The 229,781-nt window shown below is 54.8% G+C and carries 206 protein-coding genes and 7 pseudogenes (1 of these 213 running past the window's edge); 122 read left to right on the top strand and 91 right to left on the bottom strand.

Going from position 1 to position 229,781, the window contains the following annotated elements:
- A protein-coding gene (locus EKN38_RS14200; RefSeq protein WP_014832141.1) for a lipase crosses the window boundary here: on the top strand, nucleotides 1-940 show its 3' portion. The gene continues 794 nt to the left of window position 1, outside the view; only the last 940 of its 1,734 coding nucleotides appear in the window; its start codon lies off the left edge, out of view; its stop codon occupies nucleotides 938-940.
- A 70-nt stretch (nucleotides 941-1,010) separates the two neighbouring features.
- On the opposite strand, the gene pspF is transcribed toward EKN38_RS14200, so the two are convergent.
- Nucleotides 1,011-1,988: a phage shock protein operon transcriptional activator gene (gene pspF / locus EKN38_RS14195; RefSeq protein ID WP_014832140.1), complete on the bottom strand. Its 978-nt coding sequence runs from the start codon at nucleotides 1,986-1,988 to the stop codon at nucleotides 1,011-1,013.
- Between the two features lie 166 nt (nucleotides 1,989-2,154).
- Here pspF and pspA point away from each other — a divergent pair, with 166 nt between their 5' ends.
- The 15 genes from pspA (at nucleotide 2,155) to EKN38_RS14120 (ending at nucleotide 16,589) form a co-directional block, all read left to right on the top strand.
- The gene (pspA, locus tag EKN38_RS14190; protein WP_013096403.1) at nucleotides 2,155-2,823 is read left to right on the top strand and encodes a phage shock protein PspA; all 669 of its coding nucleotides are present in this window, start codon (nucleotides 2,155-2,157) and stop codon (nucleotides 2,821-2,823) included.
- A 54-nt stretch (nucleotides 2,824-2,877) separates the two neighbouring features.
- Nucleotides 2,878-3,102 carry an envelope stress response membrane protein PspB gene (gene pspB / locus EKN38_RS14185; protein WP_014832139.1) on the top strand — a complete coding sequence of 75 codons (225 nt, stop codon included), beginning with the start codon at nucleotides 2,878-2,880 and terminating at the stop codon, nucleotides 3,100-3,102.
- Nucleotides 3,102-3,461, top strand: coding sequence for an envelope stress response membrane protein PspC (gene pspC / locus EKN38_RS14180; protein WP_014832138.1), 360 nt, complete (start codon nucleotides 3,102-3,104; stop codon nucleotides 3,459-3,461). Before pspB ends, pspC begins: the two co-directional genes overlap by 1 nt.
- 12 nt (nucleotides 3,462-3,473) lie before the next feature.
- Nucleotides 3,474-3,695 (top strand): phage shock protein PspD, encoded by a 222-nt coding sequence (pspD, locus tag EKN38_RS14175; RefSeq protein WP_014832137.1) that lies wholly within the window; start codon nucleotides 3,474-3,476, stop codon nucleotides 3,693-3,695.
- Between the two features lie 193 nt (nucleotides 3,696-3,888).
- Nucleotides 3,889-5,586 carry an alpha-amylase family glycosyl hydrolase gene (locus EKN38_RS14170; RefSeq protein WP_043951641.1) on the top strand — a complete coding sequence of 566 codons (1,698 nt, stop codon included), beginning with the start codon at nucleotides 3,889-3,891 and terminating at the stop codon, nucleotides 5,584-5,586.
- A 14-nt stretch (nucleotides 5,587-5,600) separates the two neighbouring features.
- Nucleotides 5,601-6,893 carry an ABC transporter substrate-binding protein gene (locus EKN38_RS14165; protein WP_014832135.1) on the top strand — a complete coding sequence of 431 codons (1,293 nt, stop codon included), beginning with the start codon at nucleotides 5,601-5,603 and terminating at the stop codon, nucleotides 6,891-6,893.
- 23 nt (nucleotides 6,894-6,916) lie between these two features.
- Nucleotides 6,917-7,798 (top strand): carbohydrate ABC transporter permease, encoded by an 882-nt coding sequence (locus EKN38_RS14160; protein WP_014832134.1) that lies wholly within the window; start codon nucleotides 6,917-6,919, stop codon nucleotides 7,796-7,798.
- A complete protein-coding gene (locus EKN38_RS14155) occupies nucleotides 7,785-8,627 on the top strand; it encodes a carbohydrate ABC transporter permease (RefSeq protein WP_014832133.1) in 843 nt (280 codons plus the stop codon). The genes EKN38_RS14160 and EKN38_RS14155 overlap by 14 nt, the downstream gene beginning before the upstream one ends.
- Nucleotides 8,628-8,655: 28 nt before the next feature.
- Entirely contained in the window at nucleotides 8,656-9,708 is a 1,053-nt protein-coding gene (locus tag EKN38_RS14150) for a zinc-dependent alcohol dehydrogenase (protein WP_014832132.1), read from the top strand.
- Between the two features lie 18 nt (nucleotides 9,709-9,726).
- Complete coding sequence (locus EKN38_RS14145) at nucleotides 9,727-10,515, top strand: sugar phosphate isomerase/epimerase family protein (protein ID WP_014832131.1); 789 nt, start codon at nucleotides 9,727-9,729, stop codon at nucleotides 10,513-10,515.
- A gap of 11 nt (nucleotides 10,516-10,526) precedes the next feature.
- Nucleotides 10,527-11,585, top strand: coding sequence for a Gfo/Idh/MocA family protein (locus EKN38_RS14140; protein WP_126522257.1), 1,059 nt, complete (start codon nucleotides 10,527-10,529; stop codon nucleotides 11,583-11,585).
- A complete protein-coding gene (locus EKN38_RS14135) occupies nucleotides 11,579-13,858 on the top strand; it encodes a glycoside hydrolase family 65 protein (protein WP_014832129.1) in 2,280 nt (759 codons plus the stop codon). Before EKN38_RS14140 ends, EKN38_RS14135 begins: the two co-directional genes overlap by 7 nt.
- Nucleotides 13,848-14,525, top strand: a complete 678-nt coding sequence (gene pgmB / locus EKN38_RS14130; RefSeq protein WP_014832128.1) for a beta-phosphoglucomutase — start codon at nucleotides 13,848-13,850, stop codon at nucleotides 14,523-14,525. Before EKN38_RS14135 ends, pgmB begins: the two co-directional genes overlap by 11 nt.
- A 2-nt stretch (nucleotides 14,526-14,527) precedes the next feature.
- Complete coding sequence (locus EKN38_RS14125) at nucleotides 14,528-15,610, top strand: ABC transporter ATP-binding protein (RefSeq protein WP_126522255.1); 1,083 nt, start codon at nucleotides 14,528-14,530, stop codon at nucleotides 15,608-15,610.
- Between the two features lie 64 nt (nucleotides 15,611-15,674).
- The gene (locus EKN38_RS14120) at nucleotides 15,675-16,589 is read left to right on the top strand and encodes an OmpG family monomeric porin (RefSeq protein WP_043951640.1); all 915 of its coding nucleotides are present in this window, start codon (nucleotides 15,675-15,677) and stop codon (nucleotides 16,587-16,589) included.
- 34 nt (nucleotides 16,590-16,623) lie between these two features.
- Here EKN38_RS14120 and EKN38_RS14115 read toward each other — a convergent pair whose 3' ends face one another.
- A complete protein-coding gene (locus EKN38_RS14115) occupies nucleotides 16,624-17,634 on the bottom strand; it encodes a LacI family DNA-binding transcriptional regulator (RefSeq protein WP_014832125.1) in 1,011 nt (336 codons plus the stop codon).
- Between the two features lie 151 nt (nucleotides 17,635-17,785).
- Between EKN38_RS14115 and EKN38_RS14110 the strand changes: the two genes are divergently transcribed.
- From EKN38_RS14110 to tyrR, 3 genes are all read left to right on the top strand, one after another.
- The gene (locus tag EKN38_RS14110) at nucleotides 17,786-19,183 is read left to right on the top strand and encodes a YcjX family protein (RefSeq protein WP_013096419.1); all 1,398 of its coding nucleotides are present in this window, start codon (nucleotides 17,786-17,788) and stop codon (nucleotides 19,181-19,183) included.
- Nucleotides 19,180-20,232: a YcjF family protein gene (locus EKN38_RS14105; RefSeq protein WP_126522253.1), complete on the top strand. Its 1,053-nt coding sequence runs from the start codon at nucleotides 19,180-19,182 to the stop codon at nucleotides 20,230-20,232. The genes EKN38_RS14110 and EKN38_RS14105 overlap by 4 nt, the downstream gene beginning before the upstream one ends.
- A 113-nt stretch (nucleotides 20,233-20,345) precedes the next feature.
- On the top strand, nucleotides 20,346-21,887 hold the full coding sequence (tyrR, locus tag EKN38_RS14100; RefSeq protein ID WP_014832123.1) for a transcriptional regulator TyrR: 1,542 nt from the start codon (nucleotides 20,346-20,348) through the stop codon (nucleotides 21,885-21,887).
- Nucleotides 21,888-21,923: 36 nt separating this feature from the next.
- Here the strand turns inward: tyrR and EKN38_RS14095 are convergent, their stop codons facing one another.
- Together EKN38_RS14095 and tpx are read right to left on the bottom strand one after the other, a co-directional pair.
- The gene (locus EKN38_RS14095) at nucleotides 21,924-23,132 is read right to left on the bottom strand and encodes an aldose 1-epimerase family protein (RefSeq protein WP_014832122.1); all 1,209 of its coding nucleotides are present in this window, start codon (nucleotides 23,130-23,132) and stop codon (nucleotides 21,924-21,926) included.
- 319 nt (nucleotides 23,133-23,451) lie between these two features.
- A complete protein-coding gene (tpx, locus tag EKN38_RS14090) occupies nucleotides 23,452-23,958 on the bottom strand; it encodes a thiol peroxidase (protein WP_014832121.1) in 507 nt (168 codons plus the stop codon).
- Between the two features lie 106 nt (nucleotides 23,959-24,064).
- Between tpx and ycjG the strand changes: the two genes are divergently transcribed.
- Entirely contained in the window at nucleotides 24,065-25,030 is a 966-nt protein-coding gene (ycjG, locus tag EKN38_RS14085) for an L-Ala-D/L-Glu epimerase (protein ID WP_126522251.1), read from the top strand.
- On the opposite strand, the gene mpaA is transcribed toward ycjG, so the two are convergent.
- On the bottom strand, nucleotides 25,021-25,734 hold the full coding sequence (gene mpaA, locus EKN38_RS14080) for a murein tripeptide amidase MpaA (protein WP_014832119.1): 714 nt from the start codon (nucleotides 25,732-25,734) through the stop codon (nucleotides 25,021-25,023). The genes ycjG and mpaA overlap by 10 nt on opposite strands.
- Nucleotides 25,735-25,916: 182 nt before the next feature.
- Between mpaA and EKN38_RS14075 the strand changes: the two genes are divergently transcribed.
- Together EKN38_RS14075 and EKN38_RS14070 are read left to right on the top strand one after the other, a co-directional pair.
- Entirely contained in the window at nucleotides 25,917-27,533 is a 1,617-nt protein-coding gene (locus EKN38_RS14075) for an ABC transporter substrate-binding protein (RefSeq protein WP_126522249.1), read from the top strand.
- A gap of 60 nt (nucleotides 27,534-27,593) precedes the next feature.
- A pseudogene (locus EKN38_RS14070) lies at nucleotides 27,594-27,767 on the top strand (TetR/AcrR family transcriptional regulator); the annotation flags it as partial.
- Between the two features lie 22 nt (nucleotides 27,768-27,789).
- Here the strand turns inward: EKN38_RS14070 and EKN38_RS14065 are convergent.
- Nucleotides 27,790-28,545 carry an SDR family NAD(P)-dependent oxidoreductase gene (locus EKN38_RS14065; RefSeq protein WP_014832117.1) on the bottom strand — a complete coding sequence of 252 codons (756 nt, stop codon included), beginning with the start codon at nucleotides 28,543-28,545 and terminating at the stop codon, nucleotides 27,790-27,792.
- Nucleotides 28,546-28,702: 157 nt separating this feature from the next.
- Between EKN38_RS14065 and EKN38_RS14060 the strand changes: the two genes are divergently transcribed.
- Nucleotides 28,703-29,581, top strand: coding sequence for an AraC family transcriptional regulator (locus EKN38_RS14060; RefSeq protein WP_043951639.1), 879 nt, complete (start codon nucleotides 28,703-28,705; stop codon nucleotides 29,579-29,581).
- A 58-nt stretch (nucleotides 29,582-29,639) separates the two neighbouring features.
- Here the strand turns inward: EKN38_RS14060 and EKN38_RS14055 are convergent.
- A pseudogene (locus EKN38_RS14055) lies at nucleotides 29,640-29,849 on the bottom strand (DUF1471 domain-containing protein).
- A gap of 29 nt (nucleotides 29,850-29,878) precedes the next feature.
- Nucleotides 29,879-30,809: pseudogene (locus EKN38_RS14050) on the bottom strand (aromatic alcohol reductase).
- Nucleotides 30,810-30,951: 142 nt separating this feature from the next.
- On the opposite strand from EKN38_RS14050, the gene EKN38_RS14045 reads away from it, so the two are divergent.
- Nucleotides 30,952-31,851 (top strand): LysR family transcriptional regulator, encoded by a 900-nt coding sequence (locus EKN38_RS14045; RefSeq protein ID WP_014832113.1) that lies wholly within the window; start codon nucleotides 30,952-30,954, stop codon nucleotides 31,849-31,851.
- A 3-nt stretch (nucleotides 31,852-31,854) separates the two neighbouring features.
- Here the strand turns inward: EKN38_RS14045 and EKN38_RS14040 are convergent, their stop codons facing one another.
- On the bottom strand, nucleotides 31,855-32,778 hold the full coding sequence (locus EKN38_RS14040) for a LysR family transcriptional regulator (protein WP_047362539.1): 924 nt from the start codon (nucleotides 32,776-32,778) through the stop codon (nucleotides 31,855-31,857).
- A 91-nt stretch (nucleotides 32,779-32,869) separates the two neighbouring features.
- Between EKN38_RS14040 and EKN38_RS14035 the strand changes: the two genes are divergently transcribed.
- The 3 genes from EKN38_RS14035 (at nucleotide 32,870) to EKN38_RS14025 (ending at nucleotide 34,907) form a co-directional block, all read left to right on the top strand.
- Nucleotides 32,870-33,712: an MBL fold metallo-hydrolase gene (locus EKN38_RS14035; protein WP_014832111.1), complete on the top strand. Its 843-nt coding sequence runs from the start codon at nucleotides 32,870-32,872 to the stop codon at nucleotides 33,710-33,712.
- Nucleotides 33,712-34,623: an NmrA/HSCARG family protein gene (locus EKN38_RS14030; RefSeq protein ID WP_047362541.1), complete on the top strand. Its 912-nt coding sequence runs from the start codon at nucleotides 33,712-33,714 to the stop codon at nucleotides 34,621-34,623. Before EKN38_RS14035 ends, EKN38_RS14030 begins: the two co-directional genes overlap by 1 nt.
- Before the next feature lie 80 nt (nucleotides 34,624-34,703).
- On the top strand, nucleotides 34,704-34,907 hold the full coding sequence (locus tag EKN38_RS14025; RefSeq protein WP_014832109.1) for a hypothetical protein: 204 nt from the start codon (nucleotides 34,704-34,706) through the stop codon (nucleotides 34,905-34,907).
- A 3-nt stretch (nucleotides 34,908-34,910) separates the two neighbouring features.
- On the opposite strand, the gene EKN38_RS14020 is transcribed toward EKN38_RS14025, so the two are convergent.
- Entirely contained in the window at nucleotides 34,911-35,297 is a 387-nt protein-coding gene (locus tag EKN38_RS14020) for a VOC family protein (protein ID WP_043951638.1), read from the bottom strand.
- Between the two features lie 99 nt (nucleotides 35,298-35,396).
- Here EKN38_RS14020 and EKN38_RS14015 point away from each other — a divergent pair.
- The 3 genes and pseudogenes from EKN38_RS14015 to EKN38_RS26025 all read left to right on the top strand — a co-directional run.
- Nucleotides 35,397-35,492 (top strand): annotated as a pseudogene (locus EKN38_RS14015) (3-oxoacyl-ACP reductase); the annotation flags it as partial.
- Nucleotides 35,493-36,093: 601 nt separating this feature from the next.
- Complete coding sequence (gene tssB, locus EKN38_RS14010; RefSeq protein ID WP_014832106.1) at nucleotides 36,094-36,585, top strand: type VI secretion system contractile sheath small subunit; 492 nt, start codon at nucleotides 36,094-36,096, stop codon at nucleotides 36,583-36,585.
- A 35-nt stretch (nucleotides 36,586-36,620) separates the two neighbouring features.
- Nucleotides 36,621-37,094: pseudogene (locus EKN38_RS26025) on the top strand (type VI secretion system contractile sheath domain-containing protein); the annotation flags it as partial.
- Between the two features lie 223 nt (nucleotides 37,095-37,317).
- On the opposite strand, the gene EKN38_RS14000 reads toward EKN38_RS26025, so the two are convergent.
- The 4 genes from EKN38_RS14000 to EKN38_RS13990 all read right to left on the bottom strand — a co-directional run bounded on the left by EKN38_RS14000 (nucleotide 37,318) and on the right by EKN38_RS13990 (nucleotide 41,769).
- Nucleotides 37,318-37,881, bottom strand: a complete 564-nt coding sequence (locus EKN38_RS14000) for a DJ-1/PfpI family protein (protein ID WP_014832104.1) — start codon at nucleotides 37,879-37,881, stop codon at nucleotides 37,318-37,320.
- Nucleotides 37,882-38,098: 217 nt separating this feature from the next.
- Complete coding sequence (locus EKN38_RS25670) at nucleotides 38,099-38,239, bottom strand: Ecr family regulatory small membrane protein (RefSeq protein ID WP_043951771.1); 141 nt, start codon at nucleotides 38,237-38,239, stop codon at nucleotides 38,099-38,101.
- Between the two features lie 75 nt (nucleotides 38,240-38,314).
- On the bottom strand, nucleotides 38,315-39,547 hold the full coding sequence (locus EKN38_RS13995; RefSeq protein ID WP_014832102.1) for a sensor domain-containing diguanylate cyclase: 1,233 nt from the start codon (nucleotides 39,545-39,547) through the stop codon (nucleotides 38,315-38,317).
- Nucleotides 39,548-39,630: 83 nt separating this feature from the next.
- Nucleotides 39,631-41,769 carry a putative bifunctional diguanylate cyclase/phosphodiesterase gene (locus EKN38_RS13990; RefSeq protein ID WP_043951637.1) on the bottom strand — a complete coding sequence of 713 codons (2,139 nt, stop codon included), beginning with the start codon at nucleotides 41,767-41,769 and terminating at the stop codon, nucleotides 39,631-39,633.
- 456 nt (nucleotides 41,770-42,225) lie between these two features.
- On the opposite strand from EKN38_RS13990, the gene EKN38_RS13985 reads away from it, so the two are divergent.
- The 4 genes from EKN38_RS13985 (at nucleotide 42,226) to dbpA (ending at nucleotide 46,342) form a co-directional block, all read left to right on the top strand.
- The gene (locus EKN38_RS13985; protein WP_014832100.1) at nucleotides 42,226-43,380 is read left to right on the top strand and encodes a methyl-accepting chemotaxis protein; all 1,155 of its coding nucleotides are present in this window, start codon (nucleotides 42,226-42,228) and stop codon (nucleotides 43,378-43,380) included.
- Between the two features lie 120 nt (nucleotides 43,381-43,500).
- Entirely contained in the window at nucleotides 43,501-44,484 is a 984-nt protein-coding gene (gene zntB / locus EKN38_RS13980) for a zinc transporter ZntB (RefSeq protein ID WP_014832099.1), read from the top strand.
- Between the two features lie 292 nt (nucleotides 44,485-44,776).
- Nucleotides 44,777-44,941 (top strand): hypothetical protein, encoded by a 165-nt coding sequence (locus tag EKN38_RS26235; RefSeq protein ID WP_312024034.1) that lies wholly within the window; start codon nucleotides 44,777-44,779, stop codon nucleotides 44,939-44,941.
- 27 nt (nucleotides 44,942-44,968) lie between these two features.
- Complete coding sequence (gene dbpA, locus EKN38_RS13965; RefSeq protein ID WP_014832098.1) at nucleotides 44,969-46,342, top strand: ATP-dependent RNA helicase DbpA; 1,374 nt, start codon at nucleotides 44,969-44,971, stop codon at nucleotides 46,340-46,342.
- A 46-nt stretch (nucleotides 46,343-46,388) separates the two neighbouring features.
- On the opposite strand, the gene ttcA is transcribed toward dbpA, so the two are convergent.
- The 3 genes and pseudogenes from ttcA to EKN38_RS13955 form a co-directional block, all read right to left on the bottom strand.
- Complete coding sequence (gene ttcA / locus EKN38_RS13960; RefSeq protein ID WP_013096454.1) at nucleotides 46,389-47,324, bottom strand: tRNA 2-thiocytidine(32) synthetase TtcA; 936 nt, start codon at nucleotides 47,322-47,324, stop codon at nucleotides 46,389-46,391.
- 49 nt (nucleotides 47,325-47,373) lie between these two features.
- Nucleotides 47,374-47,608: pseudogene (locus EKN38_RS26015) on the bottom strand (site-specific integrase); the annotation flags it as partial.
- A gap of 93 nt (nucleotides 47,609-47,701) precedes the next feature.
- Nucleotides 47,702-47,920, bottom strand: a complete 219-nt coding sequence (locus EKN38_RS13955; RefSeq protein WP_032618552.1) for a YgdI/YgdR family lipoprotein — start codon at nucleotides 47,918-47,920, stop codon at nucleotides 47,702-47,704.
- Nucleotides 47,921-48,949: 1,029 nt separating this feature from the next.
- On the opposite strand from EKN38_RS13955, the gene EKN38_RS13950 reads away from it, so the two are divergent.
- The 5 genes from EKN38_RS13950 to EKN38_RS26010 all read left to right on the top strand — a co-directional run bounded on the left by EKN38_RS13950 (nucleotide 48,950) and on the right by EKN38_RS26010 (nucleotide 50,651).
- The gene (locus tag EKN38_RS13950; protein WP_014832096.1) at nucleotides 48,950-49,291 is read left to right on the top strand and encodes a DUF1294 domain-containing protein; all 342 of its coding nucleotides are present in this window, start codon (nucleotides 48,950-48,952) and stop codon (nucleotides 49,289-49,291) included.
- Between the two features lie 101 nt (nucleotides 49,292-49,392).
- The gene (locus EKN38_RS13945) at nucleotides 49,393-49,842 is read left to right on the top strand and encodes a hypothetical protein (RefSeq protein ID WP_014832095.1); all 450 of its coding nucleotides are present in this window, start codon (nucleotides 49,393-49,395) and stop codon (nucleotides 49,840-49,842) included.
- A 39-nt stretch (nucleotides 49,843-49,881) separates the two neighbouring features.
- Nucleotides 49,882-50,079: a hypothetical protein gene (locus EKN38_RS13940; protein WP_014832094.1), complete on the top strand. Its 198-nt coding sequence runs from the start codon at nucleotides 49,882-49,884 to the stop codon at nucleotides 50,077-50,079.
- A gap of 3 nt (nucleotides 50,080-50,082) precedes the next feature.
- Complete coding sequence (locus tag EKN38_RS13935) at nucleotides 50,083-50,508, top strand: GFA family protein (RefSeq protein ID WP_043951636.1); 426 nt, start codon at nucleotides 50,083-50,085, stop codon at nucleotides 50,506-50,508.
- 65 nt (nucleotides 50,509-50,573) lie between these two features.
- On the top strand, nucleotides 50,574-50,651 hold the full coding sequence (locus EKN38_RS26010) for a hypothetical protein (RefSeq protein ID WP_223232805.1): 78 nt from the start codon (nucleotides 50,574-50,576) through the stop codon (nucleotides 50,649-50,651).
- A gap of 334 nt (nucleotides 50,652-50,985) precedes the next feature.
- On the opposite strand, the gene ompC (EKN38_RS13930) is transcribed toward EKN38_RS26010, so the two are convergent.
- The 3 genes from ompC (EKN38_RS13930) to EKN38_RS13920 all read right to left on the bottom strand — a co-directional run bounded on the left by ompC (EKN38_RS13930) (nucleotide 50,986) and on the right by EKN38_RS13920 (nucleotide 57,066).
- Complete coding sequence (gene ompC, locus EKN38_RS13930) at nucleotides 50,986-52,095, bottom strand: porin OmpC (RefSeq protein ID WP_014832092.1); 1,110 nt, start codon at nucleotides 52,093-52,095, stop codon at nucleotides 50,986-50,988.
- A gap of 378 nt (nucleotides 52,096-52,473) precedes the next feature.
- Nucleotides 52,474-55,998, bottom strand: coding sequence for a pyruvate:ferredoxin (flavodoxin) oxidoreductase (gene nifJ, locus EKN38_RS13925; protein WP_014832091.1), 3,525 nt, complete (start codon nucleotides 55,996-55,998; stop codon nucleotides 52,474-52,476).
- A gap of 183 nt (nucleotides 55,999-56,181) precedes the next feature.
- Nucleotides 56,182-57,066, bottom strand: coding sequence for a hypothetical protein (locus EKN38_RS13920; protein WP_014832090.1), 885 nt, complete (start codon nucleotides 57,064-57,066; stop codon nucleotides 56,182-56,184).
- A gap of 206 nt (nucleotides 57,067-57,272) precedes the next feature.
- Here EKN38_RS13920 and EKN38_RS13915 point away from each other — a divergent pair, with 206 nt between their 5' ends.
- The gene (locus tag EKN38_RS13915; protein WP_014832089.1) at nucleotides 57,273-57,539 is read left to right on the top strand and encodes a DUF333 domain-containing protein; all 267 of its coding nucleotides are present in this window, start codon (nucleotides 57,273-57,275) and stop codon (nucleotides 57,537-57,539) included.
- Here EKN38_RS13915 and hslJ read toward each other — a convergent pair whose 3' ends face one another.
- From hslJ to EKN38_RS13895, 4 genes are all read right to left on the bottom strand, one after another.
- Nucleotides 57,540-57,977 (bottom strand): heat shock protein HslJ, encoded by a 438-nt coding sequence (hslJ, locus tag EKN38_RS13910; protein ID WP_014832088.1) that lies wholly within the window; start codon nucleotides 57,975-57,977, stop codon nucleotides 57,540-57,542.
- 127 nt (nucleotides 57,978-58,104) lie between these two features.
- Nucleotides 58,105-58,233, bottom strand: a complete 129-nt coding sequence (locus EKN38_RS13905) for a DUF2474 domain-containing protein (RefSeq protein WP_013096467.1) — start codon at nucleotides 58,231-58,233, stop codon at nucleotides 58,105-58,107.
- Nucleotides 58,233-59,243 carry a cytochrome d ubiquinol oxidase subunit II gene (gene cydB, locus EKN38_RS13900; protein ID WP_014832087.1) on the bottom strand — a complete coding sequence of 337 codons (1,011 nt, stop codon included), beginning with the start codon at nucleotides 59,241-59,243 and terminating at the stop codon, nucleotides 58,233-58,235. Before cydB ends, EKN38_RS13905 begins: the two co-directional genes overlap by 1 nt.
- Complete coding sequence (locus EKN38_RS13895) at nucleotides 59,243-60,643, bottom strand: cytochrome ubiquinol oxidase subunit I (RefSeq protein ID WP_014832086.1); 1,401 nt, start codon at nucleotides 60,641-60,643, stop codon at nucleotides 59,243-59,245. The genes cydB and EKN38_RS13895 overlap by 1 nt, the downstream gene beginning before the upstream one ends.
- Nucleotides 60,644-61,036: 393 nt before the next feature.
- Here EKN38_RS13895 and EKN38_RS13890 point away from each other — a divergent pair, with 393 nt between their 5' ends.
- The 9 genes from EKN38_RS13890 (at nucleotide 61,037) to EKN38_RS13845 (ending at nucleotide 70,129) form a co-directional block, all read left to right on the top strand.
- Nucleotides 61,037-61,225 (top strand): hypothetical protein, encoded by a 189-nt coding sequence (locus EKN38_RS13890; protein WP_043951635.1) that lies wholly within the window; start codon nucleotides 61,037-61,039, stop codon nucleotides 61,223-61,225.
- A gap of 82 nt (nucleotides 61,226-61,307) precedes the next feature.
- Complete coding sequence (locus EKN38_RS13885) at nucleotides 61,308-62,717, top strand: PLP-dependent aminotransferase family protein (RefSeq protein WP_014832085.1); 1,410 nt, start codon at nucleotides 61,308-61,310, stop codon at nucleotides 62,715-62,717.
- A gap of 273 nt (nucleotides 62,718-62,990) precedes the next feature.
- A complete protein-coding gene (gene ydcS / locus EKN38_RS13880; RefSeq protein ID WP_014832084.1) occupies nucleotides 62,991-64,136 on the top strand; it encodes a putative ABC transporter substrate-binding protein YdcS in 1,146 nt (381 codons plus the stop codon).
- Between the two features lie 17 nt (nucleotides 64,137-64,153).
- Entirely contained in the window at nucleotides 64,154-65,167 is a 1,014-nt protein-coding gene (locus tag EKN38_RS13875) for an ABC transporter ATP-binding protein (protein ID WP_014832083.1), read from the top strand.
- Between the two features lies 1 nt (nucleotide 65,168).
- Complete coding sequence (locus EKN38_RS13870) at nucleotides 65,169-66,113, top strand: ABC transporter permease (protein ID WP_014832082.1); 945 nt, start codon at nucleotides 65,169-65,171, stop codon at nucleotides 66,111-66,113.
- Nucleotides 66,103-66,909, top strand: coding sequence for an ABC transporter permease (locus EKN38_RS13865; protein WP_014832081.1), 807 nt, complete (start codon nucleotides 66,103-66,105; stop codon nucleotides 66,907-66,909). Before EKN38_RS13870 ends, EKN38_RS13865 begins: the two co-directional genes overlap by 11 nt.
- Before the next feature lie 24 nt (nucleotides 66,910-66,933).
- Complete coding sequence (patD, locus tag EKN38_RS13860) at nucleotides 66,934-68,358, top strand: aminobutyraldehyde dehydrogenase (RefSeq protein WP_014832080.1); 1,425 nt, start codon at nucleotides 66,934-66,936, stop codon at nucleotides 68,356-68,358.
- A 755-nt stretch (nucleotides 68,359-69,113) separates the two neighbouring features.
- Nucleotides 69,114-69,287, top strand: a complete 174-nt coding sequence (locus EKN38_RS13850; protein ID WP_013096478.1) for a GhoT/OrtT family toxin — start codon at nucleotides 69,114-69,116, stop codon at nucleotides 69,285-69,287.
- 86 nt (nucleotides 69,288-69,373) lie between these two features.
- Entirely contained in the window at nucleotides 69,374-70,129 is a 756-nt protein-coding gene (locus EKN38_RS13845; RefSeq protein WP_014832078.1) for an alpha/beta fold hydrolase, read from the top strand.
- A gap of 56 nt (nucleotides 70,130-70,185) precedes the next feature.
- Here EKN38_RS13845 and EKN38_RS13840 read toward each other — a convergent pair whose 3' ends face one another.
- Genes EKN38_RS13840 through EKN38_RS13830 form a run of 3 tightly spaced genes read right to left on the bottom strand, consistent with a single transcriptional unit; the run spans nucleotide 70,186 to nucleotide 76,689 of the window.
- Nucleotides 70,186-72,360: a virulence factor SrfC family protein gene (locus EKN38_RS13840; protein WP_050860540.1), complete on the bottom strand. Its 2,175-nt coding sequence runs from the start codon at nucleotides 72,358-72,360 to the stop codon at nucleotides 70,186-70,188.
- Nucleotides 72,357-75,338, bottom strand: coding sequence for a virulence factor SrfB (locus tag EKN38_RS13835; protein ID WP_014832077.1), 2,982 nt, complete (start codon nucleotides 75,336-75,338; stop codon nucleotides 72,357-72,359). Before EKN38_RS13835 ends, EKN38_RS13840 begins: the two co-directional genes overlap by 4 nt.
- 4 nt (nucleotides 75,339-75,342) lie before the next feature.
- Nucleotides 75,343-76,689: an SrfA family protein gene (locus EKN38_RS13830; protein ID WP_014832076.1), complete on the bottom strand. Its 1,347-nt coding sequence runs from the start codon at nucleotides 76,687-76,689 to the stop codon at nucleotides 75,343-75,345.
- Between the two features lie 283 nt (nucleotides 76,690-76,972).
- On the opposite strand from EKN38_RS13830, the gene EKN38_RS13825 reads away from it, so the two are divergent.
- Both EKN38_RS13825 and EKN38_RS13820 read left to right on the top strand, forming a co-directional pair.
- A complete protein-coding gene (locus EKN38_RS13825) occupies nucleotides 76,973-78,571 on the top strand; it encodes an ABC transporter substrate-binding protein (protein WP_014832075.1) in 1,599 nt (532 codons plus the stop codon).
- Between the two features lie 96 nt (nucleotides 78,572-78,667).
- Nucleotides 78,668-78,901: a YdcY family protein gene (locus EKN38_RS13820; RefSeq protein ID WP_014832074.1), complete on the top strand. Its 234-nt coding sequence runs from the start codon at nucleotides 78,668-78,670 to the stop codon at nucleotides 78,899-78,901.
- A gap of 3 nt (nucleotides 78,902-78,904) precedes the next feature.
- On the opposite strand, the gene EKN38_RS13815 is transcribed toward EKN38_RS13820, so the two are convergent.
- Both EKN38_RS13815 and EKN38_RS13810 read right to left on the bottom strand, forming a co-directional pair.
- Nucleotides 78,905-79,354 carry a DMT family transporter gene (locus tag EKN38_RS13815; protein ID WP_014832073.1) on the bottom strand — a complete coding sequence of 150 codons (450 nt, stop codon included), beginning with the start codon at nucleotides 79,352-79,354 and terminating at the stop codon, nucleotides 78,905-78,907.
- Nucleotides 79,351-79,869, bottom strand: coding sequence for a GNAT family N-acetyltransferase (locus tag EKN38_RS13810; RefSeq protein WP_014832072.1), 519 nt, complete (start codon nucleotides 79,867-79,869; stop codon nucleotides 79,351-79,353). The genes EKN38_RS13815 and EKN38_RS13810 overlap by 4 nt, the downstream gene beginning before the upstream one ends.
- 150 nt (nucleotides 79,870-80,019) lie before the next feature.
- Here EKN38_RS13810 and EKN38_RS13805 point away from each other — a divergent pair, with 150 nt between their 5' ends.
- The 3 genes from EKN38_RS13805 to EKN38_RS13795 all read left to right on the top strand — a co-directional run bounded on the left by EKN38_RS13805 (nucleotide 80,020) and on the right by EKN38_RS13795 (nucleotide 82,625).
- Entirely contained in the window at nucleotides 80,020-80,595 is a 576-nt protein-coding gene (locus EKN38_RS13805; protein ID WP_014832071.1) for a helix-turn-helix domain-containing protein, read from the top strand.
- 65 nt (nucleotides 80,596-80,660) lie between these two features.
- Nucleotides 80,661-81,701 carry an NADP-dependent oxidoreductase gene (locus EKN38_RS13800; protein WP_014832070.1) on the top strand — a complete coding sequence of 347 codons (1,041 nt, stop codon included), beginning with the start codon at nucleotides 80,661-80,663 and terminating at the stop codon, nucleotides 81,699-81,701.
- 255 nt (nucleotides 81,702-81,956) lie between these two features.
- Nucleotides 81,957-82,625 (top strand): GntR family transcriptional regulator, encoded by a 669-nt coding sequence (locus EKN38_RS13795; RefSeq protein WP_014832069.1) that lies wholly within the window; start codon nucleotides 81,957-81,959, stop codon nucleotides 82,623-82,625.
- 138 nt (nucleotides 82,626-82,763) lie between these two features.
- Here the strand turns inward: EKN38_RS13795 and pqqU are convergent, their stop codons facing one another.
- A complete protein-coding gene (gene pqqU / locus EKN38_RS13790; protein ID WP_014832068.1) occupies nucleotides 82,764-84,878 on the bottom strand; it encodes a TonB-dependent receptor PqqU in 2,115 nt (704 codons plus the stop codon).
- Nucleotides 84,879-85,122: 244 nt separating this feature from the next.
- Here pqqU and EKN38_RS13785 point away from each other — a divergent pair, with 244 nt between their 5' ends.
- A complete protein-coding gene (locus EKN38_RS13785) occupies nucleotides 85,123-86,184 on the top strand; it encodes a YncE family protein (protein ID WP_014832067.1) in 1,062 nt (353 codons plus the stop codon).
- A gap of 113 nt (nucleotides 86,185-86,297) precedes the next feature.
- On the opposite strand, the gene ansP is transcribed toward EKN38_RS13785, so the two are convergent.
- Nucleotides 86,298-87,794, bottom strand: a complete 1,497-nt coding sequence (gene ansP / locus EKN38_RS13780; RefSeq protein WP_014832066.1) for an L-asparagine permease — start codon at nucleotides 87,792-87,794, stop codon at nucleotides 86,298-86,300.
- Nucleotides 87,795-88,178: 384 nt separating this feature from the next.
- Here ansP and EKN38_RS13775 point away from each other — a divergent pair, with 384 nt between their 5' ends.
- The 11 genes and pseudogenes from EKN38_RS13775 (at nucleotide 88,179) to EKN38_RS13720 (ending at nucleotide 98,447) form a co-directional block, all read left to right on the top strand.
- Entirely contained in the window at nucleotides 88,179-88,718 is a 540-nt protein-coding gene (locus EKN38_RS13775) for an AAA family ATPase (protein WP_014832065.1), read from the top strand.
- Between the two features lie 110 nt (nucleotides 88,719-88,828).
- On the top strand, nucleotides 88,829-89,848 hold the full coding sequence (locus EKN38_RS13770) for an MsnO8 family LLM class oxidoreductase (protein ID WP_014832064.1): 1,020 nt from the start codon (nucleotides 88,829-88,831) through the stop codon (nucleotides 89,846-89,848).
- The gene (locus EKN38_RS13765; protein ID WP_014832063.1) at nucleotides 89,827-90,948 is read left to right on the top strand and encodes an amidohydrolase; all 1,122 of its coding nucleotides are present in this window, start codon (nucleotides 89,827-89,829) and stop codon (nucleotides 90,946-90,948) included. Before EKN38_RS13770 ends, EKN38_RS13765 begins: the two co-directional genes overlap by 22 nt.
- Nucleotides 90,949-90,964: 16 nt before the next feature.
- Nucleotides 90,965-93,227, top strand: a pseudogene (locus tag EKN38_RS26005) (NtaA/DmoA family FMN-dependent monooxygenase).
- A 9-nt stretch (nucleotides 93,228-93,236) separates the two neighbouring features.
- Nucleotides 93,237-93,746, top strand: coding sequence for a GNAT family N-acetyltransferase (locus tag EKN38_RS13750; RefSeq protein WP_014832060.1), 510 nt, complete (start codon nucleotides 93,237-93,239; stop codon nucleotides 93,744-93,746).
- A gap of 9 nt (nucleotides 93,747-93,755) precedes the next feature.
- The gene (locus EKN38_RS13745; protein ID WP_014832059.1) at nucleotides 93,756-94,688 is read left to right on the top strand and encodes an amino acid ABC transporter permease; all 933 of its coding nucleotides are present in this window, start codon (nucleotides 93,756-93,758) and stop codon (nucleotides 94,686-94,688) included.
- Nucleotides 94,672-95,445 carry an amino acid ABC transporter ATP-binding protein gene (locus EKN38_RS13740; protein ID WP_014832058.1) on the top strand — a complete coding sequence of 258 codons (774 nt, stop codon included), beginning with the start codon at nucleotides 94,672-94,674 and terminating at the stop codon, nucleotides 95,443-95,445. Before EKN38_RS13745 ends, EKN38_RS13740 begins: the two co-directional genes overlap by 17 nt.
- Before the next feature lie 9 nt (nucleotides 95,446-95,454).
- Nucleotides 95,455-96,342, top strand: coding sequence for an ABC transporter substrate-binding protein (locus EKN38_RS13735; RefSeq protein ID WP_126522242.1), 888 nt, complete (start codon nucleotides 95,455-95,457; stop codon nucleotides 96,340-96,342).
- A 41-nt stretch (nucleotides 96,343-96,383) separates the two neighbouring features.
- On the top strand, nucleotides 96,384-97,001 hold the full coding sequence (locus EKN38_RS13730) for a glutathione S-transferase family protein (RefSeq protein WP_014832056.1): 618 nt from the start codon (nucleotides 96,384-96,386) through the stop codon (nucleotides 96,999-97,001).
- 37 nt (nucleotides 97,002-97,038) lie between these two features.
- Nucleotides 97,039-97,269: a tautomerase PptA gene (gene pptA / locus EKN38_RS13725; RefSeq protein WP_014832055.1), complete on the top strand. Its 231-nt coding sequence runs from the start codon at nucleotides 97,039-97,041 to the stop codon at nucleotides 97,267-97,269.
- Nucleotides 97,270-97,445: 176 nt separating this feature from the next.
- On the top strand, nucleotides 97,446-98,447 hold the full coding sequence (locus EKN38_RS13720) for a Kdo(2)-lipid IV(A) acyltransferase (RefSeq protein WP_014832054.1): 1,002 nt from the start codon (nucleotides 97,446-97,448) through the stop codon (nucleotides 98,445-98,447).
- Between the two features lie 37 nt (nucleotides 98,448-98,484).
- Here the strand turns inward: EKN38_RS13720 and EKN38_RS13715 are convergent, their stop codons facing one another.
- Nucleotides 98,485-100,170, bottom strand: a complete 1,686-nt coding sequence (locus EKN38_RS13715) for an NAD-dependent malic enzyme (protein WP_014832053.1) — start codon at nucleotides 100,168-100,170, stop codon at nucleotides 98,485-98,487.
- Nucleotides 100,171-100,547: 377 nt separating this feature from the next.
- Between EKN38_RS13715 and EKN38_RS13710 the strand changes: the two genes are divergently transcribed.
- Together EKN38_RS13710 and EKN38_RS13705 are read left to right on the top strand one after the other, a co-directional pair.
- Nucleotides 100,548-101,876: a 2-hydroxycarboxylate transporter family protein gene (locus EKN38_RS13710; RefSeq protein WP_043951634.1), complete on the top strand. Its 1,329-nt coding sequence runs from the start codon at nucleotides 100,548-100,550 to the stop codon at nucleotides 101,874-101,876.
- Nucleotides 101,877-101,997: 121 nt separating this feature from the next.
- Nucleotides 101,998-102,630, top strand: a complete 633-nt coding sequence (locus EKN38_RS13705) for a helix-turn-helix domain-containing protein (protein ID WP_014832051.1) — start codon at nucleotides 101,998-102,000, stop codon at nucleotides 102,628-102,630.
- A gap of 31 nt (nucleotides 102,631-102,661) precedes the next feature.
- Here the strand turns inward: EKN38_RS13705 and EKN38_RS13700 are convergent, their stop codons facing one another.
- A complete protein-coding gene (locus EKN38_RS13700; RefSeq protein WP_014832050.1) occupies nucleotides 102,662-102,961 on the bottom strand; it encodes an ArsR/SmtB family transcription factor in 300 nt (99 codons plus the stop codon).
- A 161-nt stretch (nucleotides 102,962-103,122) separates the two neighbouring features.
- Here EKN38_RS13700 and fusA point away from each other — a divergent pair, with 161 nt between their 5' ends.
- The gene (gene fusA, locus EKN38_RS13695; RefSeq protein ID WP_014832049.1) at nucleotides 103,123-105,222 is read left to right on the top strand and encodes an elongation factor G; all 2,100 of its coding nucleotides are present in this window, start codon (nucleotides 103,123-103,125) and stop codon (nucleotides 105,220-105,222) included.
- Between the two features lie 35 nt (nucleotides 105,223-105,257).
- Here fusA and EKN38_RS13690 read toward each other — a convergent pair whose 3' ends face one another.
- On the bottom strand, nucleotides 105,258-105,830 hold the full coding sequence (locus EKN38_RS13690; RefSeq protein ID WP_014832048.1) for a flavin reductase family protein: 573 nt from the start codon (nucleotides 105,828-105,830) through the stop codon (nucleotides 105,258-105,260).
- 108 nt (nucleotides 105,831-105,938) lie between these two features.
- On the opposite strand from EKN38_RS13690, the gene nhoA reads away from it, so the two are divergent.
- On the top strand, nucleotides 105,939-106,775 hold the full coding sequence (nhoA, locus tag EKN38_RS13685; protein ID WP_014832047.1) for an N-hydroxyarylamine O-acetyltransferase: 837 nt from the start codon (nucleotides 105,939-105,941) through the stop codon (nucleotides 106,773-106,775).
- 8 nt (nucleotides 106,776-106,783) lie between these two features.
- Here the strand turns inward: nhoA and EKN38_RS13680 are convergent, their stop codons facing one another.
- The 3 genes from EKN38_RS13680 to EKN38_RS13670 all read right to left on the bottom strand — a co-directional run bounded on the left by EKN38_RS13680 (nucleotide 106,784) and on the right by EKN38_RS13670 (nucleotide 109,552).
- Nucleotides 106,784-107,737: a GlxA family transcriptional regulator gene (locus EKN38_RS13680; RefSeq protein WP_014832046.1), complete on the bottom strand. Its 954-nt coding sequence runs from the start codon at nucleotides 107,735-107,737 to the stop codon at nucleotides 106,784-106,786.
- Between the two features lie 49 nt (nucleotides 107,738-107,786).
- The gene (locus EKN38_RS13675) at nucleotides 107,787-108,512 is read right to left on the bottom strand and encodes a cysteine hydrolase family protein (protein ID WP_047361768.1); all 726 of its coding nucleotides are present in this window, start codon (nucleotides 108,510-108,512) and stop codon (nucleotides 107,787-107,789) included.
- A gap of 110 nt (nucleotides 108,513-108,622) precedes the next feature.
- Nucleotides 108,623-109,552, bottom strand: a complete 930-nt coding sequence (locus EKN38_RS13670; RefSeq protein WP_014832044.1) for a LysR family transcriptional regulator — start codon at nucleotides 109,550-109,552, stop codon at nucleotides 108,623-108,625.
- A gap of 154 nt (nucleotides 109,553-109,706) precedes the next feature.
- On the opposite strand from EKN38_RS13670, the gene EKN38_RS13665 reads away from it, so the two are divergent.
- The 13 genes from EKN38_RS13665 (at nucleotide 109,707) to EKN38_RS13605 (ending at nucleotide 123,501) form a co-directional block, all read left to right on the top strand.
- Nucleotides 109,707-110,795, top strand: coding sequence for a 4-oxalomesaconate tautomerase (locus EKN38_RS13665; RefSeq protein WP_043951632.1), 1,089 nt, complete (start codon nucleotides 109,707-109,709; stop codon nucleotides 110,793-110,795).
- 68 nt (nucleotides 110,796-110,863) lie between these two features.
- Nucleotides 110,864-112,108 carry an MFS transporter gene (locus tag EKN38_RS13660; RefSeq protein ID WP_014832042.1) on the top strand — a complete coding sequence of 415 codons (1,245 nt, stop codon included), beginning with the start codon at nucleotides 110,864-110,866 and terminating at the stop codon, nucleotides 112,106-112,108.
- Nucleotides 112,109-112,179: 71 nt separating this feature from the next.
- Nucleotides 112,180-113,043: a fumarylacetoacetate hydrolase family protein gene (locus EKN38_RS13655; RefSeq protein ID WP_014832041.1), complete on the top strand. Its 864-nt coding sequence runs from the start codon at nucleotides 112,180-112,182 to the stop codon at nucleotides 113,041-113,043.
- Between the two features lie 18 nt (nucleotides 113,044-113,061).
- Nucleotides 113,062-114,129, top strand: coding sequence for a [citrate (pro-3S)-lyase] ligase (gene citC / locus EKN38_RS13650; RefSeq protein WP_014832040.1), 1,068 nt, complete (start codon nucleotides 113,062-113,064; stop codon nucleotides 114,127-114,129).
- 24 nt (nucleotides 114,130-114,153) lie between these two features.
- The gene (gene citD / locus EKN38_RS13645) at nucleotides 114,154-114,444 is read left to right on the top strand and encodes a citrate lyase acyl carrier protein (protein WP_014832039.1); all 291 of its coding nucleotides are present in this window, start codon (nucleotides 114,154-114,156) and stop codon (nucleotides 114,442-114,444) included.
- The gene (gene citE / locus EKN38_RS13640) at nucleotides 114,444-115,319 is read left to right on the top strand and encodes a citrate (pro-3S)-lyase subunit beta (protein ID WP_014832038.1); all 876 of its coding nucleotides are present in this window, start codon (nucleotides 114,444-114,446) and stop codon (nucleotides 115,317-115,319) included. Before citD ends, citE begins: the two co-directional genes overlap by 1 nt.
- A 32-nt stretch (nucleotides 115,320-115,351) precedes the next feature.
- Complete coding sequence (citF, locus tag EKN38_RS13635) at nucleotides 115,352-116,872, top strand: citrate lyase subunit alpha (RefSeq protein WP_014832037.1); 1,521 nt, start codon at nucleotides 115,352-115,354, stop codon at nucleotides 116,870-116,872.
- Between the two features lie 5 nt (nucleotides 116,873-116,877).
- A complete protein-coding gene (citX, locus tag EKN38_RS13630) occupies nucleotides 116,878-117,417 on the top strand; it encodes a citrate lyase holo-[acyl-carrier protein] synthase (RefSeq protein WP_014832036.1) in 540 nt (179 codons plus the stop codon).
- The gene (gene citG / locus EKN38_RS13625) at nucleotides 117,392-118,267 is read left to right on the top strand and encodes a triphosphoribosyl-dephospho-CoA synthase CitG (RefSeq protein WP_014832035.1); all 876 of its coding nucleotides are present in this window, start codon (nucleotides 117,392-117,394) and stop codon (nucleotides 118,265-118,267) included. Before citX ends, citG begins: the two co-directional genes overlap by 26 nt.
- Before the next feature lie 17 nt (nucleotides 118,268-118,284).
- Entirely contained in the window at nucleotides 118,285-118,833 is a 549-nt protein-coding gene (locus tag EKN38_RS13620; RefSeq protein ID WP_014832034.1) for an RBBP9/YdeN family alpha/beta hydrolase, read from the top strand.
- Between the two features lie 17 nt (nucleotides 118,834-118,850).
- Complete coding sequence (acnB, locus tag EKN38_RS13615) at nucleotides 118,851-121,445, top strand: bifunctional aconitate hydratase 2/2-methylisocitrate dehydratase (protein WP_126522240.1); 2,595 nt, start codon at nucleotides 118,851-118,853, stop codon at nucleotides 121,443-121,445.
- A 96-nt stretch (nucleotides 121,446-121,541) separates the two neighbouring features.
- Nucleotides 121,542-122,981: an anion permease gene (locus EKN38_RS13610; protein ID WP_014832033.1), complete on the top strand. Its 1,440-nt coding sequence runs from the start codon at nucleotides 121,542-121,544 to the stop codon at nucleotides 122,979-122,981.
- A 70-nt stretch (nucleotides 122,982-123,051) separates the two neighbouring features.
- Nucleotides 123,052-123,501: a membrane protein gene (locus EKN38_RS13605; protein ID WP_014832032.1), complete on the top strand. Its 450-nt coding sequence runs from the start codon at nucleotides 123,052-123,054 to the stop codon at nucleotides 123,499-123,501.
- A gap of 76 nt (nucleotides 123,502-123,577) precedes the next feature.
- Here the strand turns inward: EKN38_RS13605 and narI are convergent, their stop codons facing one another.
- The 6 genes from narI to EKN38_RS13575 form a co-directional block, all read right to left on the bottom strand.
- Nucleotides 123,578-124,258 (bottom strand): respiratory nitrate reductase subunit gamma, encoded by a 681-nt coding sequence (gene narI / locus EKN38_RS13600; protein WP_014832031.1) that lies wholly within the window; start codon nucleotides 124,256-124,258, stop codon nucleotides 123,578-123,580.
- Nucleotides 124,255-124,950 carry a nitrate reductase molybdenum cofactor assembly chaperone gene (gene narW / locus EKN38_RS13595; RefSeq protein ID WP_014832030.1) on the bottom strand — a complete coding sequence of 232 codons (696 nt, stop codon included), beginning with the start codon at nucleotides 124,948-124,950 and terminating at the stop codon, nucleotides 124,255-124,257. Before narW ends, narI begins: the two co-directional genes overlap by 4 nt.
- The gene (gene narH, locus EKN38_RS13590) at nucleotides 124,950-126,494 is read right to left on the bottom strand and encodes a nitrate reductase subunit beta (RefSeq protein ID WP_014832029.1); all 1,545 of its coding nucleotides are present in this window, start codon (nucleotides 126,492-126,494) and stop codon (nucleotides 124,950-124,952) included. Before narH ends, narW begins: the two co-directional genes overlap by 1 nt.
- Nucleotides 126,491-130,231 carry a nitrate reductase subunit alpha gene (locus tag EKN38_RS13585; protein WP_126522238.1) on the bottom strand — a complete coding sequence of 1,247 codons (3,741 nt, stop codon included), beginning with the start codon at nucleotides 130,229-130,231 and terminating at the stop codon, nucleotides 126,491-126,493. The genes narH and EKN38_RS13585 overlap by 4 nt, the downstream gene beginning before the upstream one ends.
- Before the next feature lie 67 nt (nucleotides 130,232-130,298).
- Entirely contained in the window at nucleotides 130,299-131,684 is a 1,386-nt protein-coding gene (locus tag EKN38_RS13580; protein ID WP_014832027.1) for a NarK family nitrate/nitrite MFS transporter, read from the bottom strand.
- 208 nt (nucleotides 131,685-131,892) lie between these two features.
- A complete protein-coding gene (locus EKN38_RS13575; RefSeq protein ID WP_126522236.1) occupies nucleotides 131,893-132,468 on the bottom strand; it encodes a TetR family transcriptional regulator in 576 nt (191 codons plus the stop codon).
- Between the two features lie 116 nt (nucleotides 132,469-132,584).
- On the opposite strand from EKN38_RS13575, the gene EKN38_RS13570 reads away from it, so the two are divergent.
- The gene (locus tag EKN38_RS13570) at nucleotides 132,585-134,072 is read left to right on the top strand and encodes an MFS transporter (protein WP_014832025.1); all 1,488 of its coding nucleotides are present in this window, start codon (nucleotides 132,585-132,587) and stop codon (nucleotides 134,070-134,072) included.
- A gap of 62 nt (nucleotides 134,073-134,134) precedes the next feature.
- Here EKN38_RS13570 and EKN38_RS13565 read toward each other — a convergent pair whose 3' ends face one another.
- The 3 genes from EKN38_RS13565 to yddG form a co-directional block, all read right to left on the bottom strand.
- Nucleotides 134,135-134,671 (bottom strand): dihydrofolate reductase family protein, encoded by a 537-nt coding sequence (locus EKN38_RS13565; protein WP_014832024.1) that lies wholly within the window; start codon nucleotides 134,669-134,671, stop codon nucleotides 134,135-134,137.
- 141 nt (nucleotides 134,672-134,812) lie between these two features.
- Nucleotides 134,813-135,886: a porin OmpC gene (gene ompC, locus EKN38_RS13560; RefSeq protein WP_014832023.1), complete on the bottom strand. Its 1,074-nt coding sequence runs from the start codon at nucleotides 135,884-135,886 to the stop codon at nucleotides 134,813-134,815.
- A 627-nt stretch (nucleotides 135,887-136,513) separates the two neighbouring features.
- The gene (gene yddG / locus EKN38_RS13555) at nucleotides 136,514-137,392 is read right to left on the bottom strand and encodes an aromatic amino acid DMT transporter YddG (protein WP_014832022.1); all 879 of its coding nucleotides are present in this window, start codon (nucleotides 137,390-137,392) and stop codon (nucleotides 136,514-136,516) included.
- Between the two features lie 221 nt (nucleotides 137,393-137,613).
- Between yddG and fdnG the strand changes: the two genes are divergently transcribed.
- The 3 genes from fdnG to fdnI are packed head-to-tail and all read left to right on the top strand — an operon-like array spanning nucleotide 137,614 to nucleotide 142,209.
- The gene (gene fdnG / locus EKN38_RS13550; protein ID WP_126522234.1) at nucleotides 137,614-140,661 is read left to right on the top strand and encodes a formate dehydrogenase-N subunit alpha; all 3,048 of its coding nucleotides are present in this window, start codon (nucleotides 137,614-137,616) and stop codon (nucleotides 140,659-140,661) included.
- Between the two features lie 11 nt (nucleotides 140,662-140,672).
- Entirely contained in the window at nucleotides 140,673-141,560 is an 888-nt protein-coding gene (fdxH, locus tag EKN38_RS13545; RefSeq protein WP_014832019.1) for a formate dehydrogenase subunit beta, read from the top strand.
- The gene (gene fdnI, locus EKN38_RS13540; RefSeq protein ID WP_014832018.1) at nucleotides 141,553-142,209 is read left to right on the top strand and encodes a formate dehydrogenase-N subunit gamma; all 657 of its coding nucleotides are present in this window, start codon (nucleotides 141,553-141,555) and stop codon (nucleotides 142,207-142,209) included. Before fdxH ends, fdnI begins: the two co-directional genes overlap by 8 nt.
- A gap of 161 nt (nucleotides 142,210-142,370) precedes the next feature.
- On the opposite strand, the gene EKN38_RS26000 is transcribed toward fdnI, so the two are convergent.
- Both EKN38_RS26000 and ppk2 read right to left on the bottom strand, forming a co-directional pair.
- Nucleotides 142,371-142,520, bottom strand: a complete 150-nt coding sequence (locus EKN38_RS26000) for a CcdB family protein (RefSeq protein WP_229764300.1) — start codon at nucleotides 142,518-142,520, stop codon at nucleotides 142,371-142,373.
- A gap of 357 nt (nucleotides 142,521-142,877) precedes the next feature.
- The gene (gene ppk2, locus EKN38_RS13525; RefSeq protein ID WP_014832017.1) at nucleotides 142,878-143,696 is read right to left on the bottom strand and encodes a polyphosphate kinase 2; all 819 of its coding nucleotides are present in this window, start codon (nucleotides 143,694-143,696) and stop codon (nucleotides 142,878-142,880) included.
- A gap of 168 nt (nucleotides 143,697-143,864) precedes the next feature.
- On the opposite strand from ppk2, the gene araJ reads away from it, so the two are divergent.
- Entirely contained in the window at nucleotides 143,865-145,040 is a 1,176-nt protein-coding gene (araJ, locus tag EKN38_RS13520; protein ID WP_014832016.1) for an MFS transporter AraJ, read from the top strand.
- Nucleotides 145,041-145,046: 6 nt separating this feature from the next.
- Here the strand turns inward: araJ and EKN38_RS13515 are convergent, their stop codons facing one another.
- The 12 genes from EKN38_RS13515 to EKN38_RS13460 all read right to left on the bottom strand — a co-directional run bounded on the left by EKN38_RS13515 (nucleotide 145,047) and on the right by EKN38_RS13460 (nucleotide 158,964).
- Nucleotides 145,047-146,138, bottom strand: coding sequence for an alkylhydroperoxidase domain protein (locus EKN38_RS13515; RefSeq protein ID WP_014832015.1), 1,092 nt, complete (start codon nucleotides 146,136-146,138; stop codon nucleotides 145,047-145,049).
- A gap of 10 nt (nucleotides 146,139-146,148) precedes the next feature.
- Nucleotides 146,149-147,138: a putative FMN-dependent luciferase-like monooxygenase gene (locus EKN38_RS13510; RefSeq protein WP_014832014.1), complete on the bottom strand. Its 990-nt coding sequence runs from the start codon at nucleotides 147,136-147,138 to the stop codon at nucleotides 146,149-146,151.
- The gene (locus tag EKN38_RS13505; protein ID WP_050860645.1) at nucleotides 147,135-148,742 is read right to left on the bottom strand and encodes a dipeptide ABC transporter ATP-binding protein; all 1,608 of its coding nucleotides are present in this window, start codon (nucleotides 148,740-148,742) and stop codon (nucleotides 147,135-147,137) included. Before EKN38_RS13505 ends, EKN38_RS13510 begins: the two co-directional genes overlap by 4 nt.
- Nucleotides 148,739-149,590 carry an ABC transporter permease gene (locus EKN38_RS13500; RefSeq protein ID WP_014832012.1) on the bottom strand — a complete coding sequence of 284 codons (852 nt, stop codon included), beginning with the start codon at nucleotides 149,588-149,590 and terminating at the stop codon, nucleotides 148,739-148,741. The genes EKN38_RS13505 and EKN38_RS13500 overlap by 4 nt, the downstream gene beginning before the upstream one ends.
- Nucleotides 149,587-150,531, bottom strand: coding sequence for an ABC transporter permease (locus EKN38_RS13495; RefSeq protein ID WP_014832011.1), 945 nt, complete (start codon nucleotides 150,529-150,531; stop codon nucleotides 149,587-149,589). The genes EKN38_RS13500 and EKN38_RS13495 overlap by 4 nt, the downstream gene beginning before the upstream one ends.
- A 10-nt stretch (nucleotides 150,532-150,541) precedes the next feature.
- The gene (locus EKN38_RS13490) at nucleotides 150,542-152,161 is read right to left on the bottom strand and encodes a TIGR04028 family ABC transporter substrate-binding protein (RefSeq protein WP_014832010.1); all 1,620 of its coding nucleotides are present in this window, start codon (nucleotides 152,159-152,161) and stop codon (nucleotides 150,542-150,544) included.
- 150 nt (nucleotides 152,162-152,311) lie between these two features.
- Complete coding sequence (gene adhP / locus EKN38_RS13485) at nucleotides 152,312-153,322, bottom strand: alcohol dehydrogenase AdhP (protein ID WP_013096530.1); 1,011 nt, start codon at nucleotides 153,320-153,322, stop codon at nucleotides 152,312-152,314.
- 197 nt (nucleotides 153,323-153,519) lie between these two features.
- Nucleotides 153,520-155,229, bottom strand: a complete 1,710-nt coding sequence (locus EKN38_RS13480; protein WP_014832009.1) for an ABC-F family ATP-binding cassette domain-containing protein — start codon at nucleotides 155,227-155,229, stop codon at nucleotides 153,520-153,522.
- Between the two features lie 327 nt (nucleotides 155,230-155,556).
- The gene (locus EKN38_RS13475) at nucleotides 155,557-157,254 is read right to left on the bottom strand and encodes an NAD-dependent malic enzyme (RefSeq protein ID WP_013096532.1); all 1,698 of its coding nucleotides are present in this window, start codon (nucleotides 157,252-157,254) and stop codon (nucleotides 155,557-155,559) included.
- Between the two features lie 177 nt (nucleotides 157,255-157,431).
- On the bottom strand, nucleotides 157,432-157,569 hold the full coding sequence (gene sra / locus EKN38_RS13470; protein ID WP_013096533.1) for a stationary-phase-induced ribosome-associated protein: 138 nt from the start codon (nucleotides 157,567-157,569) through the stop codon (nucleotides 157,432-157,434).
- A gap of 95 nt (nucleotides 157,570-157,664) precedes the next feature.
- The gene (gene bdm, locus EKN38_RS13465) at nucleotides 157,665-157,880 is read right to left on the bottom strand and encodes a biofilm-dependent modulation protein (protein ID WP_008501713.1); all 216 of its coding nucleotides are present in this window, start codon (nucleotides 157,878-157,880) and stop codon (nucleotides 157,665-157,667) included.
- Between the two features lie 232 nt (nucleotides 157,881-158,112).
- Nucleotides 158,113-158,964, bottom strand: a complete 852-nt coding sequence (locus EKN38_RS13460) for a Vmh family MBL fold metallo-hydrolase (protein WP_014832008.1) — start codon at nucleotides 158,962-158,964, stop codon at nucleotides 158,113-158,115.
- A gap of 111 nt (nucleotides 158,965-159,075) precedes the next feature.
- On the opposite strand from EKN38_RS13460, the gene EKN38_RS13455 reads away from it, so the two are divergent.
- Nucleotides 159,076-159,972 (top strand): LysR family transcriptional regulator, encoded by an 897-nt coding sequence (locus EKN38_RS13455; RefSeq protein WP_014832007.1) that lies wholly within the window; start codon nucleotides 159,076-159,078, stop codon nucleotides 159,970-159,972.
- Here EKN38_RS13455 and EKN38_RS13450 read toward each other — a convergent pair whose 3' ends face one another.
- Complete coding sequence (locus EKN38_RS13450) at nucleotides 159,973-160,929, bottom strand: hypothetical protein (RefSeq protein ID WP_014832006.1); 957 nt, start codon at nucleotides 160,927-160,929, stop codon at nucleotides 159,973-159,975.
- A 115-nt stretch (nucleotides 160,930-161,044) separates the two neighbouring features.
- Between EKN38_RS13450 and EKN38_RS13445 the strand changes: the two genes are divergently transcribed.
- Complete coding sequence (locus EKN38_RS13445; RefSeq protein ID WP_126522230.1) at nucleotides 161,045-161,473, top strand: OsmC family protein; 429 nt, start codon at nucleotides 161,045-161,047, stop codon at nucleotides 161,471-161,473.
- A 23-nt stretch (nucleotides 161,474-161,496) separates the two neighbouring features.
- Here EKN38_RS13445 and EKN38_RS13440 read toward each other — a convergent pair whose 3' ends face one another.
- Complete coding sequence (locus tag EKN38_RS13440) at nucleotides 161,497-162,402, bottom strand: LysR family transcriptional regulator (RefSeq protein WP_014832004.1); 906 nt, start codon at nucleotides 162,400-162,402, stop codon at nucleotides 161,497-161,499.
- 134 nt (nucleotides 162,403-162,536) lie between these two features.
- On the opposite strand from EKN38_RS13440, the gene EKN38_RS13435 reads away from it, so the two are divergent.
- The gene (locus EKN38_RS13435; RefSeq protein ID WP_014832003.1) at nucleotides 162,537-163,286 is read left to right on the top strand and encodes an SDR family NAD(P)-dependent oxidoreductase; all 750 of its coding nucleotides are present in this window, start codon (nucleotides 162,537-162,539) and stop codon (nucleotides 163,284-163,286) included.
- On the opposite strand, the gene EKN38_RS13430 is transcribed toward EKN38_RS13435, so the two are convergent.
- The 10 genes from EKN38_RS13430 to EKN38_RS13385 form a co-directional block, all read right to left on the bottom strand.
- A complete protein-coding gene (locus EKN38_RS13430; RefSeq protein WP_014832002.1) occupies nucleotides 163,283-164,212 on the bottom strand; it encodes an ABC transporter ATP-binding protein in 930 nt (309 codons plus the stop codon). The genes EKN38_RS13435 and EKN38_RS13430 overlap by 4 nt on opposite strands.
- Nucleotides 164,205-165,191, bottom strand: a complete 987-nt coding sequence (locus EKN38_RS13425; protein WP_014832001.1) for an ABC transporter ATP-binding protein — start codon at nucleotides 165,189-165,191, stop codon at nucleotides 164,205-164,207. Before EKN38_RS13425 ends, EKN38_RS13430 begins: the two co-directional genes overlap by 8 nt.
- Nucleotides 165,188-166,084 (bottom strand): D,D-dipeptide ABC transporter permease, encoded by an 897-nt coding sequence (gene ddpC / locus EKN38_RS13420; protein ID WP_014832000.1) that lies wholly within the window; start codon nucleotides 166,082-166,084, stop codon nucleotides 165,188-165,190. The genes EKN38_RS13425 and ddpC overlap by 4 nt, the downstream gene beginning before the upstream one ends.
- Nucleotides 166,081-167,103 (bottom strand): ABC transporter permease, encoded by a 1,023-nt coding sequence (locus EKN38_RS13415; RefSeq protein ID WP_013096543.1) that lies wholly within the window; start codon nucleotides 167,101-167,103, stop codon nucleotides 166,081-166,083. The genes ddpC and EKN38_RS13415 overlap by 4 nt, the downstream gene beginning before the upstream one ends.
- A 22-nt stretch (nucleotides 167,104-167,125) precedes the next feature.
- On the bottom strand, nucleotides 167,126-168,658 hold the full coding sequence (locus EKN38_RS13410; protein ID WP_014831999.1) for an ABC transporter substrate-binding protein: 1,533 nt from the start codon (nucleotides 168,656-168,658) through the stop codon (nucleotides 167,126-167,128).
- Between the two features lie 15 nt (nucleotides 168,659-168,673).
- Nucleotides 168,674-169,249 carry a D-alanyl-D-alanine dipeptidase gene (gene ddpX, locus EKN38_RS13405; protein ID WP_014831998.1) on the bottom strand — a complete coding sequence of 192 codons (576 nt, stop codon included), beginning with the start codon at nucleotides 169,247-169,249 and terminating at the stop codon, nucleotides 168,674-168,676.
- 12 nt (nucleotides 169,250-169,261) lie between these two features.
- Entirely contained in the window at nucleotides 169,262-170,116 is an 855-nt protein-coding gene (locus tag EKN38_RS13400; RefSeq protein ID WP_014831997.1) for a MurR/RpiR family transcriptional regulator, read from the bottom strand.
- Between the two features lie 291 nt (nucleotides 170,117-170,407).
- Complete coding sequence (locus EKN38_RS13395) at nucleotides 170,408-170,830, bottom strand: hypothetical protein (protein WP_014831996.1); 423 nt, start codon at nucleotides 170,828-170,830, stop codon at nucleotides 170,408-170,410.
- Nucleotides 170,808-171,230: a polymorphic toxin type 44 domain-containing protein gene (locus tag EKN38_RS13390; protein WP_071841848.1), complete on the bottom strand. Its 423-nt coding sequence runs from the start codon at nucleotides 171,228-171,230 to the stop codon at nucleotides 170,808-170,810. Before EKN38_RS13390 ends, EKN38_RS13395 begins: the two co-directional genes overlap by 23 nt.
- Before the next feature lie 2 nt (nucleotides 171,231-171,232).
- Nucleotides 171,233-171,715, bottom strand: coding sequence for an Hcp family type VI secretion system effector (locus tag EKN38_RS13385; protein ID WP_014831995.1), 483 nt, complete (start codon nucleotides 171,713-171,715; stop codon nucleotides 171,233-171,235).
- 295 nt (nucleotides 171,716-172,010) lie between these two features.
- On the opposite strand from EKN38_RS13385, the gene EKN38_RS13380 reads away from it, so the two are divergent.
- The 14 genes from EKN38_RS13380 to dsbG all read left to right on the top strand — a co-directional run bounded on the left by EKN38_RS13380 (nucleotide 172,011) and on the right by dsbG (nucleotide 188,721).
- On the top strand, nucleotides 172,011-173,495 hold the full coding sequence (locus tag EKN38_RS13380) for an alpha/beta hydrolase (protein WP_014831994.1): 1,485 nt from the start codon (nucleotides 172,011-172,013) through the stop codon (nucleotides 173,493-173,495).
- A gap of 91 nt (nucleotides 173,496-173,586) precedes the next feature.
- Nucleotides 173,587-174,798, top strand: coding sequence for a diguanylate phosphodiesterase (locus EKN38_RS13375; RefSeq protein WP_043951770.1), 1,212 nt, complete (start codon nucleotides 173,587-173,589; stop codon nucleotides 174,796-174,798).
- Between the two features lie 88 nt (nucleotides 174,799-174,886).
- Nucleotides 174,887-175,780 carry an aminoimidazole riboside kinase gene (locus EKN38_RS13370; RefSeq protein ID WP_014831992.1) on the top strand — a complete coding sequence of 298 codons (894 nt, stop codon included), beginning with the start codon at nucleotides 174,887-174,889 and terminating at the stop codon, nucleotides 175,778-175,780.
- Between the two features lie 172 nt (nucleotides 175,781-175,952).
- A complete protein-coding gene (locus tag EKN38_RS13365) occupies nucleotides 175,953-177,470 on the top strand; it encodes a carbohydrate porin (RefSeq protein ID WP_014831991.1) in 1,518 nt (505 codons plus the stop codon).
- 67 nt (nucleotides 177,471-177,537) lie between these two features.
- Nucleotides 177,538-178,908: a sucrose-specific PTS transporter subunit IIBC gene (locus EKN38_RS13360; RefSeq protein WP_014831990.1), complete on the top strand. Its 1,371-nt coding sequence runs from the start codon at nucleotides 177,538-177,540 to the stop codon at nucleotides 178,906-178,908.
- Complete coding sequence (locus EKN38_RS13355) at nucleotides 178,908-180,314, top strand: sucrose-6-phosphate hydrolase (RefSeq protein ID WP_014831989.1); 1,407 nt, start codon at nucleotides 178,908-178,910, stop codon at nucleotides 180,312-180,314. The genes EKN38_RS13360 and EKN38_RS13355 overlap by 1 nt, the downstream gene beginning before the upstream one ends.
- Before the next feature lie 28 nt (nucleotides 180,315-180,342).
- Nucleotides 180,343-181,359, top strand: coding sequence for a LacI family DNA-binding transcriptional regulator (locus EKN38_RS13350; RefSeq protein ID WP_014831988.1), 1,017 nt, complete (start codon nucleotides 180,343-180,345; stop codon nucleotides 181,357-181,359).
- A gap of 97 nt (nucleotides 181,360-181,456) precedes the next feature.
- Nucleotides 181,457-183,007 carry a methyl-accepting chemotaxis protein gene (locus EKN38_RS13345; RefSeq protein WP_014831987.1) on the top strand — a complete coding sequence of 517 codons (1,551 nt, stop codon included), beginning with the start codon at nucleotides 181,457-181,459 and terminating at the stop codon, nucleotides 183,005-183,007.
- A gap of 762 nt (nucleotides 183,008-183,769) precedes the next feature.
- Nucleotides 183,770-184,189 (top strand): hypothetical protein, encoded by a 420-nt coding sequence (locus tag EKN38_RS13340; RefSeq protein ID WP_014831986.1) that lies wholly within the window; start codon nucleotides 183,770-183,772, stop codon nucleotides 184,187-184,189.
- Between the two features lie 5 nt (nucleotides 184,190-184,194).
- Complete coding sequence (locus EKN38_RS13335; protein WP_014831985.1) at nucleotides 184,195-184,761, top strand: RNA polymerase sigma factor; 567 nt, start codon at nucleotides 184,195-184,197, stop codon at nucleotides 184,759-184,761.
- A 90-nt stretch (nucleotides 184,762-184,851) separates the two neighbouring features.
- Entirely contained in the window at nucleotides 184,852-185,223 is a 372-nt protein-coding gene (locus tag EKN38_RS13330; protein WP_014831984.1) for a hypothetical protein, read from the top strand.
- Between the two features lie 47 nt (nucleotides 185,224-185,270).
- Complete coding sequence (locus tag EKN38_RS13325; protein ID WP_014831983.1) at nucleotides 185,271-187,301, top strand: protein-disulfide reductase DsbD family protein; 2,031 nt, start codon at nucleotides 185,271-185,273, stop codon at nucleotides 187,299-187,301.
- Nucleotides 187,302-187,308: 7 nt separating this feature from the next.
- Nucleotides 187,309-187,920 carry a DsbA family protein gene (locus EKN38_RS13320; protein WP_014831982.1) on the top strand — a complete coding sequence of 204 codons (612 nt, stop codon included), beginning with the start codon at nucleotides 187,309-187,311 and terminating at the stop codon, nucleotides 187,918-187,920.
- 42 nt (nucleotides 187,921-187,962) lie between these two features.
- The gene (dsbG, locus tag EKN38_RS13315) at nucleotides 187,963-188,721 is read left to right on the top strand and encodes a thiol:disulfide interchange protein DsbG (protein ID WP_014831981.1); all 759 of its coding nucleotides are present in this window, start codon (nucleotides 187,963-187,965) and stop codon (nucleotides 188,719-188,721) included.
- 40 nt (nucleotides 188,722-188,761) lie between these two features.
- Here dsbG and EKN38_RS13310 read toward each other — a convergent pair whose 3' ends face one another.
- From EKN38_RS13310 to EKN38_RS13300, 3 genes are all read right to left on the bottom strand, one after another.
- Nucleotides 188,762-190,054, bottom strand: coding sequence for a glycoside hydrolase family 10 protein (locus EKN38_RS13310; RefSeq protein WP_046889651.1), 1,293 nt, complete (start codon nucleotides 190,052-190,054; stop codon nucleotides 188,762-188,764).
- 7 nt (nucleotides 190,055-190,061) lie between these two features.
- On the bottom strand, nucleotides 190,062-190,349 hold the full coding sequence (locus EKN38_RS13305) for a VF530 family DNA-binding protein (RefSeq protein ID WP_014831980.1): 288 nt from the start codon (nucleotides 190,347-190,349) through the stop codon (nucleotides 190,062-190,064).
- A 127-nt stretch (nucleotides 190,350-190,476) separates the two neighbouring features.
- Nucleotides 190,477-191,964 (bottom strand): UbiD family decarboxylase, encoded by a 1,488-nt coding sequence (locus tag EKN38_RS13300; protein WP_014831979.1) that lies wholly within the window; start codon nucleotides 191,962-191,964, stop codon nucleotides 190,477-190,479.
- A 115-nt stretch (nucleotides 191,965-192,079) separates the two neighbouring features.
- Here EKN38_RS13300 and EKN38_RS13295 point away from each other — a divergent pair, with 115 nt between their 5' ends.
- Entirely contained in the window at nucleotides 192,080-192,964 is an 885-nt protein-coding gene (locus EKN38_RS13295; protein WP_014831978.1) for a LysR substrate-binding domain-containing protein, read from the top strand.
- On the opposite strand, the gene EKN38_RS13290 is transcribed toward EKN38_RS13295, so the two are convergent.
- The 3 genes from EKN38_RS13290 to EKN38_RS13280 form a co-directional block, all read right to left on the bottom strand.
- A complete protein-coding gene (locus EKN38_RS13290) occupies nucleotides 192,955-193,866 on the bottom strand; it encodes a LysR family transcriptional regulator (protein WP_014831977.1) in 912 nt (303 codons plus the stop codon). The two genes, EKN38_RS13295 and EKN38_RS13290, sit on opposite strands and share 10 nt — an antisense overlap.
- A 15-nt stretch (nucleotides 193,867-193,881) precedes the next feature.
- A complete protein-coding gene (locus tag EKN38_RS13285) occupies nucleotides 193,882-194,868 on the bottom strand; it encodes an MBL fold metallo-hydrolase (protein ID WP_014831976.1) in 987 nt (328 codons plus the stop codon).
- Between the two features lie 142 nt (nucleotides 194,869-195,010).
- Nucleotides 195,011-195,751: a 5'-nucleotidase, lipoprotein e(P4) family gene (locus tag EKN38_RS13280; protein ID WP_014831975.1), complete on the bottom strand. Its 741-nt coding sequence runs from the start codon at nucleotides 195,749-195,751 to the stop codon at nucleotides 195,011-195,013.
- Between the two features lie 162 nt (nucleotides 195,752-195,913).
- On the opposite strand from EKN38_RS13280, the gene treZ reads away from it, so the two are divergent.
- Genes treZ through glgX form a run of 3 tightly spaced genes read left to right on the top strand, consistent with a single transcriptional unit; the run spans nucleotide 195,914 to nucleotide 202,254 of the window.
- Nucleotides 195,914-197,698: a malto-oligosyltrehalose trehalohydrolase gene (treZ, locus tag EKN38_RS13275; RefSeq protein WP_014831974.1), complete on the top strand. Its 1,785-nt coding sequence runs from the start codon at nucleotides 195,914-195,916 to the stop codon at nucleotides 197,696-197,698.
- Nucleotides 197,695-200,163 (top strand): malto-oligosyltrehalose synthase, encoded by a 2,469-nt coding sequence (treY, locus tag EKN38_RS13270; RefSeq protein WP_014831973.1) that lies wholly within the window; start codon nucleotides 197,695-197,697, stop codon nucleotides 200,161-200,163. Before treZ ends, treY begins: the two co-directional genes overlap by 4 nt.
- A gap of 15 nt (nucleotides 200,164-200,178) precedes the next feature.
- Nucleotides 200,179-202,254, top strand: coding sequence for a glycogen debranching protein GlgX (glgX, locus tag EKN38_RS13265; protein ID WP_014831972.1), 2,076 nt, complete (start codon nucleotides 200,179-200,181; stop codon nucleotides 202,252-202,254).
- Nucleotides 202,255-202,256: 2 nt separating this feature from the next.
- Here the strand turns inward: glgX and EKN38_RS13260 are convergent, their stop codons facing one another.
- Entirely contained in the window at nucleotides 202,257-202,805 is a 549-nt protein-coding gene (locus EKN38_RS13260; protein ID WP_014831971.1) for a winged helix DNA-binding protein, read from the bottom strand.
- 215 nt (nucleotides 202,806-203,020) lie between these two features.
- Here EKN38_RS13260 and EKN38_RS13255 point away from each other — a divergent pair, with 215 nt between their 5' ends.
- From EKN38_RS13255 to EKN38_RS13245, 3 genes are read left to right on the top strand one after another with little or no spacing between them, the layout of a single operon-like run.
- Nucleotides 203,021-203,743 carry a DUF969 domain-containing protein gene (locus EKN38_RS13255; RefSeq protein WP_014831970.1) on the top strand — a complete coding sequence of 241 codons (723 nt, stop codon included), beginning with the start codon at nucleotides 203,021-203,023 and terminating at the stop codon, nucleotides 203,741-203,743.
- Nucleotides 203,740-204,726 (top strand): DUF979 domain-containing protein, encoded by a 987-nt coding sequence (locus EKN38_RS13250; protein WP_014831969.1) that lies wholly within the window; start codon nucleotides 203,740-203,742, stop codon nucleotides 204,724-204,726. Before EKN38_RS13255 ends, EKN38_RS13250 begins: the two co-directional genes overlap by 4 nt.
- 9 nt (nucleotides 204,727-204,735) lie before the next feature.
- Complete coding sequence (locus tag EKN38_RS13245) at nucleotides 204,736-205,731, top strand: DUF2891 domain-containing protein (RefSeq protein ID WP_014831968.1); 996 nt, start codon at nucleotides 204,736-204,738, stop codon at nucleotides 205,729-205,731.
- A 36-nt stretch (nucleotides 205,732-205,767) separates the two neighbouring features.
- Here EKN38_RS13245 and EKN38_RS13240 read toward each other — a convergent pair whose 3' ends face one another.
- The gene (locus EKN38_RS13240; protein ID WP_014831967.1) at nucleotides 205,768-207,177 is read right to left on the bottom strand and encodes an MFS transporter; all 1,410 of its coding nucleotides are present in this window, start codon (nucleotides 207,175-207,177) and stop codon (nucleotides 205,768-205,770) included.
- A gap of 116 nt (nucleotides 207,178-207,293) precedes the next feature.
- Here EKN38_RS13240 and EKN38_RS13235 point away from each other — a divergent pair, with 116 nt between their 5' ends.
- Nucleotides 207,294-208,205, top strand: coding sequence for a LysR family transcriptional regulator (locus tag EKN38_RS13235; RefSeq protein WP_014831966.1), 912 nt, complete (start codon nucleotides 207,294-207,296; stop codon nucleotides 208,203-208,205).
- On the opposite strand, the gene EKN38_RS13230 is transcribed toward EKN38_RS13235, so the two are convergent.
- Both EKN38_RS13230 and EKN38_RS13225 read right to left on the bottom strand, forming a co-directional pair.
- Nucleotides 208,173-209,630 carry a Cu(+)/Ag(+) sensor histidine kinase gene (locus tag EKN38_RS13230; protein ID WP_014831965.1) on the bottom strand — a complete coding sequence of 486 codons (1,458 nt, stop codon included), beginning with the start codon at nucleotides 209,628-209,630 and terminating at the stop codon, nucleotides 208,173-208,175. The genes EKN38_RS13235 and EKN38_RS13230 overlap by 33 nt on opposite strands.
- Nucleotides 209,620-210,303, bottom strand: coding sequence for a copper/silver response regulator transcription factor (locus tag EKN38_RS13225; RefSeq protein ID WP_014831964.1), 684 nt, complete (start codon nucleotides 210,301-210,303; stop codon nucleotides 209,620-209,622). The genes EKN38_RS13230 and EKN38_RS13225 overlap by 11 nt, the downstream gene beginning before the upstream one ends.
- Before the next feature lie 162 nt (nucleotides 210,304-210,465).
- Here EKN38_RS13225 and EKN38_RS13220 point away from each other — a divergent pair, with 162 nt between their 5' ends.
- The 4 genes from EKN38_RS13220 to silA are packed head-to-tail and all read left to right on the top strand — an operon-like array spanning nucleotide 210,466 to nucleotide 216,624.
- Nucleotides 210,466-211,851 (top strand): efflux transporter outer membrane subunit, encoded by a 1,386-nt coding sequence (locus EKN38_RS13220; RefSeq protein ID WP_014831963.1) that lies wholly within the window; start codon nucleotides 210,466-210,468, stop codon nucleotides 211,849-211,851.
- 27 nt (nucleotides 211,852-211,878) lie between these two features.
- Complete coding sequence (gene cusF, locus EKN38_RS13215; protein ID WP_014831962.1) at nucleotides 211,879-212,220, top strand: cation efflux system protein CusF; 342 nt, start codon at nucleotides 211,879-211,881, stop codon at nucleotides 212,218-212,220.
- 11 nt (nucleotides 212,221-212,231) lie between these two features.
- Nucleotides 212,232-213,473: an efflux RND transporter periplasmic adaptor subunit gene (locus tag EKN38_RS13210; protein ID WP_043951630.1), complete on the top strand. Its 1,242-nt coding sequence runs from the start codon at nucleotides 212,232-212,234 to the stop codon at nucleotides 213,471-213,473.
- A 10-nt stretch (nucleotides 213,474-213,483) separates the two neighbouring features.
- Entirely contained in the window at nucleotides 213,484-216,624 is a 3,141-nt protein-coding gene (gene silA / locus EKN38_RS13205; RefSeq protein ID WP_014831960.1) for a Cu(+)/Ag(+) efflux RND transporter permease subunit SilA, read from the top strand.
- Nucleotides 216,625-216,667: 43 nt separating this feature from the next.
- Here silA and EKN38_RS13200 read toward each other — a convergent pair whose 3' ends face one another.
- Nucleotides 216,668-217,237, bottom strand: a complete 570-nt coding sequence (locus EKN38_RS13200; protein WP_043951769.1) for a hypothetical protein — start codon at nucleotides 217,235-217,237, stop codon at nucleotides 216,668-216,670.
- A gap of 46 nt (nucleotides 217,238-217,283) precedes the next feature.
- Nucleotides 217,284-218,198, bottom strand: coding sequence for an AraC family transcriptional regulator (locus tag EKN38_RS13195; protein ID WP_014831958.1), 915 nt, complete (start codon nucleotides 218,196-218,198; stop codon nucleotides 217,284-217,286).
- 211 nt (nucleotides 218,199-218,409) lie between these two features.
- On the opposite strand from EKN38_RS13195, the gene EKN38_RS13190 reads away from it, so the two are divergent.
- A complete protein-coding gene (locus EKN38_RS13190; RefSeq protein ID WP_185812849.1) occupies nucleotides 218,410-219,489 on the top strand; it encodes an alpha/beta hydrolase in 1,080 nt (359 codons plus the stop codon).
- Nucleotides 219,490-219,603: 114 nt separating this feature from the next.
- Nucleotides 219,604-219,978 carry a DUF2255 family protein gene (locus EKN38_RS13185; RefSeq protein ID WP_043951768.1) on the top strand — a complete coding sequence of 125 codons (375 nt, stop codon included), beginning with the start codon at nucleotides 219,604-219,606 and terminating at the stop codon, nucleotides 219,976-219,978.
- A gap of 339 nt (nucleotides 219,979-220,317) precedes the next feature.
- Here the strand turns inward: EKN38_RS13185 and EKN38_RS13180 are convergent, their stop codons facing one another.
- The 6 genes from EKN38_RS13180 to EKN38_RS13155 form a co-directional block, all read right to left on the bottom strand.
- Nucleotides 220,318-221,121 (bottom strand): carboxymuconolactone decarboxylase family protein, encoded by an 804-nt coding sequence (locus EKN38_RS13180; protein ID WP_014831955.1) that lies wholly within the window; start codon nucleotides 221,119-221,121, stop codon nucleotides 220,318-220,320.
- 15 nt (nucleotides 221,122-221,136) lie between these two features.
- Nucleotides 221,137-221,832 carry a putative quinol monooxygenase gene (locus EKN38_RS13175; RefSeq protein ID WP_043951629.1) on the bottom strand — a complete coding sequence of 232 codons (696 nt, stop codon included), beginning with the start codon at nucleotides 221,830-221,832 and terminating at the stop codon, nucleotides 221,137-221,139.
- Between the two features lie 183 nt (nucleotides 221,833-222,015).
- A complete protein-coding gene (locus EKN38_RS13170) occupies nucleotides 222,016-223,050 on the bottom strand; it encodes an amidohydrolase family protein (protein WP_126522228.1) in 1,035 nt (344 codons plus the stop codon).
- A gap of 102 nt (nucleotides 223,051-223,152) precedes the next feature.
- Complete coding sequence (locus EKN38_RS13165) at nucleotides 223,153-224,100, bottom strand: aldo/keto reductase (RefSeq protein WP_014831952.1); 948 nt, start codon at nucleotides 224,098-224,100, stop codon at nucleotides 223,153-223,155.
- Between the two features lie 84 nt (nucleotides 224,101-224,184).
- Complete coding sequence (locus tag EKN38_RS13160) at nucleotides 224,185-224,874, bottom strand: type 1 glutamine amidotransferase domain-containing protein (protein ID WP_014831951.1); 690 nt, start codon at nucleotides 224,872-224,874, stop codon at nucleotides 224,185-224,187.
- 8 nt (nucleotides 224,875-224,882) lie between these two features.
- Nucleotides 224,883-225,191, bottom strand: coding sequence for a hypothetical protein (locus tag EKN38_RS13155; protein WP_014831950.1), 309 nt, complete (start codon nucleotides 225,189-225,191; stop codon nucleotides 224,883-224,885).
- A gap of 139 nt (nucleotides 225,192-225,330) precedes the next feature.
- Here EKN38_RS13155 and EKN38_RS13150 point away from each other — a divergent pair, with 139 nt between their 5' ends.
- The gene (locus tag EKN38_RS13150; RefSeq protein WP_014831949.1) at nucleotides 225,331-226,230 is read left to right on the top strand and encodes a LysR substrate-binding domain-containing protein; all 900 of its coding nucleotides are present in this window, start codon (nucleotides 225,331-225,333) and stop codon (nucleotides 226,228-226,230) included.
- 36 nt (nucleotides 226,231-226,266) lie between these two features.
- Here EKN38_RS13150 and EKN38_RS13145 read toward each other — a convergent pair whose 3' ends face one another.
- On the bottom strand, nucleotides 226,267-227,175 hold the full coding sequence (locus tag EKN38_RS13145; protein ID WP_014831948.1) for a LysR family transcriptional regulator: 909 nt from the start codon (nucleotides 227,173-227,175) through the stop codon (nucleotides 226,267-226,269).
- A 212-nt stretch (nucleotides 227,176-227,387) separates the two neighbouring features.
- Between EKN38_RS13145 and EKN38_RS13140 the strand changes: the two genes are divergently transcribed.
- Entirely contained in the window at nucleotides 227,388-228,374 is a 987-nt protein-coding gene (locus tag EKN38_RS13140; RefSeq protein WP_014831947.1) for an aldo/keto reductase, read from the top strand.
- Nucleotides 228,375-228,420: 46 nt separating this feature from the next.
- Nucleotides 228,421-229,602 carry an aldo/keto reductase gene (locus EKN38_RS13135; RefSeq protein WP_043951767.1) on the top strand — a complete coding sequence of 394 codons (1,182 nt, stop codon included), beginning with the start codon at nucleotides 228,421-228,423 and terminating at the stop codon, nucleotides 229,600-229,602.
- Nucleotides 229,603-229,781: the final 179 nt, after the last annotated feature.

The raw sequence follows: 229,781 nt of genomic DNA, 5'->3' as shown, positions 1-229,781 counted from the left end.
GGCGTCATGGGCCGGGCACTCCGGTCAGGGCTATACGGACGGTGCATTACGAATTATGGATTCTGAAATCTATGATTTCACCCATCAAAACTCCAACATTATTGTTTCTAATCTTTCTGAAGCCTACCGTTCGACGACCTGGGTTTCGGATCTCAATAAATCCGTAACGCATGTGGGGTCGACATTTATTATTGGTACCGAAACGAACGATTTATTGCAAGGCGGGAAGGGTAACGATTATCTCTGCGGTGGCGGGGGAGATGACAGTTTTAAAGATCACAGTGGCTACAATGTTATTTATGGTGGCGCAGGTACTAACACCTACGTAACGGAATGTAATATCGCCGATTTCAATTTTAGTCACGATGCAGAAGGAACGCTGTACTTTAAGTATTCCACCGGGGATATTACCCGGGCGGAAGATATCCATTACGTTAATGCTGACCACACATTATTCAGTCTGTTTGGTATTAACATTAACCAGAACGCGACATGGCAGGTAACAGATTATGGGTTAGAAGGTGATAGTGGCTCCATCGCGTATGCGAAAAGCTATTACGCCGATACGGAGAACAGCTTTACTATCTCGACCGCCAGTAATGACAGCTGGTTCTATTCAGGAGCCAACGACAGTGAGATCAGCGTAAACGGTAACAATAACAATGTGGTTTCCGGGTATGCCGATGACGCCATTCACCTCAACGGCAGCGAAAATACGCTTCTCTTCTATGGTGATTTTGGTCATGACACGATCTATAACCTCTCCGCCAGCGACAGCCTGATCTTTATGGCTAACCAGAACATTGCCGATAATGACAGCTATCTCAACCATCTGTCGTTTGACGGTGATAATGCGTTACTCACCTGGGGTGACAGCAGCGTCACGCTGGTCGGTGTTAATAACGATATGCTTTCGCAGATGCATATTGCGGTAGCATAAGTCTTATCCCCGCGGGACCCTCGCGGGGATACGTTACTTCTGAATGTCTCTGCCAACACAGCCCTGACAGTCAGCGCATCTGATGCTTTTTGAGCAATGCCCTTAACTGGTGGTAGGTCAGCCCCAGCAGTTCAGCCGCCCCTTTCTGATTATATTTCGCTAACTTCAGGCTCTGCTCCAGCAGCTGTTGTTCCTGCTTATGCTGGAACTGACGCAAATCAACAGGGAGTGAAGGCCCATCGTCCGGGCTCGCCGGCGCGGTAACAGAGGGCGCGTTACGCTGAAAAGGATCGAGAATAATGTTATCCAGTTCCGTGTCACTGCTGCCGTGACGGTAGACAGAGCGTTCGACGACGTTCTTCAGTTCACGAATATTTCCCGGCCAGGGATAATTGAGCAGCGTCTCCTGGGCATTATCGCTAAACCCCGGGAAAAGCGGCAGACCGAGCTCACGGCACATCTGAATGGCAAACTGTTCTGCCAGCAGCATGATGTCACTGCGCCGCTCACGCAGCGGCGGAAGCTGGACGACATCAAAAGCAAGGCGGTCAAGCAGGTCGGCGCGAAATTTATCCTCCGCCACCATTTCTGGCAGGTTGGCATTCGTCGCACAGACCAGACGAACGTTGACCTGCAGCGGCTGACTGCCGCCGACGCGTTCCAGTTCGCCGTACTCAATGACGCGCAGTAATTTTTCCTGGACCAGCATTGGCGCGGTGGCCAGTTCGTCGAGGAACAACGTGCCACCATCGGCGCGCTCAAAACGACCCGGATGGCGTTTTTGCGCGCCGGTAAACGCGCCCGCTTCATGCCCAAACAGCTCAGTATCGAGAAGGTTTTCATTCAGCGCGGCACAGTTGAGTGAAATGAACGGGCCATCCCAGCGCCCGGACAGATAGTGGAGTCGGTTGGCAATCAGCTCCTTACCCGTACCGCGTTCACCGATAATCAGCACCGGCTTATTGAGCGGGGCGAGGCGCGAAACCTGCTCCAGGACTTCGAGAAAGCTGTTGGCTTCACCGAGTAAATTGTCTTTATATCCAGCCATGATGAAATTAACCACTCCTTAGCGAGATTCACTAGGTGAGCTTAGTTCTATGATGGGTAGAAATCAATCACATTTAATAAAATCAATAAGATAAAAAGTTGGCATGGGAATTGTATTATCTGTACAGCAGGGCACCGCCCGATAACAGAAATGTGAGGATTGAATTATGGGTATTTTTTCTCGTTTTGCCGACATCGTGAACGCCAACATCAACTCGCTGCTTGAAAAAGCGGAGGATCCGCAGAAGCTGGTGCGTCTGATGATTCAGGAAATGGAAGATACGCTGGTTGAAGTTCGCTCTACCTCCGCCCGTGCGCTGGCGGAGAAAAAACAGTTAACCCGCCGTATTGAGCAGGCTACCGCCCAGCTTAACGAATGGCAGGAAAAAGCCGAACTGGCGCTGCGTAAAGATAAAGAAGATCTGGCCCGTGCCGCACTGATTGAGAAACAGAAACTGGCGGACATGGTCACCGCGCTGGAACATGAAGTGACGCTGGTGGACGACACGCTCACCCGTATGAAAAAAGAGATTGGCGAGCTTGAGAACAAGCTGAGCGAAACCCGTGCGCGTCAGCAGGCATTGACACTGCGTCACCAGGCGGCAAACTCTTCCCGCGATGTACGCCGTCAGCTGGACAGCGGCAAGCTTGATGAAGCAATGGCGCGTTTTGAGTCCTTTGAACGTCGTATCGATCAGATGGAAGCGGAAGCGGAAAGCCACAGCATCGGTAAGCAAAAATCGCTCGATCAGCAGTTCGCCGACCTGAAAGCCGACGATGAAATCAGCGAGCAGCTTGCGGCCCTGAAAGCCAAAATGAAGCAGGACAATCAATAATAATTTATGCGGCACCTGAGCGTGCCGCCACGCATCGTACGACAAGGAGTACACATGAGCGCGCTTTTTCTGGCTATTCCCCTGACCATTTTCGTGCTGTTTGTTCTGCCGATCTGGTTATGGCTGCACTACAGCAACCGTTCTTCACGGGACTCGCTTTCCCAGAGTGAGCAACAACGTCTGGTTCAGCTGTCCGATCAGGCGAATAAGATGCGTGAACGCATTCAGGCGCTGGAAGATATCCTGGATGCGGAACATCCGAAGTGGAGGGAGCGTTAATGTCTGGACTGAATTTGAATAAAAAATTGTGGCGGATCCCACAGCAGGGCATGGTTCGCGGCGTCTGTGCGGGGCTTGCCCACTATCTGGATGTACCCGTTAAGCTGGTGCGCGTGGTAACGGTGTTATCGATTTTCTTCGGTCTGGCGTTTATCACGCTGGTGGCATACATCGTTCTGTCGTTTGTGCTTGATCCTATGCCGGAAGGCGAACTGGCTGCAGAAGGGGCACCACGTAGTGGCGATATTCTCAACCAGGTGGATGCTGAACTGGCCGCAGGTGAAAGGCGCCTTCGCGAAATGGAACGCTACGTGACATCTGACACCTTTACGCTGAGAAGTCGTTTTCGTCAGCTTTAAGAGAGAGCTTTAATGAATAAAAACTGGCAACAGGCCGGTCAGAAGGTAAAACCCGGCCTGAAAATCGCAGGTAAACTGGTCCTGCTGACGGCATTACGCTATGGCCCGGCAGGGATGGCTGGCTGGGCAATAAAATCTGTTGCCCGTAAGCCGGTGAGAATGCTGCTGGCCGTGGCGCTGGAGCCGCTGCTGCAAAAACTGGCAAAACGCGTTTCACGCCGATACCTCTCCTGATCCTCATGTGTGCGTCAGCCTTTTTTTGAGAGAAAGGCTGACGTCATTTCTGTGCATTTTCTCCGTTTCCCTCCTTTCTTTGCGGCAGCTCACATTACTGCGTAGCGCCGCGTTGAGATCGCGTTTTTATGCGCTCAGGTCCGTTGACAGATATTTTTCATGGGAGTAGATTGCCTTTCGTGGGACCGCTACCATGGAAAATAAAGTGAACGCGAAAATTAAAAGTTTAATTAGTCTTGTTTACGGTGATTCGTTTTCTGAGATGCAACTGGAAAGTTTGTCAGAGAAAATCTCCAGTGCTGCTAACGTTATTAGTGAAAAGCGTAAATCCGGCTGGGATGAAAAAGATGTCGTCCTGATTACCTATGCCGATCAGTTTTACAATGAAGGGGAGAACGCGCTGCCTGTTTTTACCCGTTTTTATAACAGATGGCTTTCTCGTTCATTTTCTCATGTGCATCTTTTACCTTTTTACCCGTGGTCTTCTGATGACGGCTTTTCCGTTATTGATTATCATGACGTCGCGCCAGAAACCGGTACATGGCGAGACGTTGCCGAATTAAAGCAATTCACCAGTTTAATGTTTGACTTTGTTTGCAACCATATGTCAGCGAAAAGCCAATGGTTTGCTCATTATCTTGCGCAAAAGCCGGGTTATGAAGATTTTTTTATTTCCGTCGATCCGCAAACTGATTTATCTGCTGTGACTCGCCCCCGCGCATTACCCCTCCTGACACCTTTCACCCTTGATGATGGCAGCGTCCGGTATCTGTGGACAACCTTCAGCGATGACCAGGTTGACCTCAATTTTGCCTCTCCTCAGGTGTTGATCGCGATGGTAGATGTACTTCTCCATTACCTGGTAGAAGGGGCGCGCTATATCCGCCTTGATGCAGTTGGTTTTATGTGGAAGATCCCCGGAACACGCTGCATCCATCTTGAACAAACGCACCGATTGATTCAGCTCTTCCGCGCCATTACTGACGCTGTGGCACCGGGTACTGTGATCATCACTGAGACCAATGTCCCGCATAACGACAACGTTTCTTACTTTGGTGACGGTGAAAATGAAGCGCAGATGGTGTATCAGTTCTCGTTACCACCGCTGGTTCTGCATGCCGTTCATCGTCAGGATGTCCGGGCACTTTGTCAGTGGGCTTCATCGCTGGAACTGCCGTCAAAGCAAACCACCTGGTTTAACTTTTTGGCTTCGCACGACGGGATCGGACTTAATCCGTTACGCGGAATTTTACCTGAATCGGAAATTCTGTCGCTGGTAGAAACACTCCAGCAGGAAGGCGCGCTGGTTAACTGGAAAAATAACCCTGACGGAACGCGCAGCCCGTATGAAATCAATGTGACTTACCTCGATGCATTAAGTTATCAGGACTGTGAGGATAGTCTGCGCATAGCCCGTTTTATATTGGCTCATGCAGTACTGTTGAGTTTTCCGGGTGTGCCTGCAATCTATATTCAGAGCATCATTGGCTCCCGCAATGATTATGATGGGGTGGAACGGTTAGGGTATAACAGGGCAATAAACCGTAAGAAATACTGTGCCGGAGAAATTGACGGCGAGCTTCAAGATAAAAATGGCCTGCGTAATAAGGTTTATTGCCAGTTAAGCGCATTAATAGCATTACGACGACAAGAGAAAGCATTCCATCCAGACAGTGAGGCATTCTTCGAAACCTCAGGTGAACATGTTTTTAAAATAGTTCGCATTGCGGATGATGGCGAGAGAATTACCGCACTGTTTAATTTCAGCAATGATATTCAATGCGTCTTTTTTAATCGTCAGTCAGGAAAGGATTTAATAACAGGAATCAATATTAGTGATATGACTCTGACCCTTAATCCATGGCAGGTGATGTGGATTAAAGAAAACTAAAAAAGGACCTAAAAATGAAAATGCCGGGAATTGTGCTGATACCAGCACTGGTTTCGTGCGCCCTGTTATCAGGCTGCAAGGACGACACACAATCTTCTGTGACCATCGAGTTTATGCATTCATCGGTTGAACAGGAGCGCCAGGCCGTCATTACGAAACTGATTGAGAAATTCGAGAAAGAGAATCCGTCCATCACGGTGAAACAGGTACCGGTCGAAGAGGACGCATACAACACCAAGGTGATAACCCTGGCCCGAACCGGCGCTCTGCCGGAAGTGATTGAGGTCAGCCATGACTATGCAAAAGTGATGGATAAGGAGCAGTTACTGGATCGCAAGGCCATTGGAGAAGCCATTAAAGCGGTTGGTGAAAACACCTTCTACGAGGGCATTCTCCGTGTTGTTCGCACGGAAGACGGCGCAGCGTGGACGGGTGTGCCAATTAGCGCCTGGCTGTCAGGTGTCTGGTACCACAAAGATGTTCTCGCTGCGGCGGGTATTAAAGAGCCGCATAACTGGGCACAGCTGCTGAAAGCCAGTCAGATGCTCAACGACCCGGCTAAAAAACACTACGGTATTGCGCTTCCTACTGCTGAAAGTGTCATGACCGAGCAAGCGTTCTCCCAGTTTGCGCTCTCAGGTGGAGCCAATGTCTTCGACGCGCAGGGCAACATCCAGATTGATACGCCGGCCATGTCAAACGCACTGGCGTTTTATAAAGAGCTGGCGAAGAACACGATGCCAGGCTCGAACGATGTCATGGAGATCAAAGACGCGTTCATGAACGGCTCCGCGCCAATGGCGGTTTACTCCACCTATATTCTGCCTGCCGTGTTTAAAGAAGGGGATCCTGCCAACCTGGGCTTCGTGGTTCCAACGGAAAAATCGTCTGCCGTTTACGGCATGGTGACATCGCTGACGATCACAACCGGCCAGACTGAAGAAGAAACCAAAGCCGCTGAGAAATTTGTGACCTGGATGGAGCAGGCTCAAAACGCGTCGGACTGGGTCATGATGTCTCCGGGGGCGGCGTTACCGGTGAACAAACTGGTGGTGGATACCGAGAGCTGGAAAAACAACGAGGTCATCAAAGCCTTTGGTCAACTTCCTTATGAGCTGATCGCACAGTTCCCGAATGTGCAGGTATTTGGCGCCGTGGGCGACAAAAACTTTACCCGCATGGGCGACGTGACGGGTTCCGGCATCATCAGTTCGATGGTGCATAACGTGACGGTAGGTCAGCAAGACCTCAACACCACGTTAAGCAGCAGCCAGAAACGCCTGACTGACCTGGTTTCACAACGATAGGAGCGCTTCTGCGGAAGGGAATTATGAAGACGTTGTTTTCTGGTCGTTCAGATATGCCTTTCGCCATGCTGCTGTTGGCCCCCAGCCTGATTATGCTGGGGGGCCTTGTGGCCTGGCCAATGATTTCCAACATTGAAATCAGTTTCTTACGCTTGCCGCTCAACCCGCGCATTAGCGCGGTGTTTGTTGGGCTGGATAACTACATCCGTATTTTGAGTGATGCAGCGTTCTGGCACTCCCTGTGGATGACCTTCTGGTATACGGCCCTGGTGGTGATAGGTAGCACGGGTCTAGGGCTGGCTGTCGCCATCTTCTTTAACCGGGAGTTTCGGCTGCGCAAAACGGCGCGTTCGCTGGTGATTTTGTCTTACGTCACGCCGTCTATTTCACTGGTGTTTGCCTGGAAGTACATGTTCAACAACGGCTACGGCATCGTGAACTACCTGGGGGTAGACCTGCTGCATCTGTATGACCAGGCACCGCTGTGGTTCGACAACCCCGGCAGCAGCTTTGCGCTGGTGGTGCTGTTCGCCATCTGGCGCTACTTCCCGTATGCGTTTATCTCGTTTCTCGCGATCTTACAAACGATTGATAAATCGTTATACGAAGCCGCAGAAATGGATGGCGCGAATGGCTGGCAACGTTTTCGCATCGTCACGCTGCCCGCGATTATGCCGGTGCTGGCCACGGTCATCACGCTGCGAACCATCTGGATGTTCTACATGTTTGCGGACGTGTATCTGCTGACCACTAAGGTCGATATTTTGGGCGTCTATCTCTACAAAACGGCCTTCGCCTTTAACGATCTGGGTAAAGCTGCGGCTATCTCAGTGGTGCTGTTTGTGATCATTTTCGCCGTCATTCTGCTGACCAGAAAAAGGGTAAACCTCAATGGCAACAAATAAACGCATACTGGGTCGTATTGGCTTTTATCTGGGGTTGGCGGCGTTCCTGATTATCACGTTGTTCCCGTTTTTCGTGATGCTGATGACCTCCTTTAAAAGCGCCAGAGAGGCGATATCGCTGCATCCGACCATTTTGCCGCAGGAGTGGACGTTACAGCATTACATCGACATCTTTAACCCGCTGATTTTCCCGTTTGTGGATTACTTCCGTAACAGCATGGTGGTGTCACTGACTTCGTCGATCGTTGCGGTGTTTCTCGGCACACTGGGGGCTTACGCCTTATCCAAACTGCGTTTTAAAGGGCGCACGACGATCAATGCCAGCTTTTACACCGTCTACATGTTCTCAGGGATATTGCTGGTGGTGCCGCTGTTCAAAATCATTACCGCGCTCGGCATCTATGACACCGAACTGGCGCTGATTATCACCATGGTGACTCAGACGTTACCCACGGCGGTCTTTATGCTGCGCAGCTATTTCGACACCATCCCGGACGAAATAGAAGAAGCCGCGATGATGGACGGCCTTAACCGCCTGCAAATCATCTTTCGCATCACCGTACCATTGGCCATCTCCGGTCTGGTGTCGGTCTTTGTCTATTGCTTCATGGTGGCGTGGAACGACTATCTGTTTGCCTCCATTTTCCTGTCCAGTGCCGGCAACTTCACCTTGCCGGTAGGGCTGAACACGCTTTTCAGTACGCCAGATTACATCTGGGGCCGCATGATGGCGGCATCGCTGGTGACGGCACTGCCGGTGGTCATCATGTATGCGCTGTCTGAACGTTTTATTAAAAGTGGTTTGACCGCCGGTGGCGTTAAGGGCTGAGGCGGCCAATTTTAACAAGGAGTGAGTCATGAAGAAGTTAGTTGCGACAGCGCCGCGTGTAGCAGCACTGGTTGAATATGAAGATCGTCCTGTAGCCGCGCATGAAGTGAAAATTCGCGCCCGCTTTGGCGCACCGAAACACGGCACCGAAGTGGTGGATTTCAGGGCGGCGAGTCCGTTTATCGACGAAGAGTTTAACCCGGACTGGCAGCTGTTTACGCCGCGTGAAGAGGGTACGGCCCGCGGGATCGAGTTCGGCACATTCCAGCTCGGGAACATGATCGTCGGAGACATCATTGAATGTGGCGCTGAGGTGACGGAATACCGTGTCGGAGACCGCGTTTGCTGTTATGGACCGCTACAGGAAACGGTCATTGTGAATGCCGTCAATAACTACAAATTGCGCAAAATGCCTCAGGGTGCCTCCTGGAAAAATGCCGTCTGCTACGACCCGGCACAATTCGCAATGAGCGGCGTACGTGACGCCAATGTGCGGGTAGGGGATTTCGTCGTCGTCGTTGGGCTTGGCGCGATTGGTCAGATAGCCATCCAGCTGGCAAAGAAAGCCGGTGCGTCAATCGTTATCGGTGTCGACCCTATCGCGCACCGATGCGACATCGCCCGTCGCCATGGGGCAGACCACTGTCTGGATCCGATTGGCACGGATGTGGGTCTGGAAATCAAAAAACTGACCGGCAAGCAGGGCGCGGATGTGATTATCGAAACCAGTGGCTTTGCTGATGCGCTGCAGTCTGCGCTGCGCGGACTCGCTTACGGCGGCACCATCTCATACGTGGCCTTTGCGAAACCGTTCGCGGAAGGCTTTAACCTCGGCCGCGAAGCGCATTTCAATAACGCGAAAATTGTCTTCTCCCGCGCCTGCAGTGAGCCCAATCCTGATTATCCACGCTGGAACCGTAAGCGTATCGAAGAGACCTGCTGGGAATTGCTGATGAACGGCTATCTCAATTGCGAAGATTTAATCGACCCGGTCGTAACGTTTACCACCAGCGCTGAGAGCTACATGACCTATGTCGATCAGCATCCTGAACTGAGTATCAAAATGGGCGTCACGTTCTGAGCTAAGGAGAGCATGAAAATGAAAATCGCAACGCAAAACCAGGCCTTTTTCCCGGCTGATATCCTGGCAAAATTCCAGTACATCAAAGCCATGGGCTTTGATGGGTATGAGATAGACGGCAAGCTGCTGGTGGAGAACCTTGAAGAGGTTAAAGCGGCCATTAAGGCTACGGGGCTGCCAGTTACCACGGCCTGCGGCGGGTACGATGGCTGGATTGGTGACTTCATCGAAGAGCGTCGCCTGAACGGATTAACGCAGATCGAACGCATCCTTGAAGCGTTAGCAGAGGTGGGCGGTAAAGGAATCGTGGTTCCTGCCGCCTGGGGGATGTTTACCTTCCGCCTGCCGCCGATGACCTCACCGCGTAGCCTTGAAGGAGACCGCAAGGCGGTGAGCGCCTCGCTGCGCTGGCTGGATGAGGTGGCGGCGCGTACTGGCACCACCGTTTACCTGGAGCCGCTGAACCGCTATCAGGATCACATGATCAACACCCTCGCGGATGCACGTCGTTACATCGAAGAGAGTGGGCTGAAACATGTGCAGATTATCGGCGATTTCTATCATATGAATATTGAAGAAGACTCGCTGGCAGATGCGCTGCACCAAAACCGCGACCTGCTGGGCCATGTGCATATTGCCGATAACCATCGCTATCAACCGGGAAGCGGCTCTCTTGATTTTGCCGCTCTGTTCGACCAGTTGCGTGCCGATCGTTATCAGGGCTACGTAGTCTACGAGTGCCGCGTCCGCGCTGACGATCCTGCGCAGGCCTATCAGGACTCACTCACTTATTTGCGTGAATGCTAAGGATGACCAGCGTGATGAGTGCTTTAACACCTTCGCCTCTGCGTGTCGCCATTATTGGTGCCGGGCAGGTCGCGGACAACGTACATGCCTCGTATTATTCCACGCGCAGCGATGTTCAGATGGTGGCTGTCATGGACAGCCACCTTGAACAGGCTCAGGCGTTTGCTGAACGCCACGCTATTCCTTCGGCATGGCAGGACGTGCATGAAATGCTGCAGGCAGTTAAACCTGATGTGGTGAGCGTCTGTTCGCCCAATCGCTTTCATTTTGAACATGTGATGGCAGCCCTGGAAGCCGGTTGCCATGTTATGTGCGAAAAACCCCCGGCCATGACACCACAAGAGGCTGAGCTAATGCGGATTGCGGCCCGAACGGCGGGAAAGGTGCTGGCCTATGATTTTCACCACCGCTTTGCACGTGATACGCAACTGCTGCGCGAGGCGGTAATAAACGGGACGTTGGGGGAGATCTACTTTACCACGGCACAGGCGTTACGCCGCTGCGGTGTACCCGGCTGGGGTGTATTCACCAACAAAGCACTGCAGGGCGGGGGACCGCTGATTGATATTGGCATTCATATGCTTGATGCCGCGATGTATGTGCTGGGTTTCCCGGCGGTAAAACGCGTGACGGCGCACAGCTTTCAAAAACTGGGTACCCGGAAAAACAGCGGCCAGTTTGGGGAGTGGGATCCTGCGCAGTTTACCGTTGAGGATGCTCTGTTTGGCACGATTGAATTCTGCAATGGCGGCATTCTGCGTCTGGATACCTCCTTTGCGCTCAATATCCGTGAGCAGTCCATCATGAATGTCGCCTTTTGCGGTGAAAAAGCCGGAGCAACGCTGTTCCCGGCCCATATCTACAACGATGAGGGCGGTATGTTGCAGACGCTCACCCTGCGCGAAGAGGCAGACGATCGGCGGCATTTACGCAGCATGGATGCGTTTGTTCGTCACGTGATGGGAGAGCCGGTGATGATTGCCGATGCCGAACAAGGGCTGGTGATCCAGCAACTGGTCGCCGCACTGTACGAGGCAGCAGAAAAAGGGGAAAGCGTAACGTTATGCTGAACCTGTCTGTATTAAACGATCCGGGTTTTAGCCCTCACAGCCTCAATAAATACGCGTCAATCATGGCCTGCGGCAACGGCTATGTGGGCATACGTGCGGCGCATGAGGAAAACTACACGCAGCAGACCCGGGGAATGTATCTTGCCGGGCTTTATCATCGTGCTGGTCGTAATGAGACCAACGAGCTGATCAATGTGCCTGACATCATCGGCATGGATATCGAACTGGACGGCATCAATTTCACCTTGCTGTCAGGGGAGATTATTGACTGGCAGCGGGAACTGGATTTTGCCAATGGCGAACTGCGTCGTCGCGTAGTGTGGCGCTCGCGAGACGGAAAGCGCTACCGTGTGGAAAGCCGCCGTTTTGTCTCACTGGATCAACTGCCGTTGGTGGCAATGCAGCTCTCCGTCACTCCGCTGGATGCCTCATCAGACGTTATGCTGAGCACGGGGATTGATGCGACGCAAACCAACAGCGGCCGTCAGCATCTGGATGAAATCTCGGTAAGAGTCTTTGACCAGCACTACATGCAGGGCGTGTATGAAACGCAGGATCGCGCTGCGGATGTGGTGATATCGGCATGCTGTCGTCTCTCAACCACCAGCGACAGCTGCTTTACCGCGAAAAACCGGCGTATCACGGTTCATCACGCCGTGAAGGTTGCTCAGGGTGACACTGTCACGCTTGAGAAACTGGTCTGGGTGACGCATCGCAGCAATAAAGCGCTTTCCCAGGACACCTTTGCCCGCAATGCGCTGTCTGAGTTCAAGGTCTGTGCCACTAGAGGATATGCTGCGTTACTCGAACGCTCTGCGTGTGCCTGGAAAAAGGTCTGGCATGACTGCCGGGTGGACGTCACGTCGACGGAGCATCAGGATCAGCTGGCGCTGGATTACGCGGTCTGGCATCTCACGGCCATGACGCCTGCCCATGATGAACGGAGCAGTATTGCGGCTAAAGGCCTGACCGGGGAGGGCTATAAAGGCCACGTCTTCTGGGATACCGAAATTTTCCTGCTGCCTTTCCATCTCTTTACCCGACCCGAGGTTGCCCGTCGTCTGCTGCGCTACCGCTGGCTTAACCTGCCGGGGGCACGGGAAAAAGCGCGTCGTAACGGCTGGCCTGGCGCCCTGTTCCCCTGGGAGAGTGCCGCGAGCGGTCAGGAAGAGACGCCGGAATTCGCGGCGATCAACATCCGCACGGGCGTTCGTCAGAAAGTGGCCTCCGCGCTGGCTGAACATCATATCGTGGCGGATATTGCGTGGGCGGTTGTCGCCTACTGGCAGGCAACACACGATGACGCCTTTATGCGCAATGAAGGCCTGACGCTGCTGATGGAAACCGCGTCGTTCTGGATGGGACGCGCGACGGAAGTTGGCGACCGTCTGGAGATCCATGACGTAATTGGGCCGGATGAGTACACGGAGCACGTGAACAACAACGCGTATACCAACTATCTGGCCTGGCACAATGTCGCCAGTGCCTGCCGGTTTATGTCGATGTTTGCGCGTGAAGACGGGCGATTTACGCAAAACGCGGAACGGTTCCTGGCGCGCTTATGGGTGCCTGAGGCAAACACCGACGGGGTCATACCGCAGGATGACACCTTTATGTCCAAACCCGCGATCGATCTGAGCCGCTATAAAGCGAAAGCGGGTAAGCAGACCATCCTGCTGGATTACTCGCGCGCCGAAGTGAACGAGATGCAAATCCTTAAACAGGCCGACGTGGTAATGCTTAACTACCTGTTGCCGGAACGCTTTACGCCGCAGCAGTGCGCGGCCAACCTGGCATTCTATGAGCCGCGCACTATTCATGACTCATCCCTGAGCAAAGCCATCCATGGGATTGTGAAAGCGCGTTGTGGTGATACAGAAGGGGCTTACGCCTTCTGGCGTGATGGCATTGCCATCGATCTGGGCGACGATCCACACAGCAGTGATGACGGTATTCATGCTGCCGCAACGGGCGCGATCTGGTCAGGCGTTATTCAGGGATTTGCCGGTCTGCAGATCGTCGACGGGAAGTTACATCTGGCACCCAGGATGCCTGCGCACTGGCAAAGGCTGACGTTTCCGCTGCGCTGGCGGAATGTACAACTGCATTTCACCGTCACGCATGACGCGCTAACAATCACTACCTCCGCACCCGTCACGCTGACGCTGTGGGGGAAAACCATTCAGACTGCGGGGCGACAGGTATGTTCCAGAGCGAATTTTCTTACGTCTGTTACTGGGACCGCTACCACGGAGGGAAGGGATGGATCTTAAAGCTGTTGTATTCGATCTGGATGGGGTGATTACCGACACCGCACACCTGCATTTTCTGGCCTGGCGCGCCGTCGCGAAGGAGGTCGGGATCACCATTGATGAGGCCTTCAATGAAACGCTGAAAGGGATTAGCCGCATGGATTCCCTGCAGCGGATCCTGCGTCACGGTGGCAAAGAAGACGCGTTCGACGAAAAGCAGCGCCTGGCGCTTGCGTGTAAAAAAAACGCGCTTTATGTCCAGTCGCTGGCTTCGCTTACGCAAGCGTCACTGCTTCCGGGCATTCGTGAGGTGCTGGCCGACATACGCGCGGCAGACGTCAAAATTGGGCTGGCATCTGTTTCACTCAACGCTCCCGGTATTTTGCACGCGTTGGGGATCCACTGGGCGTTTGATTTCTGTGCCGATGCGTCCCGCATTGCCCGCTCCAAACCGGACCCGGAAATCTTCCTTGCCGCCTGCACGGGTCTTAACGTCCGCCCGGAGGAGGCTATCGGGATTGAGGATGCCGCCTCCGGCGTTGAGGCGATCAACGCCGCAGGGATGTTGTCGGTGGGAATAGGGGCAGGCCTCAACCATGCGGGACTTCAACTTCATTCAACGCGGGAGCTGACCTGGAAATGCCTGACCGATTTCTGGGCTTCCCGGACGGTACTGATAAGGAATTAAGAATGGCGCAACTTTCGCTTAAACACGTCCAGAAGATCTATGACAACCAGGTTCATGTGGTCAAAGATTTTAACCTCGACATTGAGGATAAAGAATTTATCGTTTGCGTCGGGCCATCGGGCTGCGGTAAATCGACGACGCTGCGCATGATCGCCGGGCTGGAGGAGATCAGCGCCGGTGAGCTGGTGATTGACGGCGTTCGTATGAATGATATCCCGGCCAAGTCCCGGGATATCGCGATGGTCTTTCAGAACTATGCGCTCTATCCCCATATGACGGTGTACGACAACATGGCTTTCGGGCTCAAGATGCAGAAAATCGCGCCCGCCGTCATTGAAGAGCGGGTTAACTGGGCCGCTCAGATCCTGGGCCTGCGTGAGTACCTCACGCGTAAGCCCGGCGCGTTGTCTGGTGGCCAACGCCAGCGCGTGGCGTTAGGCAGGGCGATTGTGCGTGAAGCGGGGGTATTCCTGATGGATGAACCGCTTTCAAACCTTGACGCCAAACTGCGTGTTCAAATGCGTGCCGAAATCAGCAAGCTGCATCAAAAGCTGAATACCACCATGATTTATGTGACGCACGATCAGACCGAAGCCATGACGATGGCGACCCGCATTGTGATCCTCAAAGATGGATACATTCAGCAGGTGGGCGCACCGAAGCAGGTCTATAACGAACCGGCAAATATGTTTGTGGCAGGTTTCATTGGTTCGCCAGCAATGAACTTTATTCGGGGGGCGATCAATGAACGCTACTTCGTGACGGAAACGCTGCGCCTGGAGATCCCCGAAGACAGGCTCTCGGTACTTAACGCTCAGGGATATCAACGTAAAGCCGTGGTCTTTGGCATCAGACCGGAGGATATTTTCACCTCGCAAGCCAGCGGTGAGGCGATTGCCGCCAAAATCAGCGTTGCCGAACTGACCGGCGCTGAATTTATGCTGTATGCCACCGTCGGGGGCCACGAACTGGTCGTCCGGGCAGGGGCTGCCACTGATTATGCTGCAGGGGATAATATCAGTATTCAGTTCGATATGAATAAGTGTCATTTTTTTGACGCGGAAACAGAAGCGGCAATCAGATAATAAAAATGTTCGCCGGGAATATTAATTTCCGGTTTTTGTTTGTCCATTATAAAGGAATATTTTAATGAGTACTCTACTAAGAAGTGCTGCGCTTATTCTATGCGCAGGGGTTAGCTACGCACACGCCTCAGAACCGGAACCACACTGGAATTTTAATATAGGTGCCATGTATGAAATTGAAAACGTCGAAGGTCAGGGGGATGATAAAGACGGATTATATGAACCCTCCGTGTGGTTTAACGCCACATGGGAGGCGTGGACGATTTCCCTTGCCATGTATCAGGAAGGTCCCGTTGATTACAGCAGTATGACCCGCGGGACCTATTTTGATCGTCCCGAATTCGAGCTGCGCTATCGTTTTATTGGAACCGATGATTTTACCCTCGGCCTGACCGGCGGTTTCCGTAATTACGGTTATCATTTCAAAGATGAACACGGCGCGAAAGACGGTAGCGCCAATATGCAGCGCTACAAAATACAACCAGACTGGGATATTAAGTTAAGCGATGACTGGCGTTTCGGCGGCTGGTTTGCCATGTATCAGTTTGCGAACGACCTGGAAAAAACGGGTTATGCCGACAGTCGTGTTGAAACAGAAACGGGCTTTACCTGGACCATTAATGAAACCTTCGCGGCAAAAGTGAATTACTATTTAGAGCGTGGTTTTAATATGGATAGTTCACGTAATAACGGTGAGTTTTCAACGCAGGAGATCCGCGCCTATTTACCCATTTCATTAGGTAACACCACGCTGACGCCGTATACCCGCCTGGGGCTCGACCGCTGGTCAAACTGGGACTGGCGAGACGATCCTGAGCGTGAAGGGCATGATTTTAACCGACTGGGACTGCTCTATGCCTACGATTTCAGTAACGGCCTTTCAATGACGCTGGAGTATGCCTATGAATGGGAAAACCACGATGAAGGCGAAAACGATCGTTTCCATTATGCAGGCGTGGGCGTGAATTACGCCTTCTGATCGGCTATTCACCAGGGGCTGTCTGCCCCTGGTTTTAGCGAAGAGAATCAGCGAACGAAAAGTGGGTCTCAATCAGCACCTTATGCGGGGCGTGTTTACCGGAGATACGCCTGAAAAGCAGGTCGCAGCTCTCTTCGCCCAGCTTGCGGGTGGGAATATCAAATCCAACTGGCGCAGGCGTCAGAATCAGGGAGAGCATCGGGTCGCTGTAACCCGCCACGGCAACCTGTTCTGGTAGCATCAAATTTAACTCATCCGCAGCGCGATAAAGACTCAGCAATTTCATGCTGTCGGTGGCGAATACAGCATCCGGGGGGTTATCAGAAGACAACAGTTGCAGGGCCGCTGAAAGTGCGCTCTCATGGGTATATCCGCCGTCAATGATCCAGTCCGGGTTAACAGTAATATTATGCTTTTCCAGACTGGCTTTATAACCTGCAAGACGATCAATAGAAACGTGATAATCGAGTGGAGCATGCAGGCAGGCAATTTTTTTCCGCCCGTTTTTAATAAACGTGTCGGTCAGCATCTCGCTGTCACGAAAATTGTCGGTATCGACGGAGTAAATATTCTGAAAATCACCTTCCACTTTACCGATTACAACCACCGGCACACCGTAGGTATCAAGCCGAGAGAAAAAGGATTCATTGGCAGGCGAACTCAGCATAATGACCCCTTTAATCATTTTCTGTTTTATTTTGCTTTCACATTTGAGCAGGTCATCTTCACTGCTCTTTGACGTTTGCAAAATAACATCAAACCCTTCCTCTTCTGCTTTTGCGGTTATGGCGTGCAGAACATCAGAGAAAAAAGGATTACCGGCGGTGGTTTTCGTTGAGCGGGTAGATATCACCATAATGGCGTCAAAGCCAGAAGAGGTCAGGGCGCGGGCAAGTTTATTGGGTTGATAATTTAATTCTTCAATCGCTTTTAGCACTTTCTCCCGTGCTTCAGGAGAAATATTGGTTTGTTTATTCAACACTCTGGACACGGTTGATTTTGAAACGCCAGCAACGCGCGCAATATCATAGATGGTGGGTGACATACACCTTACTCACTCCGGGACGGCAATGTCGTTCATCTTACTGGAGAAAAAACGACAATGGCAATAATTATGAATTGATAATCAACGATCTGCCCCCATTTATTGTATTCTGAAGCAAGTCATTCCAGGCTTCCAGCAACGAAGGACGGCGATGAAGCGACTTAAAAACGAACTCAATTCTCTGGTGAACCGCGGCGTCGATCGCCATTTGCGCCTGGCGGTCACCGGGCTTAGCCGCAGTGGCAAAACGGCGTTTATCACGGCGATGGTTAACCAGCTGCTGAACCTGCACGCCGGGGCACGCCTGCCGCTGCTCAGTGCGGTGCGGGAAGAGCGTCTGCTGGGCGTTAAGCGCGTTCCCCAGCGCGATTTCGGTATCCCGCGTTTTACCTATGATGAAGGGCTGGCACAGCTATACGGTGACCCACCCGCCTGGCCGACACCCACGAGAGGGGTGAGCGAAATCCGTCTCGCGCTGCGTTTTCGTTCCAATGAATCATTGATGCGCCACTTCAAGGATACCTCCACGCTCTATCTGGAGATTGTGGATTACCCGGGCGAATGGCTGCTCGATTTACCCATGCTGGCGCAGGATTATCTCAGCTGGTCGCGACAAATGACCGGTTTGTTACAGGGTCACCGCGCGGAGTGGTCGGCAAAATGGCGGCAGTTATGCGCAGGACTAGATCCGCTGGCGCCCGCAGATGAGAATCGCCTGGCGGCGATTGCCGAAGCCTGGACGGATTATCTGCATCAGTGCAAACAGGAAGGGCTGCACTTCATCCAGCCGGGACGGTTTGTTTTGCCGGGCGACCTGGCGGGTGCGCCTGCGCTGCAGTTCTTCCCGTGGCCCGACGTGGATGGCGTCGGAGAGGCAAAGCTGGCGCAGGCAGACAAGCACACCAACGCCGGGATGCTGCGCGAGCGCTACAACTACTACTGTGAAAAAGTGGTGAAAGGTTTTTATAAAAACCACTTTTTACGTTTCGATCGTCAGATTGTGCTGGTGGACTGCCTGCAACCGCTCAACAGCGGGCCGCAGGCTTTCAACGATATGCGCCTGGCGCTGACGCAACTGATGCAAAGTTTTCACTACGGGCAGCGTACGCTGTTTCGCCGCCTCTTTTCCCCGGTGATCGACAAACTGCTGTTTGCGGCCACCAAGGCCGATCACGTAACGGTTGATCAGCATGCCAACATGGTGTCGCTGTTGCAGCAACTGGTGCAGGACGCCTGGCAAAATGCGGCGTTCGAAGGGATCAGCATGGATTGTCTTGGGCTGGCTTCCGTACAGGCGACGCAAAGTGGGCTGATTGATCTTAACGGCGAGAAAATCCCGGCCCTGCGGGGGAATCGCCTCAGCGACGGTGAACCGCTGACCGTGTATCCCGGCGAAGTGCCTGCACGCCTTCCAGGGCAGGCATTCTGGCAGAGTCAGGGATTCCAGTTTGAAGCCTTCCGCCCACAGGTCATGACCGTCGATCAGCCGTTACCGCACATTCGTCTGGATGCGGCGCTGGAGTTTTTGATTGGAGATAAATTGCGATGACGGAACCGTTAAAACCCCGGATTGATTTTACCGGGACGCTTGAGCAGGTGCAGCAGGAGGCCTTCAAAGCGGCGCAGACGTTCAGCGGCACGCAGGCGGAACATTTCGCCCCGGCGCTAACAGACGAGCCGTCCGTCGAGGAAGGCCAGGCGGAAGCAGTCGTTGAGGCTGCTTTACGTCCGAAACGTAGCCTGTGGCGTAAGATGGTCGCGGTCGGGCTGGCGCTGTTTGGCGTGAGCGTGGTTGGGCAGGGGGTGCAGTGGGGTATCAACGCCTGGCAAACTCAGGACTGGGTGGCGCTGGGCGGTTGTGCCGCAGGGGCCCTGATCGTGGGAGCGGGCGTCGGGTCCGTTGTGACTGAATGGCGTCGGCTGTGGCGTCTGCGACAGCGAGCGCATGAGCGGGATGAAGCTCGCGATCTGCTGCACAGCCACGGTACCGGAAAAGGCCGCGCATTCTGCGAAAAGCTGGCGGCGCAGGCCGGGATAGACCAGTCACACCCGGCGCTGCAGCGCTGGTATGCCGCTATTCATGAAACCCAAAATGACCGGGAAGTCGTGACGCTTTACTCCCACATGGTGCAGCCTGTACTGGATGCTCAGGCGCGACGCGAGATTAGCCGCTCTGCCGCGGAATCAACGCTGATGATCGCGGTCAGCCCGCTGGCTTTGGTGGATATGGCGTTCATCGCCTGGCGTAACCTGCGGCTGATAAACCGTATCGCCAGTCTTTATGGTATTGAGCTTGGCTACTACAGCCGACTGCGGCTGTTTAAGCTGGTGTTGCTGAATATCGCCTTTGCCGGTGCCAGTGAGCTGGTGCGTGAAGTCGGCATGGACTGGATGTCTCAGGATCTGGCGGCTCGTCTCTCAGCGCGTGCCGCGCAGGGAATTGGGGCAGGGTTGTTAACCGCACGTCTGGGCATTAAGGCGATGGAAGTCTGTCGTCCACTGCCGTGGATCGACGATGACAAACCGCGCCTGGGGGATTTCCGCCGTGAATTGATTGGGCAGCTCAAAGAGACGCTCAATAAAAAACCGGTTCAGTAACCGGTTTGTTTACTAATCGTGCTGGCTGTCAATCTTTCTTGACAGCCATCTTCCGCATCACCGTGTTCTGACATATCATTTTAAGGTTATTGGCTTAAAACGGTGAATTTCCCATGCGTCTTGAAGTCTTCTGTGAAGACCGTCTCGGTCTGACCCGCGAGTTACTCGATCTCCTTGTTTTACGTAGCATTGATTTACGTGGCATTGAGATCGATCCTGTCGGGCGAATTTACCTCAATTTTGCCGAAATTGAATTTAATACGTTCAGCAGCCTGATGGCTGAAATACGCCGTATCGCTGGCGTTACGGATGTACGCACTATCCCCTGGATGCCGTCTGAACGTGAACATCTCGCGTTGAGTGCCTTGCTGGAAGCCATGCCAGAGCCTTTCCTGTCACTGGATCTGAAAAGCAAAGTCGAGCGGGTAAACCATGCGAGCTGCCAGCTGTTCGCCCAGAGCCAGGACAAGCTCAGTCACCACCACGCCGCGCAGCTGATCCCGGGGTTTAACTTCCAGCGCTGGCTGGACAGCAACCCGCAAAATACGCACAGCGAGCATGTGGTGATCAACGGGCAGAATTTCCTGATGGAGATTACGCCGGTGTATCTGAAAGGGGAGAATGACGCCCGCGTACTGACCGGTGCCGTGATCATGCTGCGCTCTACCGTGCGGATGGGCCGTCAGCTGCAAAATCTCTCCAGTCAGGATGTGGGGGCGTTCAGCCAGATCATTGCCGTCAGCCCGAAAATGCGTCATGTGGTTGATCAGGCCCGTAAGCTTGCCAGTTTGACCGCGCCGCTGCTGATTACCGGCGATACCGGGACCGGAAAGGACCTGCTGGCCCACGCCGTACATCTGGCCAGCCCGCGCGCCGCAAAACCGTATCTGGCGCTGAACTGTGCCTCTATTCCAGAGGATGCTGTCGAGAGCGAGTTGTTTGGCCACGCCCCGGAAGGCAAGAAAGGCTTCTTCGAGCAGGCTAACGGCGGCTCTGTACTGCTGGACGAGATAGGCGAAATGTCGCCACGCATGCAGGCCAAACTGCTGCGCTTCCTGAACGATGGTACGTTCCGTCGGGTCGGTGAGGATCATGAAGTTCATGTGGATGTGCGCGTGATTTGTGCCACCCAGAAAAACCTCGTTGAGCTGGTACAGAAAGGGATGTTCCGGGAAGATCTCTACTATCGACTGAACGTGTTGACGCTAAACATTCCGCCGCTGCGCGATTGTCCGCAAGATATCATTCCGCTGACGGAGCTGTTTGTGGCACGCTTTGCCGACGAGCAGGGTGTACCGCGTCCGAAACTGTCAGCCGATCTGGGGACGGTGCTGACGCGCTACGGCTGGCCGGGTAATATTCGTCAGTTGAAAAATGCCGTCTATCGGGCGCTGACGCAACTGGAAGGGTACGAGCTGCGACCGCAGGATATCCTGTTACCGGATTACGATGCCGGAACGGTATCGGTGGGCGAAGAGGCGATGGAAGGCTCGCTGGATGATATTACCAGCCGTTTCGAGCGCTCTGTGCTGACTCAGCTGTATCGCAGCTACCCAAGCACCCGTAAGCTGGCAAAACGCCTGGGGGTATCCCATACCGCGATTGCGAATAAGCTTCGTGAATATGGGCTCAACCACAAGAAGGGTGACGAATAACGATAAAAGCCTCTGTAAAGAGGCTTTTTTTCGCACTTACTCTTTCGCCAGAGGCGTGGTATCTACCTCGACTTTTGTTTCTCCCTGAATCACTGCAATTTTCTGTTCAACCTCTTTCACCTGTTCCTTGCTGTGAAGCAGGGTATAGGTCAGGTCGAATTGCGTGCTGGCGCCAGGTTGTAACTGCTTAACGCGTTTCTGCTCGCGTTCAATGGTGACGGGATAGGCGTAGCTGGTTCCCGGCTCAATACCCGTGACATAACCCTGTTTAAGCGTGTCGGTATTTTTCCATAAGGTCAGGACAGGCAACTGCCGCGTGTCGAACTGAATTGACGCGCCTTTGTCTCCCGCCTTATTGATCACGGCTGCCAGCGTCTCATGGTTATTATCCGCGAGCGGTTTGATATTGAAGACCATTTCATCAAAGCCCTGAGTGGGGCCGGCGTAGGTTTGCCAGTTATCCAGACCCGCTTTAGCATAATCATTGAAAGGACCAATACTGGCTGCAGGTGCAAGGAAACGGGCACCTTCTTCGAGGATTGGCGTACCAAAGTTGCTGTGGTAGATAATCTGATAATCATGAGGATAATCAGCATGGTTGGTCAGAACATCATGCAGGCTGAACTGGTTGCTGCCCGGCACGTAGCGCAGTTCGGTCATGGTCTGCAAATCCGCTTTTTTAAACGTGCTCTCTTTAATTAAACCGCGAATGCGGATTTCATGTGGTGCGGTATCTGCAACCTCCACTTCCACCTGCGACGCTGGCGTATTTCCCGCCTTGCCGTGCAGGGTATAAATCTGGCCGTCTGCCGTGACCGGGTGGCCTGTCCATTCATAGCCACAGCGAACCATCATCTCGTTGAAACCTTCCAGCCAGCCGAGACCGTTTCGACTTTCCAGATTGATAAAGGCCGGATTCACGACCTCTTTCACCGGAGAGGACCATCCCATTTGGGTGCCAAAACCCTCGACATGCAGCAGATTCATCCCGCGCGTCGGGCTAAGGGTGATTGTCAGGCCATTTTTACTGCTGATGACAATGATCTTGCTGCCTTCCTGCTTACCGCCATGCAGGACTTTTTGTTCGATGCTGAAAGGCTGACCCTGAAATTTCAGCTCATCGCTGGAAATTTTCCAGTTTCCTTTCTCCATGCTGCTTTCAGCGCTTGTCAGCACCCAGGTTTTAGCTGCAGCATGTCCAGAGATCAGTACCGCAAGGACCGTAAACGCCAGTTTTATCTTCATGTTCTATCCCTTTTGCTGAAACGATTTTTTATTTCGTAAGCAAATCTAATGTTTAGTCGGGGAGGGAAATGTGATGGGCTTCACTGGTGGAGAAGTTGCGTTTTTTTAACCTTTATTGTGTGTGAATGATCTCGTTTATGGCGAGTATTTGCACATTTCTTTCATTAAAAGCGTGAGGTTATCCCAATACAGCTTTAACGATTCAGCTGCGCGGGTAATAAAAAACCCCGCATCGGCGAGGTTTGGAAAGTAAGGTGTACTCTTAAATAAACCTTTTATTTCATTACATTGCTAAGCTTTATAGAATGCCTGCTAATGATCAGGCTTTCAGCGCGTCCAGCGCAGCAGTGTAATCAGGTTCAGTGGTGATTTCGTTGACCAGTTCGCTGAACACGACGTTATCGTTTTCATCGATCACCAGAACGGCACGCGCCGCCAGGCCTTTCAATGGGCCTTCAGCAATGCCTACACCGTATTTCTCAAGGAAATCCGGGCTACGCAGAGTGGAGAGGGTGATGACGTTGCTCAGACCTTCTGCACCGCAGAAGCGGGACTGTGCAAATGGCAGGTCAGCTGAAACGCACAGCACCACGGTGTTGTCCATTTCAGTCGCCAGCTGGTTGAATTTACGCACGGATGCGGCGCACACGCCGGTATCAATGCTTGGGAAAATGTTCAGTACTTTGCGTTTGCCAGCAAACTGGCCCAGTGTGACGTCAGACAGATCTTTAGCCACCAGAGTAAAAGCCTGCGCTTTGCTGCCAGCCTGCGGAATGGAACCTGCTACAGCAACCGGGTTGCCCTGGAAATGAACGAGTTGTGACATAGATATCTTCCTGTTTACATATAGTTAACGTCGAGGCTAGTGTATGCCATCAGCGGATAACACGGCAAACCAATTTTTCGCCTTACCGGGCCGCAAGGAGTCAGTGATGAGAAGCGTTAAGGTCTATGAAGAAGCCTGGCCATTGCACACCCCGTTTGTCATCTCCCGTGGCAGCAGAAGTGAAGCAAGCGTGGTAGTGGTTGAAATAGAAGAAGAGGGGGTTAAAGGTGTTGGCGAATGCACGCCTTATCCTCGCTATGGAGAAAGCCTGGCCTCGGTGATGGCGCAAATTATGACCCTGGTGCCTGAGTTGCAAACCGGGTTAACGCGTGAGACGTTACAGCAGCGTTTGCCTGCCGGCGCGGCGCGTAACGCGATTGACTGCGCGCTGTGGAGCCTGGAGGCGGCGAAGCAGCAGACATCCTTACCTGCGTTTGTCGGCGTGACGCTCCCTCAGGAAGTCATTACCGCGCAAACCGTGGTGATTGGCGAGCCGGAGCAGATGGCTGCCAGTGCAAAAGCGCTCTTTGAGGCTGGCGCCACGCTGTTGAAGTTGAAACTCGACGATCGCTTGATCAGTGAGCGCATGGTCGCCATTCGGGCGGCGGTACCGGAGGCTACTCTGATTGTGGATGCCAACGAGTCATGGCATCCGGAAGGGCTGGCCGCGCGCTGCCAGTTGCTGGCCGATCTGGGGGTCGCCATGCTGGAGCAACCCCTTCCGGCGCAGGATGATGCGGCGCTGAAGAACTTTATCCACCCGCTGCCCATCTGCGCTGATGAAAGCTGTCATACCCGCGATAGCCTCGACGGCTTAGCGGGCTGCTATGAGATGGTCAATATCAAGCTCGATAAAACGGGGGGGCTGACCGAGGCGCTGGCGCTGGCTTCCGAGGCGCAGGCGCAGGGATTTTCGTTAATGCTGGGGTGCATGCTCTGTACTTCCCGGGCGATTAATGCGGCGCTACCGTTGGTCAATCAGGTCAGTTTTGCCGATCTCGATGGCCCGACGTGGCTGGCGGTTGACGTTTCGCCAGCACTCACTTTCACCAGCGGAGTGCTTCATCTCTGAGGCTGCCAGCGCAGAAGTTCCACCATGGCTTTCAGGTATTTTTCGCTGGCTTCGTCGGATGATATCGGGGGAAATTCCGCGGTGATGCAGTGTAAGTCCAGATCGGCGCACCAGCTACCAAATGACCCCGGTGTTTCATAGCCAACACTGCTGACCAGAGGCAGGGCGAAGGCATCGGCAAGCCACTGCCCCAGCGCGGAGTGACGGGGATCCTCAATACAGGCGAGCGGATCGTGAAATGAGACAACCCACGCAGGGTGGATCTTGTGAATTAACTGGCAGAGCGCCTGTGTCTCTGGCTCTGAGCCGGGTTTTTCTCCCGTCAGTAAGACGACGTCACGTTCTTCAGCCGAGCTGTTCCAGCGGTAGACCGTTTCACCCGCACGCCAGTTGGCTGCAGGGAAGTTGCGGTTTAAGTCAATCCCTCTCGCATTCGCCCTCAGCCCAAGCTGACAGCCATCCGGATTGACGGTCAGGATCACATGGTGCCGGCGCAGCGTCGGGGCGAGGGTGCGTAACGCGCAGGAGAGGGTGACGATAGAAGAGTTCTCGTCACCGTGCGTGCCTGCAATAATCAGGCCGCTGTGGCGATCGGCATCCGGTGCGGGAAACCAGATCAGCGGGGCACCTAAGAAAGAGTGGCCATAATGTTCGGTGCCTGGCGGAAAAGCGCCACGTTCCGTTCTTGGTCGTGTAACTGCCATAGGAAATCCTGATAAAGAAGAGCTTACTGGCAGTGTTGTGCAAAACTCGCGTTTAATCAAATAGTTTCATCGAAGGGCGAACATTGCCTGATATCACCTTTCCGGCATAAGGTATTTGCATTACGCTGTTTCGAAACAAATAATTACGCATCCGCGTATTACCGATTTTAAAAGGGGATCTCATGAAGCATCCTGTTTCGCTGCTTTTCACTGCGCTGTGCCTTTGCGGGCTATCGTCATATTCTTACGCTGCTGATGTGCCAAAGGGCACGGTACTGGCACAAAAACAGGAGCTGGTCAGACACATCAAAGACGAACCCGCGTCGCTTGATCCGGCCAAAGCCGTGGGGTTACCCGAGATTCAGGTGATTCGCGATCTGTTTGAAGGCCTGGTCAATCAAAATGAGAAAGGGGAGCTGACACCGGGCGTGGCGACGCGCTGGCAGAGTAACGATAACCGCATCTGGACATTTACCTTACGTGATGATGCGAAATGGTCTGACGGTACGCCGGTCACGGCGCAGGATTTTGTCTACAGCTGGCAGCGTCTGGTTGACCCGAAAACCACCTCGCCGTTTGCCTGGTTTGCCGCTCTGGCGGGAATCAACAACGCTCAGGCGATTATAGATGGCAAAGCCGCGCCCGATACGCTGGGGGTCACGGCGGTGGATGCCAGAACGTTACGCGTTCAGCTGGATAAACCGTTGCCGTGGTTCAGCAACCTGACGGCGAACTTCGCGTTCTATCCGGTTCAGAAAGCGAACGTTGAAAGCGGTAAAGAGTGGACGCGTCCGGGATCCCTGGTGGGCAATGGGGCCTACGTACTGAAAGACCGTGTGGTGAATGAGAAATTGGTCGTTGTGCCGAATACCCACTACTGGGATAACGCGAAAACTGTTCTTCAAAAAGTGACGTTTATTCCGATCAACCAGGAGTCTTCCGCCACCAAACGCTATCTGGCAGGGGATATTGATATCACCGAGTCGTTCCCGAAAAACCTGTATCAGAAGTTACTCAAGGATATTCCCGGACAGGTTTACACACCGCCGCAGCTGGGAACGTATTACTATGCATTTAACACGCAAAAGGGTCCGACCGCCGATTCCCGCGTGCGTCTGGCGCTGAGTATGACCATCGATCGCCGGATTATGGCGGAGAAAGTGTTAGGTACGGGAGAAAAACCCGCCTGGCATTTCACGCCTGATGTGACGGCAGGTTTCACGCCAGAGACATCACTGTTTGAGCAGATGTCGCAGCAGGAGCTAAACGCACAGGCCAAAACCTTGCTGCAGGCGGCGGGGTATGGTCCTCAGCGTCCACTGAAGCTGACCCTGTTGTATAACACGTCAGAGAACCATCAGAAAATCGCGATTGCGGTGTCGTCGATGTGGAAGAAGAACCTGGGTGTAGACGTCAAACTGCAAAACCAGGAGTGGAAAACCTATATCGATAGCCGAAACACAGGGAATTTTGATGTGATCCGTGCGTCCTGGGTCGGGGACTACAACGAGCCATCGACCTTCCTGTCGCTGCTGACATCCACCCACAGCGGCAATATCTCCCGCTTCAACGACCCGGCCTACGATAAGATCATCAATCAGGCGACGCTTGAAACCACCGCGGAAGCCCGTAATGCAGATTACAACCGGGCGGAGAAGATCCTCACGGAAAAAGCGCCAATTGCGCCGATCTACCAGTATACCAACGGACGTCTGATTAAACCCTGGGTGAAGGGATATCCGATCAATAACCCTGAAGACGTGGCGTACAGCCGTACGATGTATATTGTGAAGCACTGAATGTTTGATAGACGTTCTGAACGAGGCGGCGTGTGCGCTGCATATTGCCGCTGAAATATCATTCGGGATTATATTGCCAGGCAATATCCGCAGGACGCTGTTCGGTGAACTGACTTTATGAGCACGCTGATGTCTGGCCTTTCCGCGAAAGCGCGGGCAGGGTACAGCCTGGAGCGTTTACGGGAAACCGTACGCCTGGCGGGTCTGGCGCTTCGACAGATACTTCCACGCTGATGCCAGACCCTGTCTATCCTTGTCAGATGGTTTGCCCGCCCGACACTTCAATACGTTGTGCGGTTACCCATCGGTTATCATCACGCAGCAAATTGGCGACCACCGGCCCGATATCGTCGGGAACGCCGACTCGCCCGAGTGCGGTCATGGCGGCAAACTGCGCGTTGACATCGGCGTTGTCGCGAACCAGGCCGCCGCCAAAATCGGTTTCAATGGCGCCTGGTGCGATGGTATTGACCGTGATGCCGCGCGGGCCCAACTCGCGTGCCAGATAAACGCTGAGCATTTCCACAGCCGCTTTTGCCGCAGCGTAAGCGGAGAATCCTGGGTACGATATCCGGGTCAGGCCGGACGAGAAGTTGATGATGCGCCCGCTGTTCGCTAGCAGTGGTAAAAGGGTCTGGACCAGGAAAAATACCCCTTTGACATGGACATTGAAGAGCCCGTCGAACTGCGCTTCGGTGGTCTCGGCCACCCCGGCAAACTCACCGTGACCAGCGTTATTTATCAGGTGGTCGAAGGTATTTCGTCCCCAGACCTCGGCAAGTTGTTGACGTAGCGTTTTGGCAAATGCTGGAAAACTCGTAGTCTGCGCCATATCCAGTTGAAGCGCGATTGCCTTACGACCAAGAGTGCGGATTTCCGTGACAACCGCTTCAGCCTGGGTGGTATTTCCTCTGTAAGCGACGATAATATCGCCACCCTGACGCGCGATGGAGAGGGCAGTGTTACGGCCAAGACCACGATTGGCGCCAGTGATAAGTGCAATTTTGCTCATGATATATCCTCTGTTTGGTGGAGCTTTTACAATAGGAGAAGTGCACCAGTCCGCATTGCCTGATTCTGGTTATCTTTTGCCTGTTTCTCTTTTCATGATTCGTTCTGATGAGAATGACCGCATACTATGGTTCATAAACTTGTCTGAAAGAGTGTCTATGCGTGATATCCTGCTCGATCTCTGCCGCCGGTATGCCGATGCTCACGTCGACCATAGTGGGGTTGCCATAACGCCGGTTCCAGGGTTGACGATTATCCGGGCTTTGCATCCTGGCGAATTGCAGGCGGCGATCAACAGACCGCTGATGGCGATGCTGCTGCAGGGTCGCAAACACGTCGCTACGGGGGCGGAAAGTTTTGAATATGGCCCCGGAGAGGCGATGGTGATTGCCGCCGATGTGCCGACCCTCAGCCAGATTACCCAGGCCAGCCTTCGCCATCCTTACTATTCCCTGGTGTTGGAACTGGATACCGCCATCCTGCGTGAGCTGCAGGAAGCTGTGCCAGTGGCGCGGGGGGATGCGCCTTGCGTTGGGGTTGAGCCAATGAATGCTGAAGTGACGGATGCGGCTTACCGGCTGGCAAGGTTGTTTGAACAACCGGAGGCGATGGCTGTTCTTGGGGATGGGCTACGGCGAGAGCTGCATTACTGGTTGCTTCGCAGTGTCCATGGTCCTGCTATTCGCGCCCTGGGCGCGGCGGATAGCCATTCTGGGCGAATTAGCCGTGTGGTCGCAATGTTGCGTAAGGAGTTTACACGTACGATAAGCGTGGAGGAGCTTGCTGACGTGGCGGGCATGAGCGTGTCCGTATTCCATCAGCATTTTCGCGCTATCACCACGATTTCGCCTTTGCAATTTCAGAAACAACTACGCCTTATCCATGCCCGTCGCCTGATGCTGGTCGATGGCGTAGGGATCGCGCAGGCGGCGTATACGGTCGGTTATGCCAGTGTTTCGCAGTTTACGCGCGAATATGCCCGCATGTTTGGCGCGCCACCGGGGCGGGATAAACGCATGGCGACAGTGCGAGCCTGATTTGACGTGTAATAGCGATATTTTCAATCACAGAGGGTGCGTACTAGCCCCCATTTGCTTATTTCGCCATGATCTCTGCCGTAATATGAACTTTATTTCCCATCCGCGCTTCAATTATTTTATAAGATTGACCGCCTTCTTTTTGTACTAACTAGCGAATTTTGCTTTCCGCGTTATCAAGCGTATCGCCGGTTGTGGTGACGGTTTACGCATATACGGAAAATGGCTGGAGAAAATAAACCAATAAAAGTGGTATGAGGGTTTTCATAGTACTAGCCTCCTGCAGCGGCAGGTGAATTAAATAACGGTTTTAAGCCAGGATTCAATATCTTGAGTCGGCATATTATTCTGTACATTCCAGGTGTTACTCATCGGCCACCACATGCCGTCTCCTCGGGCGAAGGGCGCGCGATAGCGAAGCATCTGGTCATCCGGATTTAAATGCAGTGCATCCAGTAGCGCGGGTAGGGTCAATACATCTTTGGTAAAGGTTTGATTTTTCACGCTTTCTACGGTTTCTGCCAGTTCTTCGTATGATGTCGTTTCACCCGCGATAAATATCACTTCATTTACGATTCGCGGTTGATGCAAATAAATTTCGGTGGTGAGGCGACCAATATCCGCAGGTGATGTCACGGTGACCTGTGTTTCCCATCCCCCGAGCGCATGGATGGTTTTTTCGGATAAATTCACCACATCAAATGCCGGTTCGAAGAGAAAACTGGTAAACATACCGGTTGAAACAATGACCCATTCCGTCGCGTTCTGTTCCCGCAGGAGCGTCCTGACATCATACTGCTCGTCCCAAACGGGCTGACCGCTACCTTTGCCTACCACATCGTAATTCACGCCAAACTGCCAGGGAAAATAGCGTCTAACGCCAGCCTCCAGCACCGCGCGAGTAATCTTTATCTGTGTTCCCGCGCCAGCGATAAACCCCATGCAGTTGATAACGGTATCAAAATTCGCGAAGTGGTTTTTTTAACGCGTCAATCGTGCTGGCAGCGACATCGACAGAGATAAATTTGGCCCCTGTATCAGCCAGTTTTTGATGAATATCAGACTGCAGGTTGCCTTGCTTATCCCGGGAGTCGGGCGACACGATAACCGAAACGGCGCCATTGTGTTGGATGACCGCTGGAATCAGACACTTCAACACGGCAGCCCCCAGTTGTCCTGCGCCAAGCACTAATACTTTTTCACCCGTGTTAACATCACGTTCTTTCATGTTGATCTCCACTTTGTTAAATCGCCTGTTTACTTTGAGTAGAGAAAGCTTATGTCAGCGAAAGGCATTCGATAAGACGACGGATGCAAGTTAGACTGTTCGCATAAATGGGATAATCAAAGCATTAAGACGGGGTGGAAATATGGATAAGCTGGCGTCAATGCAGGTCTATGTTTGTGTGGTCGATACCCATAGCTTCGCCAGGGCGGCAGAAGTCCTTGGACTGCCGCGTTCAACGGTATCGCGGGTCATTAAGGAGCTGGAGTCCTGGCTTGGGATTCAGCTTTTACAGCGCACCACCCGCAAACTCAGCGTAACCGCAGATGGACGACGTTATTACGACGAGAGCAAAAGGCTTCTGGCGGATATCGCAACGATGGAATCTTCATTCCCCGGCCGATCCGCACAGCCCAAAGGCCGCTTTAAAGTGGGAATGCCGCAGTCACTTGCCCGGCATTGTATTATCCCCAGGCTTCCGGCGTTTCTGCATCAGTATCCTGAACTGGAGTTGCGACTTTGCTCAAGCGATAACGTCGAAGACATCATTCAGGAAGGGTATGACTGCGTTATTCGTACCGGCAGGATCGAAGATTCAACGACGCTGGTCGCGCGCCCTCTTGCGAATTTTCGGTGGGTGATTCTGGCCTCGCCAGACTATATTGCCACCCATGGTAAGCCGGATAACGTCGACAGCCTGGAAAGACATCACGCCGTTGGCTACCTGAATCACCGCACCGGACGTACCACCGACTGGCTTTTTACGCTTGATGATGGCGACTGCGCGATCCGTATGAAAGAGACGCTGATCGTTGATGATACTGACGCTTATATCCAGGCCGGAATTCAAGGGGTCGGGTTGATTCGTGTCGCCAGCTATCTGGTTGCGCCCTATCTGCAAAACGGAGCGCTCGTTCTCTGTATGGAGAACCTCTCTTTTGATTTACCGCTTTCGCTGGTCTATCCGCAAAACCGCTATCTTCCTCCTTCGGTACGCGCCTTTTATGACTGGAGCAGAGCGGTGCTACACCAACACGGCGACTGATGATTAAAACCGCAGCATGGCTGTTTTTAACTGCGCCATTAGCCAGTTAAGTGCGGCATCCTGCGCCCGCCGCTTGTGACGCAAAATACACAGCGTAAACGTGGGGTAATTCACGGGCGTTGCGCTGGACCGTAAAGTAAAATGTTGCTGCCACCGTCGGGCCAGCCCGTCGGGAACCGTGGCGAAAACGGGCATGCTGGTTAGCAGCAGAGGAAAGGTAGAAAAATTCGCCGTAACGTAACGCACACGGCGTTGTAATCCCTGGCTGGCGAGTTGTCGGTCAATTTCGCTGTGGTTTGATTCGCGATACGACACCATGACGTGCTCATAAGCGACAAAGTCGTTTATCAACAATGGCCCATCGCAGGGGATCTTCTGTGGCGACCAGAGCGTGGAAACCCCCATCGTCATAACGGGTTCACTGATGACTTCACCAATGTTCGTTTTATTCAGCGAAACCGCGATATCAATGACATCTTCTTCCAGTAACCGACGGACCTGGAAGGGATCGGCGGTGACAATATGCAGCTCCACGCCCGGTGCTTCATGAGCAATGGCGGGCAATAAATCCGGCATCAGCCAGTGCTCGCTCCAGTCGCTCATGCCCAGTCGAAAGGTGTGTTTTGCCTTAGCGGGAGAAAAGTCCTGTACGCCAAACATTACCGTATGCAGGTTTTCCATCAGCGGCTGCATATGGGATATCAGCGCTTCGGCGCGTGGCGTCGGCAGCATCCCTTTAGCGCTGCGCACAAATAGCGGGTCGTTGAACATCTCGCGCAGCCGTTTCAGCGCCCCGCTGATGGCGGGCTGCCCAAGATGCAAAACCTCGGCGGTACGGGTGACGCTGGCCTCTCGGTATAACACCAGAAACACGGTCAGCAGATTCAAATCTATACGGCTGAAATCATTTTCAATGATTTTCTTCATCATAATAATCAATTTGAATGTTATTCCTGCCAGAAGGATAGTGAACATCACCCTGATAAATCAACCATGCGCAGAATGCGCGGAGGGCGTGATGAAACAGTATCGAACAGGTGACAGCGTGATTTTTAAAGTACTGGAACGTGAAATTCACATTCCGGCAGCGGATTTATATCCAGACTCTCTCCTGTCAGCAGATTCAGATGAGGCTAACCAACCGGTTGCGCTATCAATACATAGTTGGGTCGTCCGCACCCCCGACGATATTATTGTGATTGATACCGGGACCGGTAACGACCGCGATCGCGGGAATAATCCGCTTTATCATCAGTTATACACCCCCTATCTGGAGAACTTTCTGGCAACAGGTATCAAGCCGGAAGAGGTGACGTTGGTATTACTGACGCACCTGCATACCGACCATGTCGGCTGGAATACCATCTTGCGTGAAAATCGATGGGTGCCGCTGTTCCCTAACGCGCGATATATCTGCTCTGAGAAAGAGCTGATGCGGGTAAAAGACAGCGAGCGCTACCGGAATTTATGGCTCGACAGCCTGCTGCCGATTATTGAGGCGGGCTTGCTGGAAACGGTTGACGTTGCCGCGCAGCCGCTGTTCGGCGGCAGAATACACTATACGCCGACGCCAGGGCACAGCCCCGATCATGCGGCATTGATATTGTCCTGTGGCGGTGAATATGCCTTTTTTGCCGGGGATATCGTGCATTCGCCGTTACAGTTTGCCCATCCGGAATGGAATTCGGTGTTTTGCGTCGATCGCGAACAGGCGGAAACGTCGCGACGCCGGGCGATGGCGTGGTGCGCAGAACATCATGCCCTGTGGTTTAGCGCGCATTTCGCCGGACAGTCGTGCGGCTGGCTGAACGTCGATAAGCATGGGAACTATGGCTGGACGGAGGCGAGTGACAGTAAATGATGAATAACCGTTCTTTCATATTAGTTTTTGGCGCGACGGGTCAGCAGGGAGGTTCGGTGGCAAGAGCACTGATAAACAAAGGCTGGCCGGTGCGTGTTATGGTGCGCAATCCATCCTCTCCGGCATCACTCGCCCTTCGGGATGCCGGGGCTGAAATAGTCGCCGGGAACTTTGACGATATCGAGGCGATGAGGGGCGCAATGACAGGGGCATACGGCGTCTTCAGCGTCCAGCCCAGCTCGCCGGGAGGGACAGTGACCGACGACGATGAAGTTCGCTATGGCAAGACGATCGCCAGCCTTGCCTCCGAATGCGGCGTGCAGCATCTGGTTTATTCTTCAGGTGGTGCGGTGAGCGATCGGCCAACGGGCGTTGCGCATTTCGACACAAAAGCGGAAATTGAACGGCATATCCATACGCTGCCAATTGTGTCGACCATCGTACGACCTGCGACTTTTATGGATCTGTTGGTCATGCCAGGTTTCGGGCTTGATGAGGGGCAATTCCACTTCTTTATGCAGCCTGATGGTGCGATGCAGGTTCTCGCGGTAGAAGACATCGGCAAAATTGTCGCCGCGATTTACGCTCAACCGGAGCGATTCAAGGGCAAAACATTTGAAATTGCCAGCGATGTTGTCACTGGCCTGCAGCTTCAGGAGCTGTTCTCAGCAGCGGCAGGACGGCTGATTCCTTATTCTCGTTTTTCCGATGATGTGCTAACCGCGAATCCCTTCCTGCAAAAGTTGACTGCGCTGGCGGATGATGGACGGCTGGTAGGGCATGCCTCCCTGGAGGAGATGCGGCAACTGAATCCGCAACTGCAATCCTTTGAGTCCTGGCTGGCGGGAAATGGGCGTGGTGCTTTCGAACGGGCGCTGGCAATCTCTGCCAACTGGGAGTTTAACCGGTAAAACCTTCACCCGGCTCCAGCCATGCGGAGCCGGGAAGGGGTGATTGAGGCGATAAGGGGATTCATATTGTCAGGTTTAAATTGATCTTCCCGCGCCAGGGCTGTGTCGCCGTCGTCGCCGATACCGGTGCCGGACGTGATGATAAAGGGCCGATCGCTGCCTTTCAGCGGCAGGCTGATGGCGTGAATAACCCGTTGGTCTTTTTCACAACTATCGACAAAATGGTGAAAATCATGGTCAAACTTGCGGCGACGCGCTATGTGAATGTGCCGCCTGGAGAGTAAACATCAGAACATCTCATCCACTGGATTTTTGCTTTGATGCTCAACGTATTCGGCAATCATGCCGTCCGGATGGCGAACCAGCATGTTCCAGCCAGTGGGAACGCGCTTCACCGGATTGATAATTGTCGCGCCGGTAGAGGGCAGGTGTTTCTCCCAGGCGGCAATGTCGTTGACCAGAAAAGTAGCCTGGGTGGCGCGAAAAGGTGCCAGGCTCTTATCGGTGCCGCCGATTAAAAGCACCGAACCCACCTGGGCCAGTTTGAGGTCGTATTCGGGATAGTCGAAGCGCAGTCTTGCCTCCTGTGCAATCAAGGTTTCATAAAAGGCAACCGTTTCGTCAAAACGACTAATCATGATGTATTGACGGGTCAGTATATTCAGAATTTTCATCATGCCACCTTCGTTATTACCACAGAAATAGCGTAGCAGCTCAGGGGGAGGGGATTCCTGTATCACCGTTGTTTTAACTCAAAAACACTGGAGATAATGATGAGCAATAACGCAACAATCGCACTTGCTACCGGTGGGAGTCGTGGTTTGGGCCATTCTACGGTAGAAGCGCTGGCTCGCCGGGGCGTCAACATTTGCAACTCAGTACGGAGGAAACGGTCATTTTTGACGCTTATTTCCCCTCCTGATACTGCGCTGGTCCGATATCACGTGCCAGCGCTTTTCTGTTCATTGTCGATCGTGAAGACGGCGCTGCATTGATACTGTGTTTTACAGCGCTGGGTATTGCTCTGTTTTTTTAAATTAAGAGAAATATTCATATTTTAAATATATTCCATCTCGTAAAAAAACTGTCCATTATTGGACTTTTTAATGGGTGTCGCCTCTTGCGGAAGTGTGTAAATATTGATGCGGGTCATATTATTAGGTGGCGCTGTAGATATTTTCTCTCGTATTGATTTAAATCAATGACGTTGCTTTGTTTGGATATGGATCTTCATTTTTTTCACTGAAATAGCCACTTATACTGACTATTTTCGGCGTTGTGGTTGATATTTCTTTATGAAAAGGCACGCTGCAAACCATATTTTAACTAAATAGAGTAAAATTCTTAAGGAATGTCTTAATTTGGGTTTTGGTTCCTGGTGGTTGATCTATTGCAGAGTTTTGTTCTAATATCGATTTATTCAGAAACGTCGTTAACTTCAACAAACATTCCTTAAGGAAAGGGACTGCTATGGCTGATACGTTCCAGAACGAGGTGCCTAAGGCACGCATTAATTTAAAACTTGCATTGCATACCGGAGGGGCGCAGAAGAAAGTTGAATTACCCCTTAAATTACTCGCTGTCGGTGATTTCAGTAACGGTAAAGAGAGCCGGCCATTATCTGAAAGAAAGAAAATTAACGTCAACAAAAATAACCTAAACAGTGTACTTTCGGAATTTAACCCGGAGGTCAACATGACGGTTCCGAATACGCTGGCGGGTGAGCGTACGGAAGAGAATGTAACGCTGCGCTTTTCAGATATGAAAGATTTTGAACCCGAACAGGTGGCCCGACAAATTCCCCAACTTCGTGCCATGCTGGCGATGCGTAATTTATTACGTGACCTCAAGTCCAATCTGCTGGATAACGCCACTTTCAGAAAAGAGCTCGAGAAAATTCTTAAGGACCCGGCGCTGTCTCAGGAATTACGTAACGAAATGAGTGCCCTGGCCCCGAAATAAAAACGGGCGCGTCTTTTAATGGATTAAACGAGAGAATGCTGATGTCTGTTAATACTGAAAATGGCTCCGCGCAGGGGCAGACCACTGTGCTGGAAAAAGAGAGCGTCTACGCTTCCCTGTTCGACAAAATCAACCTGACCCCGGCCACAAGCCTGGGTGATATCAATGCGTTTCTGGACGATGCCGCACTGTCTGATGCTCCGGCAGGTGAGCGCCTGACGGCCGCGATGCAGGTGTTTATGGACTGCATCCGCAAATCCGGCCAGCCAGTGGAAAAACTCGATAAAACCCTGATTGACCACCATATCGCGGAGCTGGATTTCCAAATCAGCCGCCAGCTGGATGCGGTGATGCATCATGCAGAATTCCAGAAAGTAGAATCCCTGTGGCGCGGCCTGAAGCAGCTGGTGGACAACACCGACTATAGCCTCAGCAGCGGGATTTGCCGCTATGAGATAGCGACTATCCTTCTGCAGAATGGCGAGCGTAGTGTCAGTATCGTGCCAGAGCAGCTCTTCCGTACAGGAGAAACCGGTTGTGTAAGAATGCGTCTTAAAGCTCCGGCCTTTCGTGAGGTGTTTTACCTGAGCATGGCGCCGGAAGCGGGCTGGTTTATCCGGCGCGAGTTTCAGAACATTAAAGAACGTACTCTTTTGACGGAAGAACGCTTTTTTGTTGCAGTCGATCGTCTGGCTTGAAGAGCGTATGTAAAGAGCTGGTTGCCTTGCAAGCCTATTCCAATAACTTCGCAAATTTCGCCAGCCACTGCGGATGCGCAGGCCAGGCCGGCGCGGTGACCAGGTTACCGTCAACGTGAGCCTGATCGATGCCGATATCGGCGTACTCGCCGCCGCTGAGTCGCACTTCAGGCGCGCAGGCCGGGTAGGCGCTACAGGTTCGCCCTTTCAGGATCCCGGCGGCTGCCAGCAATTGTGGGCCATGACATACGGCCGCAATGGGTTTGCGCGCGGCGTCAAATGCCTGTACCAGCTTCAGCACGTCAGCATTTAACCGCAGGTATTCAGGCGCTCTGCCGCCGGGGATGAGCAGGGCATCATAGTCCTGCTCGTTGACGGCAGAAAAATCGGCATTGAGGGTAAAACGGTGGCCGGGTTTTTCGCTATACGTCTGGGCTCCGTCGAAGTCATGGATCGCCGTCATGACATAGTCACCTTTCGCTTTGTCGGGGCAGACCGCGTCAACCTGGTGGCCAATCATCTGTAAGGCCTGAAAAGGAACCATCGTTTCATAATCTTCGGCGTAGTCGCCCACCAGCATCAGGATCTTCTTGCTCATCATTTTCTCTCTTTAATGGATAACGATGTTTTCGATATAACCTGGTGTAGCGCAAATGTCGGAAATAAAAAAGCCCGTCAGAGCACGGGCAAAATAAGCAAGTGATTTAGCAATTCGTTACCAACGTAATGGAGGATAACGGCGCGTATCTTACGCGTCTGTTAACAAGACCGATACCTGATAATTTCGGTAGGTGAAACAACGGATTAAACGTGCGTTACAGCGCGTCGAAAGTGGGATAAATGCTGTTTTCAATATATTCCGCCACTAACCAGATCTCGCCGCTAAAGATAAACCACAATCCGAAAATAATAAGCATTAAAATAATTATGGTGAGGATTATTTCTGTTCTTCCCATTGCAGACATTACCCACCCATTGTTGTTTTCAATCAAGACCGGCATTGTAGCGGGGCTTTATCCGATACACCAGTTTCACGCCGCCAGGACTTTATTGCGGCCGTCATTCTTGGCGCGATAAAGCGCGTCATCCACCCGTTTAAAGAGATCGTCGATACTCTCATCCTGGTTGTGCCGCGCCACGCCAATGCTCACCGTAAAACGCGGCAGGCCTGGGATCGTGATGCGGGCAACCGCGGCGCGGATCGTTTCCGCGATTTGCATGGCGGTGTCGAGCGACGTGCGCGGCAGCAGAATGACGAACTCTTCACCCCCCCAGCGAAACACAAAATCCTCTTTCCGGCTACAGGCTTCCAGCGTACGCGAAAGCGAGATGAGCACTTCATCCCCCTTCAGATGACCAAAAACGTCGTTGATATTCTTAAAATGATCGGTATCGACCAGCAGCAAACTGAATTGCTGCTGAACGGGAAGGTGAGTGAGATTCGTTTGCTCAGCGATAATATAGAACTGACGCCGGTTGAGCAGGCCCGTCATGGCGTCCCGTAGTGCGGCATGTTCCAACTCAAGCTCCAGCCGTTTTTGCTCGGTGATGTCATGAATAATGCACAACATCAGCTTATCACCGTATATCTCTATCGGCCCGGCATAGGTCTGAACATGGCGGGTTGAGCCATCGGCAAGACGGTGCACAAAGTTGAGCGGCTTATGTCCACCCGGCAGGGCGGCGATTTCACTCATTACCGGAATAACATCCCGCCCCAGCGTGTTGATTTCCCAGGTATGCTTGTTGCACATCTCATCATGCGAGTAGCCATAAAAGTTAAGCGCTGCCAGATTGGCATCGACTATTTGTCCATCACGGGCGGGGTCGATCAATAACATCGGTGCGCTGTTCGTGAGAAAAAAACGGGCGTAAAACCCCTGTTTTTTGCGCTGATAAGTGGCGGAGCGACTGGCTTTAAGCCCTGTCGGCACCGGATGCGAAATCCCTTCAAAAACGATCATGTCGCCGTACGGCGCGTGGTAGGTCAGCGAAAGACGACAGCTCAACGCGGTTTCATGTCCGTCGCGCCAGATTGTCCAGATTTCGACAATTTCCTGATCCGTTTTGAGTTCAGGAATATACATTGACAGCACGGCTTGCGCATTTGCTGAGAAGGGGCCTTTGCGCAGGTCATCCAGTGTTTTATCCCCCATCACGTGAGCCGCGGCCGTGTTCGCGAAAATAATATGGCCGGAAACGGGGGAGATCAGCCACACAGGCGTTTTAATGAAATTCAGTGCATTAAAAGTATTTTGCGACATAAGGAATTCCTGTATATCGGCACAATATGCCTGACGATCACGACAGAATCGACTCGCGTTGACCCCTTTGAACCATACTCCTGTTAACCCTGTGAGGCATGATTTTTTTGTGAAATAAAAGCGGATTCCGTATGAATTTTACCAATGGGTATAATCTGTTTCTCTGAATTAATCTGCAGCAGCAACCACGGAACCTGTTCGGCAGGTAAAGGTCTGGAGAACAGGAACCCTTGCAAATAGTCACACCCCAGCTCCGTTAACACCGCCCGTTGCTCTTCCGTTTCGATCCCTTCAGCAACAACATACATCTCCATTGTCCGGGCAATATTGATAATGGTCTCCACCAGCTTGCGGCTTTTTTCATTTTCCAGCATTGACGTTACAAAGCTTTTGTCGATTTTGAGCTCTTTTGCCGGAAGCACGCTGAGCATGAGCAGATTAGAATAACCGGTGCCAAAATCATCAATAGAGACGGTGATCCCGGCCTGGTTGAATGCACTCAGTAATTCGATACTGCGGTCAAGATTTTTAAGGGCAGTGCTCTCCGTGACCTCGAGAATGAGTCGGGAAGGCGACAGATTATATTTTTGCAACATGGACGATACGATCTGAAAGATATCCGGCTGTTCAAACTGCACAGGAGACAGGTTAAAGGAGAGCGTCCAATGGGCAAAACCTTGTTCAGTCCAGAAATGCAGCTGTCGGCATGCCGCTTCAATCGCCCAGTTACCCACAGGGATAATTAATCCTGTCTGTTCCAGCGAAGGTAAAAACAGATTCGGCAGCAGCACGCCTTGTTCGGGATGTCGCCAGCGCAGAAGCGCCTCAAAGCCATGGATTGTCTTCTCTTCAGCATGCCAGGTAGGTTGATACCACAGTTCAAACTGATCGCGCTCAAGCGCCTGGGTGAGCTCCTGCAGAAAACCGGGGTTGGCCGGGATCGCCGTCGACATCTCTGTCCGGTAGACCGCCCAGTCGTTTCGGCCCGCCTTCTTCACGTAATGCATTGCGGCATCCGCTTTTAGTTTTAATTCGTGCAGCGTTTCACCATCCTGAGGATAACGGCTGACGCCTGCACTGAGTGTGGTGCTCAGTGTATGCCCGCACAGGGAAAGAGGGCGGCGCAAGTCTTCGAGCAGCGTGGGGAGCAGGGTCTGGAGTTTATCGTCATCACATTCAGGAACCAGCAGGATAAAGGCATCGCCTCCCAGTCTTGCCAGGGTCATCTCTCGGGTCAGCCTCGCCGTGATGCGCTGTGCAATGGTGATTAACAACTCATCGCCGACATTATGTCCCCAGGTGTCATTAACCTGTCTGAAGTGATCAACATCGAGGAAAACTACGGCAAATTGCTTATTACTGAGCAGCGCACTGCGCAGGCAATCCTGCATCCGGAGATCCATCTGGTGGCGGTTAGCCAGGCCGGTGAGGGCGTCAAATCGCGCCTGGAGCTCGAGCTGGCGATTAAGCTGTTGCAGATTTTCCGTTAACCGACTGGTGCGCCAGTGTGAATCAATAAGCGAGATAATCAACATGATGCCGAGCAGGCTCAGCGTTGTTACCGAAACCCAGATAGATAATCCCAGTTCGCTGATCCCGTCGGGAAGGGTATGTGTCATGTCACCAAACTGAGCGGCACGCATTCCGGTGTAGTGCATGGCGCAGATGGCAGCCCCAAGGACTAAAGCGGCGAGAATGCGATTGATGAAGATCCCTTTTCGCTGATGCCGCAGGTGGAAGGCCAACCAGATTGCGGCTCCGGAGGCCATTATGGCAATCAATATGGATAAGCCGACGGTACGTTGATCCCAGATGATGGGGCTATCCAGCATCAGCGCGGCCATGCCGGTATAGTGCATCGACACGACTCCCGCACTCAGAATTAAGGTGGAGAGGATCAGCCTAAAGGGAGAAAGACGAGCGCCCGTCACGGCAATATTCATTGCCAGCGTAGACGCCACCACCGCGACGCCCAGTGAGGCAAGGGTTAACCAGAGGTGATAGCTCATGATCATGGGCATTTTCATCGCTAACATGCCGATAAAATGCATCGACCAGATCCCGATGCCCAGCGTAACCCCTCCGGCAATACGCCAGAACATTGCCGCCTTGCGACCGGAGAGGGGGATTTTTCCTGCACTGTCCAGAGCCAAAAACGAGGCGATAAAGGCCACGAGATAAGAGATGGCTATTAACACTGGGTCCCACGATACATTGAGCATTATGCAATCCCGCATCAAAGAGGGTTACTGACTTCGCCTGCCGGGCACATCTTTATTGGCAACGAGCATGCGCGTTTAAACACTATTAGTTAGGGGACTCGTAAAATGATCAGCCCTATTTAAATCTCAAACTGCATGCAATATAAAATATATCCTCAGTATTAACCTGTTAAGCGCAGCTAAACAAGGGCTAATAATTGCAGCAAAGCTCCTTAAATATGCGGGAGGCTATCACGTTTCGCTGACGTAGATGGTATCGCTTAAGTTCGTCTTAGACCAGTATCACAGCATTCATGACACAATATTTCCAGCAATACACTGTTTTTATCTCACTTAAGTTAAATTGCAGGTTGCTAACCACGAAACAACAAACCATCGGTATTCGTGAGGACAAACGTCATTGTGGATGCTATAACCCTTAATGCCGACCAAAAATATAAAGTTGTGGGAATGATTATGCTAAGAAATATTAGTGTCAGAACCTTCATTGTCTATTTCCTTTTGTCTCTTTTTTTGATAAACGCAGCTGTCGTGGTTCTTTTTTCGGGCGCGTCGCCGCTCTTTATTACGCTCAATGTAATAAATATGATTGCTCTTTTTTTACTCTGGGCCTACATGACCAAATATCTTGTGACACCGATCAATACTGTGAAAAAAAGTATTGAAGAAGTAACGGCAGGAAATCTTGGCGTGACGATCCCGGAGTTTGGTAACAACTGCGCAGGGCGTTTAATCCCTGGGATTAATAGCCTCTCGAGCAATATTGCGACACTGGTCCGGGAAATCAGGGCATCGTCACACACCGCCATGACCTTATCGGATCAACTCTCCTCACGCAGCGCGCAACTTTCTGTGAAAACGGAGCAGCAGTCTGCCTCGCTGGTGCAAACCGCGGCCAGCATGGAGCAGATGGCGGCAAGCACCAGAAATAATGCCGATAACACCCGGCTGGCCAGTGAACAGGCCAATGAGGCCACCCTTCAGGCACGCAAGGGCGGAGAACTGATGGGGCAGGTTGCTCACAATATGCAATCGATCACCGAATGCGCGCAGCAAATGACGGAGATTATCTCGATGATCGACGGCATTGCCTTCCAGACCAATATCCTGGCGCTTAACGCAGCCGTTGAGGCAGCAAGGGCGGGAGACCACGGAAAAGGATTCTCTGTGGTTGCAGAGGAGGTACGAAATCTGGCTCACCGCAGCGCGGACGCGGCGAAGAACATCAAAACGCTGATTGAAGTGACGAGTAATAACGTGACGCAGGGCGTAACGGTGGTGTCAGAAGCGGAAAAAAATATGCGTGAGATAGTGGCCGGATCCGGCAATGTCAGCCGTCTGATGGATGAAATTTCCAGCTCGACATCCGAGCAGGAGAAAGGGATTTCGCAGATCACGCTGGCATTATCAGAGCTGGAAAGGGTCACGCAAAGCAATGTAGCTATGGCGGAGGAACTTAACGGATCTTCCGACGTGCTGCGTAACCAGGTTATCGAATTGCAGTCCCGGACACGCAACTTCCGGCTCGACGGGAGAGCCCCCTCTGACGGTTCGTTGTCGGCACCGGGTGTTCCGCTGTCGTTCGCGCAGCGACAAGGACATTCTGTGTGAGATGGCACCGCCGTTAGCCGTACAATTCCCGAGCGATTTCAGCGCCATGCGGAACATTGTGGTTGCGTAACCTCTGCCGAAAGCTAGACTGACAACGAAAAGCTAAAAGGTGGAGGCGTTGTGGAGAGCATAAAAGGGTCTGAACTGAACGTTCCTGACGCAGTGTTTGCGTGGGTGTTCGACGGTAATGGCGGTGCCCGGCCGCTGGAAGACAACGATGAGATTGATCACGCGCATCCCTGCTGGCTACACCTGAATTATACCCATCCGGACAGCGCTGACTGGCTGGCATCAACCCCACTGTTGCCGAACAACGTACGCGATGCGCTGGCGGGTGAAAGCCTGCGGCCACGCGTGAGCCGGATGGGGGACGGTACGTTGATCACCCTTCGCTGTATTAACGGCAGCACGGATGAGCGTCCGGATCAGCTGGTGGCGATGCGGGTCTATATGGATGACGGTCTTATTGTCTCCACTCGTCAGCGTAAAGTGCTGGCGCTGGATGACGTGGTGAACGATCTGAAAGAGGGCACCGGGCCGACTGATTGCGGTAGCTGGCTGGTGGATGTCTGCGATGCGCTCACCGATCATGCGAGTGAGTTTATTGAAGAGCTGCACGACAAAATTATCGACCTGGAAGATAACCTGCTCGATCAGCAAATACCGCCGCGCGGCTTCCTGGCGTTACTGCGCAAACAGCTGATCGTGATGCGCCGCTATATGACGCCACAACGCGATGTGTATGCCCGCCTCGCCAGCGAACGCTTCAGCTGGATGAACGACGATCAGCGTCGCAGGATGCAGGATATTGCGGACAGGCTTGGGCGCGGGCTGGATGAAATTGATTCCTGTATCGCCAGAACGGCGGTGATGGCGGATGAGATCGCCCAGGTGATGCAGGAGTCGCTGGCCAGAAGAACCTACACGATGTCGCTGATGGCAATGGTCTTTTTACCCAGCACCTTCCTGACCGGACTGTTTGGCGTAAACCTGGGCGGTATCCCCGGAGGGGCTTATCGTTACGGTTTTACTGCGTTTTGCGTCATGTTAGCTGTTTTGATTGGCGGTGTTGCATGGTGGTTGCATCGTAGTAAATGGTTGTAAATTTACGCTTTTTACACCTTATACGCGGTTCAAAACGCTCTTTTAATTGAGCGAAGTCAATAAACCCAGGCCGCGTAAGGTGCAATATTACTCCCGCAGGTGAATGCAACGTCAAGCGATGGGCGTTGCGCTCCATATTGTCTTACTTCCTTTTTTGAATTACTGCATAGCACAATTGATTCGTACGACGCCGACTTTAATAGTCGGCTTTTTTTTGCCTCCCGTTTCTCAGGGTCTACCCTAAAAGGGTCAATCCAAAAAACTGGAGGGAAAGATGAACCATCTACTCGCGCTGCAACTGCTGCATTCACGGCAGTCCGATCCGGTCCCGACCGACCCAACGCCGATGCCCGATCCCATTCCTCGTCCGCAGCCTATGCCCGACCCGCCGCCCGATGAAGAACCGATTAAATTGTCGCATCGAACCCCGAGATCTGCGAGGATACGCGCCATCTGACTGCAAAGATGACCACGAGAGACTATTGTGACCGCTTTTTCTACCCTGAATGTTCTGCCTGCCGCCCAACTCGATAACCTCAACGAGTTGGGATACCTCACGATGACGCCTGTTCAGGCGGCCGCATTACCCGCCATTCTTGAGGGGCGCGATGTTCGCGTACAGGCAAAAACCGGCAGTGGGAAAACGGCAGCGTTCGGTCTTGGGCTGTTACAGCATATTGATGCCACCCTGTTTCAGACCCAGTCTCTGGTTCTGTGCCCGACCCGCGAACTGGCCGACCAGGTCGCGGGTGAGTTGCGTCGTCTGGCGCGCTTCCTGCCCAATACCAAGATCTTAACCCTCTGCGGCGGACAGCCGTTCGGGGCGCAGCGTGATTCGCTCCAGCATGCGCCGCATATTATTGTCGCGACACCAGGCCGTCTGCTGGATCATCTGCAAAAAGGCACCGTTTCACTGGATGCCCTGCAAACGCTGGTGATGGATGAAGCGGACCGTATGCTGGATATGGGCTTCAGCGACGCGATCGACGAGGTGATCCGCTTCGCACCGGAAGATCGTCAGACATTGTTATTTTCTGCGACCTGGCCTGAGGCCATCGCTGCGATCAGCGGTCGTGTACAAAAAAATCCGCTCACGATTGAAATCGACAGCGTGGATGCGCTGCCTGCCATCGAGCAGCAGTTCTTTGAAACCTCGCAGCAGGGCAAAATCCCGCTTCTGCAGAAATTGCTGAGCCAGCACCAGCCCGCCTCCTGCGTGGTGTTTTGTAACACCAAAAAAGATTGCCAGGCAGTGTGTGATGCCCTGAATGCCGCCGGGCAAAGCGCGCTGTCATTGCATGGCGATCTGGAACAGCGCGATCGTGACCAGACGCTGGTTCGCTTCGCCAACGGCAGCGCCCGTGTACTGGTCGCGACCGATGTCGCCGCACGTGGGCTGGACATTAAATCGCTGGAGCTGGTTGTTAACTACGAGCTGGCCTGGGATCCAGAAGTACACGTTCACCGCATTGGGCGTACTGCACGCGCGGGAAACAGCGGGCTTGCCATTAGCTTCTGCGCGCCGGAAGAGGCGCAGCGCGCCAATATCTTGTCTGAAATGCTGCAGATAAAGCTTAACTGGGTGAACACCCCGGGGAACGTTCGCGTTGTGCCACTCGAAGCCGAAATGGCGACGCTGTGTATTGATGGCGGCAAAAAAGCCAAGATGCGCCCGGGTGACGTGCTAGGCGCGCTGACAGGGGACATGGGGCTGGATGGCGCCGATATCGGCAAGATTACCGTTCATCCGGCACATGTCTATGTGGCAATCCGCCAGGCGGTTGCGCATAAGGCCTGGAAGCAGCTGCAAAACGGTAAAATTAAAGGCAAAACCTGCCGGGTCAGATTGCTGAAATAAGCGGCAGAAAAAACGCGTCTCAGACGGACTCTGAGACGCGACAGGATTATTTCACTTCAAGTACGTTCAGGCGCAGCTCGTCAAACTGATTATCATCCTCTTCCGGCTGCCAGCCCGCAGGCTGCATGGGGATCTCTTCCCGATCAAACGCCAGATCGCCGCCATTCACCACCTCTGAATCATGGTTGATGCCTTTGAAGTCGAACAGCTCAACATCCGCAAGGTGTGAAGGCACCACGTTCTGCATGGCGCTGAACATGGTTTCGATGCGTCCTGGATAACGTTTATCCCAGTCACGCAGCATGTCACCAATGACCTGGCGCTGCAGGTTTGGCTGAGAGCCACACAGGTTGCATGGGATAATCGGGAAAGCTTTCGCCTGGGAGAAGCGTTCAATGTCCTTCTCGCGGCAATAGGCGAGAGGGCGGATGACAATATGTTTGCCGTCATCGCTCATCAGCTTAGGCGGCATGCCTTTCATCTTCCCGCCGTAGAACATGTTCAGGAACAGCGTTTGCAGGATATCGTCGCGGTGATGACCGAGCGCAATTTTTGTCGCACCCAGCTCTGTCGCAGTACGGTACAGAATGCCACGGCGCAGACGAGAGCAGAGAGAGCAGGTGGTTTTGCCCTCCGGGATCTTCTCTTTTACGATACCGTAGGTATTTTCTTCGACGATTTTGTACTCAACGCCCAGTTTATCGAGATATTCCGGCAGAATATGCTCAGGGAAACCCGGCTGTTTCTGGTCAAGGTTTACGGCTACCAGGGAGAATTTCACCGGCGCGCTCTGCTGAAGATTACGCAGGATCTCCAGCATGGTATAGCTGTCTTTCCCCCCTGACAGGCAAACCATGATCCGGTCGCCTTCTTCAATCATATTGAAGTCTGCAATGGCTTCGCCCACATTACGGCGCAGCCGCTTCTGCAGCTTGTTCAGGTTGTATTGTTCTTTCTTTGTATTTGATTGATTGTCTTGCATTTATTGCTACCTTCGGAGCCAGCAGGGGCAAAAGTTTTCAGCGTGCCGGCTAATCATTAAGCATCAGCACCTGTTCGCCATTCATTTTCCACGCATTCTATGCCGCAACTGTCTGGCTATGAAAGATGGGTTAACGCCGGCAGTCAATGCCAGCGGGCAAAAGTATGTCGCGTATGGTACGGATTCCGGCGGCGAATACCAGCACGTTTTACAGCGATGAAGGATCTTGTGCCAACTTGCGGTAAAGCGTAATCGGCTTTCTGTTCGCCATCAGCGAGACGTGGTCGTTAAAACAGATAACATAAGGCGGGTAAAGGCAGGCAAGCTCCGCTCAGTACAATGGCGGAGCCAGTAAAACGGAAGGACAGATCAGGCGGTTACTTCTCTACAATCTCTTTCACATCCGATTGATGAATCTGATGAATGCTGCCATCTGCATCTTTGTATGAAATTAAACCGGTGTCTTTATCTCGCTCTGGTTTTCCATGTGTGGTCATCATATGTCCATCTTTGGTCGATATGACATAATCACTTGAGCACCCTGTTATTGCTAACGCGACACCTAATGCCAAAAATGCAAAAATACCACCCTTAATATTAACCTCTAATTAACTTTATAGTTACAATTGTTTTAATACAACATTATTTAACAACAGTGAATTGCAACGCTTCGTCAACGAAAGGGGATTTCCATTCTATGCAAAAAAGAGGCAATAAACGGCCACAGCGTAACCGTATATGTGGCGTTTAATCTTGTGCTTCTATTTGAAACCCGTCTGTTTTATAGATGTAATACTTTATGGCTATTTCACGTTGCTCTTCATTCGCATCAGTATTGATTTAACGTGTATCGCTGCTTATTATCTTGCGTTTCAGCGTATGGGAATTTGAAGCTCGCATGCGACTTTACTGACGTGCTGGCGGCCCGGATTAGACAATCACTGGCGAACGGTTCCCTTAAGATGATATCCCACAGGAAGGGTTGAAAGTGTTTAAGTTAAGTTCTTTTGGTTTTATGATTTTATTGTGCTCAGGGTGTAGTTCTGATGTGGTTATCACTCAGCCGGAAAAACCGGTATATAAGCCAATGCCTGATATAACGCAATCTGTAACACCGTCTCAGCAACGGGCGATCATGGCTGGTGAACGTCCCGACTGGACAGACAGAGCACCGGTCACCACGACCAGGCGTTATTAATTCCTGCCCATGTGATGCTGACATGGAATTTTAGCGTGGCCTGCACGAATGGCCACTTTAATTGCGCTGTGTTGAGCGTTTATTCATCTTCATACTATTAAGCTGTTTCCCCGAACAAAGCAGGAGGGAAACGGTGATCGCTATTTTAAAAGCATGTCTTTTAGTTGGGTGCTTCCTGGCAGGTTGTGTCTTGTATCTTCATCTTTTTACGTCAATGAAAGAAGTATGTATTAAAGATACAGCAGGAGAAGTGTTTCACGTGCGCAAGGTTGAAAATGCTGCAGATTGTCAGACTTTTAACTGGAGCACGTATATACAGTGTGGCTATTTCTAATTGTACATAGTAAAAACAATCTACACCTGATTCATGCGAAAGATAACGTATAATGCCTTCTCGAAATACGTTTATGATCCTGAGGCAGGCGCTATGACATTGAATCAATTTTGTTTTTTTATACTGATCTGTGCTGCGTTCTGCAGTCTGTTGTCCGCCTGGCCCGTAGCCATATGGTTCCTGCTCATCAACGTGCTGACAATGGTTATTTACGGCGCCGATAAAATGGCAGCACGAAAAGGAATGCGCAGGATACCGGAAGTGACCTTACTGGTCTTCGGCATTGTGGGCGGATGGCCTGGCGCCATTATGGGCCAACAGATCTTTCGCCATAAAACGCAAAAGCAGCCGTTCAAAACCTGGTTTTTACTGACTGTCGTCGTGAGCATCGTAGCCACGGTAGCGCTGTATCATTTTGGTTTTATTGTTCGCTAGTGAGCATCATCACTGCCAATAGTAGTAGGCCAAATCCTGGTGGGTTGCTGTTTTTTGTCCGTTCTGAATAATACGTGCAACAACAAGGACGACAGCATCTCATGAAAATCAAATTCATTACGCTGGCAGCGCTGATGTTTTATTCAGCGCCTGGCTGGTCGACGTTTCAGGAACGGGAATATAATACCTGGTATATAAAAAATGCCGTTCTTTATGACATGACGCAGACGTCGGAAGGTTTTCCGGTAATGGTGAGCGTATCTCAGCCCGGGAAAAAATCCGCTAATCTGGTGGTTTCCTATATCACAGAAGGGCAATGCGGAGAAAATACGCTGCCGCTTAATGTGAATGGTAAAGTGTTGCCCGCCAGATATTACTGTGTTCAGGTTGGGTCGAACAGAATTGAACATTTTTCAGTGGTCGATGCAAACAGCGTTAATGCCCTGGTGACGCATCTGAATTCAGATTTCACCCTTCTGCTGCAAAACGATATCAAGATTTGGGCCGCAAATATCAAATCGCCGAAATACGGTCTGACACCGCGTTTTTAAAATCCTGCTACGCTTGTTTGTGGTATCAGGAGCATGAACATGAAGAACAAAGATGAACAAACCGGGTTAGTTGGGCTGGCGATTGGTGCCGCCGTTATTGGGCTGGTTTCAGCGCAGAAACCGATCGATCGCAACAGTATTGTCGATGAACTGCTGAGGCTCGGCAGGCAAAAGGGTGACGGCGTGGAGGATGAGGTGTTCGTCAAGGCCGCTGAGCTGGTGAAAAAAGGGGTTTAAAAGATGGCTGATATTCGTCATGCACGGTGCCATTGTGGCGCAGTGGCATTCACCGTTACGTTGACCGATGGGTTAAATACCGCCCGGCGCTGCAGCTGTTCTTTTTGTCGGATGAGAGGGGCGGTTGTGGTCTCTGCGCCGTTAACCGGTATTACCGTCACCAAAGGCGAGGATAAGCTTACGGAGTACCGCTTTAACACCGGTACGGCCCGGCATTTCTTCTGTTCGGTCTGCGGGATTTATACCTTCCATCAGCGGCGTTCCAATCCCAATGAATATGGCGTGAATGTTGCCTGTTTTGAAAATGTCTCCCCGTTCGATTTTCCCGAGGTGACTGTGATGGATGGGGTCAATCATCCTGCAGATGGTGACAGCGGCGTCTTTGGCTATCTCTCTTTTCGCAAACGCACGTCAACGGAAGCGTCCTAGCCGCCTGGCCACTTTGTGATAACGCTGGCTATAGTGGGAAGTGGGTATCGTAAAGAGGAGACATTATGCTTAGTGTTGAAAAAGACGACCCGCGTGAGGCGCCTGAATCTGGGGATAAAAAGCCTCAGCCCGTGAAAAAATAATGTTCACGAAGGGTACTATGGCCACCGGCACTGCTGGTGGCTTTTTGTTTCAGAAGCTCACTCTTAATGCCTGTCGAGGTGATTTAACAACGTGCCGAGATGCCCAACAATATCGCGGAAATCGAAAATTAACGCCATCCACAAACATGCTAAAAGCGCCAGTAGGGCAAGGGATACACGACCAAACAACACAGTTATCCTTAATGAGGAGAGGGATATCTGCGCAGTCTAACCCGCATTCTTTCAACTTATGCTCAACAATCTCGCGATAGCGTGCTGTTGTGCGACTAACATCAAAAAAAGTGAGCCCGCATGATGCTACGGGCTCAGACCATCAGAACTGGTAAACCAGGCCTAATGCGACGACATCATCGGTACCAATACCGTTGTTTTTGTAGAAGCTGTCATCTTCATCCAGCAGGTTGATTTTATAATCCACATAGGTGGACATATTTTTGTTGAAGTAATAGGTGGCGCCAACGTCAGCATATTTAACCAGATCCTGATCGCCCTGACCGTTACCCAGGTCTTTACCTTTCGACTGCAGGTAGGAAATTGCCGGACGCAGACCAAAATCGAACTGGTATTGTGCGGTAACTTCAAAGTTCTGGGTTTTATTCGCCACGGCGCTTTCATTGTCGCCGTAAGGGGTCATATTGCGGGTTTCAGAATACATGGCCGCCAGATAGATATTGTTGGCGTCATATTTCAGACCCGCGGTCCAGGCATCCGCTTTATCCCCGCCCGCTGTGGTATTTCTCACCTGATCGTTGGTACGGTCAGAAGAGGTATAGGCCGCCCCCGCTGAAATTCCCATACCGAAATCATAGGTGGTAGAAATACCGAAGCCGTCACCGTTCTCATGACGCGTGTCACGACCATTATTGGTCCCTTCCTGGTTATTGCTGGCATCTTCGTTATTACCCTGATACTGCAGAGCAAAGTTCAGACCCGGCACCAGACCATAGAAATCGGTGTTGCGGTAGGTTGCTACGCCATTGGCACGGCCGGTCATAAAGTTATCGGCATAGGTGTAAGAGTCGCCACCGAACTCCGGCAGCATATCAGTCCATCCTTCCACGTCGTACAGGACACCATAGTTACGGCCGTAGTCAAAGGAACCGTAGTCACCCACTTTTACACCGGCAAAGGCCAGACGTGTCCAGGACTGGTTATCAGAACCTTCGGTGTTATTTGCCTGAATGTTGTATTCCCACTGTGCGTAGCCGGTCATCATATCGTTGATCTGGGTTTGGCCCTTGAAACCGAGACGCATATAGGTTTGATCGCCGTCTTTAGACGTGTCATCAGAGAAGTAGTGCAAACCATCTACTTTTCCGTACAGATCTAATTTATTGCCATCCTTATTATAAATCTCTGCTGCATGCGCAGCGCCAGCCATTAACAGAGCCGGAATCATCAGGGCCAGTACTTTTCTTTGCATTATGATATTCCTTTGCGGTTGTTTTTATTTAATTACCTGTTGAACTTTCCGTTGCGGAAAGTTGTCACATGCTAGATCACTCCACGGAAAGAGTAATAAATCATAATTGTTACTAAGTGAGTAAAATCTAAAAGAGATCGTTCCGTGGAAATGTTAATTTGTCTGGTGAATGCTTTAACGAAAAATATAATAAATTAAAATTATTAATCACGCTGTAAATCAGGTAATGTCTGCGTCGTTATATGCCTTTAAGATTATTATCCATAATTCTCGTGAATGTCATTTATTCATTTAAAGGGATTATCTGGACTGGCCCGGTGTTAAAATGCCGGGCTTTTTTTATGGCAAAAAAATGCCCGGACAAGCCGGGCAAGGGAATTATTCGCTGGCGGTTTTTTCCGCTTTCCCGGCCATTTGCGCCAGGAAGTCATACCGTTTTTGCAGATCGGCGGCCGCATCCTTCCACAGTTGCTCAGCCACCTCTGGCTGTTGCGCATTGAGGCGACGGAAGCGCTGCTCCTGCAGCAGTGTCTCAGCCAGGGCATCTGACGGTGGCCGTGAATCGAGCGCCAGCGGCAGTTTACCTTCCTCTGCCCGGCGCGGGTCAAAGCGATACAGCGGCCAGAAGCCCGTCGCGGTCAACTGTCGCATCTGGTCGTGGCTGAGCGCCAGATCGTAACCATGCTCTTCGCAAGGGCTGTAGGCGATGATAAGCGATGGCCCCGGATAAGCTTCCGCCTCCTGAATCGCTTTCACCGTCTGGTTAAGTTGCGCGCCGAGTGAGATTTGCGCAACGTACACGTGGCCATACATCATCATGCTGACACCGAGGTCTTTACGCGCCTTGCGTTTGCCGTGTTCACCAAATTTCGTTACGGCCCCGAGCGGCGTGGCTTTTGACGCCTGTCCGCCGGTATTGGAATAACACTGGGTATCCAGCACCAGGATGTTCACGTTCTCGGTCAGGCTCAACACATGATCCAGCCCGCCAAAGCCAATGTCGTATGCCCAGCCATCGCCGCCAATCAGCCAGATTGATTTCTCAACCAGCGCATCAGCGTCAGTCACCAGTTGCTCTGCACCGTCAACGCCCTGAAGGGCGTTGCGAAGCGCCGTAACCTGCTCGCGACGCACCTCTGGCGTGGCTTCAGCGTGCAGCGCAGTGTTCAGTTCGGCAGGGATATTATCGGCAAACTGGTCCAGCAGGCGCATCACGCGCGCGCGGTGCTGATCCACCGTTAAGCGGAAGCCAAGACCAAATTCGGCGTTATCCTCAAACAGCGAGTTTGCCCATGCCGGACCGCGGCCGTTGGCATCGGTGGTATAAGGTGTGGACGGCAGGTTACCGCCATAGATAGACGAACAGCCGGTCGCGTTGGCGATCAGCATCCGGTCACCGTACAGCTGCGTCAGCAGTTTAATGTACGGTGTTTCACCGCAGCCGGAGCAGGCGCCGGAGTATTCGAACAGCGGGGTGATGAGCTGTGAAGTACGGATATCAATACGTTCCAGCTTGCTACGGTCGATTTCCGGCAGGTTCAGGAAGAAGTCATAATTCACTTTCTCTTCTTCCACGTGTTCCAGGCGCGACATCATATTGATGGCTTTGATATCCGGATTCTGCCGGTCTTTAGCCGGGCAGACCTCGACGCAGAGATTACAGCCGGTGCAATCTTCCGGTGCGACCTGCAGAACGTATTTCTGTCCGCGCATATCGCGGGATTTCACATCCAGCGAGTGCAGGCTGGCCGGGGCCGATTCCATGGCGTCAGGGGATACAACTTTGGCACGGATGGCTGAGTGTGGGCAGGCTGCAACACAGTGATTGCACTGGGTACACAGCTCTTCCTTCCAGATGGGGATCTCTTCGGCGATATTGCGTTTTTCCCAGCGGGTGGTGCCCATCGGCCAGGTGCCATCCGGCGGCAGGGCGGAGACGGGAAGGGCATCGCCCAGCCCTGCCAGCATGGCCGCCGTTACGGTTTTAACAAAATCTGGAGCCGCATCCGAAACCACCGGAGGACGGTTCGGGCTGCTGGCATTCACCGGCTGGAGTGGCACTTCAAACAGAGACTCGCGCGCCAGCGCCAGTGCCTGCCAGTTGCGTTCAACCAACTCCTGACCTTTGCTGCTGTAGCTTTTGGCGATCGCACCCTGCAGTTCCATGAAGGCGCTGTCGCCCGGCAGAATATTAGTCAGGTGGAAGAACGCCATCTGCATGACGGTGTTAATGCGCGCGGCAAGTCCGCATTCGCGGGCGATTTTCGCTGCGTTGATGACAAATAGCCGCGCTTTTTTCTGATTAAGCACCGCCTGCACTTCCTGCGGCAGGCGCGCCCAGACCTCATCCGCACTGTACGGTGTGTTGAGCAGGAAAATACCGCCGGGTTTGAGACGTTCGGCCATCTGGTATTTATCGATAAACTGCAGCTGGTGACAGCCGACAAAATCAGCCTGTGAAATAAGATACGCGGAGCGGATAGGGTGTTCGCTGACGCGCAGATGGGACACGGTCAGTCCGCCGGCTTTCTTGGAGTCATAGACGAAGTAGCCCTGCGCATACAACGGTGTGGAGTTCCCGATGATTTTGATGTTGTTCTTGGTTGCCGAAACGCTGCCGTCACTGCCCAGACCGTAGAACAGCGCTTCGAGTTTCGCGCCGGAGGGCAGGGTGTTTTCCGGCAAGGCCAGTGAGAGATTGGTGACATCATCATAAATACCGACCGTAAAGCGAGGCTTCGGTTTGGTTTCACTCAGCTCATTGAACACTGCCAGCACGCAATCCGGACCGAACTCTTTGGACGACAAACCATAACGTCCGCCAATAACACGCGGCAGCGTTTCGCGTTCGCCGTTATTGAAGGCTTCCGCCAGCGCGGTCATGACGTCCAGATACAGCGGTTCTGCGTGTGCGCCTGGCTCTTTGGTACGATCGAGTACGGCTACGCTACGTGCGCTCTCCGGCAGCGCAGAGAGCAGATGTTGCGCAGAGAACGGGCGGTAGAGGCGAACTTTCAACACCCCAACTTTCTCGCCGCGCGTCAGCAGTTCATCCACGACTTCTTCACAGGTGCCAATGGCTGAACCCATCAGCACAATCACGCGTTCCGCCTGTGGATGGCCGTAGTATTCAAATGGTTTATATTCACGCCCGGTAGCGGCGGCGAAATCGTTCATCGCCTGTTCGACATGGTCGTACACTGCGTTGTACCACGGGTTCGTCGCTTCGCGGGACTGGAAGTAAGTATCCGGGTTTGCCGATGTCCCGCGGATCACCGGATGTTCCGGGTTGAGTGCGCGGGCACGATGGGCATCGATGTCCGCCTGCGGCAGAAGCGAGAGAAGGGTGTCGTCTGCCAGCGGCACGATTTTGTTGATTTCGTGAGAGGTGCGGAAACCGTCGAAGAAGTGAATAAACGGCACGCGGCTTTTCAGCGTCGCGATATGGGAAATTAACGCGAAATCCTGGGCCTCCTGAACGCTGCTGGCGCACAGCATGGCGCAGCCGGTCTGACGCACGGCCATCACGTCGGAGTGATCGCCAAAAATGGAGAGCGCGTGGGTAGCAACGGTACGTGCCGCAACGTGCAGGACAAACGGCGTAAGTTGACCGGCCAGTTTGTACAGCGTCGGGATCATCAGCAGCAATCCCTGCGAGGAGGTGAACGACGTGGAGAGCGCTCCCGTCTGCAGCGCACCATGCACCGCGGCAATCGCACCCGCTTCGGACTGCATTTCGACGACTCTCGGGACATCGCCCCAGACATTTTTTAACCCGTTTCCTGCCCAGGCATCTGCCTGTTCGGCCATCGTAGAGCTCGGCGTAATCGGGTAGATGGCGATAACTTCGCTGGTGCGAAACGCGACTGACGCGACTGCACCATTACCGTCAATAGTTTGCATAGGACAACACCCTTACATTGCGCAAAAAAAGAGGGGTCCGTAAACCTGGTCAGACCCTGAATATTATTCCCTTATTTTAGCAAAGGTCGGATTTTGCGATTTTCGCATTTGTGTCCTCGGTATTCTCACCATCAATGAGTAGATCAAACTTTTGGCGAAAAACCCTTCTAAATCTTAAATAATTCAGTTCCAGTATTCATAAGTCGCTGTCATGGCTGCTTTATGTTTGTACTCGAAAGCCTTGCCTTTGTCGTTATCTGGTGAGGAGATAGTGATGTCGATATCCGCCTGGATACATTCCCCGTTAGTGTCCCATTCCTTACAGGTATTCACCGTTTTTTCGATAGTGTAATAGGTCTCGGTGTTCGTCCAGGTCAGCTGGCGACCTGCATCATCGTAAACATACTCATCCACGACGTTAGGTGTGTACCTTTTTGTCAGGCGATGATGCGTGTCGTACTCGTACTCCGTGCGGTAATTCTCAATCGCCAGGTTACTTTTGTTTTCTGAACGGGTAAGAGCCCCTGTTGTATTGAGGGTATACAGAATGGTGCCCATGCTGGTTCGATCTTTCTCCCCCGGCGTTGTGGCAGTAATGATGCCGCGGTTAACTGCTTTACTGATAATCCCTTTTTTGTTTAGCAAATACATACCTTCAACATTATGACGGAATAACAGTGTCGATTTTTGGTTGCGCTTGTCCGTTCCGATGCCTTTGCCATCGACAAGGATGCGCCAGCCGTAATCCGCTTTACTGAGTTTTATCGCACTGGTAATCACAAGAACAGATTGAGGATAGGTTGCTGTTTTTACCTCCAGCATGCTGCCGCCAAGAAGTTCGCCACAGCGGTTGTAACTCGCATTTATTGTTGTACGGATGTAACCGTCCGGACTCTCAATCCTGGTCTCAATCGTTTTAGGTATTGCTCCATTAATTTGCTGTTGCAGTAGGATGAAATTATTGGTTTTATTTTTGTTTACGCTTTCGGGTGAGCATTGCTCAGCCCGGGCATGAAAAGAACACAGCGCGAGTACGGCTACGCAAAACGACTTATTGTAAATCGGCATTGATTATTATCCTTATGAACCAGCCTGTTAACGCAATCCCAAAGAGCAAAGCAGTAATATACTGCCAACAGCTTCAGGTTCAACAATATCCAAAAAAATTGCGAGAAATTGTTTCAGCAGCGCATAAATACGCACTTCCGCTCTCGACGACACGGGATGTGATGCCTATTATGCATAGGTTTCGCATTATTAATGGGGGAGAGAGCATGCGTTCAGCGTTTTGGGTAGGGTGTGCCGCGTTATTGTTATCGGCCTGTAGCAACGAACCTGTCCAGCAGGCAACGGCAGCACACGTGACGCCGGGAATGAAAGCCGCGATGTCCAGTTCAGGACAAGCTAACTGTGCGATGATTGGTGGCTCACTGTCGGTTGCCCGCCAGCTCGATGGCTCTGCGATTGGGATGTGCGCCTTGCCAAATGGCAAACGCTGCAGTGAACAGTCGCTTGCCGTGGGATCCTGCGGTAACTACTGATTATTCAGCACGTTTAAACATCAGCGTTTTGTCGGCTGTCGCCAGCGTTAACTGGTCTTCAGTCAGGTCGACCTGCGCCCCTTTGCGCAGCATGTCGCCGATGGCCTGATCCAGTTCGTTCAACTGCGGCTCGGTACAGAGTTTGCGCGTCATGGCCAGCCCTTTAACCTTAAGTTCCCCTTCGGACAATTTTCCCTGTCCGTTGAAACGGTTACACATCACGCCGGAAATGCTGATGTTATTAACCAGGCTGATATCAGGCAGCGCGCTAAACGCGATCTCAGGTTGCGTTGCTGTGGCCTTCACGGCTTTCCCGTCCACATTTTCCAGCACGAAGCGGTGGTTCTTAAGCTGCTCCGGCTGAACGGACGCTTTACCCGGATTAACGCAGCCGGTGAGGGCAAGACTGATAACACTTAACGCAATGAGCTTTTTCATTTTTCTTCTCGAACTATAAATACCGTGAATCATTTACCAGTGTAACGATACGCTGGCATGCGTTAATGGGGTTTATCTGAAAGTGCGGGAAGGAGACCGGGCAACACAGTGGTTGCCCGGGAAAAGATCAGTGAGATTTAAAACCGGCGGCCGTCATCAGCATGCGGAAGAACATACTGACAGCCGCCAGCGCCAGTACGCTGCCGCCCCAGATAATGGCCAGCCACAGCAATCGTTTCCAGACAGGCTGTTGCATCAGTGATAACCCTCCCCATGCTGTACTTTCCCGCGAAATACGTAGTAACTCCAGAAGGTGTAGACCAGAATAACGGGAATGATCAACAACGCACCTACCAGCATAAAGCCCTGACTTTGTGTCGGCGCGGCCGCCTGCCACAGGGTGATCGACGGTGGGATAATATGCGGCCAGATGCTGATCCCAAGCCCGCTAAAGCCGAGAAAAATAAGCCCCAGCGTCAGGATAAACGGCCGATTATGGCTTTGCAGATTATTCAGGCAGCGCCACTGATACAGGCTTAGCAGAACGACCAGAGCCGGGACAGGCAACAGGTAAAACAGATTTGGCAGCGTAAACCAGCGCGCGGCGATAGCCGGTTGAGCCAGTGGCGTCCAGAGACTGATTGCCGCGATAAACGCCAGCAGCACGATTAACAACGTTTTTGAAACCTCGCGCATCCGCTGTTGCAGGGCATTTTCACTTTTCATCACCAGCCAGGTGGCGCCCAGCAGCGCATAGGCCACGACCAGACCCGCGCCGCAGAACAGGTTAAACGCGGTAAACCAGTCAAAGGGACCGCCGGTATAGGCTCGCCCGGTAACGGTAAAACCGTTTATGACGGCACCTACCGTCACGCCCTGGGTAAACGTCGCCAGAAGTGAACCGCCAATAAAGGCCTTATCCCAGAACGGACGGTGTGCTGGCGTTGCTTTAAAACGAAACTCAAACGCCACGCCTCGAAAAATAAGACCGATCAGCATTAATGTCAGCGGAATGGTGAGGGCATCGATAATCACCGCGTAGGCCAGCGGAAAGGCACCGAAGAGGGCCGCGCCACCCAGCACCAGCCAGGTTTCGTTCCCGTCCCAGACCGGCGCGACGCTGTTGACCATCACATCGCGATCGTCCGGGTTTTGTGTTGCCGGGAATAAAATACCGATCCCCAGATCAAAACCGTCCATCACGATATACATCAGCGTCGCGAAGACGATGATGACAAACCAGATAATGGAAAGATCGATACCCATTATGGTTGCTCCTTATTGACTGTGGTAACTGCCGACAGCGGGCGTGCCGGACGTCCATCGGCCTCGGTGGCGAACGATTCGTGAGGCTGAGGCCCTTTTTTAATCAGGCGCACCATATAGCTGTAACCGACGCCGAAGACGGAGGTGTAAACGACGAAGAAAGCCAGCAAACTGACGCTCATATGCAGATCGCCATGAGCGGAAACCGCATCCCGGGTGCGTTGAAGCCCATAGACCACCCACGGCTGGCGGCCCACTTCGGTGGTCACCCACCCGGCCAGAATGGCGATCAGCCCTGAAGGCCCCATCAGCAGGGCGAACCACAGGAAGGGGCGCGAGGCGTAAACACGCTTTTTATAGCGCAACCAGAGCGCCACCACGCCAAGCAGCAGCATCAGCATGCCTAAGCCCGCCATGATGCGGAATGACCAGAAGACAATGGTGGAATTTGGACGATCTTCCTTCGGGAACTCCTTGAGCGCAGGAACCTGTTTTTCCAGACTGTGCGTCAGGATAAGGCTGCCGAGAGCGGGGATCTCGAGCCCAAAGCGGGTACGCTCCTGTTCCATATCCGGCCAGCCAAACAGCAGCAGTGGGGTAGGTTCCCCCGGTGGGTTCTCCCAGTGTCCCTCAATGGCGGCGATTTTGGCAGGCTGATGCTTTAACGTATTCAGCCCGTGCATATCACCGACCATTGCCTGGATGGGCGCCACAATCAGGGTCATCCACAGCGCCATGGAGAACATGGCGCGAATCGCGGGCGTATTGTTCCCGCGCAGCAGATGCCATGCCGCTGACGCGCCAACAAACAGGGCGCTACTGAGGAAGGCGGCTATCGACATATGCAGCAGCCGGTAAGGGAAGGAGGGGTTAAAGACCACGGCAAACCAGTCTACCGGGACGACCTGCCCGTTGACGATCTCGTAGCCCTGTGGGGTCTGCATCCAGCTGTTGGAAGAGAGGATCCAGAAGGTGGATATAATCGTCCCCAGCGCCACCATACAGGTGGCGAAGAAGTGCAGACCAGGCCCAACTTTATTCCAGCCGAACAGCATCACGCCGAGGAATCCGGCTTCGAGGAAGAAGGCGGTCAGCACTTCATAGGTCAGAAGCGGGCCGGTAATGCTGCCCGCAAACTGCGAAAACCCGCTCCAGTTGGTACCAAACTGATACGCCATCACCAGCCCGGAGACCACGCCCATGCCAAAGTTAACGGCAAAAATCTTGGACCAGAAGTGGTACAGCGAGCGCCAGACCGGATTTTTTGTTTTCAGCCACAGCCCTTCAAGCACAGCAAGATAGCTTGCCAGGCCGATAGTGATTGCCGGGAAAATAATGTGGAAGGATACGGTAAAAGCAAACTGTATCCGTGCAAGATGAAAAGCATCTAAACCAAACATGCACAGCCTCAATGTCAAACGGTGTGCTGTTATGGTACAGAGGCGCAATTCAGTCTATCAGACGCAGAAAAGCGAAATTTAACCATAACAGTTGGCTAAAAACGCACGCTTTAGCCATCTGATATACCTCGTCTTTGAGGCATAAGAAAATTCTTTTTATGAATTTTACGCATTAAACCGCTTGCTTTGTCGTCAGCACCGTGCGTTAATGGTCTTCTGGTTTTGAGTCCAAATAAATATCTGACGTAGTTTTATAAAGCAGTTCTCATCACGTTGTGCCTCTCCGCAGCCTCTCTTGGGTCTTTATCTACTTTCCGATTAGTTTTGTTTCAAACCATTATCGCCTGATCGGCTCATGAGTAATTTACGTTTTTACGTTTACAGGAGAATCCTATGACTTCTTATATCCATTTTCGCTGCCCATGCTGTCATGGCTCGCAGTACCGTACTTCAGCCTTTGATGTGTCTGAGAAAAATCCTTTCGGCGCAAAATGCATCTTTTGCAAATCGCCAATGATTACGCTCGACCATCTGGCCGCGGCTCGTTTCGCACACAATCATGTGACCGAGTACCGTAAGTAATTAATTCCGCAAACCATAACAGTTAGCAAAATCTTCTCTTTTTCTCCTGCTGATATACACTGTCGGCAATAAGGAGAATCTGATGAAAAAATACCAGCGTCTGGCGCAACAAATTATCTCGCAGATTGAGCTTGGCGTATGGTTGCCGGGCGATAAGCTGCCTTCTCTGCGAGAGCAGGTGGCGAGCAGCGGCATGAGTTTTATGACCGTGGGCCACGCGTATCAGATGCTGGAAAGCCAGGGGCGCATTGTCGCCAGACCGCAGTCGGGCTATTACGTTGCCTCGCGCCCGACCGCACAGCAGCCAGCGCCGCCTGCACAGGTCATGCGCGACGAAGCGGTGGACATCAACACCTATATCTTCGACGTTCTGCAGGCCAGCCGCGATCCGTCGGTTGTTCCTTTCGCTTCCGCCTTTCCCGACCCGCGTCTTTTCCCGCTTCAGCAACTCAACCGCTCGCTGGCGAACGTCAGCAAAACCGCGACGGCGATGAGCGTGATTGAGAACCTGCCGCCGGGTAACGTCGATTTGCGCCACGCCATTGCCCGCCGCTATGCACAGCAGGGGATGAACATCTCACCGGATGAGATCGTGATCACCGCAGGCGCGCTCGAAGCGTTGAATCTGAGTCTGCAGGCAGTAACCGAGCCGGGGGACTGGGTGATCGTTGAAAATCCCTGTTTCTACGGCGCGCTGCAGGCGCTGGAACGCCTGAAACTGAAGGCCCTGTCGATTGCGACGGACGTGCGCGAGGGAATCGATCTTAATGCGCTTGAACAGGCGCTAAGTGACTACCCGGTAAAAGCCTGCTGGATAATGACCAACAGTCAAAATCCGCTTGGCTTTACGCTCAGTGCGGAAAAAAAAGCGCAGCTCGTCGCGCTGTTGACGAAGCACAACGTCACGCTGATTGAAGATGATGTCTACAGCGAGCTCTATTTTGGGCGTGAAAAGCCGCTCCCGGCGAAAGCATGGGATCGTCAGGACATGACGCTGCACTGCTCCTCGTTTTCGAAATGTCTGGTGGCCGGTTTTCGTATCGGCTGGGTAGCGGCGGGTAAACATGCGCGACGCATTCAACAGTTACAGCTGATGAGCACACTCTCAACCAGCTCCCCCATGCAGCTGGCGCTGGTAGATTACCTGGCGACCAAACGCTACGACGCCCATCTTCGCCGCCTGCGGCGCACGCTGGCCGAGCGTAAACAGCAGGCGTGGCAGTCACTTTTGCGCCATATGCCGCCGGGCGTCAAAATCCATCATAACGACAGCGGCTACTTTTTGTGGCTGGAACTTCCGGCACAGCTGGATGCAGGACTGTTAAGCGAACAAGCGTTACGCCATCACATCAGTATTGCCCCAGGCAAGATGTTTTCCACCTCGGATGTCTGGACACCTTTTTTCCGTTTTAATACCTCCTGGGCATGGGGAGAGCGGGAAGAGCAGGCCGTTATTCAGTTAGGGAAATTAATCAGCAGCATGTTGAAATAACGATTCCGGCCTCTCGCTAAATAATCATTGCTTATCTTTTTGCCGCCGCGGCGACCATTTTGCCGCGTCGCATCATACGAAATCTGCATACCACCTCTCACGCCTAACCCCTTGTCTATAATCCAGTTAACGGGGAATGCGCCCTCGGTCACACCTTGATGAAATTTCCTTAAGCCGCACGGTGCGGGGCATTTGCGCGGTCTACGTTTAATGAGGGAGATATTTTTACGGCACGGCTGCCGCTAAATTTTCATTGCGACTGGAGTAATGTTTATGAGCAAAAAATTTGCCCGCAGCAGCCTGTGTGCGCTTGGTATGGCCATAATGACCGCGCAAGCCGCCGAGCCACCGAAAGCGATTGGCGACGGAGAAGGTCGGCTGGATATTATTGCCTGGCCGGGTTACATCGAGCGGGGACAAACGGATAAAAACTATGACTGGGTGACCCAGTTTGAAAAAGAGACTGGCTGTGCGGTAAACGTCAAAACCGCCGCCACGTCGGACGAGATGGTGAGCCTGATGGCGAAAGGCGGGTATGACCTGGTCACCGCATCCGGAGATGCGTCGCTCCGTCTGATTATGGGCAAACGCGTTCAGCCGATTAACCCGGAACTCATCCCCAACTGGAAAACCCTCGACCCGCGCCTCGTTAAAGGTGAGTGGTTTAACGTGGGCGGCAACGTCTACGGCACGCCGTATCAGTGGGGGCCAAACCTGCTGATGTACAACACCAAAACCTTCCCGACACCGCCGGACAGCTGGAGCGTGGTCTTTGTAAAACAAGACTTACCGGACGGTAAAACCAACCAGGGCCGCGTGCAGGCCTATGACGGTCCGATTTACATTGCCGATGCGGCGCTGTTTGTGAAGGCCACTCAACCCCAGTTGGGTATTAACGACCCCTACCAGCTGACGGAAGAACAGTACGCTGCGGTTCTGAAAGTGCTACGCGATCAGCACGCCCTGATCCACCGCTACTGGCATGATACCACCGTACAGATGAGCGACTTTAAGAATGAAGGCGTGGTGGCGTCCAGCGCCTGGCCATATCAGGCGAATGCCCTGAAAGCCGAGAACCAGCCGATCGCGACCGTCTTCCCGAAAGAGGGCGTCACGGGCTGGGCAGACACCACTATGCTTCACGCTCAGGCAAAACACCCGATGTGTGCTTACAAATGGATGAACTGGTCGCTGACGCCAAAAGTGCAGGGCGATCTGGCGGCGTGGTTTGGCTCTCTGCCGGTGGTGGCGCAAGGGTGTAAGGCCAGTACGCTGCTGGGTGAGAAAGGCTGTGAAACCAACGGTTACGACGCCTTTGACAAAATCAAGTTCTGGAAAACCCCGATCGCCGAAGGCGGCAAATATGTGCCTTACAGCCGCTGGACGCAGGATTACATCGCCATCATGGGTGGCCGTTAATCATCCGGGAGCAGAACATGACGTACGCGGTAGAGTTTAATGACGTTTCCCGTCTGTACGGCGACGTACGGGCGGTGGATGGGGTGAGCATTGCCATTCGTGACGGGGAGTTTTTCTCCATGCTGGGGCCGTCGGGCTCCGGCAAAACCACCTGCCTGCGGCTGATCGCCGGTTTTGAACAACTCTCCGGCGGGGTGATCACAATCTTCGGTAAAGAAGCGAGTGAGCTTCCTCCGTGGGAGCGAGACGTCAATACGGTGTTCCAGGACTACGCGCTGTTTCCGCATATGTCGATTCTCGATAACGTCGCTTACGGGCTGATGGTCAAAGGCATCGACAAGAAAAAACGCCATGCACTGGCGCAGGAGGCGCTGGAAAAGGTCGGGCTGAGCTTTGCCATTGCGCGCAAGCCGTCGCAGCTTTCCGGCGGCCAGCGTCAGCGCGTTGCCATTGCGCGTGCGCTGGTCAATGAACCCCGCGTGCTATTGCTGGATGAACCGCTGGGTGCACTCGATCTAAAGCTGCGCGAACAGATGCAGGTCGAGCTGAAAAAACTTCAACAGGCACTCGGGATCACCTTTATTTTTGTGACCCACGATCAGGGGGAAGCCCTGTCAATGTCCGACCGGGTCGCCGTTTTCAACAACGGACGCATTGAGCAGGTGGATACCCCGCGTGAGCTATACATGCGCCCGCGTACGCCGTTCGTGGCCAGTTTTGTCGGCACCTCGAACGTTTTCGATCCGGCACTGGCGCAAAAAGTGTGCGGCATGGAGGGCGCTTATTCGCTACGACCGGAACATATCCGGCTCAATGAGAGCGGTGAGGTTCAGGTTGAAGGCGTGGTGCAGGCTGTCCAGTATCAGGGGGCGGCAACGCGCCTGGAGCTGAAACTTGCCGGGGGGGCAAAACTGCTGGTGAGCCAGGCCAATCTCAGCGCGGCCACACTGCAAACCGGCGTTGAGCCGGGGCAGGCGGTGCTGGCGTCATGGTCGCGCGACGCCATGATCCGCCTGCATGAGGAAGGGTGAAATGGCGATGAGCGTCTTACATCCTCCCGCACCACGCGGTACCCTAAGCCGCATTACTGCAAACTTCTGGCGCAAACCGTCGCTCGGGATATTCCTGCTTCTGCTGGCACCGCTGATGTGGTTTGGCATCGTCTATCTGGGATCGCTCCTCACGCTGCTGTGGCAGGGCTTTTATACCTTTGATGACTTCACTATGTCGGTTACGCCGGACCTGACGCTGGCGAACATTCAGGCACTTTTTAACCCGGCAAACTACGACATTATTATCCGTACGCTGGTGATGGCTATTGCGGTCACCCTCGCCAGTGCCATTCTGGCCTTCCCGATGGCCTGGTACATGGCGCGTTACACCAGCGGCAAATGGAAAGCGTTCTTCTATATTGCCGTTATGCTGCCGATGTGGGCGAGCTATATCGTCAAAGCGTACGCGTGGACTCTGCTGCTGGCGAAAGATGGCGTGGCGCAGTGGTTTCTCAGCCATCTGGGGCTGGAGCCTATTCTGGTCTCTGTTCTGACGCTCCCGGCGATTGGCGGGAACACGTTATCGACCTCCGGGCTGGGGCGGTTTCTGGTCTTTGTCTACATCTGGCTGCCGTTTATGATCCTGCCCGTGCAGGCGTCGCTGGAACGGCTGCCTGCCTCGTTGTTGCAAGCCTCTGCCGATCTCGGCGCGCGTCCGCGTCAGACCTTTCGTTATGTTGTTCTGCCTCTGGCGATCCCAGGTATCGCGGCGGGCTCGATATTTACCTTCTCTCTGACGCTGGGAGATTTTATCGTGCCACAGCTGGTAGGGCCGCCGGGCTATTTCATTGGCAATATGGTCTATGCCCAACAAGGCGCCATCGGCAATATGCCCATGGCCGCCGCCTTCACCCTGGTGCCGATTGTGCTTATCTCGCTTTATCTGGCGTTCGTGAAACGTCTGGGAGCATTCGATGCACTCTGAACGCGCACCGTTGTTCCTGAAAGTGGCAGCCTGGGGCGGGGTGATCTTCCTCCATTTTCCCCTGCTGATTATTGCCGTCTACGCCTTTAATACAGAGGACGCGGCCTTCAGCTTCCCGCCGCAAGGGCTGACGTTGAAGTGGTTTAGCGTGGCGGCGGGGCGTGGCGACATTATTGATTCCGTGACGTTGTCACTTCAAATTGCGGCGTTAGCGACGGCTATTGCCCTGGTACTTGGCACGCTTGCTGCAGCGGCGCTGTGGCGTAGCGCGTTTTTTGGCAAAAACGCCATTTCGCTGTTGCTGCTGTTACCGATAGCGCTGCCGGGCATCATCACCGGTCTGGCATTGCTGACTGCTTTCAAAACCATCAACCTGGAGCCTGGTTTTTTTACCATCGTTGTCGGGCACGCCACGTTCTGCGTGGTGGTGGTGTTTAACAATGTGATTGCCCGGTTCCGACGCACCTCCTGGAGCCTGGTTGAAGCGTCGATGGATTTAGGGGCCGATGGCTGGCAAACCTTCCGTTACGTGGTCCTGCCCAATCTTGGGTCGGCACTGCTGGCCGGGGGCATGCTGGCGTTTGCTCTGTCGTTTGACGAAATTATCGTCACAACCTTTACCGCGGGACACGAGCGCACGTTACCGCTGTGGTTGCTTAATCAGCTCGGACGTCCGCGCGACGTGCCGGTCACCAACGTGGTCGCACTGCTGGTGATGCTGGTGACAACCTTCCCCATTCTGGGAGCCTGGTGGCTAACCCGCGACGGCGAGAACAGCGCCGGGAGCGGGAAATAACATTGATTTCAACGGGACAATGCTATGCAAAAACGACTGCTGATTAATGGTGTACTGGTGAGCGGCGAGGGGGAAAAACAGCCGGTCTATAACCCTGCCACCGGAGAGGTTCTGCTGGAGATTGCTGAAGCGTCAGCCGCGCAGGTCGACGCGGCCGTGCAGGCAGCCGATCGGGCGTTTGCACAGTGGGGGCAAACCACGCCAAAAACGCGTGCCGAATGCCTGCTGAAATTGGCTGACGTTATTGAAGCGCATGCCGACGAGTTTGCCAGACTCGAATCCCTGAACTGCGGTAAGCCACTGCACTGCGCGCTGGGGGATGAGATCCCCGCGGTAGTCGATGTGTTTCGGTTCTTTGCTGGCGCGGCCCGCTGCCTGAACGGACTGGCGGCGGGTGAGTATCTGGACGGGCATACTTCGATGATCCGCCGCGATCCGGTCGGGGTTGTCGCCTCCATCGCCCCCTGGAACTACCCGCTGATGATGGCGGCGTGGAAGCTGGCACCTGCGCTGGCCGCCGGGAACTGCGTGGTGATCAAGCCCTCTGAAATTACGCCGCTGACCGCCTTAAAACTGGCCGAACTGGCGAAGGATATTTTCCCGGCTGGCGTGCTGAACGTGCTGTTCGGGCGCGGAAAAACGGTAGGCGATCCGCTGACCGGGCATGAGAAAGTGCGCATGGTGTCACTCACCGGCTCAATTGCAACCGGGGAGCACATCATCGGCCATACGGCATCCTCGATAAAACGTACCCACATGGAGCTGGGCGGCAAGGCACCGGTTATCGTCTTTGATGACGCCGATCTGGATGCGGTCGTCGAGGGCGTGCGGACGTTTGGTTTCTACAATGCCGGGCAGGACTGTACGGCGGCCTGCCGGATTTATGCCCAGAAGGGGGTCTATGCTGCGCTGGTGGAAAAGCTGGGCGCAGCGGTGGCCAGCCTGAAGATGGGGGCGCCGGAAGAGGCCTCTACCGAGCTGGGGCCACTGAGTTCTGAAGCGCATCTGTCGCGCGTCTGTCAGGCTGTGGAGGAGGCCAAAGCGCTCAGCCATATCCGCGTGGTGACGGGCGGCAGTAAAAAAGAGGGGGCGGGTTACTACTTCCAGCCAACCCTTCTGGCCGGGGCAAAACAGGAAGATGCCATTGTGCAACGTGAAGTCTTTGGCCCGGTGGTGAGCGTCACTGAATTTGACGACGAAGAACAGGTGCTGGCCTGGGCTAACGATTCACAATATGGCCTGGCCTCGTCCGTCTGGACCCGGGATGTGGGGCGCGCTCACCGGCTCAGCGCGCGTCTGCAATATGGCTGCACCTGGGTGAATACCCATTTTATGCTGGTAAGCGAAATGCCACACGGCGGCATGAAGTTATCCGGTTACGGGAAAGATATGTCGGTATATGGGCTTGAGGATTATACCGTTGTCCGGCATGTGATGATAAAACACTAATATGTTGCTAAGTGGCTGTAATGTAATGAAAATATATTTCAGCCGCTTGCTTGTGGGGCATTGAAGTTAAAATGAGTGCTCAGCAGAGCTGCCTGGTCGATGATTATGCCATCCTGACTGGAGTTGGATAAACATGTGTAATAATGGCCCAAAACGGCAACTGGAATGACAGGTAATGGGATTTCAATATTGGTTCACGATATGTGCAATTTTTCTGACCTGCCCCTTTATGCTTGTTCAGTCGATTATCTTTTTGCGACGAGGTGTCTACACTAAAACCTTCAAGGGAACGATGCGAAAGGAATATATACACAAAGACACTAAACCTAGTGAATACTGGTTTAACGTTATTGCTCAAATGATGATGAGTGTTGCAGTACCTGGTTTAGGCTTCTGGTTATTAGATGACCTACCTGCCTTTCATAATTGGCACACTGAAATCCGCGCAATGCTCCCTTTTTAATTCACCATTGAAAAGATGCCAAACCTCGCTCAGGCGGGGTTTTTTGTTGCCCGGAGATAACCACGGGCATCGAAGCCAGAGGGATTAAAGAGTCAAAGTGCAACCTTGATCCTGGATCTTGTCATGCATGGTTTACGAAGACGGATCCTTGTCAGGACATAGTTGTAACGCAATATACTCATTTGTTATTAGCCTTAATATTTAAGTGGTTATTCTGTAACGAAAAAACTTGATCTGTATCAACATATGACGCATATTGCGTGCGGTTATTTTTTCGGCTCTGGAATACAGAATGACGTTGTATCAAAAGATGTTGGTTTTTTACGCAATCATGGCTTCTATCTGCGCATTAATCACCTGGTTCCTGTCTAAAGATCGTAAACGCATCCGCCTGCTCAGCGCGTTTCTGGTAGGGTCGACCTGGCCGATGAGCTTCCCCGTTGCGCTGCTGGTCTCGCTTTTCTGAAGCACGCTTCCATTTTTAAACGATGAACATGGCATTCCTGCTACGGTAACTGTATAAATAAACAGTGCATCGTAAAAGGAGTGCTTATGAACAGTTTTTACTCGCAACATGCGGGTTGCACCGTCCGCTGGCATGATTTGCCCGGCTCTGGCGATCCCGTCGTCTTCATCCATGGATTGGGCTGCGCCTCTTCCTATGAATATCCCCGCGTCGTTCGTGACCCTCAGTTTGGCGGGTGCAGAACGATTCTCATCGATTTACCCGGCAGCGGTTACAGCGATAAGCCTGAGCACTACAGCTACAAAACTACCGATCAGGCCCGTGTTGTGGCTGAACTGGTGGATCATCTGAAGCTCGATGCCTTCTGGCTGTACGGTCACAGCATGGGCGGAAGCATCGCCATTGAAGCGGCGGGGTTGCTGGTACCGCGTGTTAAAGGGCTGATGGTGTCGGAACCCAATTTTCATGCCGGGGGTGGGATGTTCAGCCGCTCGATTGCCGCACAAACGGAACAGCAGTTTCTGGAGCAGGGATATCAGGCCATGCTCCGAACAGAAAAAACGGCGTGGGCCGGGTGCCTCCAAAGTAATGCCCCTTATGCTGTCTGGCGCGGCGCATCGAGCCTGGTGGCGGGCGTTGAGCCAGACTGGGAAACGCAATTTCTGTCGCTGCCTTGCCCGGTGACGTTGATTTTTGGCGAGCTCTCTTTGCCGGATGACGATGTGGAGCGTCTGAAGCAGAAGGGCGTTGAGGTCAAAATCATCCCTGCTGCGGGGCACTCCATGTCGTGGGAAAACCCGTCGGCACTGGCGCAGACGTTAGCGGAGTGTATGGCGGCGTGATTATCGTTGCGGAATGTTGGCCGGGTAAGCGCAGCGCCACCCGGCAACAAAGGCTGCTACAGGATTAAAGCCCGAAGTGCCCGACGTGCGTCAGGCTGAACATCATGCGGATGCTGGTAATCGATGTTCTCAATCGCACGGCTATACAGTGCGACCAGCCAGTCGTACACATAGGCGGTGGCAGCGTGAACCGGTTGCTCTCCCAGGCGGGTGAGGCGCGGCATTGCGCTGCTGACCACCGGCGTGACAAATATTGCCTGGCCTTTGCGGATGCGGCTTGCCGGACGTTCAGCAACGGGCGTCTGGTCGTAACCGAGCCAGCCAACGAAATTACCCATCACCGCATGCAGCTGTGCGGCGCTGCTCTTGTCGGTTTCGACAATGCGCTGAAGCTGCTGAGGCAGGTTCAGTCGGTAGCTGGCGACTACCAGAACCTCGGCAATTTGCTGTAACACGGCTGGATCCAGCCCCAGGCGGGTGGCCGCTGCGTCATTGCGACTCCACTGGCGCAGATGGTTCAGCCACACTTTATGCGCCAGGCGAGCTTTGTCCTTTGTCTGGTATGTACTGGTATTTTCCTGTGCATTGTCAGCAAACAGATCAATGCTATTCGTAAACAGACCGTTGACCTGTTCCTCGCGCGGCTGCTGGACGGCCAGAAGCGTTTCGAAGGCTTTAAGCGGAGGCAAAAGACCTTCGAGCAACTCGCCGTGACGGGCGGCGCTGCTTTGCAGTGTGCGCACCATATTTTCGGCCTGAGCACGTCTTGCGCCTGGCTCTTCCACCAGCGGTGCCAGATAGCTGTGCATTAAAGCCGACAGCTCCTGGCGCAGCGCCGTTTTCAGCGTGTTGAGACGTTTCTGTCGCTGGGCAGGTAACGTGGCCTGAGACAGCCACTCGATGACGCGCTGCATGCTGTGGCTGTCCAGCGCCTGCAGTGTCCCCCAGCGCAGTCCCGGCTGGCCGAGCAGATGCTGGACCGCTTCATCGAGATTCTGCCGGGTGGTAAAACGCGCGTCGTGAGGGGTAATCGCCCACACCAGACCCGGCAGGGCAGATTCCTCTGCAGGCTGCGTCTCTTTGACCCAGTTCATCAGCACCTTTGCTTTTTTTGCCGTCTGGTCATGCTGCGCGGTTGCATTGCAGATCACCAGCACATCTGGCTGCAGCTGCTGGCGATAGTGTTCCAGCAGCCACTGACATTTGGCCTGGCTTAGCGGATCGGCGCTGTTTTCTGCGAAGACCGGGATATCAATAATATCGACGTTATCCAGCGCGCTGCTCTCGACCGGCAGCACCAGCTCACGCGTGAGAAACGCCAGTACATCGACGGGAATGCTAATGGCATTCAACATCTCGCCGTTGTTCAGGGGATGCAGAAGCGTCTCCTGGGCGTCCGGAAGGGTAAAGGTGCCATGGGTCAGGAAGCCCTCTCCAGGCAGACCAAAGTTATCCACCAGCAGGCTGAGCGGGGCGGCAAGTTCGCTGGCGTGGCTGGTCTGGTGCAGAACATGGGCGAGTTTTAACCACTGCTGGGTCAGTTCCTGTTGCTCACCCCACAAGAGCGACCAGACGCTGGCCCGGGTGGTGAGATCAAGCGATGGCACCAGTTGCGCAAACTGATGCCACAGCACATCATCAATTTGCTGTCTGGCGGCAGGTACCGTGCTTTGCCAGAAGCGGGCAATTGCACCCACTTCCTGTGCAGTTATGCCGGGCACACCCTGCGGCTGGCGCAGACCGCGCCACTTCTCAAGGCGTGTCTCAATAACGGCCTTGTCCACGGCGCGGATCTGCGGATGTAACGAAGTACGGGCGATAAACAGCTGCACCAGCTCGGCCTCGGTCACCAGGCTCAGACGTAGCGGGAACGCCTCGTCAACCACCGCCGCGCTTTCACTGGTGAAGCGCAGCGCCATGTTGGTCAGGGCGTGTCCCGGGTTGATATGCGAGAAGTAATCGAACGTGCGTTGCCCGGGGGTGACGTTCAGCCGCCCGTTACCGTTGCCGCACAGGGACAACAGCAGGTGCGCTTTGGCGCTCTGGGAATGGCCATACAGGCCAATGCTGCTCCGACGGGTCAGGGCCTGGTCAATGGCTTGCTCACGCGCCTGCGCCGCATTGATACGGGCCAGCAGGGCGTCGGCATCGTTATCCAGCACCGGGGCGTGCAGGCGCGTCTCGTTAATCCACCCGATTAAGGCCTGCGTGGTGGTCATCGTTGCACTCATTTCAGGTATACACTCCCGCTGTCGATCCAGTAGTGGCTGCCGCTATGACGGCGATCGGCCAGGGTATTCAGTTTGAAGGTTAAGGCGTCTGGTGGAACAGGGGTTCCATCCTGCAGCCAGGCGTCGCTCAGCGCGAAAGATTCCGGGCCTTCGTGCTTGCTGCCTCCGCAGAGCTTAAGCCGCACGTTCAGCACGCCGTCACCCGCAATCGCTTTGGCCAGTTCCGCCGAGTTGATACTCAGGGTGTACAGCGGCGTCGCCGGCCAGCGTGCGTTCGCCAGCTGGCGGAAGCCGAGCGTGACGTTCCCACGCAGCGGGAAATGCAGGCGGGCGTCGAGTTTTGCGCCAGGCTTATCCAGGTCGATATCCTGATACCAGACGTTTTCCTCACGCAGCGTGTTAACGGTGTTATCCAGCACGCCCAGATAGCGCACGGTGGAGTAGGCGCCAATATCGGCTGCCTTAAAGTTAAAGCGCGGCAGACGCAAATCGAGCGCCAGACTGCAGAGCATGGCTCCTACGGCGGCGGTCGATTTCGGGTTGCCGATACGCCCCTGCTGGCTGAACGGATACCACTCATGCACCTGGTATTTATCCAGCCATACGATGCGATTGACCGGCACGGGTTGCAGATGGCGGATCAGCGCCTGAACGCCCGGCAGACAGCCCGGGCGACCGGTGATCAGCAAAATATCGCAGCTGTAATGGGAGATCGCTTCGCACACCGCATGAAGCGGAGAGGCCAGCGTGAACTGACCCGCCAGCATTGCATCCTGCATTTCGCGGAAATTAACATGCAGTGGAACGGCCAACAGGTCGAAAGCTTCAGAACCGGCAGGCAGGGCATGGTCGACTGCCTGCTGCAGGTAGTTCATCACGTTGCGGGTTGGTTTCTGCGGCAGCAGTTCGCCAAAGGTGGCATGCAAACCGGCCAGCGGATCGTCAATGTCACTGGATTCCCACGCGGCGAGAATAGCATGACCGATCGGCATAAAGAGCTGAAGTGCAGTCTGCTGGCGCAATACCGCCTGGGTGTCGATACGACCGGAGTCACCGAACAGCGACGCCATCAGCATAGACGCGTCCGCAATACCGGATTTCTGCAGTTGTGTTTGCAGGGCTGGCAACACATAGCGCTGGATCACGTCCAGCAGGGTGTCGTCACCGGCCACTTTGAACCCTTCGCGGAACAGAAGTTGTGGCGTGATTTTGACGTTATTCCCGGAGCCGTCATCCAGCTGATAGTGGGTGATCGCCATATCTGTGGTGCCGCCGCCAATGTCGATAGAGGCCACGCGCAGTGAACGGCCCGGCGGCACATCAGGCTCAGGTTCACGATCCGGGCGGGCGAGGGAGGCGAAGAAGGCTTCCGTCTGACCACCAAAACGGGAGATCGCTTCGTTGTAGAGCCAAACCAGTTGCCCACAGCTCGCTTCATCCCACTCCATCTGGATCTCAGGCACCGGCACCACGCTTTTATCCTGCTGCTTGCGGGTGGCAAAGTCTTCATCCTGCGGATGCCATCCCATCGCTTTCCAGACGATGGCAATCGCTTCAAACATGCGGCGGCGGAAGATCTCGCGCTCCTGCTTCGGCATCGCCGAGGGCAGAGTAAGGATAAGCGTGCGCAACTGGCGCGGAGACGCCGGGAAGCCCAGACGCAGGCGCGTAGCGACGCTGTTAATCTGGCCCAGCGCCTGTGCCAGCAGCTCGCACAGCATATGGGTCATCAGGGTGCTGCGGCTGTACTGCGGGGAGAAGACCGGCAGACGCTCGTCCTGGGGCAGCGTAAACAGCGGTTCGCCGTCATCATTCATCAGGTTCATCAGCGGGAACGCGGTCGCCAGCGGCTCGCGCTGGGTTTTGCTGTTCATCTGGCTGAAACGCCAGTCCTGCACCACTGGCGTTTCATCCCACAGGTAGCGACGCGGGCTGGAGATCCCGCTGTTACCTTCGGTTCCCAGACGCTGCATAGCCAGCTTACGCGCTTCATCGCCAACCCGGACGATAGAAGGCCAGACGAAAGCATCCTCACGTCCACTTTCAACGGAAAAGTGTTGCTTGCCAAAACGCGCTTCCGAGAACTCCAGGCGACTGGTAAACAGGGGCTCATTGAGGAACTGCGGCTCGCTCAACGAGCGCACCTGCAACTCGGCCGTCTGGCGCAGACCGTCGTTGGCGTCGCCGTGATCTTCAATAATCACGCCGCAGGTATGGGTGTTGCCCACGTCGAGGATCAAATCGACCGGAATGGCAGGCGTGCTGAGCGTATGGGTGACAAATTTGACTTCCGGTACGGTGAGCTGTTCACCGAGCATGGTCAGCACATTCAGCCAGTGAGCCTGATACTCAAAGCTGCGCATGGCCTGCTGCAGATCGCGTTCTGAACGGTGTTCAACGTCCGAGGCATACTGCGTGAACGCTTCGCGCAGCCAGCCGTCTATCCACGTCTGGTCGAGGAAGTTTTCCACTTCGGCATCGCGCCAGGCCAGCGCGAAGCGGGTCCCGTTAAGAATGTCGTTTTCCACCGGCGACAGCGCGTAGGTGGCATGCTCCGCAATCTGGCTGTCGAGGGCGAGGGTGACGCGGTGGGTGTTGCCTGCGGTGTCAGGCGTCTCAAGCTTGCGGACCTGAACACGCGCCCAGTTGTCCGGGCCGTCAACAAAGGTACGCGGCGGGTTGAATCGCAGGAACGGAACCGGGAGCCAGACGCCATCCAGCACAGCCAGCGACTGATGCAGCGCTATGGTTGTCTCAGGCTTGACCACTTCAGGCTGGCCGCCGTCCGTACCGGGCAGGGTGTAACGCCCGTTAACTAGGTCGAAATCGAGACGCAAAAGCGGGCCGTTCGCGGTTTTACGCACGAAGCGCCCGTTGCTGGCGGTGTCCTGTGGCGTCAGGCCGAAATCGAGGAACTGCACACCGCTGTTGGCAATAAGCGTGACGCTCTGTTTATAGTCGCAAAGATTTACCAGCATAGGATCAGGCACCTGCTTTCTTAAACGTCAGTGGAACGACGGTGTTTGCATCATAACGAGCACGACATTCGGCGACATCGCTGGTGCCTGCTTTACAGGAGACTTCCGGCATCGGGTAGCGGGAACCGTCTGTGCAGCGTGCATTACCGCGGCTCTTAATCATCAGCTCACCGGTGCTGTGCAGGCCGGAGAAGATCTCTACGCGGCAGACAACATTATCGCCATGCACGACACGGGCGAAGCCTTTATTGTTCTGGATCTGATAGCGCAGTGACGGCGGTTTGCCGGTCACCGGATCTTTTACGTCAAGAATGGCGCGCCAGGTGCCGTTCAGGAAACGCGTCGAGCCCGCTTTTACCTGGTTTGCCTCCATGACCATGGCATCTTTCGGGATCGCGGCAATCACCACCGGGGCAGGCACCGGAGCGGGATCGGGTTCCTTCGCTTTACTCTCCACCACCTCAGCCTGATGCAGCGGCAGGTTCATCGCCAGCGGCTCAACCGCTTTAATCGGTTTTGGCGCAATTACCACGGGTTGCGGTGCCGGAGTCGCGGCTGGCGCTGGCGCGGTTGATGGCGCCTGTTTTGACCACAGCAGCGGGGCGGCAATGGCGGCAACAATGACCGCGGCAACCGGCAATGACCACAACGGTAGGCGACGCTTTTTCACAACTGGCGCAGGAGCCGGCTCTTCAACAGGCGGCGCAACGACTGGTGCAGGCTCGGGCTCATACAGATCTTCCGGCGTAATGCGCACAACGGTGGCCGGCGCGATCAGCGGTTCGTCTGCGTGTTCAAAGGTGACGGCCGGGGTCGGTTCTGGCTCTGGTTCAGGCTCCTCTATCACCACCGGCGCAGGCTCAGGGATCAACGATTCGCGCAGGCAGTCGAGTACATCATCGCGTGCATTTTCATTCAGGTTTACAAACCCCCAGAACGCAATGACCGGTTTACCGTCAACCAGATAGAGGAAGTTTTCGCCCGGGAACTGGAAGGCTTTCGACAGCAAGGAGCCGAAGAGCTGTTGTGCGGTTTTAGGCGACTGGAGGCATTTCTTACTCAGCGATTCGACGCTGGCAAGGGTGTTTTCCAGATAGCGCAGGGCGCGAAAACGGTCATCTTCATTGGCCGTTTTCCAGCTGGTGACGCTACCTTCCACCGGGGAGTACCAGTCCACGCGGTCACCGCCGTCGTTGACCTGCGGAATGGCCAGACAGTCGACAATGGCCTGCTGTTTGCGCAACCGGAGTGCTTCACGTATTTGCAACGCTGATTCAAAAACGGCTTGTCCGCCGCCGCCAACGGCCTGAAAATCATCCAGATTACCGCTGCGTAAAAGAGTTTTTGCCACGATTTGATCCCATATACTTCTTCACACCGTTACTTTAACGAAACCGGAAAGCAAACAAACGGAGGAAGAGACGCTAAAAGCGCCGATTTCTTGCGGCATAGATCGTGACGGTTGTGCTTGACGGATAATGGAACTTAAGACAAATCACCTTTTTCGGCACTGGCTGTAAAACCAGCAAAAAACGCGGCTTTAGAATAACCTGATAGTGTTTCGTTATTTGCCAGCGTATAGCGGCTGTGCTGTTATTACGGTTCTATATAATAAAACTGTCAGGGTTATAACCATGTCTACAGGGAAAACACTGCTCGCCCTTGCGCTGAGCGCTATTTTACCAGCCGGTGCCGCATGGGCGGCAAACAACGACACCCTTATTTACTGTTCTGAAGCGTCCCCCGAGTCGTTCAACCCGCAAATTGCCAGTTCAGGCCCGTCTTTTGTGGCCAGCTCTCAGGTGCTGTATAACCGCCTGATCAATTTCGACCCAGTGAAAAACACCCCGGTTCCGTCTCTGGCGGAATCCTGGACGATTTCACCGGACGGCAAGACCTATACCTTTACGCTGCGTAAAGGGGTGAAGTTCAACAGCAACAAATACTTCAAACCGACGCGCGACTTTAATGCCGATGACGTTATTTTCTCGGTCATGCGTCAGAAAGACCCTAAACACCCGTATCACACTGTGTCGCAGGGCAATTACGAATACTTTAACGACGTCGGCCTCGATAAGCTGATCCAGGACGTTAAAAAAGTCGATGATTATCATGTTCAGTTCACCCTCAGTGAACCGAACGCCGCTTTCCTGGCCGACTGGGGGATGGATTTTGCCTCCATTTTGTCTGCCGAATACGCGGATGCGATGCTGAAAAAAGGAACCCCTGAGAACGTCGACACCTGGCCGATCGGTACCGGCCCCTATGTACTCCAGCAGTACAAAGTGGATTCTCTCATCCGCTATGTGGCTAACCCGAACTACTGGGAAGGCCCGGTCCCGACCAAACACCTGATCTTCTCCATCACGCCAAATGTGGAGACCCGTCTGGCGAAACTGCAAACCAATGAGTGCCAGATCATTCCTGCGCCATCACCGGTGCAGTTTGACGTTATTAAGAACAACAAAGACCTGACGCTGCACTCCGTGGATGCGCTGAACGTGGGGTATCTGGCGTTCAATACCGAGAAAAAGCCGTTTGATAACGTGCTGGTGCGCCAGGCGCTGAACTACGCCACCGACAAAAAGGCCATCGTTAACGCCGTCTTTATGGGCTCCGGTACGGTCGCGAAATCTCCAATTCCGCCAAATATGATGGGCTTTAATAAAGATCTGAAGGATTACAGCTACGACCCGGAAAAAGCGAAAGCCCTGCTGAAACAGGCCGGACTGGAGAAGGGCGCGGAGGTCACGCTGTGGTCAATGCCGGTACAGCGTCCGTACAACCCGAACTCCCGCCGTATTGCTGAGATGATCCAGAGCGACTGGGCGAAAGTGGGTGTGAGGGCCAAAATCGTCTCGTACGAGTGGGGGGAGTATCTTTCCGGAATGCGTAAAGGCGAGCATGACTCCGCGCTGTTCGGCTGGATGTCGGATAACGGCGATCCGGATAACTTTGCCGATGTGCTGCTGGGCTGCAATAGCATCAAAACCGGCTCCAACGCTGCACGCTGGTGTAATAAGGATTATGATGCCCTGGTGCAGAAAGCCAAACTGATCAGCAACCCGGCCGATCGCACGAAGCTGTATAGCCAGGCGCAGGAGATTTTCTACCAGCAGGCACCGTGGATTGCGCTGGCAAACGGCAAAACGTTCTATGCCACCCGCAGCAACGTCACGGGTTACAGCGTGAGCCTGATGGGCAGTGATTTCTCAAAAGCGAAGCTGAACTGATCGTGTGCCCGGTGGCGCTGTGCTTACCGGGCCTACGGTACCTCATGTAGGCCGGGTAAGGCGTAGCCGCCACCCGGCAACTGACAAGGAGTGACAATGTCACATTTAGACGAAGCGATCGCCCGCGTGGATGTCGCGATTAAAGAGGGTGTGATAACCCACATGAACGAACTGCTTATTGAACTGAGCGATGACGCTGAGCTGAGCCGGGAAGCACGCTATACCCAGCAGCAGCGCCTGCGTACCGCGATTTCACACCACGGTAAGGAGCATAAAGACGAGATGGACGCGCGTCACGAACAGCTGACTAAAGGTGGCACGATCCTGTAGCGGTTAAAACTGACGTCGGGCCACCAGCCACGCACCCACCACCAGCATCACTGCACCGCACACCGGGCCGATCAGCGCCCGCAGCGGGATGCCATGGCTTTTCAGCACGTCCATTATCAGTCCGCCGATCAGCTGGCTTGCCACCAGCACCGCAATAGTCGTCGCCGCACCAACGTTCTGGTAACCACTGATACTGGCAAAGACAAAAAAGGAGCCCAACAGTCCCGGGATCAACGTCCACCAGCGCACCGTTGACGCCAGCTCGCTAAACCCCGCAAGTCCCTGTTTGAACAGCAGAATACTGACAAACAGCACTATACCAACCAGTGAGTTCAGCAGCATGGCGATAAGTATGGTGGAGGAGGACTGGGTGATGCGCACCATCAGGGTATTTTGCACCACCAGACCAATGCCCGCCGCCACCAGAAAAGCCAGCGTCAGTGATTGATTCATTTAATCGCGTCCGGATCGCTGCGCTCATCAAGCTGCAGCTGCATAAAGGTTAAGTCCAGCCAGCGGCCAAATTTGGTGCCCACCTGCGGCATTTGACCTGTCGTCACAAAGCCAAGCGTCTGATGAAGATGAATAGAGGCGTGGTTCTGCGCTTCAATCCCCGCCACCATCACATGCTTGCCGATGTCACGGGCTTCGACAATCAACGCCTTCATCAGCGTGCGGCCAATGCCTTTGCCCTGGTGATCCGGATGGACATACACCGAGTGCTCGACCGTATGACGAAATCCGTCAAAGGCGCGCCAGTCACCGAAGGAGGCGTATCCGGTGATAATGCCATTCTCTTCGCTTACCAGCACCGGATAACCTGCGAGGGTGCGGGCCTCAAACCATGCGATACGGTTATCGGTATCGACCGTGGTATCGTTCCAGATCGCGGCGGTGTGCAGCACCGCGTGGTTGTAAATTTCACCAATAGCGGCGCAGTCTTCTTTGCAGGCATGACGAACGATCATGATGGAACCCCTGAATGTGTTGTTTACTATGTTATTACGTTATTACTACGATATTACACAACAGCTGTGGCAGATGGCTACGACATAACCCTTATTTTTTTGTTATCAAAACCCCATTGAAATGCCTTTCATACACTATAGTATGACGTCATGAACACCATAACAGACACGATGAATCAACGGATTAGCGCAAGAATTCGCCTTGAGCGCGAATCGCGCGGTTGGTCGCTGAGCGAACTGGCCGAACGGGCAGGCGTCTCGCGGGCCATGATCCACAAAATTGAGCGTGGGGACAGTAGCCCGACGGCAACCCTGCTTGCACGGTTGTCCGGCGCGTTCGGCATCAGCATGTCAACGTTGATAGCCAGAGCGGAGATGCAGGAGGGAAAACTGCTGCGTCTTGCGAACCAGCCCGTCTGGCGCGATCCGCAGACCCACTATCTCCGCCGCCATGTCTCACCGCGTACGGATCTGCCTATCGACCTTGTGCAGGTTGAGCTGCCTGCGGGGAGCGATGTGCCTATGCCCGCATCGTCCTATGCGCTGGCCCGCCAGCTGATCTGGCTGCAGTCCGGGGAGCTGATCTTTCAGGAAGGCGACACCCGCCACGAAATGCAGGCCGGGGATTGTCTGGAGCTCGGGCCGCCCAATGACTGTCGGTTCATTAACGAAACCAATGAACCCTGCATCTATCTGGTGGTTCGGCTTAACCAGTCTGGCTCGTAATGTTAAGGCGCTCAGGCGGATCATGAGCCAGGATCAATGGACATCTGTACCATAAGGAGTCTCTGATGAATCAATCTGTTTCGCAAAATCGTCGCTGGGTACTGGCTTCGCGTCCACACGGCGCGCCGGTCGCGGATAATTTTCGTCTCGAAGAGCAGCCGGTTCCGGTACCGGCGGCAGGACACGTTCTGCTGCGTACTATCTGGCTTTCGCTTGACCCGTACATGCGCGGCCGCATGAGCGATGCGCCATCCTATTCACCACCGGTTGAGCTTGGTGCGGTGATGGTCGGCGGAACGGTCAGCCGCGTTGAGCAGTCCAGTCATCCGGATTTTAAAGCAGGGGAATGGGTGCTGGGATACAGCGGCTGGCAGGAGTACGACCTTTCTGACGGCAGTGGTCTGGTCAAACTGGGCGAAAATCCCACCCATCCTTCCTGGGCGCTGGGTATTCTCGGGATGCCGGGCTTCACCGCCTATATGGGGCTGCTGGATATTGGTCAACCGAAAGCGGGTGAAACGCTGGTGGTGGCAGCGGCAACGGGCCCCGTTGGTGCAACGGTCGGGCAAATCGGTAAAATCAAAGGCTGTCGGGTCATCGGTGTGGCCGGTGGCGCAGAAAAATGCCGTCATGCTGTTGAGGTGCTGGGCTTTGACCAGTGTCTGGATCATCATGCTGATGATTTTGCCACGCAGCTTCAGGACGCCTGCCCGAACGGTATCGATGTCTATTATGAAAACGTTGGCGGTAAGGTCTTTGACGCCGTGCTCCCGCTGCTTAATACCTCCGCGCGGGTGCCGGTATGTGGTCTGGTGAGCGGCTACAATGCGACCGGTCTGCCTGAGGGGCCGGATCGTTTGCCGCTGTTAATGGGGACCATCCTGAAAAAACGCATTCGTATGCAGGGTTTTATCATCGGCCAGGATTACGGGCACCGCATCAAGGAGTTCCAGCAAGAGATGGGGCGCTGGGTGCAGGAGGGTAAAATCCACTATCGCGAGCAGGTGATCGACGGGCTGGAGAACGCCCCGGAGGCGCTGATCGGTCTTCTTGAAGGCAAAAACTTCGGCAAAGTCGTGATTCGCGTCGCGGCAGACAATAAATAAACAACATTATGGCGGGGGTTCCCGCCATATTTATTTGTGAAGATACGATATATTGTCTTTAATTAAACCTACACAGCGTTCGCGCCTTCCACACGGATGAGCCAAAGAGCGATAAAAACATACGGTTTGTACTTTTTGACGTTTATATGCACTTCCCACCACCAGGCATGACGATACAGGATATATCGGACCAGCGTCGTTTATTAAAAACTGACGTTAATAAATAGCATTAAGTTTTAGCTACAGGAATTGAACATGCTTGATTTGGATCATTTAGAAAAAGCGCAGAGAATCAGCCTTACCATGCAAGTTGAGATCAGTTTGAAAGGGGCGCTAATTACAGGCTCGCTGAAACCAGGCGCACGACTGATCACCAAAGAAATTGCCGATAAATTAGGGACCAGTATCACGCCGGTTCGCGAGGCGCTTTTGCGTCTGGTATCGTCAGGGGCGCTGCAGGCCACACCGGCGCAGGCATTTCTGGTGCCAGAGGTGACGCTGGAGCGCTATAACGAAATTACGGCCATCAGAAAACAGCTTGAGCCGATGGCGGTAGCCGCCGCCTGCCAGCATTTGACGCAGAGCAAGCTGGAGATATTGCGCACGTTGTCGGACGATTTTCATGAGGCGATGCGCAACGGGAATGTCCAGAAGGCACTGCATGCTAACCGCGTGTTTCGCTTTACCCTTTATCAGTACGCGGAAATGCCGACGCTGAGCGCCTTAATCGAGCAGCTCTGGATCCGCATTGGGCCTTGTATTAACTATCTGCACCAGGAGCTTAACGACATTAAAGCGTCGTCTTATCATTACGAGGAGTTACTGTCCGCGCTGGAGAGAGGCGATGTTGAGGGCAGCCAGAAAGCGATTGAAAAACTGATCGATGAAGCTAATTCTCTATTACAACGGCAATATTTTAGCTGAGGAATTATTCAACGGCGGGTCAATATTCTTCATTTGAAATATTCGTTCTATGAATAAATCCTGATGGCATTGCGCCATCAGGATGGTTATTTCGTTTTAAAAAATATAAAACTGGGAAATTAAATACCCCTTTTATTTCTACTCGAAACGATAAGAGACCGACAAGCCAACACCGTAGTTGCGACCCGGAGCAGGTTCGTAATAACGTCCATTGGATTCGTTAACAATCACCGAGCCGGCATACTCTTTGTCGAACAGATTATCAACGCGACCAAAGAGATCCATGCCCCAGTTGCCGTAGTTGAATTTATACCCGGTATTCAGCCCGACGACCGTGTAGGATGGGGCTTTCGCCGTGTTTTCGTCATCGGCCATGATGTCACTCATGTAGCGCACGTCAGTCCCGGCATACCAGCCTTCCTCGGGTTGCCAGCCAAACGAGGCAAAGCCCATATTGCGGGCAATACCCGGCATGCGGTTGCCGTTACAGTTATCGTCGCCGCAGACGTTGGTGCGATAGGTGGCGTCCAGATATGTCCACGCCATTTTCAGCTTCCAGTTTTCAGCAAACTGCTGATCGAGGGAAACTTCCACCCCCTGACGACGGGTTTTACCGGCATTTTTGTAGCTGGTACGTCCGCCGGAGCTGGCATCCACCACAATTTCATCATCGGTGTCGGTGCGGAACAGGGCCGCGGTCAGCAGGCCGTTGCCGATGCGGGTTTTGCTCCCCACTTCATAGGTGTTATTGGTGGACGGTTTCAGGCCAATGTTCAGACCGCCCTGGTTGTCCGCGCGATAGGAGAGTTCATTGATGGTTGGGGTCTCAAATCCACGACCCGCCGCAGCGTAAAGGTTCCACGCGTCGGTCACCGCATATTTCACCGAACCGGCCGGAAGCCACTTGTGATAGCTAGCATCACCGCTGTCATCACCGTTGCCCGGTGTAACGTAGTGATCGTTGGAATCAAACCAGACGGAGCTGTAACGCACCCCGGCATCCACAGAGAGTTTCTGCGTTAACTGCCAGCTGGTTTGCAGGTAAGGATCGACGTTCCACATCAGGTTACGTTCGTTGCGGCGCTTGTCGCCTTTTACGCCGTAATCCGGCACGCCGTTGTTCATCACGAAGTTCTCATACCCGCGACGATCTTCGCTCATGTTTTCGTAGTTCAGGCCGGTGGTAAAGGTCACCGGCACCAGCAGTTCGCCGCGGTGCGTCCAGCGGGTATCGATGCCCTGATAGTGGCGCTGCATATCAATCACGCCGCCAGAGTGGGAGGGGCGCAGCTGCGGTTGATAAGGGATCGACTGATACTGGGTCATTTCGCGCTCGCCGGCGTACATCATGACGCTGAGATCGTCCTGCGCACTGAGCTGGCGGTCATAGCGCAGCCCGGCCTGGGTCTGCTTGATGGTTTTGCGTGTATTGTACTGATCGCCACGCGGCGACTGGCGCGGGTTATCCTGCCACTCCTGATAATTCAGCCCGCCCGGATCGTTGGCTTTCATGTCCACGCTGTTAAAGATCAGCGTCAGCTTGCTGGCATCGTCAATGCGCACGCCCAGTTTGGCGTTGGCGAGATTCTTCCGCGCACCGCTGTGATCGCGGTAGCCTTTGGTGGTGAAGCGGGTGGTAGATACGGTGTAATCCACATCGCCCGCGTGTGTGCCGTCGCCCATCGCGCCGGTGGCTTTCATCCCGTAGCGCCAGGTACCGTAACTGCCGTAGTAGCTGCTGGCCTCAATGGTTGGCGGCTGTTGACCGGTCTGGGTGTTGATGTTGATCACGCCGCCGGAGGCATTGCCATACAGGGCAGAGAAGGGGCCACGCAGCACTTCCACGCTCTCCACGCTGGAGAGATCGATGTTAGACGTCTGGCCCTGGCCGTCTGGCATGGTCGCCGGGATCCCGTCCACGTACATTCGAATACCGCGCACACCGAAGGTAGAGCGGGCACCGAACCCACGCATCGACAGCTGCAGATCCTGGGCATAGTTCTGACGGTTCTGAATTTGCAGGCCCGGGACGCTACCGAGAGATTCAGAGAGGTTAATGCGTGGTGCGGCGTGACGCATATCATCGCCATTCACGACGCTGACCGCCGCCGGGGTATCCAGCTCCGATACCGTTTGTGGCGTGGCGCTGACGATCATGGTCTGTTCATCCGCACCCATCGCGGTGAGGGGAGAGAAGATGACAGGAGCCAGCAACAGTGGAAGGGTTGCCTTACGGGCAGAAATGATTTTCATGAAATAAACCGGTTAAGGATAAGAAACGTACCAAATGGAACATGTACAGGTATGTTAAATCTTTTGTAAATGTTTTGAAAACTATAACCGCACATTGCGTTAAGGAAAGGCGAAGCGGAAAAGAAAAACTCCACTTTTACACGATTAATGATTACTATTCTCATTAAAAAAACGGCAATGCCATGACGTTGCCAGCCGGAAGTGATGTCAGCAGTACACCCCCTCTCGTGAAAAAGGAATTGTTATGTCTTTACGTCATCTGTGCTCCCCACGTCTGCGTCGTTCACTGCTGTGTAGCGCTTTACTGCTTGCCGGCACCTTCCAGGTGCAGGCTGGCGAAGAGATGTTGCGCAAAGCGGTTGGGAAAGGCGCGTATGAAATGGCGGTGAGCCAGCAGGAGAATGCGCTGTGGGTTGCGACGTCACAAAGCCGTAAAACAGATAAAGGCGGTATTGTGTATCGCCTCGACCCGGTCACTCTGGACGTAACGCAGGTCATTCATAACGATCTGAAACCCTTTGGCGCCACCCTGGACACTGCCACCCAGACGCTGTGGTTGGGTAACACCATCAACGGTGCCGTGACCGCCATTGACGCCAAAACCGGCGAGGTGAAAGGGCGCCTGGTTCTGGATGACCGCAAACGCAGCGACACCGTCAAACCACTGCAGCCACGCCAGCTGGTGGCAGATGATGCCAACCATACCGTGTACATTACCGGGGTCGGTAAAGAGAGCGTGATCTGGGTAGTAGACAGCGCAACGCTGAAGCTGAAGGATACCATCGCGAACACTGGTACCTACGGCACCGGCCTGGCGCTGGATGCGCAGGCGAAACGACTCTATACCACCAACGCCGACGGTGAACTGGTAACGATTGACACCGCCAGCAACAAAATCATCAGCCGCAAAAAGGTGCAGGATGACGGGAAAGAGCACTTCTACCTGAACCTGAGTCTGGATACCGCCGGACAGCGTGCCTTCCTGACCGATTCAAAACAGCCGGAAGTGCTGGTGGTGAACCTGAAAGATGGCAGTGTCATTGAGAAGATCGCGACGCCAGAGTCGCTGGCGGTGCTCTTTAACCCGGCGCGCAACGAAGCGTACGTGACGCATCGTGAAGCCGGAAAGGTGAGCGTGATTGACACCAAAACCTATAAAGTGACGAAAACCTTCGACACGCCGGTCTATCCAAACAGCCTGGCGCTCTCTGCTGATGGCAAAACGCTGTACGTAACGGTGAAACAAAAATCCACCCGTCAGCAGGAAGCGACCCAGCCTGACGATGTGGTACGTATCACGCTCTGATGTGGGAATTGCCCGCTGGCGCTGCGCAAAACGTAGGGCGGGTAAGACGAAGCCGCCACCCGACATAAAAAAAGGAAGGCATTTGCCTTCCCTTTTTAGTGTTTACTGCACGCTTAACGCGAGGTTTCTTCCACCAGCGGGCCGTCGTGTTTTTCATCTTCATGATGAACCGGCGCGGTGCTGTGAATTTCGTATACGCGCTTACGCACGCCAAACCAGCCAGCAATCAGCAGAACGGCCAGCAGCGGAATGGTGGCGATGGTATAGGTGCCGTTCGGGTAATCGAACGCCATCAGGACCAGCACGCTGAACAGGAACAGCAGGGTGAGCCACGAGGTCACCGGTGCGCCTGGCATTTTGAAGCTCACGTCAGCTGCTTTGCCCTCTTTAATGGCTTTGCGCAGACGCATCTGGCAGACCACGATAAAGGCCCAGGAAGCGATAATCCCCAGCGCGGCCACGTTCAGTACGATCTCGAACACGCGGGACGGTACCAGATAGTTCAGGAACACGCCAAACACGTAGACCACCAGCGTCGCCAGGATGCCGGCATAAGGCACCTGCTGCTTGCTCATCTTCGACATGAACTTCGGCGCAGAGCCACCCATCGACATGGAGCGCAGGATACGGCCTGTGGAATATAAGCCGGAGTTCAGGCTGGAGAGTGCCGCGGTCAGCACCACGATGTTCATGATACTACCCACGTATGGCACGCCGAGCTTCGAGAAGAAAGTCACAAACGGGCTCTGACCCGCCTGATAGGCGTTCCATGGCAGCAGCAGAACCAGCAGCACCACAGAGCCGACATAGAACAGACCGATACGCCAGATCACGCTGTTAATGGCTTTAGGCACCATGGTCTGCGGGTCTTTACATTCGCCCGCCGCCGTACCCACCAGCTCGATAGAGGCAAAAGCGAACACCACGCCCTGCACCAGAACCAGCGCCGGCAGCAGACCGTGCGGGAAGAAGCCGCCGTTATCGGTTATCAGGTGGAAGCCGGTTGCATTGCCGTCCAGCGGCTTGCCGCTGCCGAGGAACACGGTACCGACCACCAGGAAAATCACAATCGCCAGCACTTTTACCAGTGCAAACCAGAACTCCATCTCGGCGAACCACTTCACGCCGATCATATTCATGGTACCGACAATCGCCAGGGCACCCAGCGCAAAGACCCACTGCGGGACATCGCCAAACGCGCCCCAGTAGTGCATATACAGCGCAACGGCGGTGATATCAACGATACCGGTCATCGCCCAGTTGACGAAGTACATCCAGCCGGCAACGTAGGCGGCTTTTTCACCAAGAAATTCGCGAGCGTAAGAGACAAAGCTGCCGCTGGAAGGGCGATGCAGCACCAGCTCGCCCAGCGCACGAAGAATGAAGAAGGAGAAGATCCCGCACACCAGATAGACCAGGGCGAGAGCCGGGCCTGCCATTTGCAGACGTGCGCCAGCACCTAAAAACAGACCTGTACCGATAGCGCCGCCGATGGCGATCATTTGGACCTGACGGTTGCCCATCGCTTTGTGGTAGCCCTCTTCATGGGAGTTTAACCAGCGACGTTTAGCAGCATGATGATCGGCTGCGCTTTTATTGCTTGTTTTCATTGAGTTACCTGTTTGCCTGTCTGAACCATTATCGTGATAGTCCTGCCTGGCAGAGAGCAATACAAACGATTGCTTCTGCGCAAACACATGTCGCCTTCCCAGTCATTCTGCGTATGGATAAGGCGAAACATGGCGAGGCATCCTACCTGCAATTGATAAGCGACGCAAAATATAACCGTGCCGAAAGTGATGCACGTCGAAGGAAATCGTGTGGTCAGAGCAGACGAGGATCACAACGCGCTGAATCGTGATGACTTTTTAGACAAAACCGTCAGTGACATGCTGTTTTAATCATCAGATGTGCTTAATAGTTGCTCAGTGGAACAAGCGGAGGGTAAACGCTATGATCGGTTTGGTTTTTATGCAGCTAAAACGAGGCTAAGGGTGAGAATTAATGTAATCGGCACCAGCGGAAGTGGAAAAACCACGCTGGCAAGACGGATCGCTGATGAACTGGCTATTCCTTATATTGAAATGGACAGGCTTTACTGGCGCCCGAACTGGCAGGGCACAGCAGATGATGCGTTTCTGGAAAAACTGGAGCATGCATTAAGCGCTTCTCAGAACTGGGTGCTGGATGGTAACTATAACCGCACGCGACCTGTTAAATGGCGCAATGTTGACATTGTGGTGTGGGTAGATTGCGGGTTTGCCCGCACCCTCTGGCAGGCCGTCACCAGAGCAATCAAACGGGCCTGGCATCAACACGAACTCTGGCCTGGAACGGGAAATAAAGAGAGTTTCCGGCGCGCGTTCTTCAGCAGAGAGTCCATTATCATCTGGACGATTAAAACCTGGCGCAACAACCGCAGGCGTTACGAAGCCGATCTGCAAAATCCGGACTACGCGCATATACGCTTTATCCGTATTATCCGCCGCAGTCAGGCGGAAACGCTGATTTCTACGCTAAAGTCTTATTCTTAGTATGGTTTTATATATCTGATTTCCGGCAAACCAAATGTAAATTAATTGTTTCTCAGTGGTGAAATACGCCTTTAATAATGACGACATGTTAAGTCAAACGAGAACGCAACATGTCCTGGCGAATCAGCATTCTGGATAAAAGCCCTGTCGCTGAAAACGAAACAGCCGCCGATGCGCTGGCGCGAACCCTGGCGCTGGCGCAACAGGCGGAAACTCTCGGTTATCACCGCTTCTGGATTGCCGAACACCACAACACCCCGCAGCTGGCCAGCCCCTCGCCGGAGTTGTTGATTGCCTGGATCCTCGGGCAGACAACGCGTATCCGCGTAGGATCGGGCGGCGTTATGCTGCAACACTACAGCCCCTATAAAGTCGCGGAAAACTTCAATCTACTGGCTGCTCTGGCTCCGGGTCGCGTGGATCTGGGCGTCGGAAAAGCACCCGGCGGTCTGCCGCTCTCCACCCGCGCATTGCAACTCGGTCTGAATCAGCAGGAAAAGGGCAGTTTTGCCGAACAGCTGGCGCAACTTGATAGCTGGATCCGCCCTGAAAATCAGTCGGTCGATGAGGCGGTTCGCGCCACGCCGCTGCCGCCGGTCCCGGCGCAGGGATTCCTGCTGGGAGCCAGCGTCGAAAGTGCTCTGCTGGCCGCAAAACTCAACTGGCATTTTGTCTTTGCCGCTCACCTGAATGGCGATCCGGACCTGCTGCGTGAGGTCATCACCACCTGGCGTGAACACAGCGTCCGGGAGGTGATTGTGGCGGTGCAGGTGATTGTGGCGGACTCTCAGACCCAGGCGCAATCGCTGGCGCAAAAGGTTGAAGTCTGGGGCGTGGAGCTGGCAAACGGCCAGCGCGTTACGGTGGCCAGCGAAGAGCAAGCCTATGCGTTTGCGCGTCAGGCAGGCAGCGAGCCGCTGCGTATTGCGCGTCGCGCGCAGTCGCTGGTGGCCGGGACCGCAGAGTCGGTACTGGCACAACTGGACGCTCTGCATCACCAGTGGGGTATTGACGAATTCATTATCGACACACCGGTTGCGGAGGGTGCCACGCGCGTGCAGTCCCTGCGTCTGCTGGCGCAGGCGCGACTTAACAAGGAGGTCACCGTATGCGTTTTGGCGAACAACTGATTGCCTGGCGACGTGAGCTGCACCAGAACCCGGAGCTGTCGGGCCAGGAAGTGGAAACAACCGCCCGTCTGCACCAGTGGCTGACGAATGCCGGCATCAGACCACTGCCTTATGATCTGCCGACCGGACTGGTCGCGGAAATTGGCACCGGCACCAAACTGATTGCCCTGCGGGCGGACATCGATGCCTTGCCGATCGAAGAGCGCAGCGGGGTGGCGTTTAGCTCACAGCGTGCGGGGGTGATGCACGCCTGCGGTCATGACATCCACACCAGCGTGATCCTCGGGGCGGCATTAAAACTGAAAGAGCGTGAAGCGTTGCTTAACGGTCGCGTGCGGATCCTGTTTCAGCCTGCCGAAGAGAACTTTGGCGGTGCGAAGAGCATGGTGCGGGCCGGGGCGTTACGTGACGTCAGCGCCATCTTCGGCATGCACAACGAGCCGGGGTTGCCGGTGGGTGAGTTTGCCACCCGCGGCGGGCCGTTCTATGCCAACGTCGATCGGTTTGTGATCCGCATTACCGGCAAAGGGGCCCATGCCGCACGGCCTCATGAAGGCAACGACGCGATTGTGCTGGCAAGCCAGCTCATTACCGCGCTGCAGAGCGTCGCCAGTCGCAACGTGAATACGCTGGACTCCGTCGTGCTGAGCGTAACGCGCATTGCGGGCGGTAACACCTGGAACGTCCTGCCGGAAAGCGTTGAGCTGGAAGGGACGCTGCGCACACATCGCGCGGAAGTTCAGCAGAACGTCAAAGCGCGCGTCGGTGAAATCGCCGCCGGATTCGCCAGCGCCTTCAGTGCCCAGATTGATATCACCTGGTATGCCGGGCCGACTGCGCTGGTCAATGATGAGCGCTGGGCGGAATTTGCCACCTCGGTCGCCCGGGAAGCGGGGTATGAAACCCAGCATGCTGAATTGCATATGGGCGGAGAGGATTTTGCGGTCTATCTGCAGCAGATCCCCGGCGCGTTTGTCAGCATTGGCAGCAATAGCCCGTATGGTTTACATCACCCGGCCTTTAATCCGGACGAAGCATTAATTGAGCCGGCTGCCCGTTATTTTGCACAGCTTGCGGAAAAAGCCCTGCAACACGTTTAATTCAGAAGAGGTGAATATGTCTGCAACCCGACAATTGCGGCTGGGGACCATTTTGCATGGTGCATCCGGGAATATGTCCGCCTGGCGCCATCCTGCGGCGGTCGCCGATGCCAGTATTAATTTTGATTTCGTCAAAGCGACGGCGTTAAAAGCCGAGGAGGGCAAGCTCGACTTTTTATTCGTCGCCGACGGCCTCTACATTAATGAGAAATCGATCCCGCATTTTTTAAACCGCTTTGAGCCGTTAACGGTGCTCTCTGCACTGGCGAGCATTACCTCGCGGCTGGGTCTGGTGGGCACGTTATCCACCTCCTACAGCGAACCCTTTACCGTGGCGCGCCAGTTTGCCAGCCTGGATCACCTGAGCAACGGCCGTGCGGGCTGGAACGTCGTGACCTCGCCGCTGGAAGGGTCGGCCAGGAACTTCTCGCGTGAAAAACACCCGGAGCACGCGCTGCGCTACCGCATTGCGGATGAGTATCTCGGCGTAGTGAAAGGGCTGTGGGACTCGTGGGAAGGCGATGCCTTTGTGCGCAACAAAGAGAGTGGTCAGTTCTTTGACCCCGCCAAACTGCATACCCTGGATCATCACGGTGATTTCTTCCAGGTCGCCGGGCCGCTCAATATTGGTCGCACGCCGCAGGGGCGTCCGATTGTGTTCCAGGCGGGCGCATCGGACGACGGCAAAAAGCTGGCAGCGAAGCATGCCGATGCGATCTTCACCCATCATGAAACCTTTGAAGAAGCACAAGCGTTCTACCGCGACGTGAAGCAGCAGCTGGAAAATAACGGTCGTCGTGCTTCTGATCTGCACATCTTCCAGGGCGTGAGCGTGATTGTCGGAAAAGATGCCGAAGATGTGGAAAACCAGTACCAGACCACCGCGGCGCTGGTGTCGGTTAAGGATGCGCTCAATTATCTCGGACGTTATTTCGAACATCACGATTTCAGCCAGTATCCGCTCGACGAGCCGTTCCCGGACCTCGGCGATCTGGGGAAAAACAGCTTCCGCAGTACCACGGATGAGATAAAGCGCAATGCCCGTGAACGTCAGCTGACGCTGCGTCAGGTCGCGCTGGAAGCGGCCTCGCCACGCCCCCGTTTTTCCGGCACGCCGGAGCAGGTGGCGGACGGCCTGCAGGCATGGTTCGACGGCGATGCAGCCGACGGCTTCATCATTCAGGGCGGGACGCCAGATACCTTCCCGCGCTTTGTTGACCAGGTGGTGCCGGTGCTACAGGCCCGCGGCCTGTTTCGCACTGACTACCCCGGAACCACACTGCGCGACAGCCTGGGCCTGGACGAACCCAAAAATCAGTTCACACAACAATAAAGAGAACACCGCTATGCAGAAAACATCGCTTATTCTGGCGCTCGCGCTGGCCTTTACCCCTGCCGCCTGGGCAGAGAATGTGAACATTAACGGCACCGGTGTGAGCATTGAGGCCAACAAAACGCCGATCAACACCGCCAAAAACGGCGAGGCCATCGCGCAGTTGCCGAAAGATTATCGCTTTGCCGTGCCGGGGAAATTTACCGTTGCGGTGGCAGGTCTCAATCAACCGCCACTGACGGTTTTCTCGGATGACAACAAAACGCTTCTGGGAAGCGAAGTTGACGTCGCCCGTCTGGTAGCCGACAGCCTCGGGCTGGAGCTGAACGTGGTGCCAACCTCCTGGGAGGACTGGCCGCTGGGGGTGGCCTCCGGGAAATACGATGCGGCGATCAGCAACATCACCGTGACCAAAGCGCGCAAAGAGAAGTTTGATTTCGCCACCTACCGTAAGGATTCGCTCGGTTTCTATGTGAAATCAACCAGCCCAATCACATCCCTGCAGAAGGCGGAGGACATTGCCGGGCTGCGGATTATCGTGGGCTCTGGCACTAACCAGGAGGCCATCCTGCTGGCATGGAACGCCGAAAACCTGAAGAAGGGATTAAAACCGTTTACCCCGATCTACACCAAAGATGACGCGGCACAAACGCTGGCGCTCCAGTCCGGGCGTGCGGATGCGTATTTTGGTCCGAACGTGATTGGCGCGTGGAAAGCCGCGCTGACGGGTAAAACCAGACTGGTCGGTAGCGTAGACGGCGGCTGGCCGAAGGCGGCGCATATCGCGGTAACGCTGAAAAAAGGCAGCGGGCTGGTGGAACCGGTGCAGATCGCACTGAACGGCGTGATCAAAAACGGCGATTACGACAAAGTGCTGAACCGCTGGGGGGAAGGGGTGGAACGCATCCCGCTGTCGGAAGTGAACCCTGCCGGTCTGGGTGACTAAGGAGGCGCTATGAGCGAACAATTTCGTGACGTTTCGCCGGAAGATGCCGATCTTCAGCCCATCATCAATGGGCTGTTCGGTGAATACGCTGCCCGCTACGGTGACTATTTTTCGAAAGATGCTGAGGTGGAGCTCACCGAGTGGTATCTGGCGCCACAGGGGCTGTTTATCGTCCTTGAGCGCGACGGGAAAATTATCGCCACCGGTGCGTACAAACCCTTCGACGAACGCACCGCGGAAATCAAACGCATCTGGACGGACAAAACCCTGCGTCAGCAGGGGCTTGCCGGGCGCGTGGTGCAGGAGCTGGAGCGCAGGGCGGTGCTGGCCGGCTACAGCCAGATCTACCTCACTACCGGTTTCCGTCAGCCGGAAGCGGTACGACTTTATCTCAGCCAGGGGTACCAGCCGCAGTTCGATCTGCATCGCGATCCGGAAGAGTACAGCCAGCCCCCGTTTGATGGCCGGCTGCGTTTCACCAAAACGCTGGTTCGCGAAGCGTTAAGTAAAACCGCATGAGGAACGATGATGAGCAACGTTGAAACCATTAAAGTGGTCCCTGCGCGTTATCCGCTGCGGGCCGTCGGTGCCGTGGTGGCGCTGTTTGTCCTGGCGGTCGTTATCCAGTCCGTCGCCTTTAACCCGCGCTGGGAGTGGTCTGTGTTTGCCCGCTGGTTCTTCGACCCGGTGATCCTTGAAGGCGTTGGCCAGACATTACTGCTGACGCTGATCGGCACCGCGCTGAGCGTGGTTTTCGGCGGTATGCTGGCGCTGGCGAGACTCTCGTCATCCTGGTTGCTGAGCAGCCTGGCCTGGGGCTACATCTGGCTGTTTCGCTCGTTGCCCCTGATTGTGGTGCTGATCATCCTCTATAACTTTTCCTATCTCTACGACACGCTCTCCCTTGGGGTGCCGTTCACCGGCATAACCTGGGGCAGCTTTGAAACCATCAACGTGCTGGGGCAATTTTCCACTGCCGTTGTCGGGCTGACGCTGGTACAGAGCGCCTATACCGCGGAGATTATCCGCGGGGGCTTCCTCGGCGTGGATCATGGTCAGTATGAAGCGGCCGCTGCGCTGGGGCTACCGGCCTGGCGTCGTACGGTGCGGATCATTCTGCCGCAGGCGCTGCGCACCATTCTGCCGTCCGGGTTTAACGAAATCATCAGTCTCGCGAAGGGCACGGCGATGGTCTACGTGCTGGCAATGCCGGAACTGTTCTACACCATCCAGATGATTTACAACCGCACGCAGGAAGTGATCCCGCTGCTGATGGTGGGGGCCGCCTGGTACCTGGTGATTACCACTGTGTTGTCCGCTATCCAGTATGGTGTAGAGCGGGGCCTGGCCCGCAGCGAACGTCGCTCGGCGGTGAATCAGAACCGTACCCTCAGCCGTACCCGTTCCCGTTCCGTCACCACCACGCCCGCACAGGAGCCCGTCCATGCAAGCCTCTCATGAAGGACATATTTCCATTACCGGCGTCAGTAAATTCTTTGGTCGCCATAAAGCGCTCGATAACGTGTCGCTTGAGATCCCACCGGGTTCCGTCACGGTGATCCTCGGACCGTCCGGCTCTGGTAAATCGACCCTGTTGCGCACCATCAACCACCTGGAGCGCGTTGACGAAGGGTTTATTCAGATTGACGGGGATTACATCGGCTACCGCCGTCGGGGTGACAAACTCTACGAGTTAAAAGAGAAAGAGATCCTTAAACAGCGCGTCAATGTCGGTTATGTGTTCCAGAACTTTAACCTCTTCCCGCATCTCACGGTGCTGGAAAACCTGATTGAAGCGCCCATCGCCCATAAAAAACTGAGCAAAAAAGAGGCCGTTGAGCGGGCATACAGCCTGCTGGATGTGGTGGGGCTGCGTGATAAAGCAGATGCCTGGTCGCGCCATCTCTCCGGCGGGCAGCAGCAGCGCATCGCCATTGCCCGCGCGCTGGCGCTGCGTCCGCGGGTCATGCTGTTTGATGAACCCACCTCGGCGCTTGACCCGGAGCTGGTGGGCGAGGTGCTGGATGTCATCAAGAAACTCGCCCGTTCCGGCACCACGCTGGTGGTGGTCACCCATGAGATCGGCTTCGCCAGAGAAGTGGCGGATCAGGTGGTGTTTATGGTCGACGGTAAAATTGTGGAGCAGGGCAGCAGCGACGAGGTGCTGAACCGGCCATCGCACCCGCGAACGCGTCAGTTCCTTTCCCGAGTCCTGTAAGGAGTTCCGATGAAATATGGACTTTTAGCGGGGCTGGCTTTTACCGCCGCCAGTCATGCCAGCATTGATTTAAAGGCCAACGAGCAGCCGCTGCCGGTGACGGTGGATCCGCAGGCGGTGGGGAAGATCCCCGCTCATTACAAATTTGTTGAGCCGGGAACGCTCACGGTGGCCATTTCCGCGCTTAATTCACCGCCGCTGGCGCTGCTGGCCAGCGATAATCGGACGCGTATCGGCAGCGACCCGGATATCGCCCGGCTGCTGGCGGGCAGCCTGGGGCTAAAACTGAAGCTCGTTCCTACGGCCTGGGAAGACTGGCCGCTGGGGATCACCTCCGGGCGCTATGACGTAGCGCTGGTAAACATTGCGGTGACCGAACAGCGCAAAGAGAAGTTTGATTTTGCAACCTATCGCGTCGATTCGCTGGCGTTTACGGTGAAATCCACCAGTCAGGTGCAGTCGATTAAGGGCCCTGAAGATCTTGCGGGTAAAAAGGTCATTGTTGGCTCTGGCACCAATCAGGAGCGCATCCTGTTGGGCTGGAACGAGGAGAACAAAAAGGCCGGACGTGAACCCGCGCTGCCGGTGTACCTGACGGACGATGCCTCGGGCAATCTCTATATTCAGTCCGGCCGGGCGGATGTGTTCTTCGGGCCGCAGTCGGTCGCGGCGTATAAAGCCGCGCTGACCGGCAAAACGCGCGTTGTCGGGCTGGGCCCGAAAAAAGCGTATGTCGCCACCACCACCAAAAAAGGCAATCAACTGGTCTACGCCCTGCAGGCCGCACTGGATGGTGCGATCGCGCGCGGGGAGTATCAGAAGGTGCTGGCACGCTGGGGGGAGCAGGGCGAAGCGGTGGCACAATCGGAGGTTAACCCGCCTGGGATCACGTATTAATTGTGCTCTACACTTAGGATTTTCACTCCTGAGAGGGCAACATGATCAAACTCTATGGCGTACCCGGCTGGGGCTCGGCAATCAGTGAAGTGATGCTGACCCTGGCAGACATTCCTTACCAGTTTATTAACGTGGACGGGTTTGACCAGCCCGGTCCTCAGCGTGAACTGTTGCAAAAGCTTAACCCGCTGTGTCAGGTGCCTACACTGGCACTGGAAAATGGCGCGATCATGACCGAAACGGCCGCCATCGGCCTGATGGTGCTCGACAGGTGTCCCGATCTGGCGCCACCCGTGGGCCAGGCGGAACGTCAGCAGTTTCAGCGTCTGCTGATCTGGTTCGTGGCGAACGTCTATCCGACGTTTACTTACGCAGACTATCCCGAACGCTGGGTACCGGATGCGCCGGAACAGCTGCAGAAAAACTGCATCGAATACCGCAAATCCCTCTATTTATGGTTCGAAAGACAACTCAAAGCTGCCCCGTTTGCGCTGGGTGAGCGACTTACGCTGCTTGACGTCTATATTGCGGTGGCGCGTAGCTGGGGTCCACGGCACGAATGGTTCGCAACCAATACGCCAAAATTGACGGCCATTGCAGATACCGTGTGCGGGCTGCCTGAACTGCACAAGGTGTTAAAGGCAAATACGATTATCTGATAACGTGGAACCCTTATTCATAACAGGAAGCCTGCACATGCCACATGTAGATATCAAAAGTTTTCCCCGGGATATGAACGACGAACAAAAAAACGCACTGGCGGCGGATATTGCTGAGGTGATAATTCGTCATTTCAACAGCAAAGACAGTTCAGTGTCGATCGCGTTGAGCCAGGTTAATCCTGAGGACTGGAAAGCGCAGGTCTGGGATACCGAAATTGGCCCGCAGATGGATACGCTGATTAAAAAGCCGGGTTATTCAATGTAAGATTTTAGCCGGGAAGCCGCTTTGCTTACCCGGCATTTACGCCTCTCGCGACCTTTCGCAAAAATCGACAATACGATCCTGTGACACTTCCGTTACACTTTGCTTCCCTAAAACTTTCACGAAATCATCTGGTAAGCACAGCAGTTGCGTTAAATTAAGTACAGGATAATTTTCTGATGACAAAATTACCTCAGTTTTCACTCGCCTTTTTTCATCCTCGTTACTGGCTCAGCTGGACAGGCATTGCAGCGCTCTGGTGCATTGTGCAGCTCCCGTATCCCCTTTTATTGAGAATCGGACACGGCCTTGGGCGTCTGGCCATGCGTTTGCTACCGCGTCGTGTAGACATCGCTCGCCGCAACCTTGAGCTCTGTTTTCCCGATATGAAAAAGGCTGAACGCGAACATTTACTGCAGCGTAATTTTGAATCGGTTGGTATGGGCGTTATCGAAACCGGGATGGCCTGGTTCTGGCCAGACTGGCGGGTACGCAAATGCTTTAGCGTCAGTGGGTATGAGCATATGGAAGAGGCGCGGGCGCGTGGAAATGGCGTAGTGCTTATCGGTATGCATTTTCTTACCCTGGAACTGGGTGCCAGAATATTTGGCATGCTCAACCCGGGTGTCGGGGTTTATCGCCCTAACAATAATGCGCTGCTGGACTGGCTGCAGACGCGCGGCCGTCTGCGCTCAAATAAAACCATGCTGGATCGCTATGACCTGAAGGGGATGATCCGCGCCCTCAAGCAGAATGAAATTCTGTGGTACGCCCCGGATCACGACTACGGCAAAACTAACAGCGTGTTTGTGCCGTTCTTTGCGGTTCCTGACGCCGCGACAACTGCCGGAAGTTACATGCTGGTGAAGAGCGCCAGGCCGGCGGTGATCCCGTTCGTTCCACGCAGAAAGGCAGACGGCAGCGGTTATGAACTGATTATTCTTGACGATATCGGCGAAACGCTGCAGGGCGGTGATAAAGCGTTGGTAGCCACGCAAATGAACAGGGCGATTGAGCGCGCGGTGCTGATGGCGCCGGAGCAGTATATGTGGTTGCACCGACGCTTCAAAACCCGACCTGAAGGCCAGCCGGACAGATATGCGCGCAAAAAAAGCGTGGTCATTTCCAACAGAACTGTATCTACAGGCGACATGCCTGAACAGTCAGGCATTCAGCACTAAAGTCTGCCCTCACCGTAACGTGAGGGCAGGCTGACGGCTACAGCGCGGCCCGGCGGTACGGCGCATAATCCGCTTGCCACCAGGTCTCTTCAATCCGCGCCAGCAACATCTCATCCTCCATGGCTGGCGCAACACCTTGCTCAATGGCCGCTCTGGCGACGGCAAACGCGATATGGCGTGACACCGTTTCTATGTGATCCACCGGCGGCAATAACCCACCTTTTTCAGTCGTCACCAGCGGCGACTGTGCGGCCAGGCTGCGGCTTGCCGCCATCAGCATCTCCTCGGTGACCCGGCGTGCATGGCAGGCCAGAATACCCAGCCCCAGCCCGGGGAATACATAGGCATTATTACACTGGGCAATATCGTACTGTTCGTCCTGCCAGAACACCGGAGCAAACGGGCTGCCGGTGGCGACGAGTGCGGCGCCCTGTGTCCAGGCAATGAGATCCTGCGGTTGCGCCTCCGCACGTGATGTGGGGTTAGAAAGCGGCATAATCACCGGACGCGGGCAGTGGCGATGCATCTCTTTTACAATCTCTTCGCTGAAGAGGCCCGGCTGGCCTGAGACCCCAATCATGACCGTCGGATGCGCGTTTTTAACCACGTCCAGCAGCGAAATATTGGTCGACTCAACCTGCCAGTCGCGGATCGCCTCGCGCGCCGTGAGCAGATTTTTCTGGAAGTCGAGGAGGTTGGTCATATCGTCAGTCAGCAGGCCAAAGCGATCGACCATAAAGACCCGACGGCGGGCTTCGGCTTCGGTTAGCCCGTCATCCACCATCAGCGCAACGATTTTTTCGGCGATGCCGCAACCGGCGGATCCGCTCCCCAGGAAGACCACGCGCTGATCGCGAACACGGGTCCCGGCAGCATGGGCGGAAGCAATCAGCGTGCCCGCGGTCACGGCGGCGGTACCCTGGATATCGTCGTTGAAACAGCACAGCTGGTTGCGGTAGCGCTGCAGCAGTCTGGTCGCGTTTTTCTGCGCGAAATCCTCAAACTGCAGCAATACATTGGGCCAGCGCTGCTTCACGGTACTGATAAACATGTCCATAAACTCGGCGTACTGATCGTCGCTGATGCGTGGATGACGCCAGCCCATATACATCGGATCGTCCAGATGCTGCTGATTATTGGTACCGACATCCAGCATAATCGGCAGGGTAGACGCCGGGTGGATCCCACCGCAGGCGGTATATAACGAGAGTTTTCCAATGGGTATTCCCATCCCGCCGATCCCCTGATCGCCGAGTCCCAGAATGCGCTCCCCGTCGGTCACAACGATGACGCGAATATCATTGCGTGAGAAACTCTGCAGCATCTCATCAATACGATGACGATTGGGCCATGAAATAAAGAGCCCCCGCGCGCGGCGATAAATTGTCGAGAAGTGTTCGCAGGCTTCACCTACCGTTGGAGTATAGATAATGGGTAACGTCTCTTTCAGGTGCGAACGCAGCAGGTTGTAAAACAGAGTCTCATTAGTATCCTGTATATTTCGCAGATAAACGTGGCGGGAAATATCGCTTTTAAAATGACAGAATTGTACCCAGGCGCGTTCGGTTTGCTCCTCGATACTTTCAACGTTGTGTGGCAACAAACCGTGCAGATTAAAGTTATCGCGTTCTTCTTTAATAAATGCGAGTCCTTTATTTAATAACGGGTTTTCCAGTAACACAGCGCCGCTATAAGGGGTATACAGTACTTCTTTGCGAGGCATGAATGACTCCTGAATTTCAATAATCGGATAAGGTTCAGTTGCAGGCGCAGGTTTATTTATGTCTGTCGTTTCGCGCTAATCTAGCGGTTAAGAATCATAGGCGTAGTGATAACGCTCACAGTCTTTCTGGTTTAATTAATTTCAAAACACCGATGTGGCGATTAAAAACTTTAGTTACGAAAAGATGAATTAAGTTATTTAAAAAGAAATTCTCGTGCCGTTCACATTTCCGGCGAAATCGCCATGCTAATTTCTCGATGAACCATTTTTATAAATGGCTGTTTGAATATTATTAAATATTAGAGCTTTATTAAATACAGGCTAATTACGATTTTTTCATGTTTATTTATATCCGAACCTACTAATCCGGTGATTATATGAAAGATAATTCTGTAACCACATCTCCAGTCGCTTCACGTGTTGCTTTTGGGTTGAGCAATGCGGAAGTCGGCGCGGTCCCGTTGATGCTGTTTGTCGGGATCGCGGTCATTGTGGCCACCTCCGCGTGGGCGGGGCTCCTGCCGAAAAACATGATCGGTGGACTCGCGGTGATCATGACGCTCGGTTTTGCCTTTGCCAAAATTGGCCGACAGATCCCGGTGCTGAAAGATATTGGTGGCCCGGCAATATTGTGCCTGATGCTGCCTTCGGTGCTGGTCTACTTTGGCGTATTCGAGAAACACACCCTGGATACGGTTCACCTGTTGATGAAAGAGGCCAACTTGCTCTATTTCGTCATCGCCTGTCTGGTAGTGGGGAGCATTTTGGGGATGAACCGCGTGCTGCTGATCCAGGGGATGATCCGCATGTTCGTTCCACTGGTGGTAGGCACCCTGATGGCTGTGCTGAGCGGGTTAATTGTCGGCTCGCTGTTTGGCTATACGCCGTACCACACCTTCTTTTTCATCATCGTGCCGATTATCGGCGGCGGGATTGGCGAAGGTATTTTACCGCTGTCGCTGGCCTATTCGGCCATACTGGGCCAGACACCTGACGTCTATGTGGCGCAGCTGGCACCCGCCGCCGTAGTGGGGAATATCTTCGCGATTATCTGTGCGGGTACGCTGGCACGCCTCGGAACAAAACGTCCTGCGCTGTCGGGAAATGGCATGTTAACCCGCAGCAAAGATGACAATAGCCTGTTTGCCAGCGCCCAGAGCGTACAGCAAACCGATTTCCAGCTGATGGGTGGCGGGCTGCTGATGGTGTGTGCGTTTTTCATCGTTGGCGGACTGTTTGAGAAGCTGGTGCATATTCCCGGCCCGGTGCTGATGATCCTCATCGCCGTGCTGTGTAAATACTTCAGGGTGATCCCGGCCTCCATGGAGCAGGGGGCGCACAGTTGCTATAAATTTGTCTCCGCTGCGTTGGTCTGGCCATTGATGATTGGCCTTGGTATGCTGTACGTGCCGCTGGAGAGCGTCGTGGCGGTCTTCTCCGTGGGATACGTGGTGGTGTGTGGTTCGATCGTGATGGCAATGGCGCTGAGCGGCTATTTTATTGCGTCGCGCCTGAATATGTATCCGGTGGAAGCGGCCATTGTCACCTGCTGTCATAGCGGGCTGGGCGGGACAGGGGACGTGGCGATTCTGTCTGCGTCGAACCGCATGTCGCTGATGCCGTTTGCCCAGATTGCGACCCGTATTGGCGGCGCATCGACAGTGATTTTCGCCACGATTCTGATGGGCTGGTTGATGGCGCACTGATCGGAAATGTCAGGAGACTGAATCGCAACGACATTTTCATCACGCCGTTGCGGTTCAGTCCTTTATAAATATCACCGTGCTGGATAGAATTACCGCATCCACAGCGACGGGATACCACACGATGACCGGAAGAGTTGATTATCAGATTGAAAAATATCTCTTTACCGAGGCTGCCGAGCCGGAGCGTTTGACGCGCCAGTGGGCAGAGGTGATGGAAGAGTGTCGTGAGCAACAGTCTGGTGCAGAGGAGCGGCTGCGTCTGGCGTTGCTTAATGTGGATTACGTCACCAGCTTCGAGCTGCCCTTCAGGCTACTCCTCACCCGTGCCCCGCAGTTGATTGACGGCATCAGGAATGAACTTCAACTCAGTCAGAAAAATGTGCTGTTCAATGGCAAGCGGTTCGGCTGCGTGTATAGCCTTAAAATGAATCTGGACGGGATCCCTGACGAATTTAGTTATCACCTGAAGACGCGTATCCAGCGAACTGATAGCGAGGGTGGGAGCGAAGTGCCTTACCGGCAAATCGCCCAGCAGGTCAAAGCCCCCCGCGAACGCCTTAAGTTAGCCCTGGAGAACGGGCTGGCGGTAACGGCACTTGACGGGCTGTTCTGGTTTGGCATTCAGCGCATTGCGGCCGATGTGCAAAGGTTACGCAAAACAGGGATGAGAATTGTCACCTCCGAGACTGAGGTCTTTGATACCCTGACGAAGACCAGTCGGCAGATCCCGGTCTATCGCCTGGAAAAAGCGTAGCGTTGCCACGGATATTAATGTAACCGCAGGGCTACTCAGCCCGCAGCAAAATTGCCATCAGCCCTGGAAAACGGGTATCCAGATCGTCTCTTCGCAATGAAATCATATTCTCCCGCCCCTGCGGGCGTTGCCAGATAACGCCGCTGTCGCGCAGCACGCGCCAGTGGTGGGTCATTGTCGATTTCACCACATCGTCCGGGCGCAGCGCGTTACAGCTGAGTTCGCTGCCATCGGCCAGTCTGCGGATAATCGACAGCCGGAGCGGGTTGCCGAGGGCAAACAGCACATTTTCCAGCAGTATTTGTTCAGGTTCAGGGTGGTTTGGGATCATCGTTTTCCTGCGTCAACGTTCAGATTGAGCTATATCAACAATAGGTCAACCGTGAAAAAATAGTTCGATAATACTCGTACAATAGGACTATTATAGCAAACGAACACACTGGCGACCATCCTGGTCGTCACAACTCAGTCTTACAGACTTAAGGAAATATTATGCCCCGACCCATCCCTCTCGAACGTTATCGCAACATCGGTATTTCCGCGCATATCGATGCCGGTAAAACGACAACCACCGAACGCATCCTGTTTTACACCGGGATGAGCCACAAGCTGGGTGAAGTACACGATGGCGCGGCAACAACCGACTGGATGGCGCAGGAGCAAGAGCGCGGGATCACCATTACTTCCGCGGCCGTCAGCTGCTTCTGGCCGGGTATGGACAGAGGGTTTGAACCGCACCGGATCAACATCATCGACACCCCGGGGCACGTGGATTTCACCATTGAGGTGGAACGCTCCATGCGCGTGCTGGACGGTGCCGTCATGGTGTACGACTCCGTGGGTGGCGTGCAGCCGCAGTCAGAGACCGTCTGGCGTCAGGCGAATAAGTATCATGTGCCGCGCCTGGCGTTCGTCAACAAAATGGACCGTCCGGGTGCCGATTTCTTCCGCGTCGTGCGGATGATGCAGGAACGCCTGAAGGCGAATCCGGTGCCCATTGTGATCCCTGTGGGAGCGGAAGAGCATTTCACCGGCGTGGTGGATCTCATCAAGATGCGTACCATTGTGTGGGATGATGCCACGCAGGGCATGGTGTTTAACTATGCGCCGGTGCCGGACGATTTGCTGAGTACCGCGCAGGAGTGGCGGGAAAAAATGGTCTCTGCGGCAGCAGAAGCCAGCGACGCGCTGATGGATAAATACCTGGAGACGGGCGACCTTGATGAGGCTGAGATCATTAAGGGGCTGCGTATTCGGACCATCTCCGGTGAAATCCAGCCGATGCTGTGCGGCAGTGCCTTTAAAAACAAAGGGGTACAGCGCATGCTCGATGCGGTGATTGAGCTGATGCCATCCCCGCTGGATGTACCGGCCATCGACGGTGTGGACGAAAAAGGGCAGCATGCGGAGCGCCATCCAGGTGATGAAGAACCGTTTTCTGCGCTGGCGTTCAAACTGATGAGCGACCCGTACGTCGGGCAACTAACCTTCATCCGCGTTTACTCTGGCGTGCTGAGAAAAGGCGACGCGGTGTATAACCCGGTGAAGGGCAAGAAAGAGCGTATCGGACGCATCGTGCTGATGCATGCCAACGATCGTCACGAGGTGGATGAGCTGCGCGCCGGTGATATTGCGGCCTGTGTCGGTCTGAAGGATGTGACCACCGGTGACACGCTCACCGATCCGAATGCGGTCATCACGCTCGAGCGAATGGAGTTCCCGGACCCGGTGATCTCCCTTGCCATCGAGCCGAAGACCAAAGGCGATCAGGAGAAGATGGGCATTGCCCTGCAACGCCTGGCGGCGGAAGATCCGTCGTTCCGTCTGCATACCGATGAAGAGTCCGGCCAGACGATTATCTCCGGTATGGGTGAGCTACATCTTGAGATTATCGTCGATCGCATGAAGCGTGAGTTTGGCGTTGAGGCGAACATCGGCCGTCCGCAGGTGACCTACCGCGAGACGCTGCGCAAAGCGGTGAAAGATATCGAAGGCAAATTTGTCCGGCAGTCCGGCGGTAAAGGGCAGTACGGGCATGTGGTCCTGAGCCTTGAGCCGTTAGAGCCAGGCAGTGGCTTCAAATTTGAAGATGCCACAAAGGGTGGCGTGGTGCCGCGTGAGTATATTCCCTCTGTGGAAAAAGGGCTGCGCGAAGCCATGAACAGCGGCGTGCTGGCGGGGTATCCGGTTGTCGATGTAAAAGCGACCCTGACGTTTGGGTCCTATCACGACGTCGACTCCTCGGAAATGGCGTTCCGCATGGCGGCGATCCTCGGGTTTAAAGAGGGCGCTCGCAGAGCGGATCCGGTGATCCTTGAGCCGGTGATGCATGTCGAAGTAGAAACGCCGGAAGAGTACGCCGGTAATATCATGGGCGATCTCTCATCCCGTCGTGGCATGGTGCAGGGCATGGAAGAGCAATACGGCAGCCAGATTATCCGTGCTGACGTGCCGCTGGCAGAGATGTTTGGATACGCCACCACGCTGCGCTCGATGTCGCAAGGGCGCGCGACCTACACGATGGAGTTCCACCATTTTGCGGAAGCACCGCGCAATGTGGCGGATGAGATTATTGCCCGGCGTGCGAAGTAATACGTTCACCCTCTCCCCGATGGGGGGAGGGTTTATCAATCCAGCGCCTTCACCATTTTCCCACTCGTCACAAACGTCCCGGCTCCCAGATGGTGCAGGGTATTCAGCTTATCCCCGTCAAACTGCCAGCGCCCAGCGACAAACGCGCGTTCATCGGCAGCGGCTGAAACCACTTCCCCGAACAGCGTATCGTACTTTTCTGCCGCGGATGTAACGGGTAATAACCGGCACTCCATCCACGCCAGACATTTCTCTTCAATGACGGGCAGGCCGAGTGCCGGACCGTTCACCACCGGGATGCCGTAGCAGTTGAATTTGTCTTCGTCGCGACCGCTAACGCTTCCCACCGCGTAAGTCCAGTTGGCGGCGGACACGCCGGGAATGACGATGCCAAATTGCCCGCTGCGTTCAATCAGTTCACGCGACCAGGTGCTTTTATCCACCACAATGGCGATACGCGGTGGTTCAAACTCAACGGGCATCGACCACGCGGCAGCCATAACGTTACGCCTGTCCAGGGTTTCATCCCGACTGGTGATAAGCACGGTGGGGCCATGGTTTAATAGACGGCTGGCATGACGTAATTCAACAGGACGAAAGTGGCTCATAAGGTCTCCTCATCAATAACGATGAGTATGGCGAAAAAGCACGGAAATCAAAGTGGACGCGTAAAATTAGTTTATAAACAGAACATCACTGTTAAAGGAAACTGATGCATGTCCCCATTTCTGACTGCCTATTTCGCCCGCATCGGCTGGAAACAACCGGCTATTGTTGATATCGACACCTTGCGCGCGCTGCATTTACATCACAACTGTGCGATCCCGTTTGAAAATATTGATGTCGTTCTGCCGCGCGAAATACAGCTCGACGATCAAAGCCTTGTCGACAAACTGGTGAAGGCGCGTCGCGGGGGGTATTGCTTTGAACAAAATGGCTTGTTTGAGCGCGTGTTGCGCGAAGTCGGGTTTACGGTGCGCAGCGTGCTGGGACGTGTGGTATTAGCGAATCCACCGCAAATGCCGCCGCGCACGCATCGCCTGTTGCTCGTCGAACTTAACGGCGAACGCTGGATTGCCGACGTTGGGTTTGGCGGCCAGACGCTGACGGCACCGATTCGTCTGCTTGCCAACGAAGAGCAGGAGACGCCGCACGGTCTGTATCGTCTGCTGAGCGAGGGGAACGACTGGGTACTGCAATTCCGTCACCACGAACACTGGCAGTCGATGTATCACTTTGACCTGACGACACAATATTTCAGTGATTACGTCATGGGGAATTTCTGGTCAGCGCACTGGCCACAGTCCCATTTCCGCCATCATCTGCTGATGTGTCGCCATCTGCCTGACGGCGGCAAACTGACGCTGACCAACTTCAACTTTACCCACTGGCAAAAGGGCCATGTGGAGGAGCAGATCCATCTTCCCGATGCTTCGACGCTGTATCAGCTGATGCAGGAACGCTTCGGGCTGGGTGTTGACGATCCGAAGCACGGTTTTTCCCTGGCGGAGTTGACGGCGGTGATGGCGGGTTTTGAAACTCACGGAAAATAGCCGCCTCGCTATCGGCCGCGAAACTCGCACCGATAGCGAGAAGGCGAGGTGTTAAGCAGTTTGTGAAAGTGACGGCGCAAGGAGGTTGTTGAGGGAAACCCGACACGCTCGGCAATGTCATCCACAGGCTGGTCGGTTTTTTCGAGATAGCGCTGTGCAACGATAATGCGCTGGTTTAGCAACCAGCGCGAAAAGCTCTCACCGGTGGTTTGCTGAAAACGTCGGGTAAAGCTGCGACGGCTCATGCAGGCTTTTTCCGCCACGCAGTCCAGCGTGAGCGCAAGCTGGAGGTTTTCCGTTGCCCAGGCCAGCGCGTCGGTAAAGTTGTCTCCACGACGCGTGTTCTGAACCGGCAGTTCTACGTATTGACGTTGTCCACCCTGGCGATGGGGCGGTACCACCAGCAACCGCGCCACGCTGTTTGCCACTTCCGCGCCCCAGGCCTGACGCACCAGATGCAGACAGCAGTCGATACTGGCCGCTGTCCCCGCAGAAGTGACAACGTCACCATTGTCGATATAAAGCACGTCTTTATCCATCTGCACAGAGGGATAGAGACGCTGAAAGTCAGATGCCCAGCGCCAGTGTGTCGTCGCAGGGCGGTTTTCAAGTAGCCCGGCAGCGGCAACAACAAACGCGCCCATACACAAACCCACAACACGCGAACCCGCGGCATGTGCTTTTTGCAGGGCCTGCAGGAGATCGGGGGCCGGGGCATGCTCGGGACTGTCCCAGCTTGGGACGATCACCATATCCATTCCGGCCAACTCATCAAGCCCGCGCTCGACAACGATAGAAAATCCGGCATTGGTTTTAAGCGCGCCGGGCGTGGTGGCGCATACCACAAGCTGGCAAAGGGGCTCGCCCTCCGGCGTCAGCGCTTTTTCAAATACAGCATAGGGCACCGAAAGATGGAAAGGGATGATGCCATCAAATACCACGATACCAATTTTCAACGTCATATCAGTCTCCATGTGCCAGCCAGTATAGAAGTCTGGCTGGCGACAGGGTTCAAGTCCGGTCTGATTTTGTGACTGGCAGTGCTATAACGTCTTCAGTGGTCATTATCTCAGCGAATACATCGGCAACACCGGCTAATGCCGCACGTTGCAGTGTTTTGTGATCCACCACGCCACCCTGACCGTCATCCAGATCGCGTGTTGCTGTTGCATCTTCTGGAATAATCACGCTGTAACCCAGCGGTACGGCGTCACGTGCAGTAGACGAAATGCACATGTGCGTCATCAGACCAATCACAATCACGGTTTTAATCCCTTTTTTCTTTAATTGCGCATCCAGATCGGTGCCAACAAAAGAACTGGGGGTCGCTTTGGTGATAATAGTGTCTTGCGCAGAAGGTTGCAGATCTTTATGGAATTGCGCATAGACTGACCCTTCGGCGAACAGCGGGCTATCTTTCGGCCCCAGATGACGCACGAAGTATACCGGCAGCCCGATATGATGGGCATAGCTGACCAGTTTTTGGCTATTCTTAAGGACTTTCTCGCCATCCGGGATAACCATCTGACCGCGAAAATCGATTGATGCGTAATATTCGTTTTGAATATCCACGACGATTAACGCAGTGTCAGAGGCAGATAAGGAATGCGTTGCCGTTGCGTCCGTCATCGCGCGAATTGTTTTGCTATTCATCCGGAGTGTCTCCTGTTCGGTAGCGTAAGTGGAAAACGTACTGATCATGCCAATCAGCAATGCCGTACGAAAAATGGATATCATCACGTGAACTCCCTTTGTGTTGTGTTCGGGAGCCATTATTTCGCACAGTCATCAACGACAGGAGTCACCTGGAGCACCAATACCGGTACTTTTGGGCCAATATGAGGCGGTTATAACTGCGTAAACTTGCCAATCCAGGGGCTGCGGTTTTCACCGGACCACAGGTGTAAAACCATCTCCCGGAACTTCTCCGCCGCCGGGCTCAGGGTTGTTTCCCGGCGCTGTACAAGCCCCAGGGTGCGGCGTATGACCGGTTCAATCAGCGGACGGCTGACCAGAACATGATGTTCATCGGTCGGCATCGCCAGGCTGGGGACGACAGAGACGCCGAGACCCGCTTCGACCATCCCCAGTGACGTTGACAGATGACGCACTTCATAAAACCAGTTCGGTTTCCAGGCCATTTTCTCGAACGCCTGATCGATAAGCGAACGGTTCCCGCTGGAACGCCTGACCCCAATCAGCTTCATGCCAGCCAGATCGTCCCAGGTCACCAGCGGTTTTTTCGCCAGTTCATTATCGCGGCGACATGCCAGAACAAAAGGTTCATTCACCAGCGGGGAAAAATCGATATTCGGATGTGTGATGTTTATCATATTTATACCGAAATCTGCGTCGCCATTTAAAACCGCTTCGAGACAATCGCTGGCACTGTGCTCAAGAATGCGGATCCGGATGTTTGGATAGTCATTGTTATAATCTCGTATCACTGAAGGCAGAAAATAGAAGGCGGCAGTAGGGATACAGGAAACCGTAATAACCCCGGCTTGATGCGTCGCCATCTCTTTAATACTCAGGACTGAGCTTTCATAAAAATCGATTAAATTCTTTGCCTTAGGTAAAAACTCTCTTCCCACCGTCGTGAGCTTGACGCTGCGCGTCGAACGTTCAAACAGCGTGGTGCCCAGACTTTCTTCCAGCTTTTGAATTCTTCGTGTTAACGCCGGTTGTGAAATATGAAGAAATTGCGACGCTTTTGTAAAACATCCGATTTCTGCAATTTTTACAAACGCTTGTATTCCCTGTAATTCATGTTGCATGTCTGCATCCCATTTCTGCTTTTCTAAAACCACATTAAAGCAAAGGGTATTAATGTGCAAAACGAATTAATCCCGCTTTTTTTGACATTAGAGTTATCAACTGGAGTGTGAAAACCTTATTGCGCCCCTGATAAAAGCGAAATGAGAAAAAGACATGCTAAAAATCCCTTGTGTATTAATGCGTGGCGGGACATCAAAAGGTCCCGTCATTCTGGCCAGCGACCTGCCTGCGGAAATCGACGCGCGTGATGCGGTTTTACTCAGCCTGATGGGCGCCGGTCATGAACTTGAAATCGACGGTATTGGCGGAGGAAGCCCGCAAACCAGTAAGGTGGCCATCGTCAGTCCTTCTGACAGTCCGGACGCAGATGTGGATTATCTCTTCGCACAAGTGATGGTCAACGAACGTCGCGTCGATACCACGCCTAACTGCGGCAATATGCTCTGTGCCGTGGGCCCCTTTGCGATAGAAAAAGGGCTGGTGAAGGCGCAAAGCCCGGTGACGACGGTGCGGATCCGTAATCTTAATACCGGGACACTGGTGGATGCGGAAGTGCAAACGCCAGATTTCCGGGTCGTGTATGAAGGTGAAACCCAGATTGACGGTGTACCGGGTACCGCCGCACCCATTGGCTTAACGTTCCTGAATTCTGCCGGTTCTAAAACCGGAAAATTACTGCCGACGGACAGTGTGACAAACGAATTCGACGGAATTGAAGTCACCTGTATCGATATGGCGATGCCCATGGTATTGATTGACGCCTCGGCCCTGGGGAAAACGGGAGGGGAGTCACCCGCAGAGCTGGACGCTGATAAGGCTTTTAAAGACAGGCTGGAAAATGTGCGTCGTCAGGCTGGCGCCGCGATGGGCTTAGGGGACGTGTCAAATAAAGTGATCCCTAAACCGGTGCTGCTCAGCAAGGCGCGTAACGGCGGAACGCTGCAGGTGCGGTATTTCATGCCACATACCTGTCATAAATCACTGGCGATTACCGGATCAATTGGTATTTCGACCGCGACGCTCATTGAAGGATCCGTCGCCGCGAAAATTATCGCCGACCGACCAAAGGATCGTTTTACCAATATTATTGATATCGAACATCCAAGTGGAAAAATATCGGTGTCATTATTGAGGGAAGATAATAATATCGAAAATACCCGTGCGGCGGTAATTCGTACTTCACGTAAATTATTTGAAGGCGTTGTTTGCGTATCTGAGAAAATGCTCTCTGAAGTGGATTAAATAAAGTCCGAAAAATATCTGCCTTACACAATGAGATTCTGTACCTTAACTATAATACTGAGGTTATTATGGCGAAAACGCATGCTAACAATACCCAGAAAGCATCTGAGCCGGTAAAAGCCAGCGCGCATATTCGCGTAATTCTGGCGCTGGCATTATCCGGGCTTGCTGAACTTGCTTCTCTGTTTTTTATTCAACCTCTGCTGCCGACGCTTGCTGTGGAATATAACGTACCTGTCAGTCAGGTGAGTATTATCCTGTCAGCAGAAACGGCTCTGCTGGCCATTGGCTTGCTGTTTACCGGAACGTTATCCGATCACTATGGCAGGAAGCGGTTAATCATTGTCTCCCTCCTGCTGGGCGGGATCCTGACGCTACTCTGCCCGCTGGTTGAGTCCTGGGCGATGCTGGTGGCGCTGCGTGCGGTGATTGGTCTGGCGCTGAGCGGTATCGCGGCGGCGGCAACCGCCTACATCAGTGAGGAAGTCGCACCGGTAGCGGCAGGGATCGTCACGGGGTATTTTGTCTTCGGTAACTCGATGGGCGGCATGTCCGGCCGTATTGTTGCCAGCCAGCTTATCGATCACGTTTCCATTAATGTCATCTTTTACGGCTTTGCCGTCAGCCTGATTGCGGTTGCCATTCTGGTGAAATTCCTGCTGCCAGAATCGAAGAACTTCACGCCTACGCAGAACCTGAACGTGATGCGAATGGTGAAAGGAGCGGCATCGCATTTCAAAAACAAAAATCTGGCGCTGGCGTTTGTCATCAGCTTTATTATCTTCGGCGCATTTACCTCACTTTATAACTATCTGGCTTTCTTCCTTAAGGGTGAACCGTTCCATATTTCACCGGCTAATGCAGGTCTGCTCTCCTTTAGCTTTGCCCTGAGCTTCTTCACGGCTCCGCAGGCCGGTCGCTTATCAGCGAAATATGGCGCAATGAAAGTCTTGCGCGTGCTGTTCCTGGTCATGGCCTTTGGCATGCTGCTGACGCTGACGTCGAATGTCGTCACCTTTATTGTGGGCGCGGTCATTTTTACCGGCTGTTTCTTCGGCTGCCACTCTATCGGTTTAAGCTGGGTCAGTAAAAATGCAACCCATGCAAGAGGCCAGGCCGTCGCGCTCTATTTATTCTTCTACTACATGGGTGGTTCGGTTATTGGTTTTATCAACGGTTTAGTTTTCCATTCTATGGGCTGGCTGGGAATGACAGGATTTATTCTGGCCTTACTCGGCGTTGGCGTTGTGGTGGCAACGTATCTGGCGTCCGGTAATAAACCGGTGCTGGTACCCGCGCAGTCAGCAGAATAAAACATCAGACAAGGTGTTCACGCCTCAGGGCGTGAACACAGAACGAATATGTATAGCAATCGGGTATCATCATGAAATTAGCAAGTTATATTCATCAGGGGCGCAAAAGCTACGGGATTTATACACCATCCGGCATTATCGATTTGGGTAATAAAATCGGCCATCACTATGCGACATTAAAAGATCTGCTTCAGTGGGATGCGGTTGACGTCGCCAGGCAATATCTCGATTGCCCTGTGGATATTATGCCTGAAGAGATCACCTTTTTACCCGTTATTGAAGCGCCCGGAAAAATTTTCTGCGTTGGCATGAATTACGCTGAAAAAAGAAAAGAGTTTGCCGAGACCAATAATGCCCCCACGCTGTTTATTCGCTTTCCTGATTCACAAACCGGGCATGCTCAGCCGGTGATAAAACCGGTTCTCTCCAGCGAGTTCGATTACGAAGGCGAGCTGGCCGTTATTATCGGTAAACCTGGCAGCCGGATTGACGTGAATAACGCGCTCAGCCATGTCGCGGGATACAGCTGCTATATGGATGGTTCCGTTCGCGACTGGCAGCACGCCTGGTTCACCGCCGGTAAAAACTGGACGCAAACCGGTGCCTTCGGCCCCTATATGACCACCGCAGATGAGATCCCCGATCCGCACGCGCTGACCATTCATACCTGGCTGAACGGCATGCTGGTTCAGAATGACTCCACCGGCAGCATGATCCACAAAGTGGCGGATCTTATCGCCTACATCAGTACGTTCACCTCCCTCAGCGCTGGCGACGTCATTATTACCGGTTCGCCAGGCGGCGTCGGCAAAAAGCGTAATCCGCCGCTGTTTATGCACCATGGTGATCGCGTTGAAGTTGAGATCGAAAACCTTGGCCGCCTGATGAACACCATTGTGGAAGCTCAACCGCAGCCGGAAGAGCTCGCTGTCTAAACGTCCAGGAGAGAAAAGATGTTCACCGTCAGAACACCCGAGTTTGAGGTTATTAACGCCAGGAACGCTCAGGCCAGAGAGGAGGTTGCCGCTTTCCTGGCCCGCAACGGTTTAGGTATTGATGACGATATCGCGCAATTTATTGTTGCCCGCTATCAACGCCATCTTGTCGCCTGCACCGGTATTGCGGGTAACACATTGAAGTGCATTGCAGTGGATGCCGGTTGGCGGGGCACGTCGTTAATCCTGACACTAATCCATGAGGCCGAACTTCAGGCGGCACAGAACGGTGAACATCAACTCTTTCTCTTTACCTGTCCGGATAACGTGAAGTCGTTTCGCGGATGTGGGTTTTATCCGCTGGTGACGGTCGGGAAGCGTGCGGCATTAATGGAGAATACGCCGGTGGGTATTCATCGTTATTGCAGTGAGCTTCGCCGTCACCATCTCGTGCCGGGAAATACTATTGGCGCGATTGTGATGAACGCGAATCCGTTCACCCTGGGCCATCAGTACCTGATCGAGCATGCAGCAAGCCGGTGCGACCATTTGCATGTTTTCGTGGTTCAGGAGGACCTCTCCGCGTTTTCATTTAAAGAACGGTTCGCGATGGTCAGGGACGGTTCCCGGCATATTCCTAACGTCACGGTGCATCCGGGGTCTGCGTATATTATTTCTCGCGCCACCTTCCCGGGCTATTTTCTGAAAGACAAACAGGTCATTGATAAAGTCTACGCGGCCATTGATCTCCTGCTGTTCAGAAATTACATCGCCCCGGCGTTGAGTATTCATCATCGTTTCGTGGGTACCGAACCCTTCTGTCCGTTAACCGCTGAATATAACCGGGCAATGCATCGCTGGCTGGAAGACGAAACCAGCGCGGCGCCCCGTATCTGTGTACACGAAATTGAAAGAAAAACGGATGGCTTTAATGTGCCGGTCTCGGCTTCAGCCGTTCGTCGTTTATTAAAAGAAAACAACATCGCTGCCGCCAGTCGCATGGTGCCAGCCACCACGCGTGCGTTTCTCAATAACGGGGTGCAGCATCAGCCTTGCTTATCCGAGCCGCTGACGGCAGCGGTTTAAGCGCATTACCACAGGAAAATGGATATGAAAATTGTACAAGCCGCGATGGCGGGAACGCTGGAGTCCAGCGACCTGATGGTCAAGGTTAGTCCCGTCGAGAGCGGGCTGGACGTGGTCATCCACAGCGAAGTGTATAAGCAATTCGGCGACCGAATTGCCGAGGTGGTGAATGAAACGCTCTCAGCGTTCAACATCGAACAGGGGCAGATCATTATTGATGATAAAGGCGCGCTGGACTGCGTGATCCGCGCCCGCGTGCAGGCTGCACTGCTCAGAGGGACAGGCCGGGAAGACATTGCATGGGAAACGTTATAATGAAAAAGTTACGCCGCAGTATGTTATTTATTCCCGGTTCAAGTGCTGCCATGTTGTCGACGGCATTTATCTATAAACCTGACTCCATTATGTTTGACCTGGAAGATGCCGTGTCGCTGAAAGAAAAAGACAGCGCCCGTCTTCTGGTATTTCATGCTCTGCAACACCCGATGTACAACGATATTGAAACCGTTGTTCGAATTAACCCGCTAAATACCCCTTTCGGTTTAAAGGATCTTGAAGCTGCCGTCAGGGCGGGGGTGGATGTTATTCGCCTGCCGAAAACCGACTCTCCGGAAGATATTTATCAGCTCGAACGTGAAATCGTCCGCATTGAAGAACGCTGCGGCCGTCCTGTTGGCTCCACGAAATTAATGGCCGCGATTGAATCTGCCATGGGGGTCATTAACGCAGTTGCCATTGCGAAATCGTCCGACCGTTTAATGGGGATTGCGCTGGCCGCCTTTGACTATGTGATGGATATGCAAACCGAGCGGGGCGACGGGACTGAGCTGTTTTATGCGCGCTGCGCGGTATTACATGCCGCGCGCGGAGCCGGTATCGACGCGTTCGATGTGGTGTACGCCGATGTGAATGACGAGGCCGGTTTCCTGAAAGAAGTGGATCTTATCCGCCGGATGGGCTTCAACGGAAAATCGCTGATTAATCCGCGACAAATTGAAATTCTTCATAACGCCTACGCGCCCACACAGGAAGAAGTGGATTACGCACAGCGCGTGCTTGCCGCCGCAGAAGAGGGTGAACGCAACGGACTCGGGGTGATCTCGCTGAACGGCAAAATGATCGACGCGCCGATTATCAACCATGCCCGGGTTGTTATCGAACGCAAGAATGCCTCTGGCATTCGTCAGTAATCCCCTTTTTTGCGTAAGCGACAGGATGAATAATGAAAAATCTCACTGAAACCCTGCATCACATTCCCGGCACGCGTCGTGAATACGTCGCCTTCAGCGGCGCTAACACGACGACGCCGTATCTTTCTGATACACAGCAAAAATATCAGCGCAAACTTTTTGCCAGCGTGGACGAGGTGCTGGACCGTTGCGATCTGCATGACGGCATGACCGTCTCCTTCCATCACGCGTTCCGCGAAGGCGACAAGGTGATCAACTACGTGATGGATAAGCTGGCACAGCGCGGTCTGAAAGGGCTCACGCTCGCGTCCAGTTCATTAATGTCATGCAATACGCCGCTTATCGAGCACATTCGCAATGGCGTGATTGGCAAAATCTACACCTCCGGAATGCGTGGTGAACTCGCGGATGCGATTTCACACGGACTGATGGACGAACCCGTACAAATTCACTCCCACGGCGGACGAGTGAATCTGATTCAGAAGGGCGAAATTGCCATTGATATCGCTTTTCTGGCGGTCTCCTGCTGCGATGAATATGGCAATGCCAGCGGCAACGGCGGTACCTCGCAGTGCGGCTCGCTGGGTTACGCCATGGTTGACGCGCAATATGCCAAAAAGGTAGTCCTGCTCACCGAAACCCTGAAGCCGTTCCCTAATCTGCCTGCCAGTATCGTTCAGGATCGGGTTGACTATGTGGTGCAGATTGAGAGCGTCGGCGACCCGGCAAAAATCAGCGTCGGTGCCGCCAGGGTGACCAGTAATCCACGCGAACTGATGATTGCCCGTTCTGCTGCCGATGTTATTGAATACTCTGGTTATTTCCGCAACGGCTTTTCCATTCAGACCGGTTCAGGTGCGGCATCTACCGCCTGTACGCGGTTTATGGAAGCCCGCATGCGCAAACACAACATTGTCGCCCGGTTCGCGCTCGGCGGGATCACCGGCAGCATTGTCGATCTGCATCAAAAGGGGTTGATTGAAAAAATCCTCGATACGCAAAGCTTTGACGGTGCGGCGGCGGCCTCCATGGCGGTCAATCCCAACCATGTTGAAATCTCCACTAACGTCTACGCCAACCCGGCGGCCAAAGCCGCCTGCTGCGACAGGGTAGATGTGGTCATTCTCAGCGCGCTGGAGGTGGACACCCGGTTCAACGTCAATGTCCTTACCGGTTCCGACGGGGTGATGCGCGGCGCGTCAGGTGGGCATTGCGACGTCGCGGCGGCGGCCAATCTCACCATTGTGGTTGCCCCGCTGATCCGCAGCCGCATTCCTACCGTCGTCAGACAGGTCACCACCCTGGTGACGCCGGGCGAAAGCATTGACGTTCTGGTTACCGATCACGGTATTGCCGTTAACCCGGCGCGTCCCGAGATCCGCGAACGTCTGATTAACGCCGGGCTGGCCGTCGTCGATATCGAAGCGCTGTATCAGAAGGCGCTGCTCATCTCGGGTGAACCTAAGTCTGTGGCGTTTACTGACCGGATCGTGGGCGTGGTGCGTTACCGCGACGGCAGCGTGATTGATGTGGTTCACCAGGTGAAGGAGTAATTCCCATGACGGATAAAGCCTCGAACGTGAAGGTCTCTCTGGAACAGGTGTTGAACGCCAGAGAACAGCGGGCCCGCCGCCAGCAGGCGTGGCTGTTTCAGTCGGATCATACGGTGGTTTCCGTCACGCTGGTCTGGCCGGGTGCGGTGAAGGATACCGGTCTGGCCCGACGGGTGATGGCGGTTGCGAATGAGGCGCTCGGTGAGCTATTCCGCACGCATCAGTGGGCGGTCTGCCGCCAGCAGACCTTGCAGCCGGTCACCGGGCCGGAAGCGCTTTGGTCGGTGGCGGCCCCGGCCTGGATGATCAAGCACGTCACCGCGCATCTCGAAGATAACCATCCGCTGGGACGTCTGTGGGATATCGACGTGCTGTGTCCGAAAACGGGACTGCTGAAAAGAAGCGCCATCCAGCAACCGATGCGCAGATGCTTTATCTGTCATGAACCTGCCCATGTCTGCTCGCGTATGCGACGCCATTCCCTGACCGAGCTTACGCATGTGATTGAGACGTTAACCGATGACTACTTCGCTTGCCAGGTGTAATGCGCCAGCCGTTCAGCAACCCTTCGCGGCGCTGGCGGTCGAGGCTCTGTACCGGGAAATATACTTAACCCCGAAACCGGGCCTGGTGGATCGCATAAACAGCGGTGCGCATCGCGATATGAATTACGCGCTGTTTATGGCCAGTATCGCGGCCATTGCGCCGTGGTTCCCCACCTTCTTTAACGTCGGTAGGGAGACGGCCCGTCTTGCCGGGCCGCAAACACTGCGGGCAATAAGGCCGATCGGTCTGGCCTGCGAACAGGCGATGTTTAACGCCACCGGCGGGGTGAATACCCATAAAGGCGGCATCTTCTCTCTGGGGCTGTTGTGTGCCGCGGCAGGGCGTCTGACGCAAAGGCAGGAAAGCCTCACGCAACGCAGCCTGTGCGATGAGAGCAGGGCGATTTGCGCTGGCATCGTTGACCAGGAACTGAAAAATCGCGGCGTTGCGAAAACGAAGGGCGAGCAGCAGTTCCAGGCATACGGTTTAACCGGTGCCAGAGGGGAAGCTGAAAGCGGTTTTGCCACCGTCCGCCACGCCGGGCTTCCTCACTTTGAAATGGCACTGCGCCGGGGAGCTTCTGAGGACGAGGCGTTACTGAGAATGTTGCTCGGGCTGATGGCGGCGAATCCGGATACCAATCTTGTTTCACGGGGTGGACCCGAAGGGCTGAATTATGCCAGACGCTATTCCAGACGACTTTTAGCGGTGGAACATCTGACACCGGAGAAACTCGTTAACGCCTTAACCGAAATGGACGTTCAGTTTATTCGCCGGAATTTGAGCCCGGGTGGGAGCGCAGATCTTATCGCCGTCGGATGGTTATTGTCGCAGTTTCCCTCCGAATAATCGAAAAGGAAAACGTCATGATTGAACAACGCCTTCAGCAGCTCAGCAGCGTCTACACCGTTGTGCTGGTGCCGGGTCTGAGAGACAGCGATGAACATCACTGGCATAGCTGCTGGGGGCGACGTTTTCCTTTCTGGAAGCGGATTCAGCAGAAAAACTGGTTTGAGCCCGATATTGAAAACTGGATCTCCGCCATTACCCGGCAGCTGGCGCTGTGCCCGCTGCCCGCCATCCTCGTCGGGCATAGCTTTGGCGCGCTGGCCTCATGTCGGCTGCTGCAAACGCGACAGGTCAACGTCGCCGGGGTGGTGATGGTTGCACCGGCAGAGCCCGCTTTTTTCGGCCTTGAAGAGGCCATTCAGCCCGCGCCATTACCGGTTCCCTGCCTGATGTTTGCCAGCAGAAACGATCCTCTGATGCGCTTCTCCCGCGCGCAGTTCTGGGCTGCCTGTTGGAAGGGGCAGTTAATCGATATTGGCGAGGCCGGACATATTAATGCTGAATCTGGCCACGGTGAATGGCCTTACGGACTCGAACGGCTAACAGAATTTTGTGAACAACTTTAGCTTTAACAGGAGAACCTATGTTAGATGATTACACCCAGCACCAGAAAGCCCGCCAGGAAGCGGGCATTCCGGCGAAACCGTTAACAGCGGAACAGACAGCGTCGCTGATCCAGCGTTTACTTCACGATGCGCCGACACATCATTCGCAATTAATCAATCTATTAACTCACTGCGTCCCACCGGGTGTCGATCCTGCGGCAAAGTTAAAAGCCGAGTTTTTATTTAAGGTGGCTTTGCAGGAATACTGTGTTAACGGTCTTTCTCCCGAAACGGCCACCACGCTGCTGGGTACCATGCAGGGCGGCTATAATGTCCAGCCACTGATTGCACTTCTGGACCATCCGGACCTGGCGCCGCGGGCCGCACAGCAGCTCTCTTCGACCATCCTCATTTTTGAAAAATTCAGCCAGGTTGAAGCCAAAGCGATGGCCGGTAACGTCCATGCGAAAGCGGTGCTTCACGCGTGGGCGAATGCCGAATGGTTTACCCGCCGCCCGGCGATGGCTGAAAAAATCACCCTGAAGGTGTTTAAGGTGCCTGGTGAGACCAATACTGACGATTTGTCTCCGGCACCGGAGGCGTGGTCACGGCCGGATATTCCGCTGCATGCGCTCTCTATGCTCAGTAACACCCGGGAAGGGGTTAAGCCTGATGAGCCCGGCGCGCGCGGGCCATTGCGCCAGCTGGCAGAATTAAAAGCGGCTGGCTGGCCGCTGGTCTATGTCGGCGACGTTGTTGGGACCGGCTCATCACGTAAATCTGCCACCAACTCCATCTTATGGCACATCGGGAACGATATTCCTTTCGTGCCGAATAAACGCAACGGCGGGTTTGTGTTTGGCGGTAAGATCGCCCCCATTTTTTTCAATACGCTCGAAGATTCCGGTGCCTTGCCGGTAGAGATGGATGTCTCCACGCTGACGACCGGGATGTTGATCGATCTTTACCCCTGGAAAGGCGAAATTCGTGAAACCGAAAGCCAGCGTCTGGTGACGACCTTTACGCTGAAAACCGAGGTGCTGCTGGATGAAGTGCGTGCCGGCGGGCGGATCCCGCTAATTATCGGGCGCAGCCTGACGGCGAAAGCGCGCGAAGCGCTGAAGCTTGCGCCTTCCGAGGTCTTCCGCAAGCCCGCGGCGCCAGCGCCATCCGCAGCCGGTTTTACGCTGGCACAAAAAATGGTGGGTAAAGCCTGCGGCACTGCGGGGATCCGTCCCGGGCAATATTGCGAGCCGAAAATCACGACAGTGGGTTCACAGGATACCACCGGCGGGATGACGCGTGATGAGCTGACCGACCTGGCCTGCCTGACGTTTTCAGCCGATCTGGTGATGCAGTCTTTTTGCCACACCTCTGCGTATCCAAAGCCGGTGGATGTTCGACTGCATGAAACGCTGCCGCAGTTTATCACCCACCGTAACGGGGTAGCGCTCAAACCGGGCGACGGCATTATCCACTCCTGGCTAAATCGCATGCTGCTGCCGGATACGGTGGGCACCGGTGCTGACTCCCATACCCGTTTCCCGCTGGGGATCTCCTTCCCGGGCGGCTCCGGACTGGTGGCGTTCGCCGCGGCAACGGGCATTATGCCGCTGGATATGCCGGAATCGGTGCTGGTTCGCTTTAAAGGTGAGATGCAAAAAGGTATCACCCTGCGCGATCTTGTTCATGCTATTCCGCTGTATGCCCGAAAACAGGGGCTGCTGACGGTCGAGAAAAAGAATAAGCGCAATGTGTTCTCGGGCCGGATCCTCGAAATTGAGGGGCTGGAAACATTGAGTGCAGAGCAGGCGTTTGAGCTGGCCGACGCGTCGGCTGAGCGGTCTGCTGCCGCCTGCGTGATGCGCCTGGCGGAAGAGAAGGTCGCGCAATACCTGCGCTCCAATGCGGCTTTGCTGCGCTGGATGGTTCAGCAGGGGTACGAAAACGCCGCCACGCTTGAACGGCGTATCGCGGAAATTGAGGCCTGGCTGGCTAACCCGTCGCTGCTGTCTGCCGATCCAGACGCGGAATATGCGGCCGTCATTGAGATTGACCTCAATGAGATCACCGAACCGGTGGTCTGCGCGCCGGACGATCCGGATGATGCCCGCTTGCTTTCTGAGGTGGCCAGCACGCCGATAGAGGAGGTCTTTATTGGCTCCTGCATGACCAACATCGGTCATTTCCGCGCGGCCGGGACAATCATGGCCGGGGCCAGCGAAAGTCAGGCGCGTTTGTGGCTCGCTCCGCCGACAAAAATGGATGCCCAACAGCTCTCTCGTGAAGGCTATTTTAATCAGTTTATTCAATCGGGCGCGCGAATTGAGCCCGCAGGCTGTTCACTCTGTATGGGGAACCAGGCGAGGGTGCGCGAAGGGAGTCACGTGGTATCAACGTCCACCCGAAATTTCCCTAATCGACTGGGAACAAATGCCAAAGTCTTCCTGGCATCGGCTGAATTAAGTACCGTTGCGGCCATCCTGGGTAAAATGCCCACCGTAGAGGAGTATTTTAGCTTTACCGATAAACTTCATGACGCGCATGAAAATATCTATCGCTATCTCAGTTTTGACACCCTGGCTGAATATCAAACCACAAGAGGTGATAATATCCAGATTGTCACCGTGTAGTTTTTTATTATTCGTTTGATAAATATATTTAGCTGGCAGAGACTGCTCGCAGGAGCGGTTTCTGCTCTTCAGGGACCCTTTTCTCATGGGTGAGATATGCTTAAATCCAATGTTTTAAAAACAATCTTACTTGCCATTATTATATTATTATCAATATTTATTCCTCCGCCTGATGGATTAACCAAAGAGGCGTGGATCCTGGCAGGCATTTATCTTTCCGCAATCGTAGGGCTGGTGATTAAACCCTATCCTGAACCCGTCATCATGCTGGTGGCGGTCGCATTAACCTGTTTTACCGTGACCAAATTCCCCGATTCTCCCGTGAAATCCATGGACGTTCTGAGCGGATACGCCTCAGGTACGACCTGGCTGGTGTTCAGCGCCTTTACCCTTAGCGCGGCGTTTGTCACCACCGGTCTGGGGAAGCGGCTTGCCTACTGGTTTATCCTTAAATTTGGCAGCACGACACTGAGACTGGGTTATGTCACCGCCTTACTGGACCTGGTGCTGGCACCCGCCACGCCCTCAAATACCGCGCGGGCAGGTGGGGTGGTTTTTCCTATAATTAACAGCATCGCGACGGTATTAGGCTCGACGCCAAAAGAGACGCCGTGCAAGGCTGGGCGTTATTTAATGGTCAATGTCTATATGGTCACTAAAACGACCAGCTATATGTTTTTAACGGGCTTTGCCGGAAACGCGTTAGCGCTACAGCTAATTTCCGATATCTTCCATATTCATATTAGCTGGATCGGCTGGATGCTGGCGGGCGCCCCGCTGGGGTTATTGATGCTGTGTATTATTCCCTATATTTGCTACCGCGTTGCTTCCCCGGAAATTAAAAAAATTGATAATGTCGCGATTGCGACAGATGGGCTGCAAAGCCTGGGTGCAATGAGCCTGAAAGAGAAAGGACTGGTGGTAATTTTTATCGCCGCGTTATTGGGTTGGGTCTTTTCTCGCCACCTCGGGCTGAATGAATCTGCCGTCGCTATCATCGCGATGGGCGCGGCACTGCTGTTTAATATTATCGGCTGGAGTGATGTACAGAAAAATAAAGGCGGCTGGAATACCCTGATGTGGTATGGGGGCATCATTGGTTTGAGCGCCACCCTGAGCAAAGAGGGCTTTTTCCGCTGGCTGGCGGATTTCCTGTCTGCGCATCTGGATTTCCTCAGCGCCGGTAATATGACCATCGTGATAATCGTGTTTCTCAGCGTACTGGTTCGCTATTTCTTTGCCTCCGGCGGGGCCTACGTGGCGGCCATGGTGCCGGTCTTTGCCACCGTGGGTCTGGTCACCGGCACGGCGCCTGTCCTGTTGGCGCTTGCGATTCTGTTTTCAAATTCCTACGGCGGGTGTATCACGCACTATGGGGGCGCAGCCGGGCCCATTATTTTCGCCGCAGGGTATAACGACATTAAGTCATGGTGGGCAATCGGCACCGTTGTCGCGTTGTGCACGTTTCTGATTCATATGGTTTGTGGCATTCCGTGGTGGAATTTTCTTCTGCAAAACGGCATGCTTCAGTCTTAATCGCCCGGTGGCGGCTACGCCTTACCGGGTCTACAGCCCACGCGGCGGCATTACTCGAAGGCATGTTGATATGGAAATCGTATTACGAAATAAATTCAGTTCATTGGGTATGTTGCTGGGAGGAATTGCACTCATTCTCTCAATTGTCCAGTTTTCATTCGGACCGTTTTCGCCAAAGCCGCCAGCGCTTGAAGCTATGGTTGCTGAGAAGGTTTCGGCTGTAAAACAAGGGATAATTGCGGGGCTAAAGGGGGAGCGTCCTGCCGCCCGAACCGAAAAAACGACGGTTGATATCGACCGCATTCTTCTTAACGCCGGGATTATTCTTGCTGTTGTGGCACTGGGACTTTCGTTCATCGGAGGGATGTGCAAGGAGAGCCGTTGGGGGATCTGCGGGGCGCTTCTTTTCTCAGGGCTAACGCTAACGTTCCATGCTGTGCTACTTGCATTCGGATTGATCGTCGCGGTGCTGTTGCTGTTATTTATTCTCTCTCTGGTAACCGGAGGGGCAGTAAGTTGACATTAAAGCCCGGTGGCGGCTACACCATACCGGGCATAACGTAGGTCGGGTAAGGCGTAGCCGCCACCCGACAAAATCAACGGCGCGATCTCACCACCTGGTACCGACGGGTAAAGTACTCAAACGGCGCGCTCCATACGTGTACCAGACGGGTGAACGGGAAGATGAGGAAGATCGTCATCCCCAGCACCAGATGAACGCGGAAGATGGGGGCCACGCCGCTCAGCATTTCCGATGAGCCGCCCTTAAACGTCACAATTCCCTGTGCCCAGCCGACCAGCTTCATCATCTCGCTTCCGTCAGGATACTGGGCGGAGAAGGGGATAGTGGTCAGCCCCAGAATGCACTGGATCAGCAAAATACTCATGATAATGATATCCGGCGTGGTGGACGTGGCGCGCACGCGCTGATTGAACAGGCGACGGTATAGCAGCATGGACCCGCCAATCAGCGTCAGCACGCCGCAAATCCCCCCTGCAATCATGGCTAACTGCTGCTTAACCGCGACGGGTAAAAACCAGGCATACATCCAGTGCGGTGTGAGCATGCCGAACAGGTGCCCGAAGAAAATCCCCAGGATCCCGATATGAAACAGGTTAGAGGCCCAGTTCATGCCGCGTTTGCTGAGCATCTGGCTCGATGAGGCGCGCCAGGTGTATTGCCCGTAGTCGTAGCGCAACCAGCTGCCAAGGAAAAAAACGGTGGCGCAGATGTAGGGATAAATGTCATAGAAAAAGACGTTCAGGTAATGTGTCATTTTGGGCCTCCGGCGCTGACGTCCACGTACTGCGGGGCGACGTCCTGGCTAAAGCGTCGTTGATAGTGCTGCATCGGCGAGCTGTCGCACGATGTGGCGTTGTCTTCGATAAACTTGACCTGTTCCTCTTCCCAGACGGCATCCAGCGCCTGGCGGGTATCATCCCGTTTTTCACCGGACACCTGTTTCGCCACGCTGTCGCTGGAAAGCCGCGTTCCCGACAGCACCAGCAGGGCATCGAACAGCTGATAATGGGCCACGCCGCGCTGCTTCAGCCGTCCGCCAATCAGCGCCAGGATCGGCGCGACGTTCTGCAATCCTTCGCGCGCCTCGCCGTCCGTAACGATACTGAGGTACTCCAGATAGAGCGGCAGGTAGTCCGGCAGCTCGCGGCAGTCCAGTTGTAACCCGGCTTTCTCATACTGCCCCATGAGGTCGACCATCGCCTGACCGCGATCGCGGGATTCAGCGTGAACGTGCTCGAACAGCAGCAGCGAGGTCGCGCGGCCACGCTCAAACACCTCACACCACTCGGCCTGTTTATCCAGCAGCGGGGCGCTCAGGTGCTGGCGGGCAAACGACAGCAGCATGGGTGCATCCTGCTCAATGAGCGAAAGCGCTTCCTCGCGATTTTCCCACAGGGTCTCATCGGGATACTCAATCAGCAACGCGATGATTTTGAGGATCTGCATTACTCTCCCTCCCCATGTTCGCGCACCTCGGTGATGTTGATGGCATCAATCCGGCTGCTGTTGAAGAGGTTAAATTTGGTGTCAGAGCCGTGGCAGCCGTCGCCAAAGGTGAAACCACATCCGTTACGTTCCGGGAAGGCATCGCGCGCCATTTCACGGTGGCTGGTGGGGATCACGAAGCGATCCTCATAGTTGGCGATGGCCAGATAGCGGTACATCTCTTCAACCTGCGCTTCGGTCAGGCCGACCTCTTCGATGGCGCGGGTATCGGTCACGCCTTCGACGGTCTGGGAGCGTTTGTAGTGTCGCATCGCCATCATGCGCTTCAGGGCGCGCAGCACCGGGCCGGTATCGCCCGCGCTGAGCATGTTCGCCAGATACTGCACGGGAATGCGCAGGCTCTCTACGGCAGGCAGGACGCCATCGCTCATCGGCAGGCCGCCCGCGTCGGCGTAAGACTGAATCGGTGACAGTGGCGGCACGTACCAGACCATCGGCAGAGTGCGGTATTCCGGGTGCAGCGGCAGGGCCAGCTTCCAGTCCATCGCCATTTTGTAGACCGGGGAGCGCTGGGCCGCATCGATCACGTTCTGTGGAATACCCTGTTTAACCGCTTCCTCAATGACCGCCGGATCGTGCGGATTCAGGAACACGTCGCACTGGCGCTCATACAGATCGGTTTCATGTTCGGTACTGGCCGCCTCTTCAATGCGGTCCGCGTCATACAACAGTACGCCGAGATAGCGGATGCGCCCGACGCAGGTTTCCGAGCAGACGGTCGGCTGGCCGGATTCAATGCGCGGGTAGCAGAAGATGCATTTTTCTGACTTGCCGCTCTTCCAGTTAAAGTAGATTTTTTTGTACGGGCAGCCACTGATGCACAAACGCCAGCCGCGGCATTTGTCCTGGTCAATCAGCACAATGCCGTCCTCTTCGCGTTTGTAAATCGCCCCGCTCGGGCAGGTGGCAACGCAGCTTGGGTTCAGACAGTGCTCGCACAGACGCGGCAGGTACATCATGAAGGTGTTTTCAAACTGGCCGTACATCTCTTTCTGGATCTTGTCGAAGTTGCGGTCGCGGGCGCGTTTTTCGAACTCGCCGCCCAGCAACTCCTCCCAGTTGGGGCCCCAGACGATTTTGTCCATCCGCTTGCCGTCAATCAGGGAGCGCGGGCGGGCAGTAGGGAGGTGATCGCCTTCCGGGGCGCGGTGCAGATCCTGATAATCGAAGGTAAAGGGTTCATAGTAATCGTCAATCTGCGGCAGGACAGGGTTAGCGAAAATTTTCGATAGTACGCCCATTTTGCCGCCGAGACGCGGCGTGAGTTTGCCGTGAATACCGCGGATCCAGCCACCTTGCCACTCCTCCTGGTCTTCCCAGTTTTTCGGGTAGCCGATCCCCGGTTTGGTCTCGACGTTGTTGAACCACGCATATTCCATCCCTTCACGCCCGGTCCAGACGTTTTTGCAGGTGACCGAGCAGGTGTGGCAGCCAATGCATTTATCGAGATTCAGTACCATGCCAACCTGTGAACGTATTTTCATTTTTTCGTCTCCTGTACCTGATCCCGACCTTCGCCATCCAGCCAGTTAATGTTTTTCATTTTGCGGATCATGATGAATTCGTCGCGGTTGGAGCCAACGGTGCCGTAATAGTTGAAGCTGTATGCCAACTGGGCGTAACCGCCAATCATGTGCGTCGGTTTCGGGCAGACGCGGGTCACTGAGTTATGAATACCTCCCCGGCGTCCCGTCACCTCTGAACCGGGAATGTTAAGAATGCGCTCCTGGGCGTGGTACATCATGGTCATACCCGGCGGCACGCGCTGGCTCACCACCGCGCGGGCGGTGAGGGCGCCATTGGCGTTGAAGGCTTCAATCCAGTCGTTATCTTCGATACCTAATTCTCTGGCATCGGTTTCGCTGATCCAGACAATCGGCCCGCCGCGCGACAGGGTCTGCATCAGCAGGTTTTCACTGTAGGTGGAGTGGATGCCCCATTTCTGGTGTGGCGTCAGGAAATTGAGCGCTTTTTCCGGGAAGCCGTTCGGCGGGATCTCGCGCATATGGCTGACGCTACGGGTATCAATCGGCGGACGGTAGGCCACCAGACTTTCGCCGAAGGCGCGCATCCACGGGTGATCCTGATACAGCTGCTGACGGCCGGAGAGGGTGCGCCACGGGATCAGCTCGTGAACGTTGGTATAACCTGCGTTATAGGAGACGTGCTCGCTTTCCAGACCGGACCAGGTCGGGCTGGAGATGATTTTGCGCGGCTGCGCCTGAATATCGCGGAAGCGGATCTTCTCGTCTTCTTTATTCAGCGCCAGATGGGTGTGATCGCGCCCGGTCAGTTCGCCGAGCGCTTCCCAGGCCTTTACCGCCACCTGGCCGTTGGTTTCTGGTGCCAGAGCGAGGATCACTTCAGAGGCGTCAATAGCGGTTTCAATGCGCGGGCGGCCTTTCGCCGGACCGTCGGATTTGACGTAGTTAAGCTTGCCGAGGAACTCGACCTCGCTTTGTGTGTTCCACGAAATGCCTTTCCCGCCGTTGCCGAGCTTATCCATCAGCGGGCCAAGGGAGGTAAAGCGTTCCCATGTCTCGGGGTAGTTACGCTCGACGACCGCGATGTTCGGTGCGGTTTTGCCGGGGATCAAATCGCATTCGCCTTTGCGCCAGTCCTGAATATCAAACGGCTGGGACAGCTCGGCCGGCGAGTCGTGCTGCAACGGCTGCAACACCACATCCGTTTCCGTACCGAGATGGCCGACGCACACGTCAGAGAAGACTTTGGCGATGCCTTTGTAAATCTCCCAGTCGCTGCGCGATTCCCAGGCCGGGTCGACGGCGGCAGAGAGCGGATGAATAAACGGATGCATGTCCGAGGTATTCATGTCGTCCTTTTCATACCAGGTGGCGGTCGGCAGGACGATGTCAGAGAACAGGCAGGTGCTGGACATGCGGAAATCGAGCGTGACCAGCAGATCGAGCTTGCCCTCAATGGCGTTGGTTTGCCAGTCGATCTCTTCAGGCTTGACGTCATCGGTCGAGCCTAAATCTTCCCCCTGGATCCCGCTTTCGGTGCCGAGCAAATACTTGAGCATGTACTCGTGGCCTTTACCGGAGGATCCAAGCAGGTTCGAGCGCCAGACAAACAGGTTGCGCGGGTGGTTTTTTCCGCTGTCAGGCTGCTCACAGGCGAAGCGGATATCACCCGATTTTAACGCCTGAGCGGTATACTCCTGCGGAGACAGGCCTGCTGCCTCTGCGCGGGCTTTGATGTGCAGCGGGTTGAGGTTAAGCTGCGGCGCCGACGGTAGCCAGCCCATACGCTCGGCGCGGACGTTGAAGTCGATCAGATGTCCGGTGAATCGGGATGCATCCGCCAGCGGGGAGAGCAACTCCTGCGCCGTCAGCTTCTCATAGCGCCACTGGCTGGCGTGGTTGTAAAAGAATGAGGTACTGTTCATCTGGCGCGGTGGGCGGTTCCAGTCCAGCGCGAAGGCCAGTGGCAGCCAGCCGGTTTGCGGACGCAGCTTCTCCTGGCCCACGTAGTGCGACCAGCCGCCACCGCTTTGGCCTACGCAGCCGCAGAAGACCAGCATGTTGATCATCCCACGGTAGTTCATGTCCATGTGGTACCAGTGGTTTACCCCGGCCCCGAGAATGATCATCGAACGCCCGTGCGTCTTGTGCGCCGTGTCAGCAAATTCGCGGGCAATCTTTTCGATCAGGTGAGCCGGTACGCCGGTGATCTGCTCGCCCCAGGCCGGTGTATACGCTTTAATCTGACCATAACTTTCAGCCGCGTTACTGTCTTCGAGGCCGCGGTCGAGACCATAGTTCGCCAGTACAAGATCGTAAACGCTGACCACATGTTTCTGGCTGCCATCGGCAAGCGTCAGGGTTCTGCTCGGCACGCGGCGGGTCAGCACCGGCTCCTGCTTCACGCTGCGAAAATGCGGGTTCTCATTGCCGCCAAAGTAGGGGAAGGCGACATCCGCCACGCTGTCGTGGGTGATCAGCAGGGAAAGAGTCAACTCCGTTTCCTGACCCGCCGCCAGCGATTCCAGGTTCCATTTGCCTTTTTCGCCCCAACGGAAGCCAATGGAACCGTTAGGAACCACCAGATTACCGGCAATATCAAAGGCGACGGTTTTCCACTCCGGATTATTGGTTTCGCCCAGCCCGTCGACAAGGTCGGACGCCCGCAGCATGCGTCCCGGTACCAGATGGCCATCGGCCTGTTCATCCAGCAGAACCAGCATTGGCATATCGGTATAGCGGCGGCAGTAGTTAAGGAAATAGTCGCTGGGATTATCGAGATGGAACTCTTTGAGGATCACGTGACCCATGGCCATCGCCAGTGCACTGTCAGTCCCCTGTTTGGGGGCGAGCCACTGGTCGCTCAGTTTGGCAACTTCAGAGAAGTCCGGGGTAATGGCGACAGTTTTGGTCCCTTTATAACGTACCTCGGTAAAGAAGTGGGCGTCCGGGGTGCGCGTCTGGGGAACGTTGGAGCCCCAGGCGATGATATAGCTGGAGTTGTACCAGTCGGCGGACTCCGGCACGTCGGTCTGCTCGCCCCAGGTCATGGGCGAGGCGGGAGGCAGGTCGCAATACCAGTCATAGAAACTCAGGCAGGTACCGCCGAGCAGAGAGAGATAGCGGGTACCGGCGGCGTAAGAGACCATCGACATCGCCGGAATAGGTGAGAAACCGGCCACGCGGTCCGGACCATAGTGCTTGATGGTCCAGACGTTGGCGGCGGCAATCAACTGGTTCAGTTCTTTCCAGTTCGAGCGGATAAAACCGCCGCGTCCGCGCGCCTGTCTGTAGCTCTGCGCTTTTTGTGGATCATTTTGAATGGCATCCCAGGCCAGTACCGGATCGGTGTGCTGCGCCAGTGCCTCGCGCCAGAGTTCAATCAGTCTGCGGCGTACCAGCGGATATTTGAGGCGGTTGGCGCTGTACAGATACCAGGAGTAGCTCGCGCCACGCGGGCAGCCGCGCGGCTCATGGTTAGGCAGGTCCGGGCGGGTGCGGGGGTAATCGGTCTGCTGGGTTTCCCATGTCACCAGGCCGTTTTTGACATAAATCTTCCAGCTGCAGGAGCCGGTACAGTTCACGCCGTGGGTAGACCGCACAATCTTGTCGAACTGCCAGCGCTGGCGGTAGCTGTCTTCCCAGTCCCGGTTGGTGTGATAGACCTGCCCGTGCCCATCGGCGAAGCTGTCGCCTTTTGTTTTGAAATAACGAAAGCGATCCAACAGTTTGCTCATGACATTTCTCCTGCTTCGATAGCATGGCCGGAAAGCGCTGCATCACGCTCCGGCGAAGAGGTAGTTATTATTTTTGTGAGGATTTACGGCCGTATACCAGCCAGGTGACGAGCACACAGACGATGTAAAAGACGAGGAAGACTTTCATGGCGCCGACCGGCGACCCGGTCATCGCCAGCGAGGTGCCAAAGGCCTTGGGAATGAAGAACCCGCCGACGGCACCGATGGCGGAGATAAAGCCCAGCGCGGCGGCGGTCTCCGTCACGGCTTCATGCTGCGCCTGCTCGTCGGTGCCGCCTTGCTTTTTCACCCGGTCGAGTGTGATTTGGCGGAAAATAATGGCGATCATCTGGAAGGTCGATCCGCTGCCCAGTCCGGCGGTGAGGAACAGCCCCATAAAGACCAGATAAAACGCGACAAAGCTGCCGGAGCCCGAGCCGGGCAGGGTCAGGAAGATCAGGGCGCTAAAGATGGCCATAAAGACAAAGTTGATAAGCGTGACGCGCACGCCGCCCAGCCTGTCGGAGATCATCCCGCCCGCTGAACGCGCCAGCGCACCAATCAGGGGGCCAAAGAAGGCAAGATGAAGGATATTCACGTCCGGGAACTGGGTTTTTGACAGCATGGCAAAACCAGCCGAAAACCCGATAAATGAGCCGAAGGTTGCCAGATAGAGCAGGCTCAGCAGCCAGAGGTGAAATCGCTTAAGCACCGGAAGCTGGCTGGCGATAGAGGCTTTTGAACTGGCGATGTCGTTCATGCCAAAAAACGCCGCAATGGTTGCCAGCAGCAGAAGCGGGGCCCAGACCCAGGCTGCGTTCGCCAGCCACATGGAAGATCCGTCCTCCTGGGGCACACCGTTCACCCCCAGAAAGGTGAACATGGGCACAAAAATGACCAGTGGCGCGACCAACTGCATCACGCTGACGCCCAGATTACCCAGTCCGCCATTGATCCCAAGGGCGCTGCCCTGTCTGGATTTCGGGAAGAAGAAGCTGATGTTGCCCATGCTGGAGGCAAAGTTGGCGCCAGCAAAGCCGCAGAGCAGGGCAATCACGATAAAAATCCAGTAAGGCGTCGCGGTGTTCTGAATGGCGATTCCCAGCCAGACGCAGGGAATAATCAGGATGACGGTACTCAATACTGTCCAGTAACGTCCGCCAAATATTGGCACCATAAAAGAGTAGGGGACGCGCAATATCGCGCCGGAGAGAGAAGGTAATGCCGTTAACATAAAAAGCTGATCGGTGGTGAAATTAAATCCGACCTTATTCAGATTAACCGCAATGGCACTAAATAACATCCACACGCAAAAGGCTAATAGCAGGCAAGCCACAGAGATCCATAGGTTTCTTCGCGCGATATGTTTGCCTTTATTCTCCCAGAATTGCGGATTTTCCGGTTTCCAGTTACTTAAAAGATGGTGATGATTCTTCTCACTTTGTTGTGACATATCGCCCTCTTGCTTACCTAAATGAAGATATAAAAATAAGTAAAAACAGCCAGATATGTGAAGATTTGTTATGGAGTTTATTGGAAGTATTGAGATACATCTGAAAGGATAGATAAAAAAGCGAACCCCAGAGTCTGGAATAGAAACAAGGGAACGCTTAATGTGTTACTAATTGTAACGGTGTGATGAAATTACTCACAACGGAGTATTAAAAAAGCTCCAGAGAAATTAATTTATCAAGATGATTATTAAACGCAGCGTCATCCATTTCGGGCATGTTTAATATATACAGACCGTCAAGGCCACACACCAGGCCAATTAAACGCCAGGCAATACTTTCTGCCGGGTCTCCGGAACGGAATACGCCTGCATTCCTGCCAGCCTCAATGAGGGCAACGGTCTCCTGATGCCACATCTCCATTGTCAGCACATACGCGCCTTTGATTTCCACGTCGCGGGTGGCCAGGATCTGCGCTTCACGCCAGAGGCGAATGTAGGGTTCAAACCTGCCATCATCGCTACCGAGCATGGCATGCAAACGCGCCCGCCAGCTGGCGTGTTCACCGGGCCCATCCGCATCCAGCAGTTCGCGGATCAGCCGGACGAAGGCCAGCGATTTTAACTCACCGCCGGAGGTGAAATGGTGATGCACTTGCCAGGTTGCGACACCGGCTTCGGCCGCGATGCGGCGCACCGTCATGGCGGTAAATCCTTCGGCCAGCGCCACGCGCATGGCGGCCTGTAAGATCTCTTCCCGTCTTTCATCCCTGGTCAGATAACCCATTTTCTCTCACTCTTAAATAGCAATGAAACGAGTGTAACAAAGAGCTGGACAAGTGTTCAACATTCCGTAGGATCGCATCCTGGACATGTGTCCATTTTTATATAAAAAGGAAATTTATGTTTCGTCAGTGGTTAGCGTTAGTGATTATCGTGCTGGTGTATATCCCGGTGGCGATTGACGCGACGGTGCTGCACGTGGCGGCGCCGACATTGAGCATGACGCTGGGCGCCAGCGGTAACGAATTATTGTGGATCATCGATATCTACTCCCTGGTGATGGCGGGTATGGTGCTGCCAATGGGGGCACTGGGCGACCGCATCGGTTTTAAACGGCTGCTGATGATCGGCAGCACGCTGTTTGGCCTGTCATCGCTGGCGGCGGCCTTTGCCCCTTCTGCAGGCTGGCTGATCGCCGCGCGCGCCTCGCTGGCAATTGGCGCGGCAATGATCATACCGGCAACCCTTGCGGGTATACGCACCTTGTTTGTTAACGTGCGGGATCGCAACATCGCGCTAGGCGTCTGGGCCGCGGTCGGCTCCGGTGGGGCGGCGTTTGGTCCGCTGATCGGCGGCATGTTGCTGGAGCATTTTTACTGGGGATCGGTCTTTTTAATCAACGTGCCGATCGTGCTGGTGGTGGTGTCACTTGTTGCGGTCTATGTTCCGCGTCAGCAAGGGCGACCTGAGCAGCCGCTCAATATCAGCCATGCCGTCATGCTGATTGTAGCCATTTTACTGCTGGTCTATAGCGCGAAAACGGCGCTGAAAGGGGTACTTTCACCGTGGATTGTGGCCTGTACGCTGCTCACCGGCGCGGTATTGCTGTTTATCTTCGTGCGTATTCAGCTTCGCGCCCGCGTGCCGATGATCGACATGCGCCTGTTTTGCCATCGCATCATTTTAAGCGGGGTGGTGATGGCGATGACCGCCATGATCGCCCTGGTGGGGTATGAATTGCTGATGGCCCAGGAGCTGCAGTTTGTTCATGGCTTCACGCCGTTTGAGGCAGGCATGTTTATGCTGCCGCTGATGGTGGCGAGCGGGTTTAGCGGCCCGATAGCAGGGATACTGGTTGGTCGACTGGGGCTGCGCATGGTAGCGGCAGGCGGAATGGGGCTGAGCGCCGTCAGCTTTATTGGCCTGTCGATGCTCGACTTCAGCACGCAGCAGTGGCAGGCGTGGTGTCTGATGGTGCTGCTTGGCTTCAGTGCCGCGAGTGCGCTGCTGGCCTCCACCTCGGCAATCATGGCGGCGGCGCCGAAAGAGAAAGCCGCCGCTGCCGGGGCGATTGAAACCATGTCCTACGAACTGGGCGCGGGGCTGGGGATCGCGATATTTGGTCTGTTGCTGACCCGCAGCTTCTCGGCGTCGATTGAACTGCCGCAGGGCTTACCTTCAACGCTGGCTGATAAAGCCTCGTCATCCATTGGCGAAGCGATGAAGGTCGCGCAGGATCTCAGCCCGGCGCTCGGTGAAACCGTCATTGAGGCGGCAAAAACGGCGTTTATCACGTCGCACAGCTTAGCGTTAGGCAGCGCCGGTGGGATGTTATTGCTGCTGGCGGTGGGGATTTGGTTTAGCCTGGCGAACGCGCCGCAACAGTAAATGCAAGCCCGGAGGCGCTGCACCTTTGGGCTTTTCACTCCTGCTTCAGTGGCGCGGTATCGTCATCGCGTCAGCCGATAGTGCGACTGCACCAGACCCGATGGGAAGCTGCGGGTGGATAAAAGCGTTAAATCGATATCCCGGGGCAGCGAGCCGAACAGCGGCTTGCCTGAGCCGATCAGGACAGGAACGGTGGTGATCACCATATCGGCCACCAGTCCTTCGCGCAGAAACGACTGGATCACCTGTCCGCCATCAATATAGACGCGGTGTGCGTTCTGCGCTGCCAGCTCAGCAAGCGCTTCCTTTGGGGGACGGCGGGAGAACTGCACTTTACCTTTCAGCGCCTCGGGCACGGTGGTATCAGCCAGCTGACTGGAGAGCACCAGCACGGGGCGGTTATAGGGCCATTGGTCAAAGGTCAGTACTTTCTCATAGCTTCCCCGGCCCATCACAATCCAGTCTTTGTCGGCAATGAACGCTTCATAACCATGATCTTCCGTTGGATCATCGCGCTGGAGTAACCAGCCGATATCGCCATCCTGGCGGGCAATGTAGCCATCAAGACTGACGGCGATAAAAACGTGGGTGGTAATCATCGAGGGCTCCCTGTTCAGGCTGTGACGTTAGGACTGTGACGACAGAGCAGTATACCGGAACCGGGGGATGATAATCAGTAGAGCGGACAGAGGGGCAAAAAAAAGCCAGCCGCGGGGGCTGGCTTTCTGGCGTGACAAATCTTAGAACTGGTAGGTCAGACCTACAGCAACGATATTGTCGGTAGCGATTTTAGCGTCTTTGGTGAACGCATTGTCGTCCAGCAGGTTGATTTTGTAATCAACATAGGTGGACATGTTTTTGTTGAAGTAGTAGCTCGCGCCAACGTCAACGTATTCCACCAGATCCTGGTCGCCGTAAGAACCGATGTCTTTACCTTTGGATTTCAGGTAAGCGATGGATGGACGCAGGCCGAAGTCGAACTGGTACTGAGCCACAACTTCGAAGTTCTGTGCTTTGTTCGCAACGTGGCCGTCACCGAAAGCCGTCATGTTGCGGGTTTCAGAGTAGGTGGTTGCCAGGTAGATGTTGTTCGCATCGTACTTCAGACCAGCTGCCCACACTTCTGCGTTCTCGCCACCGGCGTTCAGGTTGCTTGCTGCACGAACCTGACGGTCAGTACGGTCAGATTTCGCGTAGGTCGCACCTGCAGCAAAGCCGTCGAATTCATAGGTAGAAGAGAGACCCCAGCCGTCACCGTTAGATTCGGTGATGTCGTTACGGTCGTTTTTACCCTGGTACTGAGCGGCAACGTTCAGACCGTCAACCAGACCGAAGAAATCGGTGTTACGGTAAGTCGCTACGCCAGTTGTACGGCCAGTCATAAAGCCATCAGTCTGGGTCCAGGTATCGCCACCGAACTCAGGCAGAACGTCAGTCCATGCGCCGATGTCGTATGCCACGCCGTAGTTACGGCCGTAGTCGAAGGAACCGAATTCGTTGAATTTCAGACCTGCGAACGCCAGACGCGTTTTGTTACCGTCAGCACCCTGGGATTCAGAGCGGTTGCCCTTGAACTCATATTCCCACTGGCCGTAACCGGTCATCTGGTCGTTGATCTGAGTTTCGCCTTTGAAGCCCAGACGAACGTAGGTTTTATCACCGTCGTTGTCAGTATCATCAGAGAAATAGTGCAGACCTGTGACTTTACCGTACAGATCCAGCTTGTTACCGTCTTTGTTAAAAACTTCAGCCGCGTTTACAACGCCTGCTGCCAACATGGAAGTGACCGCCACTGCAACTAATTTAAGTTTCATCTTAAATATTCCTTATAATTTTCTTGGGTATTTCCTGAACCATTTCGAACGATTTCTAAACGAGGCTGTTCGTCAATGGCAGACTATTTTTAAAAATCTTGTAGCCTGCTTTCAATAATAAGTTTCAAAATATTAAAGATAATTTCAATTAGTGTGATCGCGATCGGGTAAATTTCAGTCCGAATGAATGAATTGACTGGAATTCATTCAATTGGTGCGTATTTTTACGCCATATTGGTTGTGGGAGATATAATTATTAGCGACTTTATTTCAGAAGGGTAATAGTCGCTATTCCCGAGCTTTACTGGATTGGTTTGCAGGGATTTTATATTTATATCAATAGCTTGCCATGAGGAATGCTCGGTTAATATGAGGCTTTTGATTACATGTTTAGAAAGGGATTATTTGATTTTTTGCAATCCCCTGTGTGATTGTTTGGCCATTACTAATTACGTCGGGGTGTCAGTTTATGTCAATTATCAACATTCGCTCTTTACGAATAGCAGAGACTATAAACAGAATCTAAACCACTTTCTATTATTTTGCTAAAGAGTCTGATGGGTATCGCATTTTAAATTTATGTTAATTTTGTTGCCGGACTGTAATTTCCCCGGCATCAGAAAAGCCTTATTTCCGGGTGGCATACCAGCACAGCAGGGACCCGACAGAGACCATGATTGCGCCTTGCCAGAAAGAGAACGACAGCGGGGAGTTTAGCAACACTGCCGCCAGCGCAGCAGATAATACCGGAGTAAAATAGGACGCGGCCGCCAGCACCGTGACGTTACCGTGAAGAATACCGATATTCCACGACGCATAGCCAAATCCCAGCGCGACGCCGCACATGAGTAATTTCAACACCACCGGCACGCTGAAGACCATGTCCGGTTGATCGCTCAGGGCATATTTCACCCACAAACTCAGCGCGGTAAGCAACACAAAGAGCGTGATTCCGTTTTGTCCTTTGGCATATTTACTGGTTACCGTGCAGTACGCCGCCCAGATAAACGCGCCGGCAAATGCAAGGGCATAGCTGAGGGGGCTGGAGACAACATTGCGGATAATCTCATTCACCTGCAACCCCTGTTCGCCGCCCAATACCCAGCACACACCGAGTAAAGAGAGGGCTAAACCTGGGATCACCCACAGGGACGATTTCTGCCCGTTAAACAAAATGGCAAACACAATGGTCAGGCTCGGCCAGAGATAATTCACCATGCCGACTTCAATCGCCTGCGAACGCGTAGCGGCATAACCTAACGACAGCGCCAGGCAAATTTCGTAGCTGACAAACAGTATGCTACCGGCAATAAGATACCGGGGAGTGAAGCGCCGGATATCAGGAAAACCTACTGTCACCAGACAGAGTAAACCACTGACGGTATAAATCATGGCGGCGCCCCCCACCGGCCCAAGTCCCTCGCTCACGCTGCGAATCAGACCCACCATGGTGCTCCATAACACTATCGCCGCCAGTCCAGTCAGCGTTGCTCTTTTCCTGTCCATACCCTTGCCATCACGATAAAAACGAAAGGCAAAATTTATAGCATTAATCCCCTGACGGCTGCGAATTATTCTCTTAAGCCGTTAATCAAAAAGAGGTATTCAAAAGGGTGGTGGGTGACTATTAAGGGGGCGAACACCGGCGACCTTGATTTGACGCAAAAAAAACAGGGGCTTTGCTGTTAGTTTGCGGCGCGAAGTCTTATCCGTAAATGAGGACAAAAATGGACGTCAGCCGCAGACAATTTTTTAAAATCTGCGCGGGCGGTATGGCCGGAACAACAGCCGCGATGCTGGGATTCGCTCCCAAAATGGCGCTGGCTCAGGCACGCAACTATAAACTGCTGCGTGCCAAAGAGATCCGTAACACCTGCACATACTGCTCCGTGGGTTGTGGGCTTTTAATGTATAGCCTGGGCGATGGCGCGAAGAACGCCAGAGAGGCCATTTATCATATTGAAGGGGATCCGGACCATCCGGTGAGCCGTGGGGCACTCTGCCCGAAAGGGGCGGGACTGCTGGACTATGTTCACAGCGATAACCGTCTGCGCTATCCGGAATACCGCGCGCCGGGCTCCGACAAATGGCAGCGTATTTCCTGGGATGACGCCTTCTCCCGGATTGCCAGACTGATGAAAGCCGACCGCGACGCCAACTTCATCGAGAAAAACGCGCAGGGCGTGACGGTGAACCGTTGGCTCTCTACCGGCATGCTGTGCGCCTCGGCGGCCAGCAATGAAACCGGCATGCTGACGCAAAAATTTGTTCGCTCCCTCGGGATGCTGGCGGTAGACAACCAGGCACGCGTCTGACACGGACCAACGGTAGCAAGTCTTGCTCCAACATTTGGTCGCGGTGCGATGACCAACCACTGGGTGGATATCAAAAACGCCAACGTCGTGATGGTGATGGGCGGTAACGCCGCCGAGGCCCATCCGGTGGGATTCCGCTGGGCGATGGAAGCGAAAAACAATAACGATGCGACGCTTATCGTCGTCGATCCACGCTTCACGCGTACGGCATCGGTGGCCGATATCTACGCGCCGATCCGCTCCGGAACCGACATAACGTTCCTGTCAGGCGTGCTGTTGTACCTGATCGAAAATAACAAAATTAACGCGGAATACGTTAAGCACTACACCAACGCGAACCTGCTGGTGCGGGATGATTTTGCCTTTGATGACGGGCTGTTTAGCGGCTATGACGCCGAAAAACGCCAGTACGATAAATCGTCCTGGAACTATCAGTTCGATGAAAACGGCTACGCGATGCGTGATGAAACGCTAACGCACCCGCGCTGCGTGTGGAATCTGCTGAAAGAGCATGTATCCCGCTATACGCCTGACGTGGTGGAAAACATCTGTGGTACGCCAAAAGCCGACTTCCTGAAAGTGTGTGAGGTGCTGGCCTCTACCAGTGCCGCCGACAGAACCACCACGTTCCTGTACGCGCTGGGCTGGACGCAGCACACCGTTGGTGCGCAGAACATCCGTACCATGGCGATGATCCAGCTGCTGCTCGGCAATATGGGCATGGCGGGAGGCGGGGTAAATGCCTTGCGCGGTCACTCCAACATCCAGGGCCTGACCGACCTCGGCCTGCTGTCGACCAGCCTGCCAGGCTACCTGACGCTACCGTCTGAGAAGCAGGCCGATCTGCAGACCTATCTCGCGGCGAATACGCCTAAGGCGACGCTGCCGGATCAGGTGAACTACTGGAGCAACTATCCGAAGTTCTACGTCAGCCTGATGAAATCCTTCTACGGTGATGCGGCGCAGAAGGAGAACGACTGGGGCTTTGAGTGGCTGCCTAAGTGGGACCAGGCCTACGACGTCATCAAGTATTTCAACATGATGGATAAGGGCAACGTCACGGGCTATATCTGCCAGGGCTTTAACCCGGTGGCGTCCTTCCCGGACAAAAACAAAGTGGTTCGCAGCCTGAGCAAGCTGAAGTACATGGTGGTTATCGATCCGCTGGTGACGGAAACGTCTAACTTCTGGCAGAACCACGGCGAGATGAATGATGTGGATCCCGCATCAATTCAGACCGAGGTCTTCCGCTTGCCGTCTACCTGTTTTGCCGAAGAAGACGGGTCGATCGCCAACTCCGGTCGCTGGTTACAGTGGCACTGGAAGGGGCAGGATGCGCCGGGTGAAGCGCGTAATGACGGTGAAATTCTGGCCGGGATTTACCATCGCCTGCGTGAGATGTACCGCACCGAAGGCGGCAAAGGCGCTGAACCGTTGCTGAAGATGCGCTGGAACTATAAGCAACCGGATCATCCTGAATCCGAAGAGGTGGCCAAAGAGAACAACGGCGTGGCGCTGGCCGATCTCTATGACGTCAACGGCAATCTGCTGGCGAAGAAAGGCCAGCTTCTGAACAGCTTTGCGCTGCTGCGCGATGACGGCACGACGGCGTCGTCCTGCTGGATCTACACCGGCAGCTGGACGGAGCAGGGTAACCAGATGGCCAACCGCGATAACGCCGACCCGTCCGGGCTGGGCAATACGCTGGGCTGGGCATGGGCGTGGCCGCTGAACCGTCGCGTGCTGTACAACCGTGCGTCGGCGGACGTAAACGGCAAGCCGTGGGATCCGAAACGTATGCTGATTCAGTGGAACGGGGCGAAGTGGGCGGGGAATGATATTCCTGACTTCAACACCGCGCCACCGGGCAGTGAGACCGGGCCGTTTATTATGCAGCCGGAGGGACTGGGACGCCTGTTTGCCCTCGACAAGCTGGCAGAAGGGCCATTCCCGGAACACTACGAGCCGATGGAAACGCCGCTCGGCACTAACCCGCTACACCCAAATGTTATCTCTAGTCCGGTCGTGCGTATCTACGCTGACGATGTGCTGCGTTTAGGCAAAAAGGACAAATTCCCGTATGTGGGAACCACCTATCGCCTGACGGAGCATTTCCACACCTGGACCAAGCACGCGCGGCTTAACGCCATCGCGCAGCCGGAACAGTTTGTGGAAATCAGCGAAACGCTGGCGAAGGCGAAAGGCATTGCCAACGGCGATCGCGTCACGGTCAGCAGCAAGCGCGGCTTTATTCGCGCCGTTGCCGTGGTCACTCGCCGCCTGCAGTCGCTGAACGTGCACGGTCAGCAGGTTGAAACCGTGGGTATTCCGCTGCACTGGGGCTTTGAGGGCGTGGCGCAGAAAGGCTACATCGCCAACACCCTGACGCCTAACGTCGGCGATTCCAACTCGCAAACGCCAGAGTACAAGGCGTTTCTGGTCAACATCGAGAAAGCGTAAGGAGCGATTCAATGGCGATGGAAACACAAGACATTATTAAACGCTCCGCGACCAACCCGATGACCCCCGCGCCTCGCGCGCGGGACTATAAGGCCGAGGTCGCCAAGCTTATCGACGTCTCGTCCTGCGTGGGCTGTAAAGCCTGCCAGGTGGCCTGCTCGGAGTGGAACGATATCCGCGATGAGGTGGGGCACTGCGTTGGGGTCTACGACAATCCGGCGGATCTGAGCGCCAAATCCTGGACGGTGATGCGTTTTAGCGAAACCGACCAGAACGGCAGGCTGGAATGGCTGATCCGCAAAGACGGCTGTATGCACTGCGAAGATCCGGGCTGCCTCAAGGCCTGCCCGTCTGCAGGCGCCATCATCCAGTATGCGAACGGGATCGTCGACTTCCAGCAGGATAACTGTATCGGCTGTGGGTACTGCATTGCGGGTTGCCCGTTTAACATCCCGCGCCTCAATAAAGAGGATAACCGGGTATACAAATGCACCCTGTGCGTGGACCGCGTCAGCGTCGGACAGGAGCCTGCCTGCGTCAAGACCTGTCCCACCGGCGCTATCCACTTCGGCACCAAGAAAGAGATGCTGGAGGTGGCGCAGCAGCGCGTGGACAAACTGAACGCGCGCGGCTACGACAAGGCGGGCATTTACAACCCGCAGGGGGTGGGCGGTACGCACGTGATGTACGTTCTGCATCACAATGACCAGCCGGAGCTGTACCACAATCTGCCGAAAGATCCGGCGATCGATACTTCGATCAACCTGTGGAAAGGGGCGCTCAAACCGCTCTCGGCGGCGGGTTTTATCGCCACTTTTGCCGGGCTGATTTATCACTACATCGGTATCGGGCCGAATAAAGAGGTGGATGACGACGAGGAGGAGGAACACCATGAGTAAGTCGAAAATGATTGTGCGCACGAAGTTTATCGACCGCGCCTGTCACTGGACGGTGGTGATCTGCTTCTTCCTGGTGGCTGTATCCGGGATCTCGTTTTTCTTCCCGACACTGCAGTGGCTGACCGAAACCTTCGGCACGCCGCAGATGGGGCGTATTCTGCACCCGTTTTTTGGCGTACTGATTTTTGTGGTGCTGATGTTTATGTTTGTGCGTTTCGTCCATCACAATATCCCGGACAAACAGGATATTCCCTGGCTGAAGGGCATTATTGAAGTCCTGAAGGGGAACGAACATAAAGTCGCGAAAGTCGGAAAATACAATGCCGGACAGAAGATGATGTTCTGGAGCATCATGAGCATGATTTTCGTCCTGCTGGTGACCGGTGTGATCATCTGGCGTCCTTATTTTGCGCAGTACTTCCCGATGCAGGTCATCCGCTACGCGCTGCTCATCCACGCCACGTCGGCCATCATTCTGATCCATGCCATTCTGATCCATATGTATATGGCCTTCTGGGTGAAAGGGTCGATTAAAGGGATGATTGAAGGGAAGGTGAGCCGCCGCTGGGCGCAGAAACATCACCCACGCTGGTACCGGGAAGTGGAGCGGCAGGAAGCCAAACAGGAGAGTACGGAAGGGATGAAGTAAAACGTCCTGCGCCGTCGGCTTTGCCCGGCGGCGCTTCGCTTGCGCGGGCCTACGTTATGTATTTGTCACTAACGCATCTATCGCCGCAATCACGGTACTTCTTGCGCTGCGAAGATTGCATACATAGTTTTTATTATTTAATCTCTTTTTCTCTACGTGTATTATACCAGCGGTATTGAGAAAAATCTCTCAAATTCAATATTCACTAATGGTGCGGCGGAGTTGTAATGCCCATGTAAATTATTTTGATAGCTCAAAGGAACAATCAGTCTCGTTGATAAATCATCATAATAGTCATGCTGAATTATCATAAAATAAGGCTGATACTCGCGCGTCTTGTCTGATGGGTTACGATAAACATCGAACTGAAAGCACATCAAAGCCCTCCAAAATAAGGGTCATCTGATAATAATCCCGCTTTAGCAGTAAATTCATTCATAGCTTTTATGAATTCCTGATCCTGATGGCGCTGGCGTCTGCGCTCCTCTGGGGGTAACGCCTGGCGCGGTATCGTCTCAGCCCGGGTCGGTCTGCCACTGCAATTTCCTGTTCGGCTTGGTTTCATTTTTACCCTCCTTTGTTGGTGCGGTCATTATCAACCGCAGCCAACAAAAAACAATACCGTAACCCCTGGTAATCTACATTCTGCGAGCCGTCTTCCAGTAATGTCAGAATTTCTCTTCAATATACCTGAAAGGATATTTTGTCGGTTTGACTTTGCCAATTTTTCGCTTCGGCAAATCCACTTTTTCAACGTGAAGTTCTTTATAGGGGATCTGCGAAAGCAGATGGGAGATAATATTCAACCGCACGCGTTTTTTATCTTCCGAGCGCGCCACAAACCATGGTGCCCAGGCGGTGTCCGTGGAGGCAAACATGGCATCCCGCGCTACGGTGTATTCATCCCATAAATTGAACGATTTGATATCCATAGGCGATAATTTCCAGATCTTGCGGCCATCGTTAATGCGATCGCGTAGCCTGCGTTCCTGCTCTTTCGGCGTCACTTCAAGCCAGTATTTCAGCAAAATGATCCCGGCATCCACCATCGCTTTTTCCATAACCGGTGCGCCATCAAGAAACTTTTCAACCTGTTCCGGCGTGCAGAACCCCATCACCCGTTCAACGCCTGCGCGGTTGTACCAGCTGCGGTCAAATATGACGATTTCACCGGCAGCGGGCAGGTGCGGGACGTAGCGCTGGAAATAAAGCTGCGTTTTCTCTTTCTCAGTGGGCGCAGGCAGCGCGACAACGCGGAATACGCGCGGGCTGACGCGCTCGGTGATCGCTTTGATAGTGCCGCCTTTACCGGCGCCGTCGCGCCCCTCGAACACGATGCAGACTTTCAATCCTTTAGCGACCACCCATTGCTGGAGCTTAACCAGCTCAACGTGAAGGCGGCGTAGCTCTTTTTCATACTCTTTGGTTTTCAGAGGAGCATTCTTAACGACATCAACAGCGACACTGGTTTTCTTTTTGCTTACCATGATTGTCATCCTCAGGTTGTCCGGTCGCGGGGAAGAAGCGAGGCCGCATTAAGAAGTGTAATCCACCTGAATTAATGGATTAACGTGTCAGCCTGCCGATTTGAACTGGCTCACCATACAAGATTATTCAATAATGCCAGCTGCGAATTTTTCACACGTGGTTGTGGTATGAAAAAGACAATTTTCTCGTTAGCCCTCGGCACGTTTGGCCTCGGCATGGCTGAATTTGGCATTATGGGTGTCTTAACCGAACTGGCGCATGACACCGGCATTACCATTCCCGCCGCCGGGAATATGATCTCGTTTTATGCCTTTGGCGTGGTGATTGGCGCGCCGATAGTGGCGCTGTTTTCCAGTAAATTCTCGTTAAAAACCACGTTGCTATTTCTGGTTGCCCTGTGTGCGGTGGGCAACGCGATATTTACCTTTTCCACATCCTACTTGTGGCTGGCGGCAGGGCGCTTAATTTCGGGGTTCCCGCACGGTACAATTTTCGGCGTGGGGGCGATTATCCTCTCGAAAATAGCGCCACCGGGGAAGGTGACGGTGGCCGTGTCGGGGATGATCGCCGGGATGACCGTGGCGAATCTGGTGGGGGTACCGTTTGGAACCTGGCTGGGGCACGCGTTCAACTGGCGCTACACCTTTTTCCTGATTGCCCTGTTTGACGCGCTGGTGATCCTCTCGGTACTGGTGTGGGTGCCGAACATTCATGACGCATCAGAAATAAAACTCACCGAGCAGTTTCACTTTCTCAAAAAACCGGAGCCGTGGCTGATCTTCGCCGCCACCATGTTTGGCAACGCTGGCGTTTTTGCGTGGTTCAGTTTTGTGAAGCCGTTTATGGTCAATGTCTCTGGCTTCTCCGAGGGGTTGATGACGATCATCATGATGTTGATGGGCCTGGGTATGGTGCTGGGTAACCTGCTGAGCGGGAAACTATCGGGTCGTTACAGTCCGCTGCGTATTGCAGCCACGACCGATATGGTGATTGTCGCCTCGCTGTTATTGCTTTTCGCCTTTGGCGAACAGAAAACCGCGTCGCTGGTGATGGGGTTCATCTGCTGTGCCGGGCTGTTCGCACTCTCTGCACCGCTGCAAATTCTGCTGCTGCAAAATGCGAAAGGAGGGGAAATGCTGGGGGCCGCAGGCGGACAGATGGCGTTTAATCTGGGCAGCGCGATTGGCGCGTATTTTGGCGGGATGATGATTACGCTCGGGTTTAGCTGGAGCTATGTCACGCTGCCGGCGGCGATGTTATCCTTCTCGGCCATGAGCGCGCTGTTGATCTACGGCCATCTGCGTGCCCGTCGGGCTCAGGCTAACGCTCGCGCGCTAGCCTGATTGCATTCAGGCCAGCCAGGGTTCGCCCAGGGTCAGCATCAGGCGGTTGGCCCAGGCGAAGAATGCCGCCGATTGAACCAGATCGAGTTGCGACAGCGTATCCAGCCCTTCCTTTTCCAGCGACGCCAGATGATGCGGCGTGGCGGCTGGCGGCGTGACTGACAGCGCTGCCGCAAAATTGATTTCCGCCTGCCAGCGCGCAGACTGCCCCTCACTCAAGGATTGGCCTGGACGAACCGCCAGAAGCGCCTCTACCGCCGGATCATCCTTAGACAGCTGGCTGGCTTTCCGCGCATGGACAGATGCGCAGTAGATGCAGCCGTTAATTTTACTGGTCACCGTGGCGGCCAGCTCGCGCTCGGCACGTGGTAAACCGCCCGGGGTGTAAAAAATCCCTTTATCCGTTAACGTACGTTGCTCAAGCACCGGCAGGTTGCGTCCCAGCAGGCGGAAATAGTCCGATTCGGTATGACCAAATTTCGTTAAAATGGCGACCTCATCGTCACGAAACTCCGCCAGCGGTTTGGCGGCGATCCACGGTTCCCAGCCCAGCTCCTGTTGGGTGAAGACGACAGGGGCGGTTTTACCCGTGGCCGTTTTTGTGCGGGTGTGCCAGATACCCGCAGCCACCGGGGTATCGCTGGAGGCGACCGGTTTATCGTTCAGCAAACGCAGCCCGACAATAAGCCGGCTCTGGAAGCTGACAAAAGCGATCAGCTGCGCCAGCGTGACAATGCCTTCTTTGCTCCATCCCGCCTGCGTAAGGGGCTGTAATGCGCCAGGTGAGGCTTCGACCGGTGAGAACGTCAGTAGCCGCGCGAAATTCAGCGCTGGGGTCAGGCGTTCAGAGGTCGGATCCGCCAGGCCAAATCCGGCATAGTGTGCGGCTAATGCCTCTGCGTTGTGCCATCTGGCGACTTTTGCCGCCACGGCAAAACGCTCCTCCAGCGTAAAATCACTCTCCTGCTGACTAAACAGAACCTCGTAGCTGCCCTGGGCGTGACGCGTCGCGGCGTCGCGAATGGCACGCGCCTCTGCGAGGGGGGAGCCGGGTTTAATCTCCGCCAGCTCGGCGAGAATGTCCTGACTTAATGACATAGGTATCTCCTCAAAGAATGTGGGGGGCGATATGTTCTGCAATCAGTTCAATCGAGCGCAGGGTGTCGCGGTGAGAGGGCTCGACCGAATGCACCTGAAACGAGATGTCCGTGGCGCGCGTCAGAATGGAATCAGCCTTCAGCGAACGCAGCACTGTCTCCGGTGAGCCAATATGGGCGTCAAACTGGCGACGATAATCAGTGACAGTGTCACCTTTTACAGTGTACCCGGCACGCTGATGCTGCTGCGCCTGTTTCGTTAAGCCCGGCGTGGCGACTTTCAGGGCATATTCGTCGCTGTCGGCGACGAACGCGGTTCGGGAGGCCAGAATACGTGGCGCAATCCCCGCCGGAAGCGCATCAAGATAGGCATCGACAATCGGGTTTTGGATCTCGTCGAGCGTCAAATCCGGTTGTCCTGCCGGACGCGGCTGAGTGCGGGAGAGCATCAGGCCATGTCCGGCCTGCGCGGCGCGAACGGCCCCCTCCACAGAGAAGGTGGCAATCCAGATACGCTGTGCCAGCTGCGGGGCCGGGGGATAAAGATGATTGTCAGGATGAACGAGCGAATCGCCGCGCCAGGCACTTTGGATCACGTGCAGATGGTCGGCAAACGCCGCGCCGCGTTCCTCAAACGTGAGGCCGAATGGCAGAAATGACGTTGGCGTACCGCCCGATCCGAAGCCAATCTCCAGGCGTCCGTTGGCCAGCAGATCCAGCACGGCTGCGTCTTCCGCCACGCGCAGCGGGTTTTCCATCGGCAGGGTGATGATGGCCGTGCCCAGGCGAATGGATTCGGTGTGCGCCGCCACATGAGCCAGAAACAGCAGCGGCGACGGCAGACCGCCTTCCTGTTCATGGAAGTGATGCTGCGCAATCCAGGCGCTGTCAAAACCGTAACGCTCGGCGTGACGGATCTGTTCCGTTGCCAGACGATAGCGCTCCTTCGGGGTGGCATCATCAAGCAGACGGGTGAAAAATCCCAGGCGTTTTCGCGTCATGCGAACTCCTCCGTAACGGGTGAAAAATGGGGGATAGCGTCAATCAGTTCACGCGTATAGCTGTTCTGCGGCGAGGCGAATAAGCGCTCCACATCACCCTGTTCCACAACCTGGCCGCTGCGCAGCACCGTAACGCTGTGGGCGATGCGGCGTACTGTCGCCAGGTCGTGTGTGATAAAGAGGTAGGTCAGCCCCAGCTGCTGTTGCAGTTGCTGCAGAAGTGCCAGAATTTGCGCCTGCACGGTGACATCCAGCGCCGAGGTGGCTTCATCCAGAACCAGAATGGTGGGTTGCAGGATCAACGCCCGGGCAATCGCCACGCGCTGGCGTTGCCCGCCAGAGAGCTCCCGGGCGGTTCGGGTTAATATCTCCACGGGCAGCGCCACCCGCTGCGCCACCGTCTCAACCCGGTCTTTACGCTCTGCTTTGCTGATGCGGGCGAAGTTTTTCAGCGGCTCTTCAATGATCTCAAATAGCGTCTGGCGCGGGTCGAGAGAGGCAAACGGGTTCTGGTAAACAAACTGGATTTTCTGGCGCAGCTGGCGGCGCGCCTCGCGGCTGAGCGTGGTGGCGTCAATGTCATCAATGATCACCCGGCCGCTGTCGGCCTGCTCAAACCCGAGCAAAATACGGGCGAGGGTGGTTTTCCCTGACCCCGACTCGCCCACCAGCGCATGCGTGCTACCGCGCCTGACGGTAAAGCTCACCTGATCCAGCGCCTGCAATTGTTGGCCCTTGCCCAGGGAAAACTGCTTGCTGATAGCCTGTGCACGGATGGCAGGCGAGGCCAGCGGGCGGCCAGAAACAGGGGCAATGGTTAACCGTTGTCCATGAAGATCGCTCAATAACTGGCGGGTATAGGCATGCTGTGGCGCACGAACGACGTCAGCAGTGGCGCCGTGCTCCTGAACTTCGCCGTGGCGAAACACCAGCAGCCTGTCGGCGCGCTCTGCGGCCAGCGCCAGGTCGTGGGTCACGAACAGCACGGCGGTGCCCGATTCCCGGCGCAGGCGATCCAGCAGATCCAGAATGCGCTTTTGCACCGTCACATCCAGCGCGCTGGTCGGCTCGTCGGCAATGATCACATCCGGTCGCAGGGCAATGGCGATGGCAATCAGCACGCGCTGTTTCATGCCGCCGGAGAGCTGATGAGGATACTGCTTCATACGTTGCCCGGGGTGGCTCAGCCCGACCTTTGTCAGCAGGGCAAGGACCTGCTCATCACGCTGTGCGGCCGTGACTTTTTGATGCAACTGCACAATTTCGCCCACCTGCGCGCCGATGGTCTTCACCGGGTTGAGTGAGTTTCCCGGATCTTGCGGAACGAGGCTGATCCGCGCCCCACGCAGGGTGTCGAGCCGTCTGGCTGACCACTGGCTTATCTCTTCGTTATTGAGCACAATCCTGCCGCTATCGCGCCGGGCGTTATCGGCCAGCAGACCAATAATCGCCTGCGCCGTGGTGGTTTTACCCGAACCGGATTCACCCACAAATGCCAGCATGTCACCCCGCTTCAGGGTAAAGCTGACGTTATGCACCACCTCCCGCCACTGGCGCGCGGTGCGATAGCTGATCGTCAGGTTTTCAACTGCGAGTACGGTCATGAACGGCCTCCGCTGAACTGTTGGCTGATACGGTTGGTGGCCAGCACGACGGCGATGACGACCACGCCAGGGAAGGTGGTTAACCACCAGGCAGTAGAGAGATAGTTGCGGCCTTCGGCAATCAACAGACCCCATTCCGGTACGGGCGGCGGGGTACCATAGCCGAGAAAACTGAGGGTGGAGAGCGCCAGAATCGCCTGACCGAACTGCAGGGTGGCGAACGCCAGAACGGCGGTCAGGGAGTTCGGCAGAATGTGACGCCACAGTACGGCCCAAAAGGTGCCGCCACTGCCATACGCGGCTTCAACGTAATCCGTATGGCGGATCCGCACCACTTCCCCCCGCGCCAGACGCGCGAAGCTGGCGACCGAGGCGACACCAACAGCAATGGCGGCGTTGACGGTGCCAAACCCGAGCAGAATGATTACCGTCAGAGAGAGCAGCAGGGAGGGAATCGACAGCAACACATCGACAAAACGCATCAGCAGGGACTCGACGCGCCCGGCAAACGCGCCGGCAATCACCCCCAGCCCGGTCCCCACCAGCAGCCCCAGGGTGACAGCCGCCAGCGCCGCGCTCAGGGAGTGAGACGCGCCGTACACAATGCGGGTGTAGACGTCACGACCCAGTTGATCGGTCCCCAGCCAGTGTCCTGCCTGCGGTGCCAGGCGTTGTGCCCCCGCGATGCCCTCAATCGGGTTATAGTGCGTAAACAGGCCGGGTGCCACGGCGGCTAACGCCGCGACAAGGATTGTTGCCCACGCCAGCCATAACCCCGGTTGCCACTGCAGCCCCTGCCATGTCGGGACGCGTTTTCGCGCCGCGGCGGCGTAATCGACCAGACTCATGATGCACCTCCGGTAACAGTTTGCAGACGGGGATCGAACAGCGGCATCAGCAGATCCACCAGCAGATTGATCAGCACAAACCCGAGGGCGGATATCATCACCACCGCCTGCAGAACGGCGATATCCTGGTTATTTACCGCCTGCTGGGTCAGTTGACCCAGACCACTGCGGCCAAAAACGGTTTCGGTGATCAGCGCCCCGGCAATCAGTTCACCCAGCAGCAATCCGGCGATATTCAGTACCGGTAGCAGGGCGTTGCCGGTGACGTGCCGCCACAGCACGGCGGTTTCACTTAACCCTTTGGTCCGGGCAACGGCCACAAACGGCTGCGCGGCCACCTGATCCAGGCTGCGCATAAGAATTTGCGCCAGCGGGGCAGAGATCGGGATGGCGACGGTGACGATCGGCAAAATCAGCCCCTGCAGCGGCGTCGGGTTAATCACCGGGATCAGCCGCAGTTGAAAAGAAAAGAGCTGGATGAGGGCAATCCCCAGCCAGAACGTTGGTAAGGAGATAAACAGGACCGGCAGGGACTGGATGAAATTGCTCAGCCAGCGCAGACCCGGCAGGCGTGAGGCAAAAGCCAGCGCAAACGCCAGCAGCACGGCCAGCGCAAAGGCGGGCAGGGCGAGGCTCAGCGTGTCCGGCAGGTTGCTGGCAATCAACTCACTCACCGGGACTCCGGCCTGGAGTGAATAACCAAAGTCCCCCCGCAGCATCGCCAGCAGCGTGTGGCCATATTGCTGCCACAGCGGACTATCGGCACCATACGCCACGCGCATCTCCTCGATTTGCGCCGGGCTCAGCCCCAGATCCGGGTTCTGAAATTTAATCAGCACCGCGTCACCCGGCAGCACCTGGAGCAACACGAATGAGAGGGTAAACGCAGCCCACAGTACCAGCAGCCCGTGACCAAAGCGTTGAAGAAGTGCGTGGCGCATCGTCAGCTCCTCAGTGTTTCTCAATCCACGCGCCGTAGAACGACGGGCGGCCAACCGCTTCAAAATTCACACCTTTTAACCACGGCGCACCGGCAAAGACCTGCGGCTCCTCGAAAATCGGAATGACGTAGGCGTTGTCCAGAAGATAACGCTGGGCGTCTCCCGTCAGCTGCAGGCGTTTTTGTGGATCGACCTCAGCCGAAATATTTGCCAGCAACGTATTCAGCTTGTCGTCACGGAAGTTTTTGACCTTGTCGCTGGAGCCACCTTTTTGCAGCAGTGCGTCACGGTTGGCGGGGTAAAACATGCTCTTCACCACATCCGGATCCGCGCGTCCTACTTCCGATACGGTGAGCGGCGTTTTGAGCGGGTCGAGGTTATCCAGGGTGCGGCTTCCGGCGTCACCGGCTTTGACGTTCAGCGCCACGCCCACCTGCCGCCACTGCTGGGCAACCAGCTGGAGCACTTCTTTGTTTTGCGGTTGTGGGAGTGATTCGTAAACGGTGAGCGCCAGACGCTGGCCGTCTTTTGCCCGGATCCCGTCGCTGCCGGTTTTCCAGCCCGCGTCGTCCAGCAGGGCGTTGGCTTTCGCCGGATCAAACGTCAGCCTGTCGCTGAGATCGACAAAACCAGCGGCAGAACCGGCGATAACCGATTTTGCCTGCGGATAATGAGACGAGAAGAGGGTATCGACCACCTGTTTCGCGTTGGTGGCGTGCAGCAGCGCCTGGCGCACGCGGATATCGGCAACCAACGGATTGTCCGGGCGGAAGCTGATGCTGTCATTGACCCCACGCGTAGGCGCCGCGTATATGTGATAGCCCTGATCGGTGGCCTGTTTTTCGTCATACGCCTGCACCTGACGGATAAAGTCGGCCTGGCCAGCCAGCAAGGCGCCAACGCGCACGCTGTCTTCCTGAGTGACGATAAACTTGATGCCGTCCAGATTGGCCGGGCCCTGCTGCGCCAGGCTCTTCGGCCCCCACTGGTAGTCTTTGCGAGCCTCCAGCGTGACTTCCCGCCCGAGCTTTTCGTCTTTTACGACAAACGGCCCGGAGCCAATGATATGGCGGGCGTCACCCAGGGCTTCAAAGTTACGCTTAAGCGTGCTCAGAGATACCAGCCCGGAGCCAATGGTGGCCGTCCCTTGCAGAAAGCCGGGTGACGGTTTTTTGAAGTAAAACTTTACCGTCAGCGGATCAACCACTTCACTGCGATCGTAGTTATTGATCACCTCCGAAACCGGTAAGCGCTGCGCCTTATTGCCCAGACCGTAAGTATCGAAGTTTTTAGCAACCGCACTGGCGTCCAGCGGTGTGCCGTCAGAGAAGGTGATCCCGGGACGGATTTTGAAGGTGTATTCGGTATTATCCGCATTGGTGGTCCAGCTTTCAGCCACCCAGGGTTCAACCTGCAGCGTCTTCGGGTTTTGCCAGGTCAGTTTGTCGGTAATTTGATTCAGAATGCCGCCGTTGGGATAAAACCCTCCGGCTGGCGGATAGAGGTTAGTGTGGGCCTGTTGTTCCAGATAGATCAGCGTCCCCCCCTTAACAGGAGACTCTGCAGACCAGGCTGCGGTGGAGGCCAGAATCAACGCCGTCAGCAGCGGCAGGCGAAAAGGGGTTTGCATGGTGAATTCCTTTGTTATCTTCTTGTTAGCGTCGGATTCATCATCGGGCGCACAGGAAAACAAGGGAACAAAGGAATTAAGATAAGGATTGCCGGAAAGTGGCAATAAAAAAACCGCCCCATAAACGGAGCGGTTAGCGGGAACGGACCGTTACGAGCGTAAATCAATCACCATACGGCCGCGGATCTGGCCCTGTTCCATCTCTTTGAAGATGGCATTGATATCTTCCAGCGGGCGCATTGTTACTTTTGGCACCACTTTGCCTTCGGCAGCAAACTGGAACGCTTCCTGCAGATCCTGACGGGTGCCGACAAGCGAACCGACCACCTGGATACCGTCCAGCACCAGACGGGGGATATCAAGGCTCATGGCTTCCGGCGGCAGGCCAACCGCGACCACGCGGCCACCGGCACGTACGGCATCAACGGCTGAGTTGAATGCGGCTTTTGCGACGGCAGTAACGACTGCGGCATGTGCGCCGCCCGTTTTCTCTTGCACAATTTTAGCGGCATCTTCGCTGCGGGAGTTGATGGTTAAGTCTGCCCCCATGCTTGCAGCCAGCTTCAGCTGTTCGTCGTTAACGTCAAGGGCGATGACTTTGGCGTTAAAGACGTTTTTGGCGTACTGCAGCGCGAGGTTGCCCAGCCCGCCCAGACCGTAAATCGCAATCCACTGGCCCGGCTTGATATGGGAGACTTTCACCGCTTTGTAAGTGGTGACACCGGCGCAGGTGATGCTGCTGGCCGCAGCCGAATCCAGACCGTCCGGCACTTTTACCGCGTAATCTGCGGTGACAATGCACTCTTCCGCCATGCCGCCGTCAACGGAATAACCGGCGTTTTTCACATCGCGGCACAGGGTTTCGTTGCCGGTATTACAGTATTCACAGTGGCCGCAGCCCTCAAAGAACCACGCGACGCTTGCGCGGTCGCCTACTTTCAGTGACGTCACGCCAGGCCCAACTTCTTTCACGATCCCAATCCCTTCGTGGCCCAGGATCACACCGGTTTTATCACCGAAATCGCCATTTTTGACGTGGAGGTCGGTATGGCAAACGCCACAGCACTCCATTTTAAGCAGAGCTTCGCCGTGCTTCAGTGGGCGTAGGGTTTTTTCGGTAACATTGACCTGATGATCCTGTGTAACAACAGCAGCCTTCATAGGTTTCTCCTTGTTTTTGATGGGTATGTGTATCGCAGGGGAATACTACTTAAGGATTAATAGTTTAGAGGAGTTATGCAAGGCGGCGGCAACATAATGTCACCAATTGATGCGATTTCAGATTAAGAATACAGCGATCCTCTAATAATTAGGGGGGGGAATTGACTGGCCCGGCGAGGTCTTCGCCGGGCACAGACTTACAGTTTTGCTTCTATCACCTCAATCTCTTTACGCCATTGCGCCTGCAGTTGCGGTTTCTGATGTTTTGGCTTACGCGCCAGGTCTTCCGCCAGCAGCGTTTCCAGCGCGATCAGTCTTTCAAGCAGATCGTCTGAGGCGAACGCCTTAACGTCCGCAACCGCTGGCGTAGCCGACGGGGTCGCCAGGCCTGCGCTTTCACGCAACCGCTCGAATACCGCTTCGGCGTCATGCCATTCGCTCAGCGTACCGTCCTCAATCAGCCAGAAGCGGTTACAGCTTTGGGCAATCAGCTGTCGGTCATGGCTTACCAGCAGCACGCCGCCTTCAAACTGTTGCAGGGTAGCGGCCAGCGCCTCCTTGCCTTCCATATCCAGATGGTTGGTTGGCTCATCCAGCATCAGCAGACTATAACGGGCAAGCGTCAGGCCGATGAACAGCAGGCGCGAACGCTCCCCGCCGCTGAGGGTGCTGACCTGTTGCCCGTGACGCGCCCACGGGAACCCGGCGCTGATAAGCGCCATCTTGCGATCCTGTGGCGCTGGCGCAAAAGGCTCCAGCGCGTCGAAGATCGTTGCCTCATCCGGAAGCTGATTCAGCGTCTGGTCGTAATAGCCTGGCGACACGCGAGGATGGAGTTTCAGCCCAGCCTCTGATGGTTCACCTGAGAAATGCCGCCAGATAAGCTTCATCAGCGATGATTTGCCGCAGCCGTTACGTCCAACGATAGCCACGCGATCGCCGCTTTTAAGCCGCGCAATGTCGACGTGAAACAGGTCTGGCAACCCAGGTGCAGGCGGTACGCCGAGGTTTTCCATCTCCAGCAGTCGGTCAGCCCGCAGGGCATCACCGCGCAGGGTTAACGTCCATGGACTGCCTGCTGTCAGCTCTGTCTGGCTCTCCTTTAGCCGCTCGACCTGTTTTTCCATCTGTTTGGCTTTGCGCGACAGATCTTCGTTATCGTAGACCTTGCCCCAGGTGGCCAGCCGTCTGGCGCTGGCAGTTACGCGGTCGATCTCCTTTTGCTCCGCTTTATGTCGCAGCGTATCGCTTTCGTCTTTCGCTCTCAGCGCCTCACGTGCGGTGGTGCAGGGAAGGGCGAAGTAGTGCAGCATCTTGTCGCGCAGGATCCAGCTACCGTTGGTGACGGCATCCAGCAACTGCCTGTCGTGCGAGACCAGTACAAAGCTGCCGGACCAGTTTTGTAAAAACTGCTCCAGCCAGAGCATGGTAGGCAAATCGAGGTGGTTGCTCGGCTCGTCCAGTAGTAACAGATCCGGATCGCCGATCAACGCCCGCGCGAGCAGGAGACGCGTGTGTTGCCCGCCGCTCAGCGTCGCCGACGTTAAGGCCATGTCCTGCGGCGTAAAGCCCATACCCGCCAGCAGCGTTTCTGCTTTCCAGCGCAGGCTCTCGCGCTCAGTCGTGGGCAGTTGCGCCAGCACGGCATCCAGCATGGTCAGGGGATAAATGGCTTCTGGCAGATGTTGCTCAACGCGCGCCATCAGACAGTGTCCGGCTAGCGCGACCGTTCCGGCAGCCGGGGAATCTGTGCCGTCCAGCACCTTCAGCAGCGTACTTTTGCCGCAGCCGTTGTCGCCCAGCAGGCCAATGCGGTCGCCTTTTTTCAGCGTAAAGGAGAGGGAGTCGAAGAGCGTGCCAAACGCCGTATCAACACGTAAAGATTGTGCAGTGAGTAAAGTGCTCATTGTTGCTTACCCAAGAGTTACAGGCATGTTTATGCCTCGTCAAACATCGCTGACGATAACTCAGTAAGCCCGAGAGAAGGGATTTCAGGGGTTGGTGTCTTCGCTCAAGCAGAAGTTATCGCAGCACGATACCGATAACGCTTGAGCTGGTGCGATCACCAAATGTATGTGAAACATTGAAAATTTCACAGTACAGCATAATTGGCCTCCTTATATATTCAGTGGGTTAATGGATGAAAGGAGTGTAGCGGGGGAAAGGCGGTTTGGCTAGTGGGGGCGAATGTAATTCCCTCTCCCGGTGGGAGAGGGAACGGTCGGAACACAGTGTTAGATCGAGGTACGACGATAGCTGCGGTATTCCGGCATCCAGAAGTTGTCGTCGATGGCCTGCTGCAGCGCGTCGGCAGAGGTTTTCACCGCCACACCCTGCTGCTGCGCCATTTTCCCGACCGCGAACGCGATAGCACGCGACACCTTGTGAATGTCTTTCAGCTCTGGGAGCACCAGTCCTTCGCCATCGTTCACCAGCGGCGAGTGGCCCGCCAGAGTTTCGCTTGCCGACATCAGCATTTCATCGGTAATGCGCGACGCGCCGGAGGCGATCACACCCAGACCAATACCCGGGAAGATATAGGAGTTGTTGCACTGGGCAATAGGATAGGTTTTATCTTTCCACACCACCGGATCGAACGGGCTGCCGGTTGCGACCAGCGCGTTCCCTTCGGTCCAGGCAATGATGTCCTGCGGCGTTGCTTCTACCCGCGAGGTCGGGTTGGAGAGCGGCATCACGATAGGGCGTTCGCAGTGCTTGTGCATCTCACGAATGATCTCTTCGGTGAACAGCCCCGTCTGACCGGAGACGCCAATCAGGATATCCGGTTTCACGTTGCGCACCACGTCCAGCAGAGAGAGCACTTCGTTGTCGGTGTCCCAGTTCTTCAGGTTCTCACGTTTTTGCACCAGTTTGGTCTGGAACGGCAGCAGGTTTGGCATGCCGTCGGTCAGCAGGCCGAAACGGTCGACCATGAACACGCGGGAGCGCGCCAGCTCTTCGCTTAGCCCTTCACGCTGCGTCTGGGCGATAATCTGCTCGGCGATACCACAGCCCGCAGAGCCTGCGCCGAGGAAGACAATTTTCTGGTAGCTCAGCTGGCTGCCTGCCGCACGGCTGGCGGCGATCAACGTGCCGACGGTGACCGCGGCGGTGCCCTGAATGTCGTCGTTAAAGGAGCAGATCTCATCGCGATAGCGGTTCAGCAACGGCATCGCGTTCTTCTGCGCGAAATCTTCAAACTGCAGCAGCACGTCCGGCCAGCGGTGCTTGACCGCCTGGATGAAATCATCGACAAACTGATAATACTCGTCGTCGGTAATACGCGGATGACGCCAGCCCATATACAGCGGATCGTTAAGCAACTGCTGGTTGTTGGTGCCCACATCCAGCACCACCGGCAGGGTATACGCCGGGCTGATGCCGCCGCAGGCGGTGTACAGAGAGAGCTTACCGATTGGGATCCCCATGCCGCCAATGCCCTGGTCACCAAGGCCCAGAATACGCTCGCCGTCAGTCACCACGATCACTTTGATATTGTGGTTCGGCACGTTCTGCAGAATATCGTCCATGTTGTGACGGTTCTGATAAGAGATAAAGACGCCACGGGAGCGACGGTAGATCTCTGAGAAACGTTCACAGGCGGCACCCACCGTTGGGGTGTAGATCACCGGCATCATCTCTTCGAGATGGTTTTGTACCAGCCGATAGAAGAGGGTTTCGTTGGTGTCCTGAATGTTACGCAGGTAGATGTGTTTGTCGATTTCGGTTTTGAAACCCTGATACTGGATCCACGCGCGCTCTGCCTGTTCTTCAATGGTTTCCACCACTTCTGGCAGTAAACCCAGCAGGTTAAAGCTGCTGCGCTCTTCCATGCTGAAGGCGCTGCCTTTGTTGAGCAGGGGGAATTCGAGTAATACCGGGCCGGCATAAGGGATATATAGGGAACGATGTTTTTTCAGTTTGTTGTCCATGTCACTCACTCTTTTTTTGAAGATCCGTCCCTGACACTGCTGTTTGTCATCTTTCTGGCCTGTGCGATGGGGTGCGGTCAGGCGGTATTATAAAGGAGCTAAATATTAATTACCGCAACACATAAACAAAAACACCATCGGTTTTGCCGATGGTGTTGAGGGATCTCTCTCCGGGACTTACTTGCCCGCGTGGCGTTTTCTGCCGGTGGCGTGAGTGACCTGTGTTTCACTGTCGCCTTCAATCACCACTTTACGTTGGTTAGAAAGCTTGTAGTTCAGTCCCAGTATATGGCGTGCCTGACGGTTCGATTTCATGTTAACTCCTCAATCCTGTTGATAGTTTTAAGGACCAGTTCGCTTACGCAAACGAAATGTAACCCCTTAGGTTGCAGATCCAGCTTAGCAGGTTTTTACAAAGGTGCGTTTTGTCCGCTGACGACGTAGTTAATGGTCTGCTGGTAGATGTCACTGAGGATGTCATTGTCTGTGGATTCCACCCACCTGGTCAGTTCCATCAAAATGTCATCTTCAGTCACAGCACCATGCTCGGCGTGAAGACCCTGTGCAATCGCGTTAACGAGTTCAGGTTGTGCTGCTGCAGTATTGGCCGGGTAATAAGTAAACATGCTGCCTCCGTGTCGTTGTCTGTTTAATGGTACGGCTCGCAAAAAATTTAATTCACAAACAGAATGGCAAATATTTTGGCCGCTGTGTCTAAGATTCATCTTAGAAATAAAAATGACATAAGTGCATGCTTTTATGCGCTTTTAGAATGGGGGGATATATTGAGGGTTTACCGCGAGGTTATTTTGCAGGTGCTCCTGCTATCACCGAAATATAGCAGGAGCAGATTTTACATTACCACTTCATTTCGCCGGTATTCACTTTGGCGCTTAATTCCAGTGAGCTCTCTTCAGCCAGACCCGGATACTGTTTTTTCATGGCGCTGATCACGCCTGTCGATGTTTTATGTTCTGACAACGCCTGTTCGAAGCGCTGGAGATAATCACGGGTAAAGTCGATAGCACCGTTCCCTGCCGGCGGTGTTCCCAGATAGTGACCCGGGATCACGCGTTCAGGCTTATGTGCCGCCATGCTTTCCAGCGTCTGTTGCCACTGCTTGCGGCTGGCTGGTGTCTGGGTGTCTGCCGTCCAGACGTGAATACCCCAGGCGACGCCGGTTCCACCGAGGATGGTTTTCGCCGACGGGATCCAGACATAGGCGGCGTAGCTTTCTGGCTGCTCGATATCAATCTTCTCGCCGTCCACCATAAAGGTCGTGGATGCCAGTACCTGCGGGACAACAAGCTCGGTTGGTGCCCCGTCTTTCATCTGCGGGCCCCAGAAGGCAAGCTTGGCGTCTTTGGTGGCCTTGATATGATCAACCACCTGCTGTGTGGCCACCACTTTGGCATTCGGGAAGGCTTTCACCAGCGGTTGCAGACCAAAATAGAAATCCGGATCGCCAGAGGTAATGACGATTTTGTTCAGGGTTTTCCCGCTTTTGCGAATTTTGTCGACCAGCGCTTCGCCATCTTTGACGCTGAACTGGGCGTCAAACAGCACGGCCTCTTTTGGACCAGAGACCAGCGTGGAGGAGACCGCAAACATCCCTTTGTCCTGCGGGTTATAGGTATCAATGGTTAATGGCGCAGCAAACACCGCGGGCGTGATAAGCGTGGAAAGCAGTGCAAGGTGAGTGAATTTCATTCTGATGTCTCTGTTATTCAGGAAAGTCTTTATTGTACGGATATTCGCATTTGCCAGAATTCCTGAAACAAGACATGCTTTGTTTCATAAATCGAGCAAATGGGGTGTTATATGGATCGCGTTATTGCCGCTCAGGTCTATAACCGGATATGCGAGCTGGGAAGCCTGAGTGCAGCGGCCCGGGCGTTGGGGATCTCCCGTCCGATGGTGAGCCGCTATCTTGAGCAAATGGAGAAGTGGGCCGGTACGCGGCTGGTAAACCGCTCGACGCGCAAGCTGACGCTGACGGCGGCCGGAGAGAAAGTGCTGCAAAAAACGCGAACGCTGTCGCAACTGTCACAGGAAATTGAAGGCCAGTCGGAGAAAGATCTCCCTTCAGGCACGCTACGGGTGGCCTGCGCCCATTTTACCGCCATGCATCTGATTGCCCCGGTGCTGCCCGGTTTGCTTTCGCGCTACCCGCAGTTGCGCATTGAGCTGGATGTGAACAACCACCCGGTGAGTCTGGTCGGGGAACGCATTGATGTGGCGATCCGCATTACGGATAACCCCGAGCCCGGGATGATTGCCCGCAGGCTCGGGGATTGCCGTTCCGTGCTGTGCGCGTCGCCGCAGTATCTTGCCACTCACGGCACGCCAGGACAGGTGGAGGAGTTAGCGCAGCACAACTGCCTGCATTACAGCTTTTTCGCGGGTCAGTCGTGGCACTTCCTGACGCCGGAAGGGGAAAACGTCAGCGTCGCCGTGAGCGGCAACCTCAGCGCCAGCATCTCGTCATTGTTGATGGAGGCAGCGGTGAAGCATTGCGGCATTGCCATGTTGCCAGAGCAGGAAGCACATGCCGCCATTGAGCAGGGGATGCTGGTCCCGGTGCTGAGTGGGCTGACGCCCAGAACGTTAGCCATTCATGGCATCTATCAGTCCCGGGAATATCAGCCGGCAGCACTGCGTGTGTTTCTTGACCACATTGCGCGTCATCTGTCGAACGAGGCGCAGCAGGGCGGATAGTTATTTTGCCTTCAGCCACGGGGAGGCCGTGCTCCAGAAGATGATATCCGCGCCGAGATAACGCTCCGCAAACTGAACAAACTCATCTTTGGTGAACGGTTTTCCTGTCTCCGGGTTACGATAAGTCAGGGTCGGTTCCTGAACGGCCATGGCAACGAGCGAGAGCTTGTCTTTGTACTGATTGAAGAACGGGTAGGCATTCTTCATATGCGCCTTGCGGTTGGGAACAATATCCGGACCGCCAAGCCCAATGTTATTGGCACTGGCGAACGCAAACAGACGTCCCATGTAATCGTGGTCATTATTCCACTCGCACGGCCAGAAATTCACATACTGTACGACATAGGAGTGCCTGAATGCTTTTCGCGCATAGGCCAGGTTTTCCATTTCGCCGGCAAAATAGGTATCACATGAAAACCCCTTTGGTGGTTTTTTCTCGTCAGGATCAATCGCCGTTTCGGGCAGGTTCACGCCATACACCCGGCCGTCAAACTGTTTAGCAATAGCAGCCAATAGTGCCTGATATCGCTGGCGCACGGCGGGATCCCACTGCTGAGCCACCCAGCCCGACCCGACCGGTTTGCCTTCACCCGGGTTATCAAACTGCGGTGCAATGCCGCCGCCGTATTGCTTATCCTTCATCAGATAGTCAGGAACATAGCGGGCGTCTTTGTCGAAAAAGCGATCCTGAATTTGAATAAAAAGTTTTTTATCGGCGGCCTTAAGGCGCGCCAGATCCTGTTCTATCTGCGAGAAGTCATAGCTGTCTTTCGCTGGCTCCAGCGCTCGCCAGTTGTATACGATCTGCACGCCGCCGATGTCGCTTCGCGCGATAAGAGGGAATGCCGCATCGAGATCGCCAGAACTGGTATAGATAAAGTTTTCCGGGGTTTTTGCCAGCAGAGACAGCGACATAGCAAGGGTTGTTACCGCGACGGCGATCCTGATTTTTCTCATAGGTTTATCCTTTTTAGTCGTACAGCAGGTGCAGGTTACGGAATTGTCTGTGTTCCAGGGTATGCCAGAGGCATAGTCTATACTTAACCCTTTGTAAGCCAAAAGGAGAGCAAGAATGACGATTCATAAGCACGGTTCGGCACACTGGTCTGGTGACATCAAGAAGGGAAAAGGGACGGTTTCAACGGAAAGTGGCGTCCTGAATCAACAACCTTACGGCTTTAACACCCGCTTCGAAGGCGCTAAAGGCACTAACCCGGAAGAGTTGATTGGCGCAGCACACGCCGCCTGTTTCTCAATGGCGCTGTCGCTGATGATTGGTGAAGCGGGCTACACAGCCGATTCCATCGATACCACGGCGGATGTCTCGCTGGATAACACCGATGGCGGCTTCGCAATCAGCAAAATTGCGCTAAACAGCAAGGTCACCGTACCGGGTATCGACCCGCAGAAATTCGATGGCATCATCCAGAAAGCGAAAGCGGGATGCCCGGTGTCGCAGGTACTGAAAGCTGAAATCACGCTGGACTATAAACTTAACTAAGCCTTAGCCGGGCGAAGGCCCGGCTATCCCTTCAGCGCAGCAGGAAAGACCGCTGCCAGCCATGCAATAAACGCCTTAAGCCGATGCGTCATATGCCGGTTATGCGGATAAACCACGTGAAACGGATACGCCGCCGGGTGCCAGTCGCTTAAAATTTCTTGTAACGTACCCGCCCGAAGATATGTCTTTGCTGAATACGTAAACGTCTGAATGATGCCCAATCCTGCCACCGCCGCTGCCAGGTGCGCATTGCTTTCATTAATGCCGAGATAATGTGAAATGCCGATCTCCTGCACCTCGCCGCCTTTCCTGAAGCGAAACGGAAAGGGCCGCCCGGTGACCGGGGAGAGATAGCTGATAAGTTTATGTCCGTTGCGCAACTCTTGCGGATAAGCCGGAACGCCGTGCTTTTTCAGATAGGCTGGTGTTGCGCAGGTCACCATGTCGGCGTCGCCCAGATGACGGGCGATAAGGGTAGAATCGTTCAGCGGACCGCCTCTGATCACACAATCCACGTTGCCGCTGATCAAATCAACAGGACGATCCGCCACGCCAAGATCGATGCGAATATCCGGGTAGCGCTGCATGAAATCCGGGAGCAGGGGGATGAGCACATCGCGGGCGGTCGAACCGCCAATATCCACCCGCAGATGTCCTTTCGGTGTGGCGTGAGAGACGCGAAACGAGGTATCGATATCTTCGATATCAATGAGCACCCTGAGCGCTTTTTCATAATACTCAGCACCTTCCGGCGTCGTGACCACCCGGCGGGTGGTACGGTGCAGCAGCCGTATTTCAAGATGCCCCTCAAGCGCTTTCACGAGCTTGCTCAGCGTGGCGATGGGCATGTTTAGCGAATCAGCCGCTCGGGTAAAGCTACCGGTTTCCACAACCCGCGTGAAGGCGCGCATCGCCATGAGCTGGTCCATCTTTTTCTCTCGATTATTCCTGTCTGTGAATAGTCATTTTCATTTTTGCTGGTTTTTCACTAATCCGGCAAGGGCTAATGTGTCTCCAACGCAAGCGAAAACGCGCAACGCAAACCCAACAAAAGGTAAATGACATGAACACAACGCTTTTCGAAAAAATCGCACTGGTCACAGGCGGCAGCACCGGTATTGGTCTTGCCACGGCGCAGGAGCTGGCGGCTCAGGGCGCCAAAGTCTATATCACCGGTCGTCGACAGGCCGAGCTGGATGCCGCCGTCGCACAAATTGATTCCCGTGCGGTGGGTATTCGTGCCGACGTCTCTCAACTCGCCGATCTGGATCGAGTCTATGCACAAATAGCGAAAGAAGAAGGGCGTCTCGATATTTTGTTCGCCAATGCGGGTGGCGGAAATATGCTGCCGCTGGGAGCCATCACCGAGGAGCAGTTTGACCGTATTTTCGGCACAAACGTGCGCGGGGTGCTGTTTACAGTACAAAAAGCGCTGCCGCTGTTATCGGCCGGATCGTCCATTATTCTGACCGGTTCAACGGTGTCGATAAAGGGAACGGCAAACTTTAGCGTCTACAGTGCCAGCAAAGCCGCCGTGCGCAACTTTGCCCGCTCCTGGGCGCTGGATCTGCAGGGCCGTGGGATCCGCATCAACGTAGTCAGTCCAGGCCCCGTCAAAACCCCGGGACTTGGCGAACTGGTGCCGGAAGAACATCGTCAGGGGTTGTATGATGCGCTGGCTGCACAGGTTCCGTTAGGACGTTTAGGTGCGCCGGGTGAGGTGGGGAAAGTGGTGGCGTTTCTGGCCTCTGACGCGGCAAGCTTCATTAACGCCACCGAGCTGTTTGTCGATGGTGGGATGGCGCAAATTTAATCCACATTACGCCAGCAGCGCACGCTACGGCCCTCGTGTGAAGGCTGTAGCGGCTGCGGGCGTTCACACCCCTGCGTGGCCTGCGGACAACGGTCGCGGAAATAGCACCCCTCGGGCAGATGGCGGTTTCCCGGAAGCTCCGTTTTACGCAGCGCCAGAGTTTCATCCAGCGGTTCACCGGTTCTGGGAACCGAATTGAGCAGCAGCCGGGTATACGGATGACGCGGCGTAACCAGCACCTGTGCCGCCGTGCCCAGTTCGACAATTTGCCCGAGATACATCACCGCCACGCGATCGCTCATGTGCCTGACAACCGAGACGTTATGGGATATCAGCACATACGTCAGGTTGCGTTCCTGCTGCAGCTTCACCAGTAAATTGAGGATCTGCGCCTGTACGGAAATATCCAGCGCGCTGGTGGGCTCATCCAGCACGATGATGTCCGGGTTTGAGGAAAGGGCGCGGGCGATAGCAATGCGCTGACGCTGGCCGCCGGAAAACGCATGCGGCAGACGGTCGAGATATTCCGGACGGATACCCACCTGCTGCGCCAGATTTTCAGCAAGCTGGCGTCGTTCCCGTTCGCTGCTGCGTTTTTGCACCCACACCGGCTCGGTGATGATGCGCCAGACCGGCAGACGCGGGTCAAGCGACGAGAGCGGATCCTGAAACACCATCTGCATACCGCCCGCGTGGTTTGTCCGTGCGCACAGGCCGGCACTGGGTTTGAGCATCCCCATTAAAAGCTGCGCCAGCGTGCTTTTACCACAGCCGGATTCGCCAACAATCCCCAGCGTTTCGCCGCGATGGATCTGAAGATCCAGTCCGTTGAGGGCGTGCACCTGTTCCGTGACCCGCCCCAGCCAGTTTTTACGTGCGGGAAAGTTAACGTGCACGCGATCCAGTTCCAGCAGTACGTCAGACATGGGTTTTCTCCTGTTGCGGATACCAGCAGGCCGCCCGTTGGCCTTCGGCCCCCTGAGGCAGTAAGCGCGGTGTTTCAGTGCATTTTACGCCTGCAGCAAAACAGCGCTCCCGAAAAGCACACCCGCGCGGAAGCAGGCTAAGATTGGGCACCGTACCGGGGATGGCAGGCAGCATCTCGCGTGGTTCGCCGTTTTCAGGCGCACACTGCAGCAGGCCGATGGAATAGGGATGAACGGGATGGTGGATCAGGGTTTGCGTGGTGCCGCTTTCAATCACGCTCCCGGCGTACATGACATACATCCGGTCGCAGAGTTGTGAAACCACCGCCATGTCGTGGCTGATAAACAGTACCGAGGTTCCGCTGGCCCGCGCTTTATGCTTCAGCAACCTTAACACCTGTAGCTGAACGGTGACATCCAGCGCGGTGGTCGGCTCATCGGCAATAATCAGTTCAGGCTCGCAGGAGAAGGCCAGCGCAATCATCACCCGCTGGCGCATGCCGCCGGACAGCTCGAACGGATAACGTTCCATGACCTCCGCCGCATCCGGGATCTGCATCTCTTCCAGCAGGGTGATCGCTTTTTTCCCGGCATCACGCCGTGAAAGGGGCTGATGCTGGCGGATCACCTCCACCATCTGTTTGCCAATCCGTCGCGTCGGGTTCAGCGCTGTCATCGGCTCCTGAAAAATCATCGCCACTTTGGCACCGCGCCACTGGCGGAGCTGTTTCTCGGATGCATTCAGGACATCTTCACCCAATAGTTTTACCTGCCCGTGATGAACCCGGTAACTGCCCTCCGGCAGCAGACGCATGGCCAGCATCGCCGTTACCGACTTCCCGGAGCCGGATTCACCCACCACGCCAACGATCTCGCCGCGTTTGATCTCCAGCGATACGTGGTTCAGGGCGTGAACTTCACCGCGAAATATCGGGAAGCTCAGGTGTAAATCTTCAATGGTTAATACTGCTTCCCTCATGCCTGTTTTCCTCCCGATTTCGGATCCAGCAGGTCGCGAATGCCGTCACCAAACAGATTAAACCCGACGGCGGTGATCAGAATGGCCGCGCCGGGAAAGGCGCAGTACCACCACTGGTCGAGCACATAGTTGCGGCCCACGGCCACCATTGCTCCCCATTCGGCGGTGGGCTGCTGCGCCCCAAGGCCGATAAAGCCCAGCGTGGCGGCCATCAGGATGGCGCTGCCGATATCCAGCGAGGCCTGCACAATCAGCGGTGGCAGAGCGTTACGCAGGATATGCCAGCTGATCAAATGCCAGCGCGATGCGCCAAACGTGCGGGCGGCCTGCACATAGGTAAACTGGCGCACCACCAGGGTTTGCCCGCGCGCCAGGCGCACGTAAAACGGGATACGTACAATCGCAATCGCCAGCATGGCGTTAAACAGACTCGGCCCCAGCGCCGCCGCCAGTGCCATGGTCAGTACCAGCGAGGGAATGGAGAGCATAATGTCCATCACCCGCATAATGATGGCATCGCCGCGCCCGCCCAGCACGCCGGATAAACAGCCCAGCAGCGAACCGATACTCCCGGCAATCACCACCACCGCCAGCCCGGCGGTAATGGATTGCTGGCTACCGACCAGCACGCGGCTGAACAGATCACGTCCGACTTCATCGGTACCAAACCAGTGCTGCGCAGACGGGGCCTGCAGCCGGGCGGTGAGATCCAGCGCGTTCGGATCATGAGGGACGATCCACGGTGAGGTTACCATCAGCAACAGCATCACCAGCATAATCACCCCGCCGATCAGCGTGAGCGGGCTTTGGCGCAGCATCCAGAACAGCTTTGCCCAGTCGAGGCCCGGTTTCGTTGTGTTTACGGGGACGGGCGTTTCCTCAGTCAACATCATTCGGCACCTCCGCGCCCGATACGGGGGTCAATCCACAGATAGAGCAGATCAACCACCAGATTGACGACCACATAGGCCAGCGAAACCACCACGGCAAAGCCCATGACGGCAGGGAAATCCAGCGCCTGGATGGAGGTCACCACCCAGGCGCCCATGCCAGGCCAGGCGAAGACGGTTTCCGTCAGTACCGCGCCATAAAGCAGATCGCCCAGCGCCAGCCCGAGCACGGTAATGGACGGGATCATCGCATTCGGCAGGGCATACCGCAGGACGATATACCAGCCCGGCAAGCCACTGGCGCGGGCGGTGCGGATGTAATCTTCGCTGAGCTGCTCCAGCATGGCAGACCGTACCTGACGTGCCACGATACCGAGGTGCACAAACGCCAGCGTCAGCGAGGGCAAAATCAGGTGTTGCAGGGCGTTGAAAAAGACCTCGCCGTTACCCTCCAGCAGGGCATCCAGCAGATAAAAGCCCGTCACGTGGGCAGGCGGGTCGAGCCAGTCGTCCAGCCTGCCGCCGCCGGGCAGAAGTTGCAGATGGCCGTAGAACAATACGATGACGCCCAGACCCAGCCAGAAGGCCGGGGTGGAGATCCCGGTCATCGCCATCAGCCGTACCAGATGATCCAGCCAGCGGTTACGGTAGACCGCCGATAAAATCCCCAGCGGTACGCCGATCACCAGCGCCAGCAGCAGGGAACAGAACGCCAGCTCCAGCGTGGCGGGGAAGAAGGCTTTTAAATCTTCCGCCACCGGCCGCCCGGTTCGGATAGAGGTCCCTAAGTCGCCGTGCGCCAGGGCGTCCACATAGCGGCCAAACTGGATATAGAGCGGCTGATCCAGTCCCAGTTGCTGGCGAATGTTCTGCACAATCTCGTCGCTGGCACGGTCACCGGCCAGCAGGCGGGCCGGATCGCCGGGGATCAGGTGTGAAATAATAAAGGTGATGATACAGACACCGGCCACCACCAGGATTAACCCCCAGCAGCGCTGGCGCACAATGCTCCAGAACGTCATACACTTTCCCCCGGCGAAACCGTTACTTGCTCATGGTGGCGATGTTGAACACCTGCTCGAGCATTGGATTAAAGGTGAAACCTTTGACCTCTTTGTTCATTGCCAGCTGGTAGTTCTTCTGGAACAGATAAACGTAGGCCGCTTCGTCAATCACAATCTTCTGCGCCTGCTGGTAATCGCGGGTGCGCTCCGCCTGGTCCGTGGTTTTCAGCGCCGCCTGCAGCAGGGAATCGACCTCTTTGTTCTCATAGAACGCGCGGTTGCCCGGCAGACCTTTTTTGTCCGACTCAAACCAGTAGTTCATGAACATGTACGGGTCGGCAAAGTCCGGGCTCCAGTTGCCAATGGCAATGTCATAATCGCCCTTGCCAACGCGGTCGCGCATGGTAGCGTTAGCCAGTTTTTCCAGCTTGACGTTAATGCCGAGCTTGCCCAGGCTGGCCTGAGTGGAGAGGGCGATAGGCTCCCAGTTCGGGTCGTTGTCCGAGTAGAGGAACGTCAGGCTGGCCGGTTTATCTTTGACTTTCTCCAGCGCCGCTTTCGCTTTGGCCTCGTCAAAGCTGTACTGCATGGCGGTGGCGTCGAAGCCCCACATGCCATCCGGGATCGGGCCGCGCATCTGCTTGCCGTTACCGCTGAGAATGCCTTTTACCATCCCCTGATAATCGGTCGCCCAGGAGATGGCCCGGCGCAAATCCACCTGATTCAGCGGCGCTTTGCTGTTGTTGAGATAGAGATAGGTCACGCGCAGGGACGGATACTCGGCTACAGCGACGTTGCCCTCCTGCTTGAGCGCAGAAAGCTGATCGACAGGCAGGGAGTCGGCAATATCCAAATCGCCACGGGAAAGCTGCAGGCGACGCGACGCGCTTTCACCGATAATTTTCACCGAGACGCGCTTAAAGTGGGGCTTATCTCCCGCCCAGTGCGGGTTAGGCACCAGCACCAGCTGCTGACCTTTTTGCCAGCTCTTCAGCATAAATGGCCCGGAGCCGGCGGTGTTCTGCGCCAGATAAGCCCGCGCATCATCGGCGGCATTGGCCTTCAGTGCGGCCGGGTTAATAATCGATGCACCGTCATTCGCCAGGGTATAGAGGAAGGGAGCAAACGGCTGGCTGAGGGTGAATTTCACCGTGTGGTCATCAACGGCGTCAATTTTGAGATCTTTCGGGAACGCTTCAGACGGCCCCTGGCTGAGCTTCAGCAGGCGCTCAAACGACAGTTTTACCGCTTCGGCGGTGACGGGCGTGCCGTCAGAGAATTTAGCGTTGTCCGTCAGGGTGAAGGTCCACTCTTTCTGATCCTCAGATGCCTTCCAGCCCGTGGACAGATCGCCTTCGACCTCCGTGGTGCCAGGCTTGTACTTCACCAGTCGCTGATAGGATGGATAGGTGACGGTCCAGTCGTTGTTATCGATGGTGATTGCCGGATCGAGGGTTTGCGGATCGGCGGCTTTACCTATCACCAGCATGTCTTTCGGAACGGCGGCCTGCGCAGCAGGCATGCTCAGCGCCAGTGTGGCGGCGATAAGCGTCGTGAGAAGCGTTGTTTTCATGGCAGTGCTCCAGGTTTAAAGAGAGGTGTGCGTCAACGGAAAACAGGCGAAACGATCGTCAAGAAGGGGATAACTGGCGGCGTTTGGCAGCTCGAAGTGCCACCATTCGCTGCCGATCCCCACAAAGCCGCCGCCAAACATGATGGCGTTAAGCAGCAGGCGGTTGCGCTGGGCGTGCGGCGGCACGGAGGGGTGATACGGATGAGAACGGTCATCCATCTCATCAAACCCGGCGCCCATATCCAGCACGTTGTTATGTTCATCCATCAGGGTGACGTCGATGGCCGTACCGCGGCTGTGATTGGAGCCAATGGCCACATCCACCACATATTCCGGGTTCGGGCACGCATCCCACAGCTGCGCCTGGGCCTGCTGCGGGCGATAGGCGTCGTAGACCACCAGTTTCAGTCCGGCGAGCGTGGCGATGCCAATTGATTTCGCCAGCGCGGTGGCGGCATCGGTATGCAGCAAACACAGCGCCTCCTGATAGATGGGACGGCCAGTCAGGTTATCGGCGGTGGCGTATTTCAGATCGATATGCAACTCAGGAAACATTCTGGCGACATCAATCAATTCACTCTCTTCGGGCATAGCTCCGCTCCTTTAGCGTTCGAATTGTCCAAACTCTTGTTGTAATTCACGGTTTATCGTCAGACGGTCTGCAAGCGCATCACCCAGCGCCTGGACCACGCCCGACAGCAGCAGGTTGAAAAGACAGCTCACAGGGGCCAGCGAATCCCAGAAGTGGCCGGTATCGGTTTTAACCTGCAATAAATCAATGGGATAATCCCGCGCCCACGGACACCAGATATCGGTGATCAGGGCCATCGGAATACCTTTCTCACTTGCGACCCGACAGTACTGCCGGGCAATGGCGGAATAGGCGCGGGTATCGGTCAGCACCACATAAGGGTGGTCAAAACCGGAGTTGAGCGATTCAACCCAACTGCCGGATAACCCCTCGGAGTAGCTCACGCGCGGGCGCAGGTATTCCAGGTGGCTGAAGAAGGCGTTGGCAATCCCGCGCGTTGACTGGATCCCCAACACAAACACCGCGTCAGCATGGGTGAGCTGATGGACGATCTGCCTGAAGGCATCGGTCTGTGCCAGCTGATAAACATGGGTAATGGCATCCACCTCCAGCGAAAGGGAGTGCTGGAGGCGATCCGAGAGCGGACTTTGCTGTTGCCAGGAGTCCAGACGTTCATTCATTCCCCAGGGCTGGTAAGGATCGCGCAGGCTTTTTTTCGCATCGTCCAGGTTGCGATACCCCAGCTTGCGCAGGAAGCGCCCGACGGTGATCCCACTGGTGCCGGTAGTCAGCGCTACGCTCTCTGCCGTCTCAAACGGTATCAGCGCGGCGTGCGCCAGCATCCAGCTTGCCACACGCTTTTCGCTGGGCGTCAGCTGGCTGAAGGTGGCTTCGATACGGCTCAGCATTTCGGGTTTGGTGGTCATTACCGCCTCGCTGTTAACCGGCTGTCAATGGCCGGAATTCTGTTACCTGGTTAACAATGCATGACGCGTGCCATGTTCACATGACGGCGAAAAGCCGCTATGCTGTAAATTTCATGCAATATTTGATTAACCAGTGATCAACATTTGTGCAGCGTAGTTCACTTTTGGTGCAGTGTGTATGACGGTAAGCAAGAACTTTGAAGGGGCACGCATTTGCGATCCTGAATCGCCCGTCGCCCGTGAGGAAAGTTTGTGATGTGGAGAAACACAGTAATGTTTTGCCAGGTTGCCCTATGGCCTGGCAACGAGATTTATACCTATGCGGTATAGGTTAGATTGAATACGATACTGCGCGGGACTTGAAAAATAATATATATCGCCTGTAATGTTGAGATAAATCTGTCCATTATCGACTTTACGTAAGGCGTTTGCGTCTCGTGTTTTAAGAAAGGGAGTATAATCATCCAGATGAGAAATAAAATTATTGTCTGAAGTTTTATTATCAATCAGGTAATAATGGTAACCGAATGCTGTAGTCGCTCCTGCATCACTTTGCACAATATAAATATTCGCAGAATCATTTAAAGCTGTTTTCTTATATATGCTATATTCCACAGGAAATACCCACCGGGGGATCATATATATAATCCAAATCATCACGATAATAATAACGCCTAATGCGTACCGTTTTTTAAAACCCCGTTCTTTTAGCATAGTCAATACCTGCTCTTATCCAGACCTGATCCGCAGGATCATCTCCATAGGGTGCTGATTCATACCAGGTGCCAAATTTCTTCGGATCCCCGTTACCCGATCGACTTTGCGCCCATCCAGCCCCTCTCAACAGTATTTGTTCAGAAATGCCTGCCGCAGTACCGACGGCACCGTAATTGAAATTACCATAATCGGCATACTGGCGTCCTGATAGTGATTTATAGTCCCACGGTCCATGTAGCCTTACCATCCCATAGAACCAAATGTACGTCAGTGCTGATGGGCCTTTATGGAATCTTGCTATCATCATGTTGTTAACAATGGATGCGCCAGGGGGAACCAGCAAGGAGGTTGGATACGCTGGCGGTGTTGGATGAACGGGTATCGTTGGATAGCGCATAATTAACGCTCCGCCCAACTATCAGCAAACTGTAAATTTCCATCACAAAACTTCCACGTAATTTTATCGTACCTTAACTCAACCAGTTCCAGATGATTATGCTTTTCTTTGGTGGGATCTTTTATGTCGTGCATTAGCGGTGAAACCGAAACTACTTTCACGTTTTCAAGTGTCATGTTGTAATATTCAACTTCCTGTCCTGCATCGTTTATCTTATACCATTTGAATTCCGCAGTCTTAAGTGTTTGTCCGGTCGCTACTGCCTTCATGAGGTAAGGGGAGGATGAGTCAATTTCTTTCTGAAATAACAAAGGTGCATGTTGACGAGTGCCCATTACTTTTCCGGTAAGTGCATCGGTAGGTAATCTCAGACTGTGTGTAAAACCGGTGATTTCAATGCTGCCTTCTCGATCCTGAACGTCTACGCTTCCTTTTATTTCAGTATTGCCATCATCTCGTATCCATAAATAAACCGGTATAGCCATCGCTAAAACTCCATTTTTAATAAGAGTTTATAAATATACGTAAATATCATCTTTTAGCATGCGATTTAGTGTTATTTATTGTTAACCAAGATAATCATGGTTGATGTATTTAGTATTGGCATTTATATAATTTATAAAGCAGGTGAAAGAGGTAATAGTTGATGCCGTATGGGCATACCTTACACATGCGCAGATAAGCGTGATAAAAAACATTAGCAATAAATACAGTGAATACCTTAGCCCCTTCACATTTTTGATAAGATACAAACACAGTGACTAAGAGAAGGAACCCGGCATGGCGAATCTGCCCTGGCGTGTCAGCGTGCGCCTGATGGCTCTCGCAAAGAAAGTGGCGATGGTCATAGGGATTATCGTGGTTGTGCTGCTGGCAGTGAGGGTGTATCTCTCGCAGCAAGGGCCAGCGTTGCATCTCTGGCATACCTGGCGTGCGGATGAAATGAGCGTAAGCGAACTGGATAAGGCGAACTTTGCTGACTATCTCGACCGGGAAAAGGCCATCTTCGCCGATATGGATAACGCGGTTACGGCAAAAACGGAGGGTGAGGAGCGTACCGCGTTAAATCGCTACTACCGCCAGAGCCTGGTGTGGCCCGGAAAATTTGCCCCGGATGCGAATCGCTCGTTTGTGCTGATGCCTGCAGGTAAACCGCGTGGTGCGGTAGTTTTACTGCACGGACTCACCGATTCGCCCTACAGCGTTCGCCATCTTGCCGTTGATTATCAGCAGCGTGGTTTTGTGGCCGTGGTGCCGCGTTTGCCTGGACACGGAACGGCACCAGGTGCGCTGACCAACGTTGACTGGGAAATGTGGCTGGCGGCGACGCGTCTTGCGGTGCGCGAAGCCATCCGTCTGGCGGGGGATAACGTTCCTTTGCATCTGGTGGGCTATTCCAACGGCGGGGCGCTGGCGATGAAATACACCCTGGACGCGCTGGAATCGCCTTCGCTGCGAAAACCTCAGCAACTGGTGTTGTTGTCACCGATGATCGGCGTCACGGCGTTTGCCCGCTTTGCCGGATTCGCTGGCTTACCGGCGCTGTTACCGGCGTTTGCGAAAGCGGCGTGGCTGCACATCGCGCCGGAGTATAACCCGTATAAATACAACTCTTTCCCGGTAAACGCGGCGCGTCAGTCGTGGCTGTTGACGAAGGCGCTGCAGGAGCAGATTGGCCGCGATGCACAAAACCACACGCTGGATCGATTGCCGCCGGTACTGGCCTTTCAGTCGGTGATGGATTCAACCGTCAGTACCCGTGCGGTTGTCACGGGGTTATTTGACCAACTCCCGGCCAACGGCAGTGAACTGGTGGTGTTTGATATCAACCAGGCGGCGAGTTTCCGCCCGTTATTCCGTCCATCGTCGTGGACGGCCCTCTCTGAGCTGTTGCCGTCTGCGCAAAGGCGTTACAGTGTCACTATTGTCACCAACGCCAGTGCGGAGCGTTTCGCCACGGTTGCGAAGCACATCCCCGCAGGCAGTACAGATGAGACCGTGGAGCCGCTGGCGCAGCAGTATCCGCCGGAGGTCTATTCGCTTTCGCATGTCGCCGTGCCTTTCCCGCCGGATGACGATCTTTATGGCCGGCATCCGGCCGTGAAAAACCGCTATGGCATCAGCTTAGGCACCATTGCATTGTGGGGGGAGACATCCGTGCTGAGCGTGGGTAAAGATGCCCTGATGCGGGTGACCTCAAATCCGTTTTACGACTACATGAAGATGCGGATCGACAACCGCATCGGGGCGGAGGAAAAAGGGTGATCCCTTAAGCCGTTAATTTATTAGGTAGCGCTGGTGAAGTATGTTAAACAGTAACTTCCCCGGCGCCTCCCTTATTCTGGAACCCATTCCTGTGCTCACCACGCTGATTTATCGAAGCCAGTTAAATTTATCCTGCCGATCCGCAGAGCTACGCGCGCTGGTCGAACGAGCCAGGATCCGCAACACCAACCAGAACATTACCGGTGTGCTACTCTCGAACGGCAGCGACGTTATGCAAATTCTTGAAGGGTCTGAAGAGAGCGTAGTCAAGCTGTTCCATAAAATTCGCGATGACCAGCGACACAGTGGGGTGGTTGAGCTGATGCGGGACTACGGCCCCCGCAGACGTTTTAACAATGCCGGTATGCTGCTCTTCGACCTGCAGGTTCAGTCGCCAAAAGAGGTACTGCAGTCGGTTCTGGATTACAGCCAACTGGAAAGCTACCTGACATCTGATGATCGGGTGTTTAAATTCATTCAGAGTTTTATTACCGGTAAGCACGCGGGCAATTCGAGGGCGCCAGCGGATGCGGCAAAATGGACGCTTTCACGCGAGAAAGCCCCCTTTGGTGAGGCCGTGGGGCTTATTGCCGACCAAATCTGCCAGTTCGCACTGCAGCCGATTGTCGAACCTTCGGAAGGGAAAATCAGTTCACTTGAAGCGCTTATTCGCAGTAACGATGGCGGCAGCCCGGAACATTTCTTTAAAACGCTCGATCAGGACAAGATCTACGAAGTGGATTTGCAAACCAAAAAGTATGCCTTTGCACTGGCAGAGAAACTGGGGATTGGCAGCCATAAAATTGCGGTGAATCTGTTGCCCATGTCGCTGGTCAATGTGCCGGGGGCGGTGGAGTTTCTGGTGGATCAAATCAGTCTGCACGGGCTACAGCCGGAGCAGGTGATCATTGAAGTGACGGAAAATGAAATGATTTCCGGTTTCAACAAGTTCAACAGCGCCATTAAACGGCTTCGCGGCGAAGGCATAGGCCTGGCGATTGATGATTTCGGCTCTGGCTATGCGGGGCTTTCTCTGCTTACCCGCTTCCAGCCGGATAAAATCAAGATCGACCGGGAAATTGTCAGCAATATCCATCTCAGCGGTGCGAAACAGGCGATTGTCAGATCGATAGTGAGCTGCTGCACCGACCTGGAAATCACGCTGGTGGCGGAAGGTATCGAGAAGCTGGAGGAGTGGTGCTGGCTGGAGTCCGCCGGTATTCGTCGTTTCCAGGGGTTTCTGTTTGCCCGGCCGCAGGTTAACGGGGTGGGCGATATTCACTGGCCACACCTGGTACGATAACGCTTTTTCCTCCCTGATTATTTCCCCTTTGGCCAGCCTGTGTTTAAATAGCTAAAACGGTTTAACATAGTTTAGCTACGGGGATGTCATGGATAAAATCTGGGTACTCGGTGATGCGGTGGTGGATTTACTGCCAGAGGGGGAAGGTAAATTGCTACAGTGCCCCGGCGGCGCACCGGCAAATGTGGCGGTCGGCATCGCCCGCCTGGGCGGGAAAAGTGCCTTTATTGGCAGGGTTGGCGACGATCCGTTTGGCCGCTTTATGCACAAAACGCTGGCAGATGAGCAGGTTGATGTGCAGTGGATGCGTCTTGACCCGGCACACCGCACTTCAACGGTGGTGGTTGATCTGGACGAACAGGGCGAACGCTCGTTTACGTTTATGGTTCGCCCCAGCGCCGATCTGTTTCTCGACTCCACCGATCTGCCGCCCTTCAGGGCCAGAGAGTGGCTGCACGTCTGCTCCATTGCGCTCAGCGCGGAGCCGAGTCGCTCTGCCACTTTTCAGGCGATGGATGCAATTAAAAAAGCCGGTGGTTTTGTCAGCGTCGACCCCAACATTCGCCCCGACCTCTGGCAGGATGAGGGCGATCTTCGCCGTTGCCTCGAACAGGCGTTACAGCGCGCGGATGTGGTCAAACTCTCCGTCGAAGAGCTGACGTTTTTAACCGGTGAAGCGATTGTGGAAGCCGGTCTGGCGACGCTGATGCGCCATTGTCCGGCCCGCCTGGTGCTGGTGACGCGGGGTAAAGAGGGGGTAATGGCCTGGCATGAGGGCATCACGACACACTATCCGGCCACGCCGGTAGCGTGTGTTGACACCACCGGCGCAGGCGATGCGTTCGTCGCAGGATTGCTGTTCGGCCTGGCCTCGTCAGGCCAGGATCTGGCAACAACCCTCGCACTGGCCCAACGCTGTGGCGCGCTGGCCACCACCGCCAAAGGAGCAATGACCGCGCTGCCGTATCACCACAATCTGTAATTCTTCCTCCCTGGCCGCCCGTCGGCGGCCTGAATTGTCGCCTCGATCACACTTACTAAAACGGTTTAGCAAAAAGTATTGCCGATCCAAAATTCACGGGTTTAGTATCAGCAACCTAAACCGGTTTAGCAATTTAGCATTATCACAACACTATTTTTAGGGATGCGACAAAATGTATAAAAAACGCAGACTTGCCGTGATGATTGGCATGCTGGCCGGTAGTACCTCTGTTTTTGCCCAGACCGATATGATAAGCATTGAATCGCGCCTGGCGGCGCTGGAACAGCGTCTTCAGGATGCGGAAATGCGCGCCCAGAATGCGGAGAAACGCGCAACGGCAGCAGAACAAAAAACGCAGCAGCTGGTTGCCGCGCAGCAGCAGACACAGACCACCACCCAGGAGGTGGCCCAGCGTACCACGGTGCTGGAGAAGAAAGCCGATCAGAGCAGCGGGTTTGAATTTCACGGTTATGCCCGCTCAGGCCTGCTGATGAATGACGCGGCGTCGAGCAGCAAAAGCGGTCCGTATCTGACGCCTGCCGGGGAAACCGGGGGCGCAGTCGGGCGTCTGGGTAACGAAGCGGATACCTACGTTGAGCTGAATGTGGAACACAAACAGACCCTGGAGAGCGGGGCGACCACGCGCTTTAAGGCCATGTTAGCCGACGGGCAAAAGACCTATAACGACTGGTCAGCCGATACCAGCGATCTTAACATTCGTCAGGCCTTTGCCGAGCTGGGCAATCTGCCTGATTTCACCGGCGCGCTGAAAGGGAGTACCTTCTGGGCCGGTAAACGCTTTGACCGCGATAACTTTGATATTCACTGGCTGGATTCTGACGTGGTGTTCCTTGCCGGTACCGGCGGCGGTGTGTATGACGTGAAGTGGAATGATACGCTGCGCAGCAACTTCTCGATTTACGGCCGCAACTTCGGCAGCGAAGAGCAGATCGACAACAACGTGCAGAACTATATCCTCAGCATGAATCACTTTGCCGGGCCATTCCAGCTGATGGTGAGCGGGCTGCGGGCGAAGGATAACGACGAGCGTAAGGACAGCAACGGCGATCTGATTAAAACCGATGCGGCGAACACCGGCGTGCATGCCCTGGTGGGTCTGCACAATGATAGCTTCTACGGCCTGCGCGAGGGTTCCGCGAAAACGGCGTTGCTGTACGGTCACGGTCTGGGGGCGGAAGTAAAAAGCATCGGCTCGGATGGTGCACTGCTGGCAGAAGCCGATACCTGGCGCTTCGCAAGTTACGGTGTCACGCCGCTCGGCGGTGGCTGGCATATCGCACCTGCGGTGCTGGCGCAGAGCAGTAAAGATCGCTACGTCAAAGGTGACAGCTACGAGTGGGTTACGCTCAACACCCGGCTCATCAAAGAGGTTACGCAGAATTTCGCCCTGGCGTTTGAGGGCAGCTATCAGTACATGGATTTGAACCCGGAAGGCTACAAAGATCGCAACGCCGTTAACGGCAGCTTCTACAAGCTGACCTTCGCGCCGACCTTAAAAGCGGGCAAGATCGGCGATTTCTTCAGCCGTCCTGAACTGCGCCTGTTCGCCACCTGGATGGACTGGAGCAGCAAACTGGATAACTACGCCAGCGATGACGCCTTTGGCAGCAGCGGCTTTAACGCTGGCGGGGAATGGAACTTTGGGGTCCAGATGGAAACCTGGTTTTAACCCTTCACGCTCCCGCACGGCGGGAGCGTATCAAACATCATAAAAATGAAGTCAGGCAGAGGTAACTATGGATTTTGATAATATTTCCCGTGCGCTCATTCCGCTGCTCGGTGGCAAAGAGAACATCGCCAGTGCCGCACACTGCGCAACGCGCCTTCGTCTGGTACTGGTTGACGATGCGCTTGCCGATCAGCAGGCCATCGGCAAGGTCGAGGGGGTGAAAGGCTGTTTTCGTAACGCGGGTCAGATGCAGGTGATTTTTGGCACCGGAGTGGTTAACAAAGTTTACGCGGCCTTTATTCAGGCCGCAGGGATCGGTGAATCGAGCAAGTCAGAAGCGGCAGATCTCGCGGCGCGTAAGCTCAATCCGTTCCAGCGTATTGCCCGTCTGCTTTCCAATATTTTTGTGCCGATCATTCCTGCCATTGTGGCGTCCGGTTTGTTGATGGGCCTGCTAGGGATGGTGAAAACCTACGGCTGGGTGAATGCCGATAACGCCATCTACATCATGCTGGATATGTGCAGCTCGGCGGCGTTTATCATTTTACCGATTCTGATTGGCTTCACGGCCGCACGTGAGTTTGGCGGTAACCCTTATTTAGGCGCCACGCTCGGCGGTATTCTGACTCACCCGGCGCTGACCAACGCCTGGGGCGTGGCGTCCGGCTTCCACACCATGAACTTTTTCGGCCTTGAGATTGCCATGATTGGCTATCAGGGAACGGTGTTCCCGGTGCTGCTGGCCGTCTGGTTTATGAGCATTGTGGAGAAAAACCTGCGTCGCGTCATCCCGGATGCGTTAGACCTGATCCTGACGCCGTTCCTGACCGTCATTCTCTCCGGTTTTATCGCGCTGTTGATTATCGGCCCGGCGGGACGCGCGTTAGGCGATGGCATCTCCTTCATTCTGAGCACCCTGATTACCCACGCGGGCTGGCTGGCCGGTTTGCTGTTCGGCGGGCTCTATTCGGTGATTGTTATTACCGGCATTCACCACAGCTTCCACGCGATTGAAGCCGGGCTGCTGGGGAATCCGTCGATCGGCGTTAACTTCCTGCTGCCGATCTGGGCCATGGCGAACGTAGCGCAGGGTGGCGCGTGTCTGGCGGTGTGGTTCAAAACCAAAGACGCAAAAATTAAAGCCATTACTTTACCGTCGGCGTTCTCTGCCATGTTGGGCATCACCGAAGCCGCCATCTTTGGTATCAACCTGCGTTTCGTGAAACCGTTTGTGGCCGCGCTGATCGGCGGTGCGATGGGCGGCGCATGGGTGGTGTCGGTGCATGTCTACATGACGGCGGTAGGGCTGACGGCGCTGCCGGGCATGGCAATCGTGCAGGCCAGTTCGCTGCTCAACTATATTATCGGCATGGTAATTGCCTTTGGCGTGGCGTTCACCGTCTCGCTGCTGCTGAAATATAAAACGGACTCTGAATAATGACATTACCTTCCCGCTGGCCTGCCGTGCTGCAGGCTGTCATGAAAGGGCAACCGCGCGCGCGCGCCGACCGCCACTATCCGCAGTGGCATCCGGCGCCGGTGACGGGGCTGATGAACGATCCGAACGGTTTTATCTGGTTTGCCGGGCGTTACCATCTGTTTTATCAGTGGAACCCGCTGGACTGCGATCACCGCTATAAATGCTGGGGGCACTGGAGTTCGGACGATCTGCTGCACTGGCAGCACGAGCCCATGGCGCTGATGCCAGATGAAGAGTACGACCGCAACGGTTGCTATTCCGGCAGCGCCGTGGACAACAACGGGGTGCTGACGCTGTGCTATACCGGCAACGTGAAGTTCGATGACGGCAGCCGCACCGCCTGGCAGTGCCTGGCCGTGGAACAACCGGACGGGACCTTTAAAAAGCTGGGGCCGGTGCTCGCGCTGCCGGATGGCTACACCGGCCACGTGCGCGATCCGAAGGTGTGGCAGCACGACGGGATGTGGTACATGGTGCTCGGCGCGCAGGATGTGCAAAAGCGCGGCAAAGTGCTGCTGTTCAGGTCTGCCGATTTGCACACGTGGGTATTGTGCGGAGAAATCGCCGGTCACGGCGTCAACGGACTGACGGAGGCGGGATACATGTGGGAGTGCCCGGACCTGTTTGCCCTCGACGGGACGCACGTTATGATCTGCTGCCCGCAGGGGCTGGCGCGTGAGCCGCATCGTTACCTGAACACCTATCCGGCAGCCTGGATGAGCGGGGCGTTTGACTATCAGCGCGGCGCATTTGAGCACGGTGCGTTACACGAGCTGGACGCCGGTTTTGAGTTTTACGCCCCGCAAACGACGCTGGCGGAAGATGGCCGACGGATCCTGATGGGCTGGATGGGCGTGCCTGACGGGGAAGAGATGCTGCAGCCCACCCGGTCACAGGGCTGGATCCATCAGATGACCTGCCCGCGAGAGCTGCGCTACCGCGACGGCAAGCTCTGGCAGACCCCGGTGCGTGAGCTGGAAGCGCTGCGCGAAGAGGAGCAGCACTGGCAGGGCAACGCCTGCGATGCGCCGGTGCTTGATGCCTCGCGCCTTGAGTTCGAGCTGAGTGCAGCCTCCTCGAAACTGGATTTTGCCGGTGCGCTGCACCTCACGGTCGATGGCAATGGCCTGCGTCTGGAACGTGCCAGCCTGAAAACGGGTGAGACGTTAACCCGCTACTGGCTGGGTGAGGTTCACCATCTGCGCGTTCTGTGCGACCACTCCAGCGTCGAAATTTTCATCAACCACGGTGAAGGGGTGATGAGCAGCCGCTATTTTCCTGACCAACCGGCCCGGGTGCGATTCGAAGGTGCGTCCGACATCACATTACGCTACTGGTCGCTGCGCGCCTGCATGGTAGAATAGCGGTTTTGGCAGCCGGATCTAAGTCGTTGTGAGAAAAACAAAACGCGTCACCATTAAAGACATCGCGGAGCTGGCGGGAGTGTCCAAAGCCACCGCCAGCCTGGTACTGAACGGACGCAGCAAAGAGCTTCGCGTGGCGGAAGAGACCCGTGAACGCGTGCTGGCCATTGCGAAAGAGCATCACTACCAGCCCAGCATTCACGCCCGGTCGCTGCGCGATAACCGCAGTCACACCATTGGTCTGGTGGTCCCGGAGATCACCAACTACGGGTTTGCCGTCTTTTCTCACGAACTGGAGACGCTGTGCCGCGAGGCTGGCGTTCAGCTGCTCATCTCCTGTAGCGATGAAAATCCGGGGCAGGAGACCGTGGTGGTCAACAACATGGTGGCGCGTCAGGTCGACGGGCTGATTGTGGCCTCCAGCATGCTCAACGATGCGGATTACCAGAAACTGAGCGAGCAGCTGCCCGTGGTGCTCTTTGACCGCCACATGAATGACAGCTCGCTGCCGTTGGTGATCACCGATTCCATTACCCCGACAGCCGAACTGGTGGCCGAGATTGCCCGCCAGCACCCCGATGAGTTCTATTTTCTCGGTGGACAGCCACGTCTTTCCCCTACGCGCGACCGCCTCGAAGGGTTTAAGCAGGGTTTGCGCGACGCGAACGTTACGCTGCGCCCAGAGTGGATCATCCACGGAAATTATCACCCGAGTTCCGGATATGAGATGTTCGCCGAACTCTGTGCCCGCCTGGGCCGTCCGCCAAAAGCCCTGTTCACCGCCGCCTGCGGTCTGCTGGAAGGGGTGCTGCGCTACATGGGTCAGCACAACCTGTTGCATAGTGATATCCGGTTAGCCAGTTTTGACGATCACTATTTATACGACTCGCTCACTATTCCGGTGGATACCGTCCGTCAGGATAATCGTCAGCTGGCATGGCACTGCTTTGACCTGATTGGCAAGTTAATCGACGGTGAGATGCCTGAACCCGTACAGCGAAAACTGGATGCCACCCTGCAGCGGCGCTACAAAGCGGCAGAATAGCCCTGCCGGACGACGGGATACTTCAATAACTTTAATTAATTTAAGTTTTGGTTTAGCCGATAACCATAAGGAATAATTTTCCTTGAGGTATCGGTTCATGTCGTTAAAAAAATCATCCCTGATTGTCTTTTTCTCGCTGCTTTTCTTCTTTATCGCCAGCACGCTCACCAGCGTTGGCCTCATCATCAAAAGTAATAACTCCCTGGATAATGTGAACAAAGAGATCCAGGTGGTGCTGTCGATTATTGATCCCATCAACCATAGCCGTACGTTGCGCGTCCGGGTGATGGAGTATGTGAAGATGGTAGAGGCGGGCGCATCTGCGGATGAGTCGGCGAAGCTCGCGGCAGTAAAAGAGGCGCTGACCAAAGCCGATCGCGCCTTTGCTGCCTTTATGGCGTCTCCCCGTCTGACGGATGAAGCGCCGATGGTGAGCGCCTATCAGGATGCCTGGCAGAATTACCGCAACCAGGGGCTGGCACCGCTCATTGATGCTGCCGCCGCGCACGATATTGCCAAATTCAACGCCCTGATGCCGGAAGTCTCGCGCCTCGATCGTCAGTATGAGATCGTTCTTGACCAGGTTCTGGCCGTACATCAGGCCTATGCCAAAAACCTGAACGAAGATGCGAGCAGCAACTTTGTTTCCGGCCTGGCGATTATCGCCGGTATCGCTCTGCTGTTTGTGCTGGTGATTGTTGCCGTCAGCCTGCTGATGAAGCGCCTTGTTCTGGCGCCGGTTAATCTGGCTCGTGAACACTGCAGCCAGATTGCGGCGGGCAAACTGGACATTCCGGTACCGGTGAAGGGGAATTCCGGCAATGAGATCGATCACCTGATGGGCTCCATGGAGCAGATGCGTCAGGCGCTGCTGACGACCATCGCCCAGGTGCGCGACGCGAGTCATACCGTGACCCACGCTGCACAGGAAATTGCCTCCGGGAATATCGATCTGGCTTCGCGTACCGAGCAGCAGGCGTCTGCGTTAACCCAGACGGCGGCCAGCATGGAAGAGCTGAGCGCGACCGTAGCCAATAACACCGACAACGTCTGCCAGGCCGGGAAACTGGTGCAGGACGCGGTGAAAAATGCCCACACCGGGGAAGCCGTGACCCGTGAAGTGATTGAAACGATGAATACCATCGCCGCGAACTCGAAGCGCATCGAGGACATTACCAGCGTGATTAACAGCATCGCTTTTCAGACCAACATTCTGGCACTCAACGCGGCGGTAGAAGCGGCGCGCGCCGGTACCCAGGGGCGTGGTTTTGCCGTGGTCGCCAGCGAAGTTCGCACGCTGGCGCAGAAAAGTGCGGTGGCGGCGAAGGATATCGAAAACCTGATCGCCCAGTCGGTTTCCAGCGTGAAAAACGGCGCCGAACTGGTAGGGCGCTCCGGTGAGGTCATTGACTCGATTATCAGCTCCGTTAATAAAGTGAATACGTTGATGGAGCAGATCTCTGTGGCCTCTGAAGAGCAGAGTCGCGGTATCAGTCAGGTCGGGCAGGCAGTGACGGAGATGGATGGTGTGACCCAGCAGAACGCCGCGCTGGTGCAACAGTCCGCCGCGGCGGCCGCGTCGCTGGAAGAGCAGGCCCAGCAGCTCACGCGGAGTATTTCGAGTTTTAGTTTGCCAGTGCAAGCTTGATATTATTGTGGATTGTAGGCCGGGTGAGCGTAGCGCCACCCGGCAATAAAGGCGGCTAAGTTGTTGGTTTCAGCTTAATCTTGCGAAAGAATTTTGATTCAACAACCGGCGTGACGAGCATTATCTTTGGCGATGTTTCGCTGATAGTCGATGTAGCCGAAGGCATACCAGTAGCGCCGGGAATAAAAAGAAAATTAATCCTGTCAGGAATGCGTCATCCCCATGAAAATGCAGTATGGCATTAAAAAATACGCCAGCAGCCACGCCGACCACTAATAAAAATATGAACACCCAAACAGTGTGGTACCAGAGGATATAATTCGTCAGTCTGCCTATCATTACCAGATTGCTCCTTTTTAATGTATCTGTTTCTATTTCCTGCTGCAGGGCGTGACGCTATGAATAATAGACAGAGATGTAATGATTACAAACTTTTAACTAAAAATACTTAATTAAGCCTCGCTTTAGATTATTGTTAAATAGAAGGTTTTTTGGATGATTATAGGAATAGTCTCACCAACTGAAATAGGGCATTTAAAAAGCATCGATATAAAACCTGATGAATAAACAAGCTGATTTAAAAGCGCGAACAGATCGGCATTATGACAGGTTCTCATTTTTATGCTGTTTCCATTCGTCAGCCGCAAAAAGCGTAAACCACATTGATTACGATGTTTTTGAAAATTTTTAGCAATATTTTTGCTCCTCATCCGTCTACCTCATCACAAGCCATAATCAGTTACAGTAAATGAGGTCAACACCATGAGAGAGTTTGATATGCACGGCAGAGGTCACGGGCGCGGATTCGGTCGCCACCGTATGGGCAAGGGTTTAGTCATCGGCGCGGTCATTTTTATCGTGCTCGGTCTGCTGGTGATGTCCCTGTGGAACGCATTACTCCCGGCGATCCTCGGCGTGAAAGCCATTGGATTCTGGCAGGCGCTGGGCATTCTGATACTGAGTCGGATCCTGTTCGGGGGGCTGGGGTTCCGTCCGGGTATGTTTGGGGCGCACCGCCGGATGCACGAACGCTGGATGAACATGACGCCGGAACAGCGTGAAGCGTTCATGCAGCAGCGCCGGGAAGGATTTGGTCGTCATGGTCGTGGGCACTGTGGCTGGCATGGCCACCGTGACGACAAGCGCGAAGACAACGCGCCGAAAGCGCCGGACGTAGAGTGAGCGAGATGAAAACCGGGGAGGCGGGCAGATCCTTGCTGATGTCGGCGGTTAATGCCTGCCGCGCCCGGCTGAGCGCCTTTATTCGCGGAAGAACGCCGGTACGTGACGACGCCGACGATATTTTGCAGGAGATCACGTATCAGCTGATGAAGGTGGAACAACCGGTCGAAAACGTTGCCGCATGGCTGTTTCGCGCGGCGCGAAATGAGATGACCGACCGGGCACGCAAAAAGCGTGAAGTGCCGCTCTCCGGTTATTTCAGCTTCACTGGCGAGGAGGATGACGATTTCCCGGAAGACGAGATCGCTGAAACCCTGTTCGGTGTTCCGCATACCCCGGAAGAGGAGTACCTCAAAACGTTGCTGTGGGAAGAACTGGGGCAGGCGCTGGCTGAACTGCCCGCCGCGCAGCGCGAGGTCTTTGAAAAGACGGAGTTGCAGGGCTACAGCATTAAATTGCTGGCCGGCGAAACCGGGGTCAGCGAGCAGGCGTTGTTATCGCGTAAGCATAAGGCTGTGCTGTTCCTGCGAACGCGATTGCGGGACGTTTATGACGCGCTGACAGGGAGTTAATACGCCCGGCAGACAAAACCTTACACTGCCGGGACTTGTAGATTCATCACTATCGTTTATGATCGGGGCGTCTTGTTATTTTGGAACGTTATGCGCAACCGTCAGCTTCTGGGTAAATGGCTTCTGATAATCACGTGTCTGGCAATGGCAATTTGCCTGGTCCAGCGTGCGGTTTATCTCAACCATTTTTTACAGGGGCTGGATCCTCAGGTGCAAACGGTCATGATGGCTGACGCCCCGGGTCAGGAGGCTGAACAGTCCGGCCCGTCGCCGTGTCAACTTGGCGCACAGTCTTTGCTTTGTGCCCAGCCGCTGTTTTTTGACGGTGCGCTACCGGCGATTATTATCTTCTTCGCTCTGCTGCAGTTGTTTACCCAACGGCGCACATTTCTCTCCAGGGAGCAGCCTGTCCAGGTACCGCCTCCCCGAATACACCTCAAAAACTGCGTTTTCCGTGAATGAAAAGCATCGTCACCACACGATAATTTTCACTATTCACGGAGTAAAACATGGTTAACCTTTTCAGGGGACTCGTCCTCCTGTGGCTGTCCTGCATGGGAATTGCTCATGCGGCAGATACGGGCTGGCTGGTGTCACCGCAAAACGATCACGCCCGCATCCGCTTTCAGGCTGAGCGGGATCAAGACCGCATCATCGGCCTGCTCAGCGTCGAGCTGCAGCCCGGCTGGAAAACCTACTGGCGTTCGCCGGGCGAGGGCGGCGTGGCCCCCAAAATCAGCTGGCCACAGGGCGTTAAGGATACCTGGTACTGGCCGGTACCTTCGCGCTTTGATATTTCAGGCCTGACGACCCAGGGCTACCACGATAGCGTTACGATCCCCATTACGATCGCCGGGACGGACGCGGATGTGCTCGACGCCACGCTTACGCTCTCAACCTGCAGCAACGTCTGTCTGTTGACGGACTACGCGCTGCATCTCGATTTCCGCACGCCAGCGGATGCGGGCTTTCGTACGGCATTCGAAGACGCGATGCGTTCAATACCCGGTTCGTCTGGCGTGTCGTCAGATTTCAGCGCCTGGTTATCAGACGGCAAGCTGATGATGACGGGCACGACGGAAGGCGAATGGGTCAATCCCGGGATCTATTTTGACCCGCTGGAGGGTGACATTCTGCCCGGCGAACCGGTGATTAAGCACACCGGAAACCGGCTTCAGGTCGCGGTTCCGGTCACCGATGAGTGGGGCGATAAACCCGCGACGCTTGCGGGGAAAACGCTGTCATTTGTCGTCACCAACGGCGATAAAGCCCAGCAAACGCAACTGACTGTAGGCGCAGCCCCCGCAGACGCAGTGCAGAGTGCGCCCGCGGGAACAGCAAAAATGCTGGCCTTTGCCCTGCTGGGCGGGCTGATCCTGAACCTGATGCCCTGCGTATTGCCGGTAATGGGCATGAAACTCAGCAGCGTCCTGCAGGCGGGGACGGACACGCGGAAGATCCGGCTGCGTTTCCTGGCGACCACTGCGGGTATTCTGACCTCCTTTATGCTGCTGGCCACGATGGTGACCGTCCTGAAAGTGACCGGCGCGTCGCTGGGCTGGGGCATCCAGTTCCAGAACCCGTGGTTTATTGGGCTGATGGTCGCCGTGACCTTTATCTTTGCGCTGAACCTGTTTGGTGCGTTTGAGCTGTTTCTGCCTTCCGCCGCCACCGGACGGCTCGCTACAACGGGTGGAACCGGACTGACGGGCAGCTTCTGCGAAGGCATGTTTGCCACGCTGCTCGCCACGCCGTGTTCCGCGCCGTTCCTCGGTACGGCCGTGGCCTTCGCGCTGGGCGCGCCGCTGCATTCACTGTGGCTTATCTTCCTGATGCTCGGCGTGGGCATGAGTTTGCCGTGGCTGTTCGTCGCGTTGATCCCCAAAACCGCCTTGTTGCTACCAAAACCAGGCCGCTGGATGAATACCCTGAAGGTGATTCTGGGGGTGATGATGCTGGCCTCCAGCCTGTGGCTGGTGACGTTGCTGAGTCTGCATCTGGGCGAGACGTTCAGCCACATCCTGATGCTGCTTCTGATTGTGGTTGCCATTGTGGCCTGTGTGCTAAGCGCTCAGAAAACGTCGCCGCTGTTCTGGGTGGTAGCGCTCGTGCTGGCCATATTGGGCGGATATCAGCTGCGCGGGATAGTGAACGCAACGCCGGTTACCACGACTGAGAATAGCGAACAGACGATCCCGTGGCAGCCGCTCAGTGAGGAGGCAATCAGCGATGCGCTTGCGCAGGGGAAACGGGTGTTTGTGGATATCTCGGCGGACTGGTGCGTCACCTGCAAGGTGAATGAGCACCGGGTGCTCAATCAGCCGGAGGTTATCGCCGCGCTGCGCCAGCCGGATGTGGTGGCGCTACGCGGAGACTGGAGTCAGCCATCAGAGACGATTGCGGCGTTTCTGAAAACACGCAACCGCTACGCCATCCCGTTTAATCAGGTGTATGGCCCCGGAACGCCGGAGGGCGACATCCTCTCGCCACTGCTGGACAAACGCACCCTGATGACCACTCTGAACAAAGCAAAAGGCTAACGCTGTTATGAAAAAAATCCTTATTACGTTTCTGCTGTTTTTCGCGTCAGCCCAGGTCATGGCGGCGGACCCGATCACTCCGGATCAGGAGCAACGCGCTCAGAAGCTGGTCTACGATTTTCTGTTTAACGACCCGGATTCGCCGCGTATCGGTGCCAAAAATCCAAAACTGACGCTGGTGGTCTTTACGGACTACAACTGTCCCTACTGCAAAAAATTCGATCCGTATCTGGAGAAGATCGTCGAGAAACATCCTGAGGTGGCAGTGGTGTTTAAGTTCCTGCCATTCCGTTCGGAGAGCTCGCTGACTGCCGCGCGCGACGCGTTAACCGTCTGGCGTTCACATCCTGAGCAGTTTATGAAATTCAACGAGACCCTGATGGCGAAAAAAGGGTATCACGATGACGCCAGCATTCAGGAGGCGCAAAAGCGCGCGGGCGTGAATGTTGCAACGCCGGATGATACGAGCCTGGTCACGGTAAAACGCAGCCTGCTCATCGCCGAAAAACTGGGTATTCAGGGGACACCGGCCACGCTGATTGGCGAAGGATTGTTACCCGGCTGGGTACCGTTTGAACAGTTTGATGAAATGGTCACTGATGCACTGAAAAACCGCTAACCTGTAGGGGGCCGCAGGCCCCCGAACAAACCGGAGAGGGACATGAAAAAATTACTGTTACTTTCGCTGCTGACCGCGTCAGGGCTGGCGCAGGCTGCGGATACGATACCTGATGTCGTGAAGACCTTTAGCGAGCAGCAGGAGATTACGATCCTCAAGAAAATTGACGTGCCCGGTGGCGCACCCGCCTGGCTGGGGCAATATCAGGACATGGGGGTGACGCTCTTTCTGACACCTGACGGAAAGCACGTAATTTCGGGTTATCTCTATGACGAGAAGGGTAAAAACCTCAGCGAGGGTATTTTTCAGAAAGAGATCTACGCCCCGATGGGACGCGAAATGTGGGAACAGCTTAACGCCGCGCACCCCCTGAAAGAGGGGGCGGATAACGCGCCACGCAAAGTCTTTGTCTTCGCTGACCCGTTCTGCCCGTACTGCAAGGCATTCTGGTCGGAAGCACAGCCGTGGGTGAAGGCGGGTAAGGTGCAGCTCAACACGCTGCTGGTGGCGTTTCTCAACCCGAACAGCGGCCGTAACGCATCTGCGATCCTGAATGCAAAAGATCCGGTTACGGCGTGGAAGGAGTACGAACTGTCCGGCGGGAAAAAACTGCCAAAACCGGAAGGCACGGCGTCGCGTGAAACCGTGGCGATACTGCAAAAACACCAGGCGTTGATGGACAGTCTGGGGGCGAATGCCACGCCGGCCATTTATTATCTGAATGACCAGAACGAGCTCCAGCAGGTTGTCGGTATGCCGGACGCGAAGCAGCTTGAGGCGATGTTCGGGCCGAAGCCGTAAAAAATCAGGCAGAAACAGGGCGTTTCTGCCTGACATTCACTTAGCTTCCCCAGCGTCCTTTCAGGTAGTTTACCGCCTGCTGCGTCTGCGGCTGGTTGAGGTAATCTTCGCGGAACAGGATAGTGCCATTCACGTTCGGCAGGGCGTCGTTGAGATCGAGCTGTTTTTTCAGCTCCGGCACGCCGCCCTGAACCGTCCAGTCCGGCTCATTTCTCGACGGCTCGCCCACTTTATAGAACGCAATGCCGATGTACAGACGGGTATGGGTCGGTTTCACCACGTCGGCCCACCATTTGGTCAGCACGTCATAGCGCGCCGCATCCCGGGAGAACGGCCAGTAGATTTGCGGGGCAATGTAGTCCAGCAGCCCCTGTTGCACCCACTGACGGGTATCAGCGTAGGATTCATCATACGCCGCCGCGCCACGGGTGTCGGATCCTGCCGGGTCGAAAGAGCGGTTACGCCAGACACCCGCCGGGCTGACGCCAAACTCAACGTCGGGTTTTGTCTGTTTAATTGCGCGGGAAACCTGAACGATCAGCTGCTGCGTATTGTGCCGACGCCAGTCGGCTTTGGAGCTAAACCCCTGGCCGTATTGTCTGTAGGTCTGCGCATCATTCAGCGTTGAGCGGGGCGATTCGGCATAAAAGTAGTCATCAAACTGTACGCCGTCTATCGGGTAATTCGCCACCACCTCGGTCACCACCCGGGTTATCCAGTCACGCACCTCCGGGATGCCCGGGTCGAGCACAAACCGATCGCCTGCGATGCGAACCCACTCAGGGTGCTGCACGTAGACGCTGGACGGTTGCTGGTATGAGGTGCGGTTCAGCGCGGCGATGGTTGACGGTCTGGTATTGGTTGAAACGCGATAGGGGTTGAACCAGGCGTGAACTTTCATCCCACGCTTGTGGGCTTCATCAAGCATAAACTGCAGCGGATCGTAGCCCGGATACTCGCCGATGTTGCCGGTAAGCATATCTGACCACGGCAGGATTTTGGACGACCAGAGCGCCGTGCTGTCCGGTTTCACCTGGAAAAACACCGTGTTAATTCCCAGGCGTTTAAGATTGTCGAGTTTGTCGATCAGCGCCTGCTTTTGCATCGCGATACGCTGGTCAGCACTGCGGCCATTCACCGACGCCACCGGCGGCCAGTCAAGGCGGGAGACAGTCGCCAGCCAGATCCCACGCATCGGCTCATTTGCCTGCTGCGTCGGTTTGCTTGTGGTCGGGAGCGGTGTGACCAGCGACTTTGGGGGTTTTGAGGAGCAACTAACAAGTAAAAGCGCGCAGCCAAGCAGCGCACCCGTCCGTTTTACATGTCGCATCATTTGCGTATTAGCTCTTGGTTATCCGACTATTGGCCCAGGGGTTAAAGGCGGGCGCCTCGGGTTCAGCGGCCCCGTTATCATTGAGGGAATCCAGATACAGGGCTTCAACTTCCGCGCGCGCCCAGGGGGTGCGGCGCAGGAATTTCAGGCTCGACTTCACACTTGGGTCTTTTCTGAAACAGTTGATTTTGATTCGGTTACCTAACTCGCTCCAGCCGTATCGCGCCACCAGGGCGTTGACCATCATCTCCAGCGTAACGCCATGCAAAGGATCTTTGGAAATATGTGCAGTCATAGGCGTTCGGTGTCTCGATTGTCAGGAGGTTGGGGTAAACGCTGAAAGGGTACAAGAAAGCAGGGGAAGCGGCAATTTAAGCTTGCGTTTCTTCACCCCATCGGGGTGAAGAAACGGCGACGACGGCTTATTTTTTATCGTTGAACAGTTCCGGTGCCCATGGAGTGGGATCAACTTCCATAAACGGCGCACGTTCAAAGCGGTCCTTTAGCGCCCACGGTACCGTGCAGTCGAAGACAGTCTTGCAGGAAATGCCGTTTCCTCGGATCGAGGTGCTGTAGTCCGGCGACTGCGACGGATCCAGTTGGTGGCCACGGATCCCCGGAATGTTGGTGATGCTCACATCGCCCTGCATACGGGTGGTCATCGCCCACAGGATGTCGTCACTGTCGAAGATGTCCACGTCTTCATCCACGAGGATAATGTTTTTCAGCTCGGAATAGGTGGCTAAGGCGATAAGCGCCGCCTGGCCCTGACGTCCTTCGTCTGAGGGCTGGCGTTTTTTCACCTGTAAAATGCCGAGGAATTTACCGCCCCCGGCGGTGTGTGCGTAGACGTTCTGCAGAAAACCAGGGATGGCCTCTTCGACCGCGTTGCGAATGCTGGCCTCTGTCGGCAAACCGGCCAGCGTGGTGTGCTCTTCGCCCGGGCCCACCAGCGTCTGCAGGATCGCGTGGTTTCGCATGGTGACCGCTTTCACTTTGATAACCGGTAAGGACGGGTTGGCTTCACCGCAGTAGCCCGGGAACTCCGGCATGGCGTGGCCGGTGTTGGTGTGCTGATCTTCTCTTACGCGCACGCCAGGAAGCAGTTCGCCCTCAATGATGATTTCCGCCCGCGCGATCGCTTTCTCTTTTACCGCCACACCCTGTACCAGTTCCACCGGCTGCTGGCGTAATGCACCGGCGACGCCAAGCTCGTTGTAACCGAATGGCGTGGTTGGCGCTTCGAAACAGGCCCCAATGTAGATAGCCGGGTCAAGTCCCATATTGATGGTGACCGGCAGCGGTTTGCCCGCCGCTTCGGCCTTCTTGCGAAAGACTTCGATATGGCGACCGGCGGCAAGGAACATAGAGAGTTCATCTCGCTCCTGCACACAGAGACGGTGAATGGTCACGTCGGTCAGCGAGGTATCTTCCGGATCGCTTGCCAGCACCAGCCCCAGACAGAAGAACGGGCCTGCATCAATCGGCGTGTTGGTTGGGGCCGGGAGCAGCTTACGCAGGTCAAAGTCCGGATCGTCGGCATAGAAGACCTGCTCCTGGCATGGTGCCTGAGAGGCCGGGACCACCACCGGCGCAACCGGGTTTTTCACCGCCTGACCGACGTGCTGCGCCAGCTTCGAGGGTTCGCACCCCAGCAGCAGTGCCGCTCTTTCCCGGCTGGCGTGCATCCCTACCAGGATGCGGGAGCCGGGGTAGCCCTTCACGCTATTGAACATCATGGCCGGGCCCGTGCGGGTGGGGCGTTTTACGGTACCGCCCGCGCCGATATGGCGGTACACGCCTGCCAGTTCCGCATTGGGATCTACGGGGTGATCGGTTTCGATATAGTGACCCTGATGGCGTTGCAGCAACGCGATGGCGCTTCTGAGATCGTTGATGGGGTTTTGCATGTTTTTCTCCCTTAATGGCTTACCTCCATTGTTGGGCGAACGACAGATAGCATCAATTGCATCATTAATGCTATTTTGATAAGCGTTTTGTTATCAATTTTCGCAGGACTTCGTCATGCAATTTCGTCTGATGCGTAATTTTCTGGTGGTGGCCGAAGAGCTCCATATGCACCGCGCCGCGGAGCGGCTGAACATGGCGCAACCGGCGCTGAGTCAGCAGATTAAAGCGCTGGAGGCGCGCCTGGGCGTCACACTGTTTAGCCGGGCACATCGTCGCTTAACCCTGACGCCTGCCGGAGACGCGTTTCTGGTCAAAGCCCGGCTGGCAATTGCGATGACCGAGCAGGCCGTGCTGGACGCCAGACAAACCGCCCGTGGCGAACAGGGGGTGCTGAATCTGGGATGTGTATCGAGTGCGATGTTCGACGGTAAGCTGCCTGCTACGCTACGCCAGCTGCACGAGAACTGGCCCGCGATTGCCATTTCACTGATGACCGGGAACGTGCAGACGCTTTACGAAGCCGTGCAGACCAACCAACTGGACGTGGCGATTATCCGGGCTCCGCTGCCTGCGTTACCTGACGATCTGCAATCTCGCCCCTTTACCTCAGAGAAAACGGTGCTGGCACTGCCTCGCCAACATCCCCTGGCCACGTCATCCGCACTGACGCTTTCAACAGTGAAGGACGAAAAGTGGATCTCGCTACGCGACCCGCAAGGCATGGGGCTGGAACAATATTTCTGTGATGCCTGTAACGGGGCGGGTTTCCAGCCGGAGGTGGTGCAGAATGCCACCGACGTGCCCACCGTCATCAGCCTTGTCGCGGCGGGATTTGGCATTGCGCTCTTGCCCGCCTCAGCCAGGGCGGTGAGCGTCGGGAATGTGGTTTATGTCGACATTATTGATCGGCTCAGGGAGAGCGAGCTGACGCTGGTTTGTCACCGAATCATACGTTCTGAAGTCTTAAAAAAGTTCCTGACTACTGTCGCTCAGGGCTGACGTCCGGCGGCGAGCAGCAGTTGTTCGCGCAACCAGGCGCTCGCCGTATCCTGGCTGTTTTTAGGATGCCAGTACATGCTGATGGCGATCGGCTGCAAAGGCAGCGGCGGTGGGAAAATATCGAGCGTGGTGGCGAACTGCTGCAACATGCGGCCCGGTAAGGTGCAAATCAGGTCAGTCCCCGCCACCAGAGGCGGTGCCATGGCATAGCTTTGCGTGGACATCACCACGTTGCGTTGATATCCCAGCCCGGCCAGCGTCTGGTCGACAAAGCCGGTAAACGGATCGCCCTGGGAGGAGACCACCAGATGAGAGAGGGCGCAATACTGCGCCAGATCCAGCGGCCCCGTACCGCGAGGATGCTCTTTGCGCTGGGCGGTGGCAAACGCGTCTTCAAACAGTTTGCGTCTGACCCAGCCGTCGTGCGCGCCCGCACTCACGCCGATGTAAATATCAACGTCTCCGCTTTCCAGCTGCTGGGGCAGGTTCACCCACTCCGGCAGGGCGAAACGCAGGCGGATCCCTGGCGCTTCACGTCTGATGTGATTCAGCAGTTCAGCCCCAAGCATCAGGGCCGGGTTTTCATGCAGGGCAATGACGAACGTGCGGTTGCTCTCGCGGGGGTTAAACCCGGTGGGGGCAAGCATCGCGCTGATACCACGCAGAACGGCCGCGACCTGTGGCCTCAGCGCCTCGGCTCGGGGTGTGGGCAATACCCCACGTCCATGTGGGGAAGGGATAAACAACGGCTCGCCAAAAATGGCACGCAGGCGCGTAAGACGGGCTGACAGCGCGGGCTGGCTGACACCCAGACGTGCGGCGGCATGCGTGATGTTCCGGTCGGTGAGCAGTGCATCCAACGTCAATATCAGGTCAATATCCAGGTCTGAAAATGGCGTCATGGTGTTTTCCGTTGTTTATTTAGCCGTGCTGGCGTCCCGGTTGGTATAGGTAACCGGAACCCAGGCATAGCCCGCACGTTCGCCTTTGGTGACATAGCCGATACCGGGGAACGGCAGGTGAGGCGCGGCAACCAGATCTCTGTTTTTGACGAAGTCGTCAAAGGCATGCTTGCGCACACGGGCGGCGCCGTCCTGATCTTCATCGTAGGCGATGGTCACCTCAGGCTGCGGGAACTGGACCGCAGCAGCGTGAATAATGTCGCCCACGAAGGTGATCTTCTCGCCTTTACTTTCCAGTGTATAGAAGGCCGAGCCCGGCGTATGGCCAGGGTGAACCGTTCCGGTGATCCCCGGCAGCAGCTCAGAAGTACCGGAAAACGGTACCACTTTGCCGGCATCAAGATACGGTTTTAAGGTCTTCTGCGCCACGTCAAAGTAGTTCTGATCGTAACCGGTTTTTTTCTGATTCTCTTCATTGAAGAAAAAGTCGATATCCGGTTTCCCGACGAACACGCGAGCGTTGGTAAACACCGCCTTGCCGTCCTTAATCAGGCCACCGGCGTGATCGGAATGGGCGTGCGTCAGTAAGATTTCCGTGATGTCCTGCGGTTTGATCCCCTGCGTCGCCAGGCTCTCTATGAGACGCCCGCCGTTACCCGGACCAAAGAGCTGGCCTGAACCCGTATCGACCAGAATTTTGTGTCCCGGCAGCGCAATCAGGAAGGCGTTGATGGAGACCTCTGGCGGGTTGGTCTGGAAATTGTTCGCCAGCAGTGCATCAATTTGTTGCGGCGTTGTCCGGCGCAGCAGCTTATGCAAATCCTGCGCGACGCTGCCGTCTGTAAACGCGGTGACCAGCACGTCGCCCACCTGAACGCTGTAGCCGCCCGCCGGTTGTTTCACCACGTGCTGAGGCGTCTCTGCCAGGGAGTGCAGCGCAGGGTAGAAGAGCAGTGAACTGGTGATGAGCGTAGAGAGGGCAAGTTTCTTGACAGTAAGCATGATGATCTCCTTTAGAAAGTTGTCATCTTACTTATGCATCAAAATTTAAGAACCCGCTCAAAAGTGATAGGACCTATAAATGGGATGAATAGCTCAGTGGGTTGGCCGGGCAATGGCATTGCCGTGCCCGGCGGGCATATTGTTACGGCTTCCAGCTATCCGGCGTGGCTTTTGACCATGAGCCATAAGCGGCGTTAGGCAGCACAATCCAGTCATTGCCAAAATGCTCTGCACTTGCCTCAACCAGCTCACGCTGCTGCTCGCTCGGTTTTTTGTTTTTAAACTGCACGGCGAAATCCGGCAGGCTGTCGCCAAACAGCATAATGATCTGCTGCTTTTTAAGGATGCTCTGGCGGCGCTCTTCTTTGCTTACCGTATCCAGAAGCACGCTGTCGTCCGAGACCTGCGGCAGGCCAAGGGATTTTAACGTTTTGATGGTATCTGCTTTATTTTCCTGCATGCGGTCAGAGACATAGTAGATACGCACCTTGCTTTGATCCACATGCTCAAGAAACGCCTTCGCGCCGGGGATCAGGCCGGGTTTTCCCTGTTTTTCCCAGTTGCTCCAGGTATCCCATTGGGTATAGTCATGGCATTGTTCCATGTCACGCACCAACAGCGGGGTGTTGTCGAGCACGGTTTCATCCAGATCCATCACCACCGCGTAATTTTCTGGCGTTTTCAGATCTTTCACCTTCTCATCAAAACGCCCGGTGGCAAAACGGTACGTCTGCAGCTGAAGCGCCATGATTTCAGCCGACTTCTGCTGATAGCGCAGCGCCATTTCGTAGGCTTTTGGTTCACACAGTTCATTATTCGCCGCTGTAGCGGTTGCGCTCAACATCGGTAATGCCACCAGTAATGCCTTAGCTATTGAATTCATTATTGTTTCCTTAACACCCTTGTCAAAATGACGACAGCGTAATGAATTTTAGTGACAGAAAAATGACGGTTGCACTTCTGGCCGCTGTTGAAGCGTGCTTTCGATCCTGAACTAAGCTTGTACTTCGTTCCGCGTAAAATGTGGGTCATTCGAGGACAATGAATGGAATTCAGGACATTTCAAAAGCAGTGGGGTGCTGAGTTTATTTCCGGTGACGTTGTACGTTTTCGCGTCTGGGCTGAAGGACAACAACAACTTACGCTACGTGTGGCAGACGAGGATCTGCCCATGACGGCGGTCGGTCACGGCTGGTTTCAGATTGACGTACCTGGCGTGACGCATGGCACCGAGTATCAGTTCGTTTTACAGGACGGCATGACGGTACCTGACCCCGCGTCGCGGGCACAAAAAGGGGACGTTAACGGCCCCTCCGTGGTGATCAACCCCGGACGCTATCAGCCCGTGAACCCGAACTGGGCAGGGCGACCGTGGGAAGAGACGGTCATTTACGAACTGCACATCGGCACCTTTACCCCGCAGGGCACCTTCCGGGCGGCTATCGACAAGCTGCCGTATCTGGCTGAACTCGGTATCACCCAGCTTGAAGTCATGCCGGTTTCACAGTTCGGCGGCAGTCGCGGCTGGGGCTATGACGGCGTATTGCTGTATGCGCCGCACTCTGCCTACGGCACGCCGGAGGATTTTCACGCGTTCATTGACGCGGCGCACGGCCTGGGCCTTTCTGTCGTGCTGGATATCGTACTCAACCATTTCGGCCCGGAGGGAAACTACTTACCCTTGCTGTCACCCGCGTTTTTCGATGCGCAGAGAATGACGCCGTGGGGTAACGGTATTGCCTATGAACGGGAGCCGGTCAGACACTACATTCTGGATGCGCCCCTGTTCTGGCTGACTGAATACCGTCTGGATGGTTTACGGTTTGATGCCATCGACCAGATCAAAGATACGGCGTCGAAACATATTCTTAAGCAGATCGCGGAAACGATCCGCGAAGCGCTCCCGGATCGTCATATTCATCTCACCACCGAAGACAGCCGTAACGTCATTTTCCTGCATCCACGGGATGAAAAGGGAGCCACGCCGCTGTTTACCGCCGAGTGGAATGATGACTTCCACAACGCCGCCCACGTCTTTGCCACCGGCGAAACGCATGCCTACTATCAGGATTTTGCCTTCGAACCCGAGAAAAAATTCGCCAGAGCGCTCGCAGAAGGGTTTGTCTATCAGGGTGAGGTCTCTTTGCAGACCGGACACTCACGCGGGGTGGAATGCCACACCCAGCCGCCGACCTTCTTTGTCGATTTTATTCAAAACCACGATCAAACCGGTAACCGCGCCCAGGGCGAACGGCTTATTACCCTGGCGGGCGCGGATAAAACCCGCGTACTGCTCGCCGCGCTGCTGCTGTCACCCCATATCCCGCTGCTGTTTATGGGCGAAGAGTACGGCGAAACTAACCCGTTCCTGTTCTTTACGGATTTTCATGGCGAGCTGGCGACAGCCGTGCGGGAAGGGCGGGCAAAAGAGTTTACCGGCCACAGCGGACACGATGGCGATGTACCGGATCCGAATGACGAGCAGACCTTTGCCCGCTCAAAACTGGACTGGCATAACGTGACGACTGCGCAGGGTAAATCCTGGCTGCGCTTCACGCGAAGCCTGCTGGTCCTGCGTCATCGCTATCTTGTGCCATTACTTCGCCCTGGCGGCACCGTTGAGGGGAAAATCGTTAAGACCGCTCCCGGTATGGTGGCGGTGAGCTGGTCTTTCCCGACGGGCACGTTGTCGCTGGCGCTCAATATCGGTAATAAGCCCGTTGACGTTCCTGCGCTGGCAGGTGAAACGCTCTTTAGCTGGCCGGAGGTCAGTGACATATTACCGCCGAACAGCATTGTCGTTCGTTTTGCTGATGGAGACGTATCATGATCCCTTGTGCCACGTACCGAATACAGTTCCGCAATGGCATGACCTTTGACCGCGTGGTGGAGCTGGTGCCATATCTTAAAGACCTCGGGATCAGCCATCTCTATGCCTCACCGATATTTACCGCCACCAGCGGGTCAACCCACGGTTATGACGTCACCGATCCTAATGAGATCGACCCCGCCATTGGCGGACGCGCAGGATTCGACCGCATGACGGCGGCACTCAGGCAGGCGGGAATGGGGCTGATCCTGGACATTGTCCCTAACCACATGTCGACCTCGCTGGAAAACCGCTGGTGGCGGGACGTTATCGCGTTTGGTCAGCAAAGCCGCTACGCGCACTATTTTGATATCGACTGGTCGCGCCCGCTGACGCTGCCGTTCCTTGGCGATACCTTTGAGGCCGAGCTGGAGAAGGGGACACTCACCATAGAACGTGACAGTGTCACAGGTGAGGCCGCGCTGGTCTACTATGACACAGCCTATCCGCTTAACCCCGGAACATGGGATGCGGATAAAAGCATTGAGGCGATCCACGAGGCGCAGAGCTGGCGTCTGATGTCCTGGCGGGAAGCGCCGAAACAGCTCTCATGGCGGCGCTTTTTTGAAATTACCGGCCTGGTGGGCGTCAGAGTGGAAGACGAGGGGGTGTTTCAGGATACGCATCGCCTGATCCTCGAGCTCGTGCATACCGGCATTGTCGACGGGTTGCGCATTGACCATATCGACGGGCTGGCCGACCCGCTGGGTTACCTGCAGCGGTTACGGCAGGCAACCGGTCCCGACTGTTATATCACGGTGGAAAAAATTCTCGCCAAAGGGGAACAACTGCCTGCGGAATGGCCGGTCTCTGGTACCACCGGCTACGAGTTTATCGCCTCGCTGGCCGAAGTGCTGGTCGACGATAATAACCTCGGGCGGCTGGAAAAAATCCACGACGAGACGCTGGGCGTGACGGTCGATCGCCATGCGGAACTTCGCAACGCTAAAGGGCTGATGACCGATCGCAATTTTGAAGGTGAATTCACCACGCTGCTCAACATTGCCACCGACCTTGCCCGGCACAATGGCATTGACGTGCCGCAGGACGATATCCGATATACGCTGCGCGAACTGCTGATTGCCTTTCCGGTCTACCGCACCTACGGCACCGCCGACGGGTTAACTGCCCCGGATGTCGCGCTGTTGAACCGCGTTGTCGCCAGCGTGGACGCACCGGAACCGGCGTTAAGCCTGTTGGTGAGGATCCTCACCGGCGACCTGGACGCCAGCAGCCGCGATGCGGCCTCGCTGTTCAGAACCCGCTTCCAGCAGCTTACCGGGCCGTTGATGGCGAAATCGGTGGAAGATACGCTCTTTTTCCGCCACAACCTTGAGCTCGCCCTGAACGAAGTGGGGGCCGATCCCACCCCGCGCGCGTTTTCGTTATCCCGCTTTCACCAGGAGATGCGTATTCGTCTGGCCCGTCAGCCCGATGCGCTGCTGGGAACCTCCACGCACGACACCAAGCGCGGGGAAGACGCGCGGGCGCGTCTCTACACCCTGACGGAGGCCCCGGAACAGTGGGGCGAAAATCTGGCGCGCTGGCGGCAGATGAACCAGACCCAGGTGCGTTTTCTCAATGACGGTACCGCACCAAACGCGGCCGATACCTGGATGATCTACCAGGCGCTGGCGGGCGTCTGGCCTGCAACGTTGTCGCCTGACGATGGTGAAGGGCTGAAGTCTCTCGAAGCGCGTTTCCTCGGGTTTATTGAGAAAGCGCTGCGCGAGGCCAAACAGCGTACCGACTGGATCGACAGCAATGAGAGCTATGAGAGCGTGGTGCTGAATTACGTCCGGCACTTGCTATCTCCTGAGAACACGCTGTTCCTGCATGATTTCGCGTCCTCCCTGCAACCCTTTATCCGCGCCGGGCTGATGAACAGTCTGAGCCAGACGGTGATCAAACTGACGGCGCCGGGCGTACCGGATATCTATCAGGGAAGCGAGGCGCTTAACTTTAGCCTGGTCGACCCGGATAACCGGCTGGAGCCAGACTTTGCCACGCTGAGGCAAAACCTGGGCAGCGCTGATGCGACGCTCTTTGCTGACGAACGGCAGTGGCGTAACGGCAGGGTGAAGCAGTATGTCACCGCCACGCTGTTACGCGTCCGGCAGCACTATTTATCGCTGTTCCGCTATGGTGACTGGCTGCCGCTGAAGGTCAGCGGCGAGCGCGAGGAAAACCTGATTGTCTACGCGCGCGTGAAGGACGGGGAGGCGCTGATTGTTGCCGTACCCCGTCTGGTTTTTGCTACCCCCACAAACGAAACGCTGTGGGCCAACACCTCGGTTGCCATCCCCGAAGAACTTTCCGGGAAACGCTACCGGGATCTGTTTACCGGTGAACGCCGGGAGCTGCGGGAGACGCTGGATTTAACGTCTGAAACAGGAAGTTTGTTAGTTCTGCTTACCTGCGAATAATCGTGGAGAACGAAAATGGCAAAGGATAACAGGTTTGAAATTCGGGCTGGTCACGGCCAGCAGCTCGGCGCAAATTACGACGGGAAAGGGGTTAACTTCGCCCTGTTTTCTGCCCACGCCGAGCGGGTGGAGCTCTGTCTGTTCGACCCCTCCGGCAAAACGGAAATCGCGCGACTGGAGCTGCCGGAATATACCCACGAGATCTGGCACGGCTATGTGCCGGACCTGAAGCCCGGCGCGCTGTATGGCTATCGCGTCTACGGGCCGTATGACCCGGAAAACGGGCATCGCTTTAACCCGCATAAGCTGCTGATCGATCCCTATGCCCGTGAACTGGTGGGCGATATCGACTGGAATGACGCCCTTTTTGGCTACGAGTTGGGTCATGACGCGCTGGATCTGAGCTTTGATACGCGGGACAGCGCGCCGTTCACCCCAAAATGCAGGGTCATCGATCCCAATGCGTTTGACTGGCAGGACCATCAGCGGCCAGCGATCCCCTGGCCGCATACCGTGGTTTATGAGAGCCATGTGAAAGGCTTTACCCAGCTCAACCCGGCGATACCGCCCGAGCTGCGCGGCACCTTTGAAGGCATGGGGCATAAAGCCTCGGTCGATTACATTAAAAGTCTGGGTATCACCGCCGTCGAGCTGCTGCCGGTTCACTGGTTCCCGGACGATCAGCACCTGCTGGACCGCGGCCTCAAGAATTTCTGGGGCTATAACACGCTGGGCTTTTTTGCCCCCGCGTCACGCTATTACGGCCCGGCGGGGATCCAGGGTTTTCGCGATATGGTGCGCGCTTACCATGACGCGGGTATCGAGGTGATTCTGGACGTGGTCTATAACCACACGGCAGAGGGCAATGAGCTTGGCCCGACGCTCTCGTTCAAGGGTATCGATAACTACAGCTATTACCGCACCTTGCCGGATCAGCATCGCTATTACATCAATGACACCGGCACGGGGAATACGGTGAACACCTCACACCCGCGAGTGCTGCAGATGGTGATGGATTCGCTGCGCTACTGGGCGGAATCGATGCATATCGACGGTTTTCGCTTCGATCTGGGAACGATACTGGGGCGCGAGCCAGAAGGGTTCGATCCGCGCGGTGGCTTCTTTGATGCCATGACCCAGGATCCGGTTTTATCAAAACTCAAGCTCATCGGTGAGCCCTGGGATATCGGCCCCGGCGGCTATCAGGTGGGCGGCTTCCCGCCCGGCTGGGGCGAGTGGAACGACAAATATCGCGATACCGTTCGCGAATACTGGCGGGGCGATAACGTCCCCACTGATTTTGCCGCCCGCCTGCTGGGCTCGGGCGATCTCTATGATTTACGCGGGCGTCGCCCGTGGGCCAGCGTCAACTTTATTACCGCGCATGACGGCTTCACGCTGAACGATCTGGTGTCGTACAACGAGAAACACAATGCCGATAACGGTGAAGAGAACAACGACGGGCACAACGATAACCGCGCGTATAACTACGGCGAGGAAGGCCCGACCGAGAACCCCGACATTATTGCCGTCCGTGAACGGCAGAAACGGAACTTCCTCACCACGCTGTTGTTCTCCCACGGTACACCGATGCTGCTGGCCGGGGATGAGTTTGGCCGAACGCAAAAAGGGAACAACAACGGCTATTGCCAGGACAGCGAGATCTCGTGGATCAACTGGAAAGGGTTATCAGAAAACGACGTCGCGCTGCGCGAGTTTACCCGGCACCTGATTGCACTTCGCGCGAAACAGCCGCTGCTGCGCCGGGAGAGCTGGCGCGACGGCCTTGAGATCCGCTGGTTCAACGCCGGAGGAGGACCGCAGCAGTCAGAACACTGGGAGGAGGGCTCGACGCTCGGCGTCTCCATCAGCCGGCCCGATCTTATTCAGGAGGAGGGGATTTGGCACGACGTACTGATGCTGTTCAATCCGTTCGAAGGCGCCGTGTCGTTCCAGATCCCGCAGTTTGGGGAAGGTGGCTGGGTGCTGGAACTCTCCACGGCAGGGGACGTTGCCACGGGCGAGGTCATCACCCGGACCGTGGATTACGAACTGGCGGGACGCAGTATTACCCTCTTCAGACGCCCGTGATGTCAAAGTGATGCCGCCGCCCGTGCGGCGGTGTCATACAGGGATGAAATAGTGCGCAGCAGCTGGGCGGTGTCACCGATAGAAGCACCCGAAATCCCGCTTTCGGCATGAATGTTGATCAGACACGCTTCGCGCACATCCCGGTATTTCATGCACAGCGCTTTACCCGCCTCCGTGGTGGAGAAGAAGAGCTCTTTTCCTGCCTTTTCACTCGTGACGTAGCCCGCCTTGACCAGCTTTTTCAACGCGTAGGTCACCACGTGGGTATCTTCCACGTTGAGCACAAAACAGATATCGGCCAGCTTCTTCTTGCGATTGCGGTGATTCACATGATGCAAAAGCGAGACGTCAAAGGCGCCCATATCCGGCTCACCGGCGGCCGTCATGCAGCGCACCATCCATTTATTGAACGCGTTGCTGGTCATGATCAGCGCGTACTCCAGCTCCGACAGCTCCGCGCAGCGCTCGGAAACCAGATGGCGGGAGGAGACGATCCGGCCGTCGTTAATGTCGTCGTGATTCATTGATGCAGCACTTTTCTTCAGGGTCATAACGTTCCTTACGGGAGTGTGGCTGTTGCCCGGAAATGTAAACTCATCGATAAAATAAGAACATTTTATTGATAAATTGTTTACATGTTTTTGCGGTTCAGATATAGCTTTTTAACGCAGGTTTTCGAAGCCTGCCGTAAAACACAACATCGCTCGCCGCAAATTAAAAAAATAGCCGTCGGCGCGCAACGCTCACTTTGGATAGGGTAACGTTTATGGACGGTTCTGCACTGTTGCCGCTTATCGGGATCCCGGTGGTGGTTATTGGTTTTGCCCTGCGCTTCAATCCGCTACTGGTGGTTGTGGTAGCGGGGCTGGCGACGGGTCTGCTGGTTGGGATGGATTTCGGCATGCTGCTGGAAACCTTCGGCGAGAAGTTCGTCAACAGCCGCTCTCTGGCCACTTTCATTCTGATCCTGCCGGTTATCGGTTTGCTGGAATATTACGGTCTTAAAGAGCGCGCGCAGGCGTGGGTGGCGAAGATCGCCAGCGCCACCTCGGCGCGTATTCTGATGATCTATTTTGTCGCGCGTGAGGGGACGGCCGCGCTGGGGCTGATGTCGCTTGGCGGTCATGCCCAGACGGTGCGTCCACTGCTGGCGCCGATGGCCGAAGGGGCGGCGCTGAATGAGTACGGCGAACTGCCCCAACATATCCGCGACAAAATCAAAGCCCATGCCGCCTCGTGCGACAATATCGCGGTGTTCTTTGGCGAGGATATTTTTATCGCCTTCGGGGCGGTGCTGTTGATCGACGCCTTCCTGAAGGAGAACGGTATTCAGGGAATTGAACCGCTGCATATCGGCCTGTGGGCGATCCCGACGGCGATTGCGGCATTGATAATTCATATGACGCGTCTGCTGCGCCTGGATGCCAGCATCCGTCGCGACGTGATGGCCTGGAAAGCCGGGCAGGGAACGCAGGAGATCGCGCCATGATGACGCTGCTCACTATCAACCGCGTGTACTACCTGATTGGCTTTGTCGTGATGCTGCTGGTGATCATGACCCTGCGCGATCGCGCCAATCCCAAACGCTTTACCACAGCACTGTTCTGGTTTCTGTTCGGTGGGATCTTCCTGTTCGGTGACCTGATGGTGCAGGAGCTGGGTCGCTCGCTGGCGTACCGGATCATTGGCGGCGCCGTGATTGTGATAGCGCTGCTGGCAGGCTTTGGCCTGGTTGGAAAAGGGCACTACAAAATGGCCAGCGAGCCCGAGCGTATTGCCTCCTCAAACCGGCTGAAAAACTGGCTGTTTTTACCGGCCCTGATGATCCCGGTGGTGACGGTTATCGGCACGCTGTTCCTGAAAGGGGTGTCGATTGGCGGGGTTTACCTGCTCGATCAAAAACAGCTCACGCTGGCGGCGCTGTGCGTGGCCTGTGTGGCGGCGATCCTTACCGGCTGGTGGCTGACAAAGGGCACGCCGCTGCATGCCGTCCGTCAGTCTCGCCGCCTGGTGGATACCATTGGCTGGGCGGTGATCCTGCCGCAGATGCTGGCCATGCTGGGCGGGGTCTTCGTGGTAGCCAATACCGGCAACTCCGTGCAACAGGTGGTCAGCCTGTTTGTGAACCCGGATAACCGCTTTATGCTGGTGGTGATCTATTGCGTGGGTATGGCGCTGTTCACCATGATCATGGGCAACGCCTTTGCGGCCTTCCCGGTGCTGAGTGCCGGTATCGCCTTACCGTTCCTGATCCACGTGCATCACGGTAACCCGGCCCCGCTGCTGGCGATTGGTATGTACGCAGGCTATTGCGGCACGTTGATGACGCCGATGGCCGCGAACTTCAACATCGTTCCCGCCGCGTTACTGGAGCTGAAAGACAAATATCAGGTCATAAAGATCCAGATCCCGACCGCGTTAACCCTGCTGGTGGTGAACGTGTTCCTCATGTATTTCCTCGTGTTTCGCTAAGGAGCTGTCATGGAATTAACGCAACATCAGGCTGACGCATTTGCCCGCATGCCTTTGACCTATTTGCGTCAGGAATACCCGAACCACATCATGCACCTGCTCAATGATGATGGCGACGTGCTGCCGCCTCGCGAACTGCACCCGATTTTCTACGGCTGTTTCGACTGGCACTCGGCGGTGCACGGCTACTGGCTGCTGCTGCGCTGCCTGCGTCTTTACCCGCAACTGTCGTGCCGGGAAGACATTATCACCCTGTTTGCCGACCATCTCACGCCAGAAAAGGTGGCGCAGGAGCTGGCCTATTTCAACGCGCCGTTCCGCGCCTCGTTCGAGCGTCCGTATGGCTACGGCTGGCTGCTGGCGCTGGCTCAGGAGCTAAAACAGTCATCGCTGCCGCAGGCGGCAGGCTGGTATCAGACGCTTGAGCCGTTAACGCAGGACATTCGCAACCGCCTGGTGGATTACCTCAGCAAGCTGACGTACCCGATCCGGGTTGGCACGCATTACAACACCGCGTTTGCGCTGGCGCTGGGGGTCGATTACGCCCGGGCGGTGGAAGATAGCGCGCTGGAGAGTGCCATTCTGAAGGCGGCGACGCGGTTTTATCTCGCGGATACCCAGTATCCGGCTCACTATGAACCGGGTGGCGATGAGTATGTGTCCGGCGCGCTGACAGAAGCCCTGCTGATGAGCAAAGTGGCGGAGAATTTCCCGGCCTGGTTCGACGCGTTTCTGCCCAATATCGGGGCCGTTGCGGCGCTGATGAACCCGGCAGAAGTGAGTGACCGTACCGACCCGAAAATTGCGCATCTGGATGGGTTAAACCTCAGCCGCGCCTGGTGCATGAAGCATATTGCCAGTTCGCTGCCGGAGGATCATCCGGCGCAGCAGGCGCTGCGTGATGCGGTGGCGAAACACCTGACGGCGAGCGTCGAGCATGTTGTCGGCAGTCACTACAGCGGTGGGCACTGGCTGGCGAGTTTTGCGCTGCTGGCGCTGGAGTAAATATGGGGGCAGCGTCGCAGGACGCTGCCCTGGCGTTTATGCCGTAGCCCTTCGCGCGTTACGCAGTCTGCTAACGCTAAATAACACCGATGTAGTTGACGCGATCACCGCGATCCACAGCGCAAGATGAACGGCACCGTCATCCAGCGTCTGATGGTCTGACCCTGCGGTCGCGGCCAGCAAAACACCCACCACGGCGGCACCGAGACACTGGCCAAACGTTCTGACGATGGACAACACCCCGGACGCATAGCTGGCATACTCCCGGGCAACGTTAGAGAGCATTTCCCGGTTATTGGGACTCTGGAAACAGCCAAAGCCGATGCCGCACACCAGGCTCCTGAGGCAAATATCCCAGGCAGAAGGGCTGGTCGGCAGCGTCGCCAGCAAAATCAACCCAACGACAAAAATCATCAGCCCGAGGGTCGAAATCAGCGGCGCGGAGATCGTATCTGCCCAACGGCCCGCGTGCGGCGCAATGAGTACAATACCTATCGGCCAGGGGGTGAACAGTAACGCGGCGATCGCCGGGCTATAGCCGTACACGCTCTGAAAGAGAAACGGCAGCGCGACAAAGGTAATGCCCTGACTCACAAATGAAGCCAGCGAGGTGAGGGCGGCGAGGGTAAACCGTCCGTTGCTGAATATCACCGGCGGCAGGATGGGGCTCCGGGTGCGACGGATATGCCAGACAAAGACGATGAGGCTGATCGTGGCGACAAGTGCCCAGCAAACCGTGCTGATGGCGTGCGCTCTATTCTCTACGCTGTTTGCCGCCATGATCATCGACCCCAGCAGGATGACGGACAACAGGGCACCGGGCACATCGAACGGAGATGTATCAGTGCCCGTCGTCCGCGGCAGCGCTTTCCATGCCAACAGCAGGGCAATCGAGCCCGGGATAATGTTGATTGCGAACAACCATTGCCAGCTCAATACGTCGAGGATTGTTCCGCCCAGCACCGGCGCAATGGCAGTACTGGAAGCGATAAGCAGGGCGTGCAGCCCCAGAATGCGGCCAAGCAGCCGTCCCGGGAATACCGAGCGCAGGATCGCCGGGGCAATACTCAACGTGGCCGCGCCGCCGATACCCTGCAGAATTCGCATCCCGATCAGCATTTCCGGCGTTGTTGCCAGCGCGCAGCCGAGCGAGGTCAGGGTAAACGTAGCCAGTCCCGCCAGAAACACCGGGCGGTAACCCACGCGCGCGGCGAGTGCGGCGAAGATGGCTAACGTCATGGCCGCAGACAGCAGATAGCCGTTGGCGAACCAGACAGCGACGTTCGCGGGCACCTGCATCGCGTTGGCCATTGATGGCAGGGCAATGTTGATCATGGTGCCGTCGAATACGCCCATCAGCGTGGTGGTCATCACCGCAGCCATCACCCGGGCGCGTTCATGTCCCGGTAACCCTTCGTCGCCGGGTTGGTTTGAAAAGAGCGTCATCGTGTTTTCTCCAGGGAAAATGTTGATGACGACACTATAGTAATCGGTTATACAGGGCGGAAGACGCAGCCTTTGCACTTATTTGTTGCATGAAACGCCTTATATGAGGAGTCACCGTGACCGATCCTGATTTCAATTTACTTGTCGCGCTTGACATCCTGCTGGCTGAAGCCAGCGTGGCGGGGGCGGCGCGGCGTCTTAATCTCAGCACCTCAGCCATGAGCCGCACGCTGAGCAGGCTTCGTGAGGTCACCGGCGATCCGATTCTGGTGCGGGCCGGGCGTCAGATGGTACTGACACCGTGGGCCGAAGCCACCCGGGATCGCGCCCGGCATGCGCTGCATGAGGCAAGGGCGGTGCTGCAGCCTTCAACGGACACGTTCCGGGCAGAAAATCTTGAACGGGTGTTTACCGTCAGAGCCAATGATGGCTTTGTGGTGGCGTTTGGCCCGTTGCTGATTGCGGCCGTTGCGGAAGCGGCGCCGGATGTCTGTATTCGCTTTGCCCCGAAACCGGAGAAAACGTCGCGTTATCTGCGGGAAGGACTGGTTGACCTGGAAATTGGTGTGCAGAGCAACATGGGGCCCGAAATTCGTCTGCAGCGGCTGTTTGAAGACCATTTCGTGGGCGCGGTACGCAAAGGGCATCCGCTGGCAGTGCTGCCAACAGTCAGCCTTGAGGATTATGTCGCCTGGGGTCATGTGGTGACCGCCCCGAACGGATCATCACACGGTTTTGTTGATGATGCCCTGGCCGCGCGGGGGATGAAACGCAAAATCGCCAGCGTGGTGCCCGGTTTTCCGACTGCGTTATCCGTGGCGCTGGCGTCCGATCTGATTGCGATGGTCCCGGCGTTGTATCTGCTCAATCAACCGATGAGCGAGAATGTGCACATCTTTGAACTGCCATTTCCCCCCCGCACCATTACCGTTTCACAGATGTGGCACCCGCGAATGGAACAGGATCCGGGCCACCGGTGGCTCAGAGAGAAGGTGCTAGCGGTGTGCCATCAGTCGCGGCACCGATAATATAAAACGGTTCGACACGGCATCGGATTCCACACGCACGTTGCCGTGATGCGCGGTGATGATGGATTTCACAATCGCCAGGCCGATCCCGCTGCCTTCGCCTTTTCGCTGTCTGGACGGATCCACCCGGTAAAAGCGGTCGAACAGCCGGGGCAAATGCGCTTCAGGAATAGGCTTGCCGGGGTTGGCAACGATCAGCTCGCACGCATTTTCCTTTTCGCTTACCGACACGGTCACCGTTTCTCCTTCCGGCGTATAGCGCAGGGCATTGGAGAGCAGGTTATTGATGGCTCTTCGGAACATCTGCGGATCGCCGTCTATCAGGCAGGGTGTGCCGTTAAAACGCAGCGTGATATGGCGTTCTTCCGCCCAGGCTTCGAAGAAATCAAAGACTTTCATCACCTCCGCGCTCAAATCAAAGGTTACCCGATCAGGGACCAGCTGATTATTATCCGCCTGGGCCAGGAACAGCATATCGCTGACCATGCGGGTCATCCGGTTGTACTCTTCAAGGCTGGAGTACAGCACATCCTCCAGCTCTTTCGGCGAGCGGTTCTGGCTTAACGCAATTTCCGTTTGCGTTACCAGATTGGTGATCGGGGTTCTGATCTCATGGGCGATATCGGCAGAGAAATTTGCCTGACGGGTAAAGACATCCTCAATTTTTTCAATCATGTGGTTAAACGAGATCACCAGCTGTTCCAGCTCAACCGGCACCCGCGACGGCTCAAGCCTCGCATCCAGATTCTCTGAGGTGATATTTTTTATCGCATTGCTGACGTTACGCAGGGGCAGGTGTCCCTGACGAACCGCGATGCGAATTAGCAGAATAATCAGCAGGCTGATCGCCACCGCGATGGCAATCAGGTTCTTTTTCAGCGCCTCGAGGTAGTGAAGATGAAAATTAATGGAGAGGCCGATCAGCATGACATAGTGTTGTTCTTTTCCCTGCAATGTCGCCGTGCCGGAAGAGGCGATAATCCGGTACGTTTCCATCTTCATCTCGGACCCGGCGTGCATCGCCTTGCCAGCATCCTCCACCGTCCAGAGAAAGACATCCTGCGCGCGGCGATGGGCGCTGAAATCCGCGGTATTCACCGCTGGCCGGATGGCCTCGCCCTGAGAGCTGAAGAGCACATTGCCACGGGGATCGAGCAGCAGGACGGCAACGTTGCGGTAGCTGGCCAGCGACTCTTTGATTTTGCTGATTTTCTTTTCATCCGGATCCGCGGGCGACTGCAGTATGCGGTGCATGGCGCGGCTGATTTGTTGCAGATCGCTGATATCCTGCTCGGCAAAGTGCTTTTCAACGGAGTGGAGCATAAACCAGGTAAACGCGAAAAAAGCCAGAATGGTGGAGAGGCTGATAAAGAACGTCAGGCGCAGAGCCAGGGAGAAAGGGCGTCTGGCGGGCTTACTGTGCATCCGGAACCTCCAGCATATAGCCCACGCCGCGCACCGTCTGGATCAGCTTCGGTTCATAATCGTTGTCGATTTTGGCGCGTAACCGCTTCACCGCAACGTCAATCGCGTTGGTGTCGCTGTCGAAATTCATGTCCCAGACCTGCGCAGCAATCAGCGAGCGGGGCAGCACTTCGCCCTGATGGCGAACAAAAAACTCCAGCAGGCTGAACTCTTTGCTGGTGAGCAGAATGCGGTTTCCGGCGCGGTTTACCTTTCGTGATACGAGGTCGATGCTCAGATCTGCCACCGTAAACTGGCTCTCGGCGATCACCGTATTGCCGCGTCGTAACAGCGTTCTGACCCGGGCGAGCAGCTCAGCAAAGGCAAAGGGCTTAACCAGGTAATCATCCGCCCCCAGTTCCAGACCTTTCACCCGGTGTTCAATGGTGCCGAGAGCCGACAGCAACAGGACCGGCATTCCCTTTCCGGCAGAGCGGAGCATGCGGATGATATCCCAGCCGTTCACATCGGGAAGCATGATATCCAGAATCAACAGGTCATAATCGGCGGTCATGGCGAGATGGTAGCCGGTCAGGCCGTTGTCAGCGCGATCCACCACAAAGCCCGCTTCCGTAAGCCCTTTGCTGAGGTACTCACCGGTTTTAATTTCGTCTTCAACAATCAATATTTTCATCACGCTTCCCCGACTGGCTGCTCAGCACATTCTATTGCACCCGCGACCGTTAACAATGACTTACGCCATAAATGACAACATTGTCATTATCCTGTCACCCGTCAAACAGGACGCGTTCAGTAGAGTAGCCCTAAAAATACTCTGGAATTCATCTGAACCGTTATGTTCCTGTTAAAACGACTAAGCATCACTACGGTATTTATCCTGGCAGGATGCGTCTCGCTGGCCCCTGAATACCAGCGCCCGGCGTCACCGGTACCCCAGCAGTTTTCGCTCTCGCGTAACAGCCTGACGCCTGTGGAAGGCCTGTATCAGGACACCGGCTGGCGCAACTTCTTCGTCGATCCGCAAATCGCGGGATTGATTACAGAGGCCCTGAAGAACAACCGCGATATAAAAATGGCCGCGCTGAAGGTTGAAGAGGCCCGTACGCAGTTCAACGTGACGGATGCGGATCGTTATCCTCAGCTGAACGCCTCCGCGGACATCACTTACAGCGGGGGGCTAAAGAGTGACAAGCCCACCTCACAGCAGTACGACGCGGGACTTTCGCTTAGCTACGAACTCGACTTTTTCGGCAAGCTAAAGAACATGAGCGATGCCGACCGACAAAACTTTTTCGCCAGCGAAGAAGCCCGTCGTGCCGTGCATATTTTGCTTGTCGCTAATGTGTCCCAGAGCTATTTCAACCAACAACTGGCCTACAAACAGCTGCGTATCGCGCGCGATACGCTGTCAAATTATCAGCAGTCTTACGCCTTCGTTGAGCAACAGCTGGTGACGGGAAGCACGAACGTGCTGGCGCTGGAACAGGCCCGGGGGCAGATCGAAAGCACCCGGGCAGAAATTGCCAAAAGAGAGGGGGAGCTGGCACAGGCCAATAATGCCCTGCAACTGGTCCTCGGAACGTATCGCGCGGTACCGGGCGACAGCGGAATGAACGCCAGCGATATTGCGCCGGTAACGCTACCGCCCCATCTTTCATCGGCAATATTGCTGCAGCGCCCGGATATTATGGAGGCGGAGTATCAGCTTAAAGCGGCCGATGCGAATATTGGCGCGGCGCGCGCGGCCTTTTTCCCGTCCATCTCCCTGACCAGTGGGCTTTCAACGGGCAGCACGGAATTATCTGGCCTCTTCACGTCCGGCAGCGGCATGTGGAACGTTATTCCCAAAATAGACATTCCCATTTTTAATGCGGGCAGGAATAAAGCCAACCTGAAGCTGGCCGAAATTCGCCAGCAGCAGTCGGTTGTGAATTACGAACAAAAAATTCAGTCCGCCTTTATACAGGTCGCCGACGCGCTCGCGCTGCGGGACAGCCTCAGCCAGCAGCTTGCTGCGCAACAGCGGTATCTTGATTCGCTAAACATCACCCTGCAGCGTGCCAGAGGGTTATATACCCGCGGTGCGGTCAGTTATATCGAAGTATTAGACGCGGAACGTGCGCTGTTTTCCACGCAACAAAACATTCTCGACCTTATTTATGCCCGACAGGTTAATGAAATTAATCTCTTCACCGCGCTGGGCGGCGGTTGGGTCGAATAACCTCAGTTAACTCAACAGGAAAATAATATGCGTAATTCAATGAAGGCCGTTGTATTCGGTGCGATCTCCATGATGTTTTCTGCCGGCCTGCAGGCCGAGGTTCATCAGCATGCAGAGATGAGTACTGCCAGCGAAGGGGCCACAGAGCAGGTTGTCTCCGGGACTGGCATCGTGAAGGACATTGATCTCACAAACAAAAAGGTCACGATTGCTCATGAAGCCATCCCGGAAATTGGCTGGCCCGCCATGACCATGCGTTTCACCTTTACTGACGCAGACGAAAGCATTAAGGCCGTAAAAGTCGGCAACCGCGTGAAATTTTCTTTTGTGCAGCAGGGCAATATCTCTTTACTCAAGAGCATTAAATAGCGAGACACGGCATGGCATCGTTAAAGGTTAAATATGCTGCAATGATGATCGGCAGCCTTCTCGCGGGAGGGCTGATTGCAGTGACGGCGTGGCAGTATATTTATGCTGCAGAAAAAACAGAAAATACCCCGCCGGAACGAAAGGTGCTTTTCTGGTATGACCCGATGAAGCCCGACGTTAAATTCGATAAGCCCGGTAAATCGCCGTTTATGGATATGGATCTGGTGCCGAAATACGCGGATGAAAATGACGATAAAAGCGGTGCCGGTATCCGTATTGATCCGACGCAGGTTCAGAACCTGGGATTAAAAACGCAAAAAGTCACCCGCGGCACGCTGAATTATGCCCAGACTATCCCGGCCAACGTCAGTTATAACGAATATCAGTTTGTTATCGTGCAGGCGCGCTCCGAAGGCTTTGTGGAGAAGGTGTATCCCCTGACGACAGGCGATCGTGTAAAGAAAGGCACGCCGCTCATCGACATCACCATTCCGGAGTGGGTGGAAGCGCAGAGTGAGTTCCTCCTGTTGTCCGGAACCGGTGGCACGCCCACGCAGCTGAAAGGGGTGCTTGAACGGCTTCGTCTGGCAGGCATGCCGGAAGCGGATATTCAGAGGTTACGCTCGACCCGCACGGTCCAGACCCGGTTTACCATCAACGCGCCGATTGACGGGGTGATCACCGCGTTTGACCTGCGTAACGGAATGAATATTTCGAAAGATAAGGTCGTGGCACAGATTCAGGGGATGGATCCGGTGTGGATCAGCGCGGCCATACCTGAATCCATCGCGTATCTGCTGAAAGACGCCTCGCAGTTTGCCATTTCGGTCCCGGCGTATCCGGACACATCGTTTCACGTTGAAAAATGGAACATTTTGCCAAGCGTCGATCCTGCCACCCGTACGCTGCAGGTTCGCTTGCAGGTTTCCAACAAAGATGAACGGCTTAAGCCGGGTATGAATGCGTATCTGAAGCTGAACACCCAAAGTCAGGAGATGCTGTTGATCCCCTCCCAGGCCGTTATCGACACGGGTAAAGAACAGCGGGTCATCACCGTTGATGCGGAGGGCCGGTTTGTGCCGAAGCGGATCCACGTTCTGCACGAATCGCAGCAGCAGTCCGGCGTGGGTACCGGCCTGAACGAAGGGGAGTCGGTAGTGGTCAGCGGTCTGTTCCTGATTGATTCCGAAGCCAATATTACCGGTGCGCTGGAGCGTATGCGTCAGCCTGAAAAGAGTCATTCAGGTCATTGAGGTGACGACGATGATTGCATGGATTATCCGGCGCGCCGTCGCCAACCGTTTCCTGGTGATGATGGGCGCGCTGTTTCTGAGCGTCTGGGGAACATGGACCATCATCAATACGCCGGTGGATGCCTTACCCGATCTGTCTGATGTTCAGGTGATCATTAAAACCAGCTACCCCGGCCAGGCGCCGCAAATTGTCGAAAACCAGGTGACGTATCCGCTCACCACCACCATGCTGTCGGTGCCGGGTGCGAAGACCGTGCGCGGGTTTTCACAGTTTGGTGACTCCTATGTGTACGTCATTTTTGAAGACGGGACCGATCTCTACTGGGCCCGCTCGCGCGTACTGGAATATCTCAATCAGGTTCAGGGGAAACTGCCTGCCGGCGTCAGTTCGGAAATAGGGCCAGATGCCACAGGTGTGGGCTGGATCTTTGAATATGCGCTGGTGGATCGCAGCGGAAAACACGACCTGTCCGAACTGCGTTCCCTGCAGGACTGGTTCCTGAAATTTGAGCTGAAAACCATCCCGAACGTGGCAGAAGTGGCCTCGGTCGGTGGGGTGGTGAAGCAGTATCAGATCCAGATCAATCCGCTGAAACTGGCGCAATACGGCATCAGTCTGGCAGACGTTAAGCAGGCCCTGGGATCGTCTAATCAGGAAGCAGGGGGGGCATCGGTCGAAATGGCGGAAGCAGAGTATATGGTCCGGGCCAGCGGCTATCTGCAGACCATTGATGATTTCAATAACATCGTCCTGAAAACCAACGAGAACGGGGTTCCGGTTTATCTGCGAGATGTTGCCCGCGTCCAAATCGGGCCGGAAATGCGGCGCGGAATTGCCGAGCTTAACGGGCAGGGAGAGGTCGCGGGCGGCGTGGTGATCCTGCGTTCGGGTAAAAACGCGCGTGAAGTGATTACCGCGGTAAAAGATAAACTGGAGACGCTGAAGGCCAGCCTGCCGGAAGGTGTTGAGATTGTTACCACGTACGATCGCAGCCAGCTGATTGACCGGGCCATCGATAACCTGAGTTATAAACTGCTGGAAGAGTTTATTGTGGTGGCCATCGTCTGCGCGCTGTTCCTCTGGCATGTCCGCTCTGCGCTGGTGGCGATTATCTCGCTGCCGCTAGGCCTGTGTATTGCCTTTATCGTCATGCATTTCCAGGGGCTGAACGCCAATATAATGTCTCTGGGAGGAATTGCCATTGCCGTGGGGGCGATGGTGGATGCCGCCATCGTGATGATTGAAAACGCGCATAAACGGCTGGAGGAGTGGGATCATCAGCACCCTGGCGAGCAGATAGATAACGCGACCCGCTGGAAGGTCATCACCAACGCCTCCGTTGAAGTAGGCCCCGCGCTGTTTATCAGCCTGCTGATCATCACCTTATCGTTCATCCCTATTTTTACCCTCGAAGGTCAGGAAGGGCGTCTGTTTGGTCCGCTGGCGTTCACCAAAACGTACGCGATGGCAGGTGCAGCCGCGCTGGCCATTATCGTCATTCCCATTCTGATGGGCTTCTGGATCCGGGGGAAAATTCCCGCCGAGAGCAGTAACCCGCTGAACCGGCTGCTGATTAAAGCCTATCATCCGCTGCTGCTGCGGGTGCTTCACTGGCCAAAAACAACCTTGCTGGTGGCGGCCTTGTCGATCTTCACGGTTGCCTGGCCACTGAGTCAGGTGGGCGGCGAATTCCTGCCGAAGATAAATGAGGGCGATCTGCTGTATATGCCGTCAACGCTGCCGGGCGTTTCTCCGGCTGAAGCGGCTGCGCTGTTGCAGACCACTGACAAGCTCATCAAAACCGTGCCTGAAGTGGCCTCTGTGTTTGGCAAGACCGGTAAGGCAGAGACTGCAACGGACCCCGCACCGCTTGAAATGGTGGAAACCACCATTCAGCTGAAACCCGAGGATCAGTGGCGGCCCGGGATGACGATTGACAAGATTATTGACGAACTCGATAAAACCGTCCGCCTGCCGGGTCTGGCTAACCTTTGGGTGCCACCAATCCGTAACCGCATCGACATGCTTTCCACCGGGATTAAAAGCCCAATCGGCATCAAGGTGTCAGGCACCGTTCTGGCGGATATCGACGCCACGGCGCAGAGCATTGAAGTGGTCGCCAAAACCGTACCCGGCGTGGTGTCTGCTCTGGCAGAGCGACTGGAAGGTGGGCGCTACATTGATGTGGATATTAATCGTGAAAAAGCGTCCCGCTACGGTATGACGGTGGGGGATGTGCAGCTGTTCGTCTCCTCCGCCATTGGTGGCGAGACGGTAGGGGAAACGGTCGAGGGCGTGGCCCGGTACCCGATTAATATCCGTTATCCTCAGGACTACCGGAACAGCCCGCAGGCACTGAAAGAGATGCCGATCCTGACCCCGATGAAGCAGCAAATCACGCTGGGGGATGTGGCGGATATTCGTGTCGTTTCTGGTCCGACGATGCTGAAAACGGAAAATGCCCGGCCAACCAGCTGGATCTATATTGATGCCCGCGGCAGGGATATGGTGTCGGTGGTTAGTGACCTTAAGACGGCCATCAGCCAGAACGTGAAGCTGAGACCGGGAACCAGCGTGTCGTTCTCCGGCCAGTTTGAATTGCTGGAACACGCAAATAAGAAACTGAAGCTGATGGTGCCGATGACGGTGATGATCATTTTCATTCTGCTGTATCTGGCATTCCGACGCGTTGACGAAGCCTTGCTGATCCTGATGAGTCTGCCGTTCGCTCTGGTCGGGGGGATCTGGTTCCTGTACTGGCAGGGCTTCCATATGTCTGTCGCCACCGGCACCGGATTTATTGCCCTGGCCGGGGTGGCCGCCGAGTTTGGCGTGGTGATGCTGATGTATCTGCGCCATGCCATCGAAGCGAACCCGGCCTTATCCCGACGGGAGACATTCACCGCACAAGCGTTGGATGACGCGTTGTACCATGGCGCGGTTCTGCGTGTCCGACCCAAGGCGATGACGGTGGCGGTCATTATTGCGGGTCTGTTGCCTATTCTCTGGGGGACCGGCGCGGGTTCTGAAGTGATGAGCCGGATCGCCGCACCGATGATTGGCGGGATGATCACCGCGCCGCTGCTGTCGCTGTTTATCATTCCGGCGGCGTATAAGCTTATCTGGTTGCGCAGGTATAAAAAGCAATAAAGAAATCCCGCCGGTAGCGGCGGGATTTTTATGGAATAAATGTCTAACTCGTCTGGCTGATAAGCTTGCGCCAGACTCTGTTATGCAAAGTAAATAGCAGCATCTTATAGAAAGCGGTAGAGAAGATACAACTGCCGCTAAGCCCAAGCATGACAATACTCACCAGCGCTGCGGTCAGGCTGACGCCCGGAGAAGAACTACCGCTCAGCGCGGCCAGCAGATAGGCTGCCGTTAATACCAGGCTTAGCACCGCCAGCGTAAGATGTAACCGCACGGCGCGCATGCTACCTTTGCCAATCATAAACATCGTCACGCCGTTAATGCCGGCGAACAGCAGGGCGACCAGCACAACCCACACGAATACGCGTTCGGCCGGCTGGCCGAGTGCGGCGAGTACGCCATACCCCAGCCACAGCTGCGGAATGGCGAAACTGACAATTACCCCGAGCGTACTGACCGCCGCTGGAATACCCATGGTATGTAGCCCCACAGGCTTACCCATTTCATCGGCCAGCTGCGTCTTCAGCTGCTGCAGCTGTGTCGGGGCGGCATGGTTTATGCTGGCGGCCACCTCGTTACAGCGTTGCAGGCGACGGGATATTCTTTTAATCATATGAATAATCAACGTTTCAGCCTGTTTCCATGGAAGCAACAAATGATTAAATTTCACCGGCAGACTTTCTCAGCACGGTAATATCCCTCTTAGGCGACTCACCAAACATCCGCGTATATTCCCGGCTGAAATGGGATAAGCTTTCGTAACCGACAGCATAGGCCGCTGTGGTGACATCGTAATGCTCATTCAGCATGAGTCGTCTGGCTTCATTGAGGCGCAGCCATTTCTGATACTGGAGCGGACTCATTCCCGCAAGCTGCCTGAAATGTCGGTGGAAAGAGGGCGTGCTCATCTGAACCCGACTCGCCAGCTCCTCGATGCGTAAAGGCGAAGCAATATGGGTCTTTAACCAGTCGATAGCTTTACCGATACGGTAGCCATGGCCGTCTACTGCTGCAATCTGTCTGAGATGATCGGACCGATCGCTCATTAAAAGCCGGTAATGTATCTCCCGTTGAATCAGCGGGCTGAGAACAGGAATGGCTTCAGGCTCGTCAAGCAATGAAAGCAGGCGGCAGAAAGGCTCAAGCAAAACATCTGTCATGGTTCCTATACCGACACCTGTTCCCGCATCACGTTTTTTCACTGGCGGCAGGCCGCCCTGCGTAATTAATTCCATCAGCACGCGTTGGTCAAGTTTATAGGCTATGCCGACGCACGGCCGAGATGCTGATGCGTGTAACACTTCCGAACTGGCTGGTAAGTCGAGAGAAGTGATCAGGAATTTTTTTGCATTATAGGTATAAGGTTCGCCTCCAACCCACATTATCTTCTCGCCGTCAGCCACCAGAACGATACTCGGTGGAACCAGGCAGCTCACCGGAGGAGCAGGTTCGTTCCGCCGGAATAATTCCAGCCCTTCGACAGCGGTGGGAAAATCACCGGTATCGGGCGTGCGCTGAGCAATATTCCGCGAGAGTTCGTCGAGTCGTTTCTCAACCGACTTGTTTGAAATCATTCTGTAACGCCTCACATTTGTTGCGTCTATGCAACCCCGTCAACTTACCTGTTATTAATACTCAAATATACGGTTTGGCCTCAGGTTAATAGGATCGGGCAAATAATGCAGAGTATTTTAATAACATATTTCTTTAATGATATTCAAAATAGCAACAACGCAACCCGTACCGAATTCGGTTTCTGAAAATTTAATGTAAGGTTTTGATATCATGACGCTAAATTCTTCAACTCGTTTTTTTAATGGTGCACTCCTTGCCGGTGCGATGGCTCTGATTTCAACAGAATCTGCGGTTGCCCAGCCTGCACCAGGCACAGCAGACTCTTCGGCGCGTCTGGTTCAGACGTGGGATAAAACCTTCCCAAGGAGCGACAAAGTGGATCATCAAAAAGTAACGTTTAAAAACCGTTACGGCATTACGCTTGCGGCAGATGTGTATCTTCCTAAAGATCGCGGGAACAAGAAGCTTGCTGCGCTTGTGATTTCCGGGCCTTTTGGCGCGGTAAAAGAGCAGGCCTCTGGTCTCTATGCTCAGACCTTAGCCGAGCGCGGATTCGTGACGCTGGCTTTTGATCCGTCTTATACCGGTGAAAGCAGTGGGGAGCCCCGCAATATCGCGTCACCTGATATCAATACCGAAGACTTTATGGCCGCAGTCGATTTTATTGGACTGCAACCTTATGTGGAACGTGAACGTATCGGTGTCATCGGTATCTGCGGTATGGGGGGGATTGCCCTGAACGCTGCTGCCGTGGATAAACGCGTAAAAGCGGTCGTTGCCAGCACCATGTATGATATGAGTCGCGTGATGTCGAAAGGCTACAATGACAGCGTAACACCGGCACAACGCGAGCAGGCACTCGAGAAGATGAGCCTTCAGCGCTGGGAAGATGCGGCAAAAGGGAAACCGGCCTACCAGCCAGCTTACAATAAACTGAAGGGTGGGGAAGCACAGTTCCTCGTGGACTATGCGGACTACTACATGACCAAACGCGGATATCATCCACGAGCAGTTAACTCTGGCAATTCATGGTCAGTGACAACGCCGATGGCTTTTATGAATTTCCCGCTAATGACCTATATTAAGGAAATTTCTCCGCGCCCAATCCTGTTCATCCATGGCGAAAAAGCGCATTCGCTTTACTTCTCCAGAACGGCATATGAAGCGGCAAATCAGCCAAAAGAGCTTCTGATTATTAAAGATGCCACGCATGTCGATTTATATGATCGTATGGACAAGATCCCGTTCGATAACATCACTGCATTTTTCAACAAAAATCTTAATGAGTAAGCCATAGCACCGTCCGGTGTTTTCAGATGCAGTGTCTCTGCGAGAAAAGACAGACACTGCTCTCCTGGCTGTTACCAGGAGGAAAAATAACCGCCCATGAAAGAGGAGAGTTTTATGCTCTGGAATCCTGAATTATTAGCAAGAATAGATGCGGCTGACGACCTGAAAATCGCTCCGTATCATCCCGACATGAATACGACCGGTACGCCGACATGGATTTGGGAAGTGAAGGTGGATAATCGACTCTTCGTCCGAGCCTATAGTGGTACCCGTTCAAAATGGTATCAGGCTGCATTGTCTCAGCAGGCGGGTAAGATACTGGCTAACGGACAGGAATTCGACGTACTGTTCGCAAAACCATCAGACCCTGAGCTTGAAAGTAAAATTGATCAGGCTTACCAGAAAAAGTACTCCGGCAGCAGCTATGTTTCCGCAATGATAGGGACACGCGCGAAAGCGGCAACGATTGAGATTTTACCTTTAAGTTAACCCCTTAACATAATGCCGGCATACGAAATAGGATGGGGTGCTTAACCCCATGGTTTTATGAGAACCGACCTGGTTCATGAAGTAAGTAATCAGTTAATGAGATTTAACTATTCTGGGTTTGAGGAATATACGTAATTTACTTCAGCACCAGAAACAGTATAACTAACTGTTTTAAATGGATATTAATTAAATGGCGATTCAAACTCACAGTTATGAACTCAGTTTTGGGTCATAACTGTGTTAAACGCTGTCCCTAAATCACTCGATGTTACGCCTGTTGGTTCATGAACTGTTCGTTCTAATTTTGTGATGTGCGTCAGGTTTTAGTGTTCAGTAATATTACCTTTTACTTGATGAGCGATTGCTTAATACCTCTCCGATAACAGGAGCAGCGGTGAATGCGTTTGGCCAGCCAGCGTAAAACGCGGCTTGGGTAACGATCTCCCCAGCTTCCTCAGCAGAAAGTCCATTATCCATCGCTCTGTTGAGGTGATAGCCAATCTGCGCACTCTGTCCGGATGCGATTAACGCGCTGACCGTAATCAGGCTTCTGTCGCGGGGTTTCAGTGCAGGTCTTTGCCAGAGATCCAGGAACAGGGGGTCAGCAGTAAATTTAACCAGGCCTGGAGATATTGGGCCAACATTTTTTTCCACTGTCTCTGAACGCTGCTTTTCTGCTTGCTGATTGAGAGGAAGCAGGTCCGGAGAAGCGTCAGGAAGTGCATCTGCCGTGACGCCACGAGATTCAAATACTGCTTTGGTCACGCTGACGGCTGACATGGCATTTGGCCAACCTGAGTAGAACGCCAGATGGGTAATGATTTCTGATAATTCCGCTGGCGTCACGCCGCTATCGAGAGCGACGTCGATATAGTGCTTAAGCTCGGCAGGCTGGTTGCGGGCAATCAGCATGGCGACGGTCACCACACTACGATCCCTGGGTGAGAGGGCGTCGCGTGCCCACAGATCTTCAGTAATCGCTTCTCGACCAAAGCGCGCAAGAGCCGGTGAGACGGAACGAATATCAGCTTCCGAAATTGTTGAAGGTTCAATTTTCATCATCGCTTTACCTCTTGTTTCCTCAGCAGTAGCAAAATCAGAAATAACAAGCGACATGGCCGCCGCTGCAATTACGCTTTTCATGTTAATCCTCACTGGTCAACGGTGCGGATCCTGTTTGATTCCGCTTTTGTTACGAAGAAATACCGGTTTTACCGGGATAGCGTTCTTACTGACGCTCATATGCGCCGTTTGCCTGAGATAGTCACGGAAGTGTGGCGTTTGTCGGTGCAGTTGATACGCTTCCTCACTGGCGTAAATCTCATAGAAATACCAGCGGTTCGGAGTCTGTGAGTCTGTAGCGGCATACATCGCTAATACGCCTTTCTCTACTTTGAGCGATTCCGCCATTTCGGGCAGGACGATGTTTTTAAATTCGGTCTGAAATTCAGGCTTTACCTCGACGATCACCAGATTATTAATGGTTCGCTCATCCGGTATGATGTGTTTGTCCCCCAGAAATTGGGGCTCCAGAGTGATTTTATTTTTCTGATCGATAATGTCAGGTGCCCGGTCAGCGAATGCCTTGTACGGCTCGGCATCCAGATGTTTACGGTAGGCCACCTCGTTTTCATAAAGCTCGACCATGTATGTCTGACGTGGAATGTCGCTGCGGTGCAGGGCGTACATCGCCAGCGTACCTGCTTCATGATCAACCGAAGCGGAAATCGTCTGTCTGGCTACGTCTGCAAAATCTTTGTCCCGATCGGGCCTGACGCCGAGCTCAAAGATATTCATCACTCGCTTATCCGGCGCGTCCAGTTTTGTTGCAAAGACAGGGCTGCTTATCAGCATGCAAATTGAAAGCATAAGAGTCTTTTTCACGATGATCCTTTTACTGAAATGGCTGTTTAAGACGTTCTATATATAGAGTGACACCATTATTTTTTTTAGAGCAGTAAAGGCTCATTCACTTTTAGACAAAAACTAATAATGGTCGACGGATTTCATTGTGCCCGGTCATCAGGAGCCCGTGAACTACGCCGTGATGCCCAGTAAACGTTCTGCATTGCGAAACGCAATGGCCTCTTTTTCCGCCTTGTTGACGGGCAGACTGTCGATAAATGTTTTTACACCGTCCAGGGTCTGATAGGGGTAATCAACGGAGAACAGGATCCTGTCTGCCCCCATTAATGCGTAGATAAACTGGAAGTGCGGCAGTGTCAGCATACCTGACGGGGTAACGTAAACGTGTTCCTTGAAGGTTCTCGTTAGCGTGCGTGACAGACCCGTTGCAGCCAGCGGAAGGCTGTCATCAAGACGCTGCAGCCAGAAGGGCAGCATCTCCCCCCAGTGGCCACTGATTACCTGCAGGTGGGGATATTTATCAAATGCGCCCGATAACATCAGCCGTAACAAATGGATCCCGGCTTCGTGATGCCAGCCCCAGCCAAACATAGAGAGCCGGGCGTTGACCTCTGCGCTGAAGCCCGTGAAGTAGGCCTGTTGCACGCTTTTAACTGGTAATCCGGGATGAAGATAGAGTGGCACATTCAGTTTATTAAAGCGGGAAAGCAGGGAGTCATAGGCAGGATGATCGAGAAAGCATGAAGAGGGTCGGCCATTCAGAAGTGCCCCCTTAAACCCCAGTTTTTCAACTGCGCGGACAAGCTCTTTTTCAGCCTCTTCCGGCTGTGCCCAGGGAAGTGTGGCAAATGCCGCGAAGCGATCCGGGTGATTTCTTACCGCCCCGGCAAGGCGGTCGTTTGCCGCCGTATTTAATGTTACCGCTTTATCACCGGGAGCCAACTGGGGGAATCCGCCCACAGAGAGGATCTGCAGGGTAATTCCAGCCTCATCCATATCCCTGAGGCGGCGGCTTCCCAAATCAGCGCCTTTCGCGTTTATCAGCGCATTCTTTTCTATCTGCGGCCGGCTTCGGTCAGAATTATGACCATCAGCGACGGTTTTCCCCCAGTCGCCAAGGAAAGGTGCCTGCTCAAGCGCAACAGGCATACACGCTCGCCCTAACTCGCTGTCGAGATAATGTTCTTCGAGGCAAATGATTTTCATATTCTCACCCTTCATACAAAGCAGTAAAAGTGATGCAGATTAGGATCGCCCGGAACAGCCCGTTCGTGAGTGTCATTCATGACAGTCTGTCCCGGACGGGGTTTACACCATCGGTTTTTCCCAGGCGCCTCGTGTATCCACTCTGGTCTCTGTGGCGAGTTGTTCCAGCAGGATGATTTCCTCATCGCGTAACTGGATGTCTGAAGCGCAGGCGGCGTCCAGAACGTGATGGACTTTAGTCGCACCAACGAGGGGAAGGGTACCTTTAGCAATAGCCCATGCGATGGCTATCTGTGCCACGCTGGCATTCCTTTCGGCTCCCATTTTTTTCATGGCGGCGGTTAATCTTTCTATCTGCGGCAGTACTGCGTTATAACTTTCGGCCCGGCCACTCCCGGCAGGCATGGGATGATTTGAATCATAACGACCACTGAGCGCGCCTTGCTCCAGGACCATGTAAGCAAAGAACGTGATGTTATTTTGTCGGCAGTAATCAAGGATCCCGGCCTCTTCAGAGGCGCGATAAAGCAGGCTGTAATGATTCTGTACTGCACTGAGGGAATAACCGGAAGCGTTAAGGATTTCGTTGGCGCGTCTGATTTGTGCCAGATTGTGGTTAGAAACACCTACGCGTTTTACCTTACCGCTTTGTAAAAGTGGGATCAGTCCTGGCGTCCATTTCTCAACGTCGAGGGGATTGTGGATCCAGTAGATATCAATCGCGTCCACGCCCAGGCGTCCGAGGCTGGCCTCAAGCATATCGCTGACAGGCTGTGCTGACTGTTCGTTCGCAATCTGCGGCGTGAATTTGGTGGATAAAATCATATCCTCGCGGGGGAACTGACGGACTAATGCTCCCAGCGCTGCCTCGGAACTCCCCATGCCATATACTGCTGCGGTATCCCAGAGATTGAGACCCTTACTCATGGCCGTGGTGAACACGTCTGCCATCTGAGTATCAGAAAGATGATTGCCGAAGACGGTGTCGCCACCGGCGAAGCCTGTGCCCCAGGACCATGTGCCGAGCGCGACTGAAGGAAGAGATTTCATATTCAGCTCCTGAAAAAAGGCCGGAACGTTGCTGACGTAAACCGGCCAAAGAGGGTGAGTAACGATGAAAGACAGATGAATGAATTAAGTTGGCTGGCGGAGGGCATTTAACAGCGCCACACCGACACCGTGCGCTGAAGCGGGATTCTGCCCCGTGATAAGGCGACCGTCAGTAACCACATTTTCAGACCAGTTCGGGGCTTCATGATGAAGCGCGCCATGCTCGCGGAGTGCAGTCTCAAGCAGGTAGGGAACCACATCTGTGGTGTGAACTTCTTCCTCTTCCTTGTTGGTAAAGGCCGCCACGTTTTTGCCTTTCACCAGGTATTCGCCGCTGCTGAGCTTTGCGTCAACCAGTGCCGCAGGTCCGTGGCAGACGGCTGAGACAATCCCGTCACTTTCATACACTTCGCGGATAATACGCTGGGCATCCTGGCTGTCGCGGAAATCCCACATGGTTCCATGCCCGCCCGCAAAGAAAACGGCGCTGTAATCGGAACCGTTCAGCTCAGATAACGCAGGCGTTGTGGCCAGGCGCTGCTGAAAATCGGTTTCGTTCCAGAACCAGGCGTTGACAGGGTCACTGAGGTCAAATCCATCCACCGGCGGCTGTCCCCCGCGAATGCTGGCTATCGTCGTTTTTAGTCCGGCATCTTCCAGTACTTTCAGCGGATGCGTCAGCTCAGCAAGGAAAAAACCGGTTGGTACACCGGATGCGCCTTTAATCGGATGGCTGGAAACGACACACAGCACGGGTTTATCGGCAGGTTTCATATCGGGCCTCACTCTTTATTTTTAAATTCAGCGGCAAAGAGATTTTCCCAGTTAATAAAGGAGCCAAGCGGAATGCACTCAAAGCTTAATAAGCCTGCTTTTGCCAGCGGGAATTCGGCCATTACGTTCATCGCTTCATCGACAGAGTCACATTCAAGAAAAATAGCGACGCCAGGTCTGTCCTGACGGAAGTAAATGTCGCGGATGAAGCCGGATTTATACAATCCCCAGGCGTGCAGCGCTTCAGCGTTAAGGTGTGGAGCATATTTTTCCAGCGATGCTCCAGGTGCGGGGATATCCAGACATAAAATTCGCATCATATTCTCCTGAACTCAGGTCGTTGTAGAAAGAGATAAAAGTATAAGAGGCGAATTTCACGAAGATTAGAGGGGCATTGACTTAAGCATCTTTAGCCTGTACTTAATAATCAGGCGGAGATTGTTTTAGGAACACATTATGAATAACGCCCTGTATAATCAGATACGCATTTTTCAGAGCATTGCACGTGAGGGCAATATTTCGGCAGCCGCAAGAAAACTGGAAATTACGCCTCCCTCCGTCAGCAATGCGCTTAAATTGCTGGAAGAGCATATTGGCCATCCGCTTTTTGTGCGTACGACCCGCCGTATTGAGCTGACGGAAACCGGGCAGCTGTTGCTGGAACAGACCGCCGCGGCGGTGGAGTCGCTGGAAAATTCGCTTGAAAGCATTCGCGACCAGAATCAGGAGCCCTCTGGTGTGGTGAGAATTACGCTATCGCGTTTTGCCTATCTGTTAATTCTCAAGCCTGCAATGGCGGCATTCTGTCAGCAATACCCGGGTATACAGCTGGAAATTTCGGTTTACGACGGTACCGTGAATATCATCGAAGAGCGTTTTGATCTTGGGATCCGTTTTGGCGATATCCTCGAGGGTGGGGTGGTGGCGCGACCGTTAATGAAATCCTTTCGTGAAGGGTTATATGCATCCTCAGCCTATATTAGCGAGCATGGAACGCCTGAGGTGCCGTCAGACCTCAGTCAACACAAGCTGATTGGCTACCGTTTTATTACTAACAACCGCATCCTTCCATTGATCCTGAACGACCGCGGAGAGCAGTTGACGGTTGAGATGCCCGGGCAGTTAATCAGCAACGATATCGACGTTATGGCTGACGGGATCCGTAACGGGCTGGGAATTGGACGCCTGTTTGAACCCATCTGGCAGTTACAGCCCGACAGGGAGCACTTTATCCCCGTGATGGAGAGTTACTGGAAAACCTACCCGCCGGTCTATCTCTATTACCCTAAAAATGCGGGTAAAACGAAAAGAGTGAAGGCCCTGATTGATTTTCTGATATCCGCTACGGGGCGATAAAGACGATAACGCATCGTCCCGTATGGAAGCGCTATTTCACAACCCCAGCGGCCTGGCCTCCTGTATGAACTCAATCAGAAGGCGAAGCCCGGTCGGCAGTTGCCGGCGGCTTGAATAATAGATATAAAAACCTTCCTCCAGCGGGGACCATTCCGTAAGCACCAGGCGGAGCCGTCCATCCTTCACATAGGGTGCAACAAGAGGCTCCGGAAAATACATCAGGCCGGCTCCACCTAATACGGCCACAAGACCCGTTTCAGCCTGGTTGACCGTGACTGAGCCAGGCACTGTGATTTGGTACGTTTCGCCATCTCGCTCAAGTTCCCAGCGATAAATCCGATCGTCGCCGAGGCGATTGCTAATACAGCGATGGTGCAATAAATCATCCGGATGTTCAGGCGTTCCGTAGCGTTCAAGGTAGTCGGGGGATGCTGCGATAACCCATCGAATATCGGCAGATAAACGCCGGGCAACCATGTCTTCCGGGACGGTGCCACCATAGCGGATACCGGCATCGAAGCCCGCATCAGTGACGTCAACCATACGGTTGCTGGCCACAATATCGATTTCAATATCGGGATAGCGATCCATAAAAGCGGGCATGACCGGCGCAAGCAAAAGATTGGCCGCTTCAACGGCAGCATTGATGCGGATACGTCCGGTAGGGGTATTACGATACCGGTTAAGCGATTCAAGCGCGCCTTCTATCTTGTCGAAAGGCTGAAGGACAGACTGAACCAGTTCTTCACCTGCAGCCGTAGGGGTAACGCTCTTGGTCGTGCGATTAAGGAGGCGAACCCCGAGCCTTGTTTCCAGTCCCTTCAGGGCATGACTAAGCGCTGATGCACTGACACCTAATTCAATCGCCGCACGGCTGAAACTGCGATGACGTGCAATAGCCATGAAATAAATGAGATCGGCGACATCAGCTCTGCTTATTTGCATACAGAATCGTTTTCCTTGTGCGTTAAGGCCCGAATGCGTTGATACGGAAATGATATACACCATAGACCGACCAGGGCTAATCCGTTGCTGAATTTATTTCACAAGTCCATCCACTCATCGCCTCTCACTGAACACGTTGTGCTTCGTTATTCTTGAAAATTATGCGCTCTGGCCGTCGGTCAGGGCGGAATATTCACCTAACGGAGCCGTGTATGAACTATACGCATCTTGGCCGCACCGGCCTGAAAGTCAGCCGCCTTTGTCTCGGAACCATGAATTTTGGTGACGTCACCGACGAGAAAACCAGCGCCCGCATTCTGGATGAAGCGCTTGAGGCGGGTATCAATTTCATTGATACAGCAGACGTGTATGGCACCGAGCAATCACCCGATATCCAGCAAGGTTCGGGGCTGTCTGAAGAGATTATTGGTCGCTGGCTCCAGCAGGGGGGCCGCCGTGACCGTATCGTTCTGGCGACGAAAGCCTATCAGCCTATGGGACCGGGTCCGAACGATCGCCGTCTTTCTGCTTACCATATTCGCAAGGCCTGCGAGGACAGTTTGCGACGGCTTAAGACCGACCATATTGACATCTATCAGATGCATCACATCGATCGCTATACACCATGGGAAGAGGTCTGGCAGGCCATGGAGCTCCTTGTTCAGCAGGGAAAAGTGCTTTATATCGGTAGCAGCAATTTCGCAGGCTGGGACATTGCGACTGCGCAGTCAGTGGCCACGGCCCGCCATTTCCTGGGCCTGGTTGCTGAGCAAAGTCTCTACAATCTGACTGCCCGAACTGTTGAGCTGGAGGTCATTCCCGCATGCCGTCATTTTGGCCTGGGACTGATTCCCTGGAGTCCACTTGCCGGAGGGTTGCTTGGCGGCGTACTGAAAAAGATGGCCAGCGGGCGCCGTGCGAGGCCCGCGTTTGCCCGTCTAATCGAACAGTATCGTCCGCAGCTGGAAGCCTACGAAGGATTATGTGAGGACCTCGGCGAAACCCCTTCCGATGTGGCGCTTGCGTGGCTCCTGCAGAATCCTGTCGTTACTGCGCCACTTATCGGGCCTCGTACGGTCGAGCAACTCCGGGAGGCGCTTCACGCAACGACAATCACGCTATCAGACGACACCATGAGCTGTCTCGACGAAATCTGGCCCGGACCCGGGGGAGAAGCGCCCCAGGCTTATGCCTGGTAATGACCAAATTAATGAATCCTTTCTTCGCTATAGGGAGTTCCAGTTTATGAGCAAGATGATGCATGACCAGCATTCTGCTTCCGTACCCGCTTCCCGGGATCGTCGCAATTTTCTGATCGCCGGCGCCGGTCTGGCGTTGGCCGCCACCACCCTTGGCAGGAGCGGAGCAGTGATGGCTAAACCGGCTGGTCAGGACACGTCGGGCGCCCCTTCGGGTGCTGTTCCCGTCCAGAAGGAGACCTTAATCACGCGTAAACTCGGCTCGCTGGAGGTTTCAAGCATGGGACTCGGGTGTCTGCCTATGGTGGGGTATTACGGCGGTGGTCCGCGCGATCGTAAAGCCATGGTTTCGCTCATCCGGGCCGCCTTCGAACAAGGCATCACGTTCTTTGATACTGCCGAGGTGTATGGCCCCCATCTCAGTGAAGAATTTGTCGGGGAAGCACTGGCCCCCGTTCGCGATCGTGTGGTGATTGCCACTAAGTTCGGTTTCGGCGTGGAGGAGGGGAAGCCAACCTCACTCAACAGCCATCCTGACCATATTCGCCGTGCCGTAGAGGGCTCGCTGAAGCGTCTGAAAACGGACCATATCGATCTTCTTTATCAGCATCGCCCCGATCCGAATGTGCCGATTGAGGATGTGGCGGAAACCGTGAAGGCGTTGATCCAGGAGGGTAAAGTGAAACACTGGGGATTGTCGGAAGCGAGTGCCAGGACAATCCGCCGCGCACATGCGGTACTCCCTGTGACTGCAGTACAGAGTGAGTATGCCATGTGGTGGCGTGAACCGGAGACGCGGATATTTCCAACGCTCGAAGAGCTGGGTATCGGCTTTGTACCTTACTGCCCGACCGCCCGGAGTTTCCTTGCCGGGGCAGTCAATCCAAGCCAGCGGTTCGACAGCACAGATCGGCGGCATAACCTGCCACGCTTCCAGCCCGATGCCCTGGCCAAAAACATGGTACTGCTTGAATTCGCGCAGTCGTGGGCCCGCCGCAAAAACACCACTCCGGTTCAGTTCGCGCTGGCCTGGGTGATGGCTCAGCGGCCATGGATAGTCCCCATCCCGGGTACGACGCAATATCCGCACCTGATAGAAAATAGCGGTGCACCGCAAGTCCGGTTGACGGACAGCGAGTTACGCGAAATCGATGCAGCGCTTGCCAGGATCCCATTGCAGGGCGGTCGCGCAGATCCGTTTACCGAAAGTCAGTTTGATAAAAGTTAAACGGTGATGGCCACCTTAGCGCCTGGTGGAGCGATGATTTTTCGAACGGGCGCATTCGCGTCTGCACCGCTTCCAATTTCACATTAGTGTCCGGGAATGATTGGCCTGAGAGACCCGGCAACGCCGGGCCAGGGGAGGGCATTAACAGTCCTGTATTGCTGAAGGCGGCGTGAGTGAAG

The sequence above is a fragment of the Enterobacter sp. WCHEn045836 genome, from assembly GCF_003965585.1.
GTDB lineage: Bacteria > Pseudomonadota > Gammaproteobacteria > Enterobacterales > Enterobacteriaceae > Enterobacter > Enterobacter dissolvens.
This window is presented reverse-complemented; position numbering and strand designations above follow the sequence as displayed.

Excerpts from the sequence above, each read along its gene's own strand:
- pspF (WP_014832140.1), bottom strand. The coding sequence starts at position 1,988 with ATGGCTGGATATAAAGACAATTTACTCGGTGAAGCCAACAGCTTTCTC.
- pspA (WP_013096403.1), top strand. The coding sequence starts at position 2,155 with ATGGGTATTTTTTCTCGTTTTGCCGACATCGTGAACGCCAACATCAAC.
- pspB (WP_014832139.1), top strand. The coding sequence starts at position 2,878 with ATGAGCGCGCTTTTTCTGGCTATTCCCCTGACCATTTTCGTGCTGTTT.
- pspC (WP_014832138.1), top strand. The coding sequence starts at position 3,102 with ATGTCTGGACTGAATTTGAATAAAAAATTGTGGCGGATCCCACAGCAG.
- pspD (WP_014832137.1), top strand. The coding sequence starts at position 3,474 with ATGAATAAAAACTGGCAACAGGCCGGTCAGAAGGTAAAACCCGGCCTG.
- EKN38_RS14170 (WP_043951641.1), top strand. The coding sequence starts at position 3,889 with ATGGAAAATAAAGTGAACGCGAAAATTAAAAGTTTAATTAGTCTTGTT.
- EKN38_RS14165 (WP_014832135.1), top strand. The coding sequence starts at position 5,601 with ATGAAAATGCCGGGAATTGTGCTGATACCAGCACTGGTTTCGTGCGCC.
- EKN38_RS14160 (WP_014832134.1), top strand. The coding sequence starts at position 6,917 with ATGAAGACGTTGTTTTCTGGTCGTTCAGATATGCCTTTCGCCATGCTG.
- EKN38_RS14155 (WP_014832133.1), top strand. The coding sequence starts at position 7,785 with ATGGCAACAAATAAACGCATACTGGGTCGTATTGGCTTTTATCTGGGG.
- EKN38_RS14150 (WP_014832132.1), top strand. The coding sequence starts at position 8,656 with ATGAAGAAGTTAGTTGCGACAGCGCCGCGTGTAGCAGCACTGGTTGAA.
- EKN38_RS14145 (WP_014832131.1), top strand. The coding sequence starts at position 9,727 with ATGAAAATCGCAACGCAAAACCAGGCCTTTTTCCCGGCTGATATCCTG.
- EKN38_RS14135 (WP_014832129.1), top strand. The coding sequence starts at position 11,579 with ATGCTGAACCTGTCTGTATTAAACGATCCGGGTTTTAGCCCTCACAGC.
- pgmB (WP_014832128.1), top strand. The coding sequence starts at position 13,848 with ATGGATCTTAAAGCTGTTGTATTCGATCTGGATGGGGTGATTACCGAC.
- EKN38_RS14125 (WP_126522255.1), top strand. The coding sequence starts at position 14,528 with ATGGCGCAACTTTCGCTTAAACACGTCCAGAAGATCTATGACAACCAG.
- EKN38_RS14120 (WP_043951640.1), top strand. The coding sequence starts at position 15,675 with ATGAGTACTCTACTAAGAAGTGCTGCGCTTATTCTATGCGCAGGGGTT.
- EKN38_RS14115 (WP_014832125.1), bottom strand. The coding sequence starts at position 17,634 with ATGTCACCCACCATCTATGATATTGCGCGCGTTGCTGGCGTTTCAAAA.
- EKN38_RS14110 (WP_013096419.1), top strand. The coding sequence starts at position 17,786 with ATGAAGCGACTTAAAAACGAACTCAATTCTCTGGTGAACCGCGGCGTC.
- EKN38_RS14105 (WP_126522253.1), top strand. The coding sequence starts at position 19,180 with ATGACGGAACCGTTAAAACCCCGGATTGATTTTACCGGGACGCTTGAG.
- tyrR (WP_014832123.1), top strand. The coding sequence starts at position 20,346 with ATGCGTCTTGAAGTCTTCTGTGAAGACCGTCTCGGTCTGACCCGCGAG.
- EKN38_RS14095 (WP_014832122.1), bottom strand. The coding sequence starts at position 23,132 with ATGAAGATAAAACTGGCGTTTACGGTCCTTGCGGTACTGATCTCTGGA.
- tpx (WP_014832121.1), bottom strand. The coding sequence starts at position 23,958 with ATGTCACAACTCGTTCATTTCCAGGGCAACCCGGTTGCTGTAGCAGGT.
- ycjG (WP_126522251.1), top strand. The coding sequence starts at position 24,065 with ATGAGAAGCGTTAAGGTCTATGAAGAAGCCTGGCCATTGCACACCCCG.
- mpaA (WP_014832119.1), bottom strand. The coding sequence starts at position 25,734 with ATGGCAGTTACACGACCAAGAACGGAACGTGGCGCTTTTCCGCCAGGC.
- EKN38_RS14075 (WP_126522249.1), top strand. The coding sequence starts at position 25,917 with ATGAAGCATCCTGTTTCGCTGCTTTTCACTGCGCTGTGCCTTTGCGGG.
- EKN38_RS14065 (WP_014832117.1), bottom strand. The coding sequence starts at position 28,545 with ATGAGCAAAATTGCACTTATCACTGGCGCCAATCGTGGTCTTGGCCGT.
- EKN38_RS14060 (WP_043951639.1), top strand. The coding sequence starts at position 28,703 with ATGCGTGATATCCTGCTCGATCTCTGCCGCCGGTATGCCGATGCTCAC.
- EKN38_RS14045 (WP_014832113.1), top strand. The coding sequence starts at position 30,952 with ATGGATAAGCTGGCGTCAATGCAGGTCTATGTTTGTGTGGTCGATACC.
- EKN38_RS14040 (WP_047362539.1), bottom strand. The coding sequence starts at position 32,778 with ATGAAGAAAATCATTGAAAATGATTTCAGCCGTATAGATTTGAATCTG.
- EKN38_RS14035 (WP_014832111.1), top strand. The coding sequence starts at position 32,870 with ATGAAACAGTATCGAACAGGTGACAGCGTGATTTTTAAAGTACTGGAA.
- EKN38_RS14030 (WP_047362541.1), top strand. The coding sequence starts at position 33,712 with ATGAATAACCGTTCTTTCATATTAGTTTTTGGCGCGACGGGTCAGCAG.
- EKN38_RS14020 (WP_043951638.1), bottom strand. The coding sequence starts at position 35,297 with ATGAAAATTCTGAATATACTGACCCGTCAATACATCATGATTAGTCGT.
- tssB (WP_014832106.1), top strand. The coding sequence starts at position 36,094 with ATGGCTGATACGTTCCAGAACGAGGTGCCTAAGGCACGCATTAATTTA.
- EKN38_RS14000 (WP_014832104.1), bottom strand. The coding sequence starts at position 37,881 with ATGAGCAAGAAGATCCTGATGCTGGTGGGCGACTACGCCGAAGATTAT.
- EKN38_RS25670 (WP_043951771.1), bottom strand. The coding sequence starts at position 38,239 with ATGGGAAGAACAGAAATAATCCTCACCATAATTATTTTAATGCTTATT.
- EKN38_RS13995 (WP_014832102.1), bottom strand. The coding sequence starts at position 39,547 with ATGTCGCAAAATACTTTTAATGCACTGAATTTCATTAAAACGCCTGTG.
- EKN38_RS13990 (WP_043951637.1), bottom strand. The coding sequence starts at position 41,769 with ATGCTCAATGTATCGTGGGACCCAGTGTTAATAGCCATCTCTTATCTC.
- EKN38_RS13985 (WP_014832100.1), top strand. The coding sequence starts at position 42,226 with ATGCTAAGAAATATTAGTGTCAGAACCTTCATTGTCTATTTCCTTTTG.
- ttcA (WP_013096454.1), bottom strand. The coding sequence starts at position 47,324 with ATGCAAGACAATCAATCAAATACAAAGAAAGAACAATACAACCTGAAC.
- EKN38_RS13950 (WP_014832096.1), top strand. The coding sequence starts at position 48,950 with ATGACATTGAATCAATTTTGTTTTTTTATACTGATCTGTGCTGCGTTC.
- EKN38_RS13945 (WP_014832095.1), top strand. The coding sequence starts at position 49,393 with ATGAAAATCAAATTCATTACGCTGGCAGCGCTGATGTTTTATTCAGCG.
- EKN38_RS13940 (WP_014832094.1), top strand. The coding sequence starts at position 49,882 with ATGAAGAACAAAGATGAACAAACCGGGTTAGTTGGGCTGGCGATTGGT.
- EKN38_RS13935 (WP_043951636.1), top strand. The coding sequence starts at position 50,083 with ATGGCTGATATTCGTCATGCACGGTGCCATTGTGGCGCAGTGGCATTC.
- EKN38_RS26010 (WP_223232805.1), top strand. The coding sequence starts at position 50,574 with ATGCTTAGTGTTGAAAAAGACGACCCGCGTGAGGCGCCTGAATCTGGG.
- ompC (WP_014832092.1), bottom strand. The coding sequence starts at position 52,095 with ATGCAAAGAAAAGTACTGGCCCTGATGATTCCGGCTCTGTTAATGGCT.
- nifJ (WP_014832091.1), bottom strand. The coding sequence starts at position 55,998 with ATGCAAACTATTGACGGTAATGGTGCAGTCGCGTCAGTCGCGTTTCGC.
- EKN38_RS13920 (WP_014832090.1), bottom strand. The coding sequence starts at position 57,066 with ATGCCGATTTACAATAAGTCGTTTTGCGTAGCCGTACTCGCGCTGTGT.
- EKN38_RS13915 (WP_014832089.1), top strand. The coding sequence starts at position 57,273 with ATGCGTTCAGCGTTTTGGGTAGGGTGTGCCGCGTTATTGTTATCGGCC.
- hslJ (WP_014832088.1), bottom strand. The coding sequence starts at position 57,977 with ATGAAAAAGCTCATTGCGTTAAGTGTTATCAGTCTTGCCCTCACCGGC.
- EKN38_RS13905 (WP_013096467.1), bottom strand. The coding sequence starts at position 58,233 with ATGCAACAGCCTGTCTGGAAACGATTGCTGTGGCTGGCCATTATCTGG.
- cydB (WP_014832087.1), bottom strand. The coding sequence starts at position 59,243 with ATGGGTATCGATCTTTCCATTATCTGGTTTGTCATCATCGTCTTCGCG.
- EKN38_RS13895 (WP_014832086.1), bottom strand. The coding sequence starts at position 60,643 with ATGTTTGGTTTAGATGCTTTTCATCTTGCACGGATACAGTTTGCTTTT.
- EKN38_RS13890 (WP_043951635.1), top strand. The coding sequence starts at position 61,037 with ATGACTTCTTATATCCATTTTCGCTGCCCATGCTGTCATGGCTCGCAG.
- EKN38_RS13885 (WP_014832085.1), top strand. The coding sequence starts at position 61,308 with ATGAAAAAATACCAGCGTCTGGCGCAACAAATTATCTCGCAGATTGAG.
- ydcS (WP_014832084.1), top strand. The coding sequence starts at position 62,991 with ATGAGCAAAAAATTTGCCCGCAGCAGCCTGTGTGCGCTTGGTATGGCC.
- EKN38_RS13875 (WP_014832083.1), top strand. The coding sequence starts at position 64,154 with ATGACGTACGCGGTAGAGTTTAATGACGTTTCCCGTCTGTACGGCGAC.
- EKN38_RS13870 (WP_014832082.1), top strand. The coding sequence starts at position 65,169 with ATGGCGATGAGCGTCTTACATCCTCCCGCACCACGCGGTACCCTAAGC.
- EKN38_RS13865 (WP_014832081.1), top strand. The coding sequence starts at position 66,103 with ATGCACTCTGAACGCGCACCGTTGTTCCTGAAAGTGGCAGCCTGGGGC.
- patD (WP_014832080.1), top strand. The coding sequence starts at position 66,934 with ATGCAAAAACGACTGCTGATTAATGGTGTACTGGTGAGCGGCGAGGGG.
- EKN38_RS13850 (WP_013096478.1), top strand. The coding sequence starts at position 69,114 with ATGACGTTGTATCAAAAGATGTTGGTTTTTTACGCAATCATGGCTTCT.
- EKN38_RS13845 (WP_014832078.1), top strand. The coding sequence starts at position 69,374 with ATGAACAGTTTTTACTCGCAACATGCGGGTTGCACCGTCCGCTGGCAT.
- EKN38_RS13840 (WP_050860540.1), bottom strand. The coding sequence starts at position 72,360 with ATGAGTGCAACGATGACCACCACGCAGGCCTTAATCGGGTGGATTAAC.
- EKN38_RS13835 (WP_014832077.1), bottom strand. The coding sequence starts at position 75,338 with ATGCTGGTAAATCTTTGCGACTATAAACAGAGCGTCACGCTTATTGCC.
- EKN38_RS13825 (WP_014832075.1), top strand. The coding sequence starts at position 76,973 with ATGTCTACAGGGAAAACACTGCTCGCCCTTGCGCTGAGCGCTATTTTA.
- EKN38_RS13820 (WP_014832074.1), top strand. The coding sequence starts at position 78,668 with ATGTCACATTTAGACGAAGCGATCGCCCGCGTGGATGTCGCGATTAAA.
- EKN38_RS13815 (WP_014832073.1), bottom strand. The coding sequence starts at position 79,354 with ATGAATCAATCACTGACGCTGGCTTTTCTGGTGGCGGCGGGCATTGGT.
- EKN38_RS13810 (WP_014832072.1), bottom strand. The coding sequence starts at position 79,869 with ATGATCGTTCGTCATGCCTGCAAAGAAGACTGCGCCGCTATTGGTGAA.
- EKN38_RS13805 (WP_014832071.1), top strand. The coding sequence starts at position 80,020 with ATGAACACCATAACAGACACGATGAATCAACGGATTAGCGCAAGAATT.
- EKN38_RS13800 (WP_014832070.1), top strand. The coding sequence starts at position 80,661 with ATGAATCAATCTGTTTCGCAAAATCGTCGCTGGGTACTGGCTTCGCGT.
- EKN38_RS13795 (WP_014832069.1), top strand. The coding sequence starts at position 81,957 with ATGCTTGATTTGGATCATTTAGAAAAAGCGCAGAGAATCAGCCTTACC.
- pqqU (WP_014832068.1), bottom strand. The coding sequence starts at position 84,878 with ATGAAAATCATTTCTGCCCGTAAGGCAACCCTTCCACTGTTGCTGGCT.
- EKN38_RS13785 (WP_014832067.1), top strand. The coding sequence starts at position 85,123 with ATGTCTTTACGTCATCTGTGCTCCCCACGTCTGCGTCGTTCACTGCTG.
- ansP (WP_014832066.1), bottom strand. The coding sequence starts at position 87,794 with ATGAAAACAAGCAATAAAAGCGCAGCCGATCATCATGCTGCTAAACGT.
- EKN38_RS13770 (WP_014832064.1), top strand. The coding sequence starts at position 88,829 with ATGTCCTGGCGAATCAGCATTCTGGATAAAAGCCCTGTCGCTGAAAAC.
- EKN38_RS13765 (WP_014832063.1), top strand. The coding sequence starts at position 89,827 with ATGCGTTTTGGCGAACAACTGATTGCCTGGCGACGTGAGCTGCACCAG.
- EKN38_RS13750 (WP_014832060.1), top strand. The coding sequence starts at position 93,237 with ATGAGCGAACAATTTCGTGACGTTTCGCCGGAAGATGCCGATCTTCAG.
- EKN38_RS13745 (WP_014832059.1), top strand. The coding sequence starts at position 93,756 with ATGAGCAACGTTGAAACCATTAAAGTGGTCCCTGCGCGTTATCCGCTG.
- EKN38_RS13740 (WP_014832058.1), top strand. The coding sequence starts at position 94,672 with ATGCAAGCCTCTCATGAAGGACATATTTCCATTACCGGCGTCAGTAAA.
- EKN38_RS13735 (WP_126522242.1), top strand. The coding sequence starts at position 95,455 with ATGAAATATGGACTTTTAGCGGGGCTGGCTTTTACCGCCGCCAGTCAT.
- EKN38_RS13730 (WP_014832056.1), top strand. The coding sequence starts at position 96,384 with ATGATCAAACTCTATGGCGTACCCGGCTGGGGCTCGGCAATCAGTGAA.
- pptA (WP_014832055.1), top strand. The coding sequence starts at position 97,039 with ATGCCACATGTAGATATCAAAAGTTTTCCCCGGGATATGAACGACGAA.
- EKN38_RS13720 (WP_014832054.1), top strand. The coding sequence starts at position 97,446 with ATGACAAAATTACCTCAGTTTTCACTCGCCTTTTTTCATCCTCGTTAC.
- EKN38_RS13715 (WP_014832053.1), bottom strand. The coding sequence starts at position 100,170 with ATGCCTCGCAAAGAAGTACTGTATACCCCTTATAGCGGCGCTGTGTTA.
- EKN38_RS13710 (WP_043951634.1), top strand. The coding sequence starts at position 100,548 with ATGAAAGATAATTCTGTAACCACATCTCCAGTCGCTTCACGTGTTGCT.
- EKN38_RS13705 (WP_014832051.1), top strand. The coding sequence starts at position 101,998 with ATGACCGGAAGAGTTGATTATCAGATTGAAAAATATCTCTTTACCGAG.
- EKN38_RS13700 (WP_014832050.1), bottom strand. The coding sequence starts at position 102,961 with ATGATCCCAAACCACCCTGAACCTGAACAAATACTGCTGGAAAATGTG.
- fusA (WP_014832049.1), top strand. The coding sequence starts at position 103,123 with ATGCCCCGACCCATCCCTCTCGAACGTTATCGCAACATCGGTATTTCC.
- EKN38_RS13690 (WP_014832048.1), bottom strand. The coding sequence starts at position 105,830 with ATGAGCCACTTTCGTCCTGTTGAATTACGTCATGCCAGCCGTCTATTA.
- nhoA (WP_014832047.1), top strand. The coding sequence starts at position 105,939 with ATGTCCCCATTTCTGACTGCCTATTTCGCCCGCATCGGCTGGAAACAA.
- EKN38_RS13680 (WP_014832046.1), bottom strand. The coding sequence starts at position 107,737 with ATGACGTTGAAAATTGGTATCGTGGTATTTGATGGCATCATCCCTTTC.
- EKN38_RS13675 (WP_047361768.1), bottom strand. The coding sequence starts at position 108,512 with ATGATATCCATTTTTCGTACGGCATTGCTGATTGGCATGATCAGTACG.
- EKN38_RS13670 (WP_014832044.1), bottom strand. The coding sequence starts at position 109,552 with ATGCAACATGAATTACAGGGAATACAAGCGTTTGTAAAAATTGCAGAA.
- EKN38_RS13665 (WP_043951632.1), top strand. The coding sequence starts at position 109,707 with ATGCTAAAAATCCCTTGTGTATTAATGCGTGGCGGGACATCAAAAGGT.
- EKN38_RS13660 (WP_014832042.1), top strand. The coding sequence starts at position 110,864 with ATGGCGAAAACGCATGCTAACAATACCCAGAAAGCATCTGAGCCGGTA.
- EKN38_RS13655 (WP_014832041.1), top strand. The coding sequence starts at position 112,180 with ATGAAATTAGCAAGTTATATTCATCAGGGGCGCAAAAGCTACGGGATT.
- citC (WP_014832040.1), top strand. The coding sequence starts at position 113,062 with ATGTTCACCGTCAGAACACCCGAGTTTGAGGTTATTAACGCCAGGAAC.
- citD (WP_014832039.1), top strand. The coding sequence starts at position 114,154 with ATGAAAATTGTACAAGCCGCGATGGCGGGAACGCTGGAGTCCAGCGAC.
- citE (WP_014832038.1), top strand. The coding sequence starts at position 114,444 with ATGAAAAAGTTACGCCGCAGTATGTTATTTATTCCCGGTTCAAGTGCT.
- citF (WP_014832037.1), top strand. The coding sequence starts at position 115,352 with ATGAAAAATCTCACTGAAACCCTGCATCACATTCCCGGCACGCGTCGT.
- citX (WP_014832036.1), top strand. The coding sequence starts at position 116,878 with ATGACGGATAAAGCCTCGAACGTGAAGGTCTCTCTGGAACAGGTGTTG.
- citG (WP_014832035.1), top strand. The coding sequence starts at position 117,392 with ATGACTACTTCGCTTGCCAGGTGTAATGCGCCAGCCGTTCAGCAACCC.
- EKN38_RS13620 (WP_014832034.1), top strand. The coding sequence starts at position 118,285 with ATGATTGAACAACGCCTTCAGCAGCTCAGCAGCGTCTACACCGTTGTG.
- acnB (WP_126522240.1), top strand. The coding sequence starts at position 118,851 with ATGTTAGATGATTACACCCAGCACCAGAAAGCCCGCCAGGAAGCGGGC.
- EKN38_RS13610 (WP_014832033.1), top strand. The coding sequence starts at position 121,542 with ATGCTTAAATCCAATGTTTTAAAAACAATCTTACTTGCCATTATTATA.
- EKN38_RS13605 (WP_014832032.1), top strand. The coding sequence starts at position 123,052 with ATGGAAATCGTATTACGAAATAAATTCAGTTCATTGGGTATGTTGCTG.
- narI (WP_014832031.1), bottom strand. The coding sequence starts at position 124,258 with ATGACACATTACCTGAACGTCTTTTTCTATGACATTTATCCCTACATC.
- narW (WP_014832030.1), bottom strand. The coding sequence starts at position 124,950 with ATGCAGATCCTCAAAATCATCGCGTTGCTGATTGAGTATCCCGATGAG.
- narH (WP_014832029.1), bottom strand. The coding sequence starts at position 126,494 with ATGAAAATACGTTCACAGGTTGGCATGGTACTGAATCTCGATAAATGC.
- EKN38_RS13585 (WP_126522238.1), bottom strand. The coding sequence starts at position 130,231 with ATGAGCAAACTGTTGGATCGCTTTCGTTATTTCAAAACAAAAGGCGAC.
- EKN38_RS13580 (WP_014832027.1), bottom strand. The coding sequence starts at position 131,684 with ATGTCACAACAAAGTGAGAAGAATCATCACCATCTTTTAAGTAACTGG.
- EKN38_RS13575 (WP_126522236.1), bottom strand. The coding sequence starts at position 132,468 with ATGGGTTATCTGACCAGGGATGAAAGACGGGAAGAGATCTTACAGGCC.
- EKN38_RS13570 (WP_014832025.1), top strand. The coding sequence starts at position 132,585 with ATGTTTCGTCAGTGGTTAGCGTTAGTGATTATCGTGCTGGTGTATATC.
- EKN38_RS13565 (WP_014832024.1), bottom strand. The coding sequence starts at position 134,671 with ATGATTACCACCCACGTTTTTATCGCCGTCAGTCTTGATGGCTACATT.
- ompC (WP_014832023.1), bottom strand. The coding sequence starts at position 135,886 with ATGAAACTTAAATTAGTTGCAGTGGCGGTCACTTCCATGTTGGCAGCA.
- yddG (WP_014832022.1), bottom strand. The coding sequence starts at position 137,392 with ATGGACAGGAAAAGAGCAACGCTGACTGGACTGGCGGCGATAGTGTTA.
- fdxH (WP_014832019.1), top strand. The coding sequence starts at position 140,673 with ATGGCGATGGAAACACAAGACATTATTAAACGCTCCGCGACCAACCCG.
- fdnI (WP_014832018.1), top strand. The coding sequence starts at position 141,553 with ATGAGTAAGTCGAAAATGATTGTGCGCACGAAGTTTATCGACCGCGCC.
- EKN38_RS26000 (WP_229764300.1), bottom strand. The coding sequence starts at position 142,520 with ATGATAATTCAGCATGACTATTATGATGATTTATCAACGAGACTGATT.
- ppk2 (WP_014832017.1), bottom strand. The coding sequence starts at position 143,696 with ATGGTAAGCAAAAAGAAAACCAGTGTCGCTGTTGATGTCGTTAAGAAT.
- araJ (WP_014832016.1), top strand. The coding sequence starts at position 143,865 with ATGAAAAAGACAATTTTCTCGTTAGCCCTCGGCACGTTTGGCCTCGGC.
- EKN38_RS13515 (WP_014832015.1), bottom strand. The coding sequence starts at position 146,138 with ATGTCATTAAGTCAGGACATTCTCGCCGAGCTGGCGGAGATTAAACCC.
- EKN38_RS13510 (WP_014832014.1), bottom strand. The coding sequence starts at position 147,138 with ATGACGCGAAAACGCCTGGGATTTTTCACCCGTCTGCTTGATGATGCC.
- EKN38_RS13505 (WP_050860645.1), bottom strand. The coding sequence starts at position 148,742 with ATGACCGTACTCGCAGTTGAAAACCTGACGATCAGCTATCGCACCGCG.
- EKN38_RS13500 (WP_014832012.1), bottom strand. The coding sequence starts at position 149,590 with ATGAGTCTGGTCGATTACGCCGCCGCGGCGCGAAAACGCGTCCCGACA.
- EKN38_RS13495 (WP_014832011.1), bottom strand. The coding sequence starts at position 150,531 with ATGCGCCACGCACTTCTTCAACGCTTTGGTCACGGGCTGCTGGTACTG.
- EKN38_RS13490 (WP_014832010.1), bottom strand. The coding sequence starts at position 152,161 with ATGCAAACCCCTTTTCGCCTGCCGCTGCTGACGGCGTTGATTCTGGCC.
- adhP (WP_013096530.1), bottom strand. The coding sequence starts at position 153,322 with ATGAAGGCTGCTGTTGTTACACAGGATCATCAGGTCAATGTTACCGAA.
- EKN38_RS13480 (WP_014832009.1), bottom strand. The coding sequence starts at position 155,229 with ATGAGCACTTTACTCACTGCACAATCTTTACGTGTTGATACGGCGTTT.
- EKN38_RS13475 (WP_013096532.1), bottom strand. The coding sequence starts at position 157,254 with ATGGACAACAAACTGAAAAAACATCGTTCCCTATATATCCCTTATGCC.
- sra (WP_013096533.1), bottom strand. The coding sequence starts at position 157,569 with ATGAAATCGAACCGTCAGGCACGCCATATACTGGGACTGAACTACAAG.
- bdm (WP_008501713.1), bottom strand. The coding sequence starts at position 157,880 with ATGTTTACTTATTACCCGGCCAATACTGCAGCAGCACAACCTGAACTC.
- EKN38_RS13460 (WP_014832008.1), bottom strand. The coding sequence starts at position 158,964 with ATGAAATTCACTCACCTTGCACTGCTTTCCACGCTTATCACGCCCGCG.
- EKN38_RS13455 (WP_014832007.1), top strand. The coding sequence starts at position 159,076 with ATGGATCGCGTTATTGCCGCTCAGGTCTATAACCGGATATGCGAGCTG.
- EKN38_RS13450 (WP_014832006.1), bottom strand. The coding sequence starts at position 160,929 with ATGAGAAAAATCAGGATCGCCGTCGCGGTAACAACCCTTGCTATGTCG.
- EKN38_RS13445 (WP_126522230.1), top strand. The coding sequence starts at position 161,045 with ATGACGATTCATAAGCACGGTTCGGCACACTGGTCTGGTGACATCAAG.
- EKN38_RS13440 (WP_014832004.1), bottom strand. The coding sequence starts at position 162,402 with ATGGACCAGCTCATGGCGATGCGCGCCTTCACGCGGGTTGTGGAAACC.
- EKN38_RS13435 (WP_014832003.1), top strand. The coding sequence starts at position 162,537 with ATGAACACAACGCTTTTCGAAAAAATCGCACTGGTCACAGGCGGCAGC.
- EKN38_RS13430 (WP_014832002.1), bottom strand. The coding sequence starts at position 164,212 with ATGTCTGACGTACTGCTGGAACTGGATCGCGTGCACGTTAACTTTCCC.
- EKN38_RS13425 (WP_014832001.1), bottom strand. The coding sequence starts at position 165,191 with ATGAGGGAAGCAGTATTAACCATTGAAGATTTACACCTGAGCTTCCCG.
- ddpC (WP_014832000.1), bottom strand. The coding sequence starts at position 166,084 with ATGATGTTGACTGAGGAAACGCCCGTCCCCGTAAACACAACGAAACCG.
- EKN38_RS13415 (WP_013096543.1), bottom strand. The coding sequence starts at position 167,103 with ATGACGTTCTGGAGCATTGTGCGCCAGCGCTGCTGGGGGTTAATCCTG.
- EKN38_RS13410 (WP_014831999.1), bottom strand. The coding sequence starts at position 168,658 with ATGAAAACAACGCTTCTCACGACGCTTATCGCCGCCACACTGGCGCTG.
- ddpX (WP_014831998.1), bottom strand. The coding sequence starts at position 169,249 with ATGCCCGAAGAGAGTGAATTGATTGATGTCGCCAGAATGTTTCCTGAG.
- EKN38_RS13400 (WP_014831997.1), bottom strand. The coding sequence starts at position 170,116 with ATGACCACCAAACCCGAAATGCTGAGCCGTATCGAAGCCACCTTCAGC.
- EKN38_RS13395 (WP_014831996.1), bottom strand. The coding sequence starts at position 170,830 with ATGCTAAAAGAACGGGGTTTTAAAAAACGGTACGCATTAGGCGTTATT.
- EKN38_RS13390 (WP_071841848.1), bottom strand. The coding sequence starts at position 171,230 with ATGCGCTATCCAACGATACCCGTTCATCCAACACCGCCAGCGTATCCA.
- EKN38_RS13385 (WP_014831995.1), bottom strand. The coding sequence starts at position 171,715 with ATGGCTATACCGGTTTATTTATGGATACGAGATGATGGCAATACTGAA.
- EKN38_RS13380 (WP_014831994.1), top strand. The coding sequence starts at position 172,011 with ATGGCGAATCTGCCCTGGCGTGTCAGCGTGCGCCTGATGGCTCTCGCA.
- EKN38_RS13370 (WP_014831992.1), top strand. The coding sequence starts at position 174,887 with ATGGATAAAATCTGGGTACTCGGTGATGCGGTGGTGGATTTACTGCCA.
- EKN38_RS13365 (WP_014831991.1), top strand. The coding sequence starts at position 175,953 with ATGTATAAAAAACGCAGACTTGCCGTGATGATTGGCATGCTGGCCGGT.
- EKN38_RS13360 (WP_014831990.1), top strand. The coding sequence starts at position 177,538 with ATGGATTTTGATAATATTTCCCGTGCGCTCATTCCGCTGCTCGGTGGC.
- EKN38_RS13355 (WP_014831989.1), top strand. The coding sequence starts at position 178,908 with ATGACATTACCTTCCCGCTGGCCTGCCGTGCTGCAGGCTGTCATGAAA.
- EKN38_RS13345 (WP_014831987.1), top strand. The coding sequence starts at position 181,457 with ATGTCGTTAAAAAAATCATCCCTGATTGTCTTTTTCTCGCTGCTTTTC.
- EKN38_RS13340 (WP_014831986.1), top strand. The coding sequence starts at position 183,770 with ATGAGAGAGTTTGATATGCACGGCAGAGGTCACGGGCGCGGATTCGGT.
- EKN38_RS13335 (WP_014831985.1), top strand. The coding sequence starts at position 184,195 with ATGAAAACCGGGGAGGCGGGCAGATCCTTGCTGATGTCGGCGGTTAAT.
- EKN38_RS13330 (WP_014831984.1), top strand. The coding sequence starts at position 184,852 with ATGCGCAACCGTCAGCTTCTGGGTAAATGGCTTCTGATAATCACGTGT.
- EKN38_RS13325 (WP_014831983.1), top strand. The coding sequence starts at position 185,271 with ATGGTTAACCTTTTCAGGGGACTCGTCCTCCTGTGGCTGTCCTGCATG.
- EKN38_RS13320 (WP_014831982.1), top strand. The coding sequence starts at position 187,309 with ATGAAAAAAATCCTTATTACGTTTCTGCTGTTTTTCGCGTCAGCCCAG.
- dsbG (WP_014831981.1), top strand. The coding sequence starts at position 187,963 with ATGAAAAAATTACTGTTACTTTCGCTGCTGACCGCGTCAGGGCTGGCG.
- EKN38_RS13310 (WP_046889651.1), bottom strand. The coding sequence starts at position 190,054 with ATGATGCGACATGTAAAACGGACGGGTGCGCTGCTTGGCTGCGCGCTT.
- EKN38_RS13305 (WP_014831980.1), bottom strand. The coding sequence starts at position 190,349 with ATGACTGCACATATTTCCAAAGATCCTTTGCATGGCGTTACGCTGGAG.
- EKN38_RS13300 (WP_014831979.1), bottom strand. The coding sequence starts at position 191,964 with ATGCAAAACCCCATCAACGATCTCAGAAGCGCCATCGCGTTGCTGCAA.
- EKN38_RS13295 (WP_014831978.1), top strand. The coding sequence starts at position 192,080 with ATGCAATTTCGTCTGATGCGTAATTTTCTGGTGGTGGCCGAAGAGCTC.
- EKN38_RS13290 (WP_014831977.1), bottom strand. The coding sequence starts at position 193,866 with ATGACGCCATTTTCAGACCTGGATATTGACCTGATATTGACGTTGGAT.
- EKN38_RS13285 (WP_014831976.1), bottom strand. The coding sequence starts at position 194,868 with ATGCTTACTGTCAAGAAACTTGCCCTCTCTACGCTCATCACCAGTTCA.
- EKN38_RS13280 (WP_014831975.1), bottom strand. The coding sequence starts at position 195,751 with ATGAATTCAATAGCTAAGGCATTACTGGTGGCATTACCGATGTTGAGC.
- treZ (WP_014831974.1), top strand. The coding sequence starts at position 195,914 with ATGGAATTCAGGACATTTCAAAAGCAGTGGGGTGCTGAGTTTATTTCC.
- treY (WP_014831973.1), top strand. The coding sequence starts at position 197,695 with ATGATCCCTTGTGCCACGTACCGAATACAGTTCCGCAATGGCATGACC.
- glgX (WP_014831972.1), top strand. The coding sequence starts at position 200,179 with ATGGCAAAGGATAACAGGTTTGAAATTCGGGCTGGTCACGGCCAGCAG.
- EKN38_RS13260 (WP_014831971.1), bottom strand. The coding sequence starts at position 202,805 with ATGACCCTGAAGAAAAGTGCTGCATCAATGAATCACGACGACATTAAC.
- EKN38_RS13255 (WP_014831970.1), top strand. The coding sequence starts at position 203,021 with ATGGACGGTTCTGCACTGTTGCCGCTTATCGGGATCCCGGTGGTGGTT.
- EKN38_RS13250 (WP_014831969.1), top strand. The coding sequence starts at position 203,740 with ATGATGACGCTGCTCACTATCAACCGCGTGTACTACCTGATTGGCTTT.
- EKN38_RS13245 (WP_014831968.1), top strand. The coding sequence starts at position 204,736 with ATGGAATTAACGCAACATCAGGCTGACGCATTTGCCCGCATGCCTTTG.
- EKN38_RS13240 (WP_014831967.1), bottom strand. The coding sequence starts at position 207,177 with ATGACGCTCTTTTCAAACCAACCCGGCGACGAAGGGTTACCGGGACAT.
- EKN38_RS13230 (WP_014831965.1), bottom strand. The coding sequence starts at position 209,630 with ATGCACAGTAAGCCCGCCAGACGCCCTTTCTCCCTGGCTCTGCGCCTG.
- EKN38_RS13225 (WP_014831964.1), bottom strand. The coding sequence starts at position 210,303 with ATGAAAATATTGATTGTTGAAGACGAAATTAAAACCGGTGAGTACCTC.
- EKN38_RS13220 (WP_014831963.1), top strand. The coding sequence starts at position 210,466 with ATGTTCCTGTTAAAACGACTAAGCATCACTACGGTATTTATCCTGGCA.
- cusF (WP_014831962.1), top strand. The coding sequence starts at position 211,879 with ATGCGTAATTCAATGAAGGCCGTTGTATTCGGTGCGATCTCCATGATG.
- EKN38_RS13210 (WP_043951630.1), top strand. The coding sequence starts at position 212,232 with ATGGCATCGTTAAAGGTTAAATATGCTGCAATGATGATCGGCAGCCTT.
- silA (WP_014831960.1), top strand. The coding sequence starts at position 213,484 with ATGATTGCATGGATTATCCGGCGCGCCGTCGCCAACCGTTTCCTGGTG.
- EKN38_RS13200 (WP_043951769.1), bottom strand. The coding sequence starts at position 217,237 with ATGATTAAAAGAATATCCCGTCGCCTGCAACGCTGTAACGAGGTGGCC.
- EKN38_RS13195 (WP_014831958.1), bottom strand. The coding sequence starts at position 218,198 with ATGATTTCAAACAAGTCGGTTGAGAAACGACTCGACGAACTCTCGCGG.
- EKN38_RS13190 (WP_185812849.1), top strand. The coding sequence starts at position 218,410 with ATGACGCTAAATTCTTCAACTCGTTTTTTTAATGGTGCACTCCTTGCC.
- EKN38_RS13185 (WP_043951768.1), top strand. The coding sequence starts at position 219,604 with ATGCTCTGGAATCCTGAATTATTAGCAAGAATAGATGCGGCTGACGAC.
- EKN38_RS13180 (WP_014831955.1), bottom strand. The coding sequence starts at position 221,121 with ATGAAAAGCGTAATTGCAGCGGCGGCCATGTCGCTTGTTATTTCTGAT.
- EKN38_RS13175 (WP_043951629.1), bottom strand. The coding sequence starts at position 221,832 with ATGCTGATAAGCAGCCCTGTCTTTGCAACAAAACTGGACGCGCCGGAT.
- EKN38_RS13170 (WP_126522228.1), bottom strand. The coding sequence starts at position 223,050 with ATGAAAATCATTTGCCTCGAAGAACATTATCTCGACAGCGAGTTAGGG.
- EKN38_RS13165 (WP_014831952.1), bottom strand. The coding sequence starts at position 224,100 with ATGAAATCTCTTCCTTCAGTCGCGCTCGGCACATGGTCCTGGGGCACA.
- EKN38_RS13160 (WP_014831951.1), bottom strand. The coding sequence starts at position 224,874 with ATGAAACCTGCCGATAAACCCGTGCTGTGTGTCGTTTCCAGCCATCCG.
- EKN38_RS13155 (WP_014831950.1), bottom strand. The coding sequence starts at position 225,191 with ATGCGAATTTTATGTCTGGATATCCCCGCACCTGGAGCATCGCTGGAA.
- EKN38_RS13150 (WP_014831949.1), top strand. The coding sequence starts at position 225,331 with ATGAATAACGCCCTGTATAATCAGATACGCATTTTTCAGAGCATTGCA.
- EKN38_RS13145 (WP_014831948.1), bottom strand. The coding sequence starts at position 227,175 with ATGCAAATAAGCAGAGCTGATGTCGCCGATCTCATTTATTTCATGGCT.
- EKN38_RS13140 (WP_014831947.1), top strand. The coding sequence starts at position 227,388 with ATGAACTATACGCATCTTGGCCGCACCGGCCTGAAAGTCAGCCGCCTT.
- EKN38_RS13135 (WP_043951767.1), top strand. The coding sequence starts at position 228,421 with ATGAGCAAGATGATGCATGACCAGCATTCTGCTTCCGTACCCGCTTCC.